At 68.9% G+C, this 211195-nt stretch carries 211 protein-coding genes, 6 tRNA genes and 1 pseudogene; 97 read left to right on the top strand and 121 right to left on the bottom strand.

The window, feature by feature from the left end; all coding sequences use genetic code 11:
• Window positions 1-165: 165 nt before the first annotated feature.
• From sdhC to HWD99_RS12475, 8 genes are all read left to right on the top strand, one after another.
• Window positions 166-600, top strand: a complete 435-nt coding sequence (gene sdhC, locus HWD99_RS12440; protein ID WP_194763541.1) for a succinate dehydrogenase, cytochrome b556 subunit — start codon at window positions 166-168, stop codon at window positions 598-600.
• Window positions 600-1040, top strand: a complete 441-nt coding sequence (locus HWD99_RS12445; RefSeq protein WP_241796562.1) for a succinate dehydrogenase hydrophobic membrane anchor subunit — start codon at window positions 600-602, stop codon at window positions 1038-1040. Before sdhC ends, HWD99_RS12445 begins: the two co-directional genes overlap by 1 nt.
• A gap of 22 nt (window positions 1041-1062) precedes the next feature.
• Window positions 1063-2889, top strand: coding sequence for a succinate dehydrogenase flavoprotein subunit (gene sdhA / locus HWD99_RS12450; RefSeq protein WP_241796563.1), 1827 nt, complete (start codon window positions 1063-1065; stop codon window positions 2887-2889).
• Window positions 2890-2891: 2 nt separating this feature from the next.
• Window positions 2892-3659: a succinate dehydrogenase iron-sulfur subunit gene (locus HWD99_RS12455; protein ID WP_241796564.1), complete on the top strand. Its 768-nt coding sequence runs from the start codon at window positions 2892-2894 to the stop codon at window positions 3657-3659.
• A gap of 77 nt (window positions 3660-3736) precedes the next feature.
• A complete protein-coding gene (locus HWD99_RS12460) occupies window positions 3737-4942 on the top strand; it encodes a YihY/virulence factor BrkB family protein (protein ID WP_241796565.1) in 1206 nt (401 codons plus the stop codon).
• A 10-nt stretch (window positions 4943-4952) separates the two neighbouring features.
• On the top strand, window positions 4953-5792 hold the full coding sequence (locus HWD99_RS12465; RefSeq protein ID WP_241796566.1) for an exodeoxyribonuclease III: 840 nt from the start codon (window positions 4953-4955) through the stop codon (window positions 5790-5792).
• Between the two features lie 51 nt (window positions 5793-5843).
• Window positions 5844-6848, top strand: coding sequence for a tryptophan--tRNA ligase (gene trpS, locus HWD99_RS12470; RefSeq protein WP_308220727.1), 1005 nt, complete (start codon window positions 5844-5846; stop codon window positions 6846-6848).
• Between the two features lie 24 nt (window positions 6849-6872).
• Entirely contained in the window at window positions 6873-7670 is a 798-nt protein-coding gene (locus tag HWD99_RS12475; RefSeq protein WP_241796568.1) for a hypothetical protein, read from the top strand.
• 111 nt (window positions 7671-7781) lie between these two features.
• On the opposite strand, the gene pth is transcribed toward HWD99_RS12475, so the two are convergent.
• Window positions 7782-8363, bottom strand: coding sequence for an aminoacyl-tRNA hydrolase (gene pth / locus HWD99_RS12480; protein WP_241796570.1), 582 nt, complete (start codon window positions 8361-8363; stop codon window positions 7782-7784).
• Window positions 8364-8480: 117 nt separating this feature from the next.
• Window positions 8481-9092 carry a 50S ribosomal protein L25/general stress protein Ctc gene (locus HWD99_RS12485; RefSeq protein ID WP_241796571.1) on the bottom strand — a complete coding sequence of 204 codons (612 nt, stop codon included), beginning with the start codon at window positions 9090-9092 and terminating at the stop codon, window positions 8481-8483.
• Window positions 9093-9312: 220 nt separating this feature from the next.
• Here HWD99_RS12485 and HWD99_RS18560 point away from each other — a divergent pair, with 220 nt between their 5' ends.
• A complete protein-coding gene (locus tag HWD99_RS18560; RefSeq protein WP_267238687.1) occupies window positions 9313-9438 on the top strand; it encodes a hypothetical protein in 126 nt (41 codons plus the stop codon).
• Between the two features lie 125 nt (window positions 9439-9563).
• Window positions 9564-11012, top strand: a complete 1449-nt coding sequence (gndA, locus tag HWD99_RS12490; protein ID WP_308220728.1) for an NADP-dependent phosphogluconate dehydrogenase — start codon at window positions 9564-9566, stop codon at window positions 11010-11012.
• Window positions 11013-11082: 70 nt separating this feature from the next.
• Here gndA and HWD99_RS12495 read toward each other — a convergent pair whose 3' ends face one another.
• Both HWD99_RS12495 and HWD99_RS12500 read right to left on the bottom strand, forming a co-directional pair.
• Window positions 11083-11808 (bottom strand): ABC transporter ATP-binding protein, encoded by a 726-nt coding sequence (locus tag HWD99_RS12495; protein WP_241796572.1) that lies wholly within the window; start codon window positions 11806-11808, stop codon window positions 11083-11085.
• A gap of 76 nt (window positions 11809-11884) precedes the next feature.
• A complete protein-coding gene (locus HWD99_RS12500) occupies window positions 11885-13372 on the bottom strand; it encodes an ABC transporter permease (protein ID WP_241796573.1) in 1488 nt (495 codons plus the stop codon).
• A gap of 166 nt (window positions 13373-13538) precedes the next feature.
• On the opposite strand from HWD99_RS12500, the gene HWD99_RS12505 reads away from it, so the two are divergent.
• On the top strand, window positions 13539-14267 hold the full coding sequence (locus HWD99_RS12505; RefSeq protein ID WP_056280043.1) for a response regulator transcription factor: 729 nt from the start codon (window positions 13539-13541) through the stop codon (window positions 14265-14267).
• 26 nt (window positions 14268-14293) lie between these two features.
• Complete coding sequence (locus HWD99_RS12510) at window positions 14294-15766, top strand: cell wall metabolism sensor histidine kinase WalK (protein WP_241796574.1); 1473 nt, start codon at window positions 14294-14296, stop codon at window positions 15764-15766.
• A gap of 164 nt (window positions 15767-15930) precedes the next feature.
• Here HWD99_RS12510 and HWD99_RS12515 read toward each other — a convergent pair whose 3' ends face one another.
• The 6 genes from HWD99_RS12515 to HWD99_RS12540 all read right to left on the bottom strand — a co-directional run bounded on the left by HWD99_RS12515 (window position 15931) and on the right by HWD99_RS12540 (window position 21506).
• Entirely contained in the window at window positions 15931-17505 is a 1575-nt protein-coding gene (locus HWD99_RS12515; RefSeq protein ID WP_241796575.1) for a flavodoxin reductase, read from the bottom strand.
• Between the two features lie 27 nt (window positions 17506-17532).
• The gene (locus HWD99_RS12520; protein ID WP_241796576.1) at window positions 17533-18390 is read right to left on the bottom strand and encodes an FAD:protein FMN transferase; all 858 of its coding nucleotides are present in this window, start codon (window positions 18388-18390) and stop codon (window positions 17533-17535) included.
• 17 nt (window positions 18391-18407) lie between these two features.
• A complete protein-coding gene (locus tag HWD99_RS12525) occupies window positions 18408-18875 on the bottom strand; it encodes an FMN-binding protein (protein ID WP_120494003.1) in 468 nt (155 codons plus the stop codon).
• An 85-nt stretch (window positions 18876-18960) separates the two neighbouring features.
• On the bottom strand, window positions 18961-19995 hold the full coding sequence (locus HWD99_RS12530) for a ribose-phosphate diphosphokinase (RefSeq protein ID WP_241796577.1): 1035 nt from the start codon (window positions 19993-19995) through the stop codon (window positions 18961-18963).
• 7 nt (window positions 19996-20002) lie between these two features.
• The gene (gene glmU, locus HWD99_RS12535) at window positions 20003-21433 is read right to left on the bottom strand and encodes a bifunctional UDP-N-acetylglucosamine diphosphorylase/glucosamine-1-phosphate N-acetyltransferase GlmU (RefSeq protein WP_241796581.1); all 1431 of its coding nucleotides are present in this window, start codon (window positions 21431-21433) and stop codon (window positions 20003-20005) included.
• A gap of 1 nt (window position 21434) precedes the next feature.
• Window positions 21435-21506 (bottom strand) — tRNA-Gln (locus tag HWD99_RS12540).
• Between the two features lie 72 nt (window positions 21507-21578).
• Between HWD99_RS12540 and HWD99_RS12545 the strand changes: the two genes are divergently transcribed.
• The gene (locus HWD99_RS12545) at window positions 21579-22073 is read left to right on the top strand and encodes a MarR family winged helix-turn-helix transcriptional regulator (protein WP_241796583.1); all 495 of its coding nucleotides are present in this window, start codon (window positions 21579-21581) and stop codon (window positions 22071-22073) included.
• Window positions 22074-22091: 18 nt separating this feature from the next.
• Window positions 22092-23012, top strand: a complete 921-nt coding sequence (locus tag HWD99_RS12550) for a pseudouridine synthase (protein WP_241796771.1) — start codon at window positions 22092-22094, stop codon at window positions 23010-23012.
• A gap of 44 nt (window positions 23013-23056) precedes the next feature.
• Here the strand turns inward: HWD99_RS12550 and HWD99_RS12555 are convergent, their stop codons facing one another.
• From HWD99_RS12555 to HWD99_RS18785, 6 genes are all read right to left on the bottom strand, one after another.
• Window positions 23057-23716, bottom strand: coding sequence for a methionine ABC transporter permease (locus tag HWD99_RS12555; RefSeq protein WP_241796585.1), 660 nt, complete (start codon window positions 23714-23716; stop codon window positions 23057-23059).
• A complete protein-coding gene (locus HWD99_RS12560; RefSeq protein ID WP_241796586.1) occupies window positions 23716-24759 on the bottom strand; it encodes a methionine ABC transporter ATP-binding protein in 1044 nt (347 codons plus the stop codon). The genes HWD99_RS12555 and HWD99_RS12560 overlap by 1 nt, the downstream gene beginning before the upstream one ends.
• A 100-nt stretch (window positions 24760-24859) precedes the next feature.
• Window positions 24860-25783, bottom strand: coding sequence for a MetQ/NlpA family ABC transporter substrate-binding protein (locus HWD99_RS12565; protein ID WP_241796587.1), 924 nt, complete (start codon window positions 25781-25783; stop codon window positions 24860-24862).
• Window positions 25784-25876: 93 nt separating this feature from the next.
• The gene (locus HWD99_RS12570; protein WP_241796588.1) at window positions 25877-27700 is read right to left on the bottom strand and encodes a Na+/H+ antiporter; all 1824 of its coding nucleotides are present in this window, start codon (window positions 27698-27700) and stop codon (window positions 25877-25879) included.
• Window positions 27701-27822: 122 nt separating this feature from the next.
• On the bottom strand, window positions 27823-29631 hold the full coding sequence (locus HWD99_RS12575; protein WP_241796589.1) for an ABC-F family ATP-binding cassette domain-containing protein: 1809 nt from the start codon (window positions 29629-29631) through the stop codon (window positions 27823-27825).
• 39 nt (window positions 29632-29670) lie between these two features.
• Window positions 29671-30198 carry a phosphotransferase gene (locus HWD99_RS18785; RefSeq protein ID WP_374205473.1) on the bottom strand — a complete coding sequence of 176 codons (528 nt, stop codon included), beginning with the start codon at window positions 30196-30198 and terminating at the stop codon, window positions 29671-29673.
• 376 nt (window positions 30199-30574) lie between these two features.
• Here HWD99_RS18785 and HWD99_RS12585 point away from each other — a divergent pair, with 376 nt between their 5' ends.
• From HWD99_RS12585 to HWD99_RS12600, 4 genes are all read left to right on the top strand, one after another.
• Window positions 30575-31912 carry an HNH endonuclease signature motif containing protein gene (locus tag HWD99_RS12585; RefSeq protein ID WP_241796592.1) on the top strand — a complete coding sequence of 446 codons (1338 nt, stop codon included), beginning with the start codon at window positions 30575-30577 and terminating at the stop codon, window positions 31910-31912.
• A gap of 116 nt (window positions 31913-32028) precedes the next feature.
• Entirely contained in the window at window positions 32029-32556 is a 528-nt protein-coding gene (locus HWD99_RS12590; RefSeq protein WP_241796593.1) for a hypothetical protein, read from the top strand.
• A gap of 266 nt (window positions 32557-32822) precedes the next feature.
• Window positions 32823-33389, top strand: coding sequence for a hypothetical protein (locus HWD99_RS12595; protein ID WP_241796595.1), 567 nt, complete (start codon window positions 32823-32825; stop codon window positions 33387-33389).
• A 118-nt stretch (window positions 33390-33507) separates the two neighbouring features.
• Window positions 33508-34416, top strand: coding sequence for a hypothetical protein (locus HWD99_RS12600; RefSeq protein ID WP_241796596.1), 909 nt, complete (start codon window positions 33508-33510; stop codon window positions 34414-34416).
• A gap of 146 nt (window positions 34417-34562) precedes the next feature.
• On the opposite strand, the gene HWD99_RS12605 is transcribed toward HWD99_RS12600, so the two are convergent.
• From HWD99_RS12605 to rsmA, 7 genes are all read right to left on the bottom strand, one after another.
• Window positions 34563-35684 carry a sugar-binding protein gene (locus HWD99_RS12605; RefSeq protein ID WP_241796598.1) on the bottom strand — a complete coding sequence of 374 codons (1122 nt, stop codon included), beginning with the start codon at window positions 35682-35684 and terminating at the stop codon, window positions 34563-34565.
• Between the two features lie 61 nt (window positions 35685-35745).
• Window positions 35746-37104 carry a multiple monosaccharide ABC transporter permease gene (gene mmsB, locus HWD99_RS12610; RefSeq protein ID WP_241796600.1) on the bottom strand — a complete coding sequence of 453 codons (1359 nt, stop codon included), beginning with the start codon at window positions 37102-37104 and terminating at the stop codon, window positions 35746-35748.
• Window positions 37101-38621: a multiple monosaccharide ABC transporter ATP-binding protein gene (mmsA, locus tag HWD99_RS12615; RefSeq protein WP_274618250.1), complete on the bottom strand. Its 1521-nt coding sequence runs from the start codon at window positions 38619-38621 to the stop codon at window positions 37101-37103. The genes mmsB and mmsA overlap by 4 nt, the downstream gene beginning before the upstream one ends.
• A gap of 155 nt (window positions 38622-38776) precedes the next feature.
• Window positions 38777-39790: a LacI family DNA-binding transcriptional regulator gene (locus HWD99_RS12620; RefSeq protein WP_241796601.1), complete on the bottom strand. Its 1014-nt coding sequence runs from the start codon at window positions 39788-39790 to the stop codon at window positions 38777-38779.
• Window positions 39791-39878: 88 nt separating this feature from the next.
• Window positions 39879-40811 carry a 4-(cytidine 5'-diphospho)-2-C-methyl-D-erythritol kinase gene (locus HWD99_RS12625; protein WP_241796602.1) on the bottom strand — a complete coding sequence of 311 codons (933 nt, stop codon included), beginning with the start codon at window positions 40809-40811 and terminating at the stop codon, window positions 39879-39881.
• Window positions 40812-40824: 13 nt separating this feature from the next.
• Window positions 40825-41892, bottom strand: a complete 1068-nt coding sequence (locus HWD99_RS12630; protein WP_241796604.1) for an aldo/keto reductase — start codon at window positions 41890-41892, stop codon at window positions 40825-40827.
• A 9-nt stretch (window positions 41893-41901) separates the two neighbouring features.
• On the bottom strand, window positions 41902-42771 hold the full coding sequence (gene rsmA / locus HWD99_RS12635; RefSeq protein ID WP_241796605.1) for a 16S rRNA (adenine(1518)-N(6)/adenine(1519)-N(6))-dimethyltransferase RsmA: 870 nt from the start codon (window positions 42769-42771) through the stop codon (window positions 41902-41904).
• 73 nt (window positions 42772-42844) lie between these two features.
• Between rsmA and HWD99_RS12640 the strand changes: the two genes are divergently transcribed.
• Complete coding sequence (locus tag HWD99_RS12640; RefSeq protein WP_241796606.1) at window positions 42845-44122, top strand: MFS transporter; 1278 nt, start codon at window positions 42845-42847, stop codon at window positions 44120-44122.
• Here HWD99_RS12640 and HWD99_RS12645 read toward each other — a convergent pair.
• The 9 genes from HWD99_RS12645 to HWD99_RS12685 form a co-directional block, all read right to left on the bottom strand.
• Window positions 44104-45006, bottom strand: coding sequence for a TatD family hydrolase (locus HWD99_RS12645; protein WP_241796607.1), 903 nt, complete (start codon window positions 45004-45006; stop codon window positions 44104-44106). The genes HWD99_RS12640 and HWD99_RS12645 overlap by 19 nt on opposite strands.
• A gap of 3 nt (window positions 45007-45009) precedes the next feature.
• Window positions 45010-46587 carry a methionine--tRNA ligase gene (gene metG, locus HWD99_RS12650; protein WP_241796609.1) on the bottom strand — a complete coding sequence of 526 codons (1578 nt, stop codon included), beginning with the start codon at window positions 46585-46587 and terminating at the stop codon, window positions 45010-45012.
• Between the two features lie 38 nt (window positions 46588-46625).
• Window positions 46626-48167 (bottom strand): molybdopterin-dependent oxidoreductase, encoded by a 1542-nt coding sequence (locus HWD99_RS12655; protein ID WP_241796610.1) that lies wholly within the window; start codon window positions 48165-48167, stop codon window positions 46626-46628.
• A gap of 43 nt (window positions 48168-48210) precedes the next feature.
• Window positions 48211-49380 (bottom strand): glycoside hydrolase family 1 protein, encoded by a 1170-nt coding sequence (locus HWD99_RS12660; RefSeq protein WP_241796611.1) that lies wholly within the window; start codon window positions 49378-49380, stop codon window positions 48211-48213.
• A gap of 32 nt (window positions 49381-49412) precedes the next feature.
• The gene (locus HWD99_RS12665; RefSeq protein WP_241796612.1) at window positions 49413-51143 is read right to left on the bottom strand and encodes an ABC transporter ATP-binding protein; all 1731 of its coding nucleotides are present in this window, start codon (window positions 51141-51143) and stop codon (window positions 49413-49415) included.
• Window positions 51140-52054 (bottom strand): ABC transporter permease, encoded by a 915-nt coding sequence (locus HWD99_RS12670; RefSeq protein ID WP_241796614.1) that lies wholly within the window; start codon window positions 52052-52054, stop codon window positions 51140-51142. The genes HWD99_RS12665 and HWD99_RS12670 overlap by 4 nt, the downstream gene beginning before the upstream one ends.
• A complete protein-coding gene (locus HWD99_RS12675; protein ID WP_241796616.1) occupies window positions 52051-53031 on the bottom strand; it encodes an ABC transporter permease in 981 nt (326 codons plus the stop codon). Before HWD99_RS12675 ends, HWD99_RS12670 begins: the two co-directional genes overlap by 4 nt.
• Window positions 53031-54695, bottom strand: a complete 1665-nt coding sequence (locus HWD99_RS12680) for an ABC transporter substrate-binding protein (RefSeq protein WP_241796617.1) — start codon at window positions 54693-54695, stop codon at window positions 53031-53033. Before HWD99_RS12680 ends, HWD99_RS12675 begins: the two co-directional genes overlap by 1 nt.
• A gap of 181 nt (window positions 54696-54876) precedes the next feature.
• Window positions 54877-55317, bottom strand: a complete 441-nt coding sequence (locus HWD99_RS12685) for a MarR family winged helix-turn-helix transcriptional regulator (RefSeq protein ID WP_241796619.1) — start codon at window positions 55315-55317, stop codon at window positions 54877-54879.
• Window positions 55318-55380: 63 nt separating this feature from the next.
• On the opposite strand from HWD99_RS12685, the gene HWD99_RS12690 reads away from it, so the two are divergent.
• On the top strand, window positions 55381-55749 hold the full coding sequence (locus HWD99_RS12690; protein WP_241796620.1) for a VOC family protein: 369 nt from the start codon (window positions 55381-55383) through the stop codon (window positions 55747-55749).
• 18 nt (window positions 55750-55767) lie between these two features.
• Here HWD99_RS12690 and HWD99_RS12695 read toward each other — a convergent pair whose 3' ends face one another.
• The 3 genes from HWD99_RS12695 to rsmI are packed head-to-tail and all read right to left on the bottom strand — an operon-like array spanning window position 55768 to window position 58368.
• Window positions 55768-56874 carry a LacI family DNA-binding transcriptional regulator gene (locus HWD99_RS12695; protein WP_241796621.1) on the bottom strand — a complete coding sequence of 369 codons (1107 nt, stop codon included), beginning with the start codon at window positions 56872-56874 and terminating at the stop codon, window positions 55768-55770.
• Window positions 56875-56917: 43 nt separating this feature from the next.
• A complete protein-coding gene (locus HWD99_RS12700) occupies window positions 56918-57553 on the bottom strand; it encodes a class I SAM-dependent methyltransferase (protein ID WP_241796622.1) in 636 nt (211 codons plus the stop codon).
• Window positions 57553-58368, bottom strand: a complete 816-nt coding sequence (gene rsmI, locus HWD99_RS12705) for a 16S rRNA (cytidine(1402)-2'-O)-methyltransferase (protein WP_241796623.1) — start codon at window positions 58366-58368, stop codon at window positions 57553-57555. The genes HWD99_RS12700 and rsmI overlap by 1 nt, the downstream gene beginning before the upstream one ends.
• A gap of 65 nt (window positions 58369-58433) precedes the next feature.
• Between rsmI and HWD99_RS12710 the strand changes: the two genes are divergently transcribed.
• On the top strand, window positions 58434-59987 hold the full coding sequence (locus HWD99_RS12710; protein WP_241796624.1) for a dolichyl-phosphate-mannose--protein mannosyltransferase: 1554 nt from the start codon (window positions 58434-58436) through the stop codon (window positions 59985-59987).
• A 38-nt stretch (window positions 59988-60025) separates the two neighbouring features.
• On the opposite strand, the gene HWD99_RS12715 is transcribed toward HWD99_RS12710, so the two are convergent.
• A complete protein-coding gene (locus HWD99_RS12715; protein WP_241796625.1) occupies window positions 60026-61396 on the bottom strand; it encodes an amino acid permease in 1371 nt (456 codons plus the stop codon).
• A gap of 43 nt (window positions 61397-61439) precedes the next feature.
• On the opposite strand from HWD99_RS12715, the gene HWD99_RS12720 reads away from it, so the two are divergent.
• Window positions 61440-61658 (top strand): hypothetical protein, encoded by a 219-nt coding sequence (locus HWD99_RS12720; protein WP_241796626.1) that lies wholly within the window; start codon window positions 61440-61442, stop codon window positions 61656-61658.
• Between the two features lie 4 nt (window positions 61659-61662).
• Here HWD99_RS12720 and HWD99_RS12725 read toward each other — a convergent pair whose 3' ends face one another.
• The 4 genes from HWD99_RS12725 to HWD99_RS12740 form a co-directional block, all read right to left on the bottom strand.
• Entirely contained in the window at window positions 61663-63462 is a 1800-nt protein-coding gene (locus tag HWD99_RS12725) for a thioredoxin domain-containing protein (RefSeq protein ID WP_241796627.1), read from the bottom strand.
• A gap of 38 nt (window positions 63463-63500) precedes the next feature.
• On the bottom strand, window positions 63501-64073 hold the full coding sequence (gene msuE / locus HWD99_RS12730; RefSeq protein WP_241796628.1) for an FMN reductase: 573 nt from the start codon (window positions 64071-64073) through the stop codon (window positions 63501-63503).
• 76 nt (window positions 64074-64149) lie between these two features.
• On the bottom strand, window positions 64150-64986 hold the full coding sequence (locus tag HWD99_RS12735) for an aldo/keto reductase (RefSeq protein WP_241796629.1): 837 nt from the start codon (window positions 64984-64986) through the stop codon (window positions 64150-64152).
• Window positions 64983-66188, bottom strand: coding sequence for a heparan-alpha-glucosaminide N-acetyltransferase domain-containing protein (locus HWD99_RS12740; RefSeq protein ID WP_241796630.1), 1206 nt, complete (start codon window positions 66186-66188; stop codon window positions 64983-64985). The genes HWD99_RS12735 and HWD99_RS12740 overlap by 4 nt, the downstream gene beginning before the upstream one ends.
• 42 nt (window positions 66189-66230) lie before the next feature.
• Between HWD99_RS12740 and hrpA the strand changes: the two genes are divergently transcribed.
• Both hrpA and HWD99_RS12750 read left to right on the top strand, forming a co-directional pair.
• On the top strand, window positions 66231-70139 hold the full coding sequence (hrpA, locus tag HWD99_RS12745) for an ATP-dependent RNA helicase HrpA (RefSeq protein WP_241796631.1): 3909 nt from the start codon (window positions 66231-66233) through the stop codon (window positions 70137-70139).
• A 9-nt stretch (window positions 70140-70148) separates the two neighbouring features.
• Entirely contained in the window at window positions 70149-71093 is a 945-nt protein-coding gene (locus tag HWD99_RS12750) for an NADP-dependent oxidoreductase (RefSeq protein ID WP_241796632.1), read from the top strand.
• Window positions 71094-71097: 4 nt separating this feature from the next.
• Here the strand turns inward: HWD99_RS12750 and HWD99_RS12755 are convergent, their stop codons facing one another.
• From HWD99_RS12755 to HWD99_RS12770, 4 genes are read right to left on the bottom strand one after another with little or no spacing between them, the layout of a single operon-like run.
• The gene (locus HWD99_RS12755) at window positions 71098-71382 is read right to left on the bottom strand and encodes a WXG100 family type VII secretion target (RefSeq protein WP_241796633.1); all 285 of its coding nucleotides are present in this window, start codon (window positions 71380-71382) and stop codon (window positions 71098-71100) included.
• Entirely contained in the window at window positions 71379-71864 is a 486-nt protein-coding gene (locus tag HWD99_RS12760) for a hypothetical protein (RefSeq protein WP_241796634.1), read from the bottom strand. Before HWD99_RS12760 ends, HWD99_RS12755 begins: the two co-directional genes overlap by 4 nt.
• On the bottom strand, window positions 71861-73153 hold the full coding sequence (locus tag HWD99_RS12765) for a putative T7SS-secreted protein (RefSeq protein ID WP_241796635.1): 1293 nt from the start codon (window positions 73151-73153) through the stop codon (window positions 71861-71863). The genes HWD99_RS12760 and HWD99_RS12765 overlap by 4 nt, the downstream gene beginning before the upstream one ends.
• Window positions 73153-73401: a hypothetical protein gene (locus HWD99_RS12770; protein ID WP_241796636.1), complete on the bottom strand. Its 249-nt coding sequence runs from the start codon at window positions 73399-73401 to the stop codon at window positions 73153-73155. Before HWD99_RS12770 ends, HWD99_RS12765 begins: the two co-directional genes overlap by 1 nt.
• A 241-nt stretch (window positions 73402-73642) precedes the next feature.
• Between HWD99_RS12770 and HWD99_RS12775 the strand changes: the two genes are divergently transcribed.
• From HWD99_RS12775 to HWD99_RS12795, 5 genes are read left to right on the top strand one after another with little or no spacing between them, the layout of a single operon-like run.
• On the top strand, window positions 73643-74335 hold the full coding sequence (locus HWD99_RS12775; protein ID WP_241796637.1) for an alpha/beta hydrolase: 693 nt from the start codon (window positions 73643-73645) through the stop codon (window positions 74333-74335).
• Window positions 74332-75624: an O-acetylhomoserine aminocarboxypropyltransferase/cysteine synthase family protein gene (locus tag HWD99_RS12780; protein WP_241796638.1), complete on the top strand. Its 1293-nt coding sequence runs from the start codon at window positions 74332-74334 to the stop codon at window positions 75622-75624. The genes HWD99_RS12775 and HWD99_RS12780 overlap by 4 nt, the downstream gene beginning before the upstream one ends.
• A gap of 13 nt (window positions 75625-75637) precedes the next feature.
• The gene (locus HWD99_RS12785) at window positions 75638-76693 is read left to right on the top strand and encodes an LLM class flavin-dependent oxidoreductase (protein WP_241796639.1); all 1056 of its coding nucleotides are present in this window, start codon (window positions 75638-75640) and stop codon (window positions 76691-76693) included.
• A 38-nt stretch (window positions 76694-76731) separates the two neighbouring features.
• The gene (locus tag HWD99_RS12790; RefSeq protein WP_241796640.1) at window positions 76732-77727 is read left to right on the top strand and encodes a Gfo/Idh/MocA family protein; all 996 of its coding nucleotides are present in this window, start codon (window positions 76732-76734) and stop codon (window positions 77725-77727) included.
• Entirely contained in the window at window positions 77720-78700 is a 981-nt protein-coding gene (locus HWD99_RS12795) for an NYN domain-containing protein (RefSeq protein WP_241796641.1), read from the top strand. Before HWD99_RS12790 ends, HWD99_RS12795 begins: the two co-directional genes overlap by 8 nt.
• Window positions 78701-78725: 25 nt before the next feature.
• Here the strand turns inward: HWD99_RS12795 and HWD99_RS12800 are convergent, their stop codons facing one another.
• Entirely contained in the window at window positions 78726-79019 is a 294-nt protein-coding gene (locus HWD99_RS12800; protein WP_241796642.1) for a Dabb family protein, read from the bottom strand.
• Window positions 79020-79096: 77 nt separating this feature from the next.
• On the opposite strand from HWD99_RS12800, the gene HWD99_RS12805 reads away from it, so the two are divergent.
• The gene (locus HWD99_RS12805) at window positions 79097-79726 is read left to right on the top strand and encodes a DUF4166 domain-containing protein (protein ID WP_241796643.1); all 630 of its coding nucleotides are present in this window, start codon (window positions 79097-79099) and stop codon (window positions 79724-79726) included.
• Entirely contained in the window at window positions 79723-80709 is a 987-nt protein-coding gene (locus HWD99_RS12810; RefSeq protein ID WP_241796644.1) for an epimerase, read from the top strand. The genes HWD99_RS12805 and HWD99_RS12810 overlap by 4 nt, the downstream gene beginning before the upstream one ends.
• 9 nt (window positions 80710-80718) lie before the next feature.
• On the opposite strand, the gene HWD99_RS12815 is transcribed toward HWD99_RS12810, so the two are convergent.
• The 3 genes from HWD99_RS12815 to HWD99_RS12825 all read right to left on the bottom strand — a co-directional run bounded on the left by HWD99_RS12815 (window position 80719) and on the right by HWD99_RS12825 (window position 82442).
• Window positions 80719-81111: a PLDc N-terminal domain-containing protein gene (locus HWD99_RS12815; protein WP_241796645.1), complete on the bottom strand. Its 393-nt coding sequence runs from the start codon at window positions 81109-81111 to the stop codon at window positions 80719-80721.
• A 41-nt stretch (window positions 81112-81152) separates the two neighbouring features.
• Window positions 81153-82082, bottom strand: a complete 930-nt coding sequence (locus tag HWD99_RS12820) for an aldo/keto reductase family oxidoreductase (RefSeq protein WP_241796646.1) — start codon at window positions 82080-82082, stop codon at window positions 81153-81155.
• 135 nt (window positions 82083-82217) lie between these two features.
• Window positions 82218-82442: an XRE family transcriptional regulator gene (locus HWD99_RS12825; RefSeq protein ID WP_241796647.1), complete on the bottom strand. Its 225-nt coding sequence runs from the start codon at window positions 82440-82442 to the stop codon at window positions 82218-82220.
• A 93-nt stretch (window positions 82443-82535) separates the two neighbouring features.
• Between HWD99_RS12825 and HWD99_RS12830 the strand changes: the two genes are divergently transcribed.
• The 3 genes from HWD99_RS12830 to HWD99_RS12840 are packed head-to-tail and all read left to right on the top strand — an operon-like array spanning window position 82536 to window position 83950.
• Complete coding sequence (locus HWD99_RS12830; protein WP_241796648.1) at window positions 82536-82913, top strand: helix-turn-helix domain-containing protein; 378 nt, start codon at window positions 82536-82538, stop codon at window positions 82911-82913.
• Between the two features lie 37 nt (window positions 82914-82950).
• Window positions 82951-83343, top strand: coding sequence for an ImmA/IrrE family metallo-endopeptidase (locus tag HWD99_RS12835; protein WP_241796649.1), 393 nt, complete (start codon window positions 82951-82953; stop codon window positions 83341-83343).
• Window positions 83344-83347: 4 nt separating this feature from the next.
• The gene (locus HWD99_RS12840; protein ID WP_241796650.1) at window positions 83348-83950 is read left to right on the top strand and encodes a GNAT family N-acetyltransferase; all 603 of its coding nucleotides are present in this window, start codon (window positions 83348-83350) and stop codon (window positions 83948-83950) included.
• A 3-nt stretch (window positions 83951-83953) separates the two neighbouring features.
• Here the strand turns inward: HWD99_RS12840 and HWD99_RS12845 are convergent, their stop codons facing one another.
• Window positions 83954-84157 carry a hypothetical protein gene (locus HWD99_RS12845; protein ID WP_201470347.1) on the bottom strand — a complete coding sequence of 68 codons (204 nt, stop codon included), beginning with the start codon at window positions 84155-84157 and terminating at the stop codon, window positions 83954-83956.
• A 109-nt stretch (window positions 84158-84266) separates the two neighbouring features.
• On the opposite strand from HWD99_RS12845, the gene HWD99_RS12850 reads away from it, so the two are divergent.
• Entirely contained in the window at window positions 84267-84878 is a 612-nt protein-coding gene (locus HWD99_RS12850; RefSeq protein WP_241796651.1) for a flavodoxin family protein, read from the top strand.
• A gap of 9 nt (window positions 84879-84887) precedes the next feature.
• On the opposite strand, the gene HWD99_RS12855 is transcribed toward HWD99_RS12850, so the two are convergent.
• Together HWD99_RS12855 and HWD99_RS12860 are read right to left on the bottom strand one after the other, a co-directional pair.
• Window positions 84888-85220 (bottom strand): hypothetical protein, encoded by a 333-nt coding sequence (locus HWD99_RS12855; RefSeq protein ID WP_241796652.1) that lies wholly within the window; start codon window positions 85218-85220, stop codon window positions 84888-84890.
• Between the two features lie 48 nt (window positions 85221-85268).
• Window positions 85269-86282 (bottom strand): hypothetical protein, encoded by a 1014-nt coding sequence (locus tag HWD99_RS12860; RefSeq protein ID WP_241796653.1) that lies wholly within the window; start codon window positions 86280-86282, stop codon window positions 85269-85271.
• A 147-nt stretch (window positions 86283-86429) separates the two neighbouring features.
• Here HWD99_RS12860 and HWD99_RS12865 point away from each other — a divergent pair, with 147 nt between their 5' ends.
• The 3 genes from HWD99_RS12865 to HWD99_RS12875 all read left to right on the top strand — a co-directional run bounded on the left by HWD99_RS12865 (window position 86430) and on the right by HWD99_RS12875 (window position 89608).
• Entirely contained in the window at window positions 86430-86729 is a 300-nt protein-coding gene (locus tag HWD99_RS12865) for an ATP-dependent DNA ligase (protein WP_241796654.1), read from the top strand.
• A gap of 40 nt (window positions 86730-86769) precedes the next feature.
• Window positions 86770-88449, top strand: coding sequence for a glucose-6-phosphate isomerase (gene pgi / locus HWD99_RS12870; RefSeq protein ID WP_241796655.1), 1680 nt, complete (start codon window positions 86770-86772; stop codon window positions 88447-88449).
• Between the two features lie 160 nt (window positions 88450-88609).
• The gene (locus HWD99_RS12875; protein WP_241796656.1) at window positions 88610-89608 is read left to right on the top strand and encodes a hypothetical protein; all 999 of its coding nucleotides are present in this window, start codon (window positions 88610-88612) and stop codon (window positions 89606-89608) included.
• A gap of 12 nt (window positions 89609-89620) precedes the next feature.
• Here the strand turns inward: HWD99_RS12875 and HWD99_RS12880 are convergent, their stop codons facing one another.
• Genes HWD99_RS12880 through nrdH form a run of 5 tightly spaced genes read right to left on the bottom strand, consistent with a single transcriptional unit; the run spans window position 89621 to window position 94392 of the window.
• Window positions 89621-90517 (bottom strand): hypothetical protein, encoded by an 897-nt coding sequence (locus HWD99_RS12880; protein WP_241796657.1) that lies wholly within the window; start codon window positions 90515-90517, stop codon window positions 89621-89623.
• A 29-nt stretch (window positions 90518-90546) separates the two neighbouring features.
• Window positions 90547-91527, bottom strand: a complete 981-nt coding sequence (nrdF, locus tag HWD99_RS12885; RefSeq protein WP_241796658.1) for a class 1b ribonucleoside-diphosphate reductase subunit beta — start codon at window positions 91525-91527, stop codon at window positions 90547-90549.
• 31 nt (window positions 91528-91558) lie between these two features.
• Window positions 91559-93679 carry a class 1b ribonucleoside-diphosphate reductase subunit alpha gene (gene nrdE / locus HWD99_RS12890; protein ID WP_241796773.1) on the bottom strand — a complete coding sequence of 707 codons (2121 nt, stop codon included), beginning with the start codon at window positions 93677-93679 and terminating at the stop codon, window positions 91559-91561.
• Window positions 93680-93699: 20 nt separating this feature from the next.
• Window positions 93700-94152 carry a class Ib ribonucleoside-diphosphate reductase assembly flavoprotein NrdI gene (gene nrdI / locus HWD99_RS12895; protein WP_241796659.1) on the bottom strand — a complete coding sequence of 151 codons (453 nt, stop codon included), beginning with the start codon at window positions 94150-94152 and terminating at the stop codon, window positions 93700-93702.
• A gap of 6 nt (window positions 94153-94158) precedes the next feature.
• On the bottom strand, window positions 94159-94392 hold the full coding sequence (gene nrdH, locus HWD99_RS12900) for a glutaredoxin-like protein NrdH (protein WP_017828869.1): 234 nt from the start codon (window positions 94390-94392) through the stop codon (window positions 94159-94161).
• Window positions 94393-94781: 389 nt separating this feature from the next.
• On the opposite strand from nrdH, the gene HWD99_RS12905 reads away from it, so the two are divergent.
• From HWD99_RS12905 to HWD99_RS12930, 6 genes are all read left to right on the top strand, one after another.
• On the top strand, window positions 94782-95990 hold the full coding sequence (locus HWD99_RS12905) for an MFS transporter (protein ID WP_241796660.1): 1209 nt from the start codon (window positions 94782-94784) through the stop codon (window positions 95988-95990).
• Window positions 95987-96901, top strand: coding sequence for a sugar kinase (locus tag HWD99_RS12910; protein WP_241796661.1), 915 nt, complete (start codon window positions 95987-95989; stop codon window positions 96899-96901). Before HWD99_RS12905 ends, HWD99_RS12910 begins: the two co-directional genes overlap by 4 nt.
• A 55-nt stretch (window positions 96902-96956) precedes the next feature.
• Window positions 96957-97715 carry an alpha/beta fold hydrolase gene (locus tag HWD99_RS12915; protein ID WP_241796662.1) on the top strand — a complete coding sequence of 253 codons (759 nt, stop codon included), beginning with the start codon at window positions 96957-96959 and terminating at the stop codon, window positions 97713-97715.
• Entirely contained in the window at window positions 97712-98872 is a 1161-nt protein-coding gene (locus tag HWD99_RS12920) for an acyl-CoA dehydrogenase family protein (protein ID WP_241796663.1), read from the top strand. The genes HWD99_RS12915 and HWD99_RS12920 overlap by 4 nt, the downstream gene beginning before the upstream one ends.
• A 104-nt stretch (window positions 98873-98976) precedes the next feature.
• Window positions 98977-99444, top strand: coding sequence for an Lrp/AsnC family transcriptional regulator (locus tag HWD99_RS12925; protein ID WP_194763655.1), 468 nt, complete (start codon window positions 98977-98979; stop codon window positions 99442-99444).
• Window positions 99441-100835 carry an aspartate aminotransferase family protein gene (locus tag HWD99_RS12930; RefSeq protein WP_241796664.1) on the top strand — a complete coding sequence of 465 codons (1395 nt, stop codon included), beginning with the start codon at window positions 99441-99443 and terminating at the stop codon, window positions 100833-100835. The genes HWD99_RS12925 and HWD99_RS12930 overlap by 4 nt, the downstream gene beginning before the upstream one ends.
• Before the next feature lie 7 nt (window positions 100836-100842).
• On the opposite strand, the gene HWD99_RS12935 is transcribed toward HWD99_RS12930, so the two are convergent.
• The gene (locus tag HWD99_RS12935; RefSeq protein WP_241796665.1) at window positions 100843-102381 is read right to left on the bottom strand and encodes a PucR family transcriptional regulator; all 1539 of its coding nucleotides are present in this window, start codon (window positions 102379-102381) and stop codon (window positions 100843-100845) included.
• A gap of 97 nt (window positions 102382-102478) precedes the next feature.
• Here HWD99_RS12935 and HWD99_RS12940 point away from each other — a divergent pair, with 97 nt between their 5' ends.
• On the top strand, window positions 102479-103963 hold the full coding sequence (locus tag HWD99_RS12940; protein ID WP_241796666.1) for a CoA-acylating methylmalonate-semialdehyde dehydrogenase: 1485 nt from the start codon (window positions 102479-102481) through the stop codon (window positions 103961-103963).
• A gap of 33 nt (window positions 103964-103996) precedes the next feature.
• Window positions 103997-105385, top strand: a complete 1389-nt coding sequence (locus tag HWD99_RS12945) for an aspartate aminotransferase family protein (RefSeq protein WP_241796667.1) — start codon at window positions 103997-103999, stop codon at window positions 105383-105385.
• Between the two features lie 22 nt (window positions 105386-105407).
• Here HWD99_RS12945 and HWD99_RS12950 read toward each other — a convergent pair whose 3' ends face one another.
• Genes HWD99_RS12950 through HWD99_RS12970 form a run of 5 tightly spaced genes read right to left on the bottom strand, consistent with a single transcriptional unit; the run spans window position 105408 to window position 110428 of the window.
• Complete coding sequence (locus HWD99_RS12950) at window positions 105408-106136, bottom strand: FadR/GntR family transcriptional regulator (RefSeq protein WP_241796668.1); 729 nt, start codon at window positions 106134-106136, stop codon at window positions 105408-105410.
• A 34-nt stretch (window positions 106137-106170) separates the two neighbouring features.
• On the bottom strand, window positions 106171-106950 hold the full coding sequence (locus HWD99_RS12955; protein ID WP_241796669.1) for a 3-oxoacyl-ACP reductase: 780 nt from the start codon (window positions 106948-106950) through the stop codon (window positions 106171-106173).
• Window positions 106951-106981: 31 nt separating this feature from the next.
• Window positions 106982-108343, bottom strand: coding sequence for an aldehyde dehydrogenase (locus HWD99_RS12960; protein ID WP_241796670.1), 1362 nt, complete (start codon window positions 108341-108343; stop codon window positions 106982-106984).
• Window positions 108340-109092 carry a gamma-glutamyl-gamma-aminobutyrate hydrolase family protein gene (locus HWD99_RS12965; RefSeq protein WP_241796671.1) on the bottom strand — a complete coding sequence of 251 codons (753 nt, stop codon included), beginning with the start codon at window positions 109090-109092 and terminating at the stop codon, window positions 108340-108342. The genes HWD99_RS12960 and HWD99_RS12965 overlap by 4 nt, the downstream gene beginning before the upstream one ends.
• On the bottom strand, window positions 109073-110428 hold the full coding sequence (locus HWD99_RS12970) for a glutamine synthetase family protein (protein ID WP_241796672.1): 1356 nt from the start codon (window positions 110426-110428) through the stop codon (window positions 109073-109075). Before HWD99_RS12970 ends, HWD99_RS12965 begins: the two co-directional genes overlap by 20 nt.
• A 156-nt stretch (window positions 110429-110584) precedes the next feature.
• On the opposite strand from HWD99_RS12970, the gene HWD99_RS12975 reads away from it, so the two are divergent.
• Window positions 110585-112132, top strand: coding sequence for an amino acid permease (locus tag HWD99_RS12975; RefSeq protein WP_241796673.1), 1548 nt, complete (start codon window positions 110585-110587; stop codon window positions 112130-112132).
• Window positions 112133-112157: 25 nt separating this feature from the next.
• Here HWD99_RS12975 and HWD99_RS12980 read toward each other — a convergent pair whose 3' ends face one another.
• Entirely contained in the window at window positions 112158-112430 is a 273-nt protein-coding gene (locus tag HWD99_RS12980) for a metal-sensitive transcriptional regulator (protein ID WP_194763659.1), read from the bottom strand.
• 34 nt (window positions 112431-112464) lie between these two features.
• Between HWD99_RS12980 and HWD99_RS12985 the strand changes: the two genes are divergently transcribed.
• Window positions 112465-113742: a DUF445 domain-containing protein gene (locus HWD99_RS12985; protein ID WP_241796674.1), complete on the top strand. Its 1278-nt coding sequence runs from the start codon at window positions 112465-112467 to the stop codon at window positions 113740-113742.
• Window positions 113743-113790: 48 nt separating this feature from the next.
• On the opposite strand, the gene HWD99_RS12990 is transcribed toward HWD99_RS12985, so the two are convergent.
• The gene (locus tag HWD99_RS12990) at window positions 113791-114180 is read right to left on the bottom strand and encodes a hypothetical protein (protein ID WP_241796675.1); all 390 of its coding nucleotides are present in this window, start codon (window positions 114178-114180) and stop codon (window positions 113791-113793) included.
• A 24-nt stretch (window positions 114181-114204) separates the two neighbouring features.
• The gene (locus HWD99_RS12995; protein WP_241796676.1) at window positions 114205-114783 is read right to left on the bottom strand and encodes a TetR/AcrR family transcriptional regulator; all 579 of its coding nucleotides are present in this window, start codon (window positions 114781-114783) and stop codon (window positions 114205-114207) included.
• A 59-nt stretch (window positions 114784-114842) separates the two neighbouring features.
• On the opposite strand from HWD99_RS12995, the gene HWD99_RS13000 reads away from it, so the two are divergent.
• Window positions 114843-115664, top strand: coding sequence for an SDR family NAD(P)-dependent oxidoreductase (locus tag HWD99_RS13000; RefSeq protein WP_241796677.1), 822 nt, complete (start codon window positions 114843-114845; stop codon window positions 115662-115664).
• A 73-nt stretch (window positions 115665-115737) separates the two neighbouring features.
• Here the strand turns inward: HWD99_RS13000 and HWD99_RS13005 are convergent, their stop codons facing one another.
• The 6 genes from HWD99_RS13005 to hutH all read right to left on the bottom strand — a co-directional run bounded on the left by HWD99_RS13005 (window position 115738) and on the right by hutH (window position 123224).
• Window positions 115738-116799 (bottom strand): hypothetical protein, encoded by a 1062-nt coding sequence (locus HWD99_RS13005; RefSeq protein WP_241796678.1) that lies wholly within the window; start codon window positions 116797-116799, stop codon window positions 115738-115740.
• Between the two features lie 25 nt (window positions 116800-116824).
• The gene (locus HWD99_RS13010) at window positions 116825-117868 is read right to left on the bottom strand and encodes a Gfo/Idh/MocA family protein (RefSeq protein WP_241796679.1); all 1044 of its coding nucleotides are present in this window, start codon (window positions 117866-117868) and stop codon (window positions 116825-116827) included.
• Window positions 117869-117940: 72 nt separating this feature from the next.
• A complete protein-coding gene (locus HWD99_RS13015) occupies window positions 117941-118846 on the bottom strand; it encodes an arginase family protein (protein WP_241796680.1) in 906 nt (301 codons plus the stop codon).
• Window positions 118827-120038: an imidazolonepropionase gene (hutI, locus tag HWD99_RS13020; RefSeq protein ID WP_241796681.1), complete on the bottom strand. Its 1212-nt coding sequence runs from the start codon at window positions 120036-120038 to the stop codon at window positions 118827-118829. Before hutI ends, HWD99_RS13015 begins: the two co-directional genes overlap by 20 nt.
• Window positions 120035-121690 carry a urocanate hydratase gene (hutU, locus tag HWD99_RS13025; protein ID WP_241796682.1) on the bottom strand — a complete coding sequence of 552 codons (1656 nt, stop codon included), beginning with the start codon at window positions 121688-121690 and terminating at the stop codon, window positions 120035-120037. Before hutU ends, hutI begins: the two co-directional genes overlap by 4 nt.
• On the bottom strand, window positions 121683-123224 hold the full coding sequence (gene hutH / locus HWD99_RS13030) for a histidine ammonia-lyase (RefSeq protein WP_241796683.1): 1542 nt from the start codon (window positions 123222-123224) through the stop codon (window positions 121683-121685). Before hutH ends, hutU begins: the two co-directional genes overlap by 8 nt.
• A gap of 58 nt (window positions 123225-123282) precedes the next feature.
• On the opposite strand from hutH, the gene HWD99_RS13035 reads away from it, so the two are divergent.
• Both HWD99_RS13035 and HWD99_RS13040 read left to right on the top strand, forming a co-directional pair.
• The gene (locus HWD99_RS13035) at window positions 123283-124068 is read left to right on the top strand and encodes an IclR family transcriptional regulator (protein WP_241796684.1); all 786 of its coding nucleotides are present in this window, start codon (window positions 123283-123285) and stop codon (window positions 124066-124068) included.
• The gene (locus HWD99_RS13040) at window positions 124001-124651 is read left to right on the top strand and encodes an OmpA family protein (RefSeq protein ID WP_241796685.1); all 651 of its coding nucleotides are present in this window, start codon (window positions 124001-124003) and stop codon (window positions 124649-124651) included. Before HWD99_RS13035 ends, HWD99_RS13040 begins: the two co-directional genes overlap by 68 nt.
• 57 nt (window positions 124652-124708) lie before the next feature.
• Here the strand turns inward: HWD99_RS13040 and HWD99_RS13045 are convergent.
• From HWD99_RS13045 to galU, 4 genes are all read right to left on the bottom strand, one after another.
• A tRNA-Ala gene (locus HWD99_RS13045) sits at window positions 124709-124781 on the bottom strand.
• 51 nt (window positions 124782-124832) lie between these two features.
• On the bottom strand, window positions 124833-125678 hold the full coding sequence (locus tag HWD99_RS13050) for a hypothetical protein (protein ID WP_241796686.1): 846 nt from the start codon (window positions 125676-125678) through the stop codon (window positions 124833-124835).
• 81 nt (window positions 125679-125759) lie between these two features.
• Window positions 125760-126371 carry a GNAT family N-acetyltransferase gene (locus HWD99_RS13055; protein ID WP_374205474.1) on the bottom strand — a complete coding sequence of 204 codons (612 nt, stop codon included), beginning with the start codon at window positions 126369-126371 and terminating at the stop codon, window positions 125760-125762.
• Window positions 126372-126416: 45 nt separating this feature from the next.
• Window positions 126417-127304 (bottom strand): UTP--glucose-1-phosphate uridylyltransferase GalU, encoded by an 888-nt coding sequence (galU, locus tag HWD99_RS13060; protein ID WP_241796688.1) that lies wholly within the window; start codon window positions 127302-127304, stop codon window positions 126417-126419.
• Window positions 127305-127344: 40 nt separating this feature from the next.
• Here galU and HWD99_RS13065 point away from each other — a divergent pair, with 40 nt between their 5' ends.
• From HWD99_RS13065 to mscL, 3 genes are read left to right on the top strand one after another with little or no spacing between them, the layout of a single operon-like run.
• Window positions 127345-127941, top strand: a complete 597-nt coding sequence (locus HWD99_RS13065) for a 5-formyltetrahydrofolate cyclo-ligase (RefSeq protein ID WP_241796689.1) — start codon at window positions 127345-127347, stop codon at window positions 127939-127941.
• A 15-nt stretch (window positions 127942-127956) separates the two neighbouring features.
• Window positions 127957-128229, top strand: coding sequence for an FmdB family zinc ribbon protein (locus tag HWD99_RS13070; RefSeq protein ID WP_241796690.1), 273 nt, complete (start codon window positions 127957-127959; stop codon window positions 128227-128229).
• Window positions 128230-128254: 25 nt separating this feature from the next.
• A complete protein-coding gene (gene mscL / locus HWD99_RS13075) occupies window positions 128255-128683 on the top strand; it encodes a large conductance mechanosensitive channel protein MscL (protein WP_241796691.1) in 429 nt (142 codons plus the stop codon).
• A gap of 122 nt (window positions 128684-128805) precedes the next feature.
• Here mscL and HWD99_RS13080 read toward each other — a convergent pair whose 3' ends face one another.
• Together HWD99_RS13080 and HWD99_RS13085 are read right to left on the bottom strand one after the other, a co-directional pair.
• Complete coding sequence (locus HWD99_RS13080; protein ID WP_241796692.1) at window positions 128806-129009, bottom strand: hypothetical protein; 204 nt, start codon at window positions 129007-129009, stop codon at window positions 128806-128808.
• Complete coding sequence (locus tag HWD99_RS13085; protein ID WP_374205470.1) at window positions 129002-132718, bottom strand: AAA family ATPase; 3717 nt, start codon at window positions 132716-132718, stop codon at window positions 129002-129004. The genes HWD99_RS13080 and HWD99_RS13085 overlap by 8 nt, the downstream gene beginning before the upstream one ends.
• 188 nt (window positions 132719-132906) lie before the next feature.
• Between HWD99_RS13085 and HWD99_RS13090 the strand changes: the two genes are divergently transcribed.
• Complete coding sequence (locus tag HWD99_RS13090) at window positions 132907-133422, top strand: methylated-DNA--[protein]-cysteine S-methyltransferase (RefSeq protein WP_241796693.1); 516 nt, start codon at window positions 132907-132909, stop codon at window positions 133420-133422.
• Between the two features lie 107 nt (window positions 133423-133529).
• On the opposite strand, the gene HWD99_RS13095 is transcribed toward HWD99_RS13090, so the two are convergent.
• Window positions 133530-135167, bottom strand: coding sequence for a cation acetate symporter (locus HWD99_RS13095; RefSeq protein ID WP_241796694.1), 1638 nt, complete (start codon window positions 135165-135167; stop codon window positions 133530-133532).
• A pseudogene (locus HWD99_RS13100) lies at window positions 135164-135512 on the bottom strand (DUF485 domain-containing protein). Before HWD99_RS13100 ends, HWD99_RS13095 begins: the two are co-directional and overlap by 4 nt.
• A 112-nt stretch (window positions 135513-135624) precedes the next feature.
• Here HWD99_RS13100 and HWD99_RS13105 point away from each other — a divergent pair.
• Both HWD99_RS13105 and HWD99_RS13110 read left to right on the top strand, forming a co-directional pair.
• Window positions 135625-136485, top strand: a complete 861-nt coding sequence (locus HWD99_RS13105; protein ID WP_308220730.1) for a LuxR C-terminal-related transcriptional regulator — start codon at window positions 135625-135627, stop codon at window positions 136483-136485.
• Window positions 136486-136584: 99 nt separating this feature from the next.
• Window positions 136585-136932 (top strand): Lsr2 family protein, encoded by a 348-nt coding sequence (locus tag HWD99_RS13110; RefSeq protein ID WP_241796695.1) that lies wholly within the window; start codon window positions 136585-136587, stop codon window positions 136930-136932.
• Between the two features lie 84 nt (window positions 136933-137016).
• Here HWD99_RS13110 and HWD99_RS13115 read toward each other — a convergent pair whose 3' ends face one another.
• Entirely contained in the window at window positions 137017-137592 is a 576-nt protein-coding gene (locus HWD99_RS13115) for a MarR family winged helix-turn-helix transcriptional regulator (RefSeq protein WP_241796776.1), read from the bottom strand.
• Between the two features lie 145 nt (window positions 137593-137737).
• Between HWD99_RS13115 and idi the strand changes: the two genes are divergently transcribed.
• The 8 genes from idi to HWD99_RS13155 are packed head-to-tail and all read left to right on the top strand — an operon-like array spanning window position 137738 to window position 145654.
• On the top strand, window positions 137738-138259 hold the full coding sequence (gene idi / locus HWD99_RS13120) for an isopentenyl-diphosphate Delta-isomerase (RefSeq protein ID WP_241796696.1): 522 nt from the start codon (window positions 137738-137740) through the stop codon (window positions 138257-138259).
• 2 nt (window positions 138260-138261) lie between these two features.
• Window positions 138262-139341 (top strand): polyprenyl synthetase family protein, encoded by a 1080-nt coding sequence (locus HWD99_RS13125; RefSeq protein ID WP_241796697.1) that lies wholly within the window; start codon window positions 138262-138264, stop codon window positions 139339-139341.
• Complete coding sequence (locus HWD99_RS13130; RefSeq protein WP_241796699.1) at window positions 139338-140243, top strand: squalene/phytoene synthase family protein; 906 nt, start codon at window positions 139338-139340, stop codon at window positions 140241-140243. The genes HWD99_RS13125 and HWD99_RS13130 overlap by 4 nt, the downstream gene beginning before the upstream one ends.
• Entirely contained in the window at window positions 140240-141838 is a 1599-nt protein-coding gene (gene crtI / locus HWD99_RS13135; protein ID WP_241796700.1) for a phytoene desaturase family protein, read from the top strand. Before HWD99_RS13130 ends, crtI begins: the two co-directional genes overlap by 4 nt.
• Window positions 141838-142182, top strand: a complete 345-nt coding sequence (locus HWD99_RS13140; protein ID WP_241796777.1) for a lycopene cyclase domain-containing protein — start codon at window positions 141838-141840, stop codon at window positions 142180-142182. The genes crtI and HWD99_RS13140 overlap by 1 nt, the downstream gene beginning before the upstream one ends.
• Complete coding sequence (locus tag HWD99_RS13145; RefSeq protein ID WP_241796701.1) at window positions 142179-142520, top strand: lycopene cyclase domain-containing protein; 342 nt, start codon at window positions 142179-142181, stop codon at window positions 142518-142520. Before HWD99_RS13140 ends, HWD99_RS13145 begins: the two co-directional genes overlap by 4 nt.
• Window positions 142517-143401, top strand: coding sequence for a prenyltransferase (locus HWD99_RS13150; protein WP_241796702.1), 885 nt, complete (start codon window positions 142517-142519; stop codon window positions 143399-143401). The genes HWD99_RS13145 and HWD99_RS13150 overlap by 4 nt, the downstream gene beginning before the upstream one ends.
• 57 nt (window positions 143402-143458) lie before the next feature.
• Complete coding sequence (locus HWD99_RS13155) at window positions 143459-145654, top strand: MMPL family transporter (protein ID WP_241796704.1); 2196 nt, start codon at window positions 143459-143461, stop codon at window positions 145652-145654.
• Window positions 145655-145659: 5 nt separating this feature from the next.
• Here HWD99_RS13155 and HWD99_RS13160 read toward each other — a convergent pair.
• The 4 genes from HWD99_RS13160 to HWD99_RS13175 all read right to left on the bottom strand — a co-directional run bounded on the left by HWD99_RS13160 (window position 145660) and on the right by HWD99_RS13175 (window position 148384).
• Window positions 145660-145733, bottom strand: a tRNA-Arg gene (locus HWD99_RS13160).
• 35 nt (window positions 145734-145768) lie between these two features.
• Complete coding sequence (locus HWD99_RS13165; protein ID WP_194763687.1) at window positions 145769-146266, bottom strand: HNH endonuclease; 498 nt, start codon at window positions 146264-146266, stop codon at window positions 145769-145771.
• A gap of 331 nt (window positions 146267-146597) precedes the next feature.
• Complete coding sequence (locus HWD99_RS13170; protein WP_241796705.1) at window positions 146598-147428, bottom strand: M23 family metallopeptidase; 831 nt, start codon at window positions 147426-147428, stop codon at window positions 146598-146600.
• Between the two features lie 254 nt (window positions 147429-147682).
• Entirely contained in the window at window positions 147683-148384 is a 702-nt protein-coding gene (locus HWD99_RS13175) for a metal-dependent transcriptional regulator (RefSeq protein WP_194763689.1), read from the bottom strand.
• 98 nt (window positions 148385-148482) lie between these two features.
• Here HWD99_RS13175 and serC point away from each other — a divergent pair, with 98 nt between their 5' ends.
• The gene (serC, locus tag HWD99_RS13180; RefSeq protein ID WP_241796706.1) at window positions 148483-149595 is read left to right on the top strand and encodes a phosphoserine transaminase; all 1113 of its coding nucleotides are present in this window, start codon (window positions 148483-148485) and stop codon (window positions 149593-149595) included.
• Window positions 149596-149678: 83 nt separating this feature from the next.
• On the opposite strand, the gene HWD99_RS13185 is transcribed toward serC, so the two are convergent.
• Both HWD99_RS13185 and HWD99_RS13190 read right to left on the bottom strand, forming a co-directional pair.
• Window positions 149679-150386: a DUF3027 domain-containing protein gene (locus HWD99_RS13185; RefSeq protein WP_241796707.1), complete on the bottom strand. Its 708-nt coding sequence runs from the start codon at window positions 150384-150386 to the stop codon at window positions 149679-149681.
• A complete protein-coding gene (locus HWD99_RS13190; RefSeq protein WP_241796708.1) occupies window positions 150370-150750 on the bottom strand; it encodes a cold-shock protein in 381 nt (126 codons plus the stop codon). The genes HWD99_RS13185 and HWD99_RS13190 overlap by 17 nt, the downstream gene beginning before the upstream one ends.
• A 134-nt stretch (window positions 150751-150884) precedes the next feature.
• Here HWD99_RS13190 and HWD99_RS13195 point away from each other — a divergent pair, with 134 nt between their 5' ends.
• The 6 genes from HWD99_RS13195 to HWD99_RS13220 all read left to right on the top strand — a co-directional run bounded on the left by HWD99_RS13195 (window position 150885) and on the right by HWD99_RS13220 (window position 157510).
• Complete coding sequence (locus HWD99_RS13195) at window positions 150885-151157, top strand: multidrug ABC transporter ATPase (protein ID WP_241796709.1); 273 nt, start codon at window positions 150885-150887, stop codon at window positions 151155-151157.
• Window positions 151158-151167: 10 nt separating this feature from the next.
• A complete protein-coding gene (locus tag HWD99_RS13200; RefSeq protein ID WP_241796710.1) occupies window positions 151168-152880 on the top strand; it encodes a helicase-associated domain-containing protein in 1713 nt (570 codons plus the stop codon).
• A 42-nt stretch (window positions 152881-152922) separates the two neighbouring features.
• The gene (locus HWD99_RS13205; protein ID WP_241796711.1) at window positions 152923-154563 is read left to right on the top strand and encodes a DNA repair helicase XPB; all 1641 of its coding nucleotides are present in this window, start codon (window positions 152923-152925) and stop codon (window positions 154561-154563) included.
• Window positions 154564-154665: 102 nt separating this feature from the next.
• Window positions 154666-155352, top strand: a complete 687-nt coding sequence (locus HWD99_RS13210) for a response regulator transcription factor (RefSeq protein ID WP_096714949.1) — start codon at window positions 154666-154668, stop codon at window positions 155350-155352.
• Between the two features lie 54 nt (window positions 155353-155406).
• Window positions 155407-157098, top strand: a complete 1692-nt coding sequence (locus HWD99_RS13215; protein WP_241796712.1) for a cell wall metabolism sensor histidine kinase WalK — start codon at window positions 155407-155409, stop codon at window positions 157096-157098.
• Window positions 157099-157222: 124 nt separating this feature from the next.
• The gene (locus tag HWD99_RS13220; RefSeq protein ID WP_241796713.1) at window positions 157223-157510 is read left to right on the top strand and encodes a WXG100 family type VII secretion target; all 288 of its coding nucleotides are present in this window, start codon (window positions 157223-157225) and stop codon (window positions 157508-157510) included.
• A 94-nt stretch (window positions 157511-157604) separates the two neighbouring features.
• On the opposite strand, the gene groL is transcribed toward HWD99_RS13220, so the two are convergent.
• From groL to HWD99_RS13240, 4 genes are all read right to left on the bottom strand, one after another.
• A complete protein-coding gene (groL, locus tag HWD99_RS13225) occupies window positions 157605-159224 on the bottom strand; it encodes a chaperonin GroEL (RefSeq protein WP_241796714.1) in 1620 nt (539 codons plus the stop codon).
• Between the two features lie 109 nt (window positions 159225-159333).
• Entirely contained in the window at window positions 159334-159912 is a 579-nt protein-coding gene (locus tag HWD99_RS13230) for a LytR C-terminal domain-containing protein (RefSeq protein ID WP_241796715.1), read from the bottom strand.
• A gap of 78 nt (window positions 159913-159990) precedes the next feature.
• The gene (locus HWD99_RS13235) at window positions 159991-160248 is read right to left on the bottom strand and encodes a DUF3263 domain-containing protein (RefSeq protein WP_241796716.1); all 258 of its coding nucleotides are present in this window, start codon (window positions 160246-160248) and stop codon (window positions 159991-159993) included.
• Window positions 160249-160266: 18 nt separating this feature from the next.
• Window positions 160267-161250, bottom strand: coding sequence for a DUF2332 domain-containing protein (locus tag HWD99_RS13240; protein WP_241796717.1), 984 nt, complete (start codon window positions 161248-161250; stop codon window positions 160267-160269).
• 70 nt (window positions 161251-161320) lie between these two features.
• Between HWD99_RS13240 and msrB the strand changes: the two genes are divergently transcribed.
• Complete coding sequence (gene msrB / locus HWD99_RS13245) at window positions 161321-161725, top strand: peptide-methionine (R)-S-oxide reductase MsrB (protein WP_241796718.1); 405 nt, start codon at window positions 161321-161323, stop codon at window positions 161723-161725.
• Complete coding sequence (locus tag HWD99_RS13250; RefSeq protein WP_241796719.1) at window positions 161722-162279, top strand: nitroreductase family protein; 558 nt, start codon at window positions 161722-161724, stop codon at window positions 162277-162279. The genes msrB and HWD99_RS13250 overlap by 4 nt, the downstream gene beginning before the upstream one ends.
• Here HWD99_RS13250 and HWD99_RS18695 read toward each other — a convergent pair whose 3' ends face one another.
• The gene (locus HWD99_RS18695; protein WP_241796720.1) at window positions 162280-163221 is read right to left on the bottom strand and encodes a DMT family transporter; all 942 of its coding nucleotides are present in this window, start codon (window positions 163219-163221) and stop codon (window positions 162280-162282) included.
• 80 nt (window positions 163222-163301) lie between these two features.
• Here HWD99_RS18695 and HWD99_RS13260 point away from each other — a divergent pair, with 80 nt between their 5' ends.
• The 6 genes from HWD99_RS13260 (at window position 163302) to HWD99_RS13285 (ending at window position 168393) form a co-directional block, all read left to right on the top strand.
• The gene (locus HWD99_RS13260) at window positions 163302-164000 is read left to right on the top strand and encodes an SOS response-associated peptidase family protein (protein ID WP_241796721.1); all 699 of its coding nucleotides are present in this window, start codon (window positions 163302-163304) and stop codon (window positions 163998-164000) included.
• Window positions 164001-164004: 4 nt separating this feature from the next.
• Entirely contained in the window at window positions 164005-164388 is a 384-nt protein-coding gene (locus HWD99_RS13265; RefSeq protein WP_241796722.1) for an MmcQ/YjbR family DNA-binding protein, read from the top strand.
• Between the two features lie 222 nt (window positions 164389-164610).
• Window positions 164611-165522, top strand: a complete 912-nt coding sequence (locus HWD99_RS13270) for an ABC transporter ATP-binding protein (protein ID WP_241796723.1) — start codon at window positions 164611-164613, stop codon at window positions 165520-165522.
• The gene (locus HWD99_RS13275) at window positions 165519-166328 is read left to right on the top strand and encodes an ABC transporter permease subunit (RefSeq protein ID WP_241796724.1); all 810 of its coding nucleotides are present in this window, start codon (window positions 165519-165521) and stop codon (window positions 166326-166328) included. Before HWD99_RS13270 ends, HWD99_RS13275 begins: the two co-directional genes overlap by 4 nt.
• A 38-nt stretch (window positions 166329-166366) precedes the next feature.
• On the top strand, window positions 166367-167701 hold the full coding sequence (locus tag HWD99_RS13280) for a sensor histidine kinase (RefSeq protein ID WP_241796725.1): 1335 nt from the start codon (window positions 166367-166369) through the stop codon (window positions 167699-167701).
• The gene (locus HWD99_RS13285; RefSeq protein WP_241796726.1) at window positions 167698-168393 is read left to right on the top strand and encodes a response regulator transcription factor; all 696 of its coding nucleotides are present in this window, start codon (window positions 167698-167700) and stop codon (window positions 168391-168393) included. Before HWD99_RS13280 ends, HWD99_RS13285 begins: the two co-directional genes overlap by 4 nt.
• A 23-nt stretch (window positions 168394-168416) precedes the next feature.
• Here HWD99_RS13285 and HWD99_RS13290 read toward each other — a convergent pair whose 3' ends face one another.
• The gene (locus tag HWD99_RS13290) at window positions 168417-169370 is read right to left on the bottom strand and encodes an aldo/keto reductase (RefSeq protein ID WP_241796727.1); all 954 of its coding nucleotides are present in this window, start codon (window positions 169368-169370) and stop codon (window positions 168417-168419) included.
• 170 nt (window positions 169371-169540) lie between these two features.
• On the opposite strand from HWD99_RS13290, the gene HWD99_RS13295 reads away from it, so the two are divergent.
• Window positions 169541-169885 (top strand): hypothetical protein, encoded by a 345-nt coding sequence (locus tag HWD99_RS13295; protein WP_241796728.1) that lies wholly within the window; start codon window positions 169541-169543, stop codon window positions 169883-169885.
• A gap of 70 nt (window positions 169886-169955) precedes the next feature.
• Here HWD99_RS13295 and HWD99_RS13300 read toward each other — a convergent pair whose 3' ends face one another.
• The 4 genes from HWD99_RS13300 to HWD99_RS13315 form a co-directional block, all read right to left on the bottom strand.
• Window positions 169956-170108 (bottom strand): hypothetical protein, encoded by a 153-nt coding sequence (locus tag HWD99_RS13300; protein WP_241796729.1) that lies wholly within the window; start codon window positions 170106-170108, stop codon window positions 169956-169958.
• 72 nt (window positions 170109-170180) lie between these two features.
• Window positions 170181-170381 carry a hypothetical protein gene (locus tag HWD99_RS13305; RefSeq protein ID WP_241796730.1) on the bottom strand — a complete coding sequence of 67 codons (201 nt, stop codon included), beginning with the start codon at window positions 170379-170381 and terminating at the stop codon, window positions 170181-170183.
• Between the two features lie 87 nt (window positions 170382-170468).
• A tRNA-Thr gene (locus HWD99_RS13310) sits at window positions 170469-170541 on the bottom strand.
• A gap of 152 nt (window positions 170542-170693) precedes the next feature.
• On the bottom strand, window positions 170694-171698 hold the full coding sequence (locus HWD99_RS13315) for a thioredoxin domain-containing protein (protein ID WP_241796731.1): 1005 nt from the start codon (window positions 171696-171698) through the stop codon (window positions 170694-170696).
• A gap of 231 nt (window positions 171699-171929) precedes the next feature.
• Between HWD99_RS13315 and HWD99_RS13320 the strand changes: the two genes are divergently transcribed.
• Window positions 171930-173033: an ABC transporter ATP-binding protein gene (locus tag HWD99_RS13320; protein WP_241796732.1), complete on the top strand. Its 1104-nt coding sequence runs from the start codon at window positions 171930-171932 to the stop codon at window positions 173031-173033.
• Window positions 173034-173112: 79 nt separating this feature from the next.
• Complete coding sequence (locus tag HWD99_RS13325) at window positions 173113-174417, top strand: DUF4032 domain-containing protein (protein WP_241796733.1); 1305 nt, start codon at window positions 173113-173115, stop codon at window positions 174415-174417.
• A 75-nt stretch (window positions 174418-174492) separates the two neighbouring features.
• Here the strand turns inward: HWD99_RS13325 and HWD99_RS13330 are convergent, their stop codons facing one another.
• The 7 genes from HWD99_RS13330 to HWD99_RS13360 form a co-directional block, all read right to left on the bottom strand.
• Window positions 174493-175134 carry an NAD(P)-dependent oxidoreductase gene (locus tag HWD99_RS13330; protein ID WP_241796734.1) on the bottom strand — a complete coding sequence of 214 codons (642 nt, stop codon included), beginning with the start codon at window positions 175132-175134 and terminating at the stop codon, window positions 174493-174495.
• A 9-nt stretch (window positions 175135-175143) separates the two neighbouring features.
• A complete protein-coding gene (gene rlmB / locus HWD99_RS13335; protein WP_241796735.1) occupies window positions 175144-176148 on the bottom strand; it encodes a 23S rRNA (guanosine(2251)-2'-O)-methyltransferase RlmB in 1005 nt (334 codons plus the stop codon).
• A complete protein-coding gene (gene cysS / locus HWD99_RS13340; protein WP_241796736.1) occupies window positions 176141-177550 on the bottom strand; it encodes a cysteine--tRNA ligase in 1410 nt (469 codons plus the stop codon). The genes rlmB and cysS overlap by 8 nt, the downstream gene beginning before the upstream one ends.
• A 43-nt stretch (window positions 177551-177593) precedes the next feature.
• The gene (locus HWD99_RS13345) at window positions 177594-178970 is read right to left on the bottom strand and encodes an NAD-dependent succinate-semialdehyde dehydrogenase (protein WP_241796737.1); all 1377 of its coding nucleotides are present in this window, start codon (window positions 178968-178970) and stop codon (window positions 177594-177596) included.
• Between the two features lie 139 nt (window positions 178971-179109).
• Window positions 179110-179700: a short chain dehydrogenase gene (locus tag HWD99_RS13350; RefSeq protein ID WP_241796738.1), complete on the bottom strand. Its 591-nt coding sequence runs from the start codon at window positions 179698-179700 to the stop codon at window positions 179110-179112.
• A gap of 61 nt (window positions 179701-179761) precedes the next feature.
• Entirely contained in the window at window positions 179762-180991 is a 1230-nt protein-coding gene (ispD, locus tag HWD99_RS13355) for a 2-C-methyl-D-erythritol 4-phosphate cytidylyltransferase (RefSeq protein WP_274618268.1), read from the bottom strand.
• A gap of 156 nt (window positions 180992-181147) precedes the next feature.
• Window positions 181148-181630: a CarD family transcriptional regulator gene (locus tag HWD99_RS13360; protein WP_194763720.1), complete on the bottom strand. Its 483-nt coding sequence runs from the start codon at window positions 181628-181630 to the stop codon at window positions 181148-181150.
• Window positions 181631-181766: 136 nt separating this feature from the next.
• On the opposite strand from HWD99_RS13360, the gene HWD99_RS13365 reads away from it, so the two are divergent.
• Window positions 181767-182300: a DNA modification methylase gene (locus HWD99_RS13365; RefSeq protein ID WP_241796740.1), complete on the top strand. Its 534-nt coding sequence runs from the start codon at window positions 181767-181769 to the stop codon at window positions 182298-182300.
• Between the two features lie 106 nt (window positions 182301-182406).
• Here the strand turns inward: HWD99_RS13365 and HWD99_RS13370 are convergent, their stop codons facing one another.
• Window positions 182407-183090, bottom strand: a complete 684-nt coding sequence (locus HWD99_RS13370; RefSeq protein ID WP_194763722.1) for a response regulator transcription factor — start codon at window positions 183088-183090, stop codon at window positions 182407-182409.
• Window positions 183087-184304, bottom strand: a complete 1218-nt coding sequence (locus HWD99_RS13375) for a cell wall metabolism sensor histidine kinase WalK (protein ID WP_241796741.1) — start codon at window positions 184302-184304, stop codon at window positions 183087-183089. The genes HWD99_RS13370 and HWD99_RS13375 overlap by 4 nt, the downstream gene beginning before the upstream one ends.
• 217 nt (window positions 184305-184521) lie before the next feature.
• Here HWD99_RS13375 and phoU point away from each other — a divergent pair, with 217 nt between their 5' ends.
• Window positions 184522-185220, top strand: a complete 699-nt coding sequence (phoU, locus tag HWD99_RS13380; RefSeq protein WP_241796742.1) for a phosphate signaling complex protein PhoU — start codon at window positions 184522-184524, stop codon at window positions 185218-185220.
• 61 nt (window positions 185221-185281) lie between these two features.
• On the opposite strand, the gene HWD99_RS13385 is transcribed toward phoU, so the two are convergent.
• Window positions 185282-186031 (bottom strand): phosphoglyceromutase, encoded by a 750-nt coding sequence (locus HWD99_RS13385; protein ID WP_194763725.1) that lies wholly within the window; start codon window positions 186029-186031, stop codon window positions 185282-185284.
• A gap of 60 nt (window positions 186032-186091) precedes the next feature.
• Here HWD99_RS13385 and HWD99_RS13390 point away from each other — a divergent pair, with 60 nt between their 5' ends.
• A complete protein-coding gene (locus tag HWD99_RS13390; protein ID WP_241796743.1) occupies window positions 186092-186916 on the top strand; it encodes a class I SAM-dependent methyltransferase in 825 nt (274 codons plus the stop codon).
• A gap of 48 nt (window positions 186917-186964) precedes the next feature.
• On the opposite strand, the gene HWD99_RS13395 is transcribed toward HWD99_RS13390, so the two are convergent.
• The 3 genes from HWD99_RS13395 to HWD99_RS13405 form a co-directional block, all read right to left on the bottom strand.
• Window positions 186965-188086 (bottom strand): folate-binding protein YgfZ, encoded by a 1122-nt coding sequence (locus HWD99_RS13395; RefSeq protein WP_241796744.1) that lies wholly within the window; start codon window positions 188084-188086, stop codon window positions 186965-186967.
• Window position 188087: 1 nt separating this feature from the next.
• On the bottom strand, window positions 188088-188690 hold the full coding sequence (locus HWD99_RS13400) for an FABP family protein (protein ID WP_241796745.1): 603 nt from the start codon (window positions 188688-188690) through the stop codon (window positions 188088-188090).
• Window positions 188691-188874: 184 nt separating this feature from the next.
• The gene (locus HWD99_RS13405) at window positions 188875-189162 is read right to left on the bottom strand and encodes a hypothetical protein (RefSeq protein ID WP_241796746.1); all 288 of its coding nucleotides are present in this window, start codon (window positions 189160-189162) and stop codon (window positions 188875-188877) included.
• Window positions 189163-189236: 74 nt separating this feature from the next.
• Here HWD99_RS13405 and HWD99_RS13410 point away from each other — a divergent pair, with 74 nt between their 5' ends.
• The 7 genes from HWD99_RS13410 (at window position 189237) to pstB (ending at window position 197412) form a co-directional block, all read left to right on the top strand.
• Complete coding sequence (locus tag HWD99_RS13410; RefSeq protein ID WP_241796747.1) at window positions 189237-189920, top strand: response regulator transcription factor; 684 nt, start codon at window positions 189237-189239, stop codon at window positions 189918-189920.
• Between the two features lie 52 nt (window positions 189921-189972).
• Window positions 189973-192138, top strand: coding sequence for an RNA degradosome polyphosphate kinase (locus HWD99_RS13415; RefSeq protein WP_241796748.1), 2166 nt, complete (start codon window positions 189973-189975; stop codon window positions 192136-192138).
• Window positions 192135-193121: an NUDIX hydrolase gene (locus HWD99_RS13420; protein ID WP_241796749.1), complete on the top strand. Its 987-nt coding sequence runs from the start codon at window positions 192135-192137 to the stop codon at window positions 193119-193121. Before HWD99_RS13415 ends, HWD99_RS13420 begins: the two co-directional genes overlap by 4 nt.
• A 168-nt stretch (window positions 193122-193289) precedes the next feature.
• Window positions 193290-194396 (top strand): phosphate ABC transporter substrate-binding protein PstS, encoded by a 1107-nt coding sequence (pstS, locus tag HWD99_RS13425; protein ID WP_241796750.1) that lies wholly within the window; start codon window positions 193290-193292, stop codon window positions 194394-194396.
• A gap of 134 nt (window positions 194397-194530) precedes the next feature.
• A complete protein-coding gene (gene pstC / locus HWD99_RS13430; protein ID WP_241796751.1) occupies window positions 194531-195499 on the top strand; it encodes a phosphate ABC transporter permease subunit PstC in 969 nt (322 codons plus the stop codon).
• A gap of 1 nt (window position 195500) precedes the next feature.
• Window positions 195501-196598: a phosphate ABC transporter permease PstA gene (gene pstA / locus HWD99_RS13435; protein ID WP_241796752.1), complete on the top strand. Its 1098-nt coding sequence runs from the start codon at window positions 195501-195503 to the stop codon at window positions 196596-196598.
• A gap of 34 nt (window positions 196599-196632) precedes the next feature.
• On the top strand, window positions 196633-197412 hold the full coding sequence (pstB, locus tag HWD99_RS13440) for a phosphate ABC transporter ATP-binding protein PstB (RefSeq protein ID WP_194763736.1): 780 nt from the start codon (window positions 196633-196635) through the stop codon (window positions 197410-197412).
• A gap of 169 nt (window positions 197413-197581) precedes the next feature.
• On the opposite strand, the gene HWD99_RS13445 is transcribed toward pstB, so the two are convergent.
• The 4 genes from HWD99_RS13445 to sigK all read right to left on the bottom strand — a co-directional run bounded on the left by HWD99_RS13445 (window position 197582) and on the right by sigK (window position 200738).
• On the bottom strand, window positions 197582-198466 hold the full coding sequence (locus tag HWD99_RS13445) for an aminodeoxychorismate lyase (RefSeq protein WP_241796753.1): 885 nt from the start codon (window positions 198464-198466) through the stop codon (window positions 197582-197584).
• A 195-nt stretch (window positions 198467-198661) separates the two neighbouring features.
• Window positions 198662-199291 (bottom strand): DNA-directed RNA polymerase subunit beta, encoded by a 630-nt coding sequence (locus HWD99_RS13450; RefSeq protein WP_241796754.1) that lies wholly within the window; start codon window positions 199289-199291, stop codon window positions 198662-198664.
• A gap of 29 nt (window positions 199292-199320) precedes the next feature.
• Window positions 199321-200142, bottom strand: coding sequence for an anti-sigma factor (locus HWD99_RS13455; RefSeq protein WP_241796755.1), 822 nt, complete (start codon window positions 200140-200142; stop codon window positions 199321-199323).
• Window positions 200139-200738: an ECF RNA polymerase sigma factor SigK gene (sigK, locus tag HWD99_RS13460; RefSeq protein WP_241796778.1), complete on the bottom strand. Its 600-nt coding sequence runs from the start codon at window positions 200736-200738 to the stop codon at window positions 200139-200141. Before sigK ends, HWD99_RS13455 begins: the two co-directional genes overlap by 4 nt.
• 271 nt (window positions 200739-201009) lie before the next feature.
• On the opposite strand from sigK, the gene HWD99_RS13465 reads away from it, so the two are divergent.
• From HWD99_RS13465 to HWD99_RS13475, 3 genes are all read left to right on the top strand, one after another.
• A complete protein-coding gene (locus HWD99_RS13465; RefSeq protein ID WP_241796779.1) occupies window positions 201010-201675 on the top strand; it encodes a fasciclin domain-containing protein in 666 nt (221 codons plus the stop codon).
• A 132-nt stretch (window positions 201676-201807) separates the two neighbouring features.
• Window positions 201808-201880 (top strand) — tRNA-Lys (locus tag HWD99_RS13470).
• Between the two features lie 109 nt (window positions 201881-201989).
• A complete protein-coding gene (locus HWD99_RS13475; RefSeq protein ID WP_241796756.1) occupies window positions 201990-202538 on the top strand; it encodes a type 1 glutamine amidotransferase domain-containing protein in 549 nt (182 codons plus the stop codon).
• A gap of 30 nt (window positions 202539-202568) precedes the next feature.
• On the opposite strand, the gene HWD99_RS13480 is transcribed toward HWD99_RS13475, so the two are convergent.
• Window positions 202569-203090 (bottom strand): CGNR zinc finger domain-containing protein, encoded by a 522-nt coding sequence (locus HWD99_RS13480; protein ID WP_241796757.1) that lies wholly within the window; start codon window positions 203088-203090, stop codon window positions 202569-202571.
• Window positions 203091-203115: 25 nt separating this feature from the next.
• Between HWD99_RS13480 and HWD99_RS13485 the strand changes: the two genes are divergently transcribed.
• Window positions 203116-203325: a hypothetical protein gene (locus HWD99_RS13485; RefSeq protein WP_241796758.1), complete on the top strand. Its 210-nt coding sequence runs from the start codon at window positions 203116-203118 to the stop codon at window positions 203323-203325.
• 19 nt (window positions 203326-203344) lie between these two features.
• Here the strand turns inward: HWD99_RS13485 and HWD99_RS13490 are convergent, their stop codons facing one another.
• The 7 genes from HWD99_RS13490 to topA all read right to left on the bottom strand — a co-directional run bounded on the left by HWD99_RS13490 (window position 203345) and on the right by topA (window position 210935).
• Window positions 203345-203872, bottom strand: coding sequence for a DUF1697 domain-containing protein (locus HWD99_RS13490; protein WP_241796759.1), 528 nt, complete (start codon window positions 203870-203872; stop codon window positions 203345-203347).
• Entirely contained in the window at window positions 203869-204450 is a 582-nt protein-coding gene (locus HWD99_RS13495; RefSeq protein ID WP_241796760.1) for an isochorismatase family protein, read from the bottom strand. The genes HWD99_RS13490 and HWD99_RS13495 overlap by 4 nt, the downstream gene beginning before the upstream one ends.
• Window positions 204451-204529: 79 nt before the next feature.
• Window positions 204530-204605: transfer RNA gene (locus HWD99_RS13500), tRNA-Thr, on the bottom strand.
• 73 nt (window positions 204606-204678) lie between these two features.
• Window positions 204679-206238 (bottom strand): alpha/beta hydrolase, encoded by a 1560-nt coding sequence (locus tag HWD99_RS13505; protein ID WP_241796761.1) that lies wholly within the window; start codon window positions 206236-206238, stop codon window positions 204679-204681.
• Window positions 206235-207392 carry a DNA polymerase III subunit delta' gene (locus tag HWD99_RS13510; RefSeq protein WP_241796762.1) on the bottom strand — a complete coding sequence of 386 codons (1158 nt, stop codon included), beginning with the start codon at window positions 207390-207392 and terminating at the stop codon, window positions 206235-206237. The genes HWD99_RS13505 and HWD99_RS13510 overlap by 4 nt, the downstream gene beginning before the upstream one ends.
• Before the next feature lie 67 nt (window positions 207393-207459).
• Window positions 207460-208089 (bottom strand): dTMP kinase, encoded by a 630-nt coding sequence (tmk, locus tag HWD99_RS13515; RefSeq protein ID WP_241796763.1) that lies wholly within the window; start codon window positions 208087-208089, stop codon window positions 207460-207462.
• On the bottom strand, window positions 208086-210935 hold the full coding sequence (topA, locus tag HWD99_RS13520; RefSeq protein WP_241796764.1) for a type I DNA topoisomerase: 2850 nt from the start codon (window positions 210933-210935) through the stop codon (window positions 208086-208088). Before topA ends, tmk begins: the two co-directional genes overlap by 4 nt.
• Window positions 210936-211195 lie beyond the last annotated feature (260 nt).

Consider the following 211195-nt stretch of genomic DNA (forward strand, 5'->3'; position numbering starts at 1 on the left):
CGCATCCGACTTCTCGACATCGAGAGACTTAGGGTGGCCTTCGTCGCCTCGACCAGTTCACGGGAATAGGATGGACACCGATCGGCCGTGCCTGACGTTCAACGGGTTCACGCTTGGATGACGCGACGCACGCGACCGAGTCACATCGATCCAGGGAGGACGACCGTGTCCACAAGCGCTCGCTTGACACCGTCGATTTCGGAAACCACTTCCAAGACCCCGCGCGGCACCCTCTACCGGGGTCGCGAAGGTATGTGGTCGTGGGTGCTTCACCGCATCACCGGAGTCGCCATCTTCTTCTTCCTGTTGGTGCATGTGCTCGACACTGCACTCATCAGGGTGTCCCCCGAGGCCTACAACGCGGTCATCGGCACCTACAAGAACCCGATCATGGCGATCGGCGAGGTCGTCCTCGTCGCCGGTATCGTGTTCCACGCCATGAACGGCCTGCGCATCATCGCGGTCGACTTCTGGTCGAAGGGTGCCAAGTACCAGCGCCAGCTCTTCTGGGGCGTGCTCCTGGTCTGGGGCATCATCATGGCCGGCTTCGTGCCCCGCCACCTGATGCTCGCGTTCGCCGGGTTCGGAGGAGGACACTGATGACCGCTCAGACCGTCTCCGCACCCACCCGCACTCGCCGCGGGGTCAACCTCGAGAAGTGGGGCTGGCTCTTCATGCGCGGCTCCGGCGTCGTTCTCGTCGTGCTGATCTTCGGCCACCTGTTCATCAACCTGATGGTCGGCGAGGGCATCCATGCCCTGGACTTCGCGTTCATCGCCGGAAAGTTCGCCACGCCGTTCTGGCAGTGGTGGGACGTCATCATGCTGTGGCTCGCGCTCATCCACGGCGCCAACGGCATGCGCACGATCGTGAACGACTACGTCACGAACAACACGGCGCGCAAGGCGCTCATCTGGGCCCTCGGTCTCGCCGCGGCTCTGCTCATCCTGCTCGGCACGCTGGTCGTCTTCACGTTCGACCCGTGCCTCGGCGTGAATGAGGCGAGCACGCTGTGGGAATCGTGCCAGGCGCTGGGCTAGTAGAAGAGAAGGCAAACGAGAAGTGACTACCGAGACCCAGGATTCCGTCGTCCGCGACGGCGTGCACTACCACCAGTTCGACATCGTCATCGTCGGCGCCGGAGGCGCGGGGATGCGTGCGGCCATCGAGGCCGGCCCCGGCGCGAAGACCGCGGTGATCTCCAAGCTCTACCCGACGCGTTCGCACACGGGTGCGGCGCAGGGCGGCATGGCGGCGGCCCTCGCCAACGTCGAGGAGGACAGCTGGGAGTGGCACACCTTCGACACCGTCAAGGGCGGTGACTACCTGGTCGACCAGGATGCTGCGGAGATCCTCGCCAAGGAGGCCATCGACGCGGTCATCGACCTCGAGAACATGGGTCTCCCCTTCAACCGCACGCCCGAGGGCAAGATCGACCAGCGTCGATTCGGCGGTCACACCGCAGAGCACGGCAAGACCCCGGTCCGCCGCGCCTGCTACGCGGCCGACCGCACAGGACACATGATCCTGCAGACGCTCTTCCAGAACTGCGTCAAGCTGGGCATCAACTTCTTCAACGAGTTCTACGTGCTCGACCTGCTCACGGTGAAGGACGCCGACGGCAAGACCCAGGTCTCGGGCGTCGTCGCCTACGACCTGTCGACCGGCGAGCTGCACGTCTTCCAGGCCAAGGCCGTGATCTTCGCGACCGGCGGCTTCGGCAAGATCTTCAAGACGACCTCGAACGCCCACACCCTCACCGGTGACGGCGTCGGCATCGTCTGGCGCAAGGGCCTCCCCCTCGAGGACCTCGAGTTCTTCCAGTTCCACCCGACCGGTCTCGCGGGCCTCGGCATCCTCCTCACCGAGGGCGCGCGAGGCGAGGGCGCGATCCTGCGCAACGCCTCGGGCGAGCGCTTCATGGAGCGTTACGCCCCGACCATCAAGGACCTCGCTCCGCGTGACATCGTCGCGCGATGCATGGTGCAGGAGGTGGCGGAGGGCCGCGGCGCGGGTCCCCACAAGGACTACGTGCTGCTCGACTGCACCCACCTGGGCGCCGAGGTGCTCGAGACCAAGCTCCCCGACATCACCGAGTTCGCCCGCACCTACCTGGGCGTCGACCCGGTGGTCGAGCCGGTGCCCGTGATGCCCACCGCGCACTACGCCATGGGCGGCATCCCGACCAACAACAACGGCGAGGTCCTGGCCGACAACGACACCGTCGTCCCCGGGCTGTACGCCGCCGGCGAGTGCGCCTGCGTCTCGGTGCACGGCGCGAACCGTCTGGGCACCAACTCGCTCCTCGACATCAACGTCTTCGGCAAGCGCTCGGGCCGCAACGCGGTCGAGTACGTCAAGACCGCCGAGTTCGTGCCGCTCCCCGAGAACCCCGCGGCGTTCGTCTCGGACATGCTCGAGGGCCTGCGCAACAACCAGGGCACCGAGCGCATCGCCGTGCTCCGCAAGGAGCTGCAGGACGAGATGGACAAGGGCGCGCAGGTCTTCCGCACGCACGATTCGCTCGAGCATGTGCTCGGTGTGATCGCCGGGCTGCGTGAGCGCTACCGGAACATCCACGTCGATGACAAGGGCAAGCGGTTCAACACCGACCTGCTCGAGGCCGTCGAGCTGGGCTTCCTGCTCGACATCGCCGAGGTCGTCGTCTACGCCGCACAGAACCGCGAGGAGAGCCGCGGCGGCCACATGCGCGATGACTTCCCGACGCGTGACGACGAGAAGTACATGAAGCACACGATGGCGTACCTCACGGGCGACCCGCACTCCTCCACGCCGAGCGACCACATCAAGCTCGACTGGAAGCCCGTCGTCTTCACGAAGAACGATCAGGGCGAACTGAACTACCCGCCGATGGAGAGGAAGTACTGAGCATGTCGAACGCCATCGCCGAGGCCCCCGCCGACACGACCGAAGCGGCTGCGATCCAGTCCTTCATCGTCACGTTCAACATCCGCCGATTCGACCCCGAGGTCGACGCCGAGCCGCACTGGGTCGACTACGACGTGGAGCTGTATTCGACCGACCGCGTGCTCGACGCGCTGCACAAGATCAAGTGGGAGGTCGACGGCTCGCTGACCTTCCGCCGCTCGTGCGCCCACGGCATCTGCGGCTCCGACGCCATGCGCATCAACGGCCGCAACCGCCTCGCCTGCAAGACGCTGATCAAGGACCTCGACATCTCGAAGCCGATCTACGTCGAGGCGATCAAGGGCCTCCCCCTCGAGAAGGACCTCGTCGTCGACATGGAGCCGTTCTTCGCGTCCTACCGCGAAGTGCAGCCGTTCCTGGTCGCGAGCTCGGTGCCCGAGAAGGGCAAGGAGCGCACGCAGTCGATCGCCGACCGCGAGATCTTCGACGACACCACCAAGTGCATCCTCTGCGCCGCGTGCACCTCGTCGTGCCCCGTGTTCTGGACCGACGGACAGTACTTCGGCCCGGCGGCGATCGTGAACGCGCACCGCTTCATCTTCGACTCGCGCGACGACAACGCCGACGTGCGCCTCGACATCCTCAACGACAAGGAAGGCGTGTGGCGCTGCCGCACCACCTTCAACTGCTCCGAGGCGTGCCCCCGCGGCATCGAGGTCACCAAGGCCATCGCCGAGGTCAAGCAGGCGGTGCTGCGCGGTCGTCCCTGATCCACGCATACGGACGCAGACGGGCGGGTTCCTTCACGGGAGCCCGCCCGTTCTCGTTGAGTGGATAGGGTGAGGATGTGTCTGATCCCGATGGCGCTGCGAGCGAGTCCCGCCGCCTCGACGTGGCCGTGGAACGGGCCACCGTGCTGACGCAGCGCACACTGGGCCTCTTCCCCGTCCGCGTGTGGCGACACTTCCTGCAGCACAACGGATTCCTGCTCGCCGCGGGCGTGAGCTACCAGGCCCTGTTCGCGATCTTCGCAGCGATCTACCTCGCCTTCGCGATCGCGGGCCTCTGGCTCGGCGGCAGCACGACGGCCGTCGACGGCATGATCGAGATCATCAACAGCTACATCCCGAACCTGATCCAGGACCAGGGCGGGGTGTTCACCCCGGAGCAGGTGCAGGAGATCGCGGCCAGTACGACCGGGATCCTGAGCGTCACCGGTCTGATCGCTCTCGGTACGGTGATCTGGACGGCGATCGGGTGGGTCACGTTCTCTCGACGTGCCACGCGCGACATCTTCGGTCTTCCCCCCGACCGCCGCAGCTACATCCTGCTGAAGGCTCGGGATCTTCTGGCCGCGCTGATCTTCGGAGCCTCGCTGATCGTCGGATCGCTGCTGAGCTCCGCCAGCGCCGTCGCGCTGAGCTGGATCCTGGGCCTGCTGGGATGGGACTCCGGCCTCGACGGCCTCACGAGCATCCGCATCGGCACCGTGCTGGTGTCGTTCGCACTGCTGTCGGCCGCTCTGGCCGCCATGGTCCGATTCCTCACCGGCACCTCGCTGGAGTGGCGGACGATCTGGCCGGGCGCTCTCCTCGGCGGCGGCGCGATGACCATCCTGCAGTTCGGAGCGGGCTTCCTCCTCAGCTACACTCCCTCCAACCCTCTGCTCGCCACGTTCGCCATCTTCATCGGCCTGCTGCTGTGGTTCCGCGTCAACGGCGTGGTGATGCTCGTGGCGTCCTCCTGGATCGCCGTCGCCGCGCAGGATCGCGACCTTCCTCTCCAGTCGCAGACGGAGGCGGAGCGCCGCATCGCCGAGCATCAGACGCTCGTGCAGGCGGCGCGCATCCGCCTTCGCGAGGCGGAGGCCGCCCGCGACACCGCCGCGTGGTATCGGGCGTGGCCCGCGGAGAGGGCGGTACGCGCCGCCGAGAAGGAGCTGGCGGAGCTCGAGGCGTCCGCTCCCCCGCCCGCGGACTCGACGACCCCGCTCGCTCAACGTCTGCTGTCCGAACTGCAGCGCCCGTCTCGGGATGTCGGCGGCGCTCGTTAGGCTTGTCACCATGCCTCATCTGCGTATCGCCTCGGTCAATGTCAACGGGATCCGAGCGGCGGCTCGCAACGGAATGAGCTCCTGGCTCGACGCGGCCGATGTCGACATCCTCACCCTTCAGGAGGTCCGCGGTCAGGACGCGCATCTCGAGGCAGCGCTGCCCGGATGGACGTTCGTGCACGACGAGGCGACCGCGAAGGGCCGGGCCGGCGTCGCGATCGCCAGCCGCACCCCGGCGCTCGCCACCCGCACCGACTTCGGGCCCGACGATTTCGACTCGAAGGGGCGCTGGATCGAGGCCGACTTCCTGATCGGCGATCGGCCGCTCACGGTCGTCAGCGCCTATGTGCACAGCGGCGAGGCCGACACCCCCAAGCAGGACGAGAAGTGGAAGTTCCTCGACGCGTTCGGCGTCCGACTCGCGGAGCTCGGGCACGACGGCGCCCTCGCGCTCGTCACCGGCGACCTCAACGTCGGGCACCGCGAACTCGACATCAAGAACTGGCGCGGCAACCGCAAGAAGGCCGGCTTCCTGCCCCGCGAGCGCGCCTACTTCGATCGGTTCCTCGGAGCGGCCGGCGAGACGGTCGAGGGCGTCGACGGCTCGACGGGACCCGGACTCGGATGGATCGACGTCGGACGCGCATTCCACGGCGAGGTCGACGGCCCGTACACGTGGTGGTCGATGCGCGGTCAGGCGTTCGACAACGACTCCGGGTGGCGCATCGACTATCACCTCGCGACCCCCGCGCTCGCCGAGCGCGCGACCGCGTACCACGTGGCTCGCGCGGCGGCCTATAACCAGCGCTGGAGCGACCACGCGCCGGTGGTCGTCGACTACACGTACTGAGCGGGCGAGCGCCGGCTCGGGCACCGCCGCCACCCCCATAGGATTGATACCGTGACGAAACCACGCCTCTACTCAGGAATGCAGCCCTCCGCCGACTCTCTGCAGATCGGCAACTACATCGGCGCCCTCCTGCAGTGGCGGGAGCTCCAGAGCTCGTACGACGCGTACTTCTCCGTCGTCGACCTGCACGCCCTGACCGTCGCACAGGACCCCGCAGAACTCCGCGAGAAGACCCGACGCACCGCCGCCCAGTACATCGCCGCAGGGATCGAGCCGTCGCAGTCCACGCTGTACGTGCAGTCCCACGTGCGCGCGCACGCCGAACTCGCCTGGATCCTGTCGACCATCACCGGCTTCGGCGAGGCAGGGCGGATGACGCAGTTCAAGGACAAGTCCGCCCGCTACGGCGCCGATGCGACGAGCGTGGGACTGTTCACGTATCCCGTGCTGATGGCCGCCGACATCCTGCTCTACCAGACCGATGTCGTGCCGGTGGGCGACGACCAGAAGCAGCACGTCGAGCTCACCCGCGACCTCGCCGAACGGTTCAACTCGCGGTTCGGCGAGACGTTCGTGGTGCCGCGCCCGGTGATCCAGAAGGACACGGCGCGCATCTACGACCTGCAGAACCCGACCTCGAAGATGTCGAAGTCCGCGGAGAGCGACGCGGGCGTGCTCTGGATGCTCGACGACCCCGCCAAGTCGGCGAAGAAGATCATGCGCGCGGTGACGGACAACGAGGGTTCGGTGCGCTTCGACCGGGAGAACAAGCCCGGCGTCTCGAACCTCCTGACGATCTATGCGGCGCTCACCGGCCGCCAGATCGGCGCGATCGAAGACGAGTACGCGGGCCGCGGATACGGAGACTTCAAGAAGGGTCTCGCCGAGGTCGTCGTCGCCGAGTTCGAGCCGGTGCGCTCGCGCGCCCTGGAGCTGCTCGACGACCCCGCCGAGCTCGACCGCATCCTCGCGGCGAATGCCGGCCGTGCCGACGAGGTCGCCGATGCGACCCTCGCCGCGGTGTACGACCGCGTCGGCCTGCTTCGGCGCGTCTGAGACCCACGGCCCTAGGATGGGGGCGTGACTGATCCGCAGCTGCCCCCGTCCGGAGCCGTTCCTCCCGTGCCGCCCGCGCCGCAGCCGGCGCCCGGTCAGCCCCCGATCGCACCTCCCCCGTACGGCGAGCAGCCCCCCGGGTACGGCGAGCAGCCTCCCGCGGCGCAGACTCCGCCCACTTCCGGTGCTCCCGCGTACCCGAACGCTCCCGCGTACCCGAACGCCCCCGCGTACCCGAGCGCCCCCGGATACCCGAACGCCCCCGCCTACCCGAACGCCCCCGCCTACCCGAACGCCCCCGCGTATTCGAACGCCCCCGCCCACCCGAACGCTGCCGGGCAGCCGAACGGTCCCGGATACCAGGCGGCCCCTCCCGGCGCCTACCAGGTTCCCGTCGGGGGATACCAGACGCCGTCCGGCGCCTATGACGTGGCCCCGACGACGGAGAAGCGATCGTCGCTGCTCGGCATCCTCGCGCTGGTCTTCGCGATCGCGGCCGCCGTCGTGATCCCGATCATCGGCGGCATCGTCGGGTTCGAGATCGGCACTCGTCTTCCGAGCGGGCTCGACACGAACGATCCCGACCTCCTGACGATCCTCTCCCCCGCCCGCGATCAGGTGCTGTGGGCGGAGATCGCGTTCTGGACCGGAACGGTGCTCGGTATCGCGGCCATCGTCGCCGGCATCATCGCCATCCGCAGGAAGCAGGGTCGCGGCGCCGGCATCGCCGCCATCGTCGTCGCCGTGCTCGGGCCGATCGTCTTCTGGGTCGGGATCGTCATCGCCCTCTCGGCGGGCACCGCCTCCGGCTTCCTGCCCTGACGCACCGCCCCCTCCAGCGCACCGTCGAGCGATGCCCCGAATGCGCCTGGTCCTGATACGGCGCCCTTCGCCTCTGGGGCGTCGCTGACGCGGGGCACCGGCGACACCCGGTCAGCGCGGCGCGTGGTGCTTCTGCTGTGCGGCGAGGAGCCCTTCGGCGACGAGCAGCTCGACCGCGTCCGCGGCGTCCGAGACGAGGATCGGCAGATTCGCGCGCTCGTCCTTGCCGAACGGCGACAGCACCCAGTCAGCGGGATCCTGGCGCCCGACAGGCCGGCCGATGCCGACCCTGACACGGGGGAACTCGGGCGTCGTGATCGCCCTGGCGATGTCGCGCACGCCGTTGTGACCGCCGTGCCCGCCGCCGATCTTGAGCTTGACGGTGTCGAAGGGGATGTCGAGCTCATCGTGCACGACGATGATCTGCTCGGGTGGTACGGAGTAGAACCGCGCGAGAGCAGCGACCGGGGTGCCCGAGACGTTCATGAACGTGTTCGGCTTGGCGAGTACGAGCTTGTCGCCCCCGGGTCGCAGCCAGGTCTCGACGACGCGCGCTCCGCCCTTGTGCTCGCGGAAGGTCTCGTTCCGGCGAGATGCCAACTCATCGATCACCATCTGACCGATGTTGTGTCTGGTCGCCTCGTATCGCGGGCCGGGATTGCCGAGCCCCACCACCAGCCAGGTGGATGCCATGCCGTCGTCCTCTCGGGGTTCGGGTTGGTGCGACCCGGGTCAGGATACGACAGAGGGGGCGCGATCTGCTCGCGCCCCCTCTGTGATGCAGTCAGCTGAGTGCTGCGCCGACGGAGATCACTCCGCGGCGGCCTCCTCGGCGGGAGCCTCGGCATCGGCGTCAGCGGCCTCGTCCTCTTCGAGCGGCTCTTCTGCCGGGATCGAGATCGCGACGACGAGGACCTCGGGGTCGCTGAGCAGCGACGAGCCCTTGGGCAGCGTGACGTCGGCGGCCGTGATGTGCGCACCGTCCTCGAGACCCTCGACCGAGACCTCGACGTTCTGCGGGATGTGGGTGGCCTCGGCCTCGATCGACAGCGTGGTCGCGTCGAGGTTGGCGATCGTGCCGGGGGCCGACTCGCCCGTGACGACGATCGGGACGTCGATCGCGACCTTCTCGCCCTTCTTCACGACGAGGAGGTCGATGTGCTCGATGATCTGGTGCACGGGGTCCTTCTGGACGTCCTTGACCAGGGCGAGCTGGTTCTTGCCCTCGATGTCGAGCTCGAGCAGGGCGTTCGCGCGACGGATGATGAGCGAGACCTGGTGGCCCGGCAGCGCGACGTGCACCGGCTCGGTGCCGTGGCCGTAGAGGACGGCGGGGATCTTGCCGGCGGCGCGGAGGCGGCGGGCGAAGCCCTTGCCGAAGTTCTCGCGAAGCTCGGCCTGGACCTTGGTGTCTTCAGACATGGGGTTCTCCTTCGGGGCACGCAGCGAGCAGCCGCGCGGTGGTCTATGGAACAGCTCTCGAACGCAGACACGTGAAAGAAGCCACCGGGCTTGCTTCGCCGCGTCGATAACGGATTCGCGCGCACGCGCACTCATCCCTCGCCGAGGTACTCCCTTCATGGTACCCGATGACCCGATAGGCTGAAGACACCGTTCCCTCTCGCAGAACATGGAGTTCCTCATGCTCGACGGCGTCTTCTTCTCGCACGCGATCGCCTGGGTCATCGGAGCCATGTCGCTCTGCGCCGCCGTCGCCACCTTCGGCGCACTCTTCTCGCTCGGCCGCTCCGGATACCGCAAGGACTGATCGCCGCCGCGCGGGTGCCCGGCTTCCTCGTCCGACGGCTCTCCACCGGACGTCACAACGCCGCCGCCGCCCGAGCGCCGCGATACCCTGGAAGCATCCCCCACTTCTCGATCTAGGAGCCATCTGTGCCCGAAGCATCAGCGAACATCGGAGTCGTCGGACTCGCCGTCATGGGTTCGAACCTCGCCCGCAACCTCGCCAGCCGCGAGGGCAACACGGTGGCGATCTTCAACCGCAGCTACGAGAAGACCGAGACGCTCGTCTCGGAGCACCCCGAAGCAGGGTTCATCCCGGCGAAGACGTACCGTGAGTTCGCAGACTCGCTGCAGAAGCCTCGCACCGCGATCATCATGGTCAAGGCCGGCGGCCCCACCGACGCCGTGATCGACTCGCTGCTCGAGGTCTTCGAGCCCGGAGACATCATCGTCGACGGCGGCAACGCCTACTTCCCCGACACCATCCGTCGCGAGAAGGCCGTGCGCGAGACGGGCGTCAACTTCGTCGGCGCCGGAATCTCGGGCGGCGAAGAGGGCGCGCTCACCGGTCCGTCGATCATGCCCGGCGGCTCGGACGAGTCCTGGATCACCCTCGGCCCGATCCTGAAGTCGATCGCCGCGATCGCCGAGGGAGAGCCGTGCGTCACGCACGTCGGACACGACGGCGCGGGCCACTTCGTCAAGATGGTGCACAACGGCATCGAGTACGCCGACATGCAGCTGATCGCCGAGGCCTACGACCTCATCCGCCGCGGCACCGGCAAGACCCCCGCCGAGATCGCCGAGATCTTCGCCGAGTGGAACACGGGCGAGCTCGAGTCCTACCTCATCGAGATCACCGCCGAGGTGCTGCGCCAGGTGGATGCCGAGACGGGCAAGCCGCTCGTCGACGTCATCCTCGACCAGGCCGGCGCCAAGGGCACCGGCGCATGGACCGTGCAGACCGCCCTGTCGCTGGGCGTCCCCGTCTCCGGCATCGCCGAGGCGACGTTCGCCCGTTCGCTGTCGTCGCACCCCGAGCAGCGCGCCGTCGCAGGCGCCCTCCCCGGTCCGGACGAGGAGTTCACCGTCACCGACGAGGCCGCATTCATCGAGGACGTCCGTCTCGCGCTCTACGCGTCGAAGATCGTCGCCTACTCGCAGGGCTTCGACGAGATCCGCGCCGGTGCAGCGGAGTACGGCTGGAACATCGACCTCGGCGCGATCAGCAAGATCTGGCGTGGCGGCTGCATCATCCGCGCCCAGTTCCTCAACCGCATCGCCGACGCGTACGCCGAGACCCCGGACCTGCCGGTCCTCATGTCGGCGCCGTACTTCGCCGAGGCGCTCACGCGCGGCCAGGCCTCCTGGCGCCGCGTCGTCATCGCCGCAGCGACCGCGGGCATCCCCGCTCCGGCGTTCTCGTCGTCGCTGTCGTACTACGACGGCATCCGCGCCGACCGCCTTCCCGCAGCCCTCGTGCAGGGACAGCGCGACTTCTTCGGCGCGCACACCTACAAGCGCATCGACAAGCCGGGCACCTTCCACACGCAGTGGTCGGGCGACCGCACAGAGATCGAAGCCGAAGACACGCACTGAGCGAGTCTCGGACAAGACGAAGGCCCCGGCGGTTCCGCCGGGGCCTTCGTCGTCTCTCGTCCGCTGTCCCTCACCGGGTGATGTCCTGCACCGACCCCTTCGCGAGTCGCAGCCGCCGTGTGGCGCGGCGGGCGACCGCGGAGTCGTGCGTGACGACGATCATCGTGATGCCTTCGGCGCAGAGCCCTTCGAGCAGGGCGAGGATCTCGTCGCGCATGCTCTCATCGAGGTTGCCCGTCGGCTCGTCGGCCAGCAGCACGCGAGGTCGCTTGACGATCGCCCGCGCGATCGCGACGCGCTGCTGCTGCCCCCCGGAGAGCTCTGTGGGCAGATGATCGCCTCGATCGGCGAGGCCGACATGCGCGAGCGCCTCCGACACCCGGTTCCGGCGCTCCCCCGCATCGAGCGATGTCGGCTCGAGCGCCATGTCCACGTTCTCCGCGGCGGTGAGCGTCGGAATCAGATTGAAGCCCTGGAACACGAACCCGATCTCCTCGGCGCGGATCCTGCTGAGCTCTCGCGGGGAGGCCGAGGCGAGCTCGATGTCGCCGAGTCGCAGGGAGCCGGACGACGGCTTGTCGAGCGCCCCGAGCATCTGCAGCAGAGTGGACTTCCCTCCCCCGGTCGGCCCCTGGATCGTGACGAACTCCCCGGGGAGGATCGTGAGATCGACCCCGGTGAGCGCCTTCACCGTGCGCCCCTTCTGCGTGTAGGTGCGGGTGACGTTCTGCGCCCGGTACACCGGAGCTTCCGCATCCGTGTGCGCCGTCGCCTGCGTGGTGTCTGCGATGGTCATGTCCTTCTCCTTCTGCGTGTGATCTGCTGTCTGTGTCCGTGCTCGCCGGTCCGTGACCCTGACGAGGTGCCGCCGCTCAGGCGACGGATCGCAGGGCCTCGGCCGGGCTGAGGCGCGCCGCGCGCCAGCCACCGAACGCTCCCGCGACGAGTCCCCCGAGCACCGCCAGGCCGACGGCCGCGACCAGGACCCACGGGGTGAAGGGGGCCTGCAGCACGATGTCGGCGGTCTGCTGCGCCTGGAACATCTGCCCACCGCCTCCGGTCGGACCGCCCATGCCTCCGGGCCCGCCCTGGGCAGCGGCCGAGGTGCTGCTCGCGGCGATGGTGGGCTTGATGAGGTTGATCGCGAGGATGCCCGCAAGGCCGAGCGCCAGGCCCACCGCTCCCCCGAGGAGTCCCTGCACCATCGACTCCCCGGCCACCTGACGCACGACGCGTCCGTTCGACCATCCGATCGCCTTGAGCGTGCCGAATTCACGGGTGCGCCGCGAGACACCGGAGAGCGTGAGCAGCACCGAGAGGAGCACGGCGACCGCGAGCACGATGATCGAGAGCCACGTACCCAGGTTCGTGATCAGCGACGTGGCGCTGGAGAGCGATCCCGACACGGTCGAGGCGAGCTCGGACTGCGACGTGATCGTCGCCTCCGGCAGCTCCTCGGCGAGGGCGCTCTGCACGGCGTCGATCGATGCCGCCGACTCGGCCTGCACGTAGACGGTCGAGATGACATCACCGGCGCCCGAGAGCTCCTGCGCCGTGTCGAGGGGCAGGTAGACGTTCGCCGCGGTGTCGGCGGAGTCCGACGTGGATGCCACGATGCCGACGACCTCGACGTCCGACCCCGCGACGTCGATCGTGTCTCCCACCGCGATCTCCGCGGTCGAAGCGTAGGTCGCGTCGACGAGGGCGACGAGCGCGCCGGCGTCGTCGCCGTCGAGTGCGCGACCGTCGCTGACCTCGACGGACGCCAGAGGCCCGACGGACACGGCGGCCGGGTCGATCCCGAGCACGGTGAACGAGTCGACTCCGAACGAGCCGCCACCACCGGCGCCGTCCTGCGGCGGCGTCTGCCCCTCGGTCGGCGCTGTCCCCTCGCTCGGCGCTGTCCCCTCGGTCGAGCCATCCTCCGCACCGAAGCCTCCGCTGGGCAGCTCACCGGAGAACGTCGAGTTCGTCAGGCTGAGCGCTGCCGTCGCCGCGGTGACCCCGTCCGTCGACGTCACCGAGTCGAGCACCGAGGCGTCGAGGGTCCCGCGCATGAAGTCGGTGCGCAGCGTCGACTGGCTGAGCGTGGTCGTGTCGCCGTCGGTCGCTCCCTCGTCTGCGCCGAAGTCGAATCGCTGACCGCCGCCCTCGCCCGGTTCCGCCGCGGCGCCGGTCACCGTCAGATCGGTGCCGACGCCGTACACCGACTCCAGCGCCTGTGCCTGGGCGTCTCGCACGCCCGCGGTGAGCGCGTTCACGATGATCACCAGTGCGATGGCGATCGCGAGTCCGATCGCCACGATCCAGGTCTGCTTCTTGCGGCCCGCCAGCTCTCGCCGCAGATAAGTGCCGTACATGTCTCTCCTTCCGCCGCGCGCCTCTCGCGGGCCGATGTCGACGTTAGGAAGCGGACTTTTGCGAGATCGAGGGGCGGGTGATGAGAACTCTATGGACGGACCACCTCACAGGAGACGCATAGCGCGTTCCATAGAAACTCCATAGGCGATTCCGCAGAATGTACTCATGAGCACCGATCTCCCCGAACTGCGCCGCCCCGACGGCTCGCCCCTCCGCATCCTCGCCGTCGACGACGAGCAGATGCTCACCGATCTGCTGGCGATGGCACTGCGGATGGAGGGCTGGGAGGTGCGCACGGCATCGTCGGGTCTCGAGGCGCTGCAGGTCGCGCGTGAGTTCGAGCCGGACGCACTGGTGCTCGACATCATGATGCCCGACCTCGACGGCATGGCCGTGCTCCGGCGCCTGCGCGAATCGGGGAGCCTCGTCCCCGTGCTCTTCCTCACCGCGAAGGATGCCGTGGGTGACCGAGTGGCCGGGCTCACGGCCGGCGGCGACGACTACGTCACGAAGCCGTTCAGCCTCGAGGAGGTCATCGCCCGTCTGCGCGCGATCATCCGCCGCACCGGGCACGCGACAGCCGATGACGGCCAGTCGATCCTCCGCGTCGCCGACCTCACGCTCAACGAGGACAGCCACGAGGTGATGCGCGACGGGACCGAGATCGAGCTGACCGCGACCGAGTTCGAACTGCTCCGCTACCTGATGCGCAACGAGCGCCGCGTCCTCTCGAAGGCGCAGATCCTCGACCGGGTGTGGAGCTACGACTTCGGCGGCAAATCGTCGGTCGTCGAGCTCTACATCTCTTACCTCCGCAAGAAGATCGATGCCGGGCGCACGCCGCTGCTGCACACCGTGCGCGGTGTCGGCTACATGATCAAGGCACCGCAGTGAGCACCACGAGGATGGCAGGGCGCCCGATGAGCCTGCAGACACGGCTGATGACAGCCGTGATCGGCTTCGTCTCGCTCATCCTCGTGATCGTCGCGGTGATCACCAGCGCGCTGCTCGGCGGGACGCTCGAACAGCAGCTCCAGGACAAGGTGACCGGATACTCCTCTCAGGTCACCCAGGTGGTCGGCGGCGTGCCAGCCAAGTACGCGAACGTCGACGCCATCTTCGAGGGCCAGGGCTCACGGGTTCCCCCGGGCATCCTGCTCGCCGTGTCGAGCACCGCGGGCGGCACCAGCGGCGTCGTCTTCCCCGACACCAAGGGCGAGTTGAGCGGCGTCTCGCAGACGCTGACGAGCGCCGACCTCGCGCGGATCGACACGGCGCTCAACGGGCGCCGAGTCGGCACGGTCACGCTCGACGACTTCGGCTCCTACCTCGTCGTCGTGCAGCAGGCCCCCAACGGCGTCAACGTCGTGACCGGCCTGCCCCGCACCGACATCCAGAATCAGCTGACCACTCTGCTGACGGTCATCGTGCTGGCGACCCTCGGGGGTCTGATCCTGCTCGCGCTGACCACCGCGATCACCATCAGGGTCGGCCTCAGACCGCTGCGCGCTGTCGCCGCGACCGCGACACGGGTCGCGAACCAGCCGCTCGATCGTGGCGAGGTGCAGATCACCGAACGCGTGCCGGCCTCCGAAGCCGACCCCCGCACCGAGACGGGTCTCGTCGGCGCCTCGCTGAACACCCTGCTCGACCACGTGAACACCTCGCTGGCGGCACGGCAGAAGAACGAGGAGCGGATGCGCCGGTTCGTCGCCGACGCGAGCCACGAGCTGCGCACCCCGCTGTCATCGATCCGCGGCTATTCCGAGCTCTCCCTGCGGGCACTGAAGCAGCAGGGCGGCGAGGCCGCGATCGAGGGCACCACGACATCCCTCGAACGCATCCAGGCGCAGTCGCTGCGCATGACCCGTCTCGTCGAGGATCTGCTGCTGCTGGCCCGGCTCGACGAGGGCCGCGAACTCGTCTACGGCACCGTCGACCTCACCCAGCTGGCGCTCGAGGGCCTCTCGGACGCCCGCCCCACGGCAGTCGACCACCACTGGAACATCGACGTGCCCGAAGAGCCGATCGTCATCATGGGAGACGCGGGGCGGATGCACCAGGTGGTCGCCAACCTGCTCGCGAACGCCCGCACGCATACACCGGCCGGCACGTCGATCACTCTGCGGGTGAGCCGTGAAGGCGACGATGCCGTCATCCGCGTGCATGACGACGGACCCGGCATCGATCCGGCGGTCCGCGAGGAGCTCTTCGCACGGTTCGCCCGGGGCGACAGCTCGCGTGCCCGTCAGACCGGAGGCACCGGCCTCGGCCTCGCGATCGCGAAGGCCATCGTCGAGGGCCACGGCGGCCACATCACGGTGGCGAGTCAGCCGGGCGACACGACCTTCACCGTCCGCATCCCGATCTCTCCCGCCACCGCCGCCGAGTGAACGGCGCAGCGCCCGGAGTCGAGCGGCCCCGGGCGCTGTGGAGCGGAAGACCGCGGAACCGCAGAGCCGAGCCGGGAGAACCGCAGAGCCGAGCCGGGAGAACTGCAGAACCGAGCCGGGAGAACTGCGAGCCCGACGGCGGAGCAGCAGCCCCGGACGCCGGCTCAGTAACCCGCGAAGGCGTCGGTCGTGAGCGAACGGGCCTTCTGGAGGGCCGGGGCGAGGTCGGCGATCAGCCGCGGCGGACCGGAGATGTACGAGTGACGCGTGGCGAGGTCGGGCACGTACAGCTCGAGGTGGTCGGCATCGAGTCGAGCGCCCTCCGCCCAGGTCCAGTGCGCCGGAAGGTCTGCGGGCTCGTCACGGGTGAACACGACCACGCGTGCACCCGTCGCGGCCAGTTCGTCGCGGAAGGCGAGCTCGGCGCTGTCGGATGCCACGTAGACGAGCACCACATCGCGCTGCTGCCCCGTGAGCTGCAGCTGGCGCAGCTGCGAGACGAACGGGGTCACGCCGATACCCGCGGCGACCATCAGCACCGGTGTCTCGGCACGAGGCAGCAGGAAGTCCCCCCAGGTTCCGGTCACCGCGAGCGCGGCCCCCGGTTCGGCTGCGGCGAGAGCGCGCTTGTAGCTCGACGGATGCGTCTGGTCGCCGTTCTTGTAAGCGATGCGCAGCGTCGGCAGGTCGGCCGGAGCCGAGACGATGCTGAACTCGCGACGGGTGCCTCGTGCGTCGGGTCGGTGGTGCGGTACGTCGAGTTCGAGGTACTGACCGGGAAGGAAGCGGACTTTGCCCTTTGCGCGGAACGTCAGCTCCTGCGCCGTGGGGGTGATGAACTGCCGCTTCTCGAGCACGAGGCGCACCGACCCGCGCAGGGCGAAGGCAAAGGCGAGCAGGTTGCCGATCAACAGGGCACGCTCCTGCCCGAGGGTGAAGAGCCCGGCGACCTCGATCGGCCACCCGGCGAGCACTCCGACGAGCGCCGCCACGGAGAACTGCTGCCACCGGCGCGGCGGCAGGGTCAGCGGCTCCGACAGCATGAACGCGCCGAGGAACAGGAACGGCGACTGCAGCAGCGCGAACGAGAGCGCGGATCCGAGATCGAACGCGATCGAGAACTCCTGCGCCTGCACCGCCTGCCGCAGCACCGAGACCGCGATCGCGACGACGAGGAAGAGCACGACGATCCGCACCTTCTCGGTGCGCCACAGGACGGCGAGTCCGAGGATCACGACCGGGACGACGAGCGACGGCGTGCCGACCCACCACGACGACGACGTTCCGAGCCATTCGAAGGCACCGAAGGAGCCGAGGATCGACACGACGGCGGCACCGAAGGCCGCCGGGTTGAGGATGTGACGTCCGCGCCAGGCGATCAGGTACTTCGACAGGCTCGCGACGGCACCGGCGATCGCGAGGCCCAGCAGCGCCGTCGGCTCGATCCCCGGTCGCAGGACGAAGAGGAGGATCAGGGCGGTGACGAGCGATGACTCGATGCGCCACGGCAGGCGCAGGATGCGCTGCGCCACCGCATCCACGAGCGAGATCACGACCGCGAGCACGACGAACGAGGCGATGATCTCGAGCGGTGCGGGCGAGACGATCACGCCGAGCATCGACAGCACGAGGGCGATGAGGGCGAGCGCCGAAAGGGCGAACAGCACCAGGCGGTACATCGACATGCCGCCGAGCAGTGCCAGGACGCGCTGGCGCAGGGCGGTGAGGGAGGTGATCACGGGTCTACTCTTCCCTAGTTCCGGGGGTCAGGGGCGTGCGGTGAACAGGTGTGCGGGGCATCCGGGCGAGCGCTCGGCGCGACCGTCGGTCGACATGCGCACCCACTCGACATCCCAGGACGCGGCGAGCTCGGGCCCACCGTCGAAGAACAGCGCGGTGGCGACGGCATCCGCTCTCATCGCATCTGCGGCGATCGCCCAGGTCGCCGCCCAAGTGCGCACGGGTACGCCGGTGCGGGCGTCGAGCACATGGTGCAGCCCCTCTCCCCAGGCGCGGCGGTTGACCGCCGAGGCGCACAGCGCCGCATCCTGCAGCTCGATCACGCCGATCGCTCTGGTCGCGTCGTACGGATGCTCGAGACCGATGCGCACCGCGCCGCCGCGCACCCGCATGTCTCCGCCGGCGTCGACGACGAGATCACCCGGCACCTCGGCGAGCACGTCGGTCACGAGGTCGACGAGACGTCCCTTGCCGAGTGCACCCACATCGACGAGCGCCGGAGCGGATGCCGTGACCTCCCCCGCCGTCCACCGGAGGCGGTCGCTCCAGTCTCGCGGCGCGGCGATCGGATCGCTCGCCACGAGCGAGTACGACGCGTCGTATCCGAGCGCCGAGAGGCTGTCGGCGACGAGCGGGTTGACCGCTCCCGCTGTCGCCTGGGAGAGCTCGCGATAGGCGTCGAGCATCGCCCCCGCATCCCGCGAGGAGATCGACCCGCCGTCGCGGCCCACGCGCGTGACCGCGGAATCGGACCGGAACCGCGACCACCCCCGGTCGAACCGATCGATCTCGGCGCTGACGAGCTGTCGTTCGTCGGCGCCGAGCTCGTTCGATGTCTCGATCTCCCAGGTCGTGCCGATCGCGTCGAAGCGCCAGATCGCCATGGCCGTGGTCAGGCGCCTCAGGCGGCGGCCTGCTCCTTGATCGAGTCGACGGCCTCGTTGAACCCACCGCTGGTGAGCGACGAGCCGGCGACGCGGCTGACGTTCAGCTCGTCGAGCGACTTGCCCACGACCTCGTCAGAGATGCCGTCGATGAACTGGCCCTGGTACTGCTCGGTCTCGCGAGCCTTCGGGTCGCCCGTCACCTCGACCTCGGTCACGACGCCGTCGGCGATCGTGAGGGTCACGCTGATGGACTCGACCGTCTCCGGCGTCTGGTACGAGCCGTCGGCCGTGTAGGTTCCGTCGCTGTAGTCACCGGTCGACGCTCCCGAATCGGTCGATTCGGTGCTCGTGTCGGTTCCGGTGTCGGTGGACTGGTCTTCGGCGTCGGCCGTGCCGGAGCATCCCGCGAGGACGAGGAGTCCTGCGACGCCGGCGAGAGCTGCGCCCTTGCGAACAGAAGTCGGTACAGTCGTGCGGATCATGATGGTCCTCCCGGCCTTGATCGGTGTGTTGATTCGACCGTAGGGACAGCATCTATGTGCGGGCTGTGTCCGATTCAGGGGTTCCTTATGCGTCTCCGCCGAACATGCTCGTCACGGATCCGTCTTCGAAGACCTCGTGGATCGCGCGGGCGAGCAGCGGGGCGATCGGGAGGATCGTGAGCTTCTCCCAGCGGCGCGACTCGGTCAGCGGGATCGTGTCGGTGATGACGACCTCGTCGATCGAGGCGTCCTGCAGGCGCTCGGATGCCGGGTCGCTGAAGATCGCGTGCGTCGCCGCGACGATCACGCGGTGCGCACCGTTCGCCTTGAGCGCCTGGGCGGCCTTCACGATCGTGCCGCCGGTGTCGATCATGTCGTCGACGAGGAGGCACGTCCGTCCCTCGACCGCGCCGACGATCTCGTGCACCGAGACCTGGTTGGCGACCTTGGGGTCGCGACGCTTGTGGATGATCGCCAGCGGGGCGCCGAGGCTGTCCGACCAGGTGTCGGCGACACGGACGCGGCCCATGTCGGGCGAGACGACCGTGAGGATCTCGCGGTCGGCGGGGCTCAGCGTGCGCTCGAAGTAGTCCAGCAGCACGGGCTTGGCGAAGAGGTGATCGACAGGGCCGTCGAAGAAGCCCTGGATCTGCGCGGCGTGCAGGTCGACGCTCATCACGCGGTCGGCGCCGGCCGTCTTGAGCAGGTCGGCGACGAGACGGGCGCTGATCGGCTCGCGACCGCGGCCCTTCTTGTCCTGACGCGAATACGGATAGTACGGGGCGACGACCGTGATGCGCTTGGCCGATGCGCGCTTGGCGGCGTCGATCATGATCAGCGCCTCCATGAGCCACTCGTTCACCGGCTCACCGAAGGTCTGGATGAGGAAGAGGTCGCAGCCGCGGATCGAGACGTCGAACCGGGCGTAGATCTCTCCCGACGCGAACGTGCGGTGCTCGGTCGGAACGACCTCGGTGCCCAGCGCCGCAGCAACGGCGTCGGTCAGCTGAGGGTGCGAACGACCACCCGCGACGACGAGCCGCTTCTTCGTCTTGGCGACCAGTCCGGGTGCGATGCCGTTGTCTCGGTCCAGATCGACCGTCTTCTTCTTGCGCGCCATCGTTTGCCTACTCCGCGACTCGGGATCGGGCTGCGGCGTCTGCCGCGCCCGTGCCTGCCCTGTTCTTCTCGACCCAACCCTCGATGTTGCGTTGAGGGGCGACGCTCATGGCAAGCGATCCGGCGGGCACATCCTTGCGGACCACGGCGCCGGCACCTGTCTTGGCGCCAGCTCCCAGCCTAACGGGCGCGACGAGGGTCGTGTGCGAGCCGGTGTGCACCTCGTCCTCGACGACCGTGCGGTGCTTGTTCACATCGTCGTAGTTCGCCGTGATGGTGCTCGCGCCGAGGTTCACCCCGCGCCCGATGGTCGCGTCGCCCACGTACGAGAGGTGCGGGACCTTGCTGCCCTCGCCGATCTCCGCGTTCTTCGTCTCGACGTAGGCGCCGATCTTGCCCTTGGCGCCGAGCACGGTGCCGGGGCGCAGGAAAGAGAACGGGCCGACGGTGGCCTCGGCGCCGATCACGGCGAGCGTGGCGTCGGTACGACGGACGATCGCATCCTCCCCCACCTCGCAGTCGACGAGAGTCGTGTCCGGTCCGATGATCGCGCCCTCGGCGATGATCGTCGCCTTCAGGATGTGCGTGTTCGGAAGGATCGTGACGTCAGGGGCGAGCGTCGCATCGTCGTCGATCCAGGTCGTCGCCGGGTCGATGATCGTCACGCCCTCGAGCTGCCAGCGTCGCACGATCCGCTCGTTGAGGAGGCGTCCGACCAGCGCCAGCTGTGCGCGGTCGTTGACGCCGTATGTGACCGTGACGTCGGAGACCACCGAGGCGCCCACGCGGTCGCCGTCGCGGCGGAGGAGGCCGGGGACATCGGTGAGGTACATCTCGCCCTGCGCGTTGTCGACGCCGATCTCGGGCAGGTAGGTGCGCAGAGTGGCCGCGCGGAAGACGTACATGCCCGCGTTGATCTCGCGGACGGCCGCCTCATCGGCATCCGCGTCCTTCTGCTCGACGATCCGGTCGACGCCGCCGTCGACGTCGCGGATGACCCTGCCGTACCCGGTGGGGTCGTCGACCACTGCGGTCATGAGTGTCGCCGGTGCGCCGGATGCCCGGTGCTCCGAGACGAAGGCGGAGAGCGTGTCGGCATCCGCGAGCGGGCAATCGCCCGAGAGCACCAGCACGTCGCCGTCGAAGTCTGCGGGAAGCTGCTCGACGGCCACCTGCACCGCACGACCCGTGCCCGGGATCTCGTCCTGATCGACGAACACCGCGGCCGGGTAGGCCTCGGTGAGCGCCGCGACCACCTGATCGCGCTCGTGCCGCACGACGACCTCGATGTGGTCGGCGCCCAGCCGCGTGGCCGTGGTCAGCACATGCCCGACCAGCGGTCGCCCGGCGATCGGATGCAGCACCTTCGGCAGCCGAGAGCGCATGCGCGTGCCCTGCCCCGCGGCGAGGACGATGATGGCGAGCTTGTTCACAGTCATGCTCCGCCGCCAGGACTCGAACCTAGACCTCACAGCTCCAAAGGCTGTCGTGCTGCCATTACACCACGGCGGACCACGGCGCCCGAGGGAGCCGCGGGGTCAAGTCTGCCACGTCCGCATGACTGCCACCCGCGATAATGGAGGGATGACTGAGGCGGATGAGGTTGACCGGATCGTCGGCGCCTGGAACACGCAGCGCCCCGACCTCGACTTCTCGCCCCTCGAGGTGCTGTCGCGGATGGATCGACTGACCCGCCTGCTCGATCGCGCCCGGCGCGATGTCTTCCGCCGCAGCGATCTGGAGGCGTGGGAGTGGGATGTGCTCTCGGCGCTGCGCCGCGCGGGATCGCCGTTCCAGCTCTCCCCCAAGCAGCTGCTGCAGCAGACCCTGGTGTCGAGCGGCACGATGACCAACCGCATCGACCGCCTGGTCGGTCGGCGCTTCGTGCGCCGCGAGGCCGACCCCGCCGACGGACGCAGCGTGCTCGTGACGCTCACCGATGACGGGCGCATCAGGGTGGATGCCGCGATCACACGCCTCGTCGACGTCGAGGCCGAGCTGCTGAAGGCGCTCTCACGCGGCGACCGCGATCGCCTGGCGGGGCTGCTGCGCAAGCTCAGCCTGAGCTTCGACGCGTGAAGGTCTGACGACATGGCCATGGCATCACCTCTTCCCGTGCGCGACGGCGTCGGCGCGACCCGCCTGCACGTGCCGATGAGCGGCGAATGGCCGACCGTCGGCGCGTACATGATCGAGCGCTTCTTCCACCTCGATCCCGAAGGTCTGCTGGCGCGCTTCGACCGGGGCGAGATCGTGGCTCGCGACGGCAGACCCCTCGCGCGCGACACACCGCTCGGTGTCGAGGAGTTCATCTGGTACTACCGGGATCCTCCCGCGGAGACGTACCTGCCGGTCGAGCTCGAGGTCCTGCACCAGGACGACGACCTCGTGGTCATCGACAAGCCCCACTTCCTGCCGACCACACCCGGCGGCAAGTTCCTGCAGAACTCCGCGCTCATCCGTCTGCGGAATCTGCTCGACAATCCCGAGCTGGTGCCGATCCACCGGCTCGACCGCGCGACGGCGGGTCTGCTGATGTTCTCGGCCCGACCGCAGTCCCGGGGGCCCTACCAGTTCATGTTCGAGAGTCGACAGGTGCAGAAGGTCTACGAGGCCGTCTCCGCTCGCCCCGCCGACTGGGACGCATCCCGCTTCCCGCTCGTGTATCGCAACCACATCTCCAAGCTGCGCGGCGAGCTGAAGGTGCGCGTCGACGACGAACGCGAGCCCAATGCCGAGACCCTGATCGAGGTGCTCGACGACGATTCGCACGTGGTGCACACGCTGCTGCGCCCGCACAGCGGCAAGATGCATCAGCTGCGGGTGCACCTCGCGGCGCTGGGCCTCGCCATCCTGCACGACCCGTTCTACCCGGAGCTCCGGGGCGAGGTTCCGGACGACTTCGACCGGCCGCTGCAGCTTCTCGCCCGAGAGCTGCACTTCACCGACCCGCTCAGCGGCGAGGCGCGCGTGTTCACCTCCGGCCGCACGCTGCGCTACGCGCCGCCCGCGCGGTAGCGTCCCCGCCCCCGCGCCCGAGGGCGGGCGTGGGAGCGCTGCTCTCAGCGGCGCATGACCTTGCGCGCCAGCCGCGTGCCGAGCATCTGCACCAGGTGGACGAAGACCACGATGAGGATGATGGCCGCCCACATGACGAGGGGCTCGAACTGGCGGAAGCCGTAGATCTGGGCGAAGGCGCCGAGGCCGCCGCCGCCGATCAGACCGGCCATGGCCGTCATGTCGATGAGCGCCACGACGATGAACGTGTACCCCAGGATGAGGGGCCCGAGGGACTCGGGGATCGCGACCGTGAACAGGATGCGCCAGGGGCCGGCCCCCATCGCGCGCGCAGCCTCGATGACTCCGGGTGAGACCGAGACGAGGTGCTGCTCGACGATGCGGCCGATCGCGAACGCCGCGGCGAGGCCGATGATGAAGGCACCCGCCGTGGTGCCGATGCCCGTGCCGACCACGACCCGCGCGAACGGCTGCGCCACCGCCATGAAGATGACGAACGGGATGGGGCGGAAGAAGTTGACGGCGAGGTTGGCGACGACCGAGACCGGCTTGTTCTGCGCGAGGCCGCCGGGGCGGGTGACGTAGAGGATCACGCCGATCGCGAGACCGAGGATCCCGCCGAGCACCAGCGCGAACGAGGTCATGTACAGCGTCTCGAGCGCGGCCTTCCAGAACTCGGGCCACAGTTCGTTCAGACGATCCATCAGCGCGCCTCCTCTCCGGCGATCTCGGTCACTTCGACACGGTCGGCGATGGCGGAGAGAGTGCGGTCGATCACCGCGCCGTCGCCGCGGATCGCGAGCGTGAGGTGCCCGAAGGCACGACCGCGGATGTCGTTGATGCCGCCGTAGACGAGCTCGAAGTCGAGCCCTGCGCCGGCGAGGTCGAGGAACACCTGCGCCTGCGACGAGTCGCCGTCGCGGAACGAGAACGTGACGAGACGCCCCTGATGCCGATCCCGGAGCACGGAGAGTTCGGACGGCGTCGGGATGCCCTTCACGACCGTCCCCACGAACCGCTGCGAGGCAGGATTCTGCGGAGCCGAGAACACGTCGAACACGTCTCCCTGCTCGATCACCCGGCCGTTCTCCATCACGGCGACCTTGGTCGCGATGGTCTGGATGACGTCCATCTCATGCGTGATGACCACGATCGTCACCCCCTGCTCCTGGTTGACGCGCTTGAGCAGGTCGAGCACCTCGTGCGTGGTCTGCGGGTCGAGTGCGCTCGTGGCCTCGTCGGCGAGCAGGATCGCCGGGTCGGTGGCGAGAGCGCGGGCGATGCCGACGCGCTGCTTCTGACCGCCGGACAGCTGCTCGGGATAGGCCTTCGCCTTGTCGGACAGTCCGACGAAGGACAGCAGCTCGGTGACGCGCTTCTCGATGTCGGGCTTCGACCATCCCGCCAGCTTCAACGGGTAGGCGATGTTGGCCTTGACGCTGCGGGAGGCGAACAGGTTGAACTGCTGGAAGATCATGCCGATCCCCCCGCGGACCTTGCGCAGCTCGCTCTCCCGGAGGGCGGTGACGTCCACCCCGTCGACGAGGATCGTGCCTCCGGTGGCCGGCTCGAGGGCGTTGATCAGGCGCACGAGCGTCGACTTGCCCGCCCCGGAGTATCCGATGATGCCGAAGACGTCACCCTTCTCGATGTCGAGAGTGACGTCGTCGACGGCGACGATCTCGCCGTCACCCGGAGTGCGGGCGGGGTATGCCTTCGACACGTTGGTCAGGCTCACGATGGGCATGTGTGCTGCTCCGGTCTGCTTCGGGAACGAAGAATCGGGTGACGCACGCAGCGCCACCCGATTCTCTCGCATCAGGCGGGGGGTTTCCCTCCCGCCTGACTCACTTCTGTGCTTCGGTGTCCTTCTGGACCTTCTCGAGCGACGACACGAGGTCCTCGACCGGGGTCCGCAGCGGCACCGCGGTGTCGCCCGACGACTCGAGCAGACCGGCCTGGACGTCTTCGTTGGTCTGGAAGATCTCGACGAGCTTGAGGTAGGTCTCGTTGTCCGCGTCATCAGCGCGGGCCGCGAAGATGTTCACGTACGGCAGCGCGTTCGGGTCCTCCGGGTCGTCCTGAGCGATCGCGTCGTCGAACGTCAGACCCGCATCCTGCACGAAGTCGTTGTTGATGATCGCTGCAGCGACGTCGGGAAGCGAGGTCGGGATCAGGGCGGCCTCGAGTGCCGTGACCTTGACCTTGGACTTGTCGGTGTCGACATCGGCGACGTCGGAGAAGATCGTGCCGCCGCTCTTCAGCTCGATGAGACCCGCCGACTGGAGCACGAGCAGAGCGCGCGCCTGGTTCGATGCGTCATCCGGAACGGCGACGGTCTCGCCTTCGGGGATGCTGTCGACGTCGTCGTACTTCTTCGAGTACAGGCCGAGCGGGTAGATGGCGGTCGAGCCGATCGGCGTGAGGTCCGAGCCGGAGTTCACGTTGTAGTCGGCCAGGTACACGATGTGCTGGAACTGGTTGAGGTCGATCTCGCCCTCGGTCAGCGCAGGGTTCGGCTGCTCGTAGGAGCCGAAGTCGACGAGCTCGACCGTGATGCCCTCTTCGGCCGCAGCCTCGACGAACGGCGCCCACTGGGCGTCGCCCTTGCCGACGACGCCGACCTTGACGGTCTCGTTCTCGGCCGATCCGGTGTCACCGGAGCCGGCGTCGGAGGATGCCGTCGCGCAGCCCGCGAGGGCGACGAAGAGCGGGACCGCGGCGAGCGCGGCGATGACGGACGTGGTCCGGCGGGATGCTGTGAAGGACATGGGTGTTCGGGTTCCTCTCTTGGGGGACTCGAACACGTTAGGCACTCATACACGATCTCGGAGAATCGTGACGTCACAGAGCGTCACAGCCGGTCAGTCATACTCCTCGATGCCCTGCAGGCGCACCTGTTCGAGGTCGAGTCGGGCCGAGATCCGGCGCACGACGATGTCGTCGACCGTGCCGCTGCGACGCAGGCCCAGCAGGACCTCGCGCTTGCGATCGAGCAGGGCGAGCTTGAGGCGCGTGTGCTCCTCGTGGCGCAGCAGCGGCGAGCGCTGCATCACGTCGACGTCGGCGGATGTCGCGATCATCTGCAGCGTTCTCACCTCGACCGTGGCATCGCCCGAGTCCGAGGCCGGCGCGGACGCCGGGTCGACGGCGTCTGTGCCGGCGACCGCCGGGCCTGCCACGATCGTTCCTCCGATGCCGACCGCTCCCCCCGGCGCCCCGGAACCGTCGACGCCGAGCGGGTCGGGCTCGTCGAGGAGCTCGTCGAGAGCGCGCGCCTCGGCATCCACGACCTCCTGCTCGCGCGCGAGAGCACGGGCGTTCGAGAACTCGAGCATCTGGTAGCCCTCGGCGCGGACCTTGTCGCGGATCTCCTGACCGATCCCATGCTCGGTGGCGAGGTCGTCGAGCGCCGCGAGGGCGGCACCGGAGATGGCGCGTTCGGCGAGCTCGTACTCCTCGTCCTCCGCGTGATCGACGGGGAAGCGCGCCCAGCGGACGATCGCCGGCAGCAGCGGTCCCTGCACGAGGAGGCTGAGCAGGATCACCCCCGCGGTGACGAAGACGATCTCGTCTCGCCCGGCGATCTCGCCCTCGGTGGCGCTGGCCGCAGGAACCGACAGCGCGATCGCGAGAGACACGGCACCGCGCATCCCCGCCACGGTGGACACCGCCATCGACCGGGCTCTCGCCCCCGCGGACGGTCTCGCCCCCGTGCGACGCTGGAAGGGCATGTTCATCAGCTGGAACAGGTAGCGCACGATCAGCAGCGTCACCCACACGCCGAGCGTGATGAGGACGAGGCGCCCGATCGCCGCGGCGGATATCTCGTGGGCGACGAACTGCACCTCGAGTCCGATCAGCACGAAGAGGGCGCCGTTGAGGAGGAAGACCCCGAACGGCCAGGCCGCATCGGCCTGACGCCTCGACGAGGCCGTGGTCACCCGGGGCGACACATAAGCGACGACGAGGCCGGCGACCACGACGGCGAGGACGCCCGAGGCGTGCACGATCTCAGCGAGCAGGAACGCGGAGAAGGGGATCAACAGCAGCGTGACGTTGATCACGACCGTCGACGACGTGCGACGCAGCAGCAGGTAGCCGAGGGCCGCGATCACGGCGCCCGCCGCGATGCCGCCGACGTACGACATGAGGACGGACATCGTCACCGACCACGGGGTGACCTGGCCGCCGAGCGCCAGCGAGACTGCGATCGCGTACAGCACGAGCGCCGTGCCGTCGTTGGTGAGACTCTCGGCCTTGAGCTTCATGAACAGTCGTCGCGGAAGCAAGCGTCCGAGCGCGGCGACCGCCGTGGCGTCGGGTGGGGCGACGGCGGCTCCAAGGATGAGCGCGGTCTCCCACGGCATCCCGAACAGCAGTCCGACGCCGGCGACGGCGAACGCGGATGCCACGACGAGCAGGGTGCTCATCGGGAGGATGTAGCGGAAGTCCCGCCGGATCGAGCGCAGAGAAGTGGTGAGGCTCTCCCAGAACAGCATCACGGGAAGGAACAGCAGCAGCACGGTCTCCGGCGGCAGCTGGATCTCCCGCAGCTGCGGGACGAAGCCGAGCAGCAGCCCGAGGATCACGAGCACCAGCGGCAGCGCCAGCCGCACGCGAGGCGCGATCAGTGCGCCGACGAGGATCGTGAGTCCGATCAGGACGGTGACCTCGAGTCCTTCCATCTGAGCCTCCCGGGTACCGCAGGATCAAGCTGTGCGATCCCTGTCGGCATCGAACCCCGCCCAGAGCACAGCGTCTCGCAGGGCCACCGTATTCCCGCGGCGGCGCGTTCGCCAGGGTGAGGTCAGTCGAGTTCTTCGGTCAGCTCGAACCAGCGGAGTTCGAGCTCCTCGATCTCGGCCTGCTGATCGCTGATCGTCTTCATCTTCTCGCCGAGGCCCGCGAAGTCCGACTGGTCGTGATCCGCGAGGGCCTGCTTCGCCCGGTCCACCTGCTGTGTGAGCTTCTGGATGCGACGCTCGAGTGCCGAGACCTCTTTCTGTGCCGAGCGCAGGGCTGCACCGTCAAGCCGAGGGGTCTTCGCGGTGTTGACGGCTGTCTGCGACTTGCCCGGCGCGGACGTCTGCAGCTGCCGCAGCCGCAGGTACTCGTCGACGCCTCCGGGAAGGTGCCGCAGGTGACCGTCGAGGATCGCGTACTGCTGGTCGGTGACGCGCTCGAGGAAGTACCGGTCGTGGCTGACGACCAGCAGAGTTCCGGACCACGAGTCGAGCAGGTCCTCGATCGCCGCGAGCATGTCGGTGTCGAGGTCGTTGGTCGGCTCGTCGAGGATCAGCACGTTGGGCTGGTCGAGGAGCACGAGCAGGAGTTGGAGACGACGCTGCTGACCTCCGGAGAGATCCTTCACCGGGGTGGAGAGCTGCGCGGAGTCGAAGCCGAGCCTTTCGAGGAGCTGCCCTGGCGTGAGCTCCTGCGCTTTCGATCCGGCGCCCATCGTGTACGAGGTGCGCAGCCGCGAGATCACGACCCGCACCGGCTCGCGCCGCACGTCTTCGAGTTCGTCGAGGCGCTGGGTGAGGGTCTTGACCTTCACGGTGGTGCCACGCTTCACGCGACCGACCGTGGGCTCCACCGTCCCCGAGATGAGTCCGAGGAGCGTGGACTTTCCGGCTCCGTTGACTCCGAGGATTCCGGTGCGCTCCCCCGGCGCGATGCGCCACTCGACATCGCGGAGCACCTCCCGCGTGCCGCCGTCGGCGGTGGGGTAGGTCACTCCGACGTCGAGCAGGTCGACGACGTCCTTGCCCAGGCGCGAGACGGCGAGCGACTGCAGCGAGATCTTGTCGCGGATCTCGGGCACGTCGGCGATCAGCTCGTTGGCCGCGTCGATGCGGAACTTCGGCTTCGCTGTGCGAGCCGGTGCTCCCCGGCGCAGCCAGGCGAGCTCCTTCTTCGCGAGGTTCTGACGCTTGGCTTCGGTGGCTGCCGCCATCCGGTCGCGCTCGACGCGCTGCAGGATGTAGGCCGCATAGCCGCCCTCGAAGGGTTCGACGATGCGGTCGTGCACCTCCCACGTCTCGGTGCAGATCTCGTCGAGGAACCACCGGTCGTGCGTGACGACCATGAGCGCGCCGGAGTTGGAGCTCCACCGCTTCTTCAGGTGACCGGCCAGCCAGGTGATGGCCTCGACGTCGAGATGGTTGGTGGGCTCGTCGAGGGCGATCACGTCCCAGTCGCCCGTCAGCAGCTTGGCGAGCGAGACACGACGACGCTGCCCACCGCTGAGCGAGCCGATCTCGGCGTCCCAGGGAAGATCCTTCAGCAGCCCCTCGATCACGTCGCGGATGCGAGGATCGCCTGCCCACTCGTATTCAGGGGTGTCGCCGACGACCGCGGCGCTGATGGTCAGCGTGTCGTCGAGAGTGTCGGCTTGATCGAGGACACCGATGGTCGTGCCACCGCGCACGGTGACGCGGCCGGAGTTCGGCTCCTTGCGACCGGCCAGCATGCCGAGGAGGCTCGACTTGCCGTCGCCGTTGCGGCCGACGATGCCGATGCGGTCACCTTCTTCGATGCCGAGGGTCACGGAGTCGAAGACGACCCTCGTCGGGTATTCAAGGTGAAGGGCTTCTGCCCCGAGAAGATGTGCCATATCGCTTTCCAGGGTAGTCGTGTGGGCTGTGCGGACCGGTCAGGCGAGCGCGGCGGCGACAGCGGGAGCGTGGCGCGACTCCATCTCGGCATCCCAGATGCCAAGGAGCTCGAAGGTCGCGATGCGGAACACGAGGGCGCGGACGATGTGCTGGCGGCCCTCTGCTCTCTCGTCTGCGAGCCGCAGCATGTCCGACGGCGCGAGACCATGCCAGCACGTGGCGTCAGCCAGCACGATCGCGTCGGCGAATCCGGCCGGCCGACAATACGGAGCCCAGTCGATGATCGCCGGTGGCTGACCCCATTCGAACATCACGTTGCCGAGGAGATCGCCGTGGATGATCTGGGCCGGAGCATCCACTGGGCGGAAGGCTGTGGCGAGGTGCTGGAGCGTGCGGACCGACGGGAAGTCCTCTTCTTCCCAGGCGATCCTGTCTGACCGCGCCCATGGGTCGGGTCGAAGAGTGCGGCGGCGCGGGCCTCCACCTCGGCATCCTGCACGGGATAGAAGGGGCGGGATGCGAGCAGACCCTCCGGAGTCAGGCGCGCTCCACGGTCGCGCGCGTATGCGCTGTGAGGGCCGCGCGGTCGTGTCCTCCGGTCAGGGAGAGGGCCGCGTCGACGTACACGGACAGGTCGGGCTGCAACATCTCGGCGGCGGCCGCGAGAACTGTCGCTCCGTAGGAATGGCCGACGGCTGCGCGCGGGCGCCCGGGGCCGAGGTCTCAGACCGTGTTCACCACGGAGGCCGCCGCCTGCTCGATCGTGACGTGCGGGTTGCGTTCCGACCGACCGCGACCAGGCGCGGGCCTGTTCCGGTGTCGATCACGTGGAGAAGCATGCCGCCAGTGTCGCACGCTTTCGTTACCTTTCCGTGATCATGTCAAGATCGGAATGTCTCGTATTTATCTTCGAATGTCGGTGGTCCCTGATTTACTTATGGCATGACAGCACTGCTCGACGCGACGGACACGCAGATGGCGAATCTCGCCGATCTCGTCGCCGCGCTGGAGGTCGCGGAGGCGACGCTCAGCAGCATGAGCGCCGCGCGTGACGGGTTGCTGGCGATCGCCGCTCGGCTGGCGATCGACATCGCCAAGCAGGGCGATCACCCTGATCGAGGCGACCACTCGATCAGGACGATCGCGGCCGAGATCGCTGCAGTGCAGCACGTCAGCGACCGCACGATCGAGCGGCGGATGGCCGCCGCGGAGCTGCTGGTCGATCAGTTTCCGGATGTGTGGGCCGCTCAGGGGGCGCGGCGGATCAGCCCGGCGCACTCCAGGGTGATCATCGACGCGGGGTCGGGCATCGCGTCACCCAGAGATCGCGAGAAGTACTCCGCGGTCATCCTCCCGATCGCCGAGACGGAGTCGCCCAACCGTCTGCGCGCGTTGGCACGGCGAGTCGCCGAGCGATTCGCTCCGACGACCGTGTCAGAGCGACACCGGCGAGCCAGGTCTCAGCGACGGGTATGGGTCACGGATGGCGAAGACGGGATGGCGGCGCTGCACACGCACGCGCCCGCCGCGCTCGTCCACGGCATGTTCGACCGTCTCTCGCAGATGGCGCACGCATTGCGCAACGAGAACCTTCGCGCGAAGCGACAGGCAGCTCGCGACGGCAGCGAGTTCGAGGCGGATGATCGAACGGTCGATGAGATCCGTGCCGACCTGCTCGCCGATCTCGTGCTCAGCGGCCAGCCGACCGGTCACGACAGCGAAGACGGACTGCTCGGAGCTATCAGTGCGCGGATCGAGATCACAGTTCCGGTGACGACCCTGATGGACGACGATGCGGACGCAGCGTCGGATGCCGATGCGGCGCCGCCCGCCGAACTCGACGGGCGGACCCCGATCGATGTCGACACCGCACGCACCATGGCCGGCCAGACGAAGGGGTGGGATCGGGTGCTGACGCATCCGATCAGCGGTCGAGTGCTCGCGGTCGACCGATATCGACCGAGTCGCCACCTGCGCAGACACCTGCGTGCGCGTGACCAACGATGTCGCTTCCCCACCTGCGGGATTGCGGCTCGCAAATGCGATCTCGACCACAACCACGCGGCGTCAACGGGTGGCGCGACCTGCGATACGAACCTCGCGTCCTTCTGTCGACGACATCATGTTCTGAAACACCACTCCCCCTGGCACGTCGAGCAGAAACCCGGCGGGGTCATGGAGTGGACGAGCCCCACCGGCCGAACCTACGTCGACACCCCTCCTGCACCGAACACGGTGACCTTCACCGTGACGGAGGATGCTGCACGCGCGCCGTTCTGACGAAGGCGCTGATCGCCGCGCGGCGCTGTGGATAACTGCGGCGGCACTCACCACGCTTTGACTACGGTGGCGCGGTGACCCCTCCTCGTTCGAGACCCTCGCCCGCTCCCCGACCGATGACCACGCGCGCAAGAAGTGCGGCCGTCGCGATGGTTGCGATCGCTCTCAGCTCACTGCTGGGATGCGCACCGGAGCCGGCGCCGGTGCCCACGCCGACACCCGCCTTCGCCAGCGAGGAAGAGGCGTTCGCGGCGGCGGAAGAGGTGTACCGGGCGTACAACGATGCGCTGAATGAACGACGGGCAGGCGATCCCGACGCCGATCCGCAGCGTTTCTTGACTGGGGGTGCTCTCGAAGTAGACATAGACACGCAGAACACGCTTGTGTCGAATGGCCTATCGGCAGTGGGCACGGCAACGATCGATTCACTCATGCTCGAATCGAGCGAGTTCTACTCGAACGCAGTGACAATCAGGCTGACTGTTTGCACGGATGTGTCCGCGCTGTCGCTGCTGGATCGCGCCGGCGCCAATGTCACGCCTGCCGAGCGAGGCAACACGGTCGCGCTCGCGGTGGTCTTGATAGGTAACGGCGAGTCTCTCTTGATCTCCGATGCGTTGCCGATGGACGACGACCCATGCTGAGAATCAAGTTCTTGGCCTGCATCATCGTCTTATCAGCGCTCGACTTCATCGCGTCCCCCGTAGCGCTCGCAGCCGGCGGCTGTTCCCCTGACACACTCTTGCTGGGCCTCTGCGGCTCAACCGACAGCTCGTCCCTCACGATCTCGGGCACGCAACAGCAGCAGGGCACGAACCCGAGCACGGGCACACGCCGAAGCAACGGAGGCCCATCCGGCCCCGGCGCACCGTCGGGGCCGAGCCAGGAGGCGATCGATCTCGCGGCGTGCATGGACGACTCGGGCACCACGCGATGCGCACCCCGTCGGAACCCACCCGCTGCCCCGCCGACGACCCCGCCGGCGACCGGCACTCCGACGATCGTCATCTCCGACCTGGCGCGGTTCGCCCCGGCATCCGTCCTCGCCACCGCCGAACCCGGAAACGTCGGGATCGCCGGGATGCCGACCAACTTCACCGCCGCTGCGACACCGCAGATCGAAGATGGCGAGCTGTTCGGCGTACCACTGCGCGTGCGGTTCGTCCCGGCCGGATACGACTACACGTACGGTGACGGCAGCTCCGCGACACTCACGACGCCAGGGCACACGTGGGAGGCGCTCGGTCAGGCACAGTTCACGCCGACCCCGACCAGCCACGTCTATCGCGAACCGGGCGTGTACCCGGCCCGGGTGGACATCCGATACACCGCGCAGGTGGATCTCGGCGGCGGATGGATCGACATTCCCGGGCAGCTCACGACCAGTGGCGCCACGCAGGAGATCCGCATCCTCGAGGCGCGCACCGCGCTCGTCGCCCACACCTGCGACGAGAACCCGGCCGGCGTCGGCTGCTGAAGAACGCACCACAGCAGCCTTCCGAGAGCAAATTCGCCTACGGCTCTCTGCTCCTCGACAGGCAGCCGCCGACCGATCCCCTCCGGCTTAAACTAGACAGGTGCCATGGAGTCGCCGGGTGTTCTCGCTCTCACTAGCCAACCGCAAGGCAAAGCTGGTGCAGTCGAGAAGGCGACCCGGTCGCTTCGAGCTCAGCGTGGATGGAATTGCGCAGTCCGTCGTCTCGATCACCGAACCCACCGCCCTCGAGTACAGCTACACCCAACACATCGCCCGCGCAATGGATGCCGCCGCCGAGCCTGATGCGCCGCTGTTCACCGTGCATCTGGGGGCGGGAGCACTCACGCTGGCACGCTACGTCCAGGCGACGCGCGCCGGATCACCTCAGCTGGTGGTGGAGTTCGAACCCGCGCTCTACGCCGCCGTCATCGACGCGCTGCCACTGCCTCCCGGGTCTGACATACGAGTCATCCTCGGTGACGCTCGGACGGTCGCGGACGCCGCTCTGCCGAATGAGAAGCCATCGCCGGTGCAGTCATCTCCGTCCCCCGGACTTGACGACGCAGCGAGTTATCGCACCGCAATCGACACCGATTGGGTGGAGGCGTGCTTCACCGTCGTCGATCTCTGGGATGCCGCCGTCATCCGGCATCGTGTGGCCAGCCAGGAGTTCTATCGCCGGGTCGCCGCGCGCTCCGCAGCAGCGGGCGTGGTCGCCGTGAACCTGCTCGACGGGCATCCGTTCGAATACTCACGACGACAGGCCGCGACCCTGAGCACCGTGTTCGATCACGTCGCTGTCGTGCTCGACGCAGAGCCGGAAGATGCGGAAGGGCCGCTCGGCAATGTCGTCATTATCGCGAGCGATGAGCCGCTGGACCAGGTGACCGCCTCCGCTTTGCTCGACACACCGCGACCTCATCTCCTCCGCGATGGCCCTCTGACGTCGTGGATCGCTGAAGCGCGCATCATGACAGATGCCGACGGCACAGACTCTCCCGATCCTGACGACCCCCTCTGGGGCTAGCGCACCGTGTGCGGACGTCCTCCGACAGGACTGCCGCTTTCCGCCAGCGGCTCGCCCGCGCGGGGTGTGAAAAGTCGACCGATATGGCAACGAGCCGCCCGGACCCGAAGGTCCGGACGGCTCGTCCGTGAAGAAAGCGGGATCGCTTACTGGTACGACTCGACGATCTCGAGGAGGCTCGGCACGTTGGCGTATGCCTCGGCCGCGTTCTCCTTGGTCACGATGATCGGGTCGAGCAGGTACGCCGGAACGATCTTGGCGCCGTTGTCGTACGACTCCTCGTCGTTCACGTCGACGGTGTCGCCCTTCTGCAGCTGACCGACCATCTTGATGGCCTGCTCGACGAGCAGCGTGGTGTCCTTGTTGATCGTGGAGTACTGCACACCCTCCATGATCGACTTGACGGACTCGACCTCGGAGTCCTGACCGGTGACGACCGGAACCGGCTTGCCGGCCTGCTGCACCGAGGTGATGATGGCGCGAGCCAGGGTGTCGTTCGGCGACAGCACACCGTCGACCACGGTGTCACCGCTGTACGACGAGGTGAGCAGAGTGTCCATGCGGTTCTGCGCGTTCTCCGGAAGCCAGCCCTCGGTCGCGGTCTGCGCGATCTCGGTCTGACCCGACACGACGTTCAGCGTGCCGTCGTCGATCTTGTCCTGCAGCACGCTCATCGCACCGTCGAAGAAGACCTTGGAGTTGGCGTCGTCGGGCGAACCCGAGAACAGTTCGATGTTGTACGGAGCCTCGTGGCCCGCACGAGCCTCGAGACCGTCGAGCAGCGCCTGACCCTGCAGCTCACCGACCTTGAAGTTGTCGAACGCGACGTAGTAGTCGACGGCCTCGGTGTTCTCGATGAGACGGTCGTAGGCGATCACGTAGGCGCCGGCATCCTTCGCCGCCTGCACCTGCGTGGCCAGCTGCTTGCCGTCCTTCGCGCCGATGATGATGACCTTGGCACCGTTGGTGACCATGGCCTGGATCTGGTTCTGCTGCTCGGCGACCGTGTTGCTGGCCGGAGCGTACTGGACGTCGGCCTTGAAGCCGGCCTCCTCCAGACCGTCGGTGAAGAGCTTGCCGGCGAGGACCCAGTTCTCACTGGTCTTGTCCGGAAGCGCGACGCCGATGGACGAATCCGCCGCGAATCCGGCTTCGGCCTCTTCGCCCGATCCCGAACCGGTGTCCCCGCCTCGCTCGGCCGAGCAGCCGGTGAGAGCGAAGGCAGCCGTCGCGACGAGCGCTGTCGCTGTGACGATGATCTTCTTCATGTGATCTCTTTCTGTGTGATGTTGACGGATCCTGCGCGCGAGCACTGCGCGAAGATTCCGCTTACTCGCTCCGCGTCTTGTCGACGGGCGGAGCCTGGTAAGTCTTGTTGGGCTCGAACACCGGAGAGGCCTCCGGGTCGTCCTTGCGGCCGACGCGGCGCGTCATGAAGCCGATGATCGAGGGGCGGCCCTGCTGCTTGTTCCAGACGTCGATGCCGACCGCGAGCAGGAGCACGAGGCCCTTGATCATCGAGACGACGTCGGCACCCTGGCCGAGCAGTGCGAGACCGTTGTTGAGGAAGGCCATCACCAGGCCACCGATGATCGATCCGATCACCGTGCCGATACCACCGGCGACGGCGGCTCCACCGATGAACACCGAGGCGATGGCATCCAGCTCCCAGCCGGTGCCGTCGTTCGGTCCGGATGCCTGCGAGCGGGCCACGAAGATCATGCCGGCGAGGGCGGCCATCATCGACATGTTCATCATGACGAAGAAGTCGACCCAGCGGTCCTTGACGCCCGACAGGCGCGCGGCCTGGCGGTTGCCGCCGACGGCGTAGATGTGACGACCGAACACGGTGTTGCGCGTCAGGAACGAGTAGATGATGACGAGCGCCAGCAGGATCAGACCCGGGACCGGGAAGCTCGTGCCGGGGCGACCGGTCGCGAACATCCATGCGGCGACGAGCACGACGATGGAGAGGAGCACGACCTTGACGACGCTCACCCACACGGGTGCACTGTCGGAGCCCATCTTGTGCTGCACGCGGCGGGTGCGGATCTCCCAGAAGATCAGCCATGCCACGGCGACGAGCGCGAGGATCATCGTCGGCACGTTGAACGGGAGGGGAAGCCCCACCTCCGGCAGATAGCCCGTGCCGATGACCTGGAACCCCTTGGGGACCGGGATCGTCTGCGCGTCGCCGATCCACTGCTGCGCACCACGGAAGAAGAGCATGCCGGCCAGCGTCACGATGAATGCGGGCACCCCGACGTACGCGACCCAGAATCCCTGCCAGGCGCCCACGAGAGCGCCGACGCCGAGACCCAGCAGGATCGCTGCCGGCCAGGGGAGGTTCCAGTCGGCCATCGACTTCGCCACGATGATTCCGGTGAACGCGGCCACCGAACCGACCGACAGGTCGATGTGACCCATGATGATCACCATCACCATGCCGATCGCGAGGATCAGGATGAACGAGTACTGGTTGATGACGTTGATCAGGTTGCCCGACGTCAGCGTCGCACCGTTCGGACCGTTGCGCAGCAGCGTCAGGATCTCGAAGAGAAGGATGATGACGATGAGGCTGCCCAGAATGCCGAACTGGCGCAGCGACGAGGTGCCGGTGCTTCCGAACATCTTGCGGATGTCGCCGAAGTGGAAGCCACGCTTCGTTGTCGTGAGGTCGGTGGTCATGCTGATGCTTTCTGGTTCGCGGAGGTCATGCTGCGCATGAGGGCCTCGGGTGTCGCCTGGTCGGCCGGGATGCAGTCGGTGACCCGACCTTCGAAGACGGTGTAGATGCGGTCGGAGATGCCGAGGAGTTCGGGCAGCTCACTGGAGATCACGATGACGCCCTTGCCCTGGGAGGCGAGCTCGTTGATGATCGCGTAGATCTCGTACTTGGCTCCGACGTCGATGCCGCGGGTGGGCTCGTCGAGGATCAGCAGGTCGGGGTCGGTGAACATCCACCGCGCCAGCACGACCTTCTGCTGGTTCCCTCCCGAGAGCTTGCCGACACCCTCTTCGACGCTCGGCGTCTTGATCCGCAGCGCCTTGCGGTACTGCTCGGCGACCACGAACTCCTGCCGTTCGTCGACGACGCCTCGGCGCGAGATCTTGGAGAGCTTCGCCGCCACGACCGAGCGCTTGATCGTGTCGAGCAGATTGAGACCGAGCACCTTGCGGTCCTCGCTGACGTAGGCGAGCCCGTGCCTGATGGCGGAGGAGACGTCGGGCATCGAGATCTCCTGGCCGTCCTTGAAGACCTGTCCACCCAGGAACGTGCCGTAGGAGCGACCGAACAGGCTCATCATGAACTCGGTGCGGCCGGCGCCCATGAGCCCGGCGATTCCGACGACCTCTCCGCGGCGGACGTTGAGGTTCGACCCCTTCACGACCATGCGCTCGGAGACCGTCGGGTGCTGCACCCACCAGTCCTTGACCTCGAAGAACACCTCGCCGATCTCGGGGGTGCGGTCGGGGTACCGGCTCTCGAGCGACCGGCCGACCATGCCGCGGATGATCCGATCCTCGTTGATCTCGCCCCGCGAGATGTCGAGGGTCTCGACCGTGCGGCCATCGCGGATGATCGTGATCTCGTCGGCGATCTGCTCGATCTCGTTGAGCTTGTGACTGATCATGATCGACGCGATGCCCTTGGCCTTGAGGCCGAGGATCAGGTCGAGCAGGTGCTGCGAGTCGTTCTCGTTCAGCGCGGCGGTCGGCTCGTCGAGGATCAGCAGCTTGACGTCCTTGTTGAGCGCCTTGGCGATCTCGATCAGCTGCTGCTTGCCGACGCCGAGGGTCTTGATCGCCACATCGGGGTCCTCGCGCAGACCGACTCGGGCCAGCAGCTCGACGGTGCGCTGACGCTGCGCCCGCCAGTCGATGCGACCGAAGTGACGGATCTCGTTGCCGAGGAAGATGTTCTCGGTGATCGAGAGCTCGGGGATGAGCGCGAGCTCCTGATGGATGATCGCGATGCCGGCCTGCTCGCTGGCGGCGATGTCGCGGTACCGCTGCTCCTCGCCGTAGAGCAGGATCTCCCCCTCGTACGACCCGTACGGGTAGACGCCGGACAGGACCTTCATGAGGGTCGACTTTCCCGCGCCGTTCTCGCCGCAGATCGCATGGATCTCGCCTGCCCGGACGGTGATGGACACATCGGACAGCGCTTTGACACCCGGGAACTCCTTGGTGATGCTGCGCATCTCCAGGATGGGGCCTGACACGACCGGCAACGTTGCTGTGGTGCTCACAAGATCTTCCTCGCGACGGGCGGCCACTCACGATGTGACCGTTCACATTGGATTACATAGTCTACGCTCGCCGAAGCGGTGTCAAGACCACGGACGAAAATGTGGCCTTATCGAGGCGCCGACGATTCCCTGGTGCGCAGGGTCGTCTGCAGGGGGCCGAACACCGGCGTCTGCTCACCCCTGATCTGCGCGAGCAGGATCCGCACGGCTCTGCGACCGAGCTCCGGGAAGTCCTGATGAACCGTGCTCAGCGTCGGCGCCACGTGCGCCGCGACGGGGATGTCGTCGAACCCCACGACGCTGACATCCTCGGGGACGCGGATGCCGGCGTCGCGGAAGCCGTGCAGCAGCCCGATCGCCATCTGATCGTTGGCGACGAACACGGCCGTGAAGTCGCGCCTGCGCGACAGCTCCTGTCCGGCGAAGTAGCCGAAGTCCGCCGTCCAATCGCCGCGGATGGGCGGGAACGTCGGCAGATCGGCCTCGCGCAGAGCGTCCAGATAGCCGCGCATCCTCGACTCCGCCTCGACCCAGTCCTGCGGACCGGCGATGTGCAGGATGTCGCTGTGGCCGAGGCCGATGAGATGCTCGGTGGCCGTGCGTGCACCCGTCACCTGGTCGGCCGAGAGACTCACCCCGTCGGAGCCCGAGGCGGTCTGCAGCGAGACGAACGGGATGTCGACCGCCATCCCTCTGAGCACATGGAACACCCGCACCTGCGGCGCCAGCACCACGATGCCGTCGACCTGCTCGCGGGTGAGCTGCCGCAGGGCGCTGCCGATCGCCTCGGGCGAGGTCGCAGACAGGTTCAGCGTCGAGACGGAGTACCCCTCTTCGCGCGCCGCATCCTCGATGCCGACGATCGAGGAGGTCGGACCGAACTCCCCCACCGTCGCCGACAGGATGCCGAGCATGTTCGACTTGCTCGTGACCAGCGCTCTCGCGGCGAGGTTGGGTCGGTAGTCGAGCACGGAGATCGCGTCGAGGACCTTGGCCTTCGTCTCGGGCCGGATACTCGGGTGATCGTTGAGCACTCGGGAGACGGTCTGGTGCGAGACGCCCGCGAGTCGTGCGACGTCGCGGATGCTCGGCACGCGAGCACGTTCGGAGGCGGTGGACATTGCATCGCCTCCTTGCATGTGCACGGTCACATCGTCATCTCATTATGTACTCACGGCACGCCGAACGCACCTCGGGGCGGCGTCGACGTCAGCCGATGATGCGGGCACCGGGCACCGGGCCGTGCACATGCAGAGGATCGAACCCGCGGTCGCGGAGCTCGTTCTGCACGTGCTGTGCGCTCTCGGGGCTGCCGCACAGAAGCGCGATCGTCGGGCCGGAGCCCGACACGATGCCCTGCAGCGCGCCGGCATGGATGCCGCGCAGGATCGTCGTCTCGAGGTCGGGCCGCTCATGGAGCGCCGCTTCCTGGAGGTCGTTGTAGATGCTCTCGGAGAGCAGCTCGGAGTCGCCCGAGCGCAGCGCCTGCAGCACCGGGATCGGCACATCGAGCGAGAGCGGCGGATCGTCGGCGAGAGCGCCGTGCTCCTCGCGGAGCGCGTCGAGCCTGCCGTAGACGACCGGCGTCGAGAGGCCCGCATCGCTCGGGACGAGAACCCAGTCGAACCGCCCGCGCGCCAGCGCGGGGTTCAGCTGGTCGCCTCGACCGGTGCCGACCGCCGTACCGCCGTGCAGCGCGAACGGCACATCGGCGCCGAGACGCGCCGCCAGCTCGTGCAGACGGGCGGTCGAGAACCCGGTGCCCCAGAGGGCATCGCATGCGACCAGCGCCGCAGCAGCATCCGCCGATCCTCCGCCCATCCCGCCGGCGACCGGAACGCTCTTGCGGATCTCGAGGGCGACTCCTCCCTCGTACTCCGCCGCCGTGGCGAGCAGCTTCGCGGCCCGCATCGCGAGGTTGCGGTCGTCGAGCGGCACCGTGGCGGGATCGTCGACCCCCGACACGGTGACCGAGAAGTCGTCGGCGTGACGCGCGGTCACGTCCTCATAGAGCGAGACCGCTTGGAAGACCGTCGCCAGCGCGTGGTAGCCGTCGTCGTGCCGCCCACCCACACCGAGGTAGAGGTTGATCTTCCCCGGCGCACGCACGTGCACGGCGGGGGGCGAGACGGCGAAGGTCATGATGCGGTTCCCGTCAGAGCTCCGTGGACGAGGCCCACAGGTCGACGTCGATCGACCCGGAGAGCTCGTCGATGCGAGTGAGCTCCTGGTCGGTGAATGCCGGGCCGTGCAGCGCGGCGATGTTCTCGTCGAGCTGCGCGGGCCGCGAGGCGCCGACCAGGGCGGAGGCGACGACCGGGTTGCGCAGCGTCCACTGCAGCGCGCGCTGCGCGAGCGACTGGCCCCGCTCTGCGGCGATGTCGTTCAGCGCGCGCAACGTCTGGACCGCGTCGTCGGACAGCGGAGCATCGGGGAGCGAACCGCGCTTCTGCGCGCGCTCGGCGGTGCCGTCGCCGAGGTACTTGTCGGTCAGCAGCCCCTGCGCGAGCGGGGTGAAGGCGATCGCGCCGACACCGGACTGCTCGAGGGTGTCGGTGAGGCCGTCTTCGACCCAGCGGTTGAGGATCGAGTACGCGGGCTGGTGGATCACGAGCGGCGTTCCGAGATCCTTCGCGACCGCGAGGGCCTCGGCCGTGCGCTCGGCGCTGTACGACGAGATGCCGACGTAGAGCGCCTTGCCCTGACGCACGAGCGTGTCGAGGGCGGCCACGGTCTCGGCGATGGGCGTCACGGGGTCGACGCGGTGCGAGTAGAAGATGTCGACGTAGTCGAGTCCCATGCGCGTGAGCGACTGCTCGGCGCTCGCCAGGATGTACTTGCGGCTCGCATAGTCGCCGTACGGGCCCGGCCACATGTCCCACCCGGCCTTCGACGAGATGATCAGCTCGTCGCGGTATGGGCGGAAGTCCTCGGCGAACAGGCGTCCGAAGTTCTTCTCGGCCGACCCGTAGGGCGGACCGTAGTTGTTCGCCAGGTCGAAGTGCGTGATTCCGCGGTCGAACGCGTGACGCAGAAGCTCACGCTGATTGTCGAGCGGGATGTTGTCGCCGAAGTTCCACCAGAGACCGAGCGAGATCGGCGGCAGATAGAGCCCGGAGGCGCCGACCTGCCGGTATTCGAACTGCTGGTAGCGACTCTCGTCGGCCGCATACGGTCGGTGCAGCTCAGGGACGTTCGGCCGGAAGCGGGGGGATTCGGTCACGGTGCCAGATTAGTCGGTGACGACCGGGTCTTCGATCCGAGCGACGTGCTGCGCAATACGGTGATAGTCCTCGACCGTCAGGTCCTCACCGCGTGCGGTCGGTGCGACCCCCGCGGCGATCAGGATCTCGGATGCCGCCGCGGAGCTGCCGAACAGACCCGAGAGCGCCTGCCGCAGCATCTTGCGTCGCTGGTTGAAGGCGGCATCGACGATCGCGAACGTGCGACGACGTTCATCCTCCGGTCCGCGCTCGCCCTCGGCGCGGTCGAACCCCACGAGGAGGCTGTCGACATTCGGCACGGGCCAGAACACCTGGCGAGACACTGTGCCGGAGAGCTTCCACTCGCCGTACCAGGCCGCCTTGACGCTGGGTGAGCCGTAGATCTTCGAGCCGGGCTTCGCGGCCAGGCGCTCGGCGACCTCGGCCTGGACCATCACGACGCCGCGCTTCAGGTACGCGAAGCTCTCGAGGAAGTGCAGCAGCACCGGGACCGAGACGTTGTACGGCAGGTTGGCGACGAGCACGGTCGGCTCGCCCGGCAGCTCGGTGATGCGCAGCGCATCGGCATCCACCACCGTCAACCGCTCGGCGGGCACGCCGTGCTCGACCGCCGTCTGCGGCAGGCGCGCGGCGAGCCGATGATCGATCTCGACCGCGGTGACCGAGGCTCCCGTCTCGAGAATCGCGAGAGTCAGCGAGCCGAGCCCCGGACCCACCTCGACGACCCGCTCCCCCGGCTGCACCCGCGCGGCCTGCACGATCTTGCGGACCGTGTTGGCGTCGACGACGAAGTTCTGGCCGAGCTTCTTGGTCGGGGTGACATCGAGCTCGGCGGCGAGGCGGCGGATCTCGGTGGCGCCGAGCAGGGTGACAGTCATTGCTCCATTGTCCCCCACCCCCGCCGCTGTCGACGCCGCCACCGGTGTCCGAGGCGGCCAGTAGTCTTCTGTGATGCCCTCTCTCGGTGAACTGGTCGCGCCGCGGCGCATGGGCAGGGATTTCCGCTGGCTGCTCGCGTCATCGTGGACGAGCAACGTCGGCGACGGCGTCGCACTGGCCGCTGCTCCCCTGCTCATCGCCTCGATGACGTCGTCGCCGATCCTCGTCGCCGCGGGTGCCATCCTGCAGTTCCTGCCCTGGCTGCTCTTCGGCCTGCACGCGGGTGCGATCGCCGACCGATTCGACCGCCGCCGCCTCGTGATGGTCGCGAACGGGGCGCGCGCGATCGTGCTCGCGGGTCTCTGCGTCTTCCTCCTGACCGGCACCGCCACCATCTGGATCGTGCTCGCGGTCGCCTTCCTCTACGGCACGGCCGAGGTCTTCGTCGACACGGCGGGGAGCACACTGCTGCCGATGCTCGTGAAGCCGGCCGACCTCGGCATCGGCAACGCGCGCCTGCAGGCCGGCTATCTCGTCGCGAACCAGTTCGCGGGCCCGCCGCTCGGCGCCTTCCTCTTCGCCGCGGGCACGGCGCTGCCGTTCCTCGTCGAAGTGCTCTGCGTGCTGCTCGCGGTCGTGCTGATCTCGCGGATGGCGCGGACGCCCGTGCCTCCCCGGTCGGCGGGAGACGACGTGCGGACGCACGTGCACACCGACATCGCCGAGGGGCTGCGCTGGCTCTGGCGCAACCCTCCGGTGCGGATGCTCGTGCTGATCATCCTGGTGTTCAACGTGACCTGGGCTGCTCCCTGGGGTGTGCTCGTGCTCTACGCCACGGAGCACCTGCACATGGGCGCGGTCGGCTACGGCGCGCTCACGACCGCATCCGCCGTGGGCGGGATCCTCGCCACACTGAGCTTCGGCTGGCTCGAGCGGCACGTGTCGTTCGCCACACTCATGCGCGTGGTGCTGACGCTCGAGGTGCTCATGCACCTGGCCTTCGCGCTCACGAGCATCGGATGGGTCGCCCTCGTGATCATGTTCGTGTTCGGCGCGTACGCGTTCTTCTGGGGCACGATCTCGACGACGGTCCGCCAGCGCCTGGTGCCCGCCGAGCTGCAGGGCCGGGTCGCCTCGGTGAACATGGTCGGCGTGTTCGGGGGCATGGTGATCGGACAGGCACTGGGCGGAGTGATCGCACAGGTCTGGGGTCTGACCGCCCCCTGGTGGTTCGCGTTCGCCGGCGCCGCGCTCACTCTGGTGCTCGTCTGGAAGCCGATCTCTCAGATCGTCTCGGCGAAGCCCCTCTCCGACACGCAGGCGATCGAGATTCAGTCGAACGAACCGTAGACCCGCAGCGTGTTGGCGGCGAGCTGCGTCGATAGCTCGTCGACCTCGATGCCGAGCTCCGCCGCCATGAACCGCACCGTGATCGGCACCAGGTACGGGGCGTTCGGTCGGCCGCGCAGCGGTGTCGGGGTCAGGAACGGCGCATCGGTCTCGACGAGGATGCGATCGAGCGGCGTGACCTTCAGGGCATCCCGCAGGTTCTGCGCGTTCTTGAAGGTGACGTTGCCCGCGAACGACAGGTGGTAGCCGGCATCCGCACAGATCCTGGCCATCGCGTCGTCGCCCGAGAAGCAGTGGAACACGGTCGTCTCGGGAGCGCCGACCCGCGTCAGCGTCTCGAGCACCGCGTCGTGCGCATCGCGATCGTGGATCTGCATCGCGATGCCGTGCTTCTTGGCGAGGGCGATGTGCGCCTCGAAGGACTCGAACTGCGGCGCCCGACGCTCGGGCTCGGTGCGGAAGAAGTCGAGTCCCGTCTCGCCGATCGCCCGGGTGCGCGGATGCGCGGCGAACTCGTCGATCACCGCGATCGCCTCGTCGAGCCCGACACCGCCGAGGCGGCCGGCCTCGGCATACGCGGGCGCGTCGTTCGGGTGGATCGCGACGGCCGCGAGCACGCGAGGATCGGATGCGGCGGCCTCGACCGCCCACCGCGACGACTCGATGTCGCCCGACGCCTGCACGACCCCCGCGATGCCCACGGCCTCGGCACGGTCGAGCTGCTCGGTCAGTGACAGCGGCTCGTCGCCGTCGACGATCTCGAGGTGCGCGTGGTTGTCATAGACCGGGACGGCGAGGGGCTCAGGGGCCGCGGGATACCGCAGATCCTTGCGCCCGTCGCCGTCACGTCGCTGCACGTACGTCTCAGGCGTGGACTCGGTCATGGCTCAGGAGGCCGACTCCACCCGCGGGAACAGCGGCGAGAGACCGTTGACGCTGGTGCCGGGACGCAGCACGCCCCACGCGCCGGCCTCGCGGATCGGCTGGTCCTGCAGGCGGCCCAGGCTCTCGGCGGCGCCGAGCGCGACCCACAGCTTCTCGGTCGACTGCGGCATGACCGGCGAGAGCAGCACGGCGAGCGCGCGCAGCCCCTCGGCGCAGGTGTACAGCACGGTACCGAGGCGCTCGCGCTGAGCCTCGTCGCGGGCCAGCGCCCACGGCTCGTTCTCGGTGATGTAGCCGTTGAGCGCATCGACGATGGTCCAGATCGCGCGGATGGCCTCGTCGATGCGGAACTGCTCGACCGCGGCGTCCGCGTCGGTGGTCGCCCGTGCGACCAGGCGCTGGATCACCAGATCCTGCTCGAGGTACTCGGCGGGCGGCGGCACGATGCCCTCGAAGTACTTCTCGATCATGGCGGTGGTGCGCGAGGCGAGGTTGCCGAAGCCGTTGGCGAGCTCGGCCTGATAGCGAGCGGCGAGGTCCTCCCACGAGAACGAGCCGTCCTGGCCGAAGGCGATCGCCGACAGGAAGTAGAAGCGGTAGGCGTCGGAGCCGAACACGTCGGTGATCTCGGTCGGTGCGATGCCGGTGAGCTTCGACTTCGACATCTTCTCGCCGCCGACCAGCAGCCAGCCGTGCGCGAACACGCCCTTGGGGACATCGACACCGGCGGCCATCAGCATGGCGGGCCAGATCACCGCGTGGAAGCGCAGGATGTCCTTGCCGACCACATGGTAGGCGGGCCAGCGACGGTCGAAGGTCTCGGGGTCGTCGCCGTAGCCGACGGCGGTGGCGTAGTTGAGCAGCGCGTCGACCCACACGTAGATGACGTGAGAAGAATCCCACGGCACCTCGATGCCCCAGTCGAACGCCGACCGCGAGATCGACAGGTCCTTCAGGCCCTGACGCACGAACGAGACGACCTCGTTGCGCGCGGACTCGGGACGGATGAAGTCGGGCTGGGTCTTGTACAGCTCGAGCAGCCGGTCCTGGAACTCGCTGAGCTTGAAGAAGTAGTTCTTCTCCTGCAGCAGCTCGAGGGGCTTGGAGTGGATCGCGCAGACCTTGAGGCCCTCGAACGGACCGGTGCCGTCGAGGATCTCGGACTCGGGCTTGAACTCCTCGCAGCCCACACAGTAGAGGGCCTCGTACTCGCCGGCGTAGATGTAGCCGCGGTCGTAGATCGCCTGCACGAACTTCTTGACGCGCTCCTCATGCCGCTCCTGCGTGGTGCGGATGAAGTCGTCGTTCGCGACGTCGAGGGTCTTCAGCAGCGGGAACCAGGCCTCGCTGACGAGCTTGTCGACCCACTCCTGCGGGGTGACGCTGTTCGCCGCGGCGGCACGGAGCATCTTCTGGCCGTGCTCGTCGGTGCCCGTCAGCATCCAGGTGTCATCGCCGCCCTGACGGTGCCAGCGCGCGAGCGCGTCGACCGCCACCGAGGTGTACCCGTGGCCGATGTGGGGCACATCGGAGGGGTAGTAGATGGGCGTGGTGATATAGAAGGATTCGCCTGCGGGCATGGGATCGATTCTAGGCGGGATGACGGGTGTCGTGACGCTCAGGCGACCGACACCTCGATGCGGTGCCACCCCTGGGCGCCGTCGGGCACGACGTCCGCAGGATCCGAGGTCTGGGTCTCTCCCTCGGCGCTGAGCGCACGGCACTCGATCGCGTGCGCACCGCTCTGCGCCGACCAGGGCAGACGCCACTGCACCCAGGTGTCGGCCGAGATCGCGGTCGCGAGCTCGGCGCGGCGCCACGGACCGTCATCGACACGCACCTCGACGCCCGCGATGCCCACGTGCTGCTGCCACGCCATGCCGGCGATGACCGCGTCGCCCGCCTCGATCCGCTGGCCCCGGCTCGGCACGTCGATGCGGGACTGCAGCTTGACCGGACCCCGCTCCGACCATCCGCGGTCGGTCCAGTACGCGGTCGCGCGATCGAACCGGGTGACCTCGAGCTCGGTCACCCACTTCGTCGCCGACACGTATCCGTACAGCCCCGGCACGACCATGCGCACCGGGAAGCCGTGCTCGATCGGCAGCGGCTCGCCGTTCATGCCGACGGCCAGCAGGGCGTCACGATCGTCCGTGAGCGCTTCGAGCGGGGTCGAGGCCGTGAATCCGTCCGAGGACCGCGAGAGCACCATGTCGGCATCCGGGTCGACACCCGCCCGGGCGAGCAGCTCGCGCACCGGGTGACCGAGCCAGAGGGCGTTGCCGATCAGGTCTCCGCCCACCTCGTTCGACACGCACGCGAGTGTGACGTGAGACTCCTGCATCGGCAGCGCGAGCAGCTCGTCCCACGAGATCTCGATCTCGCGCTCGACCATCCCGGTGATGCGCAGCGACCAGTCGGCGGGGTCGATCCGCGGCACGATCAGCGCGGTGTCGATGCGGTAGAAGTCGGTGTTCGACGTCACGACCGGGGCGAGGCCGGGGATGTCCAGCTCAGCGGCCGCAGGGACGGCCGGCGCGGCATTGCTCGGCGCCGGCAGCCGCAGCGCATCGCGGACGGCCTCGATCGACCGGGTCACCCCGCGGGCCGCCGTGCCGACGACGAGCGCCACCGCGCCGGTGGCCGCGACGCCGACGGTCCAGAGCAGGAACCGCCTGCGCTCCTCATGCTCGGCGCGAAGATACGGGACCGGATGCAGCGCGCGCATGAGCAGGCGCAGCGCGACGACCGCCGTGACACCCGCGACGAGCCCGGGCAACCAGGCGAAGGGGCCCGCGCCCGGACGGATCATCGCGGCCACCAGCGCGAGAACCCCGAGAGCCGCGAGGATCACGGATCCCACACCCGCGCGACGGGATTCGAGGATGCCGGCGAGTGCCGCCACCCCGGCGAGCACCAGGGCGATGCCGGTGATCAGGGCGATCTTGTCGCCCGTGCCGAACAGCGCGATGGCCGTGTCCTTCGCCCAGCTCGGGGCGAGGTCGATGAGTCCGCCGCCGATCACGGCGAACGGACTCGCGCTCGGCTCGACGACCGCGGCGACGAGCTCCGCCAGGCCGACCGCGACGACCGCCGCGCTCAGCCCGGCGGCCGCCGATCGGAGCCTGTCGCCGCGCGTCGTCCGGGCTGCATGACTCATGATCCGAGGGTAACCCCGGGGCAGCGCCCCGGGGTCGTCCGGCTCAGAGGCCGTTGCGACGCGCGACCTCGCCGAGCCAGGCGAGCGACGGCTTCGGGAAGCGCTCGAACGTCTCGTGGTCGAAGCCGATCAGACCGAACGTCGGCCGGAACCCGCTGGCCCACTCGTAGTTGTCGAGCGCGCTCCAGTGCTGGTACGCCTTGACCTCGATGCCGTCGGAGATCGCGCGGTGCAGCCCCTCGAGCGCACCCTGCGTGTACGCCACGCGACGGGTGTCATCGGCGGTCGCGATGCCGTTCTCGGTCACGAGCACCGGCACGCCGCCGCTGCGCTCCCAGGCGCTGCGCACACCGAGCTCGAGCGCCTCGGGGAAGAACTCCCAGCCGGTCAGGGTCGTCTCGACGTCGTCGGCGACGGGCCGCGGGCCCTCCGGCCCGATGAAGGTGCGCGTGTAGGCCTGCACTCCGACGAAGTCGTCGCCGGCGGACTGGTCGAGGTACCAGTGGTCGCGCGGGTCGCCGTAGGTCGCGAGCATCTCATCGGCACCGGGCTCGCCGGTGGAGTGGAACGCCTGCGTCGCGATCGTCCATCCGGCCTGCACGCCCGAGACGGAGTGCAGGATCTCGGATGCCCGGTGGTGCGCGTCGAGCAGAGTGTCGGCGACCGCGAGGTCGGGGTTCGGCAGGCCGTATGCGACGAGGTTCGCCGCATCCTCTCCCCCGGCGAGCATCGCCGCGATGTTCGGCTCGTTGATGGTGCAGACGTACTTCACGCCCTCGAGGATCGGCAGCACCGTCTCGACGTAGCGGGAGAACAGGTCGACCGCGTCATCCGCACGCCAGAAACCGTCCTTCTGGAACCACTGCGGCACCGTGAAGTGCATCAGGGTCACGGTCGGGTCGAGCCCGTTCTCACGGGCCGTGTCGATCATGCGGCGGTAGTGGTCGAGCATCGCGCGCGAGACGAACCCGCGCTCCGGCTCGATGCGGGCCCACTCCACCGAGAACCGGTACGAGTTCAGGCCGGCGTCGGCCAGCAGACGCATGTCCTCCGGGTACCGGTGGAAGTGGTCGGCCGCGTCGCCCGAGGGCTCCACCATCGGCGAGCCGGGAGCGTGCTCCATGGTCCACCAGTTGCTGGTCGTGTTGTTCCCCTCCACCTGATGGGCTGCGGTCGCAGCGCCCCAGAGAAAGCCGTCAGGGAATGTGAGCACGAGTGCTCCTTTCGTCTTGCGATGGTCGTCGGTCAGCGCTCGGCGCGCGCCGGGTTGGGCACGGCGTCGAGCAGCTGCACGGTGTACGGGTCCTCGGGATGCTGCAGGACCTGCGAGGTCTCGCCGCGTTCGACGACGCGGCCGCTGTTGAGCACGAGGATGTTCTCGGTGACGAGGCGCGCGCTGAGCAGGTCGTGCGTGATGTAGAGCATGCTGATGCCCCATCTCTCACGCAGGTCCTCGAGCAGCGCGAGCACGCCGGCGCGCAGCGACACGTCGAGCATCGACACGGGCTCGTCGGCGATCAGCACCTGCGGGTCGCTGGCCAGCGCACGGGCGATGACCACGCGCTGGCGCTGACCGCCGGAGAGCTGATGCGGCAGCTTGGCCGCGAACTGCTCGACCGGGGTCAGGCCGACGGTCTCGAGCAGCTCGAGCACGCGGGCCCGCGCCTCGTCGCCGCGCAGCGACGTGTAGTTGCGCACGGGGCGACTCAGCGCGTACTCGACGGTGTGCAGCGGATTGAGTGCGGCATACGGGTCCTGGAACACCATCTGCACGTCCTTGCGCAGGTCGCGCAGACCCGTGCGACGCAGGGTCGCGACGTCGACGTCGCCGAAGCGCACGGTGCCCTCGGTCGGCTTCTCGACGCCGGTGATCAGCTTGGCGAGGGTCGACTTGCCCGAGCCGGAGGCACCCACGAGGGCGAGTGCCTCGCCGGGCTCGAGCCGGAACGACACGTCGTCGACCGCGACGACGGGGTCTTCGCCACGACGCGGCGCGGGGTAGCGCTTCGACACGCCCTCGACCACGATCGCGGCATCCGCCCGCCGGGTGTCGCGCTGCGACACCGTGGGCAGGGTCTCGGTCAGGTCGGTGCGCGACCGCCCCTCCTTGCGGCGCGTGCCGAGGTCGACGAACCCGGGGATCGAGATCGACTCGGCGCGAGGGTCGGCGTAGTGACTCAGCAGCATCCGCGTGTACTCGTCCTGCGGACGGTGCAGGATGTCGAGGCTCGGTGCGTCTTCGACGATCCGCCCCTCGTGCATCACCATCACCCGGTCGGTGGCCTCGAGCACGATGCCGAGGTCGTGACTGATGAGGATCGCGGTGAAGTGCTCGGAGCGCTGCAGCTCCTTGATCGTGTCCATGACGGCGTGCTGCACGAGCACGTCGAGTGCGGTGGTCGGCTCGTCGAAGACCATGAGCTGCGGCTCGAGCGAGAGTGCCAGCGCGATCGAGGCGCGCTGACGCATTCCGCCCGAGAGCTCGCCCGGGTAGCGCGAGAGCACGACCGGGTCGAGGCCGACCTTGCCGACCAGCTCGCGCGCCCTGGCATCCCGGTTCTCCCGGGCGACGTGCCCGTGAGCCGCGAAGATGTCGTGGAAGTGGTTCCCGATCGTGCGCACCGGGTTCAGGGCGTTCATGCCCGACTGCAGCACCATCGCGAACCCGCCCTGGCGCTGCCTGCGCAGCTCCTCGGCGTTCAGGTCGCGGATGTCGCGGCTGTCGAACAGGATGCGTCCGTCGCTGATGCGCGCCGGCGGCTTCTGCAGCCGAGTGAGGGCGAAGCCGAGCGTCGACTTGCCCGACCCGGACTCGCCGACCAGCCCGACGAACTCCCCCCGGCGCAGCGTGAACGAGATGTTCTCGACGGCCGTGACGGGGGTGGTTCCCGGCGAGGCGTACTCGACGGACAGGCCCTGCACGTCCAGCAGCACGTCGTCCGTGGTCGTGGCGGCATCCGTGGTCATGGCGCTCATCGGCCCTTCCCCTCTCGCAGGCGCGGATTGGAGATCCCGTCCACGCCGAAGTTGATCAGTGTCAGGCTCAGCGCGAGCAGCGCGATGCAGAGGCCGGGAGCGAACAGCAGCAGCCACTGCCCGGTGAGCAGCGAGTTGGAGTTCTGCGCCCAGTAGAGCATGGTGCCCCAGCTGACGATGCTGGAGTCGCCGAGTCCGAGGAACTCGAGTCCCGCCTCGGCCAGGATCGCCGCGGTCGCCGCTCCGAAGAGCGTGCCCGCGATGATCGAGGTCATGTTCGGCAGGATCTCGCGGAACACGATGCGCGCCCGGCTGTCGCCCGAGAACTGCGCCGAGGTCACGAAGTCGTTGCCGCGGAGCGACTGGGTCTGACTGCGCAGCACGCGGGCACCCCAGGCCCATCCGGTGACGACGATGACCGCGATGATCATCAGGATGCCGCCGTTCTGCAGGTAGGCGGCGATCACGATCATGAGCGGGAGGCCGGGGATCACGAGGAAGAGGTTGACGATGAAGCCGACCACCTCACCCAGGAATCCGCGCATGTAGCCCCAGCTGAGGCCGATCAGCACGGCGACGATGGTGGAGAGGATGCCGGCGGCGAGGCCGACGAGCAGGCTGATCTGCGAGCCGTAGATCAGCTGACTCAGCACGTCCTCCCCCGCGGCGGTGGTGCCGAGCCAGTGCGCGGCCGACGCGTCGGCGTTGCGCTCGAAGGAGTTCTCCTTGGGGCCGTAGGGCGCGAGCAGCGGTGCGAACACCGCGACGAGCACGAACAGCCCGAGGATGATGAGGCCCAGTCGGGCCTTGCCGTTGGACCAGAGGGTGCCCACCATCCGGGCGAACGAGCGCCACGGGCTGGGAGCCGCGATCCGGTCGGAGGGAACCTTGACATTCATGGTGGAGGTCATCGGCGGGTCCTTGGATCCAGCACGCCGTACAGGATGTCGACGAGGAAGTTGGCGATGAGCACGCTCACGGTGATCATCAGGAAGAGCGCCTGCATGAGCGGGTAGTCCTGCCCGATCACGGCGTTGAAGAGCAGATAGCCGATGCCCGGGTACCCGAACACCTGCTCCACGAGGATCGACCCTCCGACCACACCGCCGAGCGTGAGCCCGAAGCCGGTGAGGTTCGGCAGGATCGCGTTGCGTGCGGCATACCGGACGGCGATAGTGCGTCCGCGGAGACCGTTGGCCTCGGCGAAGGTCACGTAGTCCTCACCGAGCGTGTTGATCATCGCGTTGCGCATACCGATGATCCATCCGCCGAGAGAGGTCAGCAGGATCGTCAGCGCCGGCAGCACCGCATGCTGCACGAGGTCGACGATGAAGTCCCAGGTGAACGCCGGTGTCGTCGTCGCCGCATAGGCGCCCGTCGTCGGGAACCAGTGCAGCACGTACCCGAAGAAGAACAGCAGCAGCAGCGCGGTCCAGAAGTACGGGAAGGTGCTGAGGAACGACCCGGTCAGCGTCGGCAGGGAGTCGAGCCACGTGCCGCGACGCCAGGCCGCGGCGACGCCGATCAGGGTGCCGATCACGAACGCGAGGATCGTGACGATGCCGACCAGGCCGATCGTGTACGGCAGCGCGGTCGAGACCATGCTCGAGACGCTCTGCGGGTAGAACGTGTACGAGACGCCGAAGTCGAGCCGGGCGACCTGACCGAGGTAGGTCACGTACTGGTCCCAGATCGAGCCGGTGGGCACACCCAGCTGGGCCTCGATCGCGGCGCGCGTCGCATCGGACACGGGTCCGTTCTGAGCGAGCTTGGCGATGGCGGCGTCGGCGGGCGAGCCGGGCATGAGCCGCGGGAGGAAGAAGTTCAGCGTGACCGCCGCCCACAGCGTGAGCACGAAGAGGCCGAGCTTCTGAAGGACGTACTTCATCAGTCGTCATCCCCCTTCACGCGCTCGAGCCTGGTGAAGATCATCAGCGGCGCCGAGTCGTAGTTCTGCGGAATCATGTAGGGGTCGTCCTCTGTGGGCCAGCCGGTGAACTTGGAGTCGTTGAACAGACCCCAGATGCCGCCGTAGTACAGGCCGATCACGGGCAGCTCGTCGTAGACGATGCCCTGCAGCTCGTTCACGATCTCCGCCTGACGGGCGGGGTCGACGGTCTCGCGGTACTCGGCGAGCAGGGCGTCCGCCTCGTCCGAGCGATACCGCTCGAAGTTGTTGGCGGTGGCCTCACCGGAGGGCACGTAGAACTCGCTCGAGAGCAGGTTGTTGTACGCCTGGTAGACGTCTCCGTTGCCCATGCCGCCGATCGCCATCTCGAAGTCGCCGTTGCTGATGGCGCTCTGATAGCCGGCCGGCTGCGGGAGCTTGAGGGTCACCTTGACGCCGACCTCGGCGAGCTGACGCTGCACCGTCTGCGCGGCGCGGGTCCAGTCGGAGTAGCCGTTGGCGGTCGTCAGCGCGAACTCGAGCTGCTTCCCGTCCGCGCCCACGAGCTGGTCGCCCTGCAGCGTGTACCCGGCCTCGGCGAAGGCCGCCAGAGACGCATCCGCATCCTGGGTGAGCATGCCCTGGTCGGGGATGCTCGGGTCGAGGTACTCCTCCTGGTTCGGCAGGATGAGCCCGGTCTGGCCGGCGGGCTGCATGTAGCCCTCCGAGGCGGTCTCGGCGATCTCCTCGCGATCGAGCGCGAGCGCGATGCCTCGACGCACGTTCACGTCATCGAACGGTGCGATCTCGAGGTTGGGCATCAGGCCGATCACGCCTCCCGGCGGGAACCACCAGGCGTTGTCGGGGCTCGCGGCGCCCCAGGTGCCCTCGACATCGGAGATGAACGAGTAGGCCCAGTCGTAGCCGCGGGTGACCGTGTCGAGCTGCGAGTTCGTCGAGGGGAGGATGATGTGCTCGATCTCGATCTTGTCGGCCTGCCAGTAGTCGGGGTTCTTGTCCACCGAGTACTGCTGGTCGTTGTAGTTGCCGAGCACGAAGGGTCCGGTGCCGACCGGATCCTCGTTGCGGAACGTCCCCGGGTCCTTGACGTCGGCCCAGATGTGCTCGGGGACGATCATCGTGAGGCCCAGGATCGACAGCGACGGGGCGTCCTCGGTCTGCAGGTGCATGATGACGTCGGAGCCGTCGGTCTCGACGCTCTCGAGGTGCTGCCACGCGCCCTTGATGTCGAGCGAGGGGTTGTCCTTCAGCAGCTGGAACGTGAAGGCGACGTCGTCGGGCGTCAGCTCCTCGCCGTCGCTCCACTCGACGCCGTCGCGGATCGTCATCACGATCGTGCGCGCGTCGGGCTGCGACCACTCGGTCGCCAGCCACGGGTTCAGGGTTCCGTCGAGCGGGTTCACCAGGATCAGCGGCTCGTAGATCCACCGCGACGCGGTGCGCGTGTTGGTGAGATACGGGTTGAAGTTCCGCGTGAAGAAGGGATTCCCCTTGTCCGCGTTGATGAGCATCGTGTCGTCGCCGATCGATGGATCGGGCTGCGAACTGATCTGGATGCTGCAACCGCTGAGCACGACGGCCGCTGCCGCCAGTCCCACGATCGCGGCTCTCCGCCAGCGTCGGAGCATGTGCGTCTTCGCCACACTGCCACCTCATGTCGTCTGTGTCATGAAGGGGGTCCCGCGGGTCGGGGCGCCCCACGGCCGTGGCCGCATCAGTCAGTGTAAGCGCATACATTTCGCGGATGCAAGCCCTTGACAAGCCGGCCGGCGACCTCATCACACTCGCCGCCGGAGTGGGAGCGGTGCCAGATCCGCCCTCGCGTCAGCCCTCTCGGAGAGATCTCACCATGCTGCGCAGGGCGCGAAGAGCGGCCTGCTGTTCCGCATCCGTCATGCCCGACAGCATCCGGACCTCCACCGACCGCACGGCGGCCGTCGCCTGCGCGAGACTCCGCCGTCCCCGCTCGGTGAGAGTCGCGGGCAGGACCCTCCCCGCGGGCGCCGCGCCGGGCCGGGTGACGTAGCCGTCCTTCTCGAGCGACTGCAGCAGGACGTTCATGGACTGGCGCGTCACGAACGCCCCTCGCGCGAGCTCGGAGTTCGACATCCCCGGCCGCTGCGCGAGCAGCTCCAGGCAGGAGTAATGCGTGATGGTCATCCCGAGCGGTCGGAGCACCTCCTCCATCGCCGAACGCAGAGCGCTCGCCGCCTCCTTGAGCAGATACCCGAGCGAGGTGTCGAGGTCGATGCCGTCTTGACGCATGTCAGTAGTCTGACATACGCTCATGCATGTCAGATAACTGACACGTACGGAAAGAGACTCATCATGCCCGTCACCGGCCCCGACTTCCTCTCGCTCCAGACCCGCGACCTCGCGGCATCCCAGGCGTTCTACGAGCAGTACCTCGGACTCGTCCGCTCGCAGGCCGGCCCGCCCCATGCCGTCGTGTTCGAGACGACGCCCATCGCCTTCGCACTGCGCGATCTCGTGCCGGGCACCGATCTCGATTCCGTCGACCAGCCCGGGATCGGGGCGGCGATCTGGCTGCACGCGACGGACGTACAGGGCATCCACGACGCCCTCCTGGCCGACGGCCACACGATCGTCGCGGCGCCGATCGACGGACCGTTCGGCCGCACCTTCACGTTCGCCGACCCCGACGGATACCGCATCACGCTGCACGACCGCGCCTGAGCGCCGGACGACTCCTCGTCATTCCGGGCGCTGCGAGCTCTCTCGGACGAGGATCTGCAGGGGCAGGCGCACCGTCATCGGGTCGGCATCCGGCTGCTCCAGCCGGCGCGCGAGCAGCTGCACCGCGGCACGGCCGAGGTCGATCATCGGCTGACGGACCGTGGTCAGTGCAGGCCGTGACAGTGCGGCGGCCTCGATGCCGTCGAAGCCCGTGACCCGCACGTCGGCCGGGACGCGGAGGCCCGCCGATCGGAACGCGTCGATCGCGCCGAGAGCCATCTGATCGTTCGCGGCGACCAGCGCGGTGGGCACACCGCGAGCGATCAGCTCCTCCCCCGCACGCCGACCCGCGGCGCGGGTGAAGTCGCCGCGGAGCACCGTGACCTCGTCGAGCGCGATGCCCGCCTCGACGACGGCATCCACGAAGCCGTCCCAGCGCTGTGCGCCGTCGGGCGAGTCCTCGGGACCGCCGAGGAACGCGAGGCCTCCGGGGTCGGCCTCCGCGAGCACGAGGCGCGTGAGCTCGGCCATCGCCTCGGCGTTGCTGACGGTCACGTGATCGTAGTCGTCGCCGCGCGCGGGGCCGGAGAGCACGACCACCGGGATGCGCTGCGCGAGGCGGGCCAGCACGTCGTCGGGAACGCTCTGGGCGAGCACCATCAGCCCGTCGACCCGGCCGGCGATGTCGCGCACGGTCTCGCGGGTGGGGTCGTCGCGGCCCACGCCGATCATGAGCACGAACCCCTGCTTCCACGCCTCCAGCTCGGCGCCGCGCAGCACCTCGTCGAGGAAGAGCATGGTCGGCTGCGGCGCACCGGCGTCAGCGGTCTCGCGGTCGACGGTGAACGGCGGGCTCGACGATGCGGCGTCTCCGAGCACGTCGAGCATCGGAGCGTCGTCCGACGCGTCGAACCCGGGGAAGTACAGCCCGAGCACCCCCGTACGCCTCTCGGCCAGCCCGCGGGCGCTGCCGCTCGGCACGTATCGAAGCTCGGTGACGGCGTCGAGCACGCGCTCGCGCGTGGCAGGGCGCACCGCATCCGGCTGCCGCAGCACGCGGGAGACCGTGGCGATCGACACCCCGGCGCGCTCCGCGACGTCGTAGACGGTCGCCTTCTTGCTCACGCGTGATCCTCCTCGGGGTGGGTGTGCACCAGGGTACTCGGGGTCACAGCGGTGCCGATGCGCGCCGGCGGGCGAGCAGCGATCCGTGCGGTCGGACGCTCACCTCGTCGGGCATGCGTGCGCGGCGCTCCGCGGAGACGACGTCGAATCCGGCATCCCCGAGACAGACACCGAGCGCCTCCGCCGACCAGAAGTACGCGGGGGCGACCGCATGCGCGAAGGGCGCACGCGGTTCGCCGTCGAAGAATCCGAGCAGGATGCTGCCGTCCGGAGCCAGCACACGCGCGAACTCGTCGAGGATCCCAGGGAGGTCGTCGGGCGGGGTGTGGATCAGCGAGTACCAGGCGAGGATCCCGCCGACCGACCCCGTCGCGTACGGAAGCGCGCGGAAGGAGCCGACGTCGAACGGGATGTCGGGGTGCCGGCTGCAGGCGGCGTCGACGAACGCCGCAGAGAGATCGATGCCGCGGGTCTCGCGTCCGCGCTGAGCGAGGAACCCCGTCCAGTGTCCCGGACCGCAGCCGGCATCCAGCAGCATGCCTGTCGTGGCCTCGCACCAGCGGGCGATCATGGCCGCGTCGCGCGCATCCATCTGCTCGATCGCACCGGCGAGCGCGATGTACTCCGCGGCCCGCGCGTCGTACGCCGCCGCGATGCCGTCGTCCGATCCGGCGCGCATCAGCGGGCGGCGAGCGCTGCCTGGTACAGGTCTCGCGACGACAGTCCGGTGGCGGCGGCGACCTCGGCGCAGGCGTCCTTCAAGCGGATGCCGGACGCGACGAGCCGCTGCACCTGTGCGAGAGCGTCCTCCGCGGATGCCTCGCGACGCGGCGCTCCCTCGACGACCACCACGATCTCGCCCTTCACCCCCGCAGTCGCCCACTCGACCAGCTCGGCCGCGGTGCCTCGACGGACCTCTTCGTAGAACTTCGTCAGCTCGCGGCAGACCGCGATGCGCCGGTCGTCGCCGAAGGCGGTGCCCATGTCGGCGAGAGTCGACGCGAGGCGGGCGGGCGACTCGAAGAAGACCAGGGTGCGGGGCTCGGCGGCGAGCGCTCGCAGCGTCGACCGTCGCTCCCCCGGCTTGCGCGGCAGGAACCCCTCGAAGGTGAAACGGTCGGTCGGCAGACCCGAGATCGCGAGCGCCATGATCACGGCGCTCGGACCGGGGATCGCGGTCACCGTGACGCCCTGCGCGACGGCCTCGGCGACGAGACCGTAGCCGGGGTCGCTGATCGCCGGCATCCCGGCATCGCTGACGACCACGATGTCCTGCTCCACGGCGAGCGCCGCGAGCTCGGCGGACTTCTGCTTCTCGTTGTGGTCGTGCAGGGCAATCAGACGGGGCCTGTTCGCGATCTGCAGCGCCTGCAGCAGCCGACCGGTGGTGCGGGTGTCCTCCGCGACGACGACCTCGGCGTTCTCGAGCACCTCGATGAGGCGGCGGGACGCATCCCCGAGGTTTCCGATCGGTGTGGCGGCGAGGATGATCACCCGCCCAGCTTAGGCGCGACCGCGTCGCCCGGTCGTCGGAGACGCTCGTTGTCTAGGCTGGAGCCGTGACCGCGCCCGTGCCCCTGCTGCCCGCTCCTGAGGAGCGCCCGACGCGGTACGGGCAGCTGCGCGACCGCATCCTGCAGGACCCCGACTGGGGGCGGATGCTGCGCTGGTTCGCGCCGCTCGTCGTCACCGTCGTGGCGGCCGTGCTGCGCCTGGTCAACCTGGGTCATCCGCATCAGCTCGCCTTCGACGAGACCTACTACGTCAAGGACGCGTGGTCGCTGTGGACGCTCGGCTATGAGGGGACGTGGGGTGAGAACGCGAACGAGGCGTTCATCACGCTGCAGCAGCTGCCACTCGCCGACAACGGCTCGTTCGTCGTGCATCCCCCGCTCGGCAAGTGGCTGATCGCGCTGGGCATGTCGATCGGCGGCCCCGACAACACCGTGGGGTGGCGCCTCGCCACCGCGCTCCTCGGCACCGCCACCGTGCTGCTGGTCTACCTGGTCGCGCGCCGCCTCACCGGGTCGATCGTCGTCGCGACCGTCGCCGGCTCGCTGCTCGCGATCGACGGACTGAGCATCGTCCTGAGCCGCACGGCACTCCTCGACGGCCCCCTGACCTTCTTCATCGTGCTGGGCGCACTGTTCATCCTCATCGACCGCGACCGCACGATCCCGCTGCTCGAGAGACCGGACGCCGACTCCCCCGAGCCGCTGTGGGGGCGGGTGCTCTGGCGTCGTCCCTGGCTGATCGCCGCGGGTGTCGCGCTCGGCGCCGCGTGCGCCGTCAAGTGGTCGGGCCTGTACGCGCTCGCCGCCTTCGGCCTCTACGTCGTCGTGACCGATGCGCTCGCCCGTCGCCGCGCGGGCGTCGTGCTGTGGCCCAGCGCTGCGGCGTTCCGGCAGGGCCCGGTGTCGTTCGTGCTGCTCGTGCTGCCGGCGTTCGCGACCTACCTCGTGAGCTGGACGGGGTGGCTCGTGACCGACGGCGGGTACTCCCGCGACAGCGATCCGAACCCGTTCATCGCGCTGTGGAACTACCACCGTGCGATCCTCAACTTCCACGTCGGCCTGAACAGCGGGCACCCCTACGCCAGCCCGGCGTGGGAATGGCCGCTCCTGCTGCGCCCGACCGCGGTGTGGGTCGGCACCGACCCCGCGCCGTGCGGGGTCGACCACTGCATCGCCGTGATCTCCACGATCCCGAATCCGCTGATCTGGTACGCGAGCATCGCCGCGGCGGGGTACCTCGTCTACCGACTCGTGCGTGCCTGGATCGCGCGTCGGCCGATCGACCCCGCGCTGACGTTCCCGCTGGTGGGTCTCGCGGCGACGTACATCCCGTGGCTGATGTTCCCCGAGCGCACGATCTTCCAGTTCTACACGGTGGCGATGGCGCCCTTCCTCGCGATCGCACTCGCGGTGGCGCTGCGCGCGATCGCGGGGCGACGCGACGACCCGCTGCATCGCCGCCAGGCCGGTGAGCGCACGGTCATGGTGTTCCTCGCCGTCGTCGTGCTGGTCTCGGCCTTCTACTACCCGGTGTGGACCGGCGTGAGCGTGCCCTACGACTTCTGGCTCCTGCACAACTGGCTGCCGGGCTGGGTCTGACCCGTCAGCCGGTGAGGCCCGTCAGCCGGTGAGGCCCGTCATCTCCTGACACGCGTCAGGCGCGCGACGACCAGCAGCACCCCGGTCAGACCGATCGTCAGCAGCAGCTGCACGCGCGCCGTCTCGTCGATCAGCGACAGCGTGATGACGCCCGCGAGCAGCACCAGGCACGCCCACGACAGCCACGGGAATCCCCACATGCGCATCGGCATCGCCGCACCCGAGCGATCGGCACGACGGCGCAGGATGATCTGCGACACCGCCGTCGCCGACCAGATGATGAGGACGGTCGACCCCACGATGTTCAACAGCACCGGGAGCACCACCCCGGGGAACGCCCCGTTCAGCCCGACGGTGACGAACCCGAACGCGACCGAGGCGAGCACGGCCACAGTCGGCACACCCCGCCCGGTCGTGCGGGTGGCCGCCGCCGGTGCGAGGCCGCGCTCGCCGAGGGAGTACGCCATGCGCGAGGCCCCGTAGATGTTCGCGTTCATCGCCGAGAGCAGCGCGATCACCACGATGAGGTCCATCACCAGGGCGACGCCCGGCACCTGCAGCGTCTCGAGCACGGCCGAGAAGGGACCGTCCGCGACCGCGGCGTCGTTCCACGGGACCACCGACACGATCACGAAGATCGACCCAACGTAGAAGATCATGATGCGCACGAGCACCTCGCGCACGATCCGGCGGATGTTGCGCGAGGGATCGTCGGATTCGGCGGCGGCGATCGCGACGACCTCGGTGCCGCCGAACGCGAACATCACGATCAGGAGCGCCGCCGCGATGCCGGTCATGCCGTTCGGGGCGAAGCCGCCGTGGTCGACGAGGTTGCCGATGCCGGTCGCCGGCACCCCCGGGATGAGCCCCATGATGGCGCACACCCCGACCCCGAGGAACGCGATGATCGCGGCGACCTTGATCGCCGCGAACCAGAACTCGAACCGACCGTAGTTGCCGACGCCGAAGAGGTTCACCGCGGTCAGCGCCACGACGAAGACGAGCACCCACACCCAGGCGGCGATGCCCGGGGTCCTGGCCGCGACGATGCCGGCGGCGGCGGTGGCCTCGGCCGCGATCACCACGACCAGCTGGATCCAGTACAGCCAGCCGACCGCGCTGCCGGCGCTGCGTCCCATCGCCGTCTGCGCGTATGAGCTGAACGCACCGGGAGTCGGTCGGGCAGCGACCATCTCGGCGAGCATCGCCATGACGAGCACCACGATGCCGCCGGCGACGAGGTAGGAGATCAGGACGGCGGGGCCGGCGATGCTGATCGCCTGTCCCGAGCCGACGAAGAGCCCGGCGCCGATCGCGCCGCCGAGTCCCATCATCGAGATCTGGCGACGAGTCAGCCCCTGGTGCAGCCCGCCGGTCGTGGTCGTCGTGGTCAGGGGAGCCGCATGCACCGGCCCAGCCTAAGCGACCAGACGAGCGGGCTACGATCTCACGATGGGCAGCCCCTCCGGTTTCGAGTTCGTGGTGCGCGGTGACGACGTCGTCATCCGTCACCACGGCGTGACGGCTGCCGTGCTGCGCGGAGCCCGGGCGACCGATTTCCTCGCACAGGTCGAGCAGGGCGACCCTCAGCTGCTCATGGCGCGACTCACCGGGAACTACCGCCGAGGCAACGAGCGCGCCGCCCGACAGCATCCGCGTCACGCGGGCTGATCGCTCAGCGCGCGAGCGAGATCGCGGAGGGCTCGCTCACCGGAAGCCGGCACACGAACGCCCGGCAGTCGTATGCCTGCTCCGCCGCGCTCCCCTTGCCCTCGAAGAGCTCGAACCCCGCATCGGCGAACGCCCGCGCCTGCGCCGGCGAGACGATCGCCGTCACGTCGGTGTCGGCCTCGCGCGCCGCCGCGACGAGCGCGCCCGTCGGCGCCTCGGTCACGACGACCAGCTGTCTCGGCGCGTCGACGAGACCGGCCGCCGCGCGCAGCAGGCTCCCGTGCGCGAACGGCTGCGAGACGGCCTGCGCGGCGTGTGCGCGCACGCGCTCGGCCGCGGCCTCGCGGTACTGCTCCCCTGCACCGAGCCGCCACGCGGTGAGCGATGCGGCGGCCACGGCTGCCGCATCCGACGGCAGATCGCCGTCCGACTGGTCGGGAGCGGTCGCGATGCCGTGCGCGGCGAGCAGCGGATCACCCTCGAGACCCCTGATGGCTGTGTCGAGCAGCGTCCGCGCCTCGACGGCCCATGCCGCGTCTCCCGTCGCGAGGGCGAGCGCGAACAGACCCTCGGCCAGGAGTGCGACGTCCGCGGCGGTCGCGACGGCGTCCGAGGCGGCACCCTCGAGAGAGGCACGCACGAGCGCTCCCGTCGCGTCGCGATTGACCCGCAGCACGACCTCGGCGGCGTCGGCAGCCGCCTGCACCCAGGAGCGCTCCGCGAGGGACTCGCCGGCCCGAGCGAGTGCCCCGATGGCCAGACCGTTCCAGCCCGTGATGACCTTCCCGTCGACAGCGGGCGGCTCGAGTGCTCCCCGGTCCGCCGCCGGACGCAGGTAGTACCCGCCCTCGCTGCGCCGGCCGTCGATCCACGACTCGGAATCCTGCGCGGCGCCGAAGCCCCCGCCGTCCCGGCGCAGCGTGCCCAGCAGGAAGTCCGCGATTCCCCGTGCTGTGTGCGCGTCGCCCGCATCGAGTGCGACGAGGAGCAGCTGCGCGTTGTCGGTCAGCATCCGCTCGTAGTGGGGCACGGTCCAGTCGCGCTGCGTCGCGTACCGGAAGAAGCCGCCGTCCTCATCGCGCAGGGCCGATGCCGCCATCGCGGCGAGCGCCCGGTCGGCAGCGGCCGAGGCATCCGGAGCCTCCCGCCGCACGAGCGGACTCTGCAGCATGCCCAGCGTGGTCGCGACAGGGAACTTCGGGGCGCCGCCGAAGCCGCCGAACATGCGGTCCTCGCGCTCGACGACCGTCTGCGCGGCCCGAGCGATCGACGCGGCATCCGGCAGGTCGGACGTCACGGACTCCGCGGCCTGCGCGAGCGCCGCCGTCACGGCATCCGCCGACTCCTCGGCCTGCGGGCGTCGCACGGTCCATGCCTCGTGCACCGCCGCGAGCACGTCGCGGAATGCCGGCAGCGGCTGCCGAGCGACCGGCGGCCAGTAGGTGCCGGCGTAGAAGGTGCGGCCACGCGGCGTCGTGAAGACCGTGAGCGGCCACCCGAGGTTCTGCGTGAACGCGGAGGCGGCGGCCATGTAGGCGCCGTCCACGTCGGGATGCTCCTCGCGGTCGACCTTGACGGCCACGAAGCTCGCGTTGATCGCCGCCGCCGTCTCGGGATCGTCGAACGACTCCCGCGCCATCACGTGGCACCAGTGGCACGTCGAATAGCCGATCGAGATGAGCAGAGGGACCCCGCGGCGTTCGGCCTCGGCGAAGGCCTCCGGTCCCCACGGATACCAGTCGACCGGATTGTCGGCGTGTGCGCGCAGGTAGGGGCTGAGCGTGTCGGCGAGCCGGTTCGTCATACCCTCACGCTACGCGGCTGCAGGGTCCTCCGGGCCGGTCAGGAGACGAGCAGCGGCTCGACCGGGCGCGACGCGGCGTACCCGACCAGCGGCAGGGCGCGATCCGCGGCGAGCGCGATCCGCGCCTGAAGGACATCGGAGGTGATCACGTAGCCGTCGAAGTCGGTGTCGCTCGCGTACACGCCCAACGGCAGCGTGAGCGCCTGGAAGAACGCGAACAGCGGGCGCAGCTGGTGCTCGATGATGAGCGCGTGGCGCTCACCGCCGCCGGTCGCGGCGAGCAGCACCGGCTTGCCGACGAGCTCGTACTGACCGACGAAGTCGAACAGGTGCTTGAACAGTCCGGTGAACGAGGCGCGGTAGACGGGACTGCCCACGATCAGCAGATCGGCCTGCTCGATCGCGACGAGCTTCTCCTCGACGCGCGCGGGCAGCTGGTCTCGGCGCAGCGCCCCGGCGAGCGACGGCCCGATGTCGGTGAGCTCGATGACCTCGATCTCGACCGCCGCACGGTCGGCGACAGCGCCGGCGATCGCACGGATGAGAGCCGTGGTCTTGCTGGGCTCGTGCAGGGAGCCGGACACGGCGACGACACGGTAGGGAGCTGTCATGCGGTCGACGCTACTCACGACGACGCCCTGTGTCGCGAGGAGCGACACAGGGCGTCATCTGTCGAAACGGAACGCCTCAGTTGACGTCGTTCGGGTGCGAGCCCACGCGACCCGAGCCGTCGAGAGGGTCGAGCGCATCGATCGCCGCGATCTCGGCATCGGTCAGCTCGAACCCGAACACGTCGAGGTTCTCGCGCAGGCGCTCGGCGCGCACCGACTTCGGGAAGACGATGAATCCCTTCTGCAGGTGCCAGCGCAGAACCGCCTGCGCCGGGGTGACGTCATGGGCGGCGGCCGCGTCGGCGATCGCCGGCGTGCCGAACAGGTCGTACTTGCCCTGACCGAGAGGACCCCACGACTCGATGCGGATGCCGCGCTCGGACGCCCAGTCGACGATGTCGCGCTGCTGGTACGCCGGGTGCAGCTCGATCTGGTTGACGGCCGGCACGACGCCGGTCTCGGCGACGACGCGCTCGAGGTGCGGCACGAGGAAGTTCGAGACGCCGATGCTGCGGGTCAGGCCCGCCTCGCGGATCTCGACGAGCGACGCGAACGCGTGCACGTAGTCGTCCTTGGCGGGGGTCGGCCAGTGCACGAGGTACAGGTCGACCGCGTCGAGGCCGAGCTTCTCGAGGCTCTCGGCGATCGCCGCGCGGGGCTCGTCGTCGTGGTGGCGGTCGTTCCACAGCTTGGTCGTGATGAAGAGCTCGTCGCGGGCGATGCCGGACGCCGCGATCGCCGCACCCACGCCCTCCTCGTTGCCGTAGATCGCCGCGGTGTCGATGTGGCGGTAGCCGATCTCGAGCGCTTCGCTCACGGCACGCTCGGTCTCGTCGGCGGGCACCTTGAAGACGCCGTAGCCGAGCTGGGGGATGGAGTTGCCGTCGTTCAGTTCGAGTGCAGGAATCGTCATGCATCCAGCCTAGGAGTACTCGCGGAGGGTGGGGCCGACGTGCCGGGAGACGCCATCGCCGTGGCCGCCCTGCCGACGAGCCGCTCGAGGGGACCCCGCCCCAGGAAGATCGACCACAGCGAGGTGGCCAGCAGCAGCATGATCGCGGTCGCCGCCCAGAACTCGTTGCTCGTGAAGAATCCCCCGGGCCCGCCGATCAGGGCGGTCGACAGCACGTGCGCGCTGTACGCCGTCAACGGCATCGACCCCAGGGCGGCGAGCGGCAGCAGCACCCAGCGCAGCGGGCGGCTGAGCAGCAGACAGAGCGCGATCACGACGAGCGCGAATCCGCCCGACCCCAGGATCTCGGCGGTTCCGCCCGAGTGCGCCTCGACGCCGAAGACCCCGCCGAGCACGGCTCCGAGCGGATCGCCATCGGCCACGGCATCCGGATAGGTGCTCCACCCGGAGCTCCAGCCGGTGCCGGCCCCCGATCCGTCCTCGGGTCCGCCGAGACCGGCGAGCGCACCGACGAGGCCGAGGCCGTAGCCGACGACCATCAGGCCGAGTCCTGTGGCGAGGGCCCCCGCCGCCGTCTCGAGCTTCTCCACGTGCAGCCGCCCCAGAGCCATGCCGCCGAAGACGAAGGCGAGCCAGACCGTGATGGGGTACGACCCGTACAGCACCAGCCCGATTCCCGGTCCTGACGGATGCAGCGCGAGCACGGCCAGGAGGGCGAGCAGCGCGGGCCCGGCGAGCGCGAGGAGGGCCGCCGTGAGCAGCAGCTTCCACGGTTGCCAGCGCAGGAACGGGATGACGGCGACGTAGAGCAGCCCGTAGAGCGTGAGGATCACGGCGATCGGGGTGTTCAGGAGCTCGAGCGCCAGACCGATCAGGAAGATCACGGCACCGCGTCCCACCAGCTGCAGGCGGATGCTGGGCAGCCGTGCGGGATCGGGCCCCGCACTGCGCCCGGTCATCAGCGCGATCGACACCCCGGCGAGCACCGCGAAGAGGATCGAGGAGCGCCCGTTGACGAGATCGCCCCACGTCGACGGCTCGAAAGGGTCGAACGGCTCGGACTCGCCGATGTGCGCGCCCGCCATGCCGAGGATCGCCAGGCCGCGCGCGACGTCGAGGCCGAGGATGCGCGGGGCGCGACCGAAGTCCTGGAACCACTGTGTGGGGGTCGACCACGGTGTGGGGGTGCGCGCGACGGTCATTCGACGATCGTAAGGGGCCATCCCGTCATACGATGGAGGGCTATGCCCTCCCCCGTGATCATCTATCCTCCCGAGCTGCCCGTCAGCGCCGCCCGGGAGGAGATCGCCGACGCCATCCGCGACAACCAGGTCGTGATCGTCGCCGGTGCGACCGGGTCGGGCAAGACCACCCAGCTGCCGAAGATCTGCCTGGAGCTCGGGCGCGAGCGGATCGCGCACACCCAGCCCCGTCGGCTCGCGGCGCGCACGATCGCGGAGCGCGTCGCCGACGAGCTGCAGGTCGAACTCGGCACGCTCGTCGGCTACAAGGTGCGCTTCACCGACAAGGTCTCGGACGACACGCGCATCGCCCTGATGACCGACGGCATCCTGCTCAACGAGATCAACCGAGATCGTCTGCTGCGCCGCTACGACACGATCATCATCGACGAGGCGCACGAGCGCTCGCTCAACGTCGACTTCCTGCTCGGCTACCTCGCGCGACTGCTGCCGGAGCGCCCCGACCTCAAGGTCATCATCACCTCGGCGACCATCGACCCCGAGAGCTTCGCGAGGCACTTCGCCGCGGCCGACGGGACCCCCGCACCGATCATCGAGGTGTCGGGACGCACGTACCCGGTCGAGATCCGATATCGGGGCCGCACCGATGACGCCGAGTCGGGCGCGACGGGTGCGGAGGCAGAGGGCGACGAGGTCACGGCCATCGTCGCGGCTCTCCGCGAGCTCGACCGCGAGGCGCCCGGTGACGTGCTCGTCTTCCTGCCGGGCGAGGCCGAGATCCGCGATGCGGCGGATGCGGTGCGCGGCGCGTATGCGAAGGACCGCTCCCCGACCGAGGTCCTGCCGCTGTACGGACGGCTCTCGGCGTCCGAGCAGCACCGGGTGTTCGAGAAGAGCCGCGTCGCCGGGGTCCGCCGCCGCGTCGTGCTCGCCACCAACGTCGCCGAGACGAGCCTCACGGTGCCCGGCATCCGCTATGTGATCGACACCGGCACCGCCCGCATCTCGCGGTACAGCAGCCGCTCGAAGGTGCAGCGACTGCCGATCGAGCCCATCTCGCAGGCATCCGCGAATCAGCGCTCGGGTCGCGCCGGGCGCACCAGCGACGGCATCGCGATCCGCCTCTACAGCGCGGAGGACTTCGACAGGCGCGAGGAGTTCACCGAACCCGAGATCCTCCGCACCTCTCTCGCCTCGGTCATCCTGCAGATGCTGTCGCTCGGCTTCGGCGACATCACGGCATTCCCGTTCCTCACACCGCCCGACTCCCGAGGGGTGAAGGCGGCATTCGACCTGCTGACGGAGCTCGGGGCCGTGCGCGCCTCGACGGGCTCGGAGCCGCACGCGCTGACGCGGATCGGTCGCGACATCTCCCGCATCCCGATCGACCCGCGCTTCGCGCGCATGCTGATCGAGGCGGGACGCCCCGGCAGCGCGGACGTCACGCGCGATGTGCTCGCGATCGTCGCCGGCATGTCGATCCAGGACGTGCGCGAGCGTCCCTCGCAGGAGGCACCCCAGAGCGTGCGCGACGAGGCGGATCGGATGCACGCCCGCTTCGCCGATCCCACGAGCGACTTCCTGTCGATCCTGAACCTCTGGAACCATCTGCGCGAGCAGCAGCGCGAGTTGGGCTCCAGTGCCTTCCGTCGGCTGTGCCGTTCGGAGCATCTCAACTACGTCCGTGTGCGCGAGTGGTTCGACGTGCACCGCCAGCTGCGCTCCCTCGTCAAGACGAAGGATGCCTCCGGGTCAGAGACCGCGGATCCCGATGCGATCCACCGGGCGCTGCTCTCGGGGCTCCTGTCGCAGATCGGCATCCTCGACGAGCGCCAGACCGGCAAGGGCGTCGATCCCAAGAAGAAGAGGATGGCCGAGTACCGCGGCGCCCGCGGCAACCGCTTCTCGATCTTCCCCGGCTCCGCCCTGCGCAAGAAGAGTCCGCAGGCGGTCATGGCCGCCGAGATCGTCGAGACCTCCCGCACCTATGCGCGCACGGTCGCCGCGATCGATCCGGCCTGGGCGGAGGCGATCGCCGGAGACCTCGCCAAGCGGCAGGTCACCGAACCGCACTGGTCGAAGGATGCAGGGGCCGCCGTCGCCTACGAGAAGGTAACGCTGTTCGGCGTCGAGATCATCCCTCGCCGACGCGTGCAGTTCGCACGGATCGACCGCGCGGCGTCGCGCGAGCTGTTCGTGCGGCACGCGCTCGTCGAGGGCGAATGGGACCCGACCCGCATCGACAAGCGTGTGAGCGCCTTCTGGCGCAGCAACGCCGAGCTGCGTCGGCGTCTCGAGAAGCTCGAGGAACGGGAACGCCGCCGCGACATCCTCGCCGGCGACGAGGCCGTCTTCCGCTTCTACGACGAGCGCATACCGGTCGACGTGTTCGACGTGCGCTCGTTCGAGAAGTGGTGGCGCGAGCAGCTCGCCACGACCCCGAAGCTGCTCGTCATGCGCGAGGCCGACCTTCTCGACGACGACAGTCGGGCCGACCAGAACGAGTTCCCGACCCGGTGGACGCAGGGCGATCAGGTGCTCGGACTCGCCTACCGGTTCGAACCGGGCGCGCCAGACGACGGCGTGAGCGTCGTGATCCCCCTTCCTCTGCTCGCGCAGATCGAGGACAGCGGCTTCGACTGGCAGGTGCCGGGGCTGCGGGCCGAGCTCGTGACCGGCCTGCTGCGCGCGCTGCCCAAGGCGATCAGACGACATGTCGTGCCTGCCGCCGACTGGGCCGACAAGTTCGGCGCCGAGCTCACCGGAGAGGGCCCCGAGTCGCACGGTGGGATGCCGACGCGCACGCTCAAAGAGGCTCTCGCGCGCCTCATCCAGCCGCTCGCGAATCAGCTCGTCTCGGCGGACGACTTCGACGACGACAGGGTGCCCGCGCACCTGCGCATGAACTTCCGCGCCGTCGACGAGCGCGGGCGCGTCGCCGGATCGAACCGCGATCTCCGCGTGCTGCAGGCGGACCTCGCCGACCGCGCCCGCAGCAGCGTCGCCCGCTCGATCGCCGCGCCGCCCCGCCGCCCGGGGCCCTCGAAGGGACCGCAGCCCGCAGCCGTCGCCGCCTCGATCGAGCGTGACGGCCTCACGACCTGGGCGTTCGGCGACCTGCCCGAAGTGCTGGACACCCGCGTCGCCGGCGGTGTGGTGCGCGGATACCCGGCGGTCGTCGATCAGGGAAAGACCGTCTCGGTGCGCGTCGAGTCCACCGTGGATGCGGCGGCCGCAGCCACCCGCGCCGGCGTGCTGCGACTCGTGCTGCTGGGAGTGCCCTCGCCGTCGTCGTATGTGCAGCAGCACCTCACGAGCCAGGAGAAGCTCGCTCTCGCGGCGTCGCCGTATCAGTCCGCGGCGGCGCTGATCGAGGACTGCCGCGCCGCGGTGGTGCAGAGCGCGATCGACGGGATGGCTCCGGGCGGGATCATCCGCACCGAGGCCGACTTCGTGCGGGTGCGCGACGCCGTCTCGGCATCCCTCGTCGATGCCCTGTTCGCCTGCGTGTCGCTCGTCGCCCGCATCCTCACGAAGTCGCGAGAGGTCGAGCGAGGCATCAAGTCGCAGAACTCGCTGGCGCTGCTCGGGCCGTTGAACGACGTCCGCACGCAGCTCTCCGGCCTGCTGCATCCCGGGTTCGTCTCGGCCGCGGGCGTCGACCGGATCGGGCACTTCCCGCGCTACCTCGACGGGATGCTGGAACGGCTGAAGACGCTGGCGAGCGAGCCGGGCAAGGACCGCACCCGCATGAGCGAGTTCGAGCGCATGGCGAAGGTCTACGAAGACGCCGGGGGCACGATCCCTCTCGCGCCGGGGGCTTCCCGCGCAGTGATCGAGGCCCGCTGGCTGCTCGAGGAGTATCGCGTGAGCGTGTTCGCGCAGCGCCTCGGCACCGCTCAGCCGGTCTCCCCGCAGCGCATCATGAAGGTGCTGGCTTCGCGGGGGTAGCCTGAGGGCATGGCTCGCGCGATCGTCTACACAGAGTTCGGTTCCCCTGATGTGCTGCACCTGATCGAGACACCCGATCCGATCGCGCTGAGCGGCGAGGCGGTGGTGCGCATCGAAGCCGCAGGGGTCAACCCGATCGATGCCAAGCTCCGCGCGGCCAAGCGCCCTTCGCCGCCCATCACCGAGCCGCGCGGCGTCGGATTCGACGGCGCCGGCGTGATCGAATCGCTCGGCGATGATGTCGATGCCTTCACCGTCGGCGACCGCGTGGCAATCCGCGACACCGTCGGCACCTACGCGAGCCTGCTCGCCGTGCCGGTCGACAAGCTCGTCGCCCTCCCCGATTCGGTCACGGCTGCTGAGGGTGCCGGCATCGGCATCCCCGCCGGCACCGCGTACCAGGCGCTGCGTTCGCTGCGCGTCACCGACGGCGACGTGCTGCTCGTGCACGGCGGATCCGGCTCGGTCGGGCAGGCGGCCGTGCAGTTCGCCGTCGCGTGGGGTGCCACCGTGATCGCCACGGCGAGCCCGGCGCGGCACGATCAGCTGCGCGAGCTCGGTGCGATCCCGGTCGCCTACGGCGAGGGGCTGCTCGAGCGCGTGCAGGAGGCCGCGCCGGATGGGGTGACCGTCGCGCTCGACTGTGCAGGCACCGACGAGGCCATCGAGGTGTCGCTCGAGCTCGTCGCCGATCGTGACCGCATCGCGACGATCGTGCGCGGACCCGACGCGGCCTCGTTCGGCATCCGCGCCTTCTCCGGCGGCTCCCCCGTGCCGCTCACCGAGCAGGAGCTCGCCTGGCGAGCCGAGGCGCTCCAGGCGACCGTCGATCTGCTCGCAGCCGGCGACTTCACGATCGAGCTCGGCCCCGAATTTCCCCTCGCCGAGGCGGCGCAGGCCCACGAGCTCGTGGAGTCCGGTGCAGCGTCGGGCAAGATCGTCCTGATTCCGTAGACCCTCAGGACCAGACGCGGGCGGCCGTGTCGGCTGTGGCCTGAGATATCGAGTTCGCGGCGATCAGCCGGCGCGTGGCTTCGGCCAGCAGCGCCTTCATGCCCTGGAGCGCGGTGGTCCACTGGTGCTGGGCCCGAGCGTACGCGCGTTGCGCCTCGCCGTCCCATGCGGACTGCAGTCGCGCGACCTCGGAATCGAGGACGTCCAGTTCCTGTTCGAACGCTTTCACGGTGAGCGCGAGCGCGGCGACCGTCTCGGCGATGGAGTCGTGACGGACGGAGACCTTCATCGCAACTCCGTGAGTTCTTGCCCCAGGTCGAGTTCGCGCAGGACATAGGGCTGCGAGACGGTATCCGTGAGGTAGTACGTGTAGAAGATCACCGCGGCCTCGTCGGCGGTGAAGATCTCATTCGAGAACACTCGAATCGCGCGGTCGTCACTCATGGGGATGAGGGTGGTGGTGCCGTCTGCGGGCTCGGGCCTGCCGACCGTGTATAGGTGACTCTCGCCGTCGGGCCCGGGGAGCCGGACTTCCACGGTCATCGCGTCGGCGGAGCCCGCGGCCTGCATGAATGAATCGTTCGCTTCGTCCCGGAACCCGACGATGCTCTCCGGGTCCGCACCACGCCAGATGATGTAGGTGTAGTTCCCGCCTCCATCGAGGTGGCCGAGCATGAGTCGCAGGTGCTCGGGAATCGGGCGTCGATAGTCGTCGAACCAGCCCGTCAAGCCGCTTGGCGACGTTTGCGCGAAAGGTCCGTACTTGGTCATGGCAAAATCACCGTCTCTACCTTCGTAATGAGAATCTCTTCCCCGTCGAGGAAGCCTCGAGCCGGAGTACCGCCGTTGACGGCTTCGTCAAACTGTCCTTGCGTGTTACCTGGCCTCGAATAGTCCTTGAACGCGGAGCCAGACTTCACCTCGATTGCTGTGTAAGTATTCGAACCGTCGCCGTTCTTCTCGAGGCCGTCATAGTATCGACCGTTCTGGGGCGAGCCTTCGAAGTCGACTCTGACCTTCGTTCGAATCACATTGGCATTGTTTTCCTTCGCATAGATGTCCAGGCCGAGCTTTTCGCTGTCCACCCACGGTTTGTCCAGTTGCCCCTTCGCGAACCTTCCCGCGTAATCTCGACCGTCGCCGCGGTCGACGCCTGGGCGACGATCCGCCACGCTGTGGGACTCCTGCGACCACCGGCTGGCAGCATCGCCGATCATCATCGCGCCAGCTCCGGCGATCCCGACTCCCGCGACGACGACTGCGGGAGAGCCGGCCAGAGCACCGGCACCGGTAACGGTGACGGCACCTCCCCCGGCTGCGACACCTGCGCCGCCGATGAACGTGGCAGCGCCGCCGAGGAGCTCGAGAATGATGTCCGGATGCTCCCACAGGGTCTGAGCGGAGATCGCAAGCACGTCCATCGTCGCCAGGAACGGCTGGACGACAGCGACCGTGATGATCGCCTCGGTCATCGCGTGCTGCGCCTGCGTCGCAGCTTCCGGATCGGTCAGCGGCATCCGGGCCGCGTCCGCGGCCTCGTCCAACCGGGTCGCGCAGTCGCGCGCGTAGACCTCGAGTGTCGCCCGAGCGGTGAACAAGACCTCGCGCGCCTCATCGTGCGCGGGCCCTGATGGATCGACGAAGGGCACATCGGCTTCGGGATGGCGCAGCCCTTGTCCGACGCGCAGCTCCCGCACGTGCGCGCGGTGAGCGATCAGCGCCGCAGCACCCTGTTGCTCTGCCTCGCTCCACAGAGTGATCGCGCGGTCGGCTTCGTCCTGCGCCCACTGCAGCGCGTCGGCCCAGGTGAACAGTGCACTCGCACCGGAGCGGAGCCACTCGCCCGCACGCTTCCAGTGCAGCAGCTGGCGCTCGAATCGCTCGAGGTAGGCGTCGCAGGCAGCGCCTTTCCAGGTGCCGTCGTCGTCCAGCCTGGCCAGGTCGTCACGCACCCGGTCCGCTTCGACGCTGCGGGCCTTCCACGCTTCCGCCGTTGCCCTCACATCCGACACAGACCCCGGCACGAGGTCGATGGGCGACGGGGTCTGCCCCAGCTCCATCACCCGCTCCAGATCATCGCGTCGATTTCGGCCTTGGCCGCATCGGTGCCTTCGTCGAAGATCCGGGCAGTCGTGCCCAACCTGTCAGCGAAGTCTTCGGTGTCGGTCACGCGGGCGGCCAGCCCGTCGGACCATGCGGCACGGAAACCTGCCGCCGCAACGTCCACCCACTCGTGTCCGGCATCAGCGGGCGTCGTCATCACCGACGACCCCAACTCGCCGACGGTTCGGCGCGCCTTCGACGCCATCACCCTCAGTACTTCGGTGTCGACGTCATACGACGTGTCCGCGCGCCCCTGTCCCCCATATGTCGACGTTAGCAACCTGTCTGTAGTCATATGGGGACGAAAATGGGTATTCCGATACTCTCGCTCGGCCTCGCCGTTCGGGCACCGACGTCGCCGCCCACGGCGGAAGCGCAGCGACACGGAGCGCAACACGGCGACACATCCTCAACGAGGATCCGCCGCCGCCCAGAGGATGGATCGCATGACCACGACCTCCTCCCCTGCCCTCTGGACGCCTCCCGCCCGCGTCCGCGGCACGCTGGCCCTCGTCACCGGACGCGGCGAGCGCGCAGGCGTGTACGAGCGCTTCGGCCGCCGGTTGAGCTCCGACGGCTACGTCGTCGCCGTCTTCGAAGAGGACGCCGATGCCGCGAGCGTCTGGCTCGCAGAGGCGACCGACGCCCCGCGGGTCCTCATCGGGTCGGATGCCGCAGCATCCGCCGTGCTGCGCCTCATCGCGCAGGGAGCCTCGGCCGAGGGGGCTGTCGTCGCCGGCACCCTGGTGGACGCCGAGCTCGACCTGCCGTCTGCGGAGGAGCGCACAGCATGCCCGCTGCACCTGGGTGTGCTGGCATCCGAGGCGACGTCCGTCGACGTCTCCGCCGCCGAACCGCTGCCCGCGCCCGCCGACCTCGCGGCGATCGAGGTCCCCGTGCTCGCGATCCACGGCGGCGCCGACACGGTCTCGCCTCTCGCCGCCGTGGTCGACGCCCTCCGCACGGTCCCCGACCTCGAGGTCATCGAGACCGTCGACGGACTCCACGACGCGCTCAACGACCAGTCGCACCGCAGCGTCGCTGCCTCGCTCGTGCACTGGCTCGAACGCCTGCGCGGGGGCGATGTGCACGCGCCGATCGTCCGTGCTCACCACACCGCGGCGGTCGCGGCCGCATGACCGAGTTCTCCACGCGTCAGATCCAGGCGGGGTACATCCCCGGCACCCCGCAGAACAGCGCCGTCCCGCCGATCTACCAGACCGCCGCCTACGAGTTCGCGTCGCTCGCCGACGCAGCCGACCTGTTCGCGCTCCGGGCGGCCGGCAACCTCTACAGCCGCAACGCGAGCCCGACCCAGCAGATCCTCGAGGAGCGCATCGCCGCCCTCGAGGGCGGCGTCTCCGCGGTGGCGGTCGCGTCCGGCCAGGCGGCGGTCGCCGTGACGCTGCTCGCGATCGTCGGGCGCGGCGGACACATCGTCGCCGCCACCCAGCTCTACGGCGGCACGGTCGACCTGCTGCAGGAGACCTTCGACGACTTCGGCATCCCGGTGACCTTCGTCGACCAGGACGACCCGGATGCCTGGCGCGCGGCCATCCGTCCCGAGACACGCGTGCTGTTCGCCGAGTCGATCGCGAACCCCATCGCGCAGGTGCTCGACATCCGCGCGGTCGCCGACATCGCGCACGAGGCCGGTGTGCCGCTCGTGATCGACAATACGGTCGGCACTCCCTATCTGGTGCGACCGGGCGAGCACGGCGCGGACTTCGTGGTGCACTCGGCGACCAAGTTCCTCAGCGGGCACGGCACGTCCCTGGGCGGTGTCGTGGTCGATCAGGGCACCTTCGACTTCGGCCGCGAGCCGGCGCGGTGGCCGCACTTCACCGAGCCGTACACGCGCATCGGCGACTTCACCCTGTGGGACCGCTTCGGCATCGGGCAGGCGTTCGCGGCGCTCGTGAAGTCGAAGTACGTGCACGACCTCGGCCCCTCGCTGTCGCCGTTCAACGCGTGGCAGATCCTGCAGGGTGTGGAGACGCTCGACCTCCGGGTGTCGCGTCAGAGCGCCACGGCCCTCGCGATCGCGCGGCACCTGCAGCAGCATCCGGCCGTCGCCCGGGTGCACCACCCGGGGCTCGAGGGCAACGCGTGGCATCCGCTCGCGCAGCGCTATCTGCCGCGCGGTGGTCCCTCCGTCTTCTCGTTCGACCTCGCGGTCCCGGAGGACGCCGAGACGCAGAAGCGGGTCGCCGGCGTCATCGACTCCCTGCGGGTCATCCGACTCGTCGCCAACATCGGCGATGCGCGCAGCCTCGTGAATCATCCGGCGTCGATGACGCATTCGCACCTCACGGGCGAGCAGCGGGCCGCCGCTGGCATCTCCCTCACGACGATCCGACTCTCCGCGGGACTCGAAGACCCCGCCGACCTCATCGCCGACCTCGACAGCGCGCTGTCCGGCGTCTGACGCAAGGAGCATCATGCCCATCGATCTCGGATACTGGACGCCCGTGTACGGCGGGTTCCTGCGCAACGTCACCGACGAGGGGCGCATGGCCGCGACCTGGGAGTACATCCGCGAGGTGTCGGTCACGGCCGATCGCCTCGGGTTCCATACGACCCTGGTGCCGGAGCTCTATCTCAACGACCGCAAGGGCGTCGAGGCACCGAGCCTCGAGGCCTGGTCGCTGTCCGCGGCGATCCTCGCCGTGACCGAGCGACTGCGGGTGATGACGGCGGTGCGGCCGGGCTTCCACCTGCCCGCCGTGCTCGCGAAGACGGTCGGCACCCTCGATCAGATCGCGCCGGGCCGCGTCTCGCTGAACGTCGTCGCCGCCTGGTGGGCCGAAGAGGCCAGGCAGTTCGGCGGTCGCTTCACGACCCACGACGAGCGCTACGTGCAGGCGCAGGAGTTCGTCGAGGTGCTGAACGGCCTGTGGGAGCACACGCCGTTCTCGTATGAGGGATCGCATTACTCCCTCGACGGCACCGTCGTCGAGCCGAAGCCCTCAGCACATCCCGTGATCTTCGCGGGCGGCGAGAGCGAAGCCGGACGCGAGTCGATCGCCGGGTTCGCCGATGCCTACGTCATGCACGGCGGCACCCTCGACGAGGTGCGCGCCAACGTCACCGACATGAACGCACGCTCCGAGCGGCTGCACGGTCGGCCGATCGCCGAGTTCGGGATGCCGGCCTACGTGATCGTCCGCGACACCGAGGCCGAGGCGCAGCGCGAGCTCGAGCGCATCACGACCGTCGATCCCGACTCGCCCGGCTACGCCTCGTTCGAGGAGTTCCAACGCAATTCGAAGCTTTCGCTCGAACTCACCCGTCGCGAGTACTCGGTGGGCACCCGGGGGCTGCGTCCGAACCTCGTCGGCACCGCGGAGCAGGTCGCCGAACGCATCCAGGAATACGCGGATGCGGGCATCACCCTCCTGCTCATCCAGTCCTCGCCGCTCGATGAGGAACTCGAGCGGATCGCCGCGCAAGTCTTCCCGCTCGTGCCCCAGCGCGCGCTGTCTGCGGTGAGCTGACCACGCCGCGCATCGGCGCCACCCTCTACGCTGAGACCATGACTGGTCTTCGATGGGGAATCCTCGCGACCGGCGGTATCGCCGGCGCCTTCGCTTCCGATCTGCGCACCGCCGGACTCGATCTGGTGGCGGTCGGCTCGCGGTCCCAGGAGTCCGCGGATGCGTTCGCGGCGCGCTTCGACATCGCCCGCGCACATCCCTCGTACGAGGCGCTGGTCGCCGACCCCGAGGTCGACATCATCTATGTCTCGACCCCGCACCCGATGCATCACGCGAACGCCCGCCTCGCCCTCGAAGCCGGCAAGCATGTGCTCGTCGAGAAGGCGTTCACCGTCGATCGCGCCCAGGCCGAAGACCTGCAGCGTCTGGCCGCCGAACGCGGCCTGCTCGCGATGGAGGCGATGTGGACGAGGTATCTGCCGCACATGGTCCGCATCCGCGAGATCCTCGCGGCGGGAACCCTCGGCGACATCCGTGTCGTGACCGCCGACCACACCCAGAAGATCTCGTCCGATCCGGCGCACCGGCTCAATGCCCTCGAGCTCGGCGGCGGCGCACTGCTCGACCTCGGGATCTATCCGATCTCGTTCGTCTGGGACGTGCTCGGCGCCCCGGCCGACATCACCGCCACCGCACGGCTGATCGAGACCGGCGCCGACGCCGAGGTCGCCACCATCATGACGCACGACGGCGGCGCGATCTCGACCACGATCTCCTCCTCGCGCGCCGCGGGCCCGAACGCCGCCAGCATCATCGGCACCGATGCCCGCATCGACATCGACCGCGTCTGGTACACGCCCACGACCTTCCGCGTCGTGCAGCCCGACGGCACGGTCGTCGAGGAGTACGTCTCGCAGGTCGAGGGGCGTGGCATGCAGTATCAGGCCGAGGCCGCCGAGCGTCTCGTGCGCGACGGCATCCTCGAGGGAGACATTCTGCCGATCGCCGAGACCGTCGCGATCATGGGCACGCTCGATGAGATCCGCGCCCAGATCGGCGTCCGGTACCCGAACGAGGGAGTGAACCATGGCTGAAGCACACGACGCCCGCGTCGCCGTCTACCTGGACTTCGACAACATCGTCATCTCCTGGTACGACCGCGTGCACGGCCGCAACGCCTACGGCAAGGACCGCCAGCGCATCACCGAGAACCCCACCGACCCCGAGGTCACCGAACGGCTCTCCCGCGCGATGATCGAGGTCGGCGCGATCATCGACTACGCCGCCTCTTTCGGCACCCTCGTGCTCACGCGCGCGTACGCCGACTGGTCGTCGCCCGTCAACGCCGTGTACCGCTCGCAGCTCGTCGCCCGCGCGGTCGACCTCGTGCAGCTCTTCCCGGCCGCCGCCTACGCGAAGAACGGCGCCGACATCCGCCTGGCTGTCGACGCCGTCGAAGACATGTTCCGCCTGCCCGACCTCACGCACGTCGTGATCGTCGCCGGAGACAGCGACTACGTGCCGCTCGCACAGCGCTGCAAGCGTCTCGGCCGCTACGTCATCGGCGTGGGCGTCGCGGGTTCCACCGCCAAGTCGCTCGCCGCCGCGTGCGACGAGTTCGAGGCCTACGACTCGCTTCCCGGAGTGGTGCGCCCGAGCAAGCCCTCGGCGGCGCCGGCCCCGGCCGTGGTCGAGGTGCCCGAGATGGTCGCCGAGCCCGCGGTCAAGGTCAAGACTCGACAGCCGTCGAAGACGGCGAAGACCAAGGCAGCGGCCGCCACGACCGCTCCCACGAAGGTCGACGAGCAGGGTGAGGGCACCGAGCAGGGCGAGGCCACCGAACTGCTGCAGCGCGCACTGAGGCTGGGCCACGACAAGGCGGATGCCGACGAGTGGCTGCACAGCTCGGCCGTGAAGACGCACATGCGGCGCATGGATCCGTCGTTCAGTGAGAAGGCGCTCGGCTACCGCTCGTTTTCGGACTTCCTCAAGTCACGCGAGAACATCGCCGAACTCGAGGAGACGGGCCACGAGCGCCTCGTGCGGCTGCGGGAGCCGGCCGCCTGACGCGGACCCGCAGCCCGCTCGCTCCTCACTCGACGAAGTCGTACTCCTGGAACGACGCGACTTCCGGCACCCAGCGGTCCGCGACGAACGCGGTGTGCGCGGGATGGTCGTTGTACGCGCGGTAGGCGCTCTGATCGGCGAACACCATCGAGAACTGATGCTCGAGGTCGCTCTTCGGGCTGACCTGGCGCCGCACCGCGAACTCCTCGACGCCGGGGATCGCCGTGAGCACTGATCTCGCCGTCTCGAGGAACTCGCGCTCCTCCGGGGATCCTGACTCGTGGACGAGGCGGAAGACGACGGTGTGCTGGATGGTCATGGAACCTCTTCGGTGCTCAGATCGGATCGGCGCTCGATGTCCTTCGATCCTCTCATCCGTCCGCCTAGGCTGGACCCGTGACTGCTGCGGAGAACCCCCACGCGTCCCCCTATGAACGCGCACTCGGCGAGCGCATCGACGAGCTGCACCCGAAGACGGGATGGTACTTTCGCACGATCCCCGACGGGCACGTCGGCGTCGGACGGGGCACGTTCACGACCGCCGGGTCTCGGCATCGCTGGCTGTGGCCGGCGTTCCGCATCGCCGAGGCACTGGGCGTGGCCTTCGCAGGATGGGAGACCGACGTCCCCTTCCGCATCGAGAACCGCACGGTCGACGGCCGAGCGCTCGCCGTCCGCCACTTCGACCTCCCGGGCCGCACCTGGGTCATGCCGGATGTCGTCGAACTGACCCCCGCCGGCATCCTCCGCAACGAGATCGGCCCCCGCCGCACCGTGGTGACGACGTTCGACATCGATGTGCGCGACGGCGCGGTCGTGCTGAGCATCCGCAAGGTCGGGCTGCGGATCGGCCGACTGCGCATCGCCGCCCCCGCGTTCCTGCGGCCCACGATCGGGCTGGTCGAGCGGTGGGACGACGAGCGCGAGCGCCACCATGTGAACATGACCATCGACGCCCCTCTCCTCGGTCGCGTGTACGAGTACACGGGCTTCTTCGAGTACTCGATCGAGAGCGAGACGGCATGAGCGAGGGCGCACCGACGCCCGGCGGCCGGGTCGTCATCGGCGGGTCGACCGGATTCATGGGAACGTACCTGCTCCCGAGGTTCCGCGAGGCAGGCCGCGACGTCGTCACGATCTCCCGATCGGGTGCCGACATCGCCTGGGGCGATCAGGGGGCGATCGACCGGGCCGTCGACGGAGCGTCACTCGTCATCGGCCTCGCGGGCAAGAGCGTCAACTGCCGCTACACGCCTGAGAACCGCGCGGCGATCTTCCGCTCCCGCCTCGACACCACGGCATCCCTGAGCACCGCGATCGCGAGGGCCGAGACCCCGCCCGCCCTGTGGGTCAACTCCTCGACGGCGACGATCTACCGCCACGCCGAGGATCGTCCGATGACGGAGTCGACCGGCGAGATCGGCCGCGGGTTCTCGGTCGAGGTCGCCACGGCCTGGGAGCGCGCTCTGTTCGCCGACGACCTGCCGCGCACGAGACGCGTCGCGCTGCGCAGTGCGATCGTGCTCGGCCACGGCGGTGTGCTGGGACCGCTGCGCACCCTCGCCCGTCTGGGACTCGGCGGCACGCAGCTCGATGGACGGTGGCCGGTGAGCCGGGCTCGCCGTGCGGCCGGGACGGGGCACGACGTCGGTGCTCGCGGCGGGCGTCAGCACTTCAGCTGGGTGCACGTCGAGGACGTGGCGCGCATCATCGACTTCCTCGAGGTGCATCCCGAACTCGACGGTCCCGTCAACGCTGCTGCGCCGAACCCTGTCGACAATCGCGAGTTCATGGCCACCGTGCGCCGCGAGGCCGGCGTGCGCGTCGGACCGCCGATGCCGCGATGGATGCTGGAGCTCGGCGCGATCGGCATCCGCACCGAGACTGAGCTGATCCTCAAGAGCCGCTGGGTTCTGCCCGAGAAGCTCGCGGATGCAGGGTTCGCGTTCGCCTACCCCGAGCTCGACGCGGCAGTGCGCGAGTCCTTCGAGGTGCCGGTCGTCGCCTAGAGACGTCTGTCAGAGCGACGGGGATCCGTCGCCGTCGGACTCTCGCCTGCGCTTCTCGATCTCCGCACGCAGACGCCACTCCTCGATCTCGCGATCGAGGTCGGCGATCTGCTGCTCGGTCGTGCGCGTGTCTGTGGGCGGCGAGGGCTGCGGGGCGGGCTGAGGAGAGGGCCGACGACTCGGGCGACCGGCCGTCCGCATCCGCGGGATGCGCAGGCCCGCCTCGGAGTACTCCCGTCCGATCGCGAACCAGAGCAGCCCGCCGATCAACGGCAGCAGGATGACGATGACGACCCAGGCCATCTTCGGAAGGAACCGCACCTGCGAGTCCTCGCGCGTGATGATGTCGACCAGCGCGCCGATCATCAGGACGATGACGAGGATCGAGAACAGGAACGGCATGAGTTCAGGGTAGACGACGCGCGGCGGTTGCGCCCGGGCGGCTACGGCAGCAGATGCCCGCCCGCGCGGAACAGCTCGTACCATTCGGCACGCGTGAGCTCGATGTCGGCTCCGGCGGCGGCATCGCGCACCCGCGAGGGTGTGGTCGTTCCGAGCACGACCTGCATCTTCGCGGGGTGTCGCGTGATCCAGGCCGTGGCGATGGCGATCGGCTCGACACCGTACGATGCGGCGAGCCGATCGATCACGGCGTTGAGCTCGGCGTAGTCGGGGTTGCCGAGGAAGACGCCCGTGAAGAACCCTCCCTGGAACGGCGACCATGCCTGGATCGTGATGCCGTTGATGCGGCAGTACTCGACGATGCCTCCCCCGTCGCGCACGATGCTCTGGTCTTCGGCCAGCATGTTGGCGGCGATCGGCTGGGCGATGATCGGCGCGTGCGTGATCGAGAGCTGCAGCTGGTTCGCGACCAGCGGCTGCGTCACCGCGGTACGAAGCAGGTCGATCTGCCGCGGCGTGTGGTTCGAGACCCCGAAGGCGCGCACCTTTCCGGCGGACTCGAGCTCGTCGAAAGCGCGGGCGACCTCCTCGGGTTCGACCAGGGCGTCGGGACGGTGCAGCAGCAGCACGTCGAGGTGGTCGGTGCGGAGCGCACGGAGCGATCCCTCCGTCTGACGAACGATGTGCTCGTAGGAGAAGTCGAACGCCTGCTGCGCGGGGTCGATGCCGCACTTCGTCTGGAGGACGATCTCATCCCGCTCCGCCGAGCCGAGCTGCAGCGCGTCGGCGAATCGGGCTTCGCAATAGTGCATGCTGCCGCCGTAGATGTCGGCATGGTCGAAGAAGTCGATGCCGCTGGCCCGGGCGGCGTCGTAGAGCTCGCGGATCTGCGCATCGTCCTTGTCGTCGATGCGCATCATTCCGGCGATGACGGCGGGGGCGGACGCGGAGCCGAAGGGCACATTCTTCATGCCGTCCACGCTAGTCCCTCGCGCACGGATGCGGCCGGAGCGCGACCCCACGCGCCTCCGACCGCATCCCCCGGCTCGCGGCCGTCCCCAGAGCACGCGAGCGTCATCCTCCCTGATCGTCACCGGGCCCCGGGCTCACCGATCGGAGGGCGGCGGTACGAGACGCGAGACCGGAATGCCGAGCACCTGCGCGATGGCAGCGAGGTCGGTGATGGTGAAGTCCCGTCGACAAGAGAGCTGTGCGGTGAGCTTCTCGACCGCGATGCCCGACCTCTCGGACACCGACGCCGCGGTCGCGCCGGCGTGGGCGAGCTCTCGCTTCACCGCTTGCGCGATCATACGTCGCATGCCTGTCGTCACCTGACGACACTATCGCCGCGCGCGGGACGCATCAAGACCGCACGCACCAGCATGGCGGCATCCTGGCTTCGCCCCGGTGCTATCGTGACTCACGTGACGACACCTGCCGAGAACTACAACAGGGCCGTCGGGCGGCAGCTCAAGGCCGAGATCGCCGCCGCCGGCAGCAGCATCGCGCGGATGGCGCGCGACATCGGACTCTCGCGAAGCGCACTCGACAACTACACGACGGGCAAGCGCGACATCCCCGTCCCGGTGCTGTATCTCGTGAGCGCCGTCGTCGGCCTCGATCCCCATGTCGTCCTCGAGCGCGCCGAGGAGCGGATGCGCACGGAGTCCGGTCGCGGCGACGCCGTCATCACCGCTCTGCGTCCCCGCGCCGATGTCCCCGGTCGACGAGACAATGTCGCCGAGGTGGCGTTCGAATCCGAGCTCCCCCACGGCCGCGACACCGACGACCTCTACGACTGAGGTCCGCGACCGACGACGTCGATCGAGGAGGCCGCGCATGGAGCAACTTCTCCGACTGGTCGAGCAGCACGGTCTGCGCCTCGTCGAGCGCCGCGGCTCCTCGCGCGGAGGTTTCGAACCGGCCACCGCGACCATCCGCATCGACCCCGGCATGAGCAGCCGTGCGACATGCAGCGTCCTCGCACACGAGCTGGCGCACGCCGTGCTCGGGCATGTGCCCACGTCGGACGATGCCCTGCGCGATCGTCAGGAGCACCGGGCCGACGAGTGGGCGGCGCGCCTGCTCATCACGCCTCGGTCGTACGCCGACGCCGAGGAGCTGCGGGGTGCGCATCCGGCCAGCCTCGCGTTCGAGCTCGGGGTCACGATCGAGATCGTGCTCGCCTACCAGCGCCTGCTCCAGCGCGGTGCCGTCGCGCTGGTTGAATGAGTGCATGAGCTTCCGCACCGTCCCTGCACCGATCACCCTGACAGGACGCCTCGTCGAGCTGCGTCCGCTCGAGCCGTCCCACCACGACGGGCTGCTCGAGGCGCTTCTGGAGGGCGACCTGTGGAAGAACGCGTGGTACACCTCGGTGCCGTCTCCCGACGGGCTGGCGGCCGAGATCGAGCGGCGCCTCGGGCTCGTCGAGACGGGCGGGATGATCCCGTTCACGACCTTCGACGCATCCGGGCGGGTGCTCGGCCTCACCTCGTTCTACGACATCGTGGAGGAGGTTCCACGACTGCACATCGGGTACACCTGGAACAGGCCCTCGGCGCATGGCACGGGGACCAACGCCGAGTCCAAGCTGCTCCTGCTTCGCCACGCGTTCGACGAGCTCGGCGTGTTCCGCGTCGGCCTCACGACGCAGTGGGTGAACTTCCAGTCGCGGGCGGCGATCGAACGCCTGGGCGCGAAGCAGGACGGCGTGATGCGGGCGATCAGCCGCTACCGCAACGGCGCACTGCGCGACAGCGTCGAGTTCTCGATCATCGAGCCCGAGTGGCCCGCGGTGAAGGCGAACCTCGAAGCGAGGCTCGCCAAGCGAGGCTGAGCCTCACTCGGTGGCGTTGCCCGACCAGTTGTCCTTGCGGCGGGTCGCCGAACCGCGCTGACGCATGACGAACGCCAGCGACAGGCTGACGATGAGGATCCCGGCGATGAAGACGATCGCCTGGAAGTCCTCGAGCGACTGCGCGAGCCCCATGAGCCAGATGCCTCCGAGGAAGAGGATCATGAAGAAGATGAAGCTGAGGATCACGGGGTCTCCTGTCTGAACAACCGGCCAGCATCAAGGATACCTTTAGCGCAGAGATCCCCCGCACGAAAGCCCCTGCACATGCGGCGCACGGCATGGTTTCGTCGCTCCCATGACAAAGACGCTCACCGCTCTCGCCCTCACCTGCAGCCTCAAGCCCTCCCCCGCCGAGTCGAGCTCCGACCTCCTCGGATCCCAGATCCTCGATGCCCTCGCCGAGCACGACGTCACGGGGAGCCTGGTCCGCGTGGTCGATCACGTGATCAGCCCCGGGGTCGAGGCGGACATGGGCGGCGACGACGAGTGGCCGACGCTGCGCGAGCGGGTGCTCGCGGCCGACATCCTCGTGTTCGTGACCCCCACCTGGATGGGCCAGCATTCGAGCGTCGCCCAGCGTGTTCTCGAGCGCCTCGACGCCGAACTCGCGGAGACCGATGACCAGGGGCGGCCGATCCTGTTCGACAAGGTCGCCATCGCCGCCGTGGTCGGCAACGAGGACGGCGCCCACCACATCGCGGCGATCCTCTTCCAGTCGCTGAACGACGTGGGCTACACGATTCCCGCCCAGGGATCGGTGTACTGGAACGGCGAGGCGATGCAGACGGTCGACTACAAGGACCTTCCCAAGACCCCCGAGAAGGTCGCTCAGGCCACCGCGACGGCAGCGAGGAACGCCGCACACCTCGCCCGCGACCTCACGGACGGCGGCTACCCCGCGGAGTAGCCCGGGCGCTCAGGCGGCGGGCGCTCCGGCGCTGAGCACCTTCGGCTGCACGAATTCGTCGATCACGAGTTCGCCGGTCGCGTTGAGGGCGTGCATCATGTCTTCGATACGCGACTTCTCGATGTTCTGCGACTCGGCGGTGCTGAACAGGAACTGCAGCGGGATCGCGGGATGGATCCACACCGTCACCCGGCCGGGGTCGCCGCCCTCGGTCGGGTGCCACGTCATCATGAAGCTCTCCTGCCGGCGCAGCTTCGTGCCGATGATCACCTTGAGGTGTGCAAGCGTCTCGTCTTCGATGAGGATCGGCTCCGATGTGCCGTCGTATCGCAGTCTTCCCATGAGTGAACCGTACCCCGACGCGAGCCCCGATACGCACAGGACTGCCGATCACCGGCGTCGGCAGAATGTCACGATATCGTCGCGGCGCCCCCGCTCGACATCCAGACCCGCCAGCTCGAACCTGCGGAAGACCCGACGCGGCAGGGCGGGAAGCTCGGACGTGCGCCCCGCACGCGCTTTCGCGAGCCCCACGACGAGAGAGAGATCGGCCTGCGCTCCACGGACTTCGACGCGCGCGTAGTCGCTCGCGGTGCGCCAGACGAGGCGCTCGATCTGCCGGAACGGAATGACATGCACGGCGGATGCGACGCGGATGCGCAGTTCGTCGTTGCCGAACGCGACCCGGCACGCGACGGTGCGCCGACGCACGACGGCGAGGAACAGCAGATACGCCGGCAGCGCGATCACCAGGCCGACGACGATGACCGCGATCTTGGGCCCCGCCTGCACGAAGACGTCGTCCAGGGCGATGAGGACCGCGACGCCGCCGAGACCGCCGACCAGCACCATCGCGACGATCCACGCCGTGATCTCGCGCATCCGCACAGCGACCGCTGCGAACTCCACGACCGAGCCGTCGCCGCTCGCGTCGCGCTCCCACGTCGGCGCCACCGGTGCCGGACGGCGCGAGGAGTCGTGCCGCGAGAAGAGGTCGGTGATCCGAGAGATGAGACCGAGCCAGATCCAGCCGAGTGCGGGAGCGGCGGCGATCTGCAGCACCACGACGGTTGCCCTGGCCGCCTCGGGCAGCGCCGCGAGAGGCTCTCCGCCGTGCTCGATCGCCCAGTACATCAGCGCGGTCAGGGCGGCAGCGACACCCACGTGCACGATGGCGCCGAGCGCGGGAGGCCGCATCTCGAGGGTCGCGTTCACGAACGCGAAGGCGACAGCCCAGCCGCCGATCAGCATCAGCAGGAAGCCGAAGAACCCGAGGTCGCCACTCACGAGCGTCCAGCCGACGGCAGCGGCGAGCAAAATCACGCCCACCAGCAGCGGGGTGACGATCAGGAGACGAGAGATGCTCGACCGCGCACGGGTCTCATGAAGGCTCAGCTCGGTCATCTCCGCCATCCTAGGGCGGGTCGCACCGGCGCCACCGATCCGGAATGCAGGGGCATGATCCTCCGTCCTGTGCGCCGTGTACAGGCCCTTCGCGGCGCGGTGCCCTCGTGGGAGGCTGAGGCCTCAGGCACCGAGGAGACGCGGCCGATGGGACGATTCACATACAACCGAGGGCCGCGCGTCCATATCGAGGACAGGGCGCTCGATCACCTCCAGCTCGTCATGACGGCGAAGCTGCGTCGGGGGGAGCCGTTCGCGTTCACCTGGCGCGACGATCTCAGCCTCGGCGGCGGTCGTACGACCGTGTGGGTGCACCCCGCGAGCGCCCTCGCCTTCTCCTACACCGGCACTCGGTCGCGCGACATCAACCGCGACTGGCTCCGCGATCTCGCGGTGACCGCCTCCCAGCCGGGTGGGCTCTACCTCACGCCGGAGCCCGTGCGGTAACCGGCGCGCGGAGCATCACGGGTCGCAGTAGCGTGGGAGCATGACCGCTCCCGTTGATCCGACAGCCACTTCCGCCTGGTCCGAGCTCACCGCCCTGCACGGTGCGTTCACCCCCGATCTGCGCGGCTGGTTCGCCGCCGACGCCGACCGCGCGCAGTCGCTCTCGTTCGCCCTGGCCGACCTGCATGTCGACCTCTCGAAGAATCTCCTCACCGAGGAGGTGCTCGCCGCCCTGCTTCGTCTGGCCGAGCAGACGGGTGTCGCAGACCGCTACGCCGCGATGCTCACGGGTGCGCACCTCAACACCTCCGAACACCGGGCCGTGCTGCACACCGCGCTGCGCCGCCCGGCCGGGGCGTCGCCCGCTCTCGTCGTCGACGGGCAGGACGTGGATGCCGACGTGCAGGCCGTCCTCGACGCACTGAGCGCCTTCGCCTCGCGCGTGCGCACGGGCGAGTGGCGGGGAGTGACGGGCAAGAAGGTCACCCACGTCGTCAACATCGGCATCGGCGGCTCCGACCTCGGCCCGGTCATGGTCTACGAGGCTCTCAAGCCGTATGCGGATGCGGGCATCGAGGCGCGCTTCGTCTCGAACATCGATCCCACCGACCTCGCCCAGAAGACCGGCGACCTCGACCCGGAGACGACGCTCTTCATCGTCGCCTCGAAGACGTTCACCACTCTCGAGACGCTCACCAACGCCCGCCTCGCGCGCGACTGGCTGTGGGCCGGCCTCACGGCATCCGGCGCCATCACCGACGACGACGACGCGCGCACCGACGCGGTCGCCCATCATTTCGTCGCGGTCTCCACCGCGCTCGACAAGGTCGCCGCGTTCGGCATCGACCCCGCCAACGCCTTCGGGTTCTGGGACTGGGTCGGCGGCCGCTACTCGGTCGACTCCGCGATCGGCCTGTCGCTCGCCATCGCCCTCGGCCCCGACACCTTCCGCGACCTGCTCGCAGGCTTCCACGCCGTCGACGAGCACGTGCGCACGACACCGCTCGACCGCAACGTCCCCGTGCTGATGGGGCTGCTGAACGTCTGGTACGTGAACTTCTTCGGGGCGCAGTCGCACGCGGTGCTGCCCTATGCGCAGCAGCTGAGCCGGTTCCCCGCGTACCTGCAGCAGCTGACGATGGAGTCCAACGGCAAGTCGGTGCGCTGGGACGGCTCTCCCGTCACCACCGACACCGGCGAGGTCTTCTGGGGCGAGCCCGGCACCAACGGACAGCACGCGTTCTATCAGCTGATCCACCAGGGCACCCGGCTCATCCCCGCCGACTTCATCGCCTTCGTCAACCCGGCGTACCCGCTGACCGACGGCGGACAGGATGTCCACGAGCTGTTCCTCGCGAACTTCCTCGCCCAGACCAAGGCCCTCGCGTTCGGCAAGACCGCGGAGGAGGTCGAGGCCGAGGGCACGACCGGCGCCCTCGTCGCCGCGCGGACGTTCGCCGGGAACCGGCCGACCACGTCGATCTTCGCGCCCGCACTCACCCCTCAGGTGCTCGGCCAGCTGATCGCGCTGTACGAGCACATCACGTTCACGCAGGGCACGATCTGGGGCATCAACTCGTTCGACCAGTGGGGCGTCGAGCTCGGCAAGCAGCTCGCGATGCAGATCGCGCCCGCCATCGGCGGCGACGAGTCCGCCGTCGCGGCGCAGGACGCCTCGACCAAGGCGCTGCTGGCGTACTACGCCGCGAACCGGAAGTAAGCGGGACGCGCAACGGGGGCGGATGCCATGGCATCCGGCCCCTTCTCGTGTTGCGGAAGGGGCGACGACGGACCGCCCGCCTCTCCCGCGGCGGTCCGTCCGTGGCTCGGGAGCCGCCGATGCCGATGCGGGCGACGCGAGGCGGGTGTAGGTTGCGGAGATGGAGCCGATCCGAGTGGGGCTCGTGGCAGATCCGGCCTCCCCCACGGCCGTCGCGCGTCGGATCACAGACCTCACGCCGCCGCTCGCCGACGGTGCCGGGAGCTGGATCGTGGAACTCGTCAGCGAGCCGTTCACCCTCGGCTCTGAACACGTCGACGTCGCCCTGGACCGACTTCGCGTGCACGCGACGCAGAAGCGATGGGATCTCGTCATCGGCGTCACTGAGCTTCCGCTTCGCGATGACGATGGCCCCTATCTGCTGGCGGCGATCGATTCCCGACGCCGGGCCGCGGTGCTGTCGCTCCCCGCCCTGGGCGGCTTCCGCGTGCAGAGCCGCGCCCGTCACGCGGTACGAGGTCTCGTCGACGGAATGGCCGAACCCGCTTCACCTGTGGAGCAGCGCCTTCCACTCCCCGGGATCAGTGCCCGGGGACGCGTGCTGCGGGGCATGGTGCTGGCCAACCGTCCGTGGATGCTCGCGGCAGGGCTCAAGTCCGCACTGGTCGCGGCACTGGCGACCGGTGCGGTGGCGACGATCGAGCCTACGGTGTGGTCGCTCGCCAGCTCGCTGTCGGGCTGGCGTCTGGTGGCGGCGACGGTGGCCTCCATCTCGATCATCATCGCCTGGATCATCATCGACGGCAGGCTCTGGGACCACCCTGACGACGACTCGTATCAAGCGCGTGAGAGATCTCGCCTCTACAACACCTCGACGCTGCTGACTCTGACGATCGGCATCGTCATCTGCTATCTGGCGCTGTACATCGTGAACCTCGCCTGGGCGCTCTTCGTGCTCGACATGACAGTGATGAGCGACTCGCTCGGTCGAACCGTCGGACCCGGCGACCTGTTCGTGCTCACGTGGTTCGTCGCGTCGGCGGCGACGCTCGGCGGCGCCCTGGGCACAGGTCTGGAGTCCGACGACGCCATCCGCGCCGCCACCTATTCGAAGCGCGAGGAAGAGCGACGGGCCCGTCTGGCCGACGAGCGCGGCTGAGGCGCCCGCGACTCATCCCCTCCCGACTCTGGATCGGTGATCGCGCACGCCGTGCATCCGTTCTTCCGAGTCGACGTCCCGGGCGAGTTCGTCCGCGTGAGGGAGCGCACGATCTCGACTCCGCTCGTCCGGAGTCGGCACCACGTCTGTGACGCGCCTCATCTGCAACTCGTCCCCGAGTCCCCACGCCGCGCGGAACCGTGTTCTCAGCCGCCTGAGCTGCCTGTCGGAGTGCACTGCCGGGAACAGTGCGACGAGCAGGAGCGCTGCCGAGCTGCCCCCGAGCATCAGCGCCAGCAGCGTTGCCGTATCGTCTCGAACCCCTTGTGCCGTCGCCAGAAGCCCGTGGACAGTCGGGACCAGCGCGACGACGGCGAGGGTCAGCGCCGCCCCCAGCAGTCCGAAGGTGATTCCCCGCGCCCAGGACCAGGGCGTGACGATCGTCCTGATCACCGACGCTGTGACCAGGTCATCGCGCGCAGCCGCCGCCAGGCGTGCCGCCGGCGAATCCGGTTCCATCGTCTCCAGCTCGGCCGACAGTTGCCGAGCCCGCCGAAGTTCACGGGGCGCTGCGTGCTGCAGCGCCACGCCTGCGAAGGCGAGCACGCCGGTGATCCCCGCCGCTCCCAGGGTTGCCAAGAGTTCCATGTCATCTCCTCCGTCGAGCTGTGATGACACAGCTTGCCCCGAACATCCGACATGGTTCGGGGTGGGAAGGGGAATCGCTGTCGAGGCCGACGAGATGTCGTCTGCGTCGCCGACCAGGTCGGGAGCCGAGATCCCGGTCGCGTGCGCGAGGAACACCGGCGTCGATGCTGCCGCGACCATCGACCACCGCGGCCTGACAGTGACTTCACGAGCGACCATGAGCGCCCCAAAACCCGAAGGAGGGGGCGGATGCCGCAGCATCCGCCCCCTCCTTGATGTTCAGCGTTGACTCAGAAGTCCCAGTCGTCGTCTTCGGTGGCCTCGGCCTTGCCGATGACGTACGACGATCCCGAACCGCTGAAGAAGTCGTGGTTCTCGTCGGCGTTCGGCGAGAGCGCCGACAGGATCGCCGGGTTCACGTTCGTGACGGTCGAGGGGAACATCGCTTCGTAGCCGAGGTTCATCAGCGCCTTGTTGGCGTTGTAGTGCAGGAACTTCTTGACGTCTTCGGTCAGGCCGACGCCGTCGTAGAGGTCCTGCGTGTACTGCACCTCGTTGTCGTAGAGCTCGAACAGCAGGTTGAAGGTGTAGTCCTTCAGCTCCTGACGACGCTCCTCGGTCTCGTTCTCGAGACCCTTCTGGAACTTGTAGCCGATGTAGTACCCGTGCACGGCCTCATCGCGGATGATGAGGCGGATGAGGTCGGCCGTGTTCGTCAGCTTCGCCTTCGACGACCAATAGATCGGCAGGTAGAAGCCCGAGTAGAACAGGAACGACTCGAGCAGCGTCGAGGCGACCTTGCGCTTGAGCGGGTCGTCGCCCTGGTAGTAGTCCATGATGATCTGAGCCTTCTTCTGAAGGTTCGGGTTCTCGGTGGACCAGCGGAACGCCTCGTCGATCTCCTTCGTCGACGCGAGCGTCGAGAAGATCGAGGAGTAGCTCTTCGCGTGCACCGACTCCATGAACGCGATGTTCGTGTAGACGGCCTCCTCGTGCGGGGTGATCGCATCGGGGATGAGCGACACGGCGCCGACGGTGCCCTGGATCGTGTCGAGCAGCGTCAGGCCGGTGAACACGCGCATCGTGAGCAGCTGCTCTTCGGGCGTCAGCGTGTTCCACGACTGGACGTCGTTCGACAGCGGCACCTTCTCGGGCAGCCAGAAGTTGTTCACCAGACGGTTCCAGACCTCGAGGTCCTTGTCGTCCTGGATGCGGTTCCAGTTGATCGCCTGCACGCTGTCGACCAGCTTGAGCGGGGGGTGGGGAGTCATGATTCGTCGTTTCTCGTGTTCAGTGACCGGCTCAGAGCATGCAGGAGACGCACTCGGTCATGTCGGTGCCCTCGAGCGCCATCTGACGCAGACGGATGTAGTAGATCGTCTTGATGCCCTTGCGCCATGCGTAGATCTGAGCCTTGTTGATGTCACGCGTCGTGGCGGTGTCCTTGAAGAACAGCGTCAGCGACAGGCCCTGGTCGACGTGCTGGGTGGCGGCGGCGTACGTGTCGATGACCTTCTCGTAGCCGATCTCGTACGCGTCCTGGTAGTACTCCAGGTTGTCGTTCGTCATGAACGCGGCCGGGTAGTAGACACGGCCGAGCTTGCCTTCCTTGCGGATCTCGATCTTCGACGCGATCGGGTGGATCGACGACGTCGAGTTGTTGATGTACGAGATCGAGCCGGTCGGCGGAACCGCCTGCAGGTTCTGGTTGTAGATGCCGTGCTCCTGGATCGACGCCTTCAACGCCACCCAGTCCTCCTGCGTCGGGATGTGCTTGCCAGCGAACAGCTCCTTGACCTTCTCGGTCTCGGGCTCCCAGGCGCGCTCGATGTACTTGTCGAAGAACGTGCCCGAGGCGTACGTCGAGTCCTCGAAGCCGTCGAAGGCCTGCTTGCGCTCGATCGCGAGGTTGTTCGAGGCGCGCAGCGCGTGGAACAGCACCGTGTAGAAGTAGATGTTCGTGAAGTCGATGCCCTCTTCGGAGCCGTAGTAGACGTGCTCGCGAGCGAGGTAGCCGTGCAGGTTCATCTGGCCGAGGCCGATGGCGTGCGAGCGGTCGTTGCCGTCTTCGATGGAGCGCACCGAGCGGATGTGGCTCTGGTCGCTCACCGCGCTCAGCGCGCGGATCGCCGTCTCGACCGTCTGACCGAGGTCGTCGGCATCCATCGACAGCGCGATGTTCATCGAGCCGAGGTTGCAGGAGATGTCCTTGCCGATCTGGTCGTACGACAGGTCGTCGTTGTACGTGGTCGGCGTGTTCACCTGCAGGATCTCGCTGCAGAGGTTCGACATGTTGATGCGACCCTTGATCGGGTTCGCCTTGTTCACCGTGTCCTCGAACATGATGTACGGGTAGCCGGACTCGAACTGGATCTCGGCGATGGTCTGGAAGAACTCCCGCGCGTTGATCTTCGTCTTCTTGATGCGGGCGTCGTCGACCATCTCGCGGTACTTCTCGGTGACCGAGATGTCGCCGAACGGCACGCCGTAGACCTTCTCGACGTCGTAGGGCGAGAAGAGGTACATGTCCTCGCCGTTCTTGGCGAGCTCGAACGTGATGTCGGGCACGACGACGCCGAGCGAGAGCGTCTTGATGCGGATCTTCTCGTCGGCGTTCTCACGCTTGGTGTCGAGGAAGCGCATGATGTCGGGGTGGTGGGCGTTGAGGTACACCGCACCCGCACCCTGACGGGCGCCGAGCTGGTTGGCGTAGCTGAAGCTGTCTTCGAGGAGCTTCATCACGGGGATGATTCCCGAGGACTGGTTCTCGATCTGCTTGATCGGCGCGCCGGACTCGCGGATGTTCGAGAGCAGCAGCGCCACGCCGCCGCCGCGCTTGGAGAGCTGCAGGGCGGAGTTGATGCCGCGGGCGATCGACTCCATGTTGTCTTCGATGCGCAGCAGGAAGCAGCTGACGAGCTCGCCGCGCTGTGCCTTGCCGGCGTTGAGGAAGGTGGGGGTCGCGGGCTGGAACCGACCGGAGATGATCTCCTCGACCAGGGCGATCGCGAGCTTCTCGTCACCGTCGGCGAGGCCGAGGGCGGTCATCACGACGCGGTCCTCGAAGCGCTCGAGGTAGCGCTTGCCGTCGAAGGTCTTGAGCGTGTAGCTCGTGTAGTACTTGAAGGCGCCGAGGAAGGTCTCGAAGCGGAACTTCTTGCCGTACGCGAGATCGTTGAGCTTCTGGATGAAATCGAGCGAGTACTGCTCGATCACGGCCGGCTCGTAGTACTCCTTCTCGACGAGGTAGTCGAGACGCTCCTTGAGCGAGTGGAAGAACACGGTGTTCTGGTTGACGTGCTGCAGGAAGTACTCGCGCGCCGCACGCTTGTCGGCGTCGAACTGGATCTTCCCGTTCGCGTCGTACAGGTTGAGCATCGCGTTGAGGGCGTGATAGTCGAGACCCTCGTAGCTCGGGTTCATCTTGAACGCGACCGTCTCGGTCACGGCGTCATGCTCTTCGACTGCAGTTCCCACTGTCTTTCCAATCCGTCGCTCACGCGATCAACATCGTCCTGTGTGCCGAAGATCTCGAGCCGATACAAGTGAGGCACGTGGCACTTGCGGCTGATGATGTCACCGGCGAGGCAGAAGGACTCGCCGAAGTTGGTGTTGCCCGCGGAGATCACGCCGCGGATGTGGCGCCGGTTTCGCTCGTCGTTGAGGAACCGGACCACCTGCTTGGGCACGGCACCTTTTTCGACGCCCCGCCCCTCACCCCCGCCATAGGTGGGGGTGATCAGCACGAAGGGCTCGTCGACGACGAGTTCTTCCTCCTGCCGGAGGAGCGGGATGCGACGGGCCCGAAGCCCGAGCTTCTCGACGAAGCGCGCGGTGTTACCCGAGGCGCTCGAGAAGTAGACCAGGAACGGCGCGGCGGTCGCGACGGCGCTCATGGTTCATCACGCCAGGCGCGAGGCGAGCTCGTCGATCTTGTCGGGACGGAAGCCCGACCAGTGGCCCTCGTCGGTGACGACGACGGGCGCCTGCATGTAACCGAGCGCCTTGACCTGCTCCAGGGCCGTCGGGTCCTCCGACAGGTCGAGGATCTCGTACTCGATGCCCTTGGCGTCGAGCGCGCGGTAGGTGGCGTTGCACTGAACGCAGGACGGCTTGGTGTAGACCGTGATCGACATCTTTTCGCTTCCCCTCACATCTCTGGCCTGCTTCTGAATCAGGCTGTTTTCCGGCAGACCCTCGCCGGGATCTCAATACTACATATAGGTACGGACATTCAGGGTGACCACTAGGGGTAGTAGTTACATCCGTGTAGTTTTCCACCGCTCTCCACTGGTACAACACAGGTTCTCCACCGTTTCTTCCACAGGCAGGAGCGGTCGGAGAGGGGTCGCGAACCGCGAGAAATCGCGCCTCTCGAACCCCCGCCGGGAATCCATCCACAGGGGGCACGATACGCACGGCCTCGGACATTCGATTTCCTGTGGAAAGTCGTCTTCGGCGTGTCGCGGCGTGTCGTCCGGAGGGCGCTTCGACGGGTGTCCCCGACGCCCGGTAGCGTTGACCTGTGGCGGGATACACGGACCTTCTTCGCACGCCCGGGGTGGCGCGCATGATCGCGGCACAGCTGACCGCTCGGTTCCCCAACGGCATGACCTCGCTGGCGATCCTCCTGCACGTCGAGCAGCAGACCGGCTCCTACGGATCGGCTGGTCTCGTGCTCGCTGCGACCAGTGTGGGCCAGGCCGTCGCGGGTCCGATCACGAGCCGCTGGATGGGCGCGTGGGGCATGCGCCGCGTGCTCACCCTCACCCTCAGCATCTGCGTCATCGCCGTCCTCGGCCTCGCTCTCCTGCCGCTGAACGTGCCCGGCTACATGATCCTCGGCATGATCGCCGGCCTGTCGACGCCGCCGGTGCAGGCTGCGGTGCGCACCATCTATCCGAAGCTCGTGAACTCCCGCCAGCTCACGCCGCTGTTCTCGCTCGACGCCTCGCTGCAGGAGATCATTTGGGTGCTGGCGCCGGTCGTGATCACCCTCGTGTCCACGCAGGTCGGCACGGCCGAGGGGCTGCTTCTCGTGGCGGTCGTCCTGATCGGCGGCGGCGCGTGGTTCATCCTCTCCCCCGAGGTCGGTCGGGTGCGCATCCCGCGCAGCCGCAGCGCACTCGGCAAGGTCGTACTCAAGCCTCCGGTACTCCTCGCGACCGTCATCGGGTTCCTGCTCATCGGCGCCTGCTCGGCGGTCGAGGTCGGCGTCGTCGCGACGTTCGAGCACGGGAGTCTCGCAGCGGGCGTCGTGCTCGCGGTGTTCGCCGTCGGCAGCCTGGCCGGCGGACTCTCGTTCGGGCACATCCCGATCGGCCCGTGGGCGATGGCCCGCCGCCTCGCCATCGTGACCGTCGGCCTCGCCCTCACGATGTTCTCCCTCAACGTCTTCTGGCTCGGCGGCACCCTCATCGTCGCCGGCATCGGGATCGCCCCGGCGCTCGCGGTGCTGTTCGCCATCACGACGGCGAGCGTCAAGTTCAGCGAGACCGCCGAGGCGTTCGGCTGGGCGGGCACCGGTCAGCTCATCGGCGCGGCCGCCGGCTCCGCGGTCGCGGGCTTCCTCGTCGACGCGACCGATCCCCGCGGCGCCTACCTCGCCGCCACCCTGTTCGCGGCCGCCGGACTCGTGGTCTCGATCATCTTCGTGCGCTCCTTCCCCGACCTGCGTCATCGCGACGCGAGCCCCCACCCCGACACCGAGCCCCTGGCGGTCACCCCTTCATGAGCACTGCCCCCTTTTCCGCATCCGTCGCGCCCGAGGTCGTCTGCGTCGGCGAATCCATGGTCCTCATCACCGCCCTCGGCGCACCGCTCGCCGAGACGGAGACGGCCGCGCTCGGACTCGCCGGCGCCGAGGGCAATGTCGCGGTCGGGCTCGTCGCAGCGGGGCACACCGCAGCGTGGGCATCCCGTCTCGGAGACGACCCGATCGGCGTCCGCATCTCCACGGAGCTCGCGCGCCGCGGCGTCGATCTCTGGGTCACGACGGATGCGGATGCTCCCACCGGCGTCATGTTCAAGGACCCCGGCGTCGAGTCCTCGTCCGTCTACTACTACCGTCGGGGGTCGGCGGCGTCGCTGATGGGCCCGGGGTTCCTCGGCCCCGACCGGCTCGCGGGCGTCCGGATCGTCCACACGACCGGCATCACCCCTGCCCTCTCTCCGTCGTGCCGCGCGATGGTCGATCAGCTCTCCGTCGACGCGCGCGCAGCGGGCGCACTCGTCTCCTTCGACGTCAATGACCGACGCGCGCTGTGGACCATGCAGGACGCCGCCGAGACGCTGGCCAGGCTCGCGGACGCCGCCGACATCGCGTTCGTCGGGCGCGACGAGGCCGAACGCATCTGGGGCACCGCGACGGCGGCCGAGATCCGCGCGCATCTCCCGAACTGCGCGCTCCTCATCGTGAAGGACGGCGACGTCGGCGCCACGGCGTTCTCCGGAGACGCCGACCCGGTGTTCGTGCCCGCTCCGCGCGTCGACGTGGTCGAGCCGGTCGGCGCAGGCGATGCATTCGCCGCCGGCTTCCTCGCCGCGACCCTCGACGACCTCGACCTCGCCGACCGGCTCGCCGCGGGTCACGCCGCCGCGGCCCGCGTGCTCACGACGCACGGCGATCTGCCTCCCCTGATCTGACCCCCGCATGTCCGCTGTCGGGCTGCCCCGCGCATCCCGGTCGTAGGCTGAGATCATGCCTGCACCGCTCACGCTCCCCCGCCTGTCGTGGGGCGACCCGTCGTCGGAACGCCGCGCCCTCCTCGTGCACGGACTCGGTTCGTCCGGTGCGCTGATGTGGCGCCTCGGCGCCGCTCTGGCGGATGCCGGCTGGCACGCGACCGCGATCGACCTGCGCGGCCACGGCGACGCACCGCGCGCCCTCGACTACTCGGTCGCCGCGTACGGTGCCGACCTCGTCGCGACGCTGCCCGACGGCGGCGGGCCGTGGGATGCCGTCGTCGGACACTCGCTCGGCGGCGCCGCCAGCACGGTGGCGGCCGCAGCCGCTCCCGAGTGGACGCGCCGTCTCGTCCTCCTCGACCCGGCCATCCTCATCGACGGCCGCGACGCCGCGATCGTGCGCAAGAGCCAGGAGCGCGCGTTCGCCGACAACAGGATCGAGCTGGTGCAGCAGGAGCACCCGCACTGGCATCCGCAGGATTGGGAGCTCAAGGTCGACGCCGTGCACCGCACGAGCGCCTGGGCGGTCGAGCAGACGAGTCGGCAGAACACGCCGTGGGACGTCACGGCGGATGCCGCCCGGCTGACCGTCCCCACGGGTGTGATCGCCTCGGATCCCGCGGTCTACAGCATCTTCACCGGCGATGTCGCGGCCGGCGTGCTCGCATCGAATCCGCTCATCACGATGTCGGTGGTCGCGGGATCAGGGCACTCGCTGCACCGCGACAAGCCCGAGGAGACCATCCGACAGCTGGAAGAGGCACTCGCATGAGCACGTTCGACCCGACCGCCTTCCTGCCCGACGACCTGCTGGATCGCATCCGCGACCGGGCGCCGATCCACGACCGCGACAACACCTTCCCCGAGCAGGACCTCGACGAGCTCCGTGCCGCGGGCTACCTCTCGATCCTCGTGCCGACCGAGCGCGGCGGCGCGGGGCTCGGCCTCGCCGAGGCGGCGATCCTGCAGCAGCGCCTGGCGACCGCCGCCCCCGCGACGGCCCTCGCCATCAACATGCACCTCGTCTGGACCGGCGTCGCCAAGGTCTTCTCCGATCGCGGCGTGCCCGGCCTCGAGTTCGTGCAGGACGGTGCCGTCGCCGGCGAGGTCTTCGCGTTCGGCATCAGCGAGGGCGGCAACGACCTCGTGCTGTTCGGCAGCGACACGGATGCCGTGCCCACAGCCGACGGCGGGTACGCGTTCACCGGCACCAAGATCTTCACCTCGCTCGCCCCCGTCTGGACGAAGCTCGGGCTGCACGGCCTCGACATGACGAGCCCCGACGCGCCGAAGCTCGTGTTCGCCTTCGTCGAGCGCACGGATGCCGTCGTCACCGGCGACGACTGGGACACCCTCGGCATGCGCGGCACCCAGAGCCGGACGACGCGCCTGAACGGAGCCACCGCTGACGCCGCGCACGTCGTGCGCCGCATCGACCCGGGCCCGAACCCCGACCCCATCGTCTTCGGCATCTTCTCGGTGTTCGAGATCCTGCTCGCCTCGGTCTACACCGGCATCGCTCGGCGCGCCCTCGATCTCGCGGTCGAGACCGCACAGAAGCGCCGCTCGAAGAAGACCGGTGCCGCGTACAGCCAGGACCCCGACATCCGCTGGCGCATCGCCGACATGGGCCTCGCGTACGACGCTCTCCCCCCGCAGATCGCCGCGCTCGCCCGCGACGTCGACGAGCGGGTCGACAACGGCGCCCGCTGGTTCACGCTGCTCTCGGGCGTCAAGCACCGGGCGATCACGATGTCGAAGCACGTCGTCGACCAGGCGATGCTCGTCGCCGGCGGCGGCTCCTACTTCTCGTCGAACGAACTCTCGAGGCTGTATCGCGATGTGCTCGCGGGGGCGTTCCACCCGTCGGACCCGGAATCGGCGCATGCGACCGCGGCGAGCGCCTGGCTGGGACCGCTCGACGCCTGACCACGATTCGACGACTAGCCGATATTCTGCGATTTCACCTTCGATGATGTGTGAATCGTGCGAAATCGGTTGAAGAGTCCTCTCTGCGATGCGAAGATCGCATCATGCCGTCCTCGAAGAAGCACCCGCCCCTGGATGACGTCGCGAAGACGATCATCGAGTTGCTCCAGGAGGACGGCCGACGGTCGTACTCCGACATCGGACGCGAGGTGGGCCTGAGCGAGGCCGCCGTCCGGCAGCGGGTGCAGCGCCTCACCGAGTCAGGCGTGATGCAGATCGTCGCGGTCACCGACCCGATGCAGCTGGGCTTCCCGCGGCAGGCCATGATCGGCATCCGCGTCTCGGGTGACACCCGGGTGGTCGCCGAGGCCATCGCCGAGATCCCCGCGATCGACTACGTCGTGATCACGGTCGGGTCCTTCGACATCCTCGCCGAGGTCGTCTGCGAAGACGACGAAGACCTCCTCGCCCTGATCAACGACCGTATCCGCCCGATCGACGGAGTGCTGTCGACCGAGACCTTCATCTACGCCAAGCTGCAGAAGCAGCTCTACAACTGGGGGACCAGATGAGCACGCACCGCACGACACCGTCCGAGACCGAGCTCCAGGCGATGGCCAAAGACCATCTGTGGATGCACTTCACGCGCCAGTCCACGATGGAGAAGAGCGGCGTGCCGATCATCGTCAAGGGCGACGGCCACCGCATCTGGGATTCGAAGGGCAAGGAGTACTTCGACGGGCTCGCCGGGCTCTTCGTCGTGAACGCCGGGCACGGACGCCGCCGCCTCGCCGAGGCCGCGGCGACGCAGGCATCCGAGCTCTCCTTCTTCCCCCTCTGGTCGTACGCGCACCCCGCGGCCATCGAGCTCGCCGACCGCCTCGCCGACGAGGCGCCGGGTGACCTCAACCGCGTGTTCTTCTCCACCGGCGGCGGAGAGGCGGTCGAGACCGCCTTCAAGCTCGCGAAGCACTACTGGAAGCTGCAGGGCAAGCCCACCAAGCACAAGGTGATCTCGCGCTCGGTCGCCTATCACGGCACCCCGCAGGGCGCTCTCGCGATCACCGGCATCCCGGCGATGAAGTCGATGTTCGAACCGGTGACCCCCGGCGGCTTCCGCGTGCCGAACACCAACTTCTACCGCGCGGCCGAGATGGGTGGGCCCAGCGACGACCTCGAGGCGTTCGGCCGGTGGGCCGCCGACCGCATCGAGGAGATGATCCTGTTCGAGGGCGCAGACACCGTCGCCGCGGTCTTCCTCGAGCCGGTGCAGAACTCGGGCGGATGCTTCCCACCGCCTCCCGGCTACTTCGCCCGGGTGCGCGAGATCTGCGACCGCCACGACGTGCTGCTCGTCTCGGATGAGGTCATCTGCGCGTTCGGTCGACTCGGCCACACGTTCGCGTGCACCGGCCTCGGCTACGTGCCCGACATGATCACGTGCGCCAAGGGCATGACGAGCGGCTACTCGCCGATCGGCGCGACGGTCATCAGCGACCGGATCTACGAGCCCTTCTCGAAGGGCGACGTCTCGTTCCCGCACGGCTACACGTTCGGCGGGCATCCGGTCTCGGCGGCGGTCGCGCTCGAGAACCTCGCCATCTTCGACGAGGAGGGGCTCAACGCGCATGTGCGCGAGAACTCGCCGCTGTTCCGCGCCGAGCTCGAGACCCTGCTCGATCTGCCCATCGTCGGCGACGTGCGCGGCGACGGCTACTTCTTCGGCATCGAGCTGGTGAAGGACAAGGGCACGAGGGAGACGTTCGACGACGACGAGTCCGAACGGCTGCTGCGCGGCTTCCTCTCGCCCGCCCTGTTCGAGGCCGGGCTCTACTGCCGCGCCGACGACCGCGGCGACCCCGTGATCCAGCTCGCACCGCCGCTCACGATCGGCCCCGCCGAGTTCCGCGAGATCGGCCAGATCCTGCGCAGCGTGCTCTCCGACGCGCAGTCGGTTCTCTAGACCGCCCTCAGCCGGATGCCGCGGTGCGCCGCCTCGCGAGAAGTGCGAGGTGCAGCGCCGCGATCGTCTCGCCGTCGTCGAGGTCGGCACCCAGCAGGTCGCCGATCAGCGTGAGGCGCTGGTAGAACACCGACCGGGAGAGATGGCTCGCGGCGGCCGCGGCCGAGCGATTGCCCGGATGCGCCACGAGAGCCGCGAGCACATCGAGCAGGTCGCCTCGACGCTCGCGGTCATGACGGATCAGGGGCGCCAGCATCCGCTGGCTGTGCTCGTGCAATCGGTGATCGTCGCGCAGGGTCGCGACCAGCCGTTCCAGAGGCCGGTCGCCGACACGGCGCACCCTGGCCCCGACATCCGCCCTGTCGCTGTCGGCGAGGTCGCGCGCCGCCCGCAGAGAGGCGAGGAGACCGATCACGTCGTCGGCGGCGGGCCCGACGAAGACCGCTCGGTCGGGGCCGGCGATGCGCAGCAGCACGTCGTCGGAGAGCACGGCGGATGCCGGCACGGACAGCAGCGCGACATCGTCGCCGTCGACGCGCGCGGCCATCACGGCGCACCCCGCCTGCCGAGCCCGATAGGCGAGCTCGCTGACCGACGCGTTGCCTCGCGCGACGACACCGTGACAGTGACGCCCCGCCAGAGCGAACCCTCCGGCCCGCAGCCGCGCATCGATGTCCTCGGCTCGGGCGAACCGCGCCCCGAGGAGATCGTCGACCACAGCCCGTTGCGCGAGGAGCGACCATTCGGCGTCGCCGCCGTCGGCGATGCACCCGAACGCGAGAGCTGTGGCGCCCTGTTCGAGCACCGTGACCCGCCCGGCAGGATGGACAGGGCCTGTCAGGGCGAGGAGAGTCCCCCAGCGCACTCCCCTGGCCTGCACGGGAGCCTGCTCGGCGGCACCACGACCCTCGAGAACCTCGGCGATCGGCGCCCCGAGCCCCTCCACGGCGATCACCTCGCCCGCGAGGTTCTCGAGCACGACCGGGGCACCGAGGGCGCGGGCCGTCTCCGACACCACGACGTCGGCCGGAGCCCCCTGCAGGCTCAGGGTCGTGAACAGCTCGTGCAGGTGCTGCCGCTGCCGCAGCGCGTCGGTCTGCGCCGCGATCAGCGCATGGTGCACGGCCTCGGTCACGGCGACGAACTTGACCTCGCGGGTGAGAGCGATGAGGGCCAGCCCCACCGTGGCGCAGACCTCGACGACCGTCTGAGGCACGGCCTGACGCGCCGTCTTCAGCTCGAACACGATCCCGGCGATGCCCGCCCGATGCAGGCTCGACGCGAAGTCCCGCAGCTCGGCATCACCATCCGGCCACCCCGCCCCGGTGGTCAGCAGCAACTCGCCGCCGTCGAGCAGCCGGGCGACGCCGACACTGTCGGAGACGTGCACCCACCGCACGGGGGCATCGAGTGCGGCGCCGCCGACCAGGACATCCGGCTCGCCCTGCTGCACCGCAGACTCGGCCAGCACGTCCGCGACGCTCAGGAACACCGCGCCGGTCAGACGATCTGTCCGGCTACGGACGATCTCGCTACGTTCTGACACCTGGAAGGCCCCTCGCGCTCTGTGATCATGGGAGGAAGAAAGCGTATCGCCACTCGGTCAGAGTGTTCGATACGGATCCCACACCCGAAGGAGTCCCGTGGACATCGTCCGTCACCTCATCAACGGAGTAGAGACCGCCGACGCGGCGCGCACGGGACAGGTCTTCGACCCGGCCACCGGGCAGGTCTCGAAGCAGGTCGCGTTCGCGTCGACCGCCGAGGTCGATCAGGCGATCGCCGCCGCGGCATCCGCCCTGCCCGCCTGGCGCGAGACGAGCCTCATCAAGCGCGCCGACGTGTTCTTCCGTCTGCGCCAGCTGCTCAAGGAGCGCACGCCCGAACTCGCCGCGATCGTCACCTCCGAGCACGGCAAGGTGCTCTCGGACGCCGCGGGCGAGGTCTCGCGCGGCATCGAGAACGTCGAGTTCGCCGCCGGCCTCGTGCATCTGCTCAAGGGCGAGCGCAGCGAGCAGGTCTCGCGGGGTGTCGACGTGCACTCGGTCAAGCAGCCGGTCGGCGTGGTGGCTGCGATCACCCCCTTCAACTTCCCCGTCATGGTGCCCCTGTGGATGGTCGCCTCAGCCATCGCGTGCGGCAACACGGTGGTGCTCAAGCCGAGCGAGAAAGACCCGTCGGCCTCGGTCTGGCTCGCGAAGCTCTTCCAGGAGGCGGGTCTTCCCGACGGCGTGCTCAACGTCGTGCACGGCGACAAGGAGGCCGTCGACGCGCTGCTCGAGTCGCCGCGCGTGAACGCGATCAGCTTCGTCGGCTCGACGCCGATCGCCCGCTCGATCTATCAGCGCGCATCGAACGCCGGCAAGCGCGTGCAGGCACTCGGCGGCGCGAAGAACCACATGGTCGTGATGCCGGATGCCGACATCGACGCCGCCGCCGACGCCGCGGTCTCGGCCGCCTACGGGTCGGCCGGCGAGCGCTGCATGGCCGTGTCGGTGCTGGTCGCGGTCGGCGACATCGCCGACGACCTGGTCACAGCGATCGCCTCGCGCATCGAGGGCCTCACGATCGGCGCCGGCACGGATGCCGCGAGCGAGATGGGTCCGCTCATCACCCGCGAGCACCGCGACCGCGTCGCGTCGTACGTGACGGGCGCCGAGGCCGAGGGTGCGACGGTCGTGGTCGACGGCACGACGAAGGAGTTCGACTCGGAGGGCTTCTTCATCGGAGTCAGCCTGGTCGATCAGGTCGCCCCGGGGATGAAGGTCTACGACGACGAGATCTTCGGGCCGGTGCTCTCCGTGGTCCGCGTCGAGACGTATGCCGAGGCCGTCGAGCTCGTCAACGCGAACGCCTACGGCAACGGCACGGCGATCTTCACGCGTGACGGCGGCACCGCGCGTCAGTACGAGTTCGACATCGAGGTCGGCATGGTGGGCGTGAACGTGCCGATCCCCGTGCCGATCGGCGCCTATTCGTTCGGCGGCTGGAAGGACTCGCTGTTCGGCGACTCGCACATCTACGGCCCCGAGTCGGTGCACTTCTACACTCGGTCGAAGGTGGTCACCACGCGCTGGCCCGACCACACGCCCTCGCAGATCGACCTGGGCTTCCCGAGCAACCACTGAGACGCTGAGACGCTGAGAGCTGAGACACGAGACATGACGAACTACACCGACCGCCATGGTGCATCCCACCCACTCCCCGCTCCCGAGGCCGAGGCGCAGGTGCGGGCGGATGACCGCGGCCACGTGTTCCACTCGTGGAGCGCGCAGGGCCTGATCGATCCGCTGCCGGTGGCGGCGGGCGAGGGCTCGACGTTCTGGGACTACGCCGGAAACGCCTACCTCGACTTCTCGAGCCAGCTGGTCAACCTGAACCTCGGGCACCAGCATCCCGACCTCGTGGCGGCGATCCAGCAGCAGGCCGGGCGCCTCGCGACCATCCAGCCGGCGATGGCGAACGACGTACGAGGCGAGCTCGCCCGGCTCATCGTCGAGGTCGCGCCCGAGGGCTTCGAGAAGGTCTTCTTCACGAACGGCGGCGCCGAGGCCAACGAGTATGCGGTGCGCATGGCGCGTCAGTCGACGGGGCGCCACAAGGTGCTGTCGATGTACCGCAGCTACCACGGGTCCACCTCCACCGCGATCTCGCTCACCGGCGACCCCCGCCGGTGGGCGAACGGCACGCCCGACTCGGGGGCCGTGCGGTTCTTCGGCCCCTACCTCTACCGCTCGCCGTTCCACGCCGAGACGCCCGAGCAGGAGTCCGAGCGGGCGCTCGCCCACCTCGAGCAGACGATCCAGCTCGAGGGCCCCGCGACCATCGCCGCGATCATCATCGAGACCGTCGTCGGCACGAACGGCGTGCTCGTGCCGCCGCCCGGCTACCTGCAGGGCGTGCGAGAGCTGTGCGATCGCTACGGCATCGTGTACATCGCCGACGAGGTCATGGTCGGCTTCGGCCGGCTCGGCGAGTGGTTCGGCATCGACGCGTACGACGGGCGGCCCGACCTGATCACCTTCGCCAAGGGCGTGAACTCGGGGTACGTGCCCCTCGGAGGCGTGGTCATCTCCGAGCGCATCGCGAAGGCCTTCGAGACCACGCCGTTCGCCGGCGGGCTGACGTACTCGGGGCATCCGCTCGCCTGCGCCGCGGGCGTCGCGACCTTCGAGGTGTTCCGCCGAGACGGCATCCTCGAGCGCGTGCGCGACCTGGGTGAGCGCATCGTCGAGCCGACGCTGCGCCGCTGGGTCGAGACCCACCCGAGCGTGGGAGAGGTGCGGGGCCGCGGCCTGTTCTGGGCGGTCGAGCTCGTGCGCGACACGGAGACGCGCGAGCCGCTCGTGCCGTTCAACGCGACCGGAGCGGATGCCGCGCCGGTCGCCGCCTTCGCCGCCGCCGCGAAGAAGGGCGGTGTCTGGCCGTTCACGCACTTCAACCGCATGCACGTCGCTCCGCCGCTCGTCATCAGCGAGGACGACCTGGTGCGCGGTCTCGCCGTGCTCGACGAGGCTCTCGCCGTCGCCGACGAGGCAGCCACGAACTGAGAGTGCTGCCGCTGCGCGGCTTCTAGATCAGGAAGCCGCGCAGCAGCGCCTCGGAACCGGCGAGGTGATCGCGCATCGCGGCCTCGGCGACGTCGGGGCGCCCGGCGAGGATCGCGGTGACGATGCGCTCGTGCTGCTCGCCCGAGTGCTGGATGTTCCGCGGCATCAGGGGGAAGGTGTCGAGCCACGCGTTGACGTCGGCCCGGTTCTCGGCCACGAGCGCCACGAGCGACGGGATGCCGGCGGCCTCGGCGATCGCGAGGTGCAGCAGGGTGTCGAGTCGGCGATACTCCTCGGGTCCGGCCGGCAGCGCGGCTTCGTGCCGCGTCCACAGGTCGGCACGCGTGGCGGCATCCAGCGTCCGGCTCGCGGCCGCCCGCACGGCGCCGGTCTCGAGCACGACTCGCAGACCGAGCACGTCATCGACCTGGGCCGAGGTCACGGCTCCGGCATCCGAGGGCTGCGGCAGCGGATCGGCGACAAAGGTGCCGCCGTACCGTCCGCGCTTGGGCACCAGGTACCCGGTGTCCGCGAGCTCGCGGATCGCCTCGCGCACGGTGTCGCGACTCACGCCGAACGATGCCGCGAGCTCGCGCTCCGGCGGCAGCGACTCCCCCGGCGCGACGACGCCGAGGCGGATGGTCTGCACGAGACGGGCGACCGCATCCTCCAGCGCGTTGCCGCGGCGCAGCGGCCGGTAGACCGCCCGGCGCACCGCGACGAGATCGCCGTCGGAAGGGTGCTCGCTCATGCGTCTCAGCCTGTCACAGCGACATGATCCCGCTTCACAGCGGGGTGACGTAGGCGTTGGTGATGCCGCCGTCGACGACGAAGGCACTGGCGGTGATGAACGACGAGTCGTCCGAGGCGAGGAAGGCCACGGCCGCCGCCAGCTCCGACGGTTCGGCGAAGCGCCCCATCGGCACGTGCACCAGGCGGCGCTGCGCGCGCTCGGGGTCCTTCGCGAACAGCTCCTGCAGCAGCGGGGTGTTGACGGGTCCGGGGCATAGGGCGTTCACGCGCACCCCCTGCCGGGCGAACTGCACGCCGAGCTCGCGCGACATCGCGAGCACACCGCCCTTCGAGGCGGTGTAGCTGATCTGCGAGGTCGCCGACCCCAGCAGCGCGACGAACGAGGCGGTGTTGATGATCGATCCCCGGCCCGCAGGCACCATGTGGCGGAGGGCCGCACGGCTGCACAGATAGACGCTCTTGAGGTTGACGTCCTGCACCCGGTCCCACGCGGGCAGCTCGGTCGTCTCGATCGAGTCGTCGTCGGCGGGTGAGATGCCCGCGTTGTTGAACGCGATGTCGATGCGGCCGAACTCCTCGGCGACGCTGTCGAAGAGCGCATTGACCTTGCCCTCGTCGGCGACGTCGACCGGACGGAACGCGCCACCCACCTCGGCCGCGGCCTTCTCCCCCGTGGCGGGGTCCACGTCGGCGATGACGACGAACGCCCCCTCGGCGGCGAAGCGCTGGGCGGTGGCGAAGCCGATGCCGCTCGCGCCACCCGTGATGATGGCGACGCGGTCCTTGAGGCGCTGGGTCAGATCGATGCTCATGTGTGTTCTCCGTTGCAGGGTGGGAAGCGGGTCAGGATTCGTCGGTCGCGAAGAAGACGTTCTTCGTCTCGGTGAAGTGCTCGGCGGCGTCCGGGCCGAGCTCGCGCCCGAGGCCGGACGCCTTCATGCCGCCGAACGGTGTCGCGTATCGCACCGACGAGTGCGAGTTCACCGAGAGCACGCCGCTCTGCACGCCACGCGAGACGCGCACCGCGCGGCCGAGACTCTCGGTCCAGATCGAGCCCGCGAGACCGTAGGCGGTGTCGTTCGCGAGACGGATCGCATCGGCCTCATCGTCGAAGGGCATGACCGCGACGACCGGGCCGAACACCTCCTGCTGGGCGATGCGGTCGGACGGGTCTGCGAGCACCACGGCAGGAGCGAACCAGAATCCGTCGCCCTGCGGAGCACTTCCTCGGAACGCGATGTTCGCGTCGTCGAGGAACCCCGACACGGTGTCGCGGTGCCCAGCCGAGATGAGTGGTCCCATGTCGGTGTCGGCACTCGACGGATCGCCCACCCGCCAGGCGGCGACGGCGGGCTCGAGCAGTTCGAGGAACCGGTCGTACACCGACCGCTGCACGAGCAGCCGACTGCGGGCACAGCAGTCCTGACCCGCGTTGTCGAACACCGAGCCCGGCACCGCGGCGGCCGCCTTCTCGAGGTCGGCGTCTGCGAAGACGATGTTGGCACTCTTGCCGCCGAGTTCGAGGGTGACGGGCTTGAGCGCGCGGGCGCATCCGGCGGCGACTTCGATCCCGACCTCGGTCGATCCGGTGAACACCACCTTGCGGACATCCGGATGCTCGACGAGCCGCTGCCCGACGACCGACCCCGACCCGGTGACGACCTCGAAAAGCCCGTCAGGCAACCCGGCCTCGAGGGCGAGCTCTCCGAGGCGGATGGCCGTCAGAGGCGTGAGCTCGGCGGGCTTCAGCACCACGGCATTGCCTGCGGCGAGCGCCGGGGCGAACGCCCACGCGGCGATCGTCATCGGGAAGTTCCAGGGCACGATGACCCCGACCACGCCGTAGGGATCGTGGAACGTGACATCGAGTCCGCCCGCGACCGGGATCTGCCGCCCCGAGAGCCGTTCGGGGTCGGCCGAGTAGTAGTTGAGCACCTGGGCGACGTGGCCGGCCTCCCACCGAGCGGAGCCGATCGGATGGCCGGAGTTGAGCACCTCCAGCTGGGCGAGCTCTTCCGCCGCGGCCTCGACCGTGCGGGCGAACGCACGCAGCGCATCGGCCCGCGCGACGGGGGCGAGCGACGCCCAACGTCGCTGCGCCACGACGGCGCGCGCGATCGCGGCATCCGTCTCTCCGATGTCGGCGCGTGCGATCTCGCGGATCGCCGCCCCGGTCGACGGGTTGATGACTGTGAACGCGCTCATCGGGCGTCCTCCTTCCGCCGTGCGGCGAACGCACGGGCCTGTGAGACGAGATCGACGAAGAGACGCCGGTCTTCGGCGTTCTCCTCGGGGTGCCATTGGACGCCGACGATGTGGCCGGCCGAGGTGTCGACGACGGCCTGCACGAGACCGTCGTCGGAGTGCGCCGCGGCGACGAGGCCGTCGCCGAGACGGCCGACGCCCTGATGGTGGTAGCTGTGCACGCGCATCTCGGTCTCGCCGATGATGTCGGCGAGCGGGGTGTCGGTCGACACCTCGACGTCGTTCTCGGCGAAGACGCCGCCACCGATGCGGTACTTCTCGGTGCCGAGGGATTCGGGCAGATGCTGCTGCAGGGTGCCGCCCCGGGCGACGTTCACCAGCTGCAGGCCCCGGCAGATCGCGAGCACGGGGATGCCACGGCGCTCCGCCGCCTGGAACAGGGCGAGCTCCCACGCGTCGCGGTCGACACGGGCGGGGTCGGTGAGCGGATGCCGGTCCTCGCCGTACAGTTCGGGTGCGACATCCGCGCCGCCGGAGAGCACGAGCCCGTGCATGCCTGAGATCGCCGCGTCGGCGGCATCCGGATCCTGGGGCGGAAGAAGCAGCGCGATGCCGCCGACCGAGGTCACGCTCGTGAGGTACTGCTCGGGCAGGAACGCCGCCCGCACATCCCACACCCCCTGCTGCGCGCGCTCGAGGTACGTGGTGACGCCGATCAGCGGCGCGGGATCAGAGGCGCTCGAAGCCACGGATGCGCTCCCAGTCGGTCACGGCCGCGTCGTAGGCCTCGACCTCGATGCGGGCCTGGTTCAGATAGTGCTCGACCACGTCGTCGCCGAACGCGGCCCGCGCGACGGTCGACTCGCTGAAGAGCTTCGCGGCCTCGCGCAGGGTCGTCGGCAGGTGGTCGACACCCGCCTCGTACGCGTTGCCGGTGAAGCGTTCGGGCAGCGGCAGCTCGTTCTCGATGCCGTACAGGCCGCCCGCGATGATCGCCGAGATGGCGAGATAGGGGTTCACGTCTCCCCCGGGCACCCGGTTCTCGACGCGCAGCCCCGAGCCAGACCCGACCACGCGCAGCGCGCATGTGCGGTTGTCGATGCCCCACGCGACTCCGGTCGGGGCGAAGCTACCCTTCGCGAAGCGCTTGTAGGAGTTGATGTTCGGTGCGAGCAGCAGAGTGAACTCGCGGAGCGTGGCGAGGATGCCGGCGATCCAGTGCTCCATGACCGGGCTGAAACCGTGCTCGCCGTCTCCCGCCATGACGGGAGCGCCGGAGTCGTCGCGCAGCGAGAGGTGGATGTGACAGCTGTTGCCCTCGCGCTCGTTGAACTTGGCCATGAAGGTGAGCGCCTGGCCGTGCTGCTCGGCGATCTCCTTCGCCCCGTTCTTGTAGATCGCATGCTGGTCGGCGGTCTCGCGCACCTCCGCATAGCGGAACGCGATCTCCTGCTGACCGAAATTGCATTCGCCCTTCACGCCCTCGCAGTAGAGTCCCGCACCGTCCATGCTGTTGCGGATGTCCCGCAGCAGAGGCTCCATGCGCGTCGAGGCGAGCAGGTTGTAGTCGACGTTGTAGTCGGTCGCGGGCGTCAGCCCCTCGTACTTGCGGGCCCACGCGTCGCGGTAGGTGTTGTCGAACACGATGAACTCGAGCTCCGTGCCCGAGTAGGCGGTCCAGCCGCGCTCGGCGAGACGGTCGCGCTGCCGGTCGAGGATCGCACGCGGCGACGGACCCACCGGCTCGCCGTTCTGCCAGACGAGGTCGGCCATCACGAGAGCCGTGCCGTCGAGCCACGGGATGTTGCGCAGCGTCTCGACGTCGGGCTTGAGCACCATGTCGCCGTAGCCGCGGTCCCAGCCCGACATCGCGTAGCCGTCGACCGTGTTCATGTCGACATCGACCGACAGCAGGTAGTCGCAGGCCTCGGCCCCGTGAGCCAGGATGTCCTCCTGGAACAGCCGCGCCGACACGCGTTTGCCGACCAGTCGTCCCTGCGCATCCGCGAAGGCCACGATCACCGTGTCGATCTCGCCGGCGGCGATGCCGGCATCCAGCTGTTCGATGCTCAGGTTGCCCGACATCTGACGCTCCGTTCTCGTGCGGTGAAGCGATCGGCCGACCGGCTTCGCCCTCAGAGTAGATCACCTTCGCGTTTAAAGGTAGACGAAACCACCATTGACTGTCACAATCATCCGCAAGGTGCACCCGGTGCCTGCACGCATGCGAACGGAGAGCGGATGTCCCAGCAGAGCAATGAATCCCGCAAGGTCGCCGGAGCGACCTATACACGCGCCGGGAGTGAGTATTTCGAGAAACGCACGCTGAAGAGGTCGGCCGGAGTCTGGGGTCTGTGGGGCCTCGCGGTCGCCGCGGTGATCTCGGGCGACTTCTCGGGCTGGAACTTCGGCATCGACTTCGCGGGCTTCGGCGGGATGCTCATCGCCTTCGCCATCCTCGTCGCCATGTACTACGGCATGATCTTCGCCATCGGCGAGATGGCGGCCGCGATGCCGCACACCGGAGGGGCGTACTCGTTCGCCCGCTCGGCCATGGGCCCGTGGGGCGGCCTCGTCACCGGAGCGGCCGAGACCATCGAGTACGTCGCGACCACGGCGGTGATCGTCTACTTCTCGGCGTCGTATGCCAACGGCATCACGAGCGAGCTGCTGGGCCTCGAGCTGCCCGGCTGGGCCTGGTATCTCATCCTCTACGTCGTCTTCATCGCCCTGAACTCGGCGGGCGCCGCGATCTCGTTCCGCTTCGCGATCGTCGTCTCGGTGATCTCGATCGGCATCATCCTGGTGTTTTCGGCGATGGCGCTCTTCTCAGGCGCATTCTCCTGGGATGCCCTGTGGGACATCGTCCCCGACGAGGGCCAGACCGCGTTCCTCCCGCACGGCGTCCTGCCGATCCTGTTCGCCCTGCCGTTCGCGATGTGGTTCTTCCTGGGCATCGAGGAGCTGCCGCTCGCCGCCGAGGAGTCGCACAACCCGACCCGCGACATCCCGAAGGCGGGCTTCTGGGCCCGCGGCACGCTCATCGTGACCGGCCTCCTGGTGCTGTTCCTCAACACCGGCGTGATCGGCGCCGAGGCCACCGGCACCGCGGGCGAGCCGCTGCTCGACGGCTTCCGCGCGATCGTGGGCGACCAGCTCGCCGCCGTGCTCGCACTCTTCGCGCTCATCGGCCTCCTCGCCTCACTGCAGGGCATCATGTTCGCCTACGGACGCAACATGTACTCGCTGTCGCGGGCCGGGTACTACCCGCGGTTCCTCTCGCTCACCGGCAAGCGGCAGACGCCGTGGGTCGCCCTCACGGTCGGTGCCGCCATCGGCTTCGTCGCCCTGATCGTCCTCGACGTGCTCACCGCCGTCGACTCCGAGGGTGCGGGCACCGTGGCCGGCGCGATCGTGCTGAACATCGCCGTCTGGGGAGCCGTCGTCGCCTACGGGCTGCAGCTCGTGTCGTTCATCATCCTGCGCAAGAAGTTCCCGAACGTCGACCGGCCGTACGTCAGCCCGTGGGGCATCCCCGGTGCCGTGATCGCCCTCGTGATCGCCGCACTGATCTTCGTGGGCTTCCTGCTGAACCCGACGTTCGGCCCCGCGATCATCGCGATCGCGATCGTCTACGCGATCATCCTGCTCGGCTTCGGACTGTTCTTCCGGCACCGCCTCGTGCTCTCCCCCGAGGAGGAGTACGCGCTGTCGGGCGGTTCGCACGGCGACCCGCAGGCCGAGGGATACGACGCCATGGAGGGCGAGGTCTTCGACCCGAAGCGGTGACGCGGGAGGAGCGCGACCGGCGACCCTACTTGCGGTCGAAGTCGAACGCCTTGAGCAGTTCGTCGACGGCCTTGTCGCGCTCCTCTCCGCCCTCCTCGAACATGTGCGTCACGTGCGTGCGCAGATGATTCTCGAGCAGCAGGCGGTTCAGAGACTCGAGCGAGCGCTGGATCGCCCGGGACTGCGTGATGATGTCCATGCAGTACTCCTCGTTCTCGATCATCCGCGCGACGCCGCGCATCTGGCCCTCGAGGATGCTGGTGCGGTGCAGCGCGCGCTTCTTGATGTCTTCGATCACGCTTCGAGGGTAACCCGCGTGAAAGGATGACGTCATGCCGCGAACCCCGATGGCGCTCCTGTCGCCCGCAGACCAGGTGCGACTGCGCGCCCTCCGTCGCATGAAGGCGGTGGCACTCGGCGCCCTGATCTTCATGGCGGTCGTGTTCGTGATCGCCTTCGCCTTCCAGGAGAGGCAGCCGTGGCTGGCCTACGTCCGCGCCGCGGCCGAAGGCGGCATGGTCGGCGCCCTCGCCGACTGGTTCGCGGTGACCGCGCTCTTCCGCCGGCCGCTGGGCCTGCCGATCCCCCACACCGCGATCATCCCGAACCGCAAGGACGAGATCGGGCGCACGCTCGGCGAGTTCGTCGAGACGAACTTCCTCGAGGCGAGCGTCGTGCGCACCAAGCTCGCGAGCACCGCCATCGCGAAGCGCGCCGGCGAATGGCTGCGCGAACCCGCCCATGCCGACCGCGTCGCGGCCGAGGGCGCGACGATCGCCACCGCGGTGCTCAACGCACTGAGCGATGACGACGTGCGCGACCTCATCACCGACCTCGCCCGTGAGCACCTCGTCTCTCCCGAGTGGGGCCCGCCAGCGGGCGCCTGGCTCGAGAAGATCGTCGAGGCCGACGCGCATCACGGCGCGGTCGACCTCGCCGCCGACAGCATCGCCCGCTGGCTCGACGCGAATGCCGCATCGTTCTCCGGACTCATCTCGCGCAGGCTCCCGGGCTGGGTGCCGAAACTCGCTCACCGGTTCGTCGACGACACCGCCTATAACGAGGCCGTGAAGTTCGTGCGCGCCGTGCAGGCCGACCCGCAGCATCCGGCTCGTCTGGCCGTCGACGGCTACCTCGCCCGACTGGCCGACAGCCTGCAGAACGACCCGGCGACCCGCGCGAAGCTCGAGAACGCCAAGGCCTCGCTCTTCGACAGTCCCCGCGTGGGTGCCCTCGCCGCCGAGGCGTGGAACACAGCCAAGAACGGACTGCTCACCGCCCTCGCCGACCCCGAGAGCGGACTGCGTGTGCGCGCGGCTCAGGCGCTGCAGGAGGTCGGCGACCGACTCACGACGGATGCCGCTTTGCAGCACCGTGTCGACACGTGGGTGTCGGATGCCGCGGTCTTCTTCGTCGACCGCTACCGCCACGACATCGCCTCGATCATCACCGACACGGTCGAACGCTGGGACCCGGTGGAGACCACCGAGAAGATCGAGCTCATGGTCGGACGCGACCTGCAGTACATCCGCCTGAACGGCACGTTCGTCGGGGCGCTCGCGGGCCTCGCGATCTTCACGATCGCGCACCTGCTCATCCCCGGGGTCTGAGCCTCCCGCAGCGTCGGCGGTGCGCGGCTCGCGCGTCGCCGCCCGAGGTCAGACGAACAGCGGCAGGAACGAGATGAGGAGACCGATCACGCCGACGCTCGCGAAGACGATTCCCAGCGTCATCAGAACTCGGCGGAAGTGCGGGGGTTCTCCCACGCGTGCACGAGCAGGGTCGTTCGCACTGACGACCCCCACGGTCCACTCTGCTTCCGGCGGCACGGGCTCTCCGCGCCGCAACGGCCTCTCATGGAAGTCGCCCCCGGCGAACCAACGCGCGAACACCGAGCCGTCGCGTTCGATGATGGCGATCTCGATGCTCCGCCACGGACCCTCGATCGATCCGATCAGCAGGCCGAGGAGGAGCAGCGGCAGGCCGATGCCCAGGCCGATCCACGACAGCACCTCGCCGACGAGCGCCAGGGTGTCGAGGGTCTGCATGTCTTCATCGTAGAGAAGGAGAGATCATCCTTCGCGACGAGGGAGGCCCGGCGTCGCGGCGTGCTCCGCCAGTCGGACGATGCGCTCGACGTGAGCCGTCACCCACGCCTCGCAGAAAGGGCGGCTCCGAAGCAACCAGCGGTGGAAGATCGGCGCGACGAACAGTTCCGCGACGTCGTCGGGCGCAGCGACGTCGGCCCGTCGGAATCGATCGACGATCGCGCTCTGCTGCGGAACCAGCAGCAGCTCGCGGAATCGGTCGGCCAGTCCGTCATCGGCTTGCAGCTCGGCGGTGACCGCACGGAGGAGCCGCTCGTGGGCAGGATCCGTGAGTTCGGCGATCATCCCCGTCGCCAGTGCTCGAAGGTCGTTCGAGAGGTCTCCCGAGTCCGGCACCGCCACCTCGCCTCCCGCATCGACGCTGCGCGCGAGCAGAGCATCGAAAAGGATCGACCCCGTCGAGTCCCACGACCGGTAGAGCGTCTGCTTGCTGACTCCGGCCCTCGCGGCGATGCCCTCCATCGTGACCGCGCCGAGCCCACTCTCGTGTGCGAGCGACAGCACGGCCGCGTGCACCTTGGAGCGAGTACTTTCACGGGCCATGCGCACAACGATAGTCGATCAAACGAGACGGAGCGTCCAGTTCGAGGTACGATCGCCGGATGACATCACCTCAGATCTGGATCATCACCGGAGCCGGCCGAGGCCTCGGACGCGCACTGACCCACGCTGCCCTCGATGCCGGCCACGTCGTGGTGGCGACTGTCCGCGGCGACCACGACCTCCCCGATGACGACCGCCTGACGATCCTGACCCTCGACGTGCGCGACCGCGGGGCCGCCCACGATGCCGTTCGGATCACCGCCGACCGATTCGGGCGCATCGATGTGCTCGTCAACAACGCGGGCTACGGACTGATCGGCGCGGTCGAGGAAGCATCGGAAGAGGATGCGCGGGCGATCGTCGACACGAATCTGCTCGGCCCCCTGTGGCTCAGCCAGGCCGTCATCCCGATCATGCGTCGTCAGGGCAGCGGGCACGTCGTGCAGATCTCGACGGTCGGAGCTGTCGGAACGATGCCGATGCTGGGTCTCTACAACTCGACGAAGTGGGGGCTGGAGGGGTTCAGCGAGGCCATGGCCGCCGAGGTCGATCGATTCGGCATCCGCGTGTCCCTGATCGAGCCCGGCGCGCTCGACACGGCGTGGTCCGGGAAGAGTATGCGGTTCGCCTCCCCCGAGCCGGTCTACGACGATCACCGCACCGAGCTGTTCGGCACCACGGAGGTACCGTGGCCGGCGGGCGAACCGGCAGGCGGCACTGCACCGGAGGAAGCCGCCGCGGCGATCCTCGATCATGTCGCCGCCGCCGATGACCGACGCCTTCGTGTGCTCATCGGCGATGATGCTCCCGGGCAGGTCGCCGCGGCCCTCGATCTCCGGCGGCAGGACTATGCGCGGGATCCCCGGTTTCCGGCCGTGTGACGGGGAACGCCCCCTCCGGGCGACGTGACCGAGTGACGCCGCGGTGAGAGGACACCCGCGATGCAGGGTGTGATCATGAGCCGTCGGTCGCCGTCCACGTCATCCTGTCGCCACTGTCGACGAACTGCCACTGCTGCCGCGGTCCCTCCCACTCCCGCGCGGCGTCGGTGAGCCAGACCGTGGAATCGGGCGCCCATCCGGCGATCACGGTCGCACGGTCGTCGTCGACCTCGATCAGCCTCGTCGCCGCCGAGAGATACCCGAGGGTCGTGAGGTGCACGGCGTCCCACCGCTGCGCGACGCTCTCCCAATCGGGGATGATCCATCTGCCGGTGCGTCCTGTGACCCGGAACCAGTCGTGGCGACGCGAGGCGGTCACGTCCATCGGGTGCTGGCGGCACAGCTCGGCCCAGTCCTCCGCCGAGCCCACCTCGAGGATCCGCCCCGTCCCTCGCACGGGGATGACGGTGGCGACCTCCCAGCCGAGGGAGTCCTCGACGTACTCGAGCGCGTCCCGCACCTGCGCTCGCGTCGTGAGGAGCTCCCCCGGGACCGACCACCATGCTCCCGAGAAGTTCGCGCTCGGGTCCTCGGGGCGATCGTGCACCGCCCGCTGCTCCTCCTCGCGCTGATCGCCGGCCCACCTCGCGAGCACGCCGGCCGGGTCGCGTTCGATCGGGGCGCTGTCCGACTCCGGGCGCCAATCGACCGCCCACTGCGTCGTGGTGAACGGCGCGGTCAGCTCCGGCATCGCCGCGACCAACCGCTCGGCGACGGGGCGCAGCGCCTCTCTCACCTCCGGCAGTGCGGCCACGAGGTCCTCGCCGTCCGGCTCCTGCCAGTACCGTGCACGGTCGACCGACTCGCCCATGGCGTCTCTGACGGCCTCGTCCGAGATCGGCACCGTCAGGTCGACGCGACGGATCAGCTCAGCAACCTCGGCTTCGGTGACGGTGGGATCCTCGACGACCTCGGCATCCTCACCGCCGATGCGGATGATCGTGCCCGGACTCGGATCGAGCTCGTGGCCGAGCCAGAACACGGCCGACATCACGGCGTCGTCGGCGTTGGTCAGGACAGCGAGGCACAGGCGGCGCCCCCGGGGTCCTCGCAGGAGTTCGTCGGAGAGGGTCATGATGAACGCCGTGTATCAGGGATGCTCAGGCGCTCGTCGACGCGTCCGCGCTGATCGCGGCCCGCGCGACGTCGATCACGTGCATCACGCCGACGACATCATCGTGCGTGTGCACCGGGGATTCCACGCGCCCCTCGGCGACGTACGAAGCCAGAGCCGTCGCCTGGTATCCGAGTCCGTCGTGCACGGCCTCGAATCGGCTGTCGGTGAACGTCGTGGTCTCGGAGGATCCGACCCCGCCGATGGTCACGCTGATCGACGACGGGCCGAAGAACGGGCTGCCGATCTCGATGCGGCCGGATGAGCCGAGCACGGCGGCCGTCACGGGAAGTGCCGTCTGCAGCGAGGTGCTGGCGAACGCCCGAGCGCCGGAGGCGTAGGACAGCAGCAGGTCGGCGCGCACGTCGACACCGCCGGGGCCGCTGTCGCCCCTGGTCACGATCTCGGTCGGAGCGCCGAGCACGGAGGCCGCGAACGAGAGCGGATACACCCCGGCGTCGAGGAGCGCCCCTCCGCCGAGCTCCGGGTTCCAGAGCCGGTGCTCCGGCAGGTACGGCATCGTGAATCCGAAGTCGGCCGTGACGAGCCGCACGTCGCCGATCGCGCCGTCGGCGAGCACCCTCCGCATCACGTCGGACTGCGGCAGGTACCGGGTCCACATGGCCTCCATGACGAGCACCCCCGCGGCCCGACCCGCGTCGGTGATCTCGCGCGCCTCATCCGCCGACATGGCGATGGGCTTCTCGATGAGCACGTGCTTGCCGGCGGCGATGGCCGCCAGTGCCTGGTCGCGGTGCAGCGGGTGCGGGGTGGCGACGTAGACGACGTCGACCTCGGGATCGGCGACGAGCGCCTCGATGCTCGGCAGCACCCGCGCGATGCCGTGCTCGGCGGCGAACGCCTCGGTCTTGGCCCGGTCGCGGGCGGTGACGGCGACCGCGCGCTGCGCGGTGTGGGCGTGGATCGCGTGCACGAACTTCCCGGCGATGCCCGTGCCGATCACACCCCAGCGGAGCGCGGGTACGGCGGTGGGGTCCGGCAGGGACGGAGCGGGGAGCGTCAGCGACATCGATGAGCCTTTCGAGGATCGGGGGATGTGCCACCAGCGTAGACATCGCCGGTGATCACGCCCGCCACGGGCTCAGCGCGTCGCGAGGGCCGCGAGCATCTCCAGAACGCACAGGGCGGCGAGCCGCACCGTGCGCATGTCATCGGTGTCGGCCGTCGCATCGACCTCGGCGATGTCGGCGCTGACCACCCGCGGGTCGGCGACGATCGACCGCACGAGGGCGCGAAGCTCCCACGCGGCGAAGCCTCCGGGCACGCTCGCCGGACAGCCGGGGGCCGCGGCCCGATCGGCGGCGTCGACATCGACATCGAGATGGATGCGGGCCGCGGCGCCCGCTCCCGCGATCGCCGTCGCCTCGGCGACGACCTCGGCGATGCCACGGCGCCGAACCTCATCGAGCGTGACGACCCGGATGCCCCACTCTGCAGCACGCGCCGCATAGGCCGCGGAGTTCGCGAAGTCGGCGATGCCGATCTGCACGATCCGCGTCGGGTCGATCCGCTCGCCGTCTGGGGCGTCTTCGATGAGACGCCGCACCGGCGAGCCGTTGGACACGCCGTCGCGCAGATCGAAGTGGGCGTCGATCGTGATGAGCCCGGTGGCCCCGGCTCCGCGCGCGACCGGATAGGTCAGCGCGTTGTCGCCACCGAGTGCGATCACGAGACGGGCGGACTCGGCGAGCTCGTGCACACGCCCGATGGTCGCCGCGATGCCGGCCTCGCCGTCGGGCTCGGCCACATCCCCGGCATCGAGAACGCGCAGCGCCTCGGCGAGGTCGACGACGGGCGGCCCCATGAGCGTGGCGCTGTAGCGGGTCAGCGCGTCACGGATCGCGGCGGGCGTCGCATGCGCACCCGTCGGCGACAGCGACGTGCGCCATGTGGGAACACCGAGCAGCACGGCATCCGCGTCATCCCCCGCGGCGAACGCGGGCCACGACCCGGCGCGCGGCCAGAGGTCATCGTGCGAGAGAGCCATGGTCTCCCCTTCGCTGTGCGGATGCCGCGACCACCGGGACACCGTCCTTCCAGACCCGGTCGACCAGGGGCACTCCGGGCCGATAGGCGAGGTGGATGCGGGTCGGCGCCGTCAGCAGCACGAGGTCAGCCCGCGCGCCGGGCGCGATCACGCCGACGTCGTCGCGACGCAGCGCCCGCGCTCCCCCGGCGGTCGCCGCCCACACCGCCTCGGCCGGCGTCATCCCCATGTCGCGCACCGCGATCGCGATGCAGAACGGCATCGACGACGTGAAGCTCGAGCCCGGGTTCGTGTCGCACGCGATCGCCACCGTGACACCCGCATCGATCAGTCGACGGGCGTCCGGATACGGCTGTCTGGTCGAGAACTCGACGCCGGGCAGCAGCGTGAGCACGGTGTCGGACGCCGCGAGGGCCGCGATGTCGGCATCGGTCAGATAGGTGCCGTGGTCGACGGATGCGGCGCCGAGCTCGACCGCGAGGCGCACTCCGTCTCCCGGGCCGAGCTGGCTCGCGTGCATGCGAGGCGTCAGCCCCTTCGCGACACCCGCGTCGAGGACCCGCCGCGCCTGCGCGACCGAGAAGGCTCCGGTCTCGCAGAACACGTCGATCCACCTCGCATACGGAGCACAGGCGTCGAGCATCGGGCCGGTCACGAGGTCGACGTACTCGTCGGCACGATCGGCGTAGTCCGCCGGAACGACGTGTGCTCCGAGGAACGTCACCTCGGTCGTCACCTCGGCGGCGAGTCGCACGAGGCGCTGCTCGTCGTCGACGCTCAGCCCGTAGCCGCTCTTGATCTCGACGGTCGTCGTGCCCTGGGCGAGCATCTCGTCGACGAATCCGCGCAGGCGTGCTCGCAGCTGGCCATCGCTCGCCGCTCGCGTCGCCGCGACCGTCGAGCGGATGCCGCCCGCGGCGTACTTCTCCCCCGCCATCCGCGCCTCGAACTCGGCGGCCCGGTCGCCGCCGAACACGAGGTGACTGTGACTGTCGACGAAGCCCGGGATGACGGCACGACCGTCGGCGTCGATCGTCTCGTCCGCGTCCGGAGCATCCGCCGCCGAGCCGACCCAGGCGATCCGACCGCCGTCGACCAGCACCGCGGCATCGCGCCGCGTGCCAGAGCGATCGCCCTCGAAGCCGACATTGGTCGTCAGCTCCCCGATGTTCGTGATCAGCGTGGTGCTCACAGCATCGGCACCTTCAGGCCGCGCTCGCGAGCGATGTCGCGCGCATGCTCGTATCCGGCGTCGACGTGGCGCATGACGCCGGTGCCCGGGTCATTGGTCAGCACGCGCTCGAGCTTCTCGGCGGCGAGCGCCGAACCGTCGGCGACGCTGACCTGACCGGCATGGATCGAGCGGCCGATCCCGACGCCGCCGCCGTGGTGCAGCGACACCCACGACGCGCCGGATGCCGTGTTGAGCAGCGCGTTCAGCAGCGGCCAGTCGGCGATCGCATCGGACCCGTCCTTCATGGCCTCGGTCTCGCGGTACGGCGACGCGACGGATCCGGAGTCGAGGTGGTCGCGGCCGATCACGATCGGCGCCGACAACTCACCAGAGGCGACCATTTCGTTGAACTTGAGACCGGCGAGATGACGCTCCTTGTACCCGAGCCAGCAGATGCGCGCGGGGAGTCCCTCGAAGTGCACTTTCTCGCCGGCCTTCTCGAGCCAGCGGTGCAGAGGCTTGTCGTCGGGGAAGAGCTCCGCGATCGCGCGGTCGGTCTTGTAGATGTCCTCGGGGTCGCCCGAGAGCGCCGCCCAGCGGAACGGCCCCCGGCCCTCTTCGAACTGCGGCCGGATGTAGGCCGGCACGAACCCGGGGAACTCGAACGCCCGGTCGAAGCCGCCCAGCTGCGCTTCGGCCCGGATCGAGTTGCCGTAGTCGAAGACCGCCGCCCCGGCGTCCTGGAACGCGACCATCGCGGCGACGTGCTGTGCCATCGACTCGCGCGAGCGACGGGTGAACTCCTCGGCGTCGCGCTCGGCTTCGGCGCGCCAGTCGGCGACTGCGACGCCGACGGGCAGGTAGGCGAGCGGGTCGTGCGCGCTGGTCTGATCGGTGACGATGTCGATCGGAACGCCCCGGCGCAGCAGCTCGGGGAAGACCTCGGCCGCGTTGCCGACGACCCCGACCGACAGCGCTTCCCCCGCCTGCTTCGCGGCGACGACCCGCGCGATGGCGGCATCGAGATCGGTCGTGTACTCGTCGAGGTAGCCGTGCTCCACGCGGCGGGCGAGGCGCGACTCGTCGACGTCGACGATCAGCACGACGCCGTCGTTGAGGGTCACGGCGAGCGGCTGCGCGCCGCCCATCCCTCCGGCACCGCCGGTGAGCGTCAGCGTGCCTCGGAGCGAGTCCTTGCCGAGCGATCGGGCGACGGCGGCGAAGGTCTCATACGTGCCCTGCAGGATGCCCTGGGTGCCGATGTAGATCCACGAACCGGCGGTCATCTGGCCGTACATGATCAGGCCGAGCTCCTCGAGCTTGCGGAACTCGGGCCAGGTCGCCCAGTCCCCCACGAGGTTCGAGTTGGCGATCAGCACCCGGGGCGCCCACTCATGCGTGCGGAAGACGCCGACCGGCTTGCCCGACTGCACGAGCAGCGTCTCGTCGGGTTCCAGCTCGTCGAGGGTGCGGACGATCGCGTCGTACGCCTCCCAGTTGCGAGCGGCCTTTCCGGTGCCGCCGTACACGACGAGGTCTTCGGGGTGCTCGGCGACCTCGGGGTCGAGGTTGTTCATGAGCATCCGCTTCGCCGCTTCGGCGCCCCAGCTCTTGGCGGTGCGCTGGTTGCCGCGGGCGGCACGGATGTTCCGGACGGTCTGATCAGTCATTCGCGTGCTCCTGTGCGATGCGGGCCACGGCTCCGGACTGCACGAGTGCGGTCACGGCCTCCATGTCGGGTGAGAGGAAGCGGTCGGGACCGGGGCCTGCCGCGACGGTGCGCACGAGGTCGCGCACCGCGCCGGTCGCCGGTCCTGCCTGCAGGGGGGCGCGCAGGTCGAGCGCGCGAGCGCCGGTGAGGATCTCGATCGCCAGGACGCGTGCGAGGCCGTCGATCGCGCGGCGGAGCTTGCGGGCGGCTGCCCACCCCATCGACACGTGGTCCTCCTGCATCGCCGACGACGGGATCGAGTCGACGGATGCCGGAACCGCGAGCCGCTTGAGTTCGGAGACGATCCCGGCCGCCGCGTACTGCGCGATCATCAGACCGGAGTCGACGCCGACCTCGTCCGCGAGGAAGGGCGGCAGGCCGTGGCTCCGCGCGGGGTCGAGGGCGCGGTCCGTGCGACGCTCGGAGACCGAGGCGACGTCGGCGACCGAGATCGCGAGGAAGTCGAGCACTGCGGCGACCGGCGCCCCGTGGAAGTTGCCGTTCGACTCGATCCGTCCGTCGAGGGTGATCACCGGGTTGTCGATCACGCTCGCGAGCTCGCGGTCGGCGACCATCGCGGCGTGCGCCGTCGTGTCTCGAGCGGCGCCGTGCACCTGCGGCGAGCAGCGCAGCGAGTAGGCATCCTGCACCCGCCCGTCCTCCGGCCCCTTGTGGCTGTGCACGATGGGCGACGCACGCAGGAAGGCGCGCAGGTTCGCCGCGGACTCGCCCTGGCCGGACTGCGGGCGCAGCGCCATGAGGTCGGCGGCGAAGACGGCATCGGTCCCCAGCTGCGATTCGACCGACATCGCCGCGGCCATGTCGGCCGTCAGCAGCAGCGTCTCGAGGTCGTGCAGCGCCAGCACGAGCATCCCGAGCATTCCGTCGGTGCCGTTGATGAGCGCGAGCCCCTCCTTCTCGACGAGAGTGAGCGGCTCGATGCCCGCGGCGGCGAGCGCGTCGGACGCCGGAACGAGCTCGCCGTCCGCGGTGCGGACCTCTCCCTCGCCCATCGCCGCGAGAGCGATGTGCGCGAGCGGAGCGAGGTCGCCGGAGCATCCGAGTGATCCGTATTCGCGGACGACCGGCACGATGCCGGCGTTCAGCAGCGCCGCATAGGTCTCGACGACGATCGGGCGCACGCCGGTGCGCCCCGAGGCGAGGGTCTGCAGGCGCAGCAGCTGCAGGCCGCGGACGACCTCGCGCTCGACTTCGGCACCGGTGCCGGCTGCGTGCGAGCGGATGAGGCTCGCCTGCAGCTGCAGCCGTCGGTCGGGGGCGATGAATGTGGTCGCCAGCGCGCCGAACCCGGTCGAGACGCCGTAGTGCGGATGCGGGTCGGCCGCGAGACCGTCGATCACGCGACGGGTCTCGGCGACGCGCTCGATCGCCTCGGGACTCACGGTGACGCGGGCGCCATGCCGGGCGACGGCGACGACATCGGCCGGGCTCAGGGGTGCGGCGCCGACGAGAACGGAGGACGGATCAGTCATGTCTCGATTCCACACCTCGGGGGTCGCTTCCGTCAGGGGGTCATGACATGCTGTGTCTATGATCCCAGACAAAGGACCTGACACGGCATCCCCCGCCGAGCCGCAGGTTCCGGCGGCCGACCAGACCCTGCGCATCCTCCGCTACCTGGCCGGCCGGCCCGCGCCGGTCGCCGCGTCGGCGATCGCACGCGAGCTCGCTCTCCCCCGCTCGACCGTCTATCACCTGCTCACGACCCTGGCCACGCACGGTTTCGTGATGCACCTGCGGGAGGAGCGCCGGTGGGGGCTCGGCACCTCGGCGTTCGAGCTCGCGGGCGGCTACTCCCGTCAGCAGCCGCTCGCCCGACTGGGCAGACCGCTGGTCGCCGCACTGTCCGATCGTCTCGGCGAGAGCGCCCACCTCGCGGTCATGAGCGGTGGCGACGTGCTGTACATCGTCGAGGAGCGCGCGCCCCGGCGCCCGACGCTCGTCACGGACGTCGGAGTGCGGTTGCCCGCCCATCTCACGGCCTCGGGTCGGGCGATGCTCGCATCGCTCCCCCGTGAGCAGGTGCGCGCCCTGTACCCCAGCGCCTCCGCGTTTCCCGATCGCACGGGTCTCGGACCGCGCACGCCGAGCGCACTCCGCGAGGTGCTGCGCGAGGTGCGCGCCCGCGGCTACGCGACAGAAGACAGCGAGGTCGCCGACGGCCTGCGCTCGGTCGGCGCCGCCGTGCGCGATCATACGGGCTGGCCGGTGGCCGCCGTCGCGGTCACATGGGCCGGGTCCGACCTCGATGAGCAGGTGCTCGCGGTCGCGGTGCGCGAGACCGCAGCCGTCCTCGAGGCACGAGTGGCGCGCTGACCGCTCGCTACTCCCCGATCTCGCGCTGCTCGACACCTCGGCCTCGGCCTTCACGATCGAGGTCAACGACGCCCTGGCCGACATTCCCGGGGTCACCGCCTCCCCCGCGCACTGCGACGCTGACGGCGGCGTGATCTCCGGCAACGGCTCCGCCTATCTGTACGGAGACGGGTCAGGCACCTTCACGGGACCGGACGGTTCGGTGCAGAACTTCGGCGACCGCTCCGGCAACTACACGAGCGAAACGATCACCGTCCAGAACTTCGGTGACGGCACCGCTCTGGTCGACGACGAGATGATCGACGCCGTGGCGCAGGTCTTCACGACCCTCGACATCGCCGAGGCGCAGGTGAGCGGTCGCACCGACGCGATCGGCTCGGATGCCGAGAACCAGGTCCTGTCGGAGCAGCGGGCGGAGTCCGTGGTCGACGGTCTTCAGGATCGAGGCGTGACGACATCACTCACCGCCGAGGGCTTCGGCGAGAGCCGACCGGTCGCCGCGAACGAGATCGACGGTGTCGACAACCCTGCCGGTCGCCAGTTGAACCGGCGCGTCGAGATCTTCATCCCCGCGGTGCTGTAGCGGGCCGAGCGGAAAGAGAAAGGCCCCGGGCGTGAGCCGGGGGCCTTCTTCACGGTGTGGACCTAAGGGGATTCGAACCCCTGACCTCCTCGATGCGAACGAGGCGCGCTACCAACTGCGCCATAGGCCCGTGAACCTCGTCTACGTTATCACGCTCGACGAGGTGCCTGCGTCGTCCGGGTCACCCGGCGGCACGCCTGGCGAGCAGATCGCGAACGTGCGCTTCGATCTCCGCGTCGTCCACGAAGCCCATGCGTGCATACGGTGACGACGCGGCGGGCATCTGCACGGGTGCGGCGGGAGCCATCTGCTCGGCGCGCTCGCGCAGTGCGGCGAGCCGCGCCGCCTTGCGGCGCTCTTCCTGAGCCTCGATCTCGGCACGAGCGGCCTGCGCGCGAGAACCGGCGACGGACACCAGCGGCTCGGGAAGCGGGCGCGGCGTCCAGGTCGCAGGCCCCTGGTCGTGCAGAGCGGGCGCCACCCGAGGGGCCGGCGTCTCGACGACCTGCGCCGGACGACGTGCGGCGCGCGACGCGACGGACGCCATGCGCTGCAGCACGACCGCTGCGGTGATCGCCAGGGCGCCGCCGAGCCAGATCAGCAGCTGCGTCTGTGCGACGACCAGCTGCCACACCCCGAGACCGGCGATCGCGAGACCGATGAGCGACACAGCGGTCGCCGTCACCCGCACGCGCCGACGCGCACGCGCCTGACGGATGACGGGGTCGGCCCTGGTCGCGGCGAGTTCCTGACGCAGCATCTCGAGCTCGGCGGACTCCCGCTCGGACTGCACGCGCTTCGCCAGCTTCTGCTGCGCGAGAGCGGTGCGCGCGTTGAGCTCGAGGCGCACCTCGTCGGGAGTCTCACTCGTCTCGGCGAGGACCCGGAGGGCCTGATTGAGTCGGACGGCATTGCGCTCTGCGGCGTCGTACTGGAAGCGTCCGCGCCACGAGGGCAGCAGATAGAGCATCCACAGGAGCACGGCGACGAGCACGATCACTCCCCCGCTCAGCACCGGCCCGTCCATGTCGTCAACGGTACGGGAACAGCGGTGTCCACGACGCTCGGTACGAGCGCGTGTCGCGATCAGTTCCGCGCGAAAGGACCGTCAGATGATCATTCGATCCGCGGGCGGGATCGTCGCGGCATCCGGGGGCACCTGACCGTTCACCCACCGCGCCAGCACACCCTGCGGCACATCCTCGCGCGTCAGCGCGAATGCGTAGTGGTCGCGCCAGTCCCCATCGATGTGGATATAGCGTCTCCGGAGCCCCTCGTAGCGGAAGCCGAGCTTCTGCACGATGCGCAGGCTCGCCGCGTTCTCGGGGCGGATGCAGATCTCCATGCGGTGCAGCGCATACTCCGTGAAGCACGCGTCGGTGGCGAGCGCCACCGCGGTGGGGGTGATCCCCTTGCCCGCGAACCTCTCGCTCACCCAGTAGCCGATGGTCGCCGAGCAGAGCGACCCGCGGGCCACTCCCCAGACGTTGAGCTGCCCCGCGATCTCGCCCTCGTACTCCATGACGAACGGATAGCCCGCACCGTCGCGATACTGCTGCAACAGACGGCGGATGCTGAGACGCATGTCGAAGGAGACCGCACCGTACGGCACGGTCGCCTCCCACGGCTGCAGCCACTGCCGATTCGACAGCAGCTCATGCTGCAGCGCCCTCGCGTCGCGCGGGCGCACGAGACGCAGCTCGACCGGACCGTGCCGCATCCCCGTCGCCAGTTCCATCCTGCGCGCTCCCCGCAGCCGTGACGCCTACAGGCGCTCTGCGAACTCCTTGAGCCACGGACGCAGCTCCGGACCGAGGTCCTCGCGGTCCGAGGCGAGCTGCACGATCGCCTTGATGTAGTCGACACGGTCGCCCGTGTCGTAGCGGCGTCCACGGAACACCACGCCGACGACTCCGGGACCCTCGGGGTCGGTCGCCAGCACCTGCAGCGCATCCGTCAGCTGGATCTCGCCGCCCTTGCCGGGCTCGGTGTGCTCGAGCACGTCGAAGATCGAGGCCGGCAGCACGTACCGGCCGATCACGGCGAGGTTCGACGGGGCGTCCTCGACCGGGGGCTTCTCGACGAGGCCGGTGACCTTCACGGCGTCCGAGCCCTCGATCTCCTCGACGGCGGCAGCGCCGTACATGTGGATGCTGGCCGGATCGACCTCCATGAGCGCGATCACGGCCGCGCCGGTGCGCTCGTGCTCGGCGATCATCTCGGTGAGCAGCGGATCCCGTGCGTCGATGAGGTCGTCACCCAGCAGCACCGCGAACGAGCTGTCGCCGACGTGGGTGCGAGCACGCAGCACCGCGTGTCCGAGTCCCTTCGGCTCGCCCTGACGCACGAAGTGGATGTCCGCGAGGTCGCTCGACTTCATGACGTGCTCGAGACGACCCATGTCGCCCTTCTCGGTGAGCTTCACCTCGAGCTCGGGAACCGAGTCGAAGTGGTTCGAGATGGCGTTCTTGTTGCGGCCGATGATGACGAGGATGTCGTCGATGCCGGCGTCAGCCGCCTCCTCGACCACGTACTGGATTGCCGGCTTGTCGACGACAGGCAGCATCTCCTTCGGCATCGCCTTCGTCGCGGGCAGGAAACGCGTCCCCAGTCCTGCAGCGGGAATGACAGCTTTGATCTTCTGATGACCCATCCTGACAGCCTAGTGGTGGAGCCGCCGTAGACTCGGAGACATGGCGAATGACGTCGAGCACGAGAAGCGCGCGCTGCGTGCCGAGCTCCGCGAACGACGGCAGCTGCTGAGCGAATCGCAGCGCGACTCCCTGGCTGCGGCGATCACCGTGCGCCTGGACGAGCTCGTGGACTCCCTGGGTGCACGCTCGATCTCGTGCTTCCTGTCCACGACGACGGAGCCGGGAACGAGGGAGTTCGTGCGCGCCGCGGTGCGCCGAGGCATCCGCGTGCTCCTTCCCGTCACCCGGGCCGACGGCCTGCTCGACTGGGCGGTCGCCACCGAGGACGACGAGATCGCCGAGGGGCTCTTCGGGCTTCCCGAGCCGACCGGCGAGGTGCTCGGTCCGATCGCCGTGAACGACGTCGACCTCATGATCATCCCCGCGGCGGCCGTGGATCGCGGCGGCATGCGCATGGGCTGGGGACGCGGTTACTTCGACAAGACCATCGGATCGATGGAGAAGTGCCCTCCCGTGTACGCGGTCATCTATGATTCCGAGGTACTCGATCTCCTGCCGAGGGAGGTGCACGATCAGCCGGTGACCGGCGTCGTGACCCCCACGCAGACCCTTCTCCTGTCGCCGACCCGGCGCTGACCCACGAGGACCGCTATGCCCACCTATGCCTATGCCTGCCGTTCCTGCGGCCACGCCTTCGACGCCGTGCAGAGCTTCGCCGACGATGCGCTGACCGTCTGCCCCGAGTGCGGCGGAGAGCTGCGCAAGCAGTACGGCTCGATCGGCGTCACGTTCAACGGCTCCGGTTTCTATCGCACCGACTCGCGGGCGGGCTCCGCGGGTTCGTCCTCGACCCCGGCATCATCGAAATCAGAGTCGACGACGAGCGCGAAGCCCGCACCCGCCGCGACCTCCGCTTCGTCCTGACGCACTGAACAACACGGAGAATCACATGCTCAAAGGTTTCAAGGACTTCCTCCTCCGAGGCAACGTCATCGATCTGGCTGTCGCGGTCGTCATCGGAACCGCGTTCACGGCCATCGTCACCGCCGTCGTGAACAGCCTCATCACCCCGCTCGTCTCGCTGTTCTTCAACGCCGACGCGACGGGGAGCTTCGGCCCCCAGATCCCCAACATCTACGGCGAGATGGTCACCTTCCCGATCGGCGACCTCATCTCGGCGATCATCAGCTTCCTCGCCGTGGCCGCCGTCGTCTACTTCGTCTTCGTCCTGCCGATGAACACGTTCAAGGCGCATGTCGAGGCACGCAAGGGCACCGCCGCCGAAGAGCCCGCCGAAGAGCCGGCCGCCGCGACCGAGACCGAGCTGCTCATCGAGATCCGCGACCTGCTCGCCAAGCAGCAGGCCGCGCGCGACTGACACGAGAGAGCCGCACTCCGGCATCCGCCCGGCGCCGAGAACCTGTCGACCGCCCGAGATCCCGACCGAATCCCCTGGATTCTCGGGATCCCGGGCGGTTCGCCGTTTCCCGGCGAGGTGCCTCAATAGTGCGGGGGCACGTCCTGCATCAGCCGGTCGTCGTTGGGGCCCTTCGCGCCGCGGGGTGCGGATGCCCGCGGCTTCTCGCCCGCGGCGTGTTCGGGAGACGTGTCGGTGCCCTCCACCGGCGTCAGACGTGCGCGCCGCGAGCCGGCCACCCGCACCACTTCCTGGCGCGGAGCCGAGGGATCGGCGTCGTCAGTCATCCTGCGGATCGGTGAGATCGAGGGGCTGCGTGTCGTTGTCCGCCCGCACCGTGGATGCCGAGATGCCGAGCACCTCGGCGATGCGCGACGCGACGGTCGCCGGATCGCTGTACAGGTCGAATGCGTGCACGCGCACGTAGTGCCAGCCGAGACGGCGGAGCACATTCGGCCGCAGGCGCAGCGTCTCGCGCAGCGACTCGCCCCGGGACTCGGGGTCGGACTCGATCACGACCGCCTTGCCGGCATGCTGCGCGACGAGCGGCAGCAGCCCGCGATAGTCCACGTCGACCGCCGCGCCGAGGCGCCGCAGCTCACGGGCGAGGGCGAGCGTCAGCGGGTCCGCGAGATCCTCGAGCCGCGCCTCGCGACCGCGAGCGGCCAGACCGCCGAGGATCGACATGAGGGTCGCGGCACCGAACTCGAGGCGTCCGTCGTCGAACGCGGAGGGCCGGATCGACGAGACGATGACCATCGAGCGACGCGCGCGGGTCATGCCGACGGTCAGCAGGCGCTCCCCGTCGGACGAGGAGAGGTCGCCGAAGTCGCTGAGCACACGGCCGTGCTTGGTGAGGCCGTATCCGAGCGAGAAGATCACGCGGTCGCGGCTCTCGGCGACCGATTCCTCGAGGGTCAGCACTGCGAGCGGCTCTGCGGTGTCGCGTCCGACGAAGTCGGCCACATCCGACCGCCCCGCGAACGCCGAAGTCACGGCTGCGCGCACGCGCTCGGCGTGGCGACGGCTGGCGGTGACCACCATGAGCGATTCGTTCGGCCGATGCACGGCGTGCTCGACGACGAGGGTCACGACGCGCGCGACCTCGGCATCCGGGCTCTCGACCGCCCCGGAGATCGGGTCGGGAGCACCCGTTCCGCCCTCGACGTAGTCGACGGTCAGGCTCCCGCGACCGAGGTACGAGCCCGCCCACGGCAGGGAGACGATTTCTCCGCCGTAGAACGCGTCGTTGATCAGCTCGGCGAGGTCTTCGCCTCCGGCGCGATAGCTGCGCGTGAGAGTCATCACCGGCAGCAGCTCCGACAGGCGCTCGAACACCGACACCTCGTCGAACGGCACCTCCGGCTCCCACTCGGGGTCGGTGCCCACGGCGAGATCGAAGGCGGTGGGCCGCTGCGTCACCGGGTCGCCGAACGCCACGACCTGGCGCGCACGACGGATCGCCGGAGTCGCCTCCGCCAGGTTGATCGCGGCGGCATCCACCAGCAGAACCGTGTCGAACTCCACCGAATCGGGAATCTCGGGCACGAGATACGGAGACGAGATCCAGACCGGCGCCAGCGCGCGCACGAGCGTGGGGGCGGCGCTGACGATCTCGGCCGTCGTCGTGGACTTCTGCGTCAGGGCCTTGCGCAGGTTCTGCGATTCCTGGGGCTCGTCGACGATCGCGATCTTCCACTGGTCCGCCAGCTGCGAGGCGAGCAGGGGGCCGGCCATCGCCGCGTGAGCCTCGTCGACGAGGCGGAAGTCGCGTTCGAGTCGATCGACGACGGCGGTGTTCGCGCCGAGCAGAGCCCGATCGTCCTGCAGCGCACGCTCCAGGAGCGACTGCCACCAGGCGAACTCGAGCTCCTCCCCCACCTGGGCCTCGGAGACGTGACGCACCGACAGCTCCGTGAGCAGGGGCTCGAGGCCGAGGTCGGCGAGGCGGTCACGCAGCTCCGCGCGCTCGACGAGGTTGTCGAAGACATCGGACTTGGCGGCGAGACCGGCGAGGATGCGGACCAGCCGCGCCACGGGAAGCGACGCCAGCGGCTCGCGGCGTCCGAGGGCCGCATCGAGCTCGGACAGCTCCGCCACGACCCGCTGCCACGCGGCGTAGACATCGGCCAGGCCCAGCGGGATCTCCGGTGCGACGCCGGCGTCGACGCAGCGCTGCCACTGCGTGCGCTGCGTCTGGATGCGCAGCAGCGATTCGTGCATCTCGGTGACGTGCACGCCGGGGCGCACGTACTCCTTGGCCAGTCGGCGGAGGCGACGGCGGTTCGCGCTGGACATGCCCGGAGAGTCGCGGCGGGATCCGTGCGCCTGGATGAGCTCGCCCAGTGGGCGCTCGAAGACGGTCGGGCTGAAGCGGTCGAGCGAGTCCCGGATGCCCTGCAGCAGCCGCAGGTATTCGCCGAGCTCATCGATCGTGGCGAAAGGCCGCATGTGGGTCTGCGCGATCAGCGCATAGCCGCGTTCCAGCAGCACGGGAACGCTGTCGGCGTGCAGGCGTCCGGCGAGCTGATGCGCCGAGCGGGCGGCGTCGGTGGTCGAGAACGTGACGCCGTACCAGGGAGAGTCGTCAGGACCGAAGCGGAACTCGCCCAGGCGGGCGGCATGCGAGAGCGCCTCCGCGGCCGCCGAGCGGTCGTTCGCCAGTCGGCGCAGGGTGTCGGCGGAGAGTCGGGCGGTGGTCGACGGCGGAGTCGGGAGCGATGCGAGCCGGGTGAGATGGCGTGTGGCGTCGAGCACGGAGGATCCGGTGCCCGCGACCGGCGCGGTGAGCGCCCGGCGGTAGTCGATGAGCACGCTGCGCAGGCGCACCAGTGCGTCGTCGACGTCGCTGACCTTCGGGGCGGAGGCCTTCTCGTTGCGGCCGATCGCCCGCACCAGGTCGCGACGGACGCTCTGACTCGAGATGGCGAGCCCGTCGAGCCCGATCCCTGCCAGTCGGTGACGGACGCCGTCGAGGGTCGACCGCCGGGCGGACACCACGAGCACGCGCTTGCCTGCGCGCACCAGCTCGCCCACGGCGTTGATGACGGTCTGCGTGCCGCCCGTTCCCGGCAGCGTCGCGACGGTGAGCGACTGCCCCGCGGCGATCCGCGCGAGCACCGCTTCCTGCTCGGCATCCGCATCGAGCAGCAGGTTGTCGGAAGCGGGCGTGCGGTCGTCGGGCCCGACATGATGCGGGGCCGGACGACGTGCCGTGACCTGCTCGCGATCGCCGACGTGCCCGGCCAGCGCGTTCAGCATCACGTGGTCGAGGTTGCCTCCGTCGCGCGACATCGCTCCGCCCACGTCGGCGAATGTCGAGACGACGAGGCGGGGCAGCACGGTGAAGGTGTCGATCGCGCGGGTCGTCGCGCGAAGGCTGTCGATCACCGGCTGCGGTTTGAACACGCCGCCGTCGTATGCGAGGGATGCGAGCGCGGCAGCGTCGATGGTGATCCCGAAATGCTCCCGTGCCACGCGCACGAGCTCGGGGTTCATCTCGAAGACGCCGTGCAGCTTGAGCTCGAAGTCGGTGTGGTGCCGGCGGATGGCGAGCGGGCGCAGCAGGACGGGGGCCGAGAAGTCGGCTCCGCCGATGCGCCACCCGGCCAGCCCGACCGCCAGGTGCACGGCCTCGATGCCGCGGACCGTGCGCAGTTCGGTGTTCTTGGCGGTGATGCGCTCGGCGGCGAGCCGCGCCGTGCGCAGACCGACCTCGTCGCGGAAGAGATTGGACAGCAGCGTCGACTTGCCGGTGATGAACTGCGGCAGGCTGCCGGGGTGGGCCTTCGAGATGTCGATGCCCGACTCGATCGTGTCTCGGAACGTTACCAGCGGAGAGGCCCCACCGAGATCGGCGGCCTCGGCGCGCAGGCGGGTGCGCTCCGCCTCGGCGGCGTGCGCGACGTCGATGTACGCCGGGGTCACGTGCGACTCCCCCAGGTTCACCGGGGCATCGTTCGCTGCTTCCGCAGCCTTGCCATCACGTCGCCACACCCTCACACACTAAGCGCGACGCGTCGCCGTGGCGGTATCCCTGGCGGGTTTCACCGGATTTCCGCCGGTTCGAGCGCCTCCTCCGCGTGCCCGGCACCTCTCCTCCACGGATGATGCCGAACATCCGGTGTCCCCCGCCACCGCGCCCACGGCACTCGGGGATGCCACCTGCGGGTCAGGATGGATGCATGACGTTCCGCTACGACTTCGCCCCCACTCCGTTCGGTGACGCTCTCGCGGTGTACTCGGAGGCGGGGATCGTGCGCTTCGACCTCTCGGAATCCGCAGATCCGTCGGTCCCCTGGCTGCTCGAGAACATCTCGCGCCGGCTCGGGGCCGTCCCCGAGCCCGACCCCGGCGCCGCGGCGGAGCTGACCCCGCTCCTCGACGCCTACTTCGACGGGGTGCCCGTCGACTTCCCCGAGCAGATCGACATCGACTGGCGCCTGGCCGAGGGCTTCTCCCGCGCTGCGCTGCAGACGATCTGCACGATCGCCTGGGGCGAGACCCTCAGCTACGGCGAGGTGGCCGCCCTCGCCGGTCACCCCGGAGCCGCGCGCGCCGTCGGGACGGCGTGCCGCCTCACCCCGTTCTCCATCATCGTCCCGGTGCACCGCGTCGTGCGCTCCGACGGCTCCGCGGGGCAGTACGGCGCTCACCCCGAACGCAAGACGTTCCTCCTCGACCTGGAGGCGCGGCACTGATCGCACACGGCGACACACCCGACGTCGCCCCCGAACAGCGTGGACCCCGGCGAGTAGGCCGCCGGGGTCCACGTGTACGGCGGTGTCCCGCACCGCGAGGGCATCGATCAGTGATCGACGGCCTTCTCGGCACCGAACCCGGTGAGCGAGCGCACCTCCATCTCTGCGGCCAGCGTCGGCGACTCCTTCGTCCTGCTCGTGATGGTCCCGAGCCAGCCGAGGAAGAACCCGATGGGGATCGACACGATGCCGGGATTGTTCATCGGCCACAGCACGATGTCGATCCCGGGGATCATCGAGGTGGGCGAGCCCGAGAACACCGGAGACAGCACGATCAGGATGATCGCCGCCCCGAGGCCTCCGTACATGCTCCACACCGCGCCCCGCGTCGTGAAGCGCCGCCAGAACAGCGAGTACAGGATGGTCGGCAGGTTCGCCGATGCCGCGACGGCGAAGGCCAAGGCGACGAGGAAGGCGATGTTCTGCCCCTGCGCCCCGATGCCGCCGACGATCGCGAGGATGCCGATCACGATCACGGTGCGGCGGGCGACACGGACCTCGCCGTTCGGATCCGGCTCGACCGGGTTGCCCGCCGCATCCTTCCTGCCCTTCTGGATCACGTTGGCGTAGATGTCGTGAGCGAATGAGGCGGCGGCCGTGATGGTGAGGCCGGCCACCACGGCGAGGATGGTGGCGAAGGCCACCGCCGAGATGAATCCGAGCAGCACCGGACCGCCGAGGTACAGGGCGAGGAGCGGAGCGGCCGAGTTCGGTCCACCCGGCGCGGCCGCGATGACATCGGCTCCCACGAGAGCACCGGCGCCGTAGCCGAGCACCAGCGTCAGCAGATAGAACCCGCCGATCAGCCAGATCGCCCACACCACCGACCGACGCGCTTCCTTGGCGGTCGGGACGGTGTAGAACCGCATCAGCACGTGCGGCAGACCGGCGGTGCCGAGCACCAGCGCCATGCCCAGCGACAGGAAGTCCCACGGGTTGGCGCCGTACTGCAGCCCCGGAGCGAGGATCGCGTCTCCCTTGTCGGAGTTCGCCACCGCCGCCTCGAGCAGGGTGTTCAGGTTGAACCCGTGGATCGCGAGGACCCACACGGTCATCGCGATGGCACCGCCGATGAGCAGGAACGCCTTGACGATCTGCACCCAGGTGGTCCCCTTCATGCCGCCGATCAGCACATAGACGATCATGAGCACGCCCACGACAGCGATGACGATCGACTGCCCCACGCGTCCGTCGATGCCGAGGAGCAGCGAGACCAGACCACCGGCACCGGCCATCTGCGCGAGCAGATAGAAGAAGCAGACGGCGAGCGTGGTGATGGCCGCCGCCATCCGCACCGGACGCTGCTTCAGGCGGAAGGAGAGGACGTCGGCCATCGTGAACTTGCCGGTGTTGCGCATGAGCTCGGCCACGAGCAGCAGGGCCACGAGCCAGGCGACGAGGAATCCGATCGAGTAGAGGAACCCGTCGTAGCCGTTGATCGCGATCGCCCCGCAGATGCCGAGGAACGATGCCGCCGACAGGTAGTCGCCGGCGATCGCGAAACCGTTCTGCGGCCCGGTGAAGGATCGACCCGCCGCGTAGTAGTCGGCCGCGGTCTTGTTGTTCCGGCTCGCGCGGATGACGATGAACAGCGTCACCGCGACGAACGCGACGAAGATCGAGATGTTGAGCACGGGATTGCTCTCGACAGCGAGGGTCTCGCCGGTGGCGGTCAGGACGTTCATGCGTGCCCCTGCGCCTTCTCGAGTTCTTCACGGATCTCGGTCGCTATCGGATCGAGCTTCCGATTCGCGAAGGCGACATATCCCATCGTGATCGCGAATGTGGTGACGAATTGTCCGAGTCCCAGCAGCAGCCCGACGGTGATATCCCCCCCAGACGCGCTGCGCCATGAAATCGGTCGCGAACGCCCCGAGCAGGACATAGACGAAATACCAGATCAGGAAGAATGCCGCGAGCGGGAAGATGAATGATCGCTGCGTGCGTTTGAGCGTGCGGAAACGTTCGGATTCCTCGACGGCGATGTAGTCGATTCCGTCCGCCGATTCGGCAGGTGAATGGTCGGTCATGGGGCCTCCTTGCCACATGGTCTACGTCTCGCGCGGGCCGGCCTCGCGAGTGGTAGGGTCGACGCTACGAAACGGGGAACGGTGCCGTCACCCCCGAAAGTAGGTAGTCGTCGTGAGCACAGCGACCGGGATGGAATCCGAGACCGAGCTCGTCGCCAGAGCCGTGCGCGAGCTCTCTCAGCGAACCCGATTTCCCGTCGCGTTCGGCGGCCTGATCGACGAGGGGGTCGTCAGCGTCTCGAGCATCGTGGGCAACCGGACCCGCAGCCTCGACGGCCTGCGCGTGCGCCCGGAGCGTGGACTCGGCGGCCGCGCGATGATGGAGATGCGCCCCCGCATGACGAACGACTACGGCTCATCCCGGCAGATCACCCACGACTACGACATGTTCGTGCTCGGCGAGGGGCTGCACACGCTGCTGGCGCTGCCGATCATCGTGTCCGGTCGCCCCCGGGGCGTGCTCTACGCCGGGGCCTGGGACCGGACTCCGGTCGGCGGGGTCACGACAGCGCCCGCCATGCAGATCGCCCAGTCCGTGGCGGACGAGCTGCGCATCCGCGATGAGGTCGATCGCCGCCTGCGCGGGTCGGTGCCCCCGCCCGACGCCGTCGCACCGCGCCAGCGCGAGGAGCTGCGCGAGAGCTTCGCCGAGCTGCGCAGCATCGCCGCCTCGGTCGACGACGTCGACCTGCGTGCGCGCATCGCCCAGGTCGAGCAGCGCCTGGTCCTGCTCGCCGGCGACGCGGGCTCCCCTCCCGCGACGGGACCGGTGCCCACCGTCCACCTCTCTCGGCGAGAGACCGACGTGCTGGCGTGCGCGGCACTCGGCGCGACGAATGCCGAGATCGCCGCCCAGCTCGGACTCCGGGAAGGCACGGTCAAGGCGTATCTGGGTACCGCGATGTCGAAGCTCGACGCCTCGACGCGCCACGCTGCGGTGACGAAAGCGCGTCGCGCGGGCATCCTTCCCTGAGGGCGAATTACCGCCTCAGGTCGCGATCGCCGTCAATCTGGAGTTCTCCGAATGACGAATTGCTTCTGATATCCCCGTGGCCGCTGTATCGTCGTCATCATGGCAAGAAGAATTGTGCACCAGCTGGTTGATGACATCGACGGCAGCATTCTGGAGGTCGGCGAAGGCGAGACCGTCCATTTCTCACTGAATGGCGCCTCTTACGAGATCGACCTGAATGCAGAGCACGCGGAAGAATTGCGCACCGCTCTCGAGCCGTACATCTCGGCAGGGCGCCGAGCGGGCTCCTCCTCGGCCGCACGATCGACGACCGCTTCTCGCAAGCGCCCCGCTCGCAACCCCGAGGTCGCGGCCATCCGCGCCTGGGCGAACGACAACGGCTACACGCTGTCCGAGCGCGGTCGCATCCCCGCGCCTGTGGTCGAGGCGTACAACGCCGCCCACTGATCATCACCCACCGAACGAGCCCTCGGCTGAGTCGGTACGCGCCGCAGAACCCGCGCGCCGACTCGGTCGGAGGTCGTCGATTCCTCAGTCGGAGGGCACCGCGTCGGTGCGCGCCCAGGCCTCGTCCTTCAGCGTGATCTCACCCGCCATGTCCGAGAGGAACCGGATCACGACGTCGCGCTCCTCCGGAGTCAGACGCGCGGCGGAATAGAACCTCTTCGCCTGCTGCTTGCCGACCGTGTCCATCGCCGCCTGCCGGGTCTCGGGCGTGATCGTGATGGCGAGCGCGCGCCGATCGGTCGGGTGCGGGGCACGACGGATGTGCCCGCCCTTCTCCAGCCGATCGAGCAGCTTCGTCGTCGATGCCGTCGAGATGCTCAGATGCGTGGCGATGCCACCGGGCGTCGCCACCACTCCGCGGTTCTCGGAGACGATCAGGTAATGCAGAGCCCGCATGTCGGTCTCGTTCAGGCGCATGTAGCGCCGCGAGGCCTGTGACAGCTTCAGCTCCGCGTCACGCAGCTCACCGAGCGCGCCCATCAGCGCCGCGATCTGCTGGAGGTCTTCCGGCCCGACACCCGAACGGTCGATGAGCACGCTTCGCGGGTCGCTCGACTCGACATCGTAGATCGCCGAGTGTGCAAGCCCGTCGGGTGACATCGTTCCGCGACGCGAGACCACATCCGACGAGCCGCTCCCCCGAGGGCTGGCGTCAGATCCGTTGTTCATGGGATCATGCTACACACGATTAGTTTCATGTTATGTTGATAATTAGCTAAGCTAGCGAAATCTTGGAGGTTCCCCGTTGGATGAGGTCACCCTCCTTTCCCCAGACGGAGACGCGATCGGCGTCTTCCCGAAGGACGAGGTGCACACGACGCAGACGCCTCTGCACCTGGCGTTCTCGTGTCACGTCCTCGACGAGGACGGTCGACTTCTGGTCACCCGCCGTGCGCTGGGCAAGCGCACGTGGCCGGGCGTATGGACGAACAGCTTCTGCGGACACCCCCGCCCCGGCGAGGACATGACGGCCGCGGTCCATCGCCGTGCGCAGGATGAGCTGGGCCTCACCATCACCGACGTCACCCTGGTGCTCGCCGATTACCGCTACCGCGCTGTCGACGCGAGTGGGATCGTCGAGAACGAGATCTGCCCCGTGCACATCGCCCGGATAGCCGGGACTCCCTCGCCCGATCCCGACGAGGTCTCGGAGTGGGCATGGGTGGACCCCGCCGACTTCGCCGACGCGGTCGCGACGGCCCCCTTCGCCTTCAGCCCCTGGCTCGTCGAGCAGCTTCCGCAGCTGCGCGCACTCGGGGCGGTCTGATCATGAGTTCCACAGCCGTCCATGAGGACAGGGGAACGCAGGTGGAGGAGGTGCTCCGACGCCGCTTCACCGCGCACAGCGACAACGCGCAGGCTTACGGCGGCGAGTTCGCGGCGCTGTGGCGGGCTGCCGCAGACCACGCCCTCGGCGGCAAGCTCGTGCGCCCCCGACTGCTGCTCGACATCCACCGCGCACTGTCCCCCGAGTCCGACACCGAGCAGGCGACGGCGGCCGTCGACGTCGCGACCCACATCGAGCTCCTGCACTACGCCTTCCTTCTGCACGACGACGTGATCGACGGCGATCTGACCCGCCGCAAGCGCCCGAACCTCATCGGCGCACTCGCCTCCGCGAACCCCGGGGCGACGGAAGAGGCCTCGCTGCACTGGGCCCGCTCCAGCGCGATCCTCATGGGAGACCTGCTGCTGTCGGCAGCCGTGATGGGTTTCGCACGCGCCGATCTCCCCCACGAGACGCGCACCCGGCTTCTCGACCTCGTCGAGCAGACGATCCTCGAGACCGTGGCCGGGGAGCACACCGATGTCGCGCTGAGCCACGGGATCGTCGCACCCGACCTGCACACGGTGCTCAACATGAGCGTGTACAAGACGGCCACCTACTCGTTCTCCCTGCCGTTGCGGGCGGGCGCCATGCTGGCGGGGTCCTCGTGCGCGGCCGAAGACACTCTGCACCTGGTCGGCCGGCACCTCGGGCTGGCATACCAGCTGCAGGACGATCTGCTGTGCGTGTTCGGGGACCACCGGATGCACGGCAAGGATGCCTTCTCCGACCTGCGCGAGGGCAAGGAGACCGCGATCATCGCCTACGCGCGATCGACCTCCGCCTGGCCGCGCATCGAGCGCACCTTCGGCAGCGTCGACCTCACCATGCACGAGGCGACGGAGATCCGCGACCGGCTTCGCGAGTGCGGCGCCGAGAGCTTCGTCACCGGGCTCATCGCCGATCAGCGCGCAGCCGTCGACACCCTGGTTGCCGACGCCGAGCGCAGCGGAGAGATCAGCACCGATGCGGCGCGCACCATCACCGCGGTCGCCGCTCGCCTCGACGGGCGACAGTCGTGAGCGCCGCTGCGGCGCAGGCCGGCGGCGACAGCCTCGGACGTTTCAGTCGCGCCGCCGACACGGCATCGACCGACGTCATCCGCACCTATTCGACATCGTTCGGACTGGCGACGAGACTGCTCGGAGAGCGCCACCGCCAGCACGTGCGCAACATCTACGCCATGGTGCGGATCGCAGACGAGATCGTCGACGGCGTCGCGGCCCAGGCGGGTCTCGACGTCTCAGCGCAGACCGCGGCCCTCGCGTCGTACGTCGCCGAGACGCACCGCTCGATGAGCACCGGGTACAGCACCGACCTCGTTCTGCACGCTTTTGCGCGCACGGCCCGGGAATGCGGGATCGGCGAGGACCTCACGCAGCCGTTCTTCGACTCCATGAGCGCGGACATCACGAGTACCGCCGACTTCACCGCCTTCGACGCCGAGGCGCACGAGCGCTACGTGTACGGCTCAGCGGAGGTCGTCGGGCTCATGTGCCTGCGCGTGTTCCTGCGCGGGGCGACCCGCACCGACGACGAGCACGCCGTGCTCGTGCACGGCGCGCGCCAGCTGGGCGCCGCGTTCCAGAACGTGAACTTCCTGCGCGACCTCGCCGATGACACCGACCGCCTGCAGCGCGGCTACCTGGCGGAGTCCGGCAGGCTCAGCGACGCCGACCGCGACGAATGGGTGAAGAAGATCGACTCTCAGCTCGACGACGCCCGCCTCTCGATCCCGCTGCTGCCGAAGGATGCACGCGCTGCCGTGCGCAGTGCACTCGCGCTCTTCGAGGCGCTGAACCGCCGGGTGGCCCGGACCCCCGCCAGCGAGCTGTACCGCCGACGGGTGCGGGTGCCTGATCCGATCAAGGCCCTGCTGGCCGCACGTGCGGTCGCCGTCACCGCCGTGGAGCGCGACCGATGAGCCGCGTCGCGGTGATCGGCGCCGGCGTCGCCGGCCTCGCTGTGGCGGGACTGCTCGCGCGTGACGGTCACGAGGTGACCGTGTACGAGAAGAACTCCCGCGTCGGCGGACGCGCCGGAACGATCGAGCGCGACGGATTCCGCTTCGACTCCGGCCCGTCGTGGTATCTGATGCCCGAGGTCTTCGACCACTTCTTCACGATGATGGGCACCACGACCGCCGAGCAGCTCGACCTCACGGTCCTCGACCCCGGCTACCGGGTCTTCCGCGAGCCTCGGGAGGACGGCGCCCCGTCGGCGTCGGTGACGGTGCCCAGTGGCCGAGCCGCGGTGACCGAGCTGTTCGAGTCGCGAGAGCCGGGGTCGACCCGGGCACTCGACGCCTATCTGGATTCGGCCCACGAGGCACGGACGATGGCCGAGAAGTACTTCCTCTACAACCCGTTCACGCGCCTGCGCACGCTGACGAGTCCCGAGGTGCTGCGTGCGCTCCCCCGCCTTCTGTCGCTCCTGGGCACCCGGCTGCAGTCCTTCGCCGCCCGACGCTTCCGCGATCCGGTGCTCCGCCAGATCCTGGGCTATCCGGCCGTGTTCCTGGGCACCGATCCGCGCAGCGCGCCGGCCATGTACCACCTGATGAGCGCCCTCGACCTCGACGAGGGCGTCAGCTACCCGCAGGGTGGCTTCTGGCGCGTCGTCGAGCGGATCGCCGACCTCGCCCGCACCGCGGGGGCGACGATCGTCACCGACGCCGATGTCACGGCCATCCGCACCCGCGACTCCGGAGGCGAGCGCGTCGCGAGCGGCATCGAGTGGCGTGACGCCGAGGGAGTCCTGCATCGGGACGACGCCGACATCGTCGTGTCCGGCGCCGACCTGCACCACACCGAGACCCGCCTGCTTCCGCCCGAGCTGCGGACGTATCCGGAGAGCTGGTGGGATCGTCGCACGAGCGGCCCCGGAGCGGTGCTGGTGATGCTCGGCGTGCGCGGCTCGCTCCCCGAGCTGCCCCACCACTCCCTGTTCTTCACCGACGACTGGGACGCCAACTTCGACGCGATCTTCGGCGACCACCCGGCGATCCCCTCTCCCGCATCCACCTATGTGTGCCGGCCGAGTGCGACCGACGAGACCGTGGCCCCTCCCGACCACGAGAACCTCTTCGTGCTCGTGCCGATCCCCGCCGACACCGATCTGGGCGGCGGCGGGTCCGACGGCGCGGGCTCCCCGCTCATCGAAGAGGCCGCGGATGCCGCGATCGACCTCATCTCACGATGGGCGGGCATCGACGATCTTCGCGAGCGCATCGTGGTGCGCGAGACCAAGGGCCCCGCCGACTTCCGCGACGACTACAACTCGTGGCGCGGCGGGATGCTCGGCCCCGCGCACATCCTCTCTCAGAGCGCGATGTTCCGGGCGCAGAACGCCTCGCGCCGCGTCGCGGGGCTCTACTACGCCGGCGGGACGACCGCGCCGGGGGTCGGCGTGCCGATGTGCCTCATCAGCGCGGAGATCGTGCTGAAGCGCATCCGGGGCGACCACTCGAGCGGCCCGCTCGCCGAGACGACACTCACCACTCCCACCCCGGTCTCATGATGGGTGTCGTGTACCTGGCGATCCTCCTCGCCACTCTCGCCTGCATGCTGCTGCTCGACTGGCGCTTCCGCCTCTTCTTCTGGCGCGATGCCGTCTCCGCCTCCCTCGTGACCGTCGTGGGTCTGATCTTCTTCCTGCTGTGGGATGTGGCCGGAATCGCCGGCGGCATCTTCTTCCGGGGCGAGGCCGTCGTCGCGACGGGGATCGTGCTCGCCCCCGAGCTTCCGATCGAAGAGCCGGTGTTCCTGCTGTTCCTCGTGATCTGCACCATGGTCGTCTACACCGGCGCGATGCGCATCCTGGCACGACTGCGGGTCCGGCGCGTCACGGAGAAGACGTCATGACGTACATCGAGCTCTCCGCGTGGTTCCTGGGAGCCGCCGTCGTGGTCGCGATCGCCGCCTCGCTGCTCGCGGGTCGTCGCCGCGCGAGCCTGGCCGGCATCGGCATCACCGTCGCCGTGCTGTTCCTCCTCACCGCGGTCTTCGACACCCTGATGATCGCGACGGGTCTCTTCCACTACTCATCCGGCCATCTGCTCGGCATCCACATCGGGCTCGCACCGCTCGAGGACTTCGCGTATCCGATCGCGGGCGCGATCCTCCTGCCGGCGCTGTGGGCGGCGCTGCGGGCTCGCCGACGCTCGCGGGTCGGCCCCACCGGCGAGGAGGATCACTCGTGAACGCATCGACGAGCTCGGCACGCAGCGACGTCGCGCAGATCGTGCTCTCGTCGCGCCCGATCAGCTGGATCAACACGGCCTTCCCCTTCGCTGCGGCCTATCTGCTCGCGACGCGCGAGGTCGACCTCATCCTGATCCTCGGGACCCTGTACTTCCTCGTGCCGTACAACCTCGCGATGTACGGCATCAACGACGTGTTCGACTACGCCTCCGACCTCGCCAACCCGCGCAAGGGCGGCATCGAGGGAGCGCTGCTCTCGCCCCGCATCCACCGCGCGACGCTGTGGTCGGCGGTGGTGACGAATGTCCCGTTCCTCGTGTACCTCGTCGTCGTGGGAAACCCCGCGTCATGGCTCTGGCTCGCGATCAGCGTGTTCGCCGTGATCGCGTACTCGGCACCGGGACTCCGCTTCAAGGAGCGGCCGTTCCTCGACTCCACCACGTCGAGCCTGCACTTCGTGACACCCGCGATCGTGGGCCTGACTCTCGCGGGCGGAGCGGTCACCTCCACCGCGGTGATCGTGCTGGTCGCGTTCTTCCTCTGGGGCATGGCCGCTCATGCCTTCGGCGCCGTGCAGGACATCGGCCCGGACCGCGAAGGCGGCATCGGCTCGATCGCGACCGTGATCGGCGCCCGCGCGACCGTGCGGCTGGCGATCGGGCTCTGGGTGGCGGCCGGCGTCGCCATGCTCTTCACGTCGTGGCCGGCTCCGCTCGGCGCCGTGCTGGCCCTGCCGTACATCGTGAACGCCGCTCCGTGGTGGAACGTGACCGACGAGACGTCGTCCGGGACGAACCGCGCGTGGCGCCGCTTCATCGCCCTCAACTACTTCGCGGGCTTCCTGGCGACGATGATCCTGATCCTCGCCTGGCTGTCCTGACGCCCACCACACCCGACCTGTCCGTCCCTCCCCGTTCTCCTTCCCGAGAGGAACCCGATGTCCAGCCCTGACCGCTCGCCGAGCCCGTCGACCCCGCCGACCCGCGAACGCCCCCGGCGGCACTCCTGGGTCCGTGTGCTCCTGCCGGTCGCTCTGATCCTCGTGTGGCTGGTCGGCGCAGGGCTCGGTGGTCCGCTCTTCGGCAAGATCGACGAGGTGTCGTCGAACGACCAGACCAGCTACCTCCCCGAGTCGGCCGACGCGACGCAGGTGCAGAAGCTGCTCGGCGAGTTCCGCGACAGCGACTCGATCCCGGCCATCGCGGTCTTCGTCGGAGACGGCGTGCTCTCCGAGAGCGACGTCCAGACCATCACGGATGCCGTGGCCGACGCGCCGTCCGTCGAGGGTGTGAGCGAAGACGTCTCCCCCGCCCTCACCTCCGACGACGGCGAGGCCGTGCAGGCGTTCATCCCGATCGACAGTGACGCCGAACTCGGCGACACCGTGGCGGCCCTCGGCGACGAACTGCGTGCCGCGGCACCCGACGGGGTCACGGTGTACATCACCGGCCCCGCCGGCTTCAGCGCCGACCTCGTGGCCGGTTTCGCGGGCATCGACGGCCTGCTCCTCGGCGTCGCGCTCCTCGCCGTGCTGATCATCCTCGTGCTCGTGTACCGGTCCTTCCTGCTGCCTCTCGTGGTGCTGTCGACGAGCCTGTTCGCGCTCTGCGTCGCGCTCCTCGTCGTGTGGTGGCTCGCGAAGTTCGAGGTGCTCCTGCTCAGCGGGCAGACCCAGGGCATCCTCTTCATCCTGGTGATCGGCGCGGCCACCGACTATGCGCTCCTCTTCGTCGCGCGGTTCCGCGAAGAGCTCCGTGTCTCCCGCGACAAGGGTACGGCCGTGCTCTCTGCCTGGAAGGGCTCGTTCGAGCCGATCGTGGCCTCGGGCGGCACTGTGATCGCGGGTCTGCTCTGCCTGCTGCTCAGCGACCTGAAGTCGAACAGCACGCTCGGTCCGGTCGCCGCGATCGGCATCGTCTTCGCGATGCTCGCCGCCCTCACCCTGCTTCCCGCGCTGCTGCTGCTCTGCGGGCGGGCCGTGTTCTGGCCGCGCCGGCCGAAGTTCGAGCCCGAGGTCGTGGCCGAAGAGCACGGTATGCGCACCACCGGTCTCTGGGCCCGACTCGCCGGCCTCATCACCAAGCGCCCCCGCGTGATCTGGATCGTCACGACGCTCGTGCTGCTCGCCGGAGCCTCGGGGGTGCTGCAGCTCAACGCCTCGGGCGTGCCGCAGTCCGATCTCGTGCTCGGCGCGTCCGAGGCCCGCGACGGCCAGGTCGCGCTGGGCGAGCACTTCCCCGGCGGCTCGGGAAGCCCGGTGTACGTCATCGTGCAGGAGGACCGTCTGCAGGATGCGGCCGACGTGCTGCTCGCCGACGACGGCGTCGACGGCGTCGCTGTGACGGCATCCGATTCACCGAGCGGTTCGGCGCCGGTGACCGCAGACGGGATCTCGGCGTTCGGCCCTCCCGGCACCCCCGCGCCCGAGCCCACCGTCGTCGACGGCGAGGTCCTGCTGCAGGGGACGCTCACCGACGCCGCGGACTCCGACGCCGCTGCGCAGACCGTGCGCGACCTCCGCACTGAGCTCGATGAGATCGATGCGGTGGTCGGCGGTGTCACCGCGACGGCGATCGACACGAACGATGCCTCGATCCATGACCGCAACCTCATCATCCCGGTGATCCTGGTCGTGATCATGCTGATCCTGATGCTGCTCCTGCGGTCGATCCTCGCCCCCGTGCTGCTGATCGCGACGACGGTCCTGTCGTTCGGCACCGCGATGGGCGTCTCGGCACTCGTGTTCAACGGGGTCTTCGACTTCCCCGGGGCCGACCCTGCCGTGCCTCTCTACGGCTTCGTGTTCCTCGTGGCGCTCGGCATCGACTACAACATCTTCCTCATGACCCGAGTACGAGAGGAGTCTCTGGAGCACGGCACCCGCGAGGGCGTGCTGCGCGGACTCTCGATCACGGGCGGGGTGATCACGTCGGCCGGACTCGTGCTCGCGGCGACCTTCGCCGCCCTGTCGGTGATCCCGATCCTGTTCCTCGTGCAGCTCGCATTCATCGTCGCGTTCGGAGTGCTGCTCGACACGTTCGTGGTGCGCTCGCTGCTCGTGCCGGCGCTCGCCTACGACCTCGGTCGAGTGATCTGGTGGCCGTCGAAGCTCTGGCGGCGGGGCCGCGACTGATGGGGTGCCCTCGACTGGATTCGAACCAGCGACCTGCCCTTTAGGAGAGGGCTGCTCTATCCTGCTGAGCTACGGGGGCGTGGGTTCCATTCTAGAGGCACCCTCGCCCCCGGATCACGCTGCCAGAGCGAGGTACGGCTCCCACCGGGGGTCGCTGCGCTCGCTCCCGCGCACCGTCCATGCGGTGCCGTGCGGCGGCCGGGGTGTGAACCGCAGCGCCCAGCGCATCTCCTGCGGCGTGCGGTCGCTCTTGACGTTGTTGCAGCGGAGGCAGCAGGCCACGAGGTTCTCCCACGAGTCCGCTCCCCCGCGCGAGCGCGGGAGCACGTGATCGATGGTCGAGGCGGCCTTGCCGCAGTATCCGCACCGATGATCGTCCCGCCGCAGCACACCGCGCCGGGTCACGGGGACGCGTCTGCTCACGGGGATGCGCACGTACCGCGACAGGATGATGACCGCAGGTCTGTCGTACACGCCGTGGCTTCCCCAGACGGGATCGTCCTCCACGCGTTCGATCACCGTGGCCTTGTCGTTCATGACCAAGACCAGGGCTCTCTTGAACGACACGATCGCCAGAGGCTCGTATCCCGCGTTCAGTACCAGTGTGCGCATCGTCATCCTCTCGATCCGCCGGGACGGCTTCCCGGCACTCTCGACTCACACGCGCCGCGCAGGACGTGAGCGCACGCAGGGACGAAAAAAGGCGCTGTCTACAGACAGCGCCTTCTACGCACGGCAGAACCGTGGAGTCCCTGCGGACGATGCTGAAGGACGTGACGACCGAGGGCATCCATGGTTCGGATGCTCGGTATTCGCTCCATCAGCTTCTCCCGCCTGTTACGACAACGCGTTCAGGCTAACCCATGAGCGGGGCGCGAGGGCCAAACTCCGGATGAACAGCCGAAGGCGTGTCCCCGGATGAAGCGGGAGATGCCGAGTGCGCTCAGCCCGCGTTGGCGCCGAGCCAGGCGATGGGCTCCATGAGTCCGCCGTTCACCCAGACCTCGAAGTGCAGGTGGTTCGCGGTCGACCGGCCCGTGCTCCCGACGAAGCCGATGAGCTGTCCTGCGGCGACCGTCTCGCCGGCCTGCACCTGACGCGAACCGTAGATCATGTGACCGTAGGTGGTCTGCACGCGCTGACCACCTACGACGCTGTCGAGCATGACGCAGACGCCGTAGCCGCCGATGCTCTCCGCCGACGCGCGGACCACGCCGGCAGCCGCCGCGTAGATCGGGGTGCCGGCAGGAGCGAGCATGTCCGCACCCTGGTGCGCGCCGCCGACCGTGCGGCTGACGTTGTAGGAGCCCTGCGGAAGCGGATAGCGGACCTCTCCGGAACCGGGAGAGACGAGCGCGTAGTTGCCGGTGTTGAAGTTGCCACCGGACGAGGCTGCGGATGCGGCGGCCGCGGATGCGGCTGCCGCTGCGCGAGCGGCTGCGGCTTCCTCCGCCTTCTTCTTGGCGATCTCATCGGGAGTGGTCGCCGTGAAGGTTCCACGATCGAGAGTGGCGGCCGTGGCTGCCGAGGCGACGACCAGAGACTGCGAGTCGTCGGCGGCCAGCTGCTGGAGAGTGGTCGCTGCCGCCTCGCTCGGCTTGGACGATGCGTAGGCCGGCAGAGCGACCGCGGCGACCAGAGCACCGACTGCCCCGAAGATGGCGATCGATCGCAGAGGCTTCACGGCCTTGCGTGCGGTGGTCGCGGCACGGGCGGTGCGGGCGACTGCTCGATCTTCAGATGTCTTCGCGGGTGATTCGATGTCTTTGACCAAAACGTAATCCTCCTGCGCCTGCACGCTTCGGGTAGCGCTGACTCGTCGGCACTCTGCTCTCGTGGCACGAATGTATCTCGGGTACTTTGTGCGTTCTGACCGGGAAGACGACGAGCCTGGAAGGCGATCCTCTCGGGTATCGTCAGCGGGCTTTCACGACGACCTGTCCGAGGTTACCGGAAGATAACGAAACTGTCACCCTGTGAAACTGGCAATCCCCGCAGAGGCGGAATCACGCGGGATTTCTCGCCGGATCAGGCCGGTTCCCCCACGAGGAAGATGTGCGAGGCGAGCTCGACGGGCAGCTCTAGCCCGTCGTCCTTGCCCTCCATCTGGATGAGCACGTAGCCCTCGTTGAACCGGTAGTCGCCCTTCGCTCCGGGGACGACACCCGCGTCGCGGAGCTGCTCGAGGAGCTCGGGGTCGACCTGCGCGGGCTCCGCGAGGCGACGGACGGTGCCCTCGATCGGGGCGCCCGCGGCGTTGAGCTTCTGCACGAGACCGATCACGCCTTCGTCGAAGGTGCGCGCGGGGGTGTCGCCCAGCTGGTCGAGGCCAGGGATCGGGTTGCCGTACGGCGACTCGGTGGGATGGCCGAGGAGCTCCACGAGACGACGCTCGACCTGCTCGCTCATCACGTGCTCCCACCGGCACGCCTCTTCGTGCACGTACGCCCAGTCGAGGCCGATCACGTCGGAGAGGAGGCGCTCGGCGAGGCGGTGCTTGCGCATCACGTCGACGGCCTTGCGGCGGCCGGCGTCGGTGAGCTCGAGCGTGCGGTCCTCCGAGACGACGACGAGCCCGTCACGCTCCATCCGGCCGACGGTCTGCGAGACCGTGGGACCCGAGTGCCCGAGGCGCTCGGAGATGCGTGCGCGCAGCGGGACGATGTTCTCCTCCTCGAGTTCGAGGATGGTGCGGAGATACATCTCCGTGGTGTCGATCAAGTCCGTCATGCGGCCCTCCGAGTCTCGTTAGGCAAGCCTACATTCCTCCACGGACATCAGGCGTCACGCGGTGTGGAGGCGTTATCGGCACGGCTTAGACTCGACGCATGGCGATCGAGATTCCCCGTGACCTCCTGCCCGTCGACGGCCGCTTCGGATGTGGCCCCTCGAAGGTGCGCCCCGAGCAGCTCGAGGCGCTGCTCGCCGCAGGGCCCACGCTTCTGGGCACCTCGCACCGACAGGCGCCCGTGAAGAACCTCGTCGGCAGCGTCCGCGAGCAGCTCGCGGCGCTGTTCCGCCTTCCCGAGGGCTACGAGATCATCGTCGGCAACGGCGGATCGACGGCATTCTGGGATGCCGCGGCCTTCGGCCTGATCGAGCGTCGCAGCCAGAATCTCGTCTTCGGCGAGTTCGGGGGCAAGTTCGCGGCCGCGGCAGCCGCTCCGTGGCTCGAGGCACCCGACGTCCGCAAGTCCGAGCCCGGGTCGCGTGTCGCGGCCGAGATCGTCGACGGCGTCGACGTGTACGCCTGGCCCCACAACGAGACCTCGACCGGCGTCGCCGCCCCCGTGGAGCGCGTGGCCGCCGAGGGCGCGCTGACCGTGATCGACGCGACCAGCGCGGCGGGCGGCATCGACTTCGACGCCACCCAGGCCGATGTCTACTACTTCGCGCCGCAGAAGAACCTCGGCTCCGACGGAGGGCTGTGGTTCGCCGCCGTCTCGCCCGCCGCGATCGACCGCATCGAGCGGATCGCGGCATCGGATCGATACATCCCCGAGTTCCTCAGCCTGAAGAACGCCGTCGACAACTCGCGGCTCAACCAGACGCTGAACACTCCCGCCCTCACGACCCTGCACCTGCTCGACAGCCAGCTGCGCTGGATCAACGGCAACGGCGGTCTCGCCTGGGCCGGCGCCCGCACGGCCGAGTCGTCGACCGTGCTCTACGACTGGGCGGCGGCCTCCGCCGTCGCCACCCCGTTCGTCGCGGATGCCGCGCACCGCTCCCCCGTCGTCGTCACGATCGACTTCGACGACACCGTCGACGCGGCAGCGATCGCCAAGACGCTGCGCGCGAACGGCATCGTCGACACCGAGCCCTATCGCAAGCTGGGCCGCAACCAGCTGCGCGTCGCGACGTTCGTCTCGATCGAGCCCGACGACGTGCGCCAGCTGACCCGCGCCATCGACTACGTGCTCGAGAACCAGGGCGACTGACCGTCGGACAGGATGCAGAAAGGGGGCCGCGTGATCACGCGGCCCCCTTTCTCATGCTCGTGGCCCGTCCCCGGGCCGGGAGGTCACTCCTCGTCGTCGGAGTCGTCGTCCTCGTCCGAGTCGTTGTCATCCTCGTCCGAATCTTCCTCGTCGGAGTCATCCTCGTCCGCGTCTTCCTCGTCCGCGTCTTCCTCGTCCGAGTCCTCGGACTCGTCGTCGTCCGTCGTGACGGAGTCATCGAGCTCGTCGATGTCGACGCCGTCGAGATCGCCCGCGTGCAGCACACGCGGCTCCGCCGTCAGATCGTCATCGTCGATGTCGTCATCATCGTCATCGTCGTCCGAGTCGTCATCGTCGTCGAGGTCGTCCTCGTCCTCATCGATGTCGTCGAGCTCGTCGTCCTCGAGTCCGTCCGCGTCGTCGGCGTCCGGGTCGGCCTCCGCCGCGGCGGCGGCCTGCTCGGCCAGCTCCACCTGGTGCGCGCGGTACTCGGCGAGCCGCTCGGCCCACGGCACCCATTCGGGTGCCAGCAGGGCCCCGTCACCGGGAAGCAGCTCGACCTCGAGGACCGTGGGCTCCTCCTCGTCGACGCGCGCGACGGTCACCGTCCAGTACCAGCCCGGGTATCCCGGGAGGCGGTTCTCGAACCGCAGCGAGACGGATCCGTCTTCCTCGGGGAGGTAGCCGGCCGCGGGTCCGACGGTCGACGCCGGAGTGATCTCGTGCAACGCGGCGAGCGCGAGATCATGAGCGTCGACGAGACGCTGATCGACGTCAGGCTTCGAGGTCATCAGCGACCTTGCGCAGGACGGCCGCGATCTTGCGGCCGTGGGAGGACGAGGGGTAGCGACCGCGGCGCAGGTCGCCGCCGATGCCGTCGAGCAGCTTCACGAGGTCTTCGACGATGATCGCCATGTCGTCGGCCGGCTTGCGCTTGGCCTTCGCCAGGCTCGGAGGAGCCTCGAGCACGCGCACCGAGAGCGCCTGCAGACCCCGCTTGCCGTCGGCGACGCCGAACTCCACGCGCGCACCGGCCTTCACCGCCGTCCCGGCGGGCATCGCCGACGCGTGCAGGAAGACATCCTGGCCGTCATCGGCGGCGATGAAGCCGAAACCCTTGTCTTCGTCGTAGAACCTGACCTTGCCGGTGGGCATGGGAGAAACCTCGCTGAGTCGGTGTGGAGCGGGAAGGCGCGCAGATGCGCCTCTCCCAGCCTACCGGTCGGCGCGGGCCCACGCCGAGGTCGCGGGCGGAACCGCCGCGGCCCGCAGCGACTAGGCTGAGACCGATGAGTATGAAGAGTCCCGAACCGGATGTCCCCGTGCGCCGGGTGGACCGCATTCTGGCGTTCACGGCACTGGGCCTCGCTGCCGCGTCCATCCTCTGCTTCTTCGCGATCATCATCGGCACCGCGGTCGGCATGCAGCAGCAGGACTTCGGCTCCGGGGTCTGGCCGCTCGTCGCGGCGGTTCCCTATTGGGGACTCCCCGCGGCTTTCGTGATGATCATCGTCCTGCTGTCGATGAGCTTCGTGCGCAAGGGTCGCGCGTCGCGATCCTGAGGCCATCGGCATGACGACGCACGCCCGCCCCCTCGCCGAACGGCTGGCCGCGGCGAGCGATGCCGAGCTCACCACCCTCTTCGCCGCGCGTGGAGTGCGCCCCGACGCGGGCTGGCAGGACTTCTTCGATGCCGCCGAGGCGCTGCTCGATGCCGCATCCCTCTCCCGAGTGCTGCCCACACTGACCCGCGCCGAGGCGATCGCACTGCACACCGCCGCGCAGTCGGCATCCACGATCCTCGAGTCCGCCGAGCGCACGACGCTCGAGTCCCTCGCGCTGGTGCGACCGGACGGCGCACCGTGGCCGGACGTCGCCCTGGTCGTCGCGGATCGTCCCGCACCAGCCGCCGTCGCTCCGTCCCCACCCGCCGTCGCCGGCGAGGCTGCGGAGGCCCACGCAGCCGAGCGTGCCTTCACGACGGTGTCGGCCGTGGCCGACCTCCTGCTCCTGGCACGCGAGCGGCCGTTCACCCTTCTCACCAGCGGCACTCTCAGCGCCGGCGAGAAGCGGCAGCTCGGCGAGGCCGGCCTCGACGTCGACACCGTCGATGCCCTTGTCGCCATCGCCAGGGACGCCGGACTGGTGGTGGTCGACGACCGCCGCCTGCGAACGACGGTCCGTTCCGAGCAGTGGCTGCGGTCCTCGGTCGCCGATCGATGGCGTGCTCTGGTGTCGAGCCATCGCGACACGCTGCCCCGCGGTGTGCGCACGGATGGCGGTGGGTGGATCCCGACCACCGCCTGGCCCGACGCGCACCCCTGGGATGCGTCCTGGCCCGACCGCAGCGCGGCGCTGCTCGAGCGAGCCCGACTCCTCGGACTCCGCGCCGATGACGGCAGCGAGCCCTCCTGGGCGGTCCGGGTGCGACGCGGCGAGCAGATCGACCCCGCGCCTCTCACCGTGCTGCTGCCCAGCGAGGTCGACCGCATCTTCCTGCAGAACGACCTGAGCGCGATCGCCCCCGGACCGCTGGCTCCGGCGCTCGACGTGCGCCTGCGGACGATCGCCGCCCGGGAGTCCGCGGCCCAGGCGTCGTCGTATCGCTTCTCCCAGGAATCCGTGGCCCGCGCACTCGTCGCCGGCGAGACCGAGGAATCGATCGTCGAGTTCCTCGAGAGCGTCTCGCTCACCGGCATCCCCCAGCCGCTCCGCTACCTCGTCGCGCAGACGGCGCAGCGTCACGGGCTCGTGCGGGTGTCGACCGATTCCGAGACCGGCCGCACCCGGATCGAGAGCGTCGACAGCACGCTGCTCGACGCGATGTCGGTGGATCAGACCCTGCGGCCGCTCGCCCTCACCACGCACGTCGGCTCACTCAGCACCCGCGTCGGTCGCGACACCGTCTACTGGGCCCTCGTGGATGCCCGGTACCCGGCCACGCTCGTCGACGAATCCGGAGCGGCGCTGACCGGGGAGCGCAATCCGGCGGCGGATCCCGCTCCGTCGCGGCCGGTCGACCATGCTCCGCTGATCGCCGCGCTGCGGTCGCAGCAAGGACCGGATGCCGACGCGGCGTGGCTCGATCGCGAGCTCGAGTCGGCCGTGCGATCGCGGGCGACGCTGCAGGTGACCATCGGAATGCCCGACGGCTCGACGCGCGATCTGCTGCTCGAGGCGACGGGCCTCGGCGGCGGGCGGCTGCGTGGCCGGGACCGTGCGGCCGATGTCGAGCGCACGCTGCCGGTGTCGAGCATCCGAGCCGCCACCGTGGTGGAGCCCTGACGATCGAGCCGTGACCGTGATCGAGCAGTAAACTGGACAGCTATGTCTGATGGCCCCCTGATCGTCCAGAGCGATCGCACCGTGCTGCTCGAAGTCGCCCACGCCGACGCCGAGAGCGCCCGCCACGAGCTGGCGATCTTCGCGGAGCTCGAGCGCGCCCCGGAACACATCCACACGTACCGGATCACCCGCCTGGGCCTCTGGAACGCCCGCGCAGCGGGACACACGGCGGAGGACATGCTCGAGACCCTCGACCGCTGGTCGCGCTTCCCCGTGCCGCCGTCCGTGTCCGTCGACCTCCGCGAGACCGTGAACCGCTACGGCCGGCTGGTGATCGAGCGCGACGACGAGGGCACCCTGATCCTGCGATCGAACGACCCCGCCGTGCTCACGCAGGTGGCGAACAACAAGCGCATCCAGCCGCTGCTGCTCGGCCACCCGACGCCCGAGTCGTTCATCGTCGACGCCTGGGCGCGCGGCCAGATCAAGCAGGAGCTGCTGAAGATCGGCTGGCCGGCCGAGGACCTGGCGGGGTACACCCCCGGAACTCCCCATGAGATCGACCTCGCGGAAGACGGCTGGCGGATCCGCCCGTACCAGCAGGATGCCGTGGATGCCTTCTCGAAGGACGGCTCCGGCGTCGTCGTGCTGCCCTGCGGCGCCGGGAAGACGATCGTCGGCGCCGGCGCGATGGCCGCGACGAAGACGACGACCCTGATCCTCGTGACCAACACGGTGTCGGCGCGGCAGTGGCGCGATGAGCTGCTCAAGCGCACCAGCCTGACCCCGGACGAGATCGGCGAGTACTCCGGCCAGGCCAAGGAGGTCAAGCCGGTCACGATCGCGACCTACCAGATCCTCACCGCCAAGCGGAAGGGCGAGTACGCGCACCTCGCGCTGCTCGATGCTCTCGACTGGGGCCTCATCGTCTACGACGAGGTGCACCTGCTGCCCGCTCCCGTGTTCAAGCTGACCGCCGATCTGCAGGCGCGCCGACGCATCGGGCTCACCGCGACGCTCGTGCGGGAGGACGGCCGCGAGGGCGACGTCTTCAGTCTGATCGGCCCCAAGCGGTTCGACGCACCCTGGAAGCAGATCGAGGCGCAGGGGTTCATCTCCCCCGCCGTCTGCTACGAGGTGCGCGTGGATCTGCCGCCGAGCGACCGTCTCGAGTACGCGGCGGCCACCGACGACGAGCGCTACCGGCTCGCGGCATCGGCTCCGGCGAAGATCCAGGCGGTGCGCGAGCTCATCGCGAAGCACGCGGACGAGCGGATCCTCGTGATCGGCCAGTACCTCGACCAGCTCGATTCGCTGTCGCAGTCGCTGGATGCTCCGCAGATCACCGGCGCCACCCCCGTCGACGAGCGCGAGCAGCTGTACCAGGCGTTCCGCGAGGGAGAGATCCCGGTGCTCGTGGTGTCGAAGGTGGCGAACTTCTCGATCGACCTTCCCGAGGCATCCGTGGCCATCCAGGTGTCCGGTTCGTTCGGATCCCGGCAGGAGGAGGCGCAGCGACTCGGGCGTCTTCTGCGGCCCAAGAAGTCGGGTCACACGGCGAGCTTCTACACGCTCGTCGCGCGGGACACGATCGACCAGGACTACGCGCAGAACCGCCAGCGATTCCTCGCCGAGCAGGGGTACAGCTACACGATCATGGATGCCGACGCGATCGCGGCCTGACCGCCTCCGCGCCGCCTCCGTGCCGGGCGCTTCGCCCTCGGCGTACTCGCCGCTCCGACGGATCACCAGCAATCCCATCGACGGAGTCACCATAATGGGGTCATGACTGATGCGCGCATCCTGGTCGTCGACGACGAGCCGAACATCCGCGACCTGCTGTCCACGGGCCTGAGCTTCGCGGGCTTCCAGGTGAAGACGGTCGCCAACGGCGCGGCCACCATCTCCGCCGTGCTGGAGGAGGAGCCCGACCTCATCATCCTCGACGTCATGCTCCCCGACATGAACGGGTTCAGCGTGACGAAGCGTCTGCGCGGCGCGGGGTTCACCGCTCCGATCCTGTTCCTCACGGCCAAGGACGGCACGGACGACAAGATCGAGGGACTCAACGCGGGCGGCGACGACTATGTCACCAAGCCGTTCAGCCTCGATGAGATCGTCGCACGCGCGCAGGCCATCCTCCGCCGCACGATGCAGGCCGACGAGGAATCCATCATCCGCGCGGGCGAGCTGTCGATGGACCAGGACACGCATGACGTGCACGTCGGCAAGGAGCCGATCGAGCTCAGCCCGACCGAGTTCAAGCTGCTGCGCTATCTCATGCTCAACCCGAACCGCGTGCTGTCGAAGGCGCAGATCCTCGACCACGTGTGGGAGTACGACTTCAACGGAGACGCGGGGATCGTCGAGAGCTACATCTCGTACCTGCGCCGCAAGATCGATCCGCACACCGAGGAGTCGGTGATCCAGACCAAGCGCGGGTTCGGATACATGCTCAAGGTCGGCAAGTAACGCCGACCGCTTCCCACGCCGACACCGCACAGCATCCGTCTCGAGGAGGACCGCATGGCGCGCAAGCCCGACGCGGTCACCCGCTGGTGGCGAGCGATCAGTCTGCGCGCCAAGGTCACGGGCGTCACGGTGGCGGTGCTCGCCCTCGGTCTGCTCGCCGCAGGAGTCGGAACGGTGCCGATCCTGCGCAATGCCCTCGTCAGCAACATCGAATCGCAGCTGCCCGCACTCGTCTCGGCGGATCTGGCTGACCGCTACTTCGACGTGGCGATGGTCGACGGCGAGACGCATTACACGCCCAAGGAGTCGCCTCGCGACTTCTTCGTCGCGATCTACGACGGCGAGGGCGTGCTGCAGACGACCACCGGCACCTCCGCGAACGGCTCACCGCTGTTCCCCTCGACCTTCACCCTGCTCGACGCGCAGACGAAGAGCGACGGCACCTTCGCCCTCGAGGGAACGAAGGGGGCGAGCTTCCGCGCCGCGGTCGCGAGTCTGCCCGGTGAGGGCGGTGGATCACTGCGCATCCAGGTCGTCGCGATGCCACTCGACTCGGCCGATCGGATCATCAGCCAGTACTTCGGCATCTACATCACGGTCGCGCTGGTCACCATCCTGCTGGCGGCGCTGCTCACACGTGGACTGGTGACCCTCACCTTCCGACGGCTCGGCCAGGTCGAGTCCACGGCCATGTCCATCGCGGCCGGCGACTTCAGTCAGCGATTGACCGATCTCGAGCCGACGACCGAGGTCGGTCGCCTGAACTACGCCATCAACACCATGCTCGACAGGGTCGACGGCTCCCTCGCACAGCGCGATCGCACCGTGCGGCACATGCGCCGTTTCATCGGCGACGCGAGCCATGAGCTGCGCACGCCGCTGGTGAGCGTGCGCGGATACGCCGAGCTCTACCGCATGGGCGCGATCAAGGGCGAGGAGGACACCGCCCGGGCGATGGAGCGCATCGAGAAGGAGGCGATCCGCATGGGCGTCCTCGTCGAGGACCTCCTCGCACTCGCCCGGCTCGACGAGGAGCGCGAACCCGAGATCGAGCCGCTCGACCTCCGCCCGATCGCCCGCGACGCCGCACTCGATCTGCGCGCCGCCGCTCCGGCGCGCACCGTCTCGGTCGTCGACCGCACCGTCGAGGCCCCGCTGATCGACGTCACCACCCGCCCCAACCCCGTGGCGACCACGACACCGCCGCCCGTGCCGCGCGGGCTGTCTCGCGGAACGCTGTCTCGGCTCCGGCGCCGCCCTCGGGGGGCCGAGAAGGTTCCCGCGATCGACTTCACCGAGGCCACCGACATCCCGGTGCGCACACCTCCGATCATCCTCGGCGAGGAGAACAAGGTCCGCCAGGTCGTGACGAACCTGCTGGGCAACGCGCGGCGCTTCTCGCCCGAGGAGAGCCCGATCGAGCTCGTCGTCGACGCCGACCGCGTGCGGGGCACCGGGAGCATCTCGATCGTCGACCACGGCGAGGGGATCCCTCCGCAGATCCGCGAGCAGATCTTCGAGCGCTTCTGGCGCGCCGACACCTCACGCGCCCGCGAGACCGGCGGCTCGGGTCTGGGGCTCGCGATCGTCGCGTCGATCGTCAAGGCTCTGCACGGCAGCGTCGAGGTCTCGGAGACACCGGGCGGTGGCGCGACGTTCACCGTCACGTTCCCCCTGGCACCGTCACGTGCCACCCCTGCGCATCTGCTCGAAGACACGCAGCCGCTGGAACCGCTCGATCTCTGAGCGTCGTTCTCCACGGGCGTGCACGATCGCCGGTTCTGCACACCGGACGGCCGCTCGGCACCCCACGGTGATCGCGTACGACGCCGTTCTCGTACCGTCAGAACCCCATCGATAAGGAGTTCTCATGTCTGTCTTCACCGTTGACACCGAAGCCGTCGGCGCCGCGCACGGCTCCACCCTGGCCACCATGGAGCGCTTGCGCGCCGAGGCGGCCACCCTCATGGCCCAGCTCACGCAGCTGCAGTCGACCTGGGCGGGATCGGCATCGAACGCGTTCCAGTCCTGCGCCGAGCAGTGGCGTGGCGCACAGATCCATGTCGAGCAAGCCCTCGAGTCCATCGGCACGGGGCTCGGCAGCGCGGCGACGCAGTACGCGGACGCCGACAACTACTCGGCGAGCCTCTTCCGCTGAGGCCCGCAGAGCCGCGCGATCACGCAGAAACGCCCCGACCGAAGTCGGGGCGTTTCTGTGTGTCAGGACCGGAGTCCCTGGTACTGCGGAAGGATCAGAAGTCCATGCCGCCCGAGGGGTCACCCATCGGAGCAGCGGCCTTCTCGGGCTTGTCCGCCACGACGACCTCGGTGGTGAGGAAGAGAGCCGCGATCGATGCTGCGTTCTGCAGCGCCGAGCGGGTCACCTTCGCCGGGTCGATGATTCCTGCGGCGAACATGTCGACGTACTCGCCCGAGGCTGCGTTCAGGCCCTGGCCCGAGGGGAGCTCGGCGACCTTGTTCGCGACGACGCCCGGCTCGAGACCGGCGTTGAGCGCGATCTGCTTGAGCGGAGCCTCGATAGCCACGCGGACGATGTTCGCACCGGTCGCCTCGTCACCCGAGAGCGACAGAGCGTCGAGTGCCTTGGTGCCCGACTGGATCAGCGCGACGCCACCACCGGGGACGATGCCCTCTTCGACGGCCGCCTTCGCGTTGCGAACGGCGTCCTCGATGCGGTGCTTGCGCTCCTTGAGCTCGACCTCGGTCGCAGCGCCGGCCTTGATGACGGCGACGCCACCGGCGAGCTTGGCGAGACGCTCCTGCAGCTTCTCACGGTCGTAGTCGCTGTCGGTGTTCTCGATCTCGCGACGGATCTGCGTGACGCGACCCTCGATCTGCTCGGCCTCACCGGCACCCTCGACGATCGTGGTCTCGTCCTTGGTGACGATGACCTTGCGCGCACGACCCAGCAGGTCGAGCGTGGCGTTCTCGAGCTTCAGGCCGACCTCTTCGGTGATGACCTGACCACCGGTGAGGATCGCGATGTCCTGCAGCTGCGCCTTGCGGCGGTCGCCGAAGCCGGGAGCCTTGACGGCGACCGACTTGAAGATGCCCTTGAGCTTGTTGAGCACGAGAGTCGCGAGAGCCTCGCCCTCGACGTCCTCGGCGATGATGACGAGCTCCTTGCCGTCCTGGATCACCTTGTCGACGATGGGCAGGAGGTCCTTGATGTTGGAGACCTTCTGGTTCGCGATGAGGATGTACGGGTCCTCGAAGACGGCTTCCTGGCGCTCCGGGTCCGTCACGAAGTACGGGTTCAGGTAGCCCTTGTCGAAGCGCATGCCCTCGGTGAGCTCGAGCTCGGTGCCGAAGGTCTGCGACTCCTCGACGGTGACGACGCCTTCCTTGCCGACCTTGTCGATCGCCTCGGCGATGAGCTCGCCGATCGCGGGGTCAGCTGCGGAGATGGATGCGGTCGCGGCGATCTGCTCCTTGGAGTCGATCTCCTTGGCGCTGGCGAGCAGCTCCTCGGTGATCGCTGCGACGGCCTTCTCGATGCCGCGCTTGAGCGAGATGGGGTCAGCGCCGGCTGCGACGTTGCGCAGACCCTCGCGGACCAGTGCCTGAGCGAGCACCGTGGCGGTGGTGGTTCCGTCGCCGGCGACGTCGTCGGTCTTCTTGGCGACCTCCTTGACGAGCTCCGCGCCGATCTTCTCGTACGGGTCGTCCAGCTCGATCTCCTTGGCGATGGACACACCGTCGTTCGTGATCGTGGGAGCGCCCCACTTCTTCTCGAGCACGACGTTGCGACCGCGCGGGCCGAGCGTCACCTTGACGGCGTCGGCGAGGATGTTGAGGCCGCGCTCGAGGCCGCGGCGGGCCTCCTCATCGAAAGCGATGATCTTTGCCATGAGTTTTGTCGTCCCTCCTGGACGTAGACGTTGGGTTTAGCACTCAGAGTGAGAGAGTGCTAACGCCATTCTGGCACTCGACCCCATCGAGTGCAAGCTGCAGGAGGTACTACGGAGCGGGTGTCTCCTCGACATCCGTCGCGCCGCCCGACACCCGGTCGAGGCCGATCACGACGGTGAGCTGCTTCTGCCCCTCCTCGGTCTCGCCGAGGTAGAAGTCGCTCTGCTGCACATCGGCACCGCCGATGAGTCCTGCGAGCCCGATCGCCGCGAGCTCGTCGTCGTCGGCGACGTAGTAGACGGTGGTGGTCGTGAAGTCCTCGCTCGTGCTGTCGCTGGCGAAGACGGTCTCGGCCGCCCAGCCGTTGTTGATCAGCAGGTCGCGCATCTGCTCGTCGAGACCCTCATCGGCGGTGGCGTTGAGGATCATCACCGAGTACGAGGGGTCGACCACGCCCGGCTCCTCGGGGATCGGCGTGAGCGTGGGCATCGCCTCGGGGAACGGCGTGATGCGTCCCATGACGATGAGGGACCCGAAGATCCCGGCGATCACGAGCACGAGGGCGGCCACGAACGACCAGAGCAGCACGACCCACCCGTTCATCCCGGGGGCTTCGGCGCGGTGCGCACCCACGCGCCCCGAAGAGCGGGGAACGTCGTCGAATCGGTCTCGGATGGGCTTTGACACCCCTCGATGCTACTGGCACGGGCCTGGAGATCCTCGCCACGCCGGGCCGCGCGGCGTCACGAGCCTCGAGCCGGGCGATCAGCCGACGAAGCCCGGAGCGCGGGTCGAGCGCCGCATCGCCCGCGCATCGCGGATGCGGCGGAGCCTGCCCACGAGCATCGGGTCGTACTCGAGCGCGACGTCGGAGTCGATGAGACGGCCGAGGAGCTGGTAGTACCGCGCCGAGCTCATCCCGAGCTGCGCGCGGACGACCTCCTCCTTGGCACCGCTGTGCCGCGGCCACGCGGTCTCCAGCGCGAGGATGGCGCGATCGCGCTCGGTCAGCTCTCCCAGCATGAGATCAGGGTAGGTCGCTCAGGCGCCCGAAGCGGCGCGCCACTCCCATGATCGCCCGAGCGGATCGGCAGACGCACGGACGTGTCCGTCGAGCGCGACCACGAATCCGGGCCAGCCGTCGGCGGCGACCGCGGGGTCCCACACGTCGAGGAGCGCGGGCGGGTCGATCGTGACCCAGCGCGCCGGCAGCCGACGGATGCGATCGACGAGCGTCAGGCGAGCCTCGCGGGGGATGTGGACGAGCACCCCCGGCGTCGTGATGACGAGGGTCGCATCGCGCGGCGCCTCGGCCGCGAGCGCCTCGATGTGCGCGAGCGCGTCGCCGGCGACGAGCCGCGCGGGCTCGGCCGCGGCGATGTCGAGCGCGGCCGTGACGCGCTCCTCCCGCCCCTGCTCCCCCGGCCAGACGAGCCCCTGAAGCCAGCGACGGTCCCGCTCGTCACGGGCGTCGAGAGGGGTGAGGTCGATGCCCGCCCTCCAGACGACCTCGGGAAGTCGCATCGGCGGAAGCGCGCCGTCGACGCGACTGCGCAGCACCACCGGAGACGGACCGTCCTCGGGGTCGAGGGCGAGACGCACCGCACCGGCGGCATCCGTGAAGCGATAGGAGTATCGGTCGGGATACAGGCAGAGCCCGGCCGAGGCGCCGACCTCGAGCAGCGCGAGCGGCCCCTCGATCTCGGTGAGCACGGGCAGCAGCGGCGCCAGTCGCAGCGGCTCGTTGGTCTGCAGCCGCCGTGCCGCGCATTCGTCGACGATCGCATCGGCATGCGCGATCACGAACGCGCGCCATCCCGCATAGTCGGTGAGCTCTGCGCCCAGCATCCGCGTCACGGCGAAGACCAGCGGAGGCTGGCGTCGATTCTCGGGGATGCGCGCCAGCACGGCCCGGATGCGGGGATCTCCCGCGACTCCTGCAGCCCACTCGGCGTACAGCTCGCTGCGGCCGGGCGCCTCCTGCCCGGCGAAGCGGGCGTAGCGCTGCTGCACGGCATCCGTCATGCATCCATTCTCTCGTGACCCCGCACACCTCCGGACGCGAGAGAATGGAGCGGAACCCCCAGGAGGACTCATGTCGTACAGCGTGGACAAGACCGAAGAAGAGTGGCGCGACGAGCTCGGCGACGAGCAGTACGCGGTGCTGCGCCAGGCAGCGACCGAACGCGCCTGGACGGGCGAGCTGCTCGACGAGGGGCGCGCAGGCCTCTACACGTGCGGGGCGTGCGACGCGGAGCTGTTCAAGAGCGGCACCAAGTTCGACTCCGGATGCGGCTGGCCGAGCTTCTACGAGTCGATCCGTCCCGACGCGGTCGAGCTGATCGAGGACACGAGCCTGGGCATGGTGCGCACCGAGGTGCGCTGCGCCGCATGCGGTTCGCACCTCGGACACGTCTTCCCCGACGGCTTCGGCACCCCCACCGGCGACCGCTACTGCATGAACTCGATCGCGCTGAACTTCACACCGGAAGAGTCGTGAGCGCCCTCGACGCCGTTCGAGCGCGACAGTCCTGGTCGAAGGTCACCGACGACGCCCCCTCGCATGATGAGCTGCTGACGCTCGTCGCCGCGGCGGGCCGCGTCGCCGATCATTCGTCGCTGCGCCCCTGGCGTCTCATCGAGCTCCGCGGTGCCGACCGCGATGTGCTCGGAGCCGCGATCGCCAAGGCGGAGGGAGACAAGTCGCCCTCGTCGAAGCCCCGACGCGCACCGCTCCTGATCGCGGTCGTCGCGAGCTACCGCAAGAGTTCGAAGGTGCCGCGGTGGGAGCAGGAGGCCGTGGCCTCGGGCGTCGCCCATGTGCTCAGTCTGCTCCTCGACGAGGCGGGCTGGGGAGTGCTCTGGCGGACCGGCGGCTACACCCGGTCGAAGGCGGTGGCCAAGGCCCACGGCATCGGCAAGGACGAGGAGCTTCTGGGCTGGCTCTACGTCGGTGGCAAGCCCGCGGGCAAGAAGGCCGGTCGCCGCAAGCCCGTCGACGCCCGCACGTTCGTGACGCGGATGCCGATTCCGAAGTCGGCGAAGAAGAAGTAGTCAGCGGCCCGCGCGTCGCGGCAGCGCGACCACGACGGATGCCACGGCCACGACCACCATGCCGATGATCTGCCACGGTGCGGGTCCTGCCGCCGCCGGCCAGATCAGATCGATGATCACCGAGGTCGCGAGCTGCCCGAGCACCGAGCCGAGCCCCATCAGGAGCACTCCGGTGTGCGCGACGATGAACGCGCCGAGCAGGATGTAGGCCGCGCCCAGGACCCCGCCCAGGTAGAGCCAGGGCTCGGCGGGCGGCGCGGCGGGCATCCCCCGCACGGCGACGCTGATCCCCGCGGCGATCAGCAGCACGAGGGTGCCGGCGATGAAGCTCGTCATCGTCGCGGCGAGCGGCGACGACACCCGCTGCGCGAGTCGCCCGTTCGTGGCGGCCTGCCACGCGATGCCGACGCCCGCGGCGAACGGCAGCAGGAGCATCCAGAGCGGCGCCGTGGCGAGCACGTCGCCGCCGAGCGAGATCCCGACCGCGGCGAGCGCGAGCGCTCCGCCCGCCACGCGCCCCGGGGTGACGGCGACGACACCCGCGGGACCGAACCCGATGCGGTCGAGGACGAGTCCGTGCAGGGTCTGGCCGGCGACCACGCCGACCGTGAAGAGGGAGACGCCGAGGACGCCGGCCGTGATGCCCTGGGTCGAGACGGTGAGAGCGCCGCAGGCGCCGCCCAGCAGCATCCAGAGCGGGATGCGGCGATCGCGGATGCCGTCGCGCAGTCGTCCGACCCCGCGTCGCGCCGAGGGCAGACACACGATCACGACGATCAGGGCGAGGAGGCCGACTGCGAAGGAGATCAGTCCGGCGACGATCCCGTTGTCGACCCGCACGCCCAGCACGCCGTTGATGCGCGCCTGGATCGCTGTCATGACGCCGATCGCCACGGCGCCGCCGAGCGCGACGGGCGCGGAGAGTCGACGGGCGGGGGGCACCTGTCGACCCTAGCCCGTAGCGGCGGCCGCGAATCGGAGGCGACGGCGCGGATGTCGGTGGTGCGGCGTACTCTGGCGGCATGTGCGCGAGCTATGGTCTGGATCCCCGGTTCACCGACGCTGAACTTCTCGCCGCCGCCGATGAGGCGGTGCTCGAGGGCCTGCGGGGCTGGGCGGAGCAGAACGCCGGAGAGACGGTGCGCCCGACCGGCAAGAACCTGCGCAACCTGAATCCGCTCGTCACGCAACCCGACACCACGCCGACTCTCGAACCCGCCTGGTGGGGTTTCCTCGTCGGGGGCGAGCCGTCGAAGTTCCCCTCGATCAACACACGCTCCGAACGTCTGCAGGATCGCCCCGGCGGGTTGAAGAGCAGGGCGCTCGTGCCCGCGACCAGCTGGTACGAGATGAAGAAGCCCGAGCGGGTGTGGCACGAGTTCCTCGTCGACGACGGCGCGCTGTTCGGCATGGCGGCGGTGACCCAGCGCGGCCGCACCGCCGACGGCGAGTCGTTCACGTGCTACTCGATCGTGATGAGGCCGGCGCCCCCGCATCTCGCACACATCCACGATCGGATGCCGCTGCTGGTGCCCGCGTCCCTGAGCGGCGACTGGCTCACCGCCGAGCCGACCAGGGAGATCATCGACGAGGCGCTGCTGGCGGCGGCGAGCCTCGATGATCGCGTCCAGGTGGCTCCGCGCACCGACGACAAGGCCGGGGCCGCGACCCCCCAGAGCGACAGACGCACGTCGGACGCACCCACGGAACGGCTGTTCTGAGCGCATGGATGCCAACCAGCTGATCGCGGTCGCCACGGAGCGGGCCGAAGAGCTCCCCGGGTCCGCTCGCGAGAACCCGTTCGGCCCCGAGTGGGATGTGTACAAGGTGCGCGGCAAGGTCTTCCTCCTCGTCCCCCTCGACGAGACCGGTCGGGTCACCCTCAAGTCGCATCCGGACGACGCCGTGGCGCTGCGCGAGACCTTCGCCGACATCATGCCCGGGTACCACATGAACAAGAAGCACTGGATCACCCTGCGCCCCGGCCCCTCTCTCGAGGACGACCTGATCAGCGAGCTCGTCACCGAGTCCTACCGGCTGGTCGTGGAGAAGCTGCCTCGGGCGCAGCGACCCGTCGATCCCGCGCTCTTCGGACGCCCCGCCGACTGACTCGTCGCCGGCCGGCTCCCCTGCCCGCCTCGGCGTCGAGCTCTGTGATCGAGCGGCTGACACCGGTCACGGCGGGCGCGCGCGGTCGACGTCGTGGACTGCTGAGCGTCAGGCCGGTACCGCGGGACCCGGTACATCCATCGCAAGGATGACCCGCGTCGGCGGCGGAACGGTACTCCGGGAGGACGCGCGCGCATCGCCCCGGTCGGTAGCGTCGAGGACATGATCACAGCAGAAGGCCTCACGAAGAGATTCGGAGACAAGACAGCAGTCGACGGGGTGACGTTCTCGGTGCAGCCGGGAACGGTCACCGGATTCCTCGGGCCGAACGGCGCGGGCAAGTCCACCACGATGCGGATGATCGTCGGGCTCGACCGCCCGACTTCCGGCACCGCCACCGTCGCAGGCCGCGAGTACCGCAAGCTGCGCGCACCGCTCACCGAGGTGGGCGTGCTGCTCGACGCGAAAGCCGTGCACACCGGACGCACCGCGCGCAATCACCTCCGCGCCATGGCCGCGACCCACGGCATCCCCGCCTCACGCGTCGACGAGGTGATCGATCTCGCCGGCATCGGCGCCGTCGCCCGCAAGCGCGCGGGCAAGTTCTCACTCGGCATGGGCCAGCGCCTCGGCATCGCCTCCGCCCTGCTCGGCGACCCGCACACGCTCATCCTCGACGAGCCGGTGAACGGCCTCGACCCCGAGGGTGTGCGCTGGGTGCGCCAGTTCGTCCGCCACGCGGCATCCGAAGGCCGGACGGTGCTGCTGTCCAGCCACCTGATGAGCGAGATGGCGCAGACGGCCGATCACGTGATCGTCATGGGGCGCGGCAAGGTCCTGGCGGATGCTCCGCTGGCCGAGCTGGTGCGGGCGTGGACCACGAACACCGTGCGCGTGCGCACACCGCGCGCCGCCGATCTGGCCGCCGCGATCAGCGGCCCGTCCGTCGAGATCGTCAGCTCCGCGCCCGATCTGCTCGACGTCGTCGGACTCCCCGCGTCGCGCATCGGCGATCTCGCGGCAGACCGAGGCATCCCCCTTCACGAACTCACACCGACCACCGGATCGCTCGAAGACGCCTATCTCGCTCTCACGGGCGACTCGGTCGAGTACCGGACGAAGGAGATCTCATGACCGTCCAGGCTCCTCCCCTCGCACCTCAGCGCGTCGACACGGGGCACCGGCTGACGTTCGTCCGCGCCGTGCGCGGTGAGTGGATCAAGCTGTCCACCCTGCGCTCGACCTGGTGGTCGATCGGCATCGCCGCAGTCCTCACGATCGGCATCGCCGTGCTCATCGCCCAGGCGGTCGACGTGCCCGGCTTCGAGCCCATCCAGGCGGTCGTGATGCCGATCCAGTTCACGATGCTGCTCGCCGGCATCCTGGGGGCGATCTCGGTGACGGGCGAGTACTCGACCGGCATGATCCGCTCGACGCTGGCCGCCAACCCGAAGCGCGGGTCGGTGCTCGCGGCCAAGGCCGTCGTGACCGGGCTGTTCCTCTTCGTGTCGTCGCTGGTGATCTTCGCCGCCGCGGCCCTCGCCGTCTCGGCGATCGTCGCTCCGCGTGATCAGAGCATCGACTGGAGCGATCCCTCGGCGTCGATTCTGCCGATCGTCGTCTCGTCGCTCGCGATGGCGGTGTTCGCCCTCATCGGCGTCGCCTTCGGATTCATCCTGCGCTCGGGCGCCGGAGCGATCGCCGCGACCGTCGGCCTGCTGTTCGTCCTGCCGATCGTGACGAGCTTCTTCGCGATCGCGGGCGAGTCGTGGATGTGGGTCATGGATGCCGCGAACTACCTGCCCGTCGCCGCCGCGCAGAGCGCGATCCTGCCCGAGGGTGCAGCACTCGAGGGCCCCGTCGCCTACCTGACGCTGGCCGGATGGGTCGCCGCGGGGATGCTCTCCGCCTGGGCCGTGCTCCGCACCCGCGACGCGTGAGCGCCGTGCGCCATGACGCAGCCGCGTAGAGTCGGCCGGTGACCACCAGCCGCAGCCGCAGCACCTCCGTCCGTGAGGACGAGGCGCTGCGGCTGCCGCGCCCCCCGGGTGTCCTGCGGCGCTTCTGGGCGCGGCATCCCGTGGTCGCCGACGTCGTGATCATGCTGGTGTGCCTGCTGCTCTCGCTGGTCCCCGCCGGAGTCATCACCCGCGGCCTGCCGATGCCTCTCGCGATCGGCGTGGCGATCCTGGTCCCCGCGGCCGTCATGGCCGCCTGCGCGAGCCTGCTCTGGCGGCGCCGGCGCCCGCTCGTGCCGTTCGTGGCCGCGTTCGTCCTCGAGACGGGCTTCCTGTTCGCGATGGCCCCGATCGGCTCGCCGCTGCTGCTCGTGACGTGCTACTCGCTGGCGGTGTACCGGTCATCACGGACGGCGTGGACCAGCTTCGGCATCGGCCTCGCCTCTCTCGCCGCGTTCGGCGGCCTGCTCACCCTCACCGGCGTCATCACGCTCCAGATCGCGGCCAATGCGGTCATCATGTCGCTCGTGCTCGGACTCATCGGCACCCTGATCGGGGTCAACGTCGGTGGGCGCAAGCGCTATCTGGATGCGGTGATCGACCGTTCCCGTCAGTTGCTCGTCGAGCGCGATCAGCAGGCTCAGCTCGCCGCCGCGGGAGAGCGCGCCCGCATCGCCAGGGAGATGCACGACATCGTCTCGCACTCGCTGACCGTGATCGTCGCGCTGTCCGAGGGGGCCGCTGCGACGTCAGACCCGACGCAGGCGCGAGCCGCCGCCACGGCATCGGCCGAGACGGCCCGCAGCGCGCTCACCGAGATGCGGGCGATGCTCGGCGTGCTGCGGGCCGACGACTCCCCGTTGCCCCTCGCACCGTTGGCGCCGACGCCGCCGCAGGAGACCGTCGCCCACGCGCAGCGCGCGGGCTATCCCGTGTCGCTGGCGGTCAGCGGAGCGGCCGATGTCTCCCCCGCCGTCGCCCACGCCGTCGGGCGGATCGTGCAGGAGGGCGTCACGAACGCGATGCGGCATGCTCCCGGCGCGACGTCGATCGACGTGCGACTCGTCTATGCCGCGGATGCGGTGATCGCCGAGATCGTCAACGACGGCGCCACGGGACCCGTCGGGACATCGGGGTTCGGCCTGCGCGGGCTCGCCGAACGCGCTGCGCACGCCGGCGGCAGCATCGTCTCCGCGCCGGTCGAGGGCGGACGATGGATGCTCCGGGCCGAGCTGCCGACGGTATCGCCGCCGACCGGGCCCACCCCCGCCTCCTCCCTTCCCGCCGCCGATCCCGACCTCGCCGACCTCGCGCCGGGCGCCTCGACCACTCCCGTCCAGGAGGACACCCCATGACCGACCCGATCTCGCTCCTGCTCGTCGACGACCAGCAGCTCATCCGACTCGGCTTCCGCATGGTGCTCGAGGCAGAGGCCGACATGGTGGTGGTGGGCGAGGCCGCTGACGGACACGCGGCGATCGCTCAGACGGCCGCGCTCCGACCTGATGTGGTGCTCATGGACATCCGGATGCCGGGGCTCGACGGCATCGCGGCGACCGAGGCGATCGTGCGAGAGCATCCGCAGACCCGCGTGCTGGTGCTCACCACGTTCGATCTCGACGAGTACGCGTTCGGCGCGATCCGCGCGGGTGCCAGTGGGTTCCTGCTGAAGGACGCGCAGCGGCACGAGATGATCTCGGCGATCCGCGCGATCCACCGAGGAGACGCGGCACTCGCACCGAGGATCACGCGGATGCTCCTCGAGCACGTCACACCGGGATGGGGCGCCGTCTCCGCGGAGCCGGCGCCCGTGGTCGACGACCCCACCGCGGAGCTCACCGACCGCGAGCGCGACGTCTTCCTCGAGATCGCGCGCGGACTGACGAACGCCGAGATCGCGCAGGAGCTGTTCGTCAGCGAGTCGACCGTGAAGACCCATGTCGGCCGGGTGCTCGCGAAGCTCGGCGCTCGCGACCGCATCCACCTGGTGATCCTCGCTCACCGGCTCGGACTCGTCGACGACCGCTCCCTGCCCTCCGACTCATAGGCCGGAGGGAGGGAGCGGGTCTCTCACGCCTGGGTCGGCGTCCACTCCGAGACGCGGTTCAGCCGGTCGACCTCGTCGGCCGCGAGGTCGAGGCGCGCACCGGCGAGGAGGTCGGGAACCTGCTCCACCGTGCGGGCGCTGGCGATCGGCGCGGCGACGGTCGGCTGCGCTCGCAGCCAGGCCAGCGACGTGGCCGCGATCGAGGCGCCGTGCGCGTCGCCGATCTCCTCGAGAGCGTCGATGATGCGCAGCCCCGCCTCGGTGGCGTACTTGGCGGCGCCGCCGGCGCGGGGCGACGACTGGCCCTCGGTGTCGGTCGTGCGGTACTTGCCGGTGAGGAAGCCGCTCGCGAGCGAGTAGTACGGCACGAGTCCGAGACCGAACTCCTCGGAGACGGGGATGATCGTCTCCTCGACCTCGTTGCGGTGCACGAGGTTGTAGTGCGGCTGCACGGCGACGGGCAGGTCGACGCCGGTGCGGCGCGCGATCTCGACCCACTCGCGGATGCGGTCGGCGCTGTAGTTCGAGACGGCGATGTGGCGCACGAGGCCATCGGCGACGAGCTGTCCGAAGGCGCCGACGGTCTCTTCGAGCGGCACGGTCTCATCGTCGAAATGCGCGTAGTAGAGGTCGATCGTGTCGACGCCCAGGCGCGCGAGCGACGCTTCGGCCGCCTTGCGCACGTTCGATGCCGCCAGACCCGTGAAGTCGGGGTGCTGGCTCACCTTGGTCGCGACGGTCACTCCCGCGGGCTTGCGCGACGCCAGCCACTCGCCGATGATCGTCTCGCTCTCGCCGCCCGAGTTGCCGGGCACCCAGGCGCTGTACGAGTCGGCGGTGTCGATGAAGTCGCCTCCCCCGTCGACGAATGCGTCGAGCACGGCGAAGGATGCGTCGCGGTCGGCCGTCCAGCCGAACACGTTGCCGCCGAGCGAGAGGGGGAAGACGTCAAGGTCACTGTTTCCGATACGAGTCATGCTCGGGACAACCCGGGACCGGAGCGGAGTATTTCTCCGCGACGCCGATAATTCCTCCTGTGACGCCGCGAGTCTGCTCCGCCGCGCCGACGTCGCCGCGCTCCTGTCATATGCCTGCGGTCCGGCGCAAGCCCTCGGCGGGGATCCGCGCGGGATGACAATCTGGTCGTATGAAACTCGTCTCCTACGCAGCGCAGCAACTCGTGACGACCGATGATGTCGCGGAGGTGCTCGTGACCCTGGCCGCCGCGATCGCCAACGAGGGCGAGTCCGAGGCGCTCGAGATCCCGATCGTCGTCGACGGCGAGGTGGAGACCGCCGAGCTCATCGTGGGGCTCGGCAACGATCTGCTCGTCGGGCCCAGCGCCTCGACGGAGGGCGACCCCGACTTCTCCGAGCAGGCGGCCGCGCTGCGCGCACACCACCGTTACCCCCGCTCACACGACGATGAGACGGATTCGGACGAGGACTGGAACGTCCCCTCCCTCGATCTGGACCTCGACGTCCGACCGTAGCGGCACGGCGCGGCAACGCCGCGCGACAGAGTCAGGCGGCAGAGTCAGGCGGCAGCGGTGTACGGCTGGGTCAGGCTTCGAGCTGGCGCCGAGGCCGACGCGAGAAGATGTGCAGCGGCTTCAGTGCCCGCGATCGCGGTGCCGCACCGCCCTCCGGGGCCTCACTGTGGGTGACGGGACGTCGTCTGTCTGCGTCCTTGTCGGACGGCTGCTTCCTGGTCATCCTCCGACCGTACGCGCCGAACATGTACGACCGCACAGGTTCACGGGCCTGCGTGGTGCGACCGCTCGGCCCTCAATCGGGCTCTCTCGTCTTCCGGAAAGCCTCGAACGCTGCCCCGACGGCGATCCCGACGACGAGGCCGACGCCCGCCCCGACGGCGAGGTTGTCGAACACCAGCATCCCGAGGGCCGCGCCCAGCGGAAGGCCGATCGCGACTCCGGTGGCGACGCCCAGTCCTGACGCCTTCTTGGGACTCTCTTCCGATCCGGTCATGCAGGCGACGCTACGGCGTGCCGACGGGGCGCACATCCCTCGAGCGGGGGATGTCACCGCCTCACGGCGGAGGGGATCAGTTCAGAGAGCCGACTACGGGACTCGAACCCGTAACCCCCGTATTACAAGTACGGTGCGCTACCAATTGCGCCAAGTCGGCGAACCGCGGTCTCCCGCAGCACATGCCGCACGTCCGCTTTCATCGAATGTGCATCAACGAGTCTAGAGCGTCCGGTGCGGTGCTCTGTCGATCGCGCCACAGTCCGGGCCTCACGACCGCTCGCTGAGGCGCAGCTGACGGCAGGTCGAGGGCTACTGCGCGGGAGCCTCGGTCGGTGCCGGGGTCTCCTCGGCGGGCGCTTCGTCGACCGGGGCCTCCGTCGGCGTCTCCGACGGAGCCGGGGTCGGCGTCGCGGTCGCGTAGTAGGCGTCGCTGGCGACCGTCAGCACGAACTGCGAGAACTCGCTCGGGTCGTCCAGCGCGCCGACATAGGCCTCGCCGTTCACGACGATCATGGGGGCCGAGGTCAGCACCAGGTCGTCGGATCCGACGAGCGGACCCTCGAGGGCGCGAGACGTGGCGTCCTTCGCCCAGGTGACGTAGTCCTGCTTCTCGATGCAGGAGCGCACGCTCTTGACGTTGTCGGAGCCGACGGCGCCGGCGATGTCGGCGAGCTCGGAGTCGGTGAACCCGTCGGTGTTCATGTCGGGCTGATCGTCGAGCAGATCGTGGTTGAACGCGTAGAACTCCGCGGGCGAGTGCGTGGCGACGCAGGCAGCTGCGGCAGCCGATCGCAGGGAGTACTTGGTGCCGTTCGAGCTCGCGGTCAGCAGCGCCACGGGGTGGTAGGTCACGGTCGCCGCGCCCTCGCCGATCCAGTTCACGAGCTGACGCGCGTTGGCGCGCTCGAACTCACCGGCGTCCGGAGACAGGTAGTCGACGTAGATGTGGATGTCGACGGTGCTCGTGGTGGTGGGCGCCGGAGTCGGTGCCGCTTCACCACCGGCCTCGGTCGTCTCGGGGGCCGGTGCTTCGACGGGCTCGCTCGACACGGTCGACGCGCTGATGTCGGAGACGAGGATGCCGTCATCCTCCATGCCGCTCGGCGTGAGCTGCGGCTTGGACACCTGTGCCGACACGGCGAGCGTGACCGCCGTGCCGATCGCACCGACGGCGACGATCGCGATCGCACCGAGGACGATTCGTCGCATGATGCGCGCCCTCGACTGCTGGGCGTGCACCTTCTGTGCCTTCTCCCGCACGACCTCACGCGAATTGCGAGATGTGGGGACGTTCGGCGTCTCGTCGCTCGACATCGTTCCTCTTGAGAGTCTCGGTGGGGCAGGGTGGCCCCGTCCGCCGATCGAAACGGCGGACGCCGCAGAAAAGCGGCCGAGATTGATGTTAACCAGCCTGGCTGAGAAATACCCAGATGCGCCGGTTTCTGGCATACTGATCCCGACCCGATGAGGGGTCACGGCGGATCGCTCTGCCGCTCTATCACTACGGATCGTCCGGCACGTACCTGCCGGTGAAGGAGAAACACAATGGCATCTGTGACTTTCGACGAGGCCACCCGCCTCTACCCCGGCGGAACCCGCCCGGCCGTCGACAAGCTCAACCTCGAGGTCGCTGACGGCGAATTCCTCGTCCTCGTCGGCCCCTCCGGCTGCGGTAAGTCCACCTCTCTGCGTATGCTCGCCGGTCTCGAAGAGGTCAACGCGGGCCGCATCCTCATCGGTGACCGCGACGTCACCGACGTGCCGCCGAAGGACCGCGACATCGCGATGGTGTTCCAGAACTACGCGCTGTACCCGCACATGACGGTCGCCGAGAACATGGGCTTCGCGCTCAAGATCGCCGGCGTCGGCAAGGAAGAGCGTGCGTCGCGCGTTCTCGAGGCCGCCAAGCTGCTCGACCTCGAGGAGTACCTGACCCGCAAGCCGAAGGCCCTCTCGGGTGGTCAGCGTCAGCGTGTCGCGATGGGTCGCGCGATCGTGCGTCAGCCCCAGGTCTTCCTCATGGACGAGCCGCTGTCGAACCTCGACGCCAAGCTCCGTGTGCAGACGCGTACGCAGATCGCGTCGCTGCAGCGTCGTCTCGGTGTCACCACCGTCTACGTCACGCACGACCAGACCGAGGCTCTCACCATGGGCGACCGCATCGCGGTCCTCAAGGACGGTCTGCTGCAGCAGGTCGGCTCGCCTCGCGACCTCTACGAGAAGCCGAACAACGTGTTCGTCGCCGGCTTCATCGGCTCGCCGGCCATGAACCTGTTCTCGGCCGACCTGGCCGAGGGCGGCATCCGCTTCGGCACCGAGGTCGTTCCGCTCGACCGTGACACCGTGGGCCGCGCCAACGGCTCGCAGGTCACCGTGGGCGTTCGCCCCGAGGACATCACGGTCGGCCCGGCCGACGGCAAGGGCCTCTCGGTCGTCGTCGACCTGGTCGAGGAGCTCGGCGCCGACGGTTACCTCTACGGCCACACCGAGATCAACGGCAAGCGCGCCGACCTGGTCGCTCGTGTCGACGGCCGCAGCCACCCCAACGCGGGTGAGACCGTCACGCTCGCTGCGAACGCGGGCCACGTGCACGCATTCGACATCGAGTCGGGCGAGCGCCTGAACGACAAGCCGGTCGTCTCGGCCTGATCAGATCCACAGACGCGGCGCGGGCTGACTTCGGTCACCCGCGCCGCTTCGTCTTTCCCGCCACCCTCGGAGGAGCCCCATGCAGGACGCGCTGCGCATCACGGCGAGCACGGTCGATCCCGGACTGCTCGCCCTCCCCTGGTCGACCCCGCTGGGCTCCTGGCCGTCCGAGCAGATCGTCTCGCTGCCCAAGGGGCTCTCGCGCCACCTGGTGCGCTTCGCCGATCTCTCCGGACGCGTCGTCGCCGTCAAGGAGACGACCGACTACATGGCCCGTCGCGAGTATGAGATGCTCGGCAATCTCGCCCGCCTCGACGTGCCCTGCGTCTCACGCGTCGCCGTGATCGCGGGGCGCACGGATGCCTCCGGCGAGCCGCTGCCCGCGGCACTCGTGACCTCGCACCTGCGCTTCTCGATGCCCTACCGTGCGCTGTTCACGCGCGTGCTGCGTCCCGACACCGCCAACCGCCTGGTCGACGCGCTGGCGGTGCTGCTCGTGCGCCTGCACAACGTCGGCTTCTACTGGGGCGACGTGTCGCTCTCGAACACCCTGTTCCGCCGCGACGCGGGCGCGTTCGCGGCCTACCTCGTCGACGCCGAGACCGGCGAACTGCACGAAGAGGGTCTCACCGACGGTCAGCGCGCGTACGACCTCGACCTCGCCCGCACGAACATCGCCGGCGAGGTGATGGACCTCGCCGCGGGCGGGCGACTCGAGCACGGGGTCGACGCGATCGCGATCGCCGACGGCATCGTCTCGTCGTACCACTCGCTGTGGGCCGAGCTCACGGCGCAGGAGTCGTTCGCCTCGGCCGAGACCTGGCGCATCACCGAGCGGATCGAGCGGCTGAACGCCCTGGGTTTCGACATCGACGAGATGTCGATGTCGACCACCGCCGACGGTACGGTCGTCGAGATCCAGCCGAAGGTCGTGGATGCGGGACACCACCAGCGCCGCCTGATCCGCCTCACCGGACTCGACGTCGAGGAGAACCAGGCGCGACGCCTGCTGAACGACCTCGACGAGTTCCGTGTGCGCTCCACCAAGCAGTGGGCCGACGAGGAGATGTACGCGCACGAGTGGCTCACGCGCGTGTTCGAGCCCGTGGTGCGGGCGATCCCTTACGAGCTGCGCGCCAAGCTCGAGCCCGCAGAGGTCTTCCATCAGGTCCTCGAGCACCGCTGGTACCTCTCCCAGGCCCAGGGGCGCGCCGTGCCGCTCGCCGAGGTGCTGACGAGCTACATCAACGAGGTGCTCCGCCACCGCCGCGACGAAGCCACCATCATGGGGCCGCCCACCGAGACGATGAGCCTGCCGGTGATCACCGGTGCGCATCCCGTCCCGGACGATGACGACGAGGTCGACTGGCGCGACCTCGTCTGACCGGACCCCGAGACCGGACTCTGCGACCGGACGCCGGGGCGGGGGACGACGGGCGCCGAGTGGAGCGGATGCCGCTCAGTAGCCGACGGTGAACCGCTCGCGGTGATGGTTCCCCTGCTCGATCTCGTCGACGACGGCGACGGCGAAGTCGGCTCCCGAGATGAAGGACGTGCCGTCGGCGTCGCGCACGATCACGTCGCCGCCGTCGCGGTAGTGTCCGGTGCGCTCGCCCTCTGCCCACGGCCCGAAGACCTCGGCGGGGTGCACGAAGAACCAGTCCAACCCCGCATCCGCGCTCTCGAGCAGCGCCAGAGAGTCGATGCCGACCTGCGCCTCGTGCTTGTACTCCTCGGGGAAGCCCTGGTCGAACAGGCGCGGCCCTCCCGGAGCCACGAGGCTGCCGCCCGCTCCCCCGACGACGCCGAGACGCGTGCTCGTGCCGGCGAGCTCGCCGATCACACCCGTCAGCGCATCGAGCACGCGGTCGGTCATGTCGCCGCGCGGGGACAGCGAGGAGACCACGGCGTCCGCTCCGTCGAACGCGCTCGCCAGCGATGCGGGCTCGAGCGCCGACCCCTGCACGTACGACGCACCGTCGACGGCATCCGCAGGGGTGGAGCGCGAGATCGCGATGACCTCGTGTCCGCGGCTCACCGCCTCCGCGACGATGTGACGGCCGGCGTAGCCGGTGCCTCCGAGGACGACGATGCGAGCCATGCTGCTTCCCTACTTCTTCGCGTTGCGGACGGTCGAGACCTGGTAGAGCGCGACGGAGGTCGCGATGCCGGCGTTGAGCGACTCGGTCGAGGCCGAGATCGGGATCGACACGATCTGATCGCAGGTCTCGGCGACGAGACGCGAGAGTCCCTTGCCCTCGGAGCCGGTGACGATCACGACGGGGCGGTCGGCGAGCTGCAGATCGGGCAGCTGCACGTCTCCGTCTCCGTCGAGACCGAGCACGAACACGCCCTGCTTCTTGAACTCCTTGAGCTGACTCGTGAGATTCGTGGCCAAGGCGACCGGCACGCGGGCCGCGGCTCCCGCGCTCGTCTTCCACGCGGCCGAGTTCACGCCCGCCGAGCGACGCTGCGGCAGGATGATGCCGTGGCCGCCGAAGGCCGCCGTCGAGCGGATGATCGCACCGAGGTTGCGGGGGTCGGTGATTCCGTCGAGGGCGACGAAGAGCGGAACCTCGCCCTTGTCGATGACCTGCTCGAGAAGGTCCTGCGGGTGCGCGTACTCGTACGGCGGCACCTTGATGGCGACGCCCTGGTGCACGCCGTCGAAGCCCGCCATGCGGTCGAGCTCCTGACGCGTGACCTCGAGCACCGGGATGCCGCGGTTCGTCGCGATCGACAGCATCTCCTTGGTGCGGTCGTCCATCTCCACGCGCTGCGCGATGTAGAAGGCGGTGGCGGGGATCTTCGCACGGAGCGCCTCGAGCACCGAGTTGCGGCCGGTGACCGTCTCGGTGTCGGTGGTGTTGTCCTTCACCCGGGCCGAGCGGTTCGGGTTGCCGCCCGAGCTCTGACGCTGTCCGGGCTTGCCCTTGCCACCCGATGCGGCATAGCGCTCGGCCGCGGCCTTGCGCTTGCCGGCGGGGTGCCAGGCGCGGTCCTCGGCCTTGGGGGTCGGCCCACGACCTTCGAGCGAGCTACGGCCCTTGCCGCCGGAGCCCTTGGTGGGGCCCTTCTTGCCCTTGCCTGCGGAGGGGTTGCCCTGCTTAGCCATCGATACTCCAATGAGTTCCGGCCGGAGTGTCCTCCAGCGTGATTCCTGCGGCGGCGATCGCATCACGGATACGATCGGCCGCCGCCCAGTCCTTGTCAGCCCGCGCCTGTGCGCGCTGAGTGATCATCGTCTGCACGAGGGTGTCGAGAGCGGATGCCGTGGCGTCGCCACCCGAGGCTCCGGTGTCGGCCAGCGGGTCGATGCCGAGCACCATCACCATGACCGACACCGCGCGAAGCGCCATGACAGCGGCATCCGTGTCTCCCGCGTCGAGCGCGGCATTGCCGTCGCGCACCGTCTCATGCAGCACCGCGAGCGCCTGGGGCACTCCGAGATCGTCGTCCATCGCCGCCGCGAACGACGAAGGCATGTCGCTGTACACGAACCGGACATGCGACCCACCGGCGGCCCGGATGACGCGCGCCATGAACGTGCGGATACGTCCGAGCGCCGCCTCGGCCTCGGTCCACGACGACTCCGAGAGGTCGAGGCTCGAGCGGTAGTGCGCCGCGGCGAGCGCGTAGCGCACCACCAGCGGATCGCGCTCGGCGAGCACATCGGCGGCCAGCGTGAAGTTGCCGATCGACTTCGACATCTTCTGTCCGTCGACGGTCACGAGTCCGTTGTGGACCCAGTACCGTGCGAAGCCGTCGCCCGCGGCGGTCGACTGCGCGAGCTCGTTCTCGTGGTGCGGGAATCGCAGGTCGAGGCCGCCGCCGTGGATGTCGAACTCGGCGCCGAGATAGCGCTTCGACATCGCGGAGCATTCGATATGCCAACCCGGGCGTCCCGCTCCCCAGGGCGACCGCCAGACGGCATCCGCCTGCTCGTCGTCCTTCGCGCCCTTCCAGAGGGCGAAGTCCTGCGGGTTGCGCTTGCCACGCGGGTCCGCGTCCTCCGCGGCCTCCATCGCGTCGACCGACTGATTCGTGAGCGAACCGTACTCGGGCCACGAGCGCACGTCGAAGTACACGTCGCCCGACGCATCCGCCGCCGGGTAGGCATGGCCGCGCTCGATCAGAGTCGCGATGATCTCCTGCATCTGCGGGATCGACGCGGTCGCGCGCGGTTCGTAGGTGGGCGGAAGGATGCCGACTCCGGCATACGCCGCCGTGAACTCCTGCTCCATGCGGTACGCCAGAGCCCACCACTGCTCGGTGTCCGACGCGTTCGCGAGCACCTTGTCATCGATGTCGGTGACGTTGCGGACGAACGTGACCCGCCCGTATCGGTGGGTCAGCCACCGTCGCAGCAGATCGAAGCTCAGCGCCGCGCGGACGTGACCGATGTGCGGGCCGGACTGCACCGTGGGTCCGCAGACGTACATCGTGATGTTCTCGGGATCGAGAGGCACGAAGTCGCGCAGCTGCTGTGCGCGGGTGTCATAGAGGCGGACTGTCACCGCACAAGCTTACCGGGCGGGCCGTCACGGAAGACTGGGTCCGTCAGTCGGCGACGAACGAGAGCCGACGGTTCGCGAACTCCCCGATGCCGATCGGCCCCATCTCGCGTCCGAAGCCCGAGCGCTTCACCCCGCCGAAGGGCAGCTCGGCGGCCTCCGCCGCGATCGTGTTGACGTGGGTCATACCGACCTCGAGACGCGACGCGACACGAGCGGCCCTCGCCTCGTCGGTCGAGAACACCGATCCGCCGAGTCCCATGTCGCAGTCGTTCGCGAGCTCGAGCGCCTCCTCGTCGCTGAAGACCCGATAGACCGTGGCGACGGGCCCGAAGATCTCCTCCCGGTAGGACGCCGAGTCGCGGGGTACGCCCGTGAGCACGGCCGGCGAGTAGTGGGCTCCTGGCCCGTCGGACAGCACGCCGCCGGCCTCGAGCGTGGCGCCCGCGTCGACGGCGCGACGCACCTGGGCATCCACGGTCTCGGCGGCGGTGCGTGTCGACAGCGGCACGAACTGACCGTCTTTCAGGTCGAGCTGGTCGCCGGGCACGAGTCCGTCGGCGAGACGCTTCAGCTCTGCCACGAACTCGTCGTGGATATCGTCCATCACGATCAGGCGCTTGTTCGAGTTGCACACCTGGCCGCCGTTGTAGACGCGGAACTCCCAGGCCTGGCGGGCGACGGCCGCGACGTCGTCGGCATCCAGCACGATCATCGGGTCGATGCCGCCGAGCTCGAGCACGCACTTCTTGAGGTGCTTCCCCGCCTGGGCGCCGATGATGGCGCCCGCTCGCTCCGACCCGGTCAGCGAGACTCCCTGCACGCGGGGGTCGGCGATGATCGTGGCGATCTGGTCATGCGACGCGAACACGTTCTGGTATCCGCCCTCGGGAACACCCGCGTCGCGCATGATCGCCTCGATGGCGAGCGACGAGCGCGGGCAGATCTCGGCGTGCTTGAGCAGGATCGTGTTGCCGAGCAGCAGATTGGGGGCCGCGAAGCGGGCGACCTGGTAGTACGGGAAGTTCCACGGCATCACGCCGAGGAGAGTGCCGATCGGGCGGTGCTCGATGACGGCGCGTCCCGGCACCGTGCTCGGGATCTCGTAGTCGGTGATGAGGCTGGGTCCGTGCACGGCGTAGTACTCGATGATCGACGCGGCGAAGTCGACCTCGTCGATCGCCTCGGCGCGGGACTTGCCCATCTCGATCGCGATGTGGTCCGCGAGTTCGTCCTTGCGCTCCTCGAACAGCTCGGCGACGCGCTTCACGACGGCGGCGCGCTCCTGCACGCTGCGGTCACGCCATTCCCGGTAGGCCGCATCGGCTGAGGACAGAGCCGTCTCGATCTGGGCGTCCGTGGCCGTCTCGAACGACTCCAGCACCTCACCGGTCGCGGGGTTCTGCACTCGGTAACCGCTCATCTGATTCCTCGTTCGCTCATCACGCGGGTCGCCGTCGACACCGCTTTTCCTCGATCGTCGCGCGCGCCCGTCGTCGAACGCAAGTCACCGCGCCGCGCAGCCCTGCCGAGGAGCCCGATCGAGGAGCCCCGTCGGCGGTTCAGTCGACAGCGAAGACCTGTCCGGTCTGCACTCCCAACACGCTCTTCGCGTACGCCTGGCCGACGCGGTGCGACGAGACGGGGACGAACCCGGGGAACGAGGAGTGGTAGGACGGCGCATCCTCGAGCACCGAGGGGCTGACCGCGTTGATACGGATGCCGCGCGGCAGCTCGGTCGCCGCCGCGAGCACGAACGACTCCAGCGCTCCGTTCGCGAGCGACGCCGCCGCACCCGTCGCGATCGCCTCCCTGGCCAGGATGCCGGAGGTCAGCGTGAAGGATCCGCCGTCGCGGACGAACGGTGTGCCGATGCGCACGACGTCGAGCTGAGTGAGCACCTTGCCGCGGAACGCCGACCGGTAGTCGTCCCGGTCGAGGTCGGACAGCGGACGGAACGGCACCCCGCCGAGCGCCACGATCACCGCGTCGACCGAGCCGACTCCCTGGAAGAGCCGCTCGATGGATGCCGGGTCTTCGACCTCGACCGCCGGTTCTCCGCTGCGCGAGGCCGCGATGACCTCGTGCTCGTGCAGCGCCTCGACCGCGGTACGCCCGACGTGTCCGCTCGCTCCGATGATCAGTACCCTCATGACGACTCCTTCTCCGATTGCGATGACTGCGATCCTGCTGACTGCTGCGACCGCTGCGGACTCAGGCCGGCACCACCAGGGCGACCGCGGTCACCGCGATCCCCTCCCCGCGACCGGCGAACCCGAGGCCGTCGGTCGTCGTGGCCGTCACCGACACCGCGGCACCGCCGAGCGCGGTCGACAGCGCCTGCTGGGCTTCGGCGCGACGCGCGCTGAAGCGCGGCCGATTGCCCTGGAACTGCACCGACACGTTGCCGATCGCGAACCCCGCCTCCGCGAGGATCTCCCGGGTACGCGCCAGGAACACGTCGGCGTGCGCTCCGGCGTACTCGGTATGCGCCGTGCCGAAGTGCTCGCCGATGTCACCGAGCCCCGCGGCTCCGAGCAGCGCGTCGACGATCGCATGCGCCACCGCGTCGCCGTCCGAGTGCCCCGAGAGCGGCTGCTCTCCCGGCCACTCGAGGCCGGCGAGCCACAGGGTCCCCTCGCCGCCGAACGCGTGCACATCGGTTCCGAGGCCGACGCGCGGAAGCGACGTCGACGGACTCGACGCCGAGAGAGCCGCTGCCGAGGGCCGCGGCTCTGCGGTCGACCCGGGAGCGGTGGCGAGCAGGTGGCGCGCCCGCTCGAGGTCGGCCGGTGTCGTGATCTTGAATCCGCGCGGCGAGCCGTCGATCCTCCGCACCGGATGCCCGGCCGCGGCGAACAGCGCCGCATCGTCGGTGTACTCGACGCCCGAGGCCAGGGCGGTCGCGTACGCATCCTCCAGCAGAGCGCGGGGGAAGCCCTGCGGCGTCATCGCGGCGGCCAGCTCGGAGCGATCGACAGGTCCGACGATGTCGTCACCGTCGATCTTCTTGAGTGTGTCGATCACGGGGAGGGTCGGGATCACGCCCGTCTGCTCGTCGACCGCGGCGGCCACCGCGTCGATCGTCGCCGGAGCGGTCAGTGCGCGCGCGGCGTCGTGCACGAGCACGGTGCGCACGTCACCCCACAGCGCCGCGAGGCCCGCGGCGACCGAACTCTGCCGGGTGTCGCCGCCCGTCACCACGCGGCCGAGTTCGACCCTGTCGCCCGCGGCCGCGCGCAGCTCGGCCTCGGCATCGCCCTCGAACCCGGCCGGGGCGACCACGATGACCTGCGCCGGTGCTGCGGCGAAGACGCCGTCGAGCGCGTGCCGCAGGATCGAGTGGGTGTCGATGCCGACGAACGCCTTGGGCGCTCCGGCATCCAGTCTGGTGCCGGAGCCTGCGGCGACGACGATGATCGCGGTGTGCGGAACGGGAAGCATGCTCACGTCTTCACGTTACCTTCGCGCGCCCGTCGTCCGCGCGCTGCCCGCGAGGTCTGCAGACGCGGAAGAGGGCGGATGCCGAAGCATCCGCCCTCTTCCGTGAATCGCCCGAGTCGAATGAGCCGGGCCGAATCTCTCAGCAGTCTCGACGTCTCAGGACGCGAGGACCTCGTCGAGCATGGCGCTCGCCTTGTCTTCGTCGGTCTTCTCCGCGAGAGCCAGCTCGGAGATGAGGATCTGACGCGCCTTGGCCAGCATCCGCTTCTCACCCGCCGACAGACCGCGGTCCTGATCGCGACGCCACAGGTCGCGCACGACCTCGCTCACCTTGATCACATCGCCCGAGGCGAGCTTCTCGAGGTTCGCCTTGTACCGGCGCGACCAGTTGGTGGGCTCCTCGGTGAAGGGCGCACGCAGAACCTCGAACACGTGGTCGAGTCCCTCTCGTCCGATCACATCGCGGACCCCGACAAGATCGACGTTCTCCGCAGGAACCTCGATGATGAGGTCTCCCTGCGTGACGTTGAGCTTCAGGTATTTCTTCGCCTCACCCTTGATGATGCGCTCCTTGACCTCGATGATGGTCGCAGCGCCATGGTGCGGATAGACGACAGTTTCGCCAACCTCAAAAAGCATAAAAACTTGTCCTTTCGGCAACCTCAAGGATACCACAGCGAGGATGCGCTAAGGTTTGCACCCCTGTGTCCCGAGGCGCCCCTCCGCATACCCATAGAATGGGAGGCGGACATCCCGCCGGACCACAGGAGGACCAGTGAAATCGCGCCTTGTCGCATCTGCCGCCATCAGCGCCCTCGTTCTTCTCGGCGCCACCGGCTGCACGTTCATCTCGCCGCAGTCGACGAAGATCGAGTACTCGGCATCCGACGGCGTCAACATCTCCGATTCCGACGGCCCTCTCGACGTGCGCAACGCGTTCATCGTGGCGACGGAAGACGGCTCGGTCGGCAACTTCGTGGGCGCGGTCGTGAACCCGACCCTCGACAAGGCGACGCTCACGATCACGGTCGCAGGCCTCGAGCCGATCGAGGTTCCGGTGGCCGCGGGCAAGACGGTCAGCTTCGGCACCGCCGACGAAGAGCCGCTGCGCATCGACGACCTCGACACGAAGCCGGGCGCAACGGTCGAGATCCACTTCCAGTCGGGTGACGGCGCCGGCACCAAGGCCGACGTGCCGGTGCTCGACGGTACGCTCCCCTACTACGCGGACCTCGTCCCCTCCGAGCAGGAGGAGCCCACGCCCGAGCCCCTGCCCACAGATACGGCTGCACCGGCACCGGCCGAGTGAGACTCACGGTCTGCGCAGAACGCACGGACCGCACAGAACGCAGAGAGAGGCCGGCACCCCGCGGGGTGTCGGCCTCTCTCGCGTCTGCGGTCGAGGATGCCGCCGCTCAGCCCTCGAAGCGGTAGCCGAGGCCGCGTACGGTGACCAGCATCACCGGCTCCCCCGGGTTCTCCTCGATGCGGGAGCGGATGCGCTTGATGTGCACGTCGAGCGTCTTGGTGTCGCCGAAGTAGTCGCTGCCCCAGACGCGGTCGATCAACTGTCCTCGGGTGAGCACACGGCCCGAGTTGCGCATCAGCACCTCGAGCAGCTCGAACTCCTTGAGCGGCATGTTGATCTGCTGGCCTGCGACCGAGACGGTGTGCCGGTCGATGTCGAGCGACACCCGGCCACCGTCGAGGACACGCTCGTCGAGTTCGCTCTCGGCCTGCACCACGCGCCGGAGGACGGCGCGCATGCGCGCGAGCAGCTCGCGCGACGAATACGGCTTGGTGATGTAGTCGTCGGCTCCGAGCTCGAGTCCCACGACGATGTCGACCTCGGAGTCCTTGGCCGTGAGCATGATGATCGGCACGGCCGAGGTCGAGCGGATCTGCCGGCACACCTCGGTACCGGGCATGCCGGGAAGCATGAGGTCGAGCAGCACGATGTCGGCGCCGCGCTCGCGGAACGCCGTCAGTGCGCCAGGGCCGTCTTCGGCGATCTCGACCTCGAAGCCCTCGCGACGCAGCAGGTACGCCAGCGGGTCGGCGAGGTCGGGCTCGTCTTCGACGAGAAGGATGCGGGTCATGCGTTCTCTCCGTTTCGGACGCGAGCAGCGGCCTTCGCCGCTTTGCGCTCGCGCTTCTTCTTGCTCTTCTTGTCGTCCTCGATGCCCTCGGGAGCATCGATGCGGGGAAGTCTGATGGTGAAGGTCGATCCGCGCCCAGGACGCGACCACAGGCTGACCTCGCCGCCGTGCCGCTGGGTCGCATGCTTGACGATCGAGAGGCCCAGACCGGTGCCGCCGGTGCGACGCGACCGGGCCTCGTCCGCGCGATAGAACCGCTCGAAGATCCGCTCGCGGTCGGCCTCGGAGATGCCGATGCCCTGATCGGAGACGGCCACCTCGACGACGCCCGCGTCGGCCTTCACACCGACCCCGACGCGGGACCCCCGCGGCGAGTAGACGATCGCGTTGGCGATGAGATTGCCGAAGGCCTCGATGAGGATCTGCGGATCACCGTGCACCCAGACGCCGCGGTCGCCGCCCCGCGCGAGCTCGACACCGGCGGAATCCGCCTGCACGACGTGCGCCTCGATCGATGAGGCGATGACCTCGTCGATCGACACGGGCCTCGCGTCGGTCAGGGTGTCGTCGGCCTGCAGCCGCGACAGGCTCATGATGCGTCCGGTGAGCTGTCCGAGCCGAGTGGCCTCGGCGGAGATCCGCGTCGCGAAGTGCCGCACCTGGGCCGGGTCGTCTGCCGCCGACTCGATCGCCTCGGCGAGAAGGGTGACCGCACCCACGGGCGTCTTCAGCTCATGACTCGTGTTCGCCACGAAGTCGCGACGCATCTGGTCGAGCCGCTCCTGCTCGGTGACGTCTCGGATGATGAGCAGCGACATACGGGGGCTGATCGCACTCGCACGTGCCGAGACGAGACGGGGGTCGAGGCTGAGCCCGCCGCGGGTGATGCGCAGCGATTCGGTGTGCGAGCCGCCCTCGCTGCGCACGCTCCGCAGCAGCTGACGGAGCTCCGGGTTCTCGAGCGGAGCACCGACTCGGATGCCGAAGCGGGCCGCCGCCTTCGAGACGGCGAGCACCAGCCCCGACGCGTCGACGACGCACGCCGCATCGTCCATGCTGCGAAGCACGGCGGTGACGCCGTCGGGAACGACGAGTGACGTCTCGTCGGCGATGCGGGCCCTCGCGCGGTACGCCCACACCAGGAGGAGTGAGAGTCCGACACCGATCACGAGGCCGACGGCCAGCGCGAGAAGCGCGGTCTGCGGCAGGGTCATGTCTCCAGAGTAGAGTGCGTTCACCTGCCGATCGGCGCGTTAACCGGCCGCGAGACCAGAGCGAGAAGTACTATTCACGTGCTGGGCACCGTTCGTTAACCTTCGGGGCAGACAATCGCTTCGGGCCTGTGCGGGAGCGCGGACTCCTCTCGCGCGGACGACCCAGCCGTCTCGCGCTGACACACAGCCGAGACCCGAATGAAAGGTTGCGCCCACCATGCGCGAAGTCTTCCACCAGTCCCTCGAGGACCTGCAGTCGCGCCTCGTCGAGATCGCAGACCTCGTCACGGTCTCGATCGACAAGGCCACCCGTGCGTTCGCCACGAGCGACGTCGCCCTCGCCGAAGAGGTCATCGCCGATGACGCGAAGATCGACGAGCTCGCGGTCACTCTCGACGAGCAGGCCATCGAGATCCTCGCCCGCCAGCAGCCCGTCGCCCGCGACCTGCGCATCGTCGTCTTCGCGCTGCGCGTGAGCGCGTCGCTCGAGCGCATGGGAGACATGTCCGAGCACATCGCCCAGCTGGCTCGCCTGCGCTTCCCCGAGCGCGCGATCCCGAAGGGCCTCAAGGGCACGTTCACCAAGATGGGTGAACTCGACGTCGAGATCTCCCGCACCCTGAGCGAGCTGCTCCGCACACAGGACCTGCGTCTCGCCGACACGATCCGCAACACCGACGACGACATCGACGAACTGCACGCCAGCGTGTTCGAGAAGGTGCTCAGCGACAACTGGAAGGGTGAGGCCACGGCCACGGTCGACGCCACGCTCGCCAGCCGCTACCACGAGCGGTTCGCCGACCATGCGGTCGCCGTCGCCAAGAAGGTCGTCTATCTCGCCACCGGCGACTGGCACGTCGACGAAGAGGACTTCCTGACGGCCGCCGAGCAGCAGCGCGAGTTCGGACACGCCTGAGACGCGTCACAGTGCGACGAAGGGGCGGATGCCGTCAGCATCCGCCCCTTCGTCGTACGTGCTACTTCTTGCCCTGCGCGGCGACCGCTGCAGCGCCGGCCGCGGCGGCCTCGGGGTCGAGGTATCGGCCGGGCCCCGTGGGGACGTTGTTCTCATCGAGCTCGTAGACGAGCGGGATGCCGGTGGGGATGTTGAGCTCGGCGATGTCCTCGTCGCTGATGCCCTCGAGGTGCTTCACGAGTCCGCGCAGCGAGTTGCCGTGGGCCGTGACGAGAACCGTCTTACCGGCCTCGAGGTCGGGGACGATCGCGCTCTCCCAGTACGGGAGCAGTCGGTCGATGACGAGCTTGAGCGACTCGGTACGCGGCACCTCGCCGTCGATGCCCGCGTAGCGCGGGTCGTGGACCTGGCTGAACTCGCTGTCGTCGTCGAGCACGGGCGGCGGCACGTCGAACGAGCGGCGCCACAGCTGGAACTGCTCGGGACCGAACTCCTCGAGCGTCTGCGCCTTGTCCTTGCCCTGGAGCGCGCCGTAGTGCCGCTCGTTGAGACGCCACGAGCGGGTCACGGGGATCCACAGCCGGTCCGCGGCGTCGAGAGCGATGTTCGCGGTCTGGATCGCGCGGCTCAGCAGCGAGGTGTGCAGGACGTCGGGGAGGATGCCGGCCTCGGCCAGCAGCTCGCCACCGCGACGGGCCTCGGTGCGGCCTTGCTCGTTGAGGCGGACGTCCACCCAGCCGGTGAAGAGGTTCAGTTCGTTCCACTCGCTCCGGCCGTGACGGAGCAGGATCAGGGTGCGCTTCGCAGTCATGGGCCCAGTTTATCGGCGCTGGTCGACGCGTCCACGCCCGCACCCTGGGAGGATTGACGCATGGCGTCATCTCCTCTCGGTCGGCCGACCCGCGGCACCACCGGGACGAACCGGCTTCGCCGCAACGATCGGTGGATCGCCGCCAGTCCCGCGTTCCGGCGCGCGGCGGATCCGCTCGTGATCGATCTCGGCTACGGCGCGAGCGGGGTCACGGCGTTCGAGCTCTCGACCCGCCTGCAGCGCGTCCGTCAGGACGCCGAGGTGCTGGGGCTCGAGCTCGACCCGGCGCGCGTGGCCACCGCGAACGATCAGCTGCTCGCGGTGCGCGCGGGACTCACCCCGTTCGACCCCGATCTGCGAGTGGCGTTCGCGCGCGGTGGGTTCGAGGTGCCGCTCCCCACGGGCCGCCGCCCCGCGGTCATCCGCGCCATGAACGTGCTGCGGCAGTACGACGAGGCCGACGTGGCGAGCGCATGGCGCACGACGGCGGCGCGCCTGGCTCCGGGCGGCCTGCTGATCGAGGGCACGTGTGACGAGATCGGGCGCGTGGCGAGCTGGATCGACGTCGACCACCACGCGACACCCCTGCGATTCACGATCTCCCTCCGTCTTGCCGAACTGGAGCATCCGAGCATCGTCGCCGAGCGCCTTCCGAAGGCGCTCATCCACCGCAACGTCCCGGGCGAGCGGGTGCACGCGCTGCTCGTCGATCTCGACCGGGAATGGGACCGGGCCGCCGCGCTGTCGACGTTCGGCGCGACCCAGCGCTTCCTCGCGGCGGTCGGCGCCCTCCGCGATCAGGGGTGGCCGGTGTCGGGAGGGAAGTCCCGGTGGCGACTGGGTGAGCTCACTCTGCCCTGGGCGGCGGTGGCACCGCTGCCGTGACCGCGTTCCGTGCCTCTCGCGAGGGGCACTCTCGCGAGGAGCGGAGGGTCAGACCGTGTGGCGGGGATCCGGCGCGCTCGGCCGTCGCGACAGCCGGGTGAGGCGAGGGATGTCGGCCGTGGCACCGGCATCGGCCGGGACGATGACCTGCTGCGTCGCGGCGATGTCCACGCCCTCGGTCCGGACGACGAGGTCGCCCACGGGCGTGCGGCGCGAGAGGATCGCGAGCGCGATCGGTCCGTCCTCGTGATGCCGCGCGACGGAGGTGATGCTCCCGACCTCGTCGTCTCCGGCGAAGACCGGATCACCGGCGGCGGGCAGCACATCGTCGCTGCCGTCGAGGTGCAGGGCGGCCAGGCGACGCGGCGGATGGCCGAGGTTGTGCACCTTCGCCACGGTCTCCTGACCGCGGTAGCAGCCCTTGTTCAGATGCACCGCGGTGCGGATCCAGTCGGACTCGTGCGGCAGCGAGCGCTCGTCGACCTCGGCCGACCAGCGCGGACGCCAGGCCGCGACACGCAGCGCCTCGGCCGCGAGGAGGCCCGCCACGTCGTCGGCCGACAGGGTCGCCGCGAGAGCATCCGCCGCCTCTCGCGGAACGACGGCGATACGCCAGGCGAGTGCCGCCCCGGGATGGTCGATGACCTCTGCGTACTGATGACCGCCCGCGCTCACGTGCTGCCACGGGTCGGACCAGACGATCGGATCTCCGGCAGGGACCGAAGCCGCGGCGCGCGCGCGGTCGGCCGCGGCTCCGCCGTCGACGAATCCGAGCAGCGCGAGATCGGGGCGGACCTCGACGGTCGCCTGCGTGCGGAACTTCATGCGCAGCAGCCAGGTCGCGAGGGCCTCGGCGTCGCCGGCATCGGCGATCAGCCAGGTCGACGACCCGTCGTCGACGACGCCCGCCGCATGCTCCACGCGCCCCTGCGGGTCGAGCACGAGCAGCTCGGTGCTGTCGCCCGCACCGAGACGTCCGAGAGCCTGCGAGGTGATGGAGTCGAGCCAGCCCAGGCGCTCGGGACCCGCGACCTCGATCACGGTCCGGTCGTCGAGCGGCACGAGCGCCGCACCGGCTGCGAGACGACGCTGCTCCCGGAACACGTCACCGAAGTGGGCGATGCCGAGGTCGCCCGAGACGGCACCGGCGATGTCGGTGAAACCGCTCATGTCAGACCTTGGCCAGGCGTGCCGACGCGTGCGAGCGCAGCGGAGTGCCGAGGGCCGCGATGTCCCACGCCCAGAGCAGGTGACCGTCGACGAGGCCGTACAGGCGCGTGGCGCTGCCGTACTCCTTCGCACCGGCGCCGCGCACGACCGCGTCGGTGGCGATATCGACACGCGGACCGTTGATCTCGCCGAGGTACAGCTCGAGCATCCCGTCGGAGTGCGCGATCGAGACCTCGATCGGGAAGCCTCCGGATGCCGCACGCAGCGCCTCGACGTCGTCGACGCTGCGCTCGACGGTGTCTCCGAGCGGCGGCAGGAGTCCCGGCCCCGAGTCGGCGTCGGTCGCCGGACGGGTCAGGCGCCAGTATCCGGTCTCGGCGACGAGCTGCACGGAGGTGGAGCCGTCGTCACCCGTGAACGTCGCGGTGGCCGAGTAGTTGAGGAACGGCCCGCCGTCATGGCTGAAGCTCACGCGATGTGCGAACTCACCGCGCAGCTGCGTGCCGTCGACCGGGTAGTCGATGACTCCGGTGCCCTCCCACACGCCGATCAGCCACGAGAGGGGAACGAGATCGGCGGGAAGGTCGGTGGGGAGGTCGATCACCACGAGCTCAGCGCTGGCCGCGGAAGAGGTTGCGCAGCACCACGACCGAGACGAAGACGATCGCGAGGCTCGCAAGCCCCAGGAGGCCGATGAAGAAGAATTCGAGCGCCATGAGGTCCATGACCTCCACCCTACCCTCCGCGCACGCGAGTGTCTCGTCTCGCGATGAGGAGATCGCGCCGGGTCAGGAGGCGAGTGCCGCGAGGCCGAAACCCACGGAGATCATGCCCATGAGAAGCAGCGCGCCGATGGCGCTCCCCCCGACGCGGAGGATGAACCCCTGGGTGCGTCCGTGCCAGAGCTGCACCGCGAAGGAGAGCAGCACGACGCCGCCGAACGCGACCAGCAGCCACTGCACGCGGTAGACCTCGGGCACGAAGATCCCGATGGCGATCGAGGCGACGAGCGCGACCGCCCAGACGGCGAGCACGCCGACGAGCGCGTTACGCGGTGCGAGCGCAGGTTCCGACATGACTCCATTGTGACCCATCGGCGCCCGGTATCATTGCGGCACGGCGATACTTCAGCCGTCCGGAAGGAGTGCGTGTGGCCCAGGTCCTGGTCTTGACCAACGCTCCGGTCTCGGAGCAGGTCCTGCCCGCCATGGAGCTTCTCAGCCACCGCGTGCGACAGATACCCGCCGAGCCGGCCCAACTCGTCAGCGCGCCCGATTACGACATCGTGATCGTCGACGGACGCCATGACCTCGTCGGCGCGAAGTCGCTCTGCCGCCTCCTGCGGGCGGCCGGGCAGGAGGCTCCGCTGCTCCTCGTCGTCACGGAGGGCGGCATGAGCGCCCTCTCCGGCGACTGGGGCATCGACGACGTGCTGCTCACGACCGCGGGTCCGGCGGAGGCCGATGCGCGCGTGCGACTCGCTCTCGCGCGCCGCGAGGAGACCGCCGAGCCGTCCCGCGTGCAGGCGTCGGGCGTCGTGATCGACGAGCAGTCGTACTCGGCGAAGCTGCGTGGCCGCCCGCTCGACCTGACCTACAAGGAGTTCCAGCTCCTGCACTTCCTGGCGACGCATCCGTCGCGCGTCTTCACCCGGGAGCAGCTGCTCAGCGAGGTGTGGGGATACGACTACTTCGGCGGCACACGGACGGTCGACGTGCACGTGCGTCGTCTGCGCGCGAAGCTCGGAGACCAGGAGCAGATCATCGGCACCGTGCGCAACGTCGGGTACCGGTTCAACGTGCACGAGGACGAGAGCGTCCCCGCCGCGCGGTGACGCGGCGACGCCGTTCACACGCGCGTCACCTCTCGGTGCTTAGATGTACCCCATGATCGATCCCGCTCTCGCCGACGCAGGTCTCGGCGATGCCGAAGACGACGACTTCGATGCCATCGAGTCGCCGGACGCGCTTCTTCCCGACCACCGCTACCTCGATCGCGAGCTCAGCTGGCTCGCGTTCAACCAGCGTGTCCTGGAGCTCGCCGAGGATCCGTCGCTGCCGGAGCTCGAACGAGCGAACTTCCTGGCGATCTTCGCGAGCAACCTCGACGAGTTCTTCATGGTGCGCGTCGCCGGGCTCAAGCGCCGCATCGTGACGGGCCTCGCGGTCCCCACGAACATCGGGCGCTCCCCCGCCGACGCCCTCGCCGACATCGCCCGCGAGGCGCACGCACTGCAGCTGCGCCATGCCGAGGCCTGGACATCGCTCGTGCGGCCGGCCCTCGCCGAGTCGGGCATCGAGATCGCCGACTGGTCGGAGCTCACCGACGAGGAGCGGGCCAAGCTCTCGGAGTACTTCGGCGCCCAGGTCTTCCCGGTCCTCATGCCGCTCGCCGTCGACCCCGCGCATCCGTTCCCGTACATCTCCGGCCTGTCGCTGAACCTCGCGATCCGCATCCGCAACGCCCGCACGGGGCGCCAGGAGTTCGCGCGCCTCAAGGTTCCGCCCATGCTCCCCCGCTTCGTCGAGGTGCCCGGAACCGGCGAGATCAAGCGGTTCCTGCGCCTCGAGGAGCTCATCGCCAACCACCTCGGCGATCTCTTCCCCGGCATGGAGGTCCTCGACCACCACGCGTTCCGCCTCACCCGCAACGAAGACGTGGAGATCGAGGAGGACGAGAGCGAGAACCTGATCCAGGCGCTCGAGGCCGAGCTGCTGCGTCGCCGTTTCGGCCCGCCCATCCGCCTCGAGATCACGGACGACATGGACGAGGTCACGATGGACCTGCTGGTCCGCGAACTCGACATCACCGACCAGGAGATCTACCGCATCCCCGGACCGCTCGACCTGCGCGGACTGTTCGACCTCTCCCGCATCGACCGCCCCGACCTGCGCTACCCGCCGCACCTGCCCACGACCGCCGTGGCGTTCCAGCCCACGGGCAGCAGCACGCGGGCAGACATCTTCAAGGCGATCCGCAAGTCGGATGTGCTCGTGCACCACCCGTACGAGTCGTTCACCACGAGCGTCGTGGCGTTCCTCGAGCAGGCGGCCCGCGACCCGCATGTGCTCGCCATCAAGCAGACGCTGTACCGCACCTCGGGCGACAGCCCGATCGTCGAGGCGCTGATCAACGCCGCCGAGGCCGGGAAGCAGGTGCTGGCGCTGGTCGAGGTCAAGGCGCGCTTCGACGAGGCGAACAACATCGTCTGGGCACGCAAGCTCGAGAAGGCCGGAGTGCACGTGGTCTACGGCCTGGTCGGCCTCAAGACGCACTGCAAGCTCGCCCTCGTCATCCGCGAGGAAGACGGCGTGCTGCGCCACTACTCGCACATCGGCACCGGCAACTACAACCCGAAGACCAGCCGCATCTACGAGGACTTCGGGCTGTTCACCACCGACGCCCAGGTCGGTAAGGACCTGACCCGCCTGTTCAACGAGCTCAGCGGGTACGCGATCGAGAAGAAGTTCAAGCGCCTGCTCGTCGCGCCGCTGCACCTGCGCAAGGGACTCGTACGGCAGATCGACAACGAGCGCCGCAACGCCGAGAGCGGCAAGCCGGCGAGCATCCGCATCAAGGTCAACTCGATGGTCGACGAAGAGGTCATCGACGCGCTGTATCGGGCGAGCGCGGCCGGCGTGAAGGTCGACGTGTGGGTGCGCGGCATCTGCAGCCTGCGCCCCGACCTCGAGGGCATCAGCGACAACATCACGGTGCGGAGCATCCTGGGTCGGTACCTCGAGCACTCGCGCATCTTCGCGTTCCACAACGACGGCGATCCGCAGGTCTACATCGGCAGCGCCGACATGATGCACCGCAACCTCGACCGTCGTGTCGAGGCGCTGGTGCGGGTGACCGACCCCGACCACCTGAAGGATCTGCTGGCGTTCTTCGACCTCGCGATGGATCCCGGAACCACCTCCTGGCATCTGGGCTCCGAGGGCGTGTGGACCCGCCACGCCGAGGATGCCGAGGGCAAGCCGCTGATCGACCTGCAGGATAAGACCATGGGGTTGATCCAGCGACGCCGCCGCGCGCGGGCGGTGCGATGACCACCCGCGAGGCATCGGGGGCGAAGGCCGCGACGCGGTCGAAGTGGACGGACAAGGCCGTGTACGCGGCCGGCGCCGTGATCTGGCGCCTCGTCGACGGCAAGCTGCGGATCCTCCTGATCCATCGCACCAAGTATCGCGACATCACGCTGCCCAAGGGCAAGGTCGACCCGGGTGAGATGCTCGCCGAGACCGCGGTGCGAGAGGTCCACGAGGAGACCGGGATCCGCGTCTCGCTCGGTGTTCCCGTCGGAGTGAGCCGCTACCACCTGCCGTCGAACAAGCAGAAGGTCGTGCACTACTGGGCGGCCGAGGCGACGGAGGACGCGATCCGCACGTCGACCTTCGTGCCCAACCGCGAGATCGCGGCGATCGAGTGGGTGAGCCTGAAGAAGGCGCGGTCACGGCTCAGCTACCCGGTCGACGTCGAGATCCTCGACTTCTTCGCGAACCTCGTCGACGACGGAGTCCTGCGGACCTTCCCCGTGATCGCGCTGCGGCACGCCAAGGCTCTCGCACGCTCCGACTGGGACGGATCGGATGCCTCGCGTCCCCTCACCGACCGCGGACGCGAGCAGGCGGCCTCGATCGTGGGACCGCTGCGTGCGTTCGGGATCCGCAAGATCGTCACGAGCGATGCGGTGCGCTGCGTGCAGACCGTGACTCCCCTGGCGAAGGCCCTCGACCGCAAGATCTCGAAGACCGCGCTGATCAGCCAGGACGCCTGGGAAGAGGGTGACGACGACCTGCGGTCCGTGATCGGACGCCGCGTCCGCTCCGGCAAGCCCGCGGTGCTGTGCAGCCACGGCCCCGTGCTGCCCGGGATCCTCTCGGAGGTCGCCCTGGCGACCGGGACCATCCAGGGCTCCTACGTGAGCAGCGCGGCCGACCTCGAGCCTGCCGCGTTCTCGGTCGTGCATCTCTCGGCATCCAACCCCGGCTCCGGGATCATCGCGATCGAGACCCACATTCCCAAAGTCTGAGCCTCGCTTCGGAGCGCGAGAACCGCGTGATTCCGCGGATCCGCCCCAGAGAGACGCGAGCCGTTCACCTTCCGTTCACCTGCGGGGTCGAGTCTCGTTAACCGCCGCACCTAGCGTCACTGTGTGCCCTGCACCGGGCCCCACCCATCCATGATCGAAGGATCCACAGTGAAGATCTCCCGAATCGCACGTATCGGCGCCGTCGGCGCCGTGGCCGCTCTGGCTCTCGCAGGCTGTGCCGCGAATGAAGGCGGCACCACCGGCGGCGGCTCGTCCGACGCCCCCGCCTCGACCCTGACGGGCACGATCGAGGCCACCGGCGCCTCGTCGCAGGAGGCTGCGCAGCAGTCGTGGGTCGCCGCGTTCCAGACCGCGAACCCCGACACCACCATCAACTACACCGCGACCGGCTCCGGCACGGGACGCGAGAACTTCATCGCGGGGTCGTCGAACTTCATCGGCTCCGACCGCGCGTTCAACGCCGACGAGATCGCCAAGGGCGGCTTCGGCTCCTGCACCTCCGACGAGATCGTCGAGATCCCCGTCTACATCTCCCCCGTCGCGGTCGCCTTCAACCTCGAGGGCATCGACGAGCTGAACCTCGACGGCGCGACCATCGCCGGCATCTTCTCGGGCTCCATCACGAAGTGGAACGACCCGGCCATCGCCTCGCAGAACGAGGGCGTCGAGCTTCCCGACCAGGCGATCGTCCCGGTGCACCGCGCCGACGCGTCCGGCACGCAGGAGACCTTCACCAAGTACCTCAGCGCCGTCGCACCCGATGTGTGGACCTACGAGGCCAGCGACGAGTGGCCGCTCTCGACCGGTGAGGCCGGCGACGGAACCTCGGGTGTCGTCGACGCGATCACCAACGGCTCGGGCTACATCGGCTTCGCCGACGCCTCGCGCACCTCGGAGCTCGGACAGGTCGCCGTGCAGGTCGAGGGCGAGTACGTCGCGTACTCGGCCGAGGCCGCCGCTGCGCTCGTCGAGGCATCGCCGCTCGAGGAGGGTCGTTCGGACCACGACCTCGCCTACGACGTCGACCCGGCTGCCGCACCGGCCGGCTCCTACCCGATCGCCCTCGTCTCGTACCTCATCGGCTGCGTCGACTACGAGGACGCCGAGACCGCCGGCCTCGTGAAGGCGTACTTCGAGTACGTCGCCTCGGCCGAGGGCCAGGATGCTGCCGCAGAGGCCGCCGGCAGCGCACCGATCTCCGACAGCCTGCGCGAGCAGATCAGCACCGCGATCGACGCGATCGTCACGGAGTGACCGGGCGCTCAGCACACCGCTGAGCTCCGGCACCGACGCCCCCGGGTGTCGGTCGAAGGATCTCGACCGACACCCGGGGGCACCCGCATGAAAACACCCGAAAGCCCCTCAGAGCAGATCGTGGAGCAGCCCCGATGACCACCACCACAACGGGTCCCGACACCACCCGTTCCCCCGGTTCGCGCCCCGCGCTGCGCCGACGGGGCGACCTCATCTTCTCCGGCACCGCGCTCGGAGCGGGAATCATCATTCTCGTCACGCTCGCAGCGGTGGCGGTCTTCCTCATCGTCCAGGCGATCCCGGCGCTCGCACCCGACACGACCAACAATCACATCCTCGAAGGACAGTCGTTCCTGTCGTGGGTGTGGCCGTTCGTGTTCGGCACGCTGTGGTCGAGCTTCATCGCGCTCGTCATCGCGGCGCCGGTCGCGATCGGCATCGCTCTCTTCATCTCGCACTACGCCCCGCGCCGCCTCGCCGGCGTGCTGGGCTACGTGATCGATCTGCTCGCCGCAGTCCCCTCGGTCGTCTTCGGACTCTGGGGCGCGCTGACCTTCGCCCCGATGCTCGTGCCGTTCTACAAGTGGCTCAACGAGAACCTCGGCTGGATCCCCCTCTTCGGCGGCACCCCCTCGGGAACCGGCAAGACGATCCTCACGGCATCCCTCGTGCTCGCGGTCATGATCCTCCCGATCATGACCGCCATCTGCCGCGAGGTGTTCCTGCAGACGCCGAAGCTGCACGAAGAGGCGGCTCTCGCGCTCGGCGCCACGCGCTGGGAGATGGTCCGCATGGCCGTGCTCCCCTTCGCCCGGAGCGGCATGGTCTCCGGCGCGATGCTCGGCCTCGGCCGCGCACTGGGCGAGACGATGGCCGTGACGCTCGTGCTCTCGCCCCTCGGCATCATCACCTTCAACCTCATCAACCCGGAGAACCCGACGACGATCCCGGCGATCATCGCGCTGCGCTTCCCCGAGGCCCACGACGAGGGCGTCAACACGCTCATCGCGGCCGGCCTGATCCTCTTCATCGTGACCTTCGCGGTCAACTTCATCGCCCGCTGGATCGTCTCGCGCCGCGCCGAGTTCTCGGGAGCCAACTGACATGACCGCCACGCTCACCCCGGCGCCCGTCGCCACGACCACGCACTCCACCTCGGCGGGCCACCTGCCCAAGTGGGCGCCCTGGGCCCTGCTCCTGGTCGCCTTCGTCATCTCCGGCACGATCTTCGCCTTCATGAACGCGGGCGGCGATCCCGCCGACTTCAACATCGCTCTGACGCTCGTCGTCGGACTCGTGTTCTACATCATCCTGATCTTCGTGATCTCCTCGGTGATCGAGAGCCGTCGCCACGCGGTCGATCGACTGATGACCGCGCTCGTCTCCGGCGCCTTCGTCGTCGCGCTCCTGCCGCTGATCTCGCTCCTGTACACGGTCGTCGTGAACGGCCTGATGCGATTCGACGGCGAGTTCTTCAGCTTCTCGATGCGCAACATCGTCGGAGAGGGCGGCGGCGCCGTCCACGCGATCTGGGGCACGCTGCTCATCACTCTCGGCGCCACGATCATCTCGGTGCCGATCGGCCTCATGACCTCGATCTACCTGGTCGAGTACGGCGAGGGGCGCCGGCTCGCGCGGGGCATCACCTTCCTCGTCGACGTCATGACCGGCATCCCGTCGATCGTCGCCGGTCTGTTCATCTACTCGGTGTTCGCCCTGATCGTCGGCCCGGGAACGCGCATGGGCATCATGGGATCGCTCGCGCTCTCGGTGCTCATGATCCCGGTCGTCGTGCGCGGTTCCGAGGAGCTGCTGCGCATCGTGCCGAACGAGCTCCGCGAGGCCGCCTACGCGCTCGGCGTGCCGAAGTGGCTGACGATCATCAAGGTCGTCCTCCCCACCGCGATCGCGGGCATCACGACCAGCATCATGCTCGCGATCTCCCGCGTGATCGGCGAGACCGCGCCGCTGCTGCTCACGGTCGGCGTCGTGCAGGGCATGAACCTCAACATGTTCAGCGGGCAGATGGCGACGCTGCCCGTCTTCTCGTACATGCAGGCGAAGTACCCGGGCATCCCCGTGGATGCCTATCTCGAACGCGCCTGGGCGGCCGCCCTCACACTCATCGTCATCGTCATGGTGCTCAACCTGCTGGCACGGATCATCGCCAAGGTGTTCGCCCCCAAGATCAACGGCCGCTGAGCCGTCTACCCGATTCAAGAAGAAGGATCCTCTCGTGTCCAAGAGCATCGAAGTCAACGACCTCAACGTCTACTACAGCGATTTCCTCGCCGTCGAAGGCGTCAACATCGACATCAAGCCCAACACGGTGACCGCGTTCATCGGTCCGTCGGGCTGCGGCAAGTCGACCTTCCTGCGCACCCTCAACCGCATGCACGAGGTCATCCCCGGTGCACGCGTGGAGGGAGAGGTGCTGATCGACGGCAAGAACCTCTACGGCGCGAGCGTCGACCCGGTGCTCGTGCGCCGTCAGGTCGGCATGGTGTTCCAGCGTCCGAACCCGTTCCCCACGATGTCGATCAAGGAGAACGTGCTCGCGGGCGTCAAGCTCAACAACACGCGCATGGCGAAGAGCGACCAGGATGCTCTCGTCGAGAAGTCGCTGCGCGGCGCCAACCTCTGGAACGAGGTCAAGGACCGCCTCGACAAGCCGGGCTCGGGGCTCTCGGGCGGCCAGCAGCAGCGTCTGTGCATCGCGCGCGCGATCGCGGTGTCCCCCGATGTGATCCTCATGGACGAGCCCTGCTCGGCGCTCGACCCGATCTCGACCTTCGCGATCGAGGAGCTCATCGCCGAGATCAAGAACGACTACACGGTCGTCATCGTGACGCACAACATGCAGCAGGCGAGCCGCGTGTCCGACAAGACCGCGTTCTTCAACATCGCGGGTACCGGCAAGCCCGGCAAGCTCATCGAGTACGACGACACCAGCACGATCTTCACGACGCCGTCCGTGCAGGCCACCGAGGACTACGTCTCGGGTCGATTCGGATAAACCCCCTCCCCTCTCCTCTGCCCTCGCCCCTCTGCCGGGCACAGCTTCGGAGCGGACGCCACGAAACGCCGTGTCACCATCGTGTGGCACGGCGTTTCTGCGTCGAGCTCCGGATCTGTGCCCGGGGCGAGGGCGTCGCAGGGGAGACAGAGGGAGCCGGGAGGGGGGGTCAGTCTCGGGGGGAGAGCAGGTAGGCGTTCAGGTCGGAGGTCAGGGCGTGGTCGACGGGAAGGGGGCTGCCGTCGACGGCGGTGATCGGAGCGGCGAGCCTGACGCTCGACACCAACCACGCCGCATCCGCCCGGGGGAGATCGGATGCCGGGATCTGACCGTACTCCGCCGTGAATCCGCGGCTTTCCAGATACTCGTAGACACTCAGCTGCGTCGTGCCGTGCAGGATGCCGCCGTTCGGCGCAGGTGTCACGAACCGGTCGCCGATGCGCAGGATGAGCGATGCGGTCGGCGCCTCGAGCACGAAGCCGTCTCGGGAGAGGAAGATCGCGTCGTCTGCACCGCGCCGGTGCGCCTCACGCAGGGCAGCCATGTTCACGGCGTACGAGAGGGTCTTGGCACCGAGCAGCAGCCACGGCGCACGCTCGGCGACGTCGAGGTCGTAGCCGCGGTCGAGCGTCACGACGCGAACCCCGTTCCGACGCACTCCCGAGAAATCGGAGGCGGGCGCCGCTGTGACCCACGCGGTCGGCGTCGGGCCGTGTTCGACGCCCCGACTCAGGATGAGCTTGATCACGTACTCCCCCGGCCCGCAGTCGACCGCCGCGCGGTCGATCGCCTGGTGCCACTGGGCCTGGTTCGGCAGGGGAAGGTCGCAGAGCTCGGCGGAATGGGCGAGGCGCTCGAGGTGAGGCACGACCTCCTGGGCGTGACCGTCGATCACGCCGATCGACTCGAACACCCCATCACCGCGCTGGGTGCTGAGCTCGCCCACGCTCAGCGCGGGAGCCGCAGCATCCACCAGGGTGAACGTGTCGGCGAAGTCGGAGCGGTCGGCATCGACCGCCGCCGGATCGATCATGAGAGCAAAGCGCCGGGTCATGATCCGAGCCTAGGCCCCGGGAATAGCCGCGGTGCGATCTTGTTACACTGGAGTGGCCGGGCCGCATAACCCCGGGCTCCAATTTTTGCCGCTGCGAGCGGCCTTCCGCCGAGAGGCGTTCTTGCGGCCCGGTCTTTCTCTGTCCGGGGGCGACACGGCCAGACCGCCGCGTACGGGTCTGTCTCGCTCCAGGTGTCAGGCGAGGGCGCCGGTGCGCCAGAGGACCGCGGATGCCGAGAGATCCTGCGCATAGCTGCTCAGTCTGAGCGCACGCGTGGTCAGCTCACTCGCCCGACTCGGCTCCGTCTGCTCGTAGTCGTCCGCCGTATGCGTGGAGCCCGACGCCTGCACGCGACAGAACGCCGCAGCACGGTCGAGCGCGACCGCGAAGTCGCCGCGGAACGCGCCGCGAAGGATCGTGTCGATCAGCGCGACGAGCTCATCGGGGTTGGCGGGTACCGGAGCACCGGCGATCGCGGCATCGGCAGAGGCCAGCTCGACCCGCCCCCGTTCGTACAGCAGGGCGGCCGTGTGCGGGTCGCCGTGGATGGCGAGCTGCAGCAGGTAGAGGCGCCACAGGGCACCCGGAAGCGTCCGCGAGGGCGCCTTCGACCAGAGCTCCGCGATCTCGTCGATGCCGTGCTCGTCGGTGAAGGCGACCAGCCGCTCAGCACTCACGCCGCTCTCGTCTGCGCGGACACGCGTCAGCAGAGCGGATGCCGTGGCGTGCGCGATTCGGGTCTCCTCAGCGGGATCGTGGGTGCCCATGATGTTGTCGAAGGCCTGGGTCGGGCGGCGCACAGGGCGGGAGAACTGCTCGGGCATCCCCCCAGGGTACGCGCGATCAGCCGTGGTCAGGCCGTCGGAATGGCGATGACCGGGTCGGTCGTCGGAAGACCGCTCGGCGATCCCCCGGCCTGCTCGACCGTGACCGCGATGACATCGCCCTCGTGCATCTCGCCCGCGAGGACGGCCGTGGCCTCTCCGCCATCGGCCTCGAACACGCCGGCCGAGATCGGTGTCTCACCCCGCACGAACCACAGCTCATATGCCCGGTCCTCGGGCAGGGTCGCGATGCCGTCGGCGACGAGCACCGCCGTGCCGAGCGAGGCGGACCAGTGTGCGGTCGCCGTGCCGCCGTCGGCCAGCTCGATCGATGCCTCCTGGGCGTCTTCCGCCGACTGGATATCCTGCAGAGCGACCACACTGGCGGGGCGATTCACATAGTCGTTGAGCGCCACCGCACCGACGCCGACACCGACGAGGAGCGCGAGGCACGCGGCGAGTGCGAACAGCACGCGGAGCGGATGCGCGGGAGCCTTCGGCGCAGTCGCACCGGCAGCCGTCTCGGCGACGGGTTCTGCGACGATCGAGACACCGGTTGTCGAGGCGTCGGCGGCTGAATCCGCGCGGTCGCTCGTGATTCCTAAGTCGGTGATGTCGCCGGTCTGCGGAGTGACGGCGATACGGGCCAGAAGCGCCGCACGGATTTCGGGTGCCGGCGCCGCAGGGGCCGCGCCGAAGGCGAGGAACGTCGCACTGTCGGCGTCCGCATCGACGATGACCTGCCATTCGGGGTGCGCGACGAGCGCCGTGTGATACCGCTCCGCGTCGTCGGGAGACAGCGAGTCGAGTGCTGCTCCTGCCGCGAGTTCCGCGAATTCCTGCTCGTTCATGCCGTCACCCCCATAGCTGTCCTGAGACGCGAGAGCCCATCTCGCATCCGTGTCTTGATCGTCCCCAGCGGTGCTCCCACGAGCACTGCCACTTCGTTCTGACTGTATCCGCCGTAGTAGGCCAGGACGAGAGCCTCGCGCTGTGCCTCGGGAAGGCCTGAGAGAGCGTGAACGACCTTCTCGCTCTCGATTCCCAGTTCGACCGTCTCCGCGACACTGTCGTGCGCGACCCCGATGTCCCTGAACCCGGCACGCACGTCCCGGTCCGCGCTGGACTGAGATGCTCGCACCCGGTCGACCGCACGACGGTGCGCGATCGTCATCACCCAGGTTCTTCCCTGCCCCTTGTTCGGAGCGAACTTGGAAGCGGATTGCCAGATCTCCAGAAAAACCTCCTGAAGGACCTCTTCACTCTGAGAGCGGTTGACGAGTACGCGGAGGATGAGTCCGAAGACGCGCGAGGAGAGCATGTCGTACAGCTCCGCGAACGCGCGCTGATCTCCGTCGCCGATGCGAACGAGCAGGTCAGCGACAGCATCCCGTGCCGTACCGTCTTCGGGTACGTCCATCCCATCGATGACCATCTCTACCAGCATGCCGCATCCTCCATGCATTCCCGCGCAACCGTCACCCGAAAGTGACGGAAAAGATCTCACCGATTCCTCCGGCGCAGATCCTGATGCCTCCCGCCTCGAGGAGTCCTCTTAACGCGTGACGTCGAAAGCTGTTCGCCGCGGCCCCGAAAATGGATTGGAAATCGGTCGATCTCAAAAAAGTTCTGAGAATCTCCCATCCGTTCCGCAGCGGGCTCCGAACACCTGTCAACGCCACGGAGAGGCCGTGGCAGAGATTCTCAAGGAGCTCGAGATGTTCAGCACCAAGAAGAAGGTCACCGCAGCCATCACCCTCGGCCTTGCGAGCGCATTCCTGCTCTCCGCATGTTCGATGGGTGGCACCACCACGGAAGAGCCGTCGGAGTCGACGGCCCCCGAGTCGTCCGAGACGATGGCTCCCGAGACCGAGACCATGGACCCGGCCGCCAACCTAGTCGGCCCCGGTTGCGCCGCATACGCCGAGGCAGTGCCGGACGGCGACGGATCGGTTGCCGGCATGGCTCAGGACCCGGTCGCGGTGGCAGCGTCCAACAACCCGCTGCTCACCACGCTGGTCGCAGCCGTCAGCGGACAGCTGAACCCCGACGTCAACCTCGTCGACACTCTGAACGGTGACGAGTTCACCGTCTTCGCTCCGGTCGACGACGCATTCGCGAAGATCGACCCGGCCACCATCGAGGGTCTCAAGACCGACAGCGCCACGCTGAGCTCGATCCTGACGTACCACGTGGTCCCCGGCCAGATCGCTCCTGACGAGATCGTGGGCACGCACGCCACGGTTCAGGGTGCCGACCTCGAGGTCACCGGCAGCGGCGACGAGCTGATGGTCAACGACGCCAACGTCATCTGCGGTGGCGTGCAGACCGCCAACGCGACGGTGTACCTCATCGACACGGTCCTGATGCCCCCGGCTGAGTAAGCGCGGGACACCCGAGCTGGGACCTCGGAACAGACTGCCTTCCGCTCGGGGGAGGACGGCGGGCAGAAGAACGGGCCGTCGGCGAGTTATCTCGTCGGCGGCCTGTTCTGTGCGCCCCTAGACTGGACATGCGGGCCTCTAGCTCAGTTGGCAGAGCATCGGACTTTTAATCCGCGGGTCGTGGGTTCGAGCCCCACGGGGCCCACCGCTATCATCGTCGGCTCGATCCGGCCACCCCCTTCACGGCATCCGATTCGTGGGAGAAGGTCGAAGTGTCCCCATCCGGGACTCGACCCTCCACGAAAGGACGCATCATGGCGACTCTCACCGACAGCCGAGTGGCATTCCTGGCGACAGACGGATTCGAGGACAGCGAGCTGACCAGCCCCTGGGAAGCAGTGCAGGCAGAGGGCGCGAGCGCGACCCTCATCGCGCCGGACGGCGCGCAGATCAAGGGCAAGAACGGCCACGTGCAGCATGTGGACCTGACATCGGCGGATGCCTCGGCAGACGAGTTCGATGCTCTGGTGCTGCCGGGCGGCGTCGTGAACGCCGATCACCTTCGGCTCGACAAGCCGTCGATCGATCTCGCCCGCACGTTCTTCGAGCAGCACAAGCCGGTGGCGGTCATCTGCCACGGCGCGTGGATCCTGATCGAAGCGGGCGTCGTCGACGGCCGCACTCTCACGAGCTACCCGAGCCTCGCGACCGACCTCCGCAATGCCGGGGCGACGTGGGTCGACGAGGAGGTCGTGGTCGATCAGGGGCTCGTCTCGAGCCGCACCCCCGACGACCTGCCGGCGTTCAACGCCAAGCTCGTCGAAGAGGTGGCAGAGGGGCGTCACGCCGGGCAGACGGCCTGACGGCCCACCGCAGCATCCGGCGGTCCGGTGTCACGCGCTCACACGAGCTCGATGACGCCGGACCGCCGCTCTGTTCGCGCAGCGCACCGAGCAGAACCTCTGGCGCCCGTTGCGGGTCACATCGACGACGACGTGGGTGCAGGGTGATGCCTCGCATCGGCCCAGACGATCCATGCCGCGTGTGACGAGGTGCAGCGACGTGCCGACGGCGAAGATCGCCCGGAGGACGTAGGGCAGCGACTGCACGTCGTCCCGGTAGTGCAGGTGCCATCCCTCGCCGTCGTGATCGGTGAGACGGGGATACGCCGCGGCCTCAGCCATCTGCGCGTTGAGGATCTCGGCGCGCGCGGCGGGGTCACGCTCATCGACGATCCGCAGCCAGTCGTCGACCACTTCCCGCACCTTGTCGTAGTCATCAGGGGCAGACGGGAAGGTCATGGTCATGCCCCTCTCGAGCGTTCGCTCCTCGATGCCCGCGCGATCCGCGGGAAAGTCATCCGCCAGGGATGCCGCGAGCAGCACCGCGTACTCGCCGTAAGGGTTGAGATGCATAAGGCCATTACATCACGCTGGATCCATGACCTCTCTGCACACTTTCCCCACGCCTCAGATCCCGACGGTCCAGACCCCACCGCACGAGCACGCCTGGCTCGTGGAGTCGCGACACCCGACCAGCGAGGGCACGGTGGTGTACGTGCACTGCGAGGGCTGCGCGATGCGCCGGGTGGACATGCAGCTCCACCCCCAGATGCCTCCCACGGCTCTGAGTCGCGATCTTCCGGCGTGAGCGGACGGCCCGTCGCGCGTCATGCGGTGAGTTCGACGAGCTTTCTCACCGTGCGCAGATTGCGTGCCGTGCCGGCGACCCCCAGAGCGCGGTCGAGGACGGCCTTCGTGAGCTTGGTGTTCTGCACACCGCCGTCGCCGTAGTCGATCCACAGGTCGTCTCCGACCAGCGCGATCCGCTCCCCCGGTACGAGGCGGTCCTGCAGCGCATCGACGGCCCCGGGCGACGCCGGCCCCTCGAGGAACATCGCATGCAGCATCTTGTCGGACGCCTCAGCGAACGGATGCTCGGCGGCCGCCCGCTCGAGCGCGGAGTGCGTGCGGAGGATCACCGGGGTGTCCACGCCGAACTCGGCGGCGATCAGCTCGCGCACTCGAGCCCGTGCCGCATCCGGATCTGTGGGATGCTCGCACACGATGTTCCCGCTCGCGATGTAGGTCGAGACCTCGCCGAGCTCGGGAGCGAGCAGCGCGCGCAGCTCGGCCATCGGCACCTTCCCCCGACCGCCGACGTTGACAGCACGCAGCAGAAGGACGCTGCGGCTCACACGTCACCGCTCTCGCTCAGCTGCGCACCCGCATGTGCGAGCTCGGCCAGCGCCGCCTCGCTCGATGCCACGCCGACACCGGCGATCAGGTCGGTGAGCACCCGCACCTGCACGCCGTGCGCGATCGCGTCGAGCGCTGAGGCGCGGACGCAGTGGTCGGTGGCGATGCCGACGACGTCGGCAGCGAGCACACCCGCACCCGTGAGGATCGCACCGACGGTCTCGCCCGACTGCGTGGCTCCCTCGAACATCGAGTAGGCGGGGCGGCCCTGCCCCTTCTGCACGTGATGCGTGACGGCATCCGTGACGAGCAGCGGGTCGTAGTCCGCACCCTCGGTCCCGGCCACGCAGTGGAGAGGCCAGGTGTCGACGAAGTCGGGAGCCTCGGCGAAGTGTCCGCCGTTGTCGCCCTCGGAGTCATGCCAGTCCCGCGACGCGATGATCACGTCGTAGTCGGCGCCACGCTCGGCGAGGAAGGCGGAGACCGCGGATGCCACGGCATCCCCACCGGCCACGGCCAGCGCTCCCCCCTCGGTGAAGTCGTTCTGCACATCGACGATGAGAAGCGCTCTGCTCATGCTTCGAGGGTACGCCCCGCAGAGTGCGTGCGGAGGGAACCAGAAGGCCCCGTGATGTTCTTCTCATCACGAGGCCTGGTGGAGCCGCTTGTCAGAATCGAACTGACGACCTTTTCATTACGAGTGAAATGCTCTGCCGACTGAGCTAAAGCGGCGCGATCATCGATATTACCCGAGCGGACGCGACATCGCGAATCGGCGCGTCGACACGTGTCGGCGCCGCCTCTCTCACTCGCAGCGGAGCCCGTCCTGGGGCACCGTGTCGTCGAGCAGGAACGACTCCACGGCGCCGTCGACGCAGGAGTTTCCCTTGTTGTACCCGGTGTGCCCCTCGCCCACGCGGGTGATCAGGACGCCCTCGTCGAGCTGCTCCGCGAGGGACTCGGACCACTCGTACGGCGTGGCCGGGTCGTTCGTCGTGCCGATCACGAGGATGGGGCCGGCGCCCTCTGCCGTGATCTCGCCGCGAGTGCCCGTGGGCGGGTACGGCCACACCTCGCACGGGTCGGGACCGCTCCAGTAGGCGGCGATGGTCGGCGCGCCCTCGGCGATCTTCGCCTCGGTCGCCGCCTCGGCCGCCGGATCGTCTTCGACCGGGTAGTCCATGCAGTTGTAGGCGCGGAACGCTTCGGTCGAGTTGTCGAGGTACGAGCCGCTCTGGTCGCGACCGTTGTAGAAGTCGGCGAGGAAGAACGCGGTGGTCGGGTCGCCCTGCAGAGCCTCGTCGAGCGCCTGCGTCAGGAAGGTCCAGTTGTCGGCCGAATAGAGGGCCGCGATGATGCCGGTCATCAGCGCATCGGCGCCGAGCATGCGGCCGTCGCCGTTCTCCAGCGGGGTGGCGTCGACACTGGCGAGCAGCGCGCCGAGGTCGGCCATGGCCTCGTCGACCGTGCCGTTGAACGGGCACTCCCCCGAGTCGAGGCAGTTCTGCATGTAGGCGCGGAGTGCGGACTCGAAGCCGAGCGCCTGGGTGGCCCCGACATCGAGACCCGAGACGGCGGGGTCGATGGCGCCGTCGAGCACGAGCCGGCCCGCCTTCTCGGGGTACAGCGACGCATACGTCGCGCCGAGGAACGTGCCGTACGAATAGCCGAGGTAGTTCAGCTCGGTGTCGCCCAGCACGGCCCGGATGAGGTCCATGTCACGCGCCGAGTTGACCGTGGTGATGTGCGGGAGGATCCCCGCGCTGTTGGCGTCGCACGCCTGCGCGAACTCCTCTGCCCCGGCGAGCAGCTCGGCCTCCCACTCGGGGGTGCCGCGCTTCGCCGTCGGGATCGTGTAGAGGTAGTCGTCCATGCCCGCCGCGTCGAGGCAGGTGACGGCCGACGACTGGCCGACGCCGCGCGGGTCGAATCCGATGACGTCGAAGTTCTCGATCAGGTCGGCGCCCACCGCGAAGTCGAGGCTGTCGCGGACGAGCTCGACACCGCTGGCGCCCGGTCCGCCCGGGTTCGTCAGCAGGGACCCCCGAGCCTCTCCGGTGGCCTGGTGGCGCACGATCGACAGCGTGATCTCGCCGTCGCCCGGGTTCTCCCAATCGAGCGGCGCAGTGACGTCGGTGCAGTCGAATCCCGTGCCGCACTCGGTCCACGTCAGCGTCTGACCGTAGAACGGCAGAAGGTCTTCGGCGACGCCCTCGGTGTCGGGAGCCTTCGTGACCGAGGGCTTGGGCTCAGCGCCTTCGGGAATGGCCGCGTACAGACAGCCCGAGAGAGCGACGGCTGCTGCCGCGAGCCCGGCGATGACGGCGGCGGCGCGCCGGATGCGAGAAGTCGGTCGGTCGTTCACGGTGTCCTCCCGCTCGTGACAGTCACGAGCAAGCTCTCCAGGGCGAGCAGCGGTGCGACGTTGCGCTCCAGCGACTGGCGCGTCTCGGCAAGGTGGTCGAGTACGACAAGCGTACGGGTCTCGGGCCAGGCGGCGGCGAGCGCGGACAGGTCTTCACGCAGCTCGCGGTTGATCAGCTCGTCGTCACGGCCGAACTGCAGCATCACGACGTCGCGGAACATCGACTGCAGATCGGTCAGCACCCGATCGATGCCGTCGCGAAGACTGCGGGTCGCACGCTTCTTCTGATCGTCTTCGAGCGCCGAGATCTGCGTGCGCAGCGCCGGAGGGACGGCCTGTCCCTCGGCGATCCCCACGGTGCGCAGCAGCGAGGCGCGTTCGGCGGCATCGCGCTCGGCGGTCAGCGCCTTCGCGTCGTCAGTGGCCGCCTGGATGATGCGCCCGGCCACCTCGACCGCGTCGTTGACCCCGCGAACCGCCAGGACCGAGCGCAGGGTCTCATCGCGGCGACGCCGAGCCGCGTCGTCCGTCGCGAGTCGCTGCGCCATGCCGATGTGACGCTGCGCGTGGCGGGCGGCCTGCTCGGCGACCGCCTCGTCGACGCCGGTACGCAGCGTGATCAGTCGTGCGACGTCGGCGACGTCGGGTTCGCGCAGGCGCAGCGACCGCACGCGCGAGCGGATGGTGGGCAGCAGATCGGCTTCGCTGGGAGCACAGAGGATCCACACCGTCTGCTCCGGCGGCTCTTCGAGCGCCTTGAGCAGCACGTTGGAGGTGCGCTCGACCATGCGGTCGGCGTCTTCGACGACGATCACGCGATAGCGCCCGGCCGAGGGCGCGAAGTACGAGCGCTCGACGAGCGCGCGCGCCTCGGCGATCGTGATGATCACCTTGTCGGTGCGCAGAGCCGTGACGTCGGGGTGCGTGCCGGCGAGCACCTGACGCATCGCCGCCTCATCGTCGGGATGATCGGCGACCAGTGCCGCGGCGAACGCGTAGGCCAGGGTCGACCGCCCCGATCCGGGCGGGCCCGTGATCAGCCACGCGTGCGAGAGCGCAGCGGGATCGGATGCGGCGGCCCGCAGGGTCTCGACCGCCGCGTCCTGCCCCCACACATCGACCCACGGAAAAGGGGCGGCGACGGTCTGGGGCATGCACTCAGCCTAATCGGGAGCACCGACGTCCGCGCACGGGGCGCGGTGACCGTCGAGGGGTGCGGTGTCAGGCGATGAGGCTCTGCACGCGCTCGCGGATCTGCGCGGAGATCGTCTCGGGCGACGCATCGGCGTCGAGCACCAGGAATCGTCCGGGCTCGGCGGCAGCGAGCGCCAGGTAGGCGTCACGGACCCGTGCGTGGAATTCGGTCTTCTCGGCCTCGAGCCGGTCGAACGGCTTGTCGGCGGAGTCGAGGCGCACCCGCGCCGCCTCGGGAGCGAGGTCGAGCAGCACCGTCAGATCGGGAAGGGCACCCTCGGCGGCCCAGAGCGACAGGTCGCGGATCTCGTCGCCGTCGAGCACGCGACCGGCTCCCTGATAGGCGACCGAGGAGTCGAGATACCGATCCTGCAGCACGACCTCGCCGCGTGCGAGTGCCGGGCGGACGACCGTCGCGACATGGTGCGCACGGTCGGCCGCGTACAGCAGCGCCTCGGCACGCGGGGCGATGTCGCCGCGGTGGTGCAGCACGATGTCGCGGATCAGGTTGCCGACCTCCGAGCCCCCCGGCTCGCGGGTGCGCACGACCGTCCGGCCCTCGCTCGACAGCCAGCGCTCGAGAAGGTCCGACTGCGTGGTCTTTCCCGAGCCGTCGCCGCCCTCGAGGGTGATCCACACTCCGGAGCGTGAGGTCACGAACCGGCCTTCTTCGCAGCCGCGTTGGCGGCACGCGTCGCCGCGGCCTTCTTCGCGGCGGCCGAACGAGCAGCGGCCTTCTCGGCATCCGTCGGAGCCTTCTTCGCAGCGGCCTTCTTCGCCGCCGGGGCCTTCTTGGCGGGCGCCTTCTTGGCCGGGGCCTTCTTGGCGGCCGGGGCCTTCTTCGCCGCACCGCGCTTGGGCGCAGGGCCCTTCGCACGCTTGTCGGCGAGCATCTGCACGGCGGTCTCGAACGTGATGTCCTCGACCTTCTGTCCGCGCGGGATCGTGACGTTCGTCTCGCCATCCGTCACGTACGCGCCGAAACGACCGTCGCGGATGCGGATCGGCTTGCCGCTCACGGGGTCCGCGTCGAACTCGGCCAGCGCACTGGAGGCACGTCGGGATCCGGCGCCGTACTTCGGCTGCGCGTAGATTTCGAGAGCCTGCTCGAGGGTGACGTCGAAGATCTGCGATTCGCTCTCGAGCGAGCGCGAGTCGGTGCCCTTCTTGAGGTACGGCCCGAAACGACCGTTCTGGGCGGTGATCTCATCGCCGCTCTCAGGATCGGTTCCGACCACGCGCGGCAGGCTGAGCAGCTGCAGCGCGGTGTCGAGGTCGATCGTGTCGACCGACATCGAGCGGAACAGGGATCCGGTGCGCGGCTTGGGCGCCGCGTCCTTCTTCGCGCCGCGCTTGGGCTTCGGTGCCTCGACGACCTCTCCCGTGGCCTCGTCGACCGCCGCGTCGTCGGACACCGGGTCGTTCTCCTGCACGTACGGTCCGAAGCGTCCGTCCTTGACGACGATGATCTTGCCGTTCTCGGGATTGGTGCCGAGCACGCGGTCGCCGGCGACCGGCGCGTCGATGAGCTCCTGCGCCTTGGCGGCGGTGAGCTCGTCGGGCGCGAGATCCTCGGGGACGTTGACGATTCGCGGCTTCTCGTCGGGCGCCTCGGGGTTCGCGACTTCGAGGTAGGGGCCGTACTTGCCGAACCGCAGCGTCGCGTTCTCGGTGATCGGCGTCGAGTTGAGAGCCCGTGCATCGATCTCGCCGAGGTTGTCGACCACCTGGCGGAGACCGACGTGGGAGTCGGAGCCGTAATAGAAGGAGCGCAGCCACTCGACGCGCTTCTGCTCGCCCCGGGCGATCGCGTCGAGGTCGTCTTCGAGCGCGGCCGTGAAGTCGTAGTCGATCAGGTCGGCGAAGTGCTCCTCGAGCAGCCGGACGACGCTGAATGCGAGCCACGTCGGCACGAGCGCCTGGCCCCGCTTGGTCGCGTATCCGCGGTCGATCACGGTGCCGATGATGCTCGCGAAGGTCGAGGGGCGGCCGATGCCGTGCTCCTCGAGCGCCTTCACGAGCGATGCCTCGGTGTAGCGCGGCTTCGGGGTCGTGCGGTGACCCTTGGCCTCGGCGTCCGACATGCGCAGCTCGTCGCCCACCGCGACGATCGGCAGCGACTGGTTCTCGTCGGCGTCCTTGTCGTTGCGCTTCTCGTCGCGCCCCTCCTCGTAGGCCTCGAGGAAGCCCTTGAAGGTGTATACGGTTCCGGATGCCGTGAACTCGGCCTTCTGCCCTGCGGCATCGACGAGGATCGTGACCGTCGTGGTCTCGTACTTGGCATCGGCCATCTGGCTCGCGACCGTGCGCTTCCAGATGAGGTCGTAGAGGCGGTGCTCCTCGCGGTCGAGTTCGGAGGCGACCGACTTCGGGGTGCGGAAGGTCTCGCCCGACGGGCGGATCGCCTCGTGCGCCTCCTGTGCGTTCTTGCTCTTCGACTTGTAGACGCGGGGCTTCAGCGGCACGGCCGAGTCGCCGTACAGGGCGACGGCCTGGCTTCGAGCCGCTTGCACCGCCTGGGTGCTCAGCGCGACGGAGTCGGTACGCATATAGGTGATGTAACCCTTTTCGTACAGACGCTGGGCGACGCTCATCGCCTGCTTGGCGCTCATCGAGAGCTTGCGACCGGCCTCCTGCTGCATGGTGGAGGTCGTGAAGGGCGCGTACGGGCTGCGCGTGCCGGGCTTCGCCTCGACCTTGGTCACCGCACCGGTGCCTGCCGCGTCGACGGCGTGCGCGAGTGCGGTGGCCTTCTTCTCGTCGAGGATGACGACGGCCTTCTTGAGCTTTCCGGTGTCGTCGAAGTCGGTGCCCCTGGCGAGCTGACCGCCGTCGACTCGGACCAGTCGCACCCGGAAGCCCGAGGACGACGAGGCGAGCGCCTCGACATCCCAGTAGTCGGCCGACACGAACGCCATGCGCTCGCGTTCGCGCTCGACGATCATGCGGGTCGCGGCGGACTGCACGCGTCCGGCCGACAGTCCGGTCTTGACCTTGTACCAGAGCACGGGCGACACGTCCCAGCCGTACAGGCGGTCGAGGATGCGGCGGGTCTCCTGGGCGTCGACGAGATCCGTGTCGAGCTCGCGGGTGTTGCCGATGGCCGCCTGGATCGCATCCTTCGTGATCTCGTGGAAGACCATGCGCTTGACGGGGACCTTGGGCTTCAGGGTCTCGAGGAGGTGCCATGCGATGGCCTCGCCCTCGCGGTCCTCATCAGTGGCGAGCAGGAGCTCGTCGGCTGTCTTGAGCGCGCGCTTGAGTTCGGCGACGGTCTTCGTCTTGCGATCGGAGACCACGTAGTAGGGGTCGAAGTCGTTGTCGACGTCGATGGAGTACTTGCCGTAGGCCTGCTTGTCCTCCGCCGGGATGTCCTTCTTGTCTGCGAGGTCGCGGATGTGGCCGACGGAGCTGAGCACCTCGTAGCCGTCGCCGAGGTACCCCTGAATCGACCGCATCTTCGTCGGAGACTCGACAATGACGAGCTTCTTGCCTTCAGCCAAGGGAGCATCCTTTCTTCGAAGCACACCATACACACCGCTGTGATGGGTTCGTCACAGTGGTCGCCTGCGTTTTCGCCGGACCGTGCTTCGCGCGGCCGTCATCTTCCGTCGGGTGGCCCAGCTCGGGCTCGGGAGACGGCTGCGAGTCCAGCGTACGCCGCCTCGACCTGTACGGTCGCCACGAACCCTTCGACGACGCACTGGGTGAGCGATCCCCCGGCAGCGGCGGCGACGCGCGCGGCGACCGCGCACGGGTCGTC

The sequence above is a fragment of the Microbacterium sp. C5A9 genome, from assembly GCF_022627955.1.
Taxonomy (GTDB): domain Bacteria; phylum Actinomycetota; class Actinomycetes; order Actinomycetales; family Microbacteriaceae; genus Microbacterium.

Excerpts from the sequence above, each read along its gene's own strand:
- HWD99_RS13390 (WP_241796743.1), top strand. The coding sequence starts at position 186,092 with ATGGCGTCATCTCCTCTCGGTCGGCCGACCCGCGGCACCACCGGGACG.
- HWD99_RS13275 (WP_241796724.1), top strand. The coding sequence starts at position 165,519 with ATGACCGTCCAGGCTCCTCCCCTCGCACCTCAGCGCGTCGACACGGGG.
- HWD99_RS13200 (WP_241796710.1), top strand. The coding sequence starts at position 151,168 with ATGACGACGCACGCCCGCCCCCTCGCCGAACGGCTGGCCGCGGCGAGC.
- HWD99_RS13195 (WP_241796709.1), top strand. The coding sequence starts at position 150,885 with ATGAGTATGAAGAGTCCCGAACCGGATGTCCCCGTGCGCCGGGTGGAC.
- HWD99_RS13110 (WP_241796695.1), top strand. The coding sequence starts at position 136,585 with ATGGCAAGAAGAATTGTGCACCAGCTGGTTGATGACATCGACGGCAGC.
- HWD99_RS12950 (WP_241796668.1), bottom strand. The coding sequence starts at position 106,136 with ATGAGCGAGCACCCTTCCGACGGCGATCTCGTCGCGGTGCGCCGGGCG.
- HWD99_RS13035 (WP_241796684.1), top strand. The coding sequence starts at position 123,283 with ATGATCCCAGACAAAGGACCTGACACGGCATCCCCCGCCGAGCCGCAG.
- HWD99_RS12970 (WP_241796672.1), bottom strand. The coding sequence starts at position 110,428 with ATGTCGGGCAACCTGAGCATCGAACAGCTGGATGCCGGCATCGCCGCC.
- HWD99_RS13095 (WP_241796694.1), bottom strand. The coding sequence starts at position 135,167 with ATGAACGTCCTGACCGCCACCGGCGAGACCCTCGCTGTCGAGAGCAAT.
- HWD99_RS13330 (WP_241796734.1), bottom strand. The coding sequence starts at position 175,134 with ATGGCTCGCATCGTCGTCCTCGGAGGCACCGGCTACGCCGGCCGTCAC.
- rsmA (WP_241796605.1), bottom strand. The coding sequence starts at position 42,771 with ATGACTGTCACCCTGCTCGGCGCCACCGAGATCCGCCGCCTCGCCGCC.
- HWD99_RS13350 (WP_241796738.1), bottom strand. The coding sequence starts at position 179,700 with ATGAGGGTACTGATCATCGGAGCGAGCGGACACGTCGGGCGTACCGCG.
- HWD99_RS12585 (WP_241796592.1), top strand. The coding sequence starts at position 30,575 with ATGACAGCACTGCTCGACGCGACGGACACGCAGATGGCGAATCTCGCC.
- HWD99_RS13285 (WP_241796726.1), top strand. The coding sequence starts at position 167,698 with ATGACCGACCCGATCTCGCTCCTGCTCGTCGACGACCAGCAGCTCATC.
- HWD99_RS13475 (WP_241796756.1), top strand. The coding sequence starts at position 201,990 with ATGGCGACTCTCACCGACAGCCGAGTGGCATTCCTGGCGACAGACGGA.
- HWD99_RS12445 (WP_241796562.1), top strand. The coding sequence starts at position 600 with ATGACCGCTCAGACCGTCTCCGCACCCACCCGCACTCGCCGCGGGGTC.
- nrdI (WP_241796659.1), bottom strand. The coding sequence starts at position 94,152 with ATGAGCGCCGTCGCGACCGCCGCGCCGTTCCTGGTCTACTTCTCGAGC.
- HWD99_RS12640 (WP_241796606.1), top strand. The coding sequence starts at position 42,845 with ATGCCCTCTCTCGGTGAACTGGTCGCGCCGCGGCGCATGGGCAGGGAT.
- HWD99_RS13055 (WP_374205474.1), bottom strand. The coding sequence starts at position 126,371 with ATGCGGCACGGTCCGGTCGAGCTGCGTCTCGTGCGCCCGCGCGACGCG.
- HWD99_RS12565 (WP_241796587.1), bottom strand. The coding sequence starts at position 25,783 with ATGTCCTTCACAGCATCCCGCCGGACCACGTCCGTCATCGCCGCGCTC.
- HWD99_RS12820 (WP_241796646.1), bottom strand. The coding sequence starts at position 82,082 with ATGAAGAATGTGCCCTTCGGCTCCGCGTCCGCCCCCGCCGTCATCGCC.
- HWD99_RS12485 (WP_241796571.1), bottom strand. The coding sequence starts at position 9,092 with ATGTCTGAAGACACCAAGGTCCAGGCCGAGCTTCGCGAGAACTTCGGC.
- HWD99_RS12810 (WP_241796644.1), top strand. The coding sequence starts at position 79,723 with ATGAGCGAGGGCGCACCGACGCCCGGCGGCCGGGTCGTCATCGGCGGG.
- HWD99_RS13125 (WP_241796697.1), top strand. The coding sequence starts at position 138,262 with ATGAGTTCCACAGCCGTCCATGAGGACAGGGGAACGCAGGTGGAGGAG.
- HWD99_RS12505 (WP_056280043.1), top strand. The coding sequence starts at position 13,539 with ATGAGCACCGATCTCCCCGAACTGCGCCGCCCCGACGGCTCGCCCCTC.
- HWD99_RS13065 (WP_241796689.1), top strand. The coding sequence starts at position 127,345 with ATGGCGAATGACGTCGAGCACGAGAAGCGCGCGCTGCGTGCCGAGCTC.
- nrdE (WP_241796773.1), bottom strand. The coding sequence starts at position 93,679 with ATGAACCCGAGCTACGAGGGTCTCGACTATCACGCCCTCAACGCGATG.
- HWD99_RS13480 (WP_241796757.1), bottom strand. The coding sequence starts at position 203,090 with ATGCATCTCAACCCTTACGGCGAGTACGCGGTGCTGCTCGCGGCATCC.
- HWD99_RS13495 (WP_241796760.1), bottom strand. The coding sequence starts at position 204,450 with ATGAGCAGAGCGCTTCTCATCGTCGATGTGCAGAACGACTTCACCGAG.
- HWD99_RS13415 (WP_241796748.1), top strand. The coding sequence starts at position 189,973 with ATGATCGATCCCGCTCTCGCCGACGCAGGTCTCGGCGATGCCGAAGAC.
- HWD99_RS12985 (WP_241796674.1), top strand. The coding sequence starts at position 112,465 with ATGCCGCGAACCCCGATGGCGCTCCTGTCGCCCGCAGACCAGGTGCGA.
- mmsA (WP_274618250.1), bottom strand. The coding sequence starts at position 38,621 with ATGCGCAGCATCACCAAGGAGTTCCCGGGTGTCAAAGCGCTGTCCGAT.
- HWD99_RS13395 (WP_241796744.1), bottom strand. The coding sequence starts at position 188,086 with ATGAGCGGTTTCACCGACATCGCCGGTGCCGTCTCGGGCGACCTCGGC.
- HWD99_RS12880 (WP_241796657.1), bottom strand. The coding sequence starts at position 90,517 with ATGCTGCGGCATCCGCCCCCTCCTTCGGGTTTTGGGGCGCTCATGGTC.
- HWD99_RS13005 (WP_241796678.1), bottom strand. The coding sequence starts at position 116,799 with ATGACCCTCTCCGACGAACTCCTGCGAGGACCCCGGGGGCGCCGCCTG.
- HWD99_RS12795 (WP_241796641.1), top strand. The coding sequence starts at position 77,720 with ATGGCTGAAGCACACGACGCCCGCGTCGCCGTCTACCTGGACTTCGAC.
- HWD99_RS13240 (WP_241796717.1), bottom strand. The coding sequence starts at position 161,250 with ATGACGGATGCCGTGCAGCAGCGCTACGCCCGCTTCGCCGGGCAGGAG.
- HWD99_RS12910 (WP_241796661.1), top strand. The coding sequence starts at position 95,987 with ATGAGCACTGCCCCCTTTTCCGCATCCGTCGCGCCCGAGGTCGTCTGC.
- HWD99_RS12930 (WP_241796664.1), top strand. The coding sequence starts at position 99,441 with ATGAGCACGCACCGCACGACACCGTCCGAGACCGAGCTCCAGGCGATG.
- HWD99_RS13385 (WP_194763725.1), bottom strand. The coding sequence starts at position 186,031 with ATGACTGCGAAGCGCACCCTGATCCTGCTCCGTCACGGCCGGAGCGAG.
- HWD99_RS12560 (WP_241796586.1), bottom strand. The coding sequence starts at position 24,759 with ATGCCCATCGTGAGCCTGACCAACGTGTCGAAGGCATACCCCGCCCGC.
- HWD99_RS12605 (WP_241796598.1), bottom strand. The coding sequence starts at position 35,684 with ATGAAGAAGATCATCGTCACAGCGACAGCGCTCGTCGCGACGGCTGCC.
- sigK (WP_241796778.1), bottom strand. The coding sequence starts at position 200,738 with ATGCTGGTAGAGATGGTCATCGATGGGATGGACGTACCCGAAGACGGT.
- HWD99_RS13295 (WP_241796728.1), top strand. The coding sequence starts at position 169,541 with ATGAAACTCGTCTCCTACGCAGCGCAGCAACTCGTGACGACCGATGAT.
- ispD (WP_274618268.1), bottom strand. The coding sequence starts at position 180,991 with ATGCTTCCCGTTCCGCACACCGCGATCATCGTCGTCGCCGCAGGCTCC.
- HWD99_RS13290 (WP_241796727.1), bottom strand. The coding sequence starts at position 169,370 with ATGACTCGTATCGGAAACAGTGACCTTGACGTCTTCCCCCTCTCGCTC.
- HWD99_RS13040 (WP_241796685.1), top strand. The coding sequence starts at position 124,001 with ATGAGCAGGTGCTCGCGGTCGCGGTGCGCGAGACCGCAGCCGTCCTCG.
- phoU (WP_241796742.1), top strand. The coding sequence starts at position 184,522 with ATGCGCGAAGTCTTCCACCAGTCCCTCGAGGACCTGCAGTCGCGCCTC.
- HWD99_RS13000 (WP_241796677.1), top strand. The coding sequence starts at position 114,843 with ATGACATCACCTCAGATCTGGATCATCACCGGAGCCGGCCGAGGCCTC.
- HWD99_RS12875 (WP_241796656.1), top strand. The coding sequence starts at position 88,610 with ATGGAGCCGATCCGAGTGGGGCTCGTGGCAGATCCGGCCTCCCCCACG.
- HWD99_RS13015 (WP_241796680.1), bottom strand. The coding sequence starts at position 118,846 with ATGGCTCTCTCGCACGATGACCTCTGGCCGCGCGCCGGGTCGTGGCCC.
- HWD99_RS13450 (WP_241796754.1), bottom strand. The coding sequence starts at position 199,291 with ATGCCCGAGCAGTTCTCCCGCCCTGTGCGCCGCCCGACCCAGGCCTTC.
- rlmB (WP_241796735.1), bottom strand. The coding sequence starts at position 176,148 with ATGGCTAAGCAGGGCAACCCCTCCGCAGGCAAGGGCAAGAAGGGCCCC.
- mscL (WP_241796691.1), top strand. The coding sequence starts at position 128,255 with ATGCTCAAAGGTTTCAAGGACTTCCTCCTCCGAGGCAACGTCATCGAT.
- HWD99_RS12740 (WP_241796630.1), bottom strand. The coding sequence starts at position 66,188 with ATGACCGTCGCGCGCACCCCCACACCGTGGTCGACCCCCACACAGTGG.
- HWD99_RS13260 (WP_241796721.1), top strand. The coding sequence starts at position 163,302 with ATGTGCGCGAGCTATGGTCTGGATCCCCGGTTCACCGACGCTGAACTT.
- HWD99_RS12495 (WP_241796572.1), bottom strand. The coding sequence starts at position 11,808 with ATGACCATCGCAGACACCACGCAGGCGACGGCGCACACGGATGCGGAA.
- HWD99_RS12990 (WP_241796675.1), bottom strand. The coding sequence starts at position 114,180 with ATGCAGACCCTCGACACCCTGGCGCTCGTCGGCGAGGTGCTGTCGTGG.
- pstC (WP_241796751.1), top strand. The coding sequence starts at position 194,531 with ATGACCACCACCACAACGGGTCCCGACACCACCCGTTCCCCCGGTTCG.
- pgi (WP_241796655.1), top strand. The coding sequence starts at position 86,770 with ATGACCGCTCCCGTTGATCCGACAGCCACTTCCGCCTGGTCCGAGCTC.
- HWD99_RS12855 (WP_241796652.1), bottom strand. The coding sequence starts at position 85,220 with ATGGGAAGACTGCGATACGACGGCACATCGGAGCCGATCCTCATCGAA.
- HWD99_RS12465 (WP_241796566.1), top strand. The coding sequence starts at position 4,953 with ATGCCTCATCTGCGTATCGCCTCGGTCAATGTCAACGGGATCCGAGCG.
- HWD99_RS13300 (WP_241796729.1), bottom strand. The coding sequence starts at position 170,108 with ATGACCAGGAAGCAGCCGTCCGACAAGGACGCAGACAGACGACGTCCC.
- HWD99_RS13165 (WP_194763687.1), bottom strand. The coding sequence starts at position 146,266 with ATGCGCACACTGGTACTGAACGCGGGATACGAGCCTCTGGCGATCGTG.
- HWD99_RS12555 (WP_241796585.1), bottom strand. The coding sequence starts at position 23,716 with ATGGATCGTCTGAACGAACTGTGGCCCGAGTTCTGGAAGGCCGCGCTC.
- HWD99_RS12655 (WP_241796610.1), bottom strand. The coding sequence starts at position 48,167 with ATGAGTCATGCAGCCCGGACGACGCGCGGCGACAGGCTCCGATCGGCG.
- HWD99_RS13360 (WP_194763720.1), bottom strand. The coding sequence starts at position 181,630 with ATGCTTTTTGAGGTTGGCGAAACTGTCGTCTATCCGCACCATGGCGCT.
- HWD99_RS13190 (WP_241796708.1), bottom strand. The coding sequence starts at position 150,750 with ATGCCCACCGGCAAGGTCAGGTTCTACGACGAAGACAAGGGTTTCGGC.
- HWD99_RS13185 (WP_241796707.1), bottom strand. The coding sequence starts at position 150,386 with ATGACCTCGAAGCCTGACGTCGATCAGCGTCTCGTCGACGCTCATGAT.
- pstA (WP_241796752.1), top strand. The coding sequence starts at position 195,501 with ATGACCGCCACGCTCACCCCGGCGCCCGTCGCCACGACCACGCACTCC.
- HWD99_RS12835 (WP_241796649.1), top strand. The coding sequence starts at position 82,951 with ATGGAGCAACTTCTCCGACTGGTCGAGCAGCACGGTCTGCGCCTCGTC.
- HWD99_RS12960 (WP_241796670.1), bottom strand. The coding sequence starts at position 108,343 with ATGAGCGCGTTCACAGTCATCAACCCGTCGACCGGGGCGGCGATCCGC.
- HWD99_RS13405 (WP_241796746.1), bottom strand. The coding sequence starts at position 189,162 with ATGTCGGAACCTGCGCTCGCACCGCGTAACGCGCTCGTCGGCGTGCTC.
- HWD99_RS12750 (WP_241796632.1), top strand. The coding sequence starts at position 70,149 with ATGGCTCGCGCGATCGTCTACACAGAGTTCGGTTCCCCTGATGTGCTG.
- HWD99_RS12775 (WP_241796637.1), top strand. The coding sequence starts at position 73,643 with ATGACCACGACCTCCTCCCCTGCCCTCTGGACGCCTCCCGCCCGCGTC.
- HWD99_RS13050 (WP_241796686.1), bottom strand. The coding sequence starts at position 125,678 with ATGGACGGGCCGGTGCTGAGCGGGGGAGTGATCGTGCTCGTCGCCGTG.
- HWD99_RS13265 (WP_241796722.1), top strand. The coding sequence starts at position 164,005 with ATGGATGCCAACCAGCTGATCGCGGTCGCCACGGAGCGGGCCGAAGAG.
- HWD99_RS12720 (WP_241796626.1), top strand. The coding sequence starts at position 61,440 with ATGGGCAGCCCCTCCGGTTTCGAGTTCGTGGTGCGCGGTGACGACGTC.
- HWD99_RS12520 (WP_241796576.1), bottom strand. The coding sequence starts at position 18,390 with ATGGCGATCTGGCGCTTCGACGCGATCGGCACGACCTGGGAGATCGAG.
- HWD99_RS12645 (WP_241796607.1), bottom strand. The coding sequence starts at position 45,006 with ATGACCGAGTCCACGCCTGAGACGTACGTGCAGCGACGTGACGGCGAC.
- HWD99_RS12770 (WP_241796636.1), bottom strand. The coding sequence starts at position 73,401 with ATGGCGTCGAAGGCGCGCCGAACCGTCGGCGAGTTGGGGTCGTCGGTG.
- hutH (WP_241796683.1), bottom strand. The coding sequence starts at position 123,224 with ATGACTGATCCGTCCTCCGTTCTCGTCGGCGCCGCACCCCTGAGCCCG.
- HWD99_RS12975 (WP_241796673.1), top strand. The coding sequence starts at position 110,585 with ATGTCCCAGCAGAGCAATGAATCCCGCAAGGTCGCCGGAGCGACCTAT.
- HWD99_RS12525 (WP_120494003.1), bottom strand. The coding sequence starts at position 18,875 with ATGATCCGCACGACTGTACCGACTTCTGTTCGCAAGGGCGCAGCTCTC.
- HWD99_RS12995 (WP_241796676.1), bottom strand. The coding sequence starts at position 114,783 with ATGGCCCGTGAAAGTACTCGCTCCAAGGTGCACGCGGCCGTGCTGTCG.
- HWD99_RS12915 (WP_241796662.1), top strand. The coding sequence starts at position 96,957 with ATGCCTGCACCGCTCACGCTCCCCCGCCTGTCGTGGGGCGACCCGTCG.
- pth (WP_241796570.1), bottom strand. The coding sequence starts at position 8,363 with ATGGCATCCACCTGGCTGGTGGTGGGGCTCGGCAATCCCGGCCCGCGA.
- HWD99_RS13445 (WP_241796753.1), bottom strand. The coding sequence starts at position 198,466 with ATGACCCGGCGCTTTGCTCTCATGATCGATCCGGCGGCGGTCGATGCC.
- galU (WP_241796688.1), bottom strand. The coding sequence starts at position 127,304 with ATGGGTCATCAGAAGATCAAAGCTGTCATTCCCGCTGCAGGACTGGGG.
- HWD99_RS12510 (WP_241796574.1), top strand. The coding sequence starts at position 14,294 with ATGAGCCTGCAGACACGGCTGATGACAGCCGTGATCGGCTTCGTCTCG.
- HWD99_RS12840 (WP_241796650.1), top strand. The coding sequence starts at position 83,348 with ATGAGCTTCCGCACCGTCCCTGCACCGATCACCCTGACAGGACGCCTC.
- HWD99_RS13090 (WP_241796693.1), top strand. The coding sequence starts at position 132,907 with ATGACGTTCCGCTACGACTTCGCCCCCACTCCGTTCGGTGACGCTCTC.
- HWD99_RS13205 (WP_241796711.1), top strand. The coding sequence starts at position 152,923 with ATGTCTGATGGCCCCCTGATCGTCCAGAGCGATCGCACCGTGCTGCTC.
- HWD99_RS12850 (WP_241796651.1), top strand. The coding sequence starts at position 84,267 with ATGACAAAGACGCTCACCGCTCTCGCCCTCACCTGCAGCCTCAAGCCC.
- HWD99_RS12685 (WP_241796619.1), bottom strand. The coding sequence starts at position 55,317 with ATGCGTCAAGACGGCATCGACCTCGACACCTCGCTCGGGTATCTGCTC.
- HWD99_RS12575 (WP_241796589.1), bottom strand. The coding sequence starts at position 29,631 with ATGGCACATCTTCTCGGGGCAGAAGCCCTTCACCTTGAATACCCGACG.
- HWD99_RS12455 (WP_241796564.1), top strand. The coding sequence starts at position 2,892 with ATGTCGAACGCCATCGCCGAGGCCCCCGCCGACACGACCGAAGCGGCT.
- hutU (WP_241796682.1), bottom strand. The coding sequence starts at position 121,690 with ATGACTGATCAGACCGTCCGGAACATCCGTGCCGCCCGCGGCAACCAG.
- HWD99_RS12530 (WP_241796577.1), bottom strand. The coding sequence starts at position 19,995 with ATGGCGCGCAAGAAGAAGACGGTCGATCTGGACCGAGACAACGGCATC.
- mmsB (WP_241796600.1), bottom strand. The coding sequence starts at position 37,104 with ATGACCACCGACCTCACGACAACGAAGCGTGGCTTCCACTTCGGCGAC.
- HWD99_RS13235 (WP_241796716.1), bottom strand. The coding sequence starts at position 160,248 with ATGCTGGGAGAGCTGACCGAGCGCGATCGCGCCATCCTCGCGCTGGAG.
- groL (WP_241796714.1), bottom strand. The coding sequence starts at position 159,224 with ATGGCAAAGATCATCGCTTTCGATGAGGAGGCCCGCCGCGGCCTCGAG.
- HWD99_RS12925 (WP_194763655.1), top strand. The coding sequence starts at position 98,977 with ATGCCGTCCTCGAAGAAGCACCCGCCCCTGGATGACGTCGCGAAGACG.
- HWD99_RS12700 (WP_241796622.1), bottom strand. The coding sequence starts at position 57,553 with ATGCGCGCCGGATCGGACGACGGCATCGCGGCGGCGTACGACGCGCGG.
- HWD99_RS12780 (WP_241796638.1), top strand. The coding sequence starts at position 74,332 with ATGACCGAGTTCTCCACGCGTCAGATCCAGGCGGGGTACATCCCCGGC.
- HWD99_RS13420 (WP_241796749.1), top strand. The coding sequence starts at position 192,135 with ATGACCACCCGCGAGGCATCGGGGGCGAAGGCCGCGACGCGGTCGAAG.
- HWD99_RS13455 (WP_241796755.1), bottom strand. The coding sequence starts at position 200,142 with ATGAACGAGCAGGAATTCGCGGAACTCGCGGCAGGAGCAGCACTCGAC.
- HWD99_RS13465 (WP_241796779.1), top strand. The coding sequence starts at position 201,010 with ATGTTCAGCACCAAGAAGAAGGTCACCGCAGCCATCACCCTCGGCCTT.
- HWD99_RS12595 (WP_241796595.1), top strand. The coding sequence starts at position 32,823 with ATGGACGACTCGGGCACCACGCGATGCGCACCCCGTCGGAACCCACCC.
- HWD99_RS12670 (WP_241796614.1), bottom strand. The coding sequence starts at position 52,054 with ATGACCTCCACCATGAATGTCAAGGTTCCCTCCGACCGGATCGCGGCT.
- HWD99_RS12800 (WP_241796642.1), bottom strand. The coding sequence starts at position 79,019 with ATGACCATCCAGCACACCGTCGTCTTCCGCCTCGTCCACGAGTCAGGA.
- HWD99_RS18560 (WP_267238687.1), top strand. The coding sequence starts at position 9,313 with ATGCTCGACGGCGTCTTCTTCTCGCACGCGATCGCCTGGGTCATCGGA.
- HWD99_RS13215 (WP_241796712.1), top strand. The coding sequence starts at position 155,407 with ATGGCGCGCAAGCCCGACGCGGTCACCCGCTGGTGGCGAGCGATCAGT.
- HWD99_RS12815 (WP_241796645.1), bottom strand. The coding sequence starts at position 81,111 with ATGCCGTTCCTGTTCTCGATCCTCGTCATCGTCCTGATGATCGGCGCG.
- HWD99_RS13080 (WP_241796692.1), bottom strand. The coding sequence starts at position 129,009 with ATGACTGACGACGCCGATCCCTCGGCTCCGCGCCAGGAAGTGGTGCGG.
- HWD99_RS13115 (WP_241796776.1), bottom strand. The coding sequence starts at position 137,592 with ATGTCACCCGACGGGCTTGCACACTCGGCGATCTACGATGTCGAGTCG.
- msuE (WP_241796628.1), bottom strand. The coding sequence starts at position 64,073 with ATGACAGCTCCCTACCGTGTCGTCGCCGTGTCCGGCTCCCTGCACGAG.
- HWD99_RS12675 (WP_241796616.1), bottom strand. The coding sequence starts at position 53,031 with ATGAAGTACGTCCTTCAGAAGCTCGGCCTCTTCGTGCTCACGCTGTGG.
- HWD99_RS13270 (WP_241796723.1), top strand. The coding sequence starts at position 164,611 with ATGATCACAGCAGAAGGCCTCACGAAGAGATTCGGAGACAAGACAGCA.
- HWD99_RS12665 (WP_241796612.1), bottom strand. The coding sequence starts at position 51,143 with ATGAGCGCCATGACCACGGATGCCGCCACGACCACGGACGACGTGCTG.
- HWD99_RS13145 (WP_241796701.1), top strand. The coding sequence starts at position 142,179 with ATGACGTACATCGAGCTCTCCGCGTGGTTCCTGGGAGCCGCCGTCGTG.
- HWD99_RS12620 (WP_241796601.1), bottom strand. The coding sequence starts at position 39,790 with ATGTCCACCGCCTCCGAACGTGCTCGCGTGCCGAGCATCCGCGACGTC.
- HWD99_RS12860 (WP_241796653.1), bottom strand. The coding sequence starts at position 86,282 with ATGACCGAGCTGAGCCTTCATGAGACCCGTGCGCGGTCGAGCATCTCT.
- HWD99_RS13345 (WP_241796737.1), bottom strand. The coding sequence starts at position 178,970 with ATGAGCGGTTACCGAGTGCAGAACCCCGCGACCGGTGAGGTGCTGGAG.
- HWD99_RS13010 (WP_241796679.1), bottom strand. The coding sequence starts at position 117,868 with ATGTCGCTGACGCTCCCCGCTCCGTCCCTGCCGGACCCCACCGCCGTA.
- HWD99_RS12725 (WP_241796627.1), bottom strand. The coding sequence starts at position 63,462 with ATGACGAACCGGCTCGCCGACACGCTCAGCCCCTACCTGCGCGCACAC.
- nrdF (WP_241796658.1), bottom strand. The coding sequence starts at position 91,527 with ATGACTCCCCACCCCCCGCTCAAGCTGGTCGACAGCGTGCAGGCGATC.
- HWD99_RS13485 (WP_241796758.1), top strand. The coding sequence starts at position 203,116 with ATGACCTCTCTGCACACTTTCCCCACGCCTCAGATCCCGACGGTCCAG.
- nrdH (WP_017828869.1), bottom strand. The coding sequence starts at position 94,392 with ATGTCGATCACGGTCTACACCAAGCCGTCCTGCGTTCAGTGCAACGCC.
- HWD99_RS13375 (WP_241796741.1), bottom strand. The coding sequence starts at position 184,304 with ATGACCCTGCCGCAGACCGCGCTTCTCGCGCTGGCCGTCGGCCTCGTG.
- HWD99_RS13370 (WP_194763722.1), bottom strand. The coding sequence starts at position 183,090 with ATGACCCGCATCCTTCTCGTCGAAGACGAGCCCGACCTCGCCGACCCG.
- HWD99_RS13315 (WP_241796731.1), bottom strand. The coding sequence starts at position 171,698 with ATGTCGAGCGACGAGACGCCGAACGTCCCCACATCTCGCAATTCGCGT.
- HWD99_RS13320 (WP_241796732.1), top strand. The coding sequence starts at position 171,930 with ATGGCATCTGTGACTTTCGACGAGGCCACCCGCCTCTACCCCGGCGGA.
- HWD99_RS12545 (WP_241796583.1), top strand. The coding sequence starts at position 21,579 with ATGACTGAGGCGGATGAGGTTGACCGGATCGTCGGCGCCTGGAACACG.
- HWD99_RS13305 (WP_241796730.1), bottom strand. The coding sequence starts at position 170,381 with ATGACCGGATCGGAAGAGAGTCCCAAGAAGGCGTCAGGACTGGGCGTC.
- HWD99_RS12625 (WP_241796602.1), bottom strand. The coding sequence starts at position 40,811 with ATGACCTTCGCCGTCTCGCCCCCCGCCGTGCACGTGCGTGCGCCGGGG.
- HWD99_RS13210 (WP_096714949.1), top strand. The coding sequence starts at position 154,666 with ATGACTGATGCGCGCATCCTGGTCGTCGACGACGAGCCGAACATCCGC.
- metG (WP_241796609.1), bottom strand. The coding sequence starts at position 46,587 with ATGCCCGCAGGCGAATCCTTCTATATCACCACGCCCATCTACTACCCC.
- HWD99_RS12690 (WP_241796620.1), top strand. The coding sequence starts at position 55,381 with ATGCCCGTCACCGGCCCCGACTTCCTCTCGCTCCAGACCCGCGACCTC.
- HWD99_RS12500 (WP_241796573.1), bottom strand. The coding sequence starts at position 13,372 with ATGTACGGCACTTATCTGCGGCGAGAGCTGGCGGGCCGCAAGAAGCAG.
- HWD99_RS12590 (WP_241796593.1), top strand. The coding sequence starts at position 32,029 with ATGACCACGCGCGCAAGAAGTGCGGCCGTCGCGATGGTTGCGATCGCT.
- HWD99_RS12765 (WP_241796635.1), bottom strand. The coding sequence starts at position 73,153 with ATGGAGCTGGGGCAGACCCCGTCGCCCATCGACCTCGTGCCGGGGTCT.
- glmU (WP_241796581.1), bottom strand. The coding sequence starts at position 21,433 with ATGACTGTGAACAAGCTCGCCATCATCGTCCTCGCCGCGGGGCAGGGC.
- HWD99_RS12785 (WP_241796639.1), top strand. The coding sequence starts at position 75,638 with ATGCCCATCGATCTCGGATACTGGACGCCCGTGTACGGCGGGTTCCTG.
- HWD99_RS12790 (WP_241796640.1), top strand. The coding sequence starts at position 76,732 with ATGACTGGTCTTCGATGGGGAATCCTCGCGACCGGCGGTATCGCCGGC.
- HWD99_RS13510 (WP_241796762.1), bottom strand. The coding sequence starts at position 207,392 with ATGCCCCAGACCGTCGCCGCCCCTTTTCCGTGGGTCGATGTGTGGGGG.
- HWD99_RS12550 (WP_241796771.1), top strand. The coding sequence starts at position 22,092 with ATGGCATCACCTCTTCCCGTGCGCGACGGCGTCGGCGCGACCCGCCTG.
- HWD99_RS12735 (WP_241796629.1), bottom strand. The coding sequence starts at position 64,986 with ATGACGATTCCTGCACTCGAACTGAACGACGGCAACTCCATCCCCCAG.
- HWD99_RS12945 (WP_241796667.1), top strand. The coding sequence starts at position 103,997 with ATGACGAACTACACCGACCGCCATGGTGCATCCCACCCACTCCCCGCT.
- HWD99_RS13220 (WP_241796713.1), top strand. The coding sequence starts at position 157,223 with ATGTCTGTCTTCACCGTTGACACCGAAGCCGTCGGCGCCGCGCACGGC.
- crtI (WP_241796700.1), top strand. The coding sequence starts at position 140,240 with ATGAGCCGCGTCGCGGTGATCGGCGCCGGCGTCGCCGGCCTCGCTGTG.
- HWD99_RS12920 (WP_241796663.1), top strand. The coding sequence starts at position 97,712 with ATGAGCACGTTCGACCCGACCGCCTTCCTGCCCGACGACCTGCTGGAT.
- HWD99_RS13070 (WP_241796690.1), top strand. The coding sequence starts at position 127,957 with ATGCCCACCTATGCCTATGCCTGCCGTTCCTGCGGCCACGCCTTCGAC.
- HWD99_RS12760 (WP_241796634.1), bottom strand. The coding sequence starts at position 71,864 with ATGACCAAGTACGGACCTTTCGCGCAAACGTCGCCAAGCGGCTTGACG.
- HWD99_RS12755 (WP_241796633.1), bottom strand. The coding sequence starts at position 71,382 with ATGAAGGTCTCCGTCCGTCACGACTCCATCGCCGAGACGGTCGCCGCG.
- HWD99_RS13175 (WP_194763689.1), bottom strand. The coding sequence starts at position 148,384 with ATGACGGACTTGATCGACACCACGGAGATGTATCTCCGCACCATCCTC.
- HWD99_RS13140 (WP_241796777.1), top strand. The coding sequence starts at position 141,838 with ATGGGTGTCGTGTACCTGGCGATCCTCCTCGCCACTCTCGCCTGCATG.
- HWD99_RS12955 (WP_241796669.1), bottom strand. The coding sequence starts at position 106,950 with ATGAGCATCGATCTGACCCAGCGCCTCAAGGACCGCGTCGCCATCATC.
- HWD99_RS12865 (WP_241796654.1), top strand. The coding sequence starts at position 86,430 with ATGGGACGATTCACATACAACCGAGGGCCGCGCGTCCATATCGAGGAC.
- HWD99_RS12570 (WP_241796588.1), bottom strand. The coding sequence starts at position 27,700 with ATGGAAGGACTCGAGGTCACCGTCCTGATCGGACTCACGATCCTCGTC.
- HWD99_RS13155 (WP_241796704.1), top strand. The coding sequence starts at position 143,459 with ATGTCCAGCCCTGACCGCTCGCCGAGCCCGTCGACCCCGCCGACCCGC.
- serC (WP_241796706.1), top strand. The coding sequence starts at position 148,483 with ATGGCGATCGAGATTCCCCGTGACCTCCTGCCCGTCGACGGCCGCTTC.
- HWD99_RS13325 (WP_241796733.1), top strand. The coding sequence starts at position 173,113 with ATGCAGGACGCGCTGCGCATCACGGCGAGCACGGTCGATCCCGGACTG.
- msrB (WP_241796718.1), top strand. The coding sequence starts at position 161,321 with ATGTCGTACAGCGTGGACAAGACCGAAGAAGAGTGGCGCGACGAGCTC.
- hrpA (WP_241796631.1), top strand. The coding sequence starts at position 66,231 with ATGCCCTCCCCCGTGATCATCTATCCTCCCGAGCTGCCCGTCAGCGCC.